This is a genomic window from Methanococcus voltae, from assembly GCF_017875395.1.
GTDB lineage: Archaea > AGJL01 > Methanococci > Methanococcales > Methanococcaceae > Methanococcus > Methanococcus voltae_C.
The window spans coordinates 230,686-402,750 of record NZ_JAGGMO010000002.1 but is presented as its reverse complement, the minus strand read 5'-3'; the positions used below and the strand labels follow the sequence as shown (position 1 = coordinate 402,750).

Annotated in this window: 154 protein-coding genes and 9 tRNA genes (1 of these 163 only partly in view); 65 read left to right on the top strand and 98 right to left on the bottom strand. The window is 28.8% G+C overall.

All coding sequences use genetic code 11. The features are described from left to right. Nucleotides 1-13: 13 nt before the first annotated feature. Together J2127_RS04200 and J2127_RS04195 are read left to right on the top strand one after the other, a co-directional pair. Nucleotides 14-92: transfer RNA gene (locus tag J2127_RS04200), tRNA-Met, on the top strand. A gap of 71 nt (nucleotides 93-163) precedes the next feature. Next, nucleotides 164-242, top strand: a tRNA-Met gene (locus J2127_RS04195). A gap of 240 nt (nucleotides 243-482) precedes the next feature. Here the strand turns inward: J2127_RS04195 and J2127_RS04190 are convergent. Next, nucleotides 483-2,243 (bottom strand): S-layer protein, encoded by a 1,761-nt coding sequence (locus J2127_RS04190; protein ID WP_209732286.1) that lies wholly within the window; start codon nucleotides 2,241-2,243, stop codon nucleotides 483-485. Nucleotides 2,244-3,030: 787 nt separating this feature from the next. Next, the gene (locus tag J2127_RS04185; protein ID WP_209732285.1) at nucleotides 3,031-5,556 is read right to left on the bottom strand and encodes a DNA-directed DNA polymerase; all 2,526 of its coding nucleotides are present in this window, start codon (nucleotides 5,554-5,556) and stop codon (nucleotides 3,031-3,033) included. A gap of 413 nt (nucleotides 5,557-5,969) precedes the next feature. Between J2127_RS04185 and J2127_RS04180 the strand changes: the two genes are divergently transcribed. Both J2127_RS04180 and J2127_RS04175 read left to right on the top strand, forming a co-directional pair. Then, entirely contained in the window at nucleotides 5,970-6,635 is a 666-nt protein-coding gene (locus tag J2127_RS04180; RefSeq protein WP_209732284.1) for a 3-isopropylmalate dehydratase small subunit, read from the top strand. A gap of 215 nt (nucleotides 6,636-6,850) precedes the next feature. Beyond that, nucleotides 6,851-8,623: a ribosome biogenesis/translation initiation ATPase RLI gene (locus J2127_RS04175; RefSeq protein WP_209732283.1), complete on the top strand. Its 1,773-nt coding sequence runs from the start codon at nucleotides 6,851-6,853 to the stop codon at nucleotides 8,621-8,623. A 104-nt stretch (nucleotides 8,624-8,727) separates the two neighbouring features. Here J2127_RS04175 and cbiD read toward each other — a convergent pair whose 3' ends face one another. The 4 genes from cbiD to J2127_RS04155 all read right to left on the bottom strand — a co-directional run bounded on the left by cbiD (nucleotide 8,728) and on the right by J2127_RS04155 (nucleotide 13,090). After that, complete coding sequence (gene cbiD / locus J2127_RS04170; RefSeq protein ID WP_209732282.1) at nucleotides 8,728-9,954, bottom strand: cobalt-precorrin-5B (C(1))-methyltransferase CbiD; 1,227 nt, start codon at nucleotides 9,952-9,954, stop codon at nucleotides 8,728-8,730. A 233-nt stretch (nucleotides 9,955-10,187) separates the two neighbouring features. Continuing rightward, complete coding sequence (locus J2127_RS04165) at nucleotides 10,188-10,931, bottom strand: acyl-CoA dehydratase activase (protein WP_209732281.1); 744 nt, start codon at nucleotides 10,929-10,931, stop codon at nucleotides 10,188-10,190. Nucleotides 10,932-11,288: 357 nt separating this feature from the next. After that, nucleotides 11,289-12,122, bottom strand: a complete 834-nt coding sequence (locus tag J2127_RS04160; RefSeq protein ID WP_209732280.1) for a F420-dependent methylenetetrahydromethanopterin dehydrogenase — start codon at nucleotides 12,120-12,122, stop codon at nucleotides 11,289-11,291. Nucleotides 12,123-12,409: 287 nt separating this feature from the next. Beyond that, a complete protein-coding gene (locus J2127_RS04155; RefSeq protein WP_209732279.1) occupies nucleotides 12,410-13,090 on the bottom strand; it encodes a class III signal peptide-containing protein in 681 nt (226 codons plus the stop codon). Nucleotides 13,091-13,347: 257 nt separating this feature from the next. Between J2127_RS04155 and J2127_RS04150 the strand changes: the two genes are divergently transcribed. Continuing rightward, a complete protein-coding gene (locus J2127_RS04150) occupies nucleotides 13,348-13,611 on the top strand; it encodes a hypothetical protein (RefSeq protein ID WP_209732278.1) in 264 nt (87 codons plus the stop codon). A gap of 129 nt (nucleotides 13,612-13,740) precedes the next feature. On the opposite strand, the gene J2127_RS04145 is transcribed toward J2127_RS04150, so the two are convergent. Then, nucleotides 13,741-14,412, bottom strand: a complete 672-nt coding sequence (locus tag J2127_RS04145) for a TIGR00289 family protein (protein WP_209732277.1) — start codon at nucleotides 14,410-14,412, stop codon at nucleotides 13,741-13,743. A 475-nt stretch (nucleotides 14,413-14,887) separates the two neighbouring features. Here J2127_RS04145 and J2127_RS04140 point away from each other — a divergent pair, with 475 nt between their 5' ends. Then, on the top strand, nucleotides 14,888-16,009 hold the full coding sequence (locus J2127_RS04140; protein WP_209732276.1) for a double-cubane-cluster-containing anaerobic reductase: 1,122 nt from the start codon (nucleotides 14,888-14,890) through the stop codon (nucleotides 16,007-16,009). Nucleotides 16,010-16,115: 106 nt separating this feature from the next. Here J2127_RS04140 and J2127_RS04135 read toward each other — a convergent pair whose 3' ends face one another. Then, on the bottom strand, nucleotides 16,116-16,739 hold the full coding sequence (locus J2127_RS04135; protein ID WP_209732275.1) for a type II toxin-antitoxin system VapC family toxin: 624 nt from the start codon (nucleotides 16,737-16,739) through the stop codon (nucleotides 16,116-16,118). Nucleotides 16,740-16,996: 257 nt separating this feature from the next. On the opposite strand from J2127_RS04135, the gene J2127_RS04130 reads away from it, so the two are divergent. Together J2127_RS04130 and purL are read left to right on the top strand one after the other, a co-directional pair. Then, nucleotides 16,997-18,520, top strand: coding sequence for a radical SAM protein (locus J2127_RS04130; RefSeq protein ID WP_245326446.1), 1,524 nt, complete (start codon nucleotides 16,997-16,999; stop codon nucleotides 18,518-18,520). Nucleotides 18,521-18,746: 226 nt separating this feature from the next. Further along, nucleotides 18,747-20,969, top strand: a complete 2,223-nt coding sequence (purL, locus tag J2127_RS04125) for a phosphoribosylformylglycinamidine synthase subunit PurL (RefSeq protein WP_209732274.1) — start codon at nucleotides 18,747-18,749, stop codon at nucleotides 20,967-20,969. Between the two features lie 110 nt (nucleotides 20,970-21,079). Here purL and J2127_RS04120 read toward each other — a convergent pair whose 3' ends face one another. From J2127_RS04120 to J2127_RS04100, 5 genes are all read right to left on the bottom strand, one after another. Then, nucleotides 21,080-21,937: a TatD family hydrolase gene (locus J2127_RS04120; RefSeq protein ID WP_209732273.1), complete on the bottom strand. Its 858-nt coding sequence runs from the start codon at nucleotides 21,935-21,937 to the stop codon at nucleotides 21,080-21,082. Nucleotides 21,938-22,016: 79 nt separating this feature from the next. Beyond that, nucleotides 22,017-22,475: a TrmO family methyltransferase domain-containing protein gene (locus tag J2127_RS04115; protein ID WP_209732272.1), complete on the bottom strand. Its 459-nt coding sequence runs from the start codon at nucleotides 22,473-22,475 to the stop codon at nucleotides 22,017-22,019. A 147-nt stretch (nucleotides 22,476-22,622) separates the two neighbouring features. Further along, nucleotides 22,623-22,808, bottom strand: a complete 186-nt coding sequence (locus J2127_RS04110) for a DUF2116 family Zn-ribbon domain-containing protein (RefSeq protein WP_209732271.1) — start codon at nucleotides 22,806-22,808, stop codon at nucleotides 22,623-22,625. Between the two features lie 222 nt (nucleotides 22,809-23,030). Further along, on the bottom strand, nucleotides 23,031-23,708 hold the full coding sequence (gene pyrH / locus J2127_RS04105; RefSeq protein ID WP_209732270.1) for a UMP kinase: 678 nt from the start codon (nucleotides 23,706-23,708) through the stop codon (nucleotides 23,031-23,033). A gap of 586 nt (nucleotides 23,709-24,294) precedes the next feature. Further along, the gene (locus J2127_RS04100; protein ID WP_209732269.1) at nucleotides 24,295-24,498 is read right to left on the bottom strand and encodes a histone family protein; all 204 of its coding nucleotides are present in this window, start codon (nucleotides 24,496-24,498) and stop codon (nucleotides 24,295-24,297) included. A gap of 265 nt (nucleotides 24,499-24,763) precedes the next feature. Between J2127_RS04100 and J2127_RS04095 the strand changes: the two genes are divergently transcribed. Continuing rightward, nucleotides 24,764-25,396, top strand: coding sequence for a S26 family signal peptidase (locus J2127_RS04095; protein ID WP_245326445.1), 633 nt, complete (start codon nucleotides 24,764-24,766; stop codon nucleotides 25,394-25,396). A gap of 153 nt (nucleotides 25,397-25,549) precedes the next feature. On the opposite strand, the gene J2127_RS04090 is transcribed toward J2127_RS04095, so the two are convergent. The 3 genes from J2127_RS04090 to yjjX form a co-directional block, all read right to left on the bottom strand. Continuing rightward, nucleotides 25,550-26,725: a geranylgeranyl reductase family protein gene (locus J2127_RS04090; protein ID WP_209732318.1), complete on the bottom strand. Its 1,176-nt coding sequence runs from the start codon at nucleotides 26,723-26,725 to the stop codon at nucleotides 25,550-25,552. 2 nt (nucleotides 26,726-26,727) lie between these two features. Continuing rightward, complete coding sequence (locus J2127_RS04085; RefSeq protein ID WP_209732317.1) at nucleotides 26,728-26,895, bottom strand: 4Fe-4S binding protein; 168 nt, start codon at nucleotides 26,893-26,895, stop codon at nucleotides 26,728-26,730. A gap of 483 nt (nucleotides 26,896-27,378) precedes the next feature. Beyond that, on the bottom strand, nucleotides 27,379-28,065 hold the full coding sequence (gene yjjX / locus J2127_RS04080; protein ID WP_209732268.1) for an inosine/xanthosine triphosphatase: 687 nt from the start codon (nucleotides 28,063-28,065) through the stop codon (nucleotides 27,379-27,381). Nucleotides 28,066-28,437: 372 nt separating this feature from the next. Between yjjX and J2127_RS04075 the strand changes: the two genes are divergently transcribed. After that, complete coding sequence (locus tag J2127_RS04075; protein WP_432442924.1) at nucleotides 28,438-29,580, top strand: pyridoxal-phosphate-dependent aminotransferase family protein; 1,143 nt, start codon at nucleotides 28,438-28,440, stop codon at nucleotides 29,578-29,580. A 109-nt stretch (nucleotides 29,581-29,689) separates the two neighbouring features. Here the strand turns inward: J2127_RS04075 and hisH are convergent, their stop codons facing one another. From hisH to J2127_RS04035, 8 genes are all read right to left on the bottom strand, one after another. Next, a complete protein-coding gene (gene hisH, locus J2127_RS04070) occupies nucleotides 29,690-30,331 on the bottom strand; it encodes an imidazole glycerol phosphate synthase subunit HisH (protein WP_209732266.1) in 642 nt (213 codons plus the stop codon). Between the two features lie 277 nt (nucleotides 30,332-30,608). Next, a complete protein-coding gene (locus J2127_RS04065) occupies nucleotides 30,609-31,154 on the bottom strand; it encodes a TATA-box-binding protein (protein WP_209732265.1) in 546 nt (181 codons plus the stop codon). Between the two features lie 307 nt (nucleotides 31,155-31,461). Continuing rightward, on the bottom strand, nucleotides 31,462-31,761 hold the full coding sequence (rpl12p, locus tag J2127_RS04060; RefSeq protein WP_209591086.1) for a 50S ribosomal protein P1: 300 nt from the start codon (nucleotides 31,759-31,761) through the stop codon (nucleotides 31,462-31,464). A 197-nt stretch (nucleotides 31,762-31,958) separates the two neighbouring features. Next, the gene (locus J2127_RS04055; RefSeq protein WP_209732264.1) at nucleotides 31,959-32,969 is read right to left on the bottom strand and encodes a 50S ribosomal protein L10; all 1,011 of its coding nucleotides are present in this window, start codon (nucleotides 32,967-32,969) and stop codon (nucleotides 31,959-31,961) included. A 13-nt stretch (nucleotides 32,970-32,982) separates the two neighbouring features. Continuing rightward, the gene (locus J2127_RS04050) at nucleotides 32,983-33,624 is read right to left on the bottom strand and encodes a 50S ribosomal protein L1 (protein WP_209732263.1); all 642 of its coding nucleotides are present in this window, start codon (nucleotides 33,622-33,624) and stop codon (nucleotides 32,983-32,985) included. A 238-nt stretch (nucleotides 33,625-33,862) separates the two neighbouring features. Next, a complete protein-coding gene (locus J2127_RS04045; RefSeq protein WP_209732262.1) occupies nucleotides 33,863-34,114 on the bottom strand; it encodes a hypothetical protein in 252 nt (83 codons plus the stop codon). A 243-nt stretch (nucleotides 34,115-34,357) separates the two neighbouring features. Then, nucleotides 34,358-34,642, bottom strand: a complete 285-nt coding sequence (locus J2127_RS04040) for a DNA-directed RNA polymerase subunit L (RefSeq protein ID WP_209732261.1) — start codon at nucleotides 34,640-34,642, stop codon at nucleotides 34,358-34,360. A gap of 262 nt (nucleotides 34,643-34,904) precedes the next feature. After that, nucleotides 34,905-35,519 carry a DUF2067 family protein gene (locus J2127_RS04035; RefSeq protein WP_209732260.1) on the bottom strand — a complete coding sequence of 205 codons (615 nt, stop codon included), beginning with the start codon at nucleotides 35,517-35,519 and terminating at the stop codon, nucleotides 34,905-34,907. Between the two features lie 298 nt (nucleotides 35,520-35,817). On the opposite strand from J2127_RS04035, the gene J2127_RS04030 reads away from it, so the two are divergent. Beyond that, complete coding sequence (locus J2127_RS04030) at nucleotides 35,818-36,783, top strand: tyrosine--tRNA ligase (protein WP_209732259.1); 966 nt, start codon at nucleotides 35,818-35,820, stop codon at nucleotides 36,781-36,783. A gap of 246 nt (nucleotides 36,784-37,029) precedes the next feature. Beyond that, nucleotides 37,030-38,106: a mechanosensitive ion channel family protein gene (locus J2127_RS04025; RefSeq protein ID WP_209732258.1), complete on the top strand. Its 1,077-nt coding sequence runs from the start codon at nucleotides 37,030-37,032 to the stop codon at nucleotides 38,104-38,106. A 26-nt stretch (nucleotides 38,107-38,132) separates the two neighbouring features. On the opposite strand, the gene J2127_RS04020 is transcribed toward J2127_RS04025, so the two are convergent. Continuing rightward, a complete protein-coding gene (locus J2127_RS04020) occupies nucleotides 38,133-39,671 on the bottom strand; it encodes a replication factor C large subunit (RefSeq protein WP_209732257.1) in 1,539 nt (512 codons plus the stop codon). 328 nt (nucleotides 39,672-39,999) lie between these two features. On the opposite strand from J2127_RS04020, the gene J2127_RS04015 reads away from it, so the two are divergent. The 3 genes from J2127_RS04015 to J2127_RS04005 all read left to right on the top strand — a co-directional run bounded on the left by J2127_RS04015 (nucleotide 40,000) and on the right by J2127_RS04005 (nucleotide 44,283). Beyond that, on the top strand, nucleotides 40,000-42,117 hold the full coding sequence (locus J2127_RS04015) for a thiamine pyrophosphate-dependent enzyme (protein ID WP_209732316.1): 2,118 nt from the start codon (nucleotides 40,000-40,002) through the stop codon (nucleotides 42,115-42,117). Between the two features lie 252 nt (nucleotides 42,118-42,369). After that, complete coding sequence (locus tag J2127_RS04010; protein WP_209732256.1) at nucleotides 42,370-43,002, top strand: 2-oxoacid:acceptor oxidoreductase family protein; 633 nt, start codon at nucleotides 42,370-42,372, stop codon at nucleotides 43,000-43,002. Nucleotides 43,003-43,011: 9 nt separating this feature from the next. Beyond that, nucleotides 43,012-44,283, top strand: a complete 1,272-nt coding sequence (locus tag J2127_RS04005; RefSeq protein WP_209732255.1) for a phenylacetate--CoA ligase family protein — start codon at nucleotides 43,012-43,014, stop codon at nucleotides 44,281-44,283. 74 nt (nucleotides 44,284-44,357) lie between these two features. Here J2127_RS04005 and J2127_RS04000 read toward each other — a convergent pair whose 3' ends face one another. The 4 genes from J2127_RS04000 to cobI form a co-directional block, all read right to left on the bottom strand. Then, the gene (locus tag J2127_RS04000; RefSeq protein ID WP_209732254.1) at nucleotides 44,358-44,891 is read right to left on the bottom strand and encodes a methanogenesis marker 6 protein; all 534 of its coding nucleotides are present in this window, start codon (nucleotides 44,889-44,891) and stop codon (nucleotides 44,358-44,360) included. A 151-nt stretch (nucleotides 44,892-45,042) separates the two neighbouring features. After that, nucleotides 45,043-46,212, bottom strand: a complete 1,170-nt coding sequence (gene cobT, locus J2127_RS03995) for a nicotinate mononucleotide-dependent phosphoribosyltransferase CobT (protein WP_209732253.1) — start codon at nucleotides 46,210-46,212, stop codon at nucleotides 45,043-45,045. A 243-nt stretch (nucleotides 46,213-46,455) separates the two neighbouring features. Beyond that, nucleotides 46,456-48,105, bottom strand: coding sequence for a dihydroxy-acid dehydratase (gene ilvD / locus J2127_RS03990; RefSeq protein WP_209732315.1), 1,650 nt, complete (start codon nucleotides 48,103-48,105; stop codon nucleotides 46,456-46,458). A 230-nt stretch (nucleotides 48,106-48,335) separates the two neighbouring features. Further along, the gene (gene cobI, locus J2127_RS03985; protein WP_209732252.1) at nucleotides 48,336-49,037 is read right to left on the bottom strand and encodes a precorrin-2 C(20)-methyltransferase; all 702 of its coding nucleotides are present in this window, start codon (nucleotides 49,035-49,037) and stop codon (nucleotides 48,336-48,338) included. Nucleotides 49,038-49,483: 446 nt separating this feature from the next. Here cobI and J2127_RS03980 point away from each other — a divergent pair, with 446 nt between their 5' ends. Continuing rightward, nucleotides 49,484-50,596 carry a mechanosensitive ion channel family protein gene (locus J2127_RS03980; protein ID WP_209732251.1) on the top strand — a complete coding sequence of 371 codons (1,113 nt, stop codon included), beginning with the start codon at nucleotides 49,484-49,486 and terminating at the stop codon, nucleotides 50,594-50,596. Nucleotides 50,597-50,769: 173 nt separating this feature from the next. Continuing rightward, complete coding sequence (hjc, locus tag J2127_RS03975; protein WP_209732250.1) at nucleotides 50,770-51,168, top strand: Holliday junction resolvase Hjc; 399 nt, start codon at nucleotides 50,770-50,772, stop codon at nucleotides 51,166-51,168. Nucleotides 51,169-51,274: 106 nt separating this feature from the next. Here hjc and J2127_RS03970 read toward each other — a convergent pair whose 3' ends face one another. The 10 genes from J2127_RS03970 to J2127_RS03925 form a co-directional block, all read right to left on the bottom strand. Further along, complete coding sequence (locus tag J2127_RS03970; RefSeq protein ID WP_209732249.1) at nucleotides 51,275-51,697, bottom strand: hypothetical protein; 423 nt, start codon at nucleotides 51,695-51,697, stop codon at nucleotides 51,275-51,277. A gap of 488 nt (nucleotides 51,698-52,185) precedes the next feature. Continuing rightward, nucleotides 52,186-52,485 carry a DUF2097 domain-containing protein gene (locus J2127_RS03965; RefSeq protein ID WP_209732248.1) on the bottom strand — a complete coding sequence of 100 codons (300 nt, stop codon included), beginning with the start codon at nucleotides 52,483-52,485 and terminating at the stop codon, nucleotides 52,186-52,188. A gap of 139 nt (nucleotides 52,486-52,624) precedes the next feature. Further along, nucleotides 52,625-53,431 (bottom strand): DUF63 family protein, encoded by an 807-nt coding sequence (locus J2127_RS03960; protein ID WP_209732247.1) that lies wholly within the window; start codon nucleotides 53,429-53,431, stop codon nucleotides 52,625-52,627. Nucleotides 53,432-53,621: 190 nt separating this feature from the next. Then, nucleotides 53,622-55,430 (bottom strand): thymidine phosphorylase, encoded by a 1,809-nt coding sequence (locus J2127_RS08470; RefSeq protein ID WP_245326443.1) that lies wholly within the window; start codon nucleotides 55,428-55,430, stop codon nucleotides 53,622-53,624. Between the two features lie 259 nt (nucleotides 55,431-55,689). Next, nucleotides 55,690-57,822, bottom strand: a complete 2,133-nt coding sequence (metG, locus tag J2127_RS03950) for a methionine--tRNA ligase (protein ID WP_209732313.1) — start codon at nucleotides 57,820-57,822, stop codon at nucleotides 55,690-55,692. A 221-nt stretch (nucleotides 57,823-58,043) separates the two neighbouring features. Then, nucleotides 58,044-58,463, bottom strand: coding sequence for a hypothetical protein (locus J2127_RS03945; protein WP_209732246.1), 420 nt, complete (start codon nucleotides 58,461-58,463; stop codon nucleotides 58,044-58,046). Nucleotides 58,464-58,895: 432 nt separating this feature from the next. Continuing rightward, on the bottom strand, nucleotides 58,896-60,410 hold the full coding sequence (locus tag J2127_RS03940) for an acetyl-CoA carboxylase biotin carboxylase subunit (protein WP_209732245.1): 1,515 nt from the start codon (nucleotides 60,408-60,410) through the stop codon (nucleotides 58,896-58,898). A 146-nt stretch (nucleotides 60,411-60,556) separates the two neighbouring features. After that, complete coding sequence (gene oadA / locus J2127_RS03935; protein ID WP_209732244.1) at nucleotides 60,557-62,284, bottom strand: sodium-extruding oxaloacetate decarboxylase subunit alpha; 1,728 nt, start codon at nucleotides 62,282-62,284, stop codon at nucleotides 60,557-60,559. 702 nt (nucleotides 62,285-62,986) lie between these two features. Further along, nucleotides 62,987-63,061: transfer RNA gene (locus J2127_RS03930), tRNA-Glu, on the bottom strand. Between the two features lie 97 nt (nucleotides 63,062-63,158). Then, a tRNA-Arg gene (locus J2127_RS03925) sits at nucleotides 63,159-63,233 on the bottom strand. A gap of 447 nt (nucleotides 63,234-63,680) precedes the next feature. On the opposite strand from J2127_RS03925, the gene J2127_RS03920 reads away from it, so the two are divergent. The 5 genes from J2127_RS03920 (at nucleotide 63,681) to J2127_RS03900 (ending at nucleotide 66,430) form a co-directional block, all read left to right on the top strand. Next, a complete protein-coding gene (locus tag J2127_RS03920) occupies nucleotides 63,681-64,247 on the top strand; it encodes a DNA-directed RNA polymerase (protein ID WP_209732243.1) in 567 nt (188 codons plus the stop codon). A 265-nt stretch (nucleotides 64,248-64,512) separates the two neighbouring features. Then, nucleotides 64,513-64,704 carry a transcription elongation factor subunit Spt4 gene (gene spt4, locus J2127_RS03915; RefSeq protein ID WP_209732242.1) on the top strand — a complete coding sequence of 64 codons (192 nt, stop codon included), beginning with the start codon at nucleotides 64,513-64,515 and terminating at the stop codon, nucleotides 64,702-64,704. A gap of 136 nt (nucleotides 64,705-64,840) precedes the next feature. Further along, nucleotides 64,841-65,356 carry a GTP-dependent dephospho-CoA kinase family protein gene (locus J2127_RS03910; protein WP_209732241.1) on the top strand — a complete coding sequence of 172 codons (516 nt, stop codon included), beginning with the start codon at nucleotides 64,841-64,843 and terminating at the stop codon, nucleotides 65,354-65,356. Nucleotides 65,357-65,828: 472 nt separating this feature from the next. Beyond that, nucleotides 65,829-66,131, top strand: coding sequence for a 30S ribosomal protein S24e (locus tag J2127_RS03905; RefSeq protein ID WP_209591061.1), 303 nt, complete (start codon nucleotides 65,829-65,831; stop codon nucleotides 66,129-66,131). A 113-nt stretch (nucleotides 66,132-66,244) separates the two neighbouring features. Continuing rightward, nucleotides 66,245-66,430 (top strand): 30S ribosomal protein S27ae, encoded by a 186-nt coding sequence (locus J2127_RS03900; protein ID WP_209732240.1) that lies wholly within the window; start codon nucleotides 66,245-66,247, stop codon nucleotides 66,428-66,430. Between the two features lie 146 nt (nucleotides 66,431-66,576). Here J2127_RS03900 and J2127_RS03895 read toward each other — a convergent pair whose 3' ends face one another. The 8 genes from J2127_RS03895 to J2127_RS03860 all read right to left on the bottom strand — a co-directional run bounded on the left by J2127_RS03895 (nucleotide 66,577) and on the right by J2127_RS03860 (nucleotide 75,559). Beyond that, on the bottom strand, nucleotides 66,577-67,266 hold the full coding sequence (locus tag J2127_RS03895) for a hypothetical protein (RefSeq protein WP_209732239.1): 690 nt from the start codon (nucleotides 67,264-67,266) through the stop codon (nucleotides 66,577-66,579). Nucleotides 67,267-67,397: 131 nt separating this feature from the next. Continuing rightward, nucleotides 67,398-68,033, bottom strand: coding sequence for a tyrosine-type recombinase/integrase (locus J2127_RS03890; protein WP_209732238.1), 636 nt, complete (start codon nucleotides 68,031-68,033; stop codon nucleotides 67,398-67,400). A gap of 437 nt (nucleotides 68,034-68,470) precedes the next feature. Continuing rightward, nucleotides 68,471-69,394, bottom strand: a complete 924-nt coding sequence (locus J2127_RS03885) for a glycine betaine ABC transporter substrate-binding protein (RefSeq protein WP_245326442.1) — start codon at nucleotides 69,392-69,394, stop codon at nucleotides 68,471-68,473. A gap of 120 nt (nucleotides 69,395-69,514) precedes the next feature. After that, nucleotides 69,515-70,351: an ABC transporter permease gene (locus tag J2127_RS03880; protein ID WP_209732237.1), complete on the bottom strand. Its 837-nt coding sequence runs from the start codon at nucleotides 70,349-70,351 to the stop codon at nucleotides 69,515-69,517. 115 nt (nucleotides 70,352-70,466) lie between these two features. Continuing rightward, nucleotides 70,467-71,624, bottom strand: coding sequence for a quaternary amine ABC transporter ATP-binding protein (locus J2127_RS03875; RefSeq protein ID WP_209732236.1), 1,158 nt, complete (start codon nucleotides 71,622-71,624; stop codon nucleotides 70,467-70,469). A gap of 453 nt (nucleotides 71,625-72,077) precedes the next feature. Continuing rightward, nucleotides 72,078-72,542 carry a hypothetical protein gene (locus J2127_RS03870; RefSeq protein WP_209732235.1) on the bottom strand — a complete coding sequence of 155 codons (465 nt, stop codon included), beginning with the start codon at nucleotides 72,540-72,542 and terminating at the stop codon, nucleotides 72,078-72,080. Then, nucleotides 72,502-74,175: a radical SAM protein gene (locus tag J2127_RS03865; protein ID WP_209732234.1), complete on the bottom strand. Its 1,674-nt coding sequence runs from the start codon at nucleotides 74,173-74,175 to the stop codon at nucleotides 72,502-72,504. Before J2127_RS03865 ends, J2127_RS03870 begins: the two co-directional genes overlap by 41 nt. 331 nt (nucleotides 74,176-74,506) lie before the next feature. Beyond that, entirely contained in the window at nucleotides 74,507-75,559 is a 1,053-nt protein-coding gene (locus J2127_RS03860) for a tRNA lysidine(34) synthetase (protein WP_209732233.1), read from the bottom strand. Nucleotides 75,560-75,985: 426 nt separating this feature from the next. Here J2127_RS03860 and J2127_RS03855 point away from each other — a divergent pair, with 426 nt between their 5' ends. The 5 genes from J2127_RS03855 (at nucleotide 75,986) to J2127_RS03835 (ending at nucleotide 82,721) form a co-directional block, all read left to right on the top strand. Further along, nucleotides 75,986-77,203 carry an FprA family A-type flavoprotein gene (locus J2127_RS03855; RefSeq protein WP_209732232.1) on the top strand — a complete coding sequence of 406 codons (1,218 nt, stop codon included), beginning with the start codon at nucleotides 75,986-75,988 and terminating at the stop codon, nucleotides 77,201-77,203. Nucleotides 77,204-77,678: 475 nt separating this feature from the next. Beyond that, nucleotides 77,679-78,899 carry a tRNA uracil 4-sulfurtransferase ThiI gene (gene thiI / locus J2127_RS03850; RefSeq protein WP_209732311.1) on the top strand — a complete coding sequence of 407 codons (1,221 nt, stop codon included), beginning with the start codon at nucleotides 77,679-77,681 and terminating at the stop codon, nucleotides 78,897-78,899. Nucleotides 78,900-79,043: 144 nt separating this feature from the next. Then, on the top strand, nucleotides 79,044-80,594 hold the full coding sequence (locus tag J2127_RS03845) for a phosphoadenosine phosphosulfate reductase family protein (RefSeq protein WP_209732231.1): 1,551 nt from the start codon (nucleotides 79,044-79,046) through the stop codon (nucleotides 80,592-80,594). 229 nt (nucleotides 80,595-80,823) lie between these two features. Next, nucleotides 80,824-82,134 carry a UbiD family decarboxylase gene (locus tag J2127_RS03840; RefSeq protein WP_209732310.1) on the top strand — a complete coding sequence of 437 codons (1,311 nt, stop codon included), beginning with the start codon at nucleotides 80,824-80,826 and terminating at the stop codon, nucleotides 82,132-82,134. A gap of 290 nt (nucleotides 82,135-82,424) precedes the next feature. Beyond that, on the top strand, nucleotides 82,425-82,721 hold the full coding sequence (locus J2127_RS03835; RefSeq protein WP_209732230.1) for a UPF0058 family protein: 297 nt from the start codon (nucleotides 82,425-82,427) through the stop codon (nucleotides 82,719-82,721). Between the two features lie 120 nt (nucleotides 82,722-82,841). On the opposite strand, the gene dnaG is transcribed toward J2127_RS03835, so the two are convergent. After that, nucleotides 82,842-84,695, bottom strand: coding sequence for a DNA primase DnaG (gene dnaG, locus J2127_RS03830; RefSeq protein ID WP_209732229.1), 1,854 nt, complete (start codon nucleotides 84,693-84,695; stop codon nucleotides 82,842-82,844). A gap of 635 nt (nucleotides 84,696-85,330) precedes the next feature. Between dnaG and J2127_RS03825 the strand changes: the two genes are divergently transcribed. Then, nucleotides 85,331-88,636 (top strand): AAA family ATPase, encoded by a 3,306-nt coding sequence (locus J2127_RS03825; RefSeq protein ID WP_245326441.1) that lies wholly within the window; start codon nucleotides 85,331-85,333, stop codon nucleotides 88,634-88,636. A gap of 65 nt (nucleotides 88,637-88,701) precedes the next feature. Here J2127_RS03825 and J2127_RS03820 read toward each other — a convergent pair whose 3' ends face one another. From J2127_RS03820 to pyrG, 6 genes are all read right to left on the bottom strand, one after another. Next, on the bottom strand, nucleotides 88,702-89,184 hold the full coding sequence (locus J2127_RS03820) for a PIN domain-containing protein (RefSeq protein ID WP_245326440.1): 483 nt from the start codon (nucleotides 89,182-89,184) through the stop codon (nucleotides 88,702-88,704). Between the two features lie 31 nt (nucleotides 89,185-89,215). Next, nucleotides 89,216-90,490 carry a metallophosphoesterase family protein gene (locus tag J2127_RS03815; RefSeq protein ID WP_209732227.1) on the bottom strand — a complete coding sequence of 425 codons (1,275 nt, stop codon included), beginning with the start codon at nucleotides 90,488-90,490 and terminating at the stop codon, nucleotides 89,216-89,218. Nucleotide 90,491: 1 nt separating this feature from the next. After that, nucleotides 90,492-92,216 (bottom strand): fumarate reductase (CoM/CoB) subunit TfrA, encoded by a 1,725-nt coding sequence (gene tfrA, locus J2127_RS03810; protein ID WP_209732308.1) that lies wholly within the window; start codon nucleotides 92,214-92,216, stop codon nucleotides 90,492-90,494. A 59-nt stretch (nucleotides 92,217-92,275) separates the two neighbouring features. Next, nucleotides 92,276-92,596, bottom strand: coding sequence for a DUF190 domain-containing protein (locus J2127_RS03805; protein WP_209732226.1), 321 nt, complete (start codon nucleotides 92,594-92,596; stop codon nucleotides 92,276-92,278). Nucleotides 92,597-92,835: 239 nt separating this feature from the next. Further along, on the bottom strand, nucleotides 92,836-93,768 hold the full coding sequence (gene guaA, locus J2127_RS03800; protein ID WP_209732225.1) for a glutamine-hydrolyzing GMP synthase: 933 nt from the start codon (nucleotides 93,766-93,768) through the stop codon (nucleotides 92,836-92,838). Between the two features lie 233 nt (nucleotides 93,769-94,001). Beyond that, nucleotides 94,002-95,615: a glutamine hydrolyzing CTP synthase gene (gene pyrG, locus J2127_RS03795; RefSeq protein WP_209732224.1), complete on the bottom strand. Its 1,614-nt coding sequence runs from the start codon at nucleotides 95,613-95,615 to the stop codon at nucleotides 94,002-94,004. 471 nt (nucleotides 95,616-96,086) lie between these two features. Here pyrG and J2127_RS03790 point away from each other — a divergent pair, with 471 nt between their 5' ends. The 3 genes from J2127_RS03790 (at nucleotide 96,087) to rimI (ending at nucleotide 98,406) form a co-directional block, all read left to right on the top strand. Then, nucleotides 96,087-96,860, top strand: a complete 774-nt coding sequence (locus J2127_RS03790; protein WP_209732223.1) for an anaerobic ribonucleoside-triphosphate reductase activating protein — start codon at nucleotides 96,087-96,089, stop codon at nucleotides 96,858-96,860. Nucleotides 96,861-97,040: 180 nt separating this feature from the next. Beyond that, the gene (locus J2127_RS03785) at nucleotides 97,041-97,820 is read left to right on the top strand and encodes a 6-hydroxymethylpterin diphosphokinase MptE-like protein (protein ID WP_281063930.1); all 780 of its coding nucleotides are present in this window, start codon (nucleotides 97,041-97,043) and stop codon (nucleotides 97,818-97,820) included. 94 nt (nucleotides 97,821-97,914) lie between these two features. Next, nucleotides 97,915-98,406, top strand: a complete 492-nt coding sequence (rimI, locus tag J2127_RS03780; RefSeq protein WP_245326438.1) for a ribosomal protein S18-alanine N-acetyltransferase — start codon at nucleotides 97,915-97,917, stop codon at nucleotides 98,404-98,406. A 77-nt stretch (nucleotides 98,407-98,483) separates the two neighbouring features. Here rimI and J2127_RS03775 read toward each other — a convergent pair whose 3' ends face one another. From J2127_RS03775 to crcB, 5 genes are all read right to left on the bottom strand, one after another. Beyond that, nucleotides 98,484-99,359, bottom strand: a complete 876-nt coding sequence (locus J2127_RS03775) for a methyltransferase (protein WP_209732222.1) — start codon at nucleotides 99,357-99,359, stop codon at nucleotides 98,484-98,486. Nucleotides 99,360-99,477: 118 nt separating this feature from the next. After that, nucleotides 99,478-100,254, bottom strand: a complete 777-nt coding sequence (locus J2127_RS03770) for an NAD+ synthase (RefSeq protein WP_245326459.1) — start codon at nucleotides 100,252-100,254, stop codon at nucleotides 99,478-99,480. 233 nt (nucleotides 100,255-100,487) lie between these two features. Beyond that, nucleotides 100,488-101,945 (bottom strand): methyl-coenzyme M reductase glutamine C-methyltransferase, encoded by a 1,458-nt coding sequence (locus tag J2127_RS03765; RefSeq protein ID WP_209732220.1) that lies wholly within the window; start codon nucleotides 101,943-101,945, stop codon nucleotides 100,488-100,490. 234 nt (nucleotides 101,946-102,179) lie between these two features. Beyond that, nucleotides 102,180-102,989 carry an MBL fold metallo-hydrolase gene (locus J2127_RS03760; protein ID WP_209732219.1) on the bottom strand — a complete coding sequence of 270 codons (810 nt, stop codon included), beginning with the start codon at nucleotides 102,987-102,989 and terminating at the stop codon, nucleotides 102,180-102,182. Between the two features lie 111 nt (nucleotides 102,990-103,100). Further along, the gene (crcB, locus tag J2127_RS03755) at nucleotides 103,101-103,481 is read right to left on the bottom strand and encodes a fluoride efflux transporter CrcB (RefSeq protein ID WP_209732218.1); all 381 of its coding nucleotides are present in this window, start codon (nucleotides 103,479-103,481) and stop codon (nucleotides 103,101-103,103) included. A 401-nt stretch (nucleotides 103,482-103,882) separates the two neighbouring features. Between crcB and J2127_RS03750 the strand changes: the two genes are divergently transcribed. Further along, a tRNA-Arg gene (locus J2127_RS03750) sits at nucleotides 103,883-103,957 on the top strand. 129 nt (nucleotides 103,958-104,086) lie between these two features. Here J2127_RS03750 and pfkC read toward each other — a convergent pair. Together pfkC and pgi are read right to left on the bottom strand one after the other, a co-directional pair. Next, nucleotides 104,087-105,562 (bottom strand): ADP-specific phosphofructokinase, encoded by a 1,476-nt coding sequence (gene pfkC / locus J2127_RS03745; RefSeq protein ID WP_209732217.1) that lies wholly within the window; start codon nucleotides 105,560-105,562, stop codon nucleotides 104,087-104,089. A gap of 72 nt (nucleotides 105,563-105,634) precedes the next feature. Next, the gene (gene pgi / locus J2127_RS03740) at nucleotides 105,635-106,930 is read right to left on the bottom strand and encodes a glucose-6-phosphate isomerase (RefSeq protein ID WP_209732215.1); all 1,296 of its coding nucleotides are present in this window, start codon (nucleotides 106,928-106,930) and stop codon (nucleotides 105,635-105,637) included. 376 nt (nucleotides 106,931-107,306) lie between these two features. Between pgi and J2127_RS03735 the strand changes: the two genes are divergently transcribed. Both J2127_RS03735 and J2127_RS03730 read left to right on the top strand, forming a co-directional pair. After that, a complete protein-coding gene (locus J2127_RS03735; protein ID WP_209732213.1) occupies nucleotides 107,307-108,527 on the top strand; it encodes a glycosyltransferase family 4 protein in 1,221 nt (406 codons plus the stop codon). Nucleotides 108,528-108,701: 174 nt separating this feature from the next. Then, nucleotides 108,702-109,922: a glycoside hydrolase family 57 protein gene (locus tag J2127_RS03730; RefSeq protein ID WP_209732211.1), complete on the top strand. Its 1,221-nt coding sequence runs from the start codon at nucleotides 108,702-108,704 to the stop codon at nucleotides 109,920-109,922. Nucleotides 109,923-110,024: 102 nt separating this feature from the next. On the opposite strand, the gene J2127_RS03725 is transcribed toward J2127_RS03730, so the two are convergent. From J2127_RS03725 to J2127_RS03705, 5 genes are all read right to left on the bottom strand, one after another. After that, nucleotides 110,025-110,585, bottom strand: coding sequence for a double zinc ribbon domain-containing protein (locus tag J2127_RS03725; protein ID WP_209732208.1), 561 nt, complete (start codon nucleotides 110,583-110,585; stop codon nucleotides 110,025-110,027). A 150-nt stretch (nucleotides 110,586-110,735) separates the two neighbouring features. Next, nucleotides 110,736-111,224: a hypothetical protein gene (locus J2127_RS03720; RefSeq protein ID WP_209732206.1), complete on the bottom strand. Its 489-nt coding sequence runs from the start codon at nucleotides 111,222-111,224 to the stop codon at nucleotides 110,736-110,738. Between the two features lie 385 nt (nucleotides 111,225-111,609). Continuing rightward, nucleotides 111,610-112,143 (bottom strand): 2-oxoacid:ferredoxin oxidoreductase subunit gamma, encoded by a 534-nt coding sequence (locus J2127_RS03715; RefSeq protein ID WP_209732204.1) that lies wholly within the window; start codon nucleotides 112,141-112,143, stop codon nucleotides 111,610-111,612. A gap of 92 nt (nucleotides 112,144-112,235) precedes the next feature. Next, nucleotides 112,236-113,036, bottom strand: a complete 801-nt coding sequence (locus J2127_RS03710; protein ID WP_209732202.1) for a 2-oxoacid:ferredoxin oxidoreductase subunit beta — start codon at nucleotides 113,034-113,036, stop codon at nucleotides 112,236-112,238. Nucleotides 113,037-113,212: 176 nt separating this feature from the next. Then, the gene (locus J2127_RS03705; protein ID WP_209732200.1) at nucleotides 113,213-114,031 is read right to left on the bottom strand and encodes a hypothetical protein; all 819 of its coding nucleotides are present in this window, start codon (nucleotides 114,029-114,031) and stop codon (nucleotides 113,213-113,215) included. 251 nt (nucleotides 114,032-114,282) lie between these two features. Between J2127_RS03705 and J2127_RS03700 the strand changes: the two genes are divergently transcribed. Next, nucleotides 114,283-114,552: a LysO family transporter gene (locus J2127_RS03700; RefSeq protein ID WP_209732198.1), complete on the top strand. Its 270-nt coding sequence runs from the start codon at nucleotides 114,283-114,285 to the stop codon at nucleotides 114,550-114,552. 113 nt (nucleotides 114,553-114,665) lie between these two features. Next, complete coding sequence (locus tag J2127_RS03695; RefSeq protein ID WP_209732196.1) at nucleotides 114,666-115,310, top strand: lysine exporter LysO family protein; 645 nt, start codon at nucleotides 114,666-114,668, stop codon at nucleotides 115,308-115,310. 139 nt (nucleotides 115,311-115,449) lie between these two features. Here J2127_RS03695 and J2127_RS03690 read toward each other — a convergent pair whose 3' ends face one another. Next, nucleotides 115,450-116,976 carry a helicase HerA domain-containing protein gene (locus tag J2127_RS03690; protein ID WP_209732195.1) on the bottom strand — a complete coding sequence of 509 codons (1,527 nt, stop codon included), beginning with the start codon at nucleotides 116,974-116,976 and terminating at the stop codon, nucleotides 115,450-115,452. A 415-nt stretch (nucleotides 116,977-117,391) separates the two neighbouring features. Between J2127_RS03690 and J2127_RS03685 the strand changes: the two genes are divergently transcribed. Both J2127_RS03685 and J2127_RS03680 read left to right on the top strand, forming a co-directional pair. Beyond that, nucleotides 117,392-117,622 carry a hypothetical protein gene (locus tag J2127_RS03685; RefSeq protein ID WP_209732193.1) on the top strand — a complete coding sequence of 77 codons (231 nt, stop codon included), beginning with the start codon at nucleotides 117,392-117,394 and terminating at the stop codon, nucleotides 117,620-117,622. Between the two features lie 350 nt (nucleotides 117,623-117,972). Beyond that, a complete protein-coding gene (locus tag J2127_RS03680; protein WP_209732191.1) occupies nucleotides 117,973-120,246 on the top strand; it encodes a DHH family phosphoesterase in 2,274 nt (757 codons plus the stop codon). Between the two features lie 198 nt (nucleotides 120,247-120,444). On the opposite strand, the gene J2127_RS03675 is transcribed toward J2127_RS03680, so the two are convergent. The 4 genes from J2127_RS03675 to cbiM form a co-directional block, all read right to left on the bottom strand. After that, on the bottom strand, nucleotides 120,445-121,689 hold the full coding sequence (locus J2127_RS03675) for an ADP-ribosylglycohydrolase family protein (protein WP_209732189.1): 1,245 nt from the start codon (nucleotides 121,687-121,689) through the stop codon (nucleotides 120,445-120,447). 90 nt (nucleotides 121,690-121,779) lie between these two features. Then, nucleotides 121,780-123,081 carry an aldo/keto reductase gene (locus J2127_RS03670; RefSeq protein ID WP_209732187.1) on the bottom strand — a complete coding sequence of 434 codons (1,302 nt, stop codon included), beginning with the start codon at nucleotides 123,079-123,081 and terminating at the stop codon, nucleotides 121,780-121,782. 802 nt (nucleotides 123,082-123,883) lie between these two features. After that, entirely contained in the window at nucleotides 123,884-124,240 is a 357-nt protein-coding gene (locus tag J2127_RS03665; RefSeq protein ID WP_209732185.1) for a PDGLE domain-containing protein, read from the bottom strand. Next, a complete protein-coding gene (cbiM, locus tag J2127_RS03660; RefSeq protein WP_209732183.1) occupies nucleotides 124,233-124,865 on the bottom strand; it encodes a cobalt transporter CbiM in 633 nt (210 codons plus the stop codon). The genes J2127_RS03665 and cbiM overlap by 8 nt, the downstream gene beginning before the upstream one ends. Nucleotides 124,866-125,665: 800 nt before the next feature. Here cbiM and J2127_RS03655 point away from each other — a divergent pair. The 4 genes from J2127_RS03655 (at nucleotide 125,666) to J2127_RS03640 (ending at nucleotide 129,953) form a co-directional block, all read left to right on the top strand. Then, on the top strand, nucleotides 125,666-125,848 hold the full coding sequence (locus tag J2127_RS03655) for a hypothetical protein (protein ID WP_209732181.1): 183 nt from the start codon (nucleotides 125,666-125,668) through the stop codon (nucleotides 125,846-125,848). Between the two features lie 398 nt (nucleotides 125,849-126,246). Continuing rightward, nucleotides 126,247-127,524, top strand: coding sequence for a tryptophan synthase subunit beta (gene trpB, locus J2127_RS03650; protein WP_209732179.1), 1,278 nt, complete (start codon nucleotides 126,247-126,249; stop codon nucleotides 127,522-127,524). Between the two features lie 107 nt (nucleotides 127,525-127,631). Beyond that, complete coding sequence (locus J2127_RS03645; protein ID WP_209732177.1) at nucleotides 127,632-128,441, top strand: tryptophan synthase subunit alpha; 810 nt, start codon at nucleotides 127,632-127,634, stop codon at nucleotides 128,439-128,441. Between the two features lie 207 nt (nucleotides 128,442-128,648). Next, on the top strand, nucleotides 128,649-129,953 hold the full coding sequence (locus tag J2127_RS03640; protein ID WP_209732175.1) for a sodium-dependent transporter: 1,305 nt from the start codon (nucleotides 128,649-128,651) through the stop codon (nucleotides 129,951-129,953). 162 nt (nucleotides 129,954-130,115) lie between these two features. Here the strand turns inward: J2127_RS03640 and J2127_RS03635 are convergent, their stop codons facing one another. Beyond that, nucleotides 130,116-130,802 carry a peptidylprolyl isomerase gene (locus J2127_RS03635; RefSeq protein WP_209732173.1) on the bottom strand — a complete coding sequence of 229 codons (687 nt, stop codon included), beginning with the start codon at nucleotides 130,800-130,802 and terminating at the stop codon, nucleotides 130,116-130,118. Nucleotides 130,803-131,271: 469 nt separating this feature from the next. Between J2127_RS03635 and J2127_RS03630 the strand changes: the two genes are divergently transcribed. The 4 genes from J2127_RS03630 to hemC all read left to right on the top strand — a co-directional run bounded on the left by J2127_RS03630 (nucleotide 131,272) and on the right by hemC (nucleotide 134,684). Then, on the top strand, nucleotides 131,272-131,919 hold the full coding sequence (locus J2127_RS03630) for a molybdenum cofactor guanylyltransferase (RefSeq protein WP_209732171.1): 648 nt from the start codon (nucleotides 131,272-131,274) through the stop codon (nucleotides 131,917-131,919). A gap of 11 nt (nucleotides 131,920-131,930) precedes the next feature. Then, nucleotides 131,931-132,608 (top strand): DUF2119 family protein, encoded by a 678-nt coding sequence (locus J2127_RS03625; protein WP_209732169.1) that lies wholly within the window; start codon nucleotides 131,931-131,933, stop codon nucleotides 132,606-132,608. Nucleotides 132,609-132,808: 200 nt separating this feature from the next. Beyond that, nucleotides 132,809-133,459, top strand: coding sequence for a fructose-6-phosphate aldolase (fsa, locus tag J2127_RS03620; RefSeq protein WP_209732167.1), 651 nt, complete (start codon nucleotides 132,809-132,811; stop codon nucleotides 133,457-133,459). Nucleotides 133,460-133,679: 220 nt separating this feature from the next. Beyond that, complete coding sequence (hemC, locus tag J2127_RS03615; protein WP_209732165.1) at nucleotides 133,680-134,684, top strand: hydroxymethylbilane synthase; 1,005 nt, start codon at nucleotides 133,680-133,682, stop codon at nucleotides 134,682-134,684. A 255-nt stretch (nucleotides 134,685-134,939) separates the two neighbouring features. Here the strand turns inward: hemC and J2127_RS03610 are convergent, their stop codons facing one another. From J2127_RS03610 to minD, 7 genes are all read right to left on the bottom strand, one after another. After that, nucleotides 134,940-135,083 carry a hypothetical protein gene (locus J2127_RS03610; RefSeq protein WP_157209391.1) on the bottom strand — a complete coding sequence of 48 codons (144 nt, stop codon included), beginning with the start codon at nucleotides 135,081-135,083 and terminating at the stop codon, nucleotides 134,940-134,942. Nucleotides 135,084-135,156: 73 nt separating this feature from the next. Then, nucleotides 135,157-135,396 (bottom strand): Asp-tRNA(Asn) amidotransferase subunit GatC, encoded by a 240-nt coding sequence (gene gatC / locus J2127_RS03605; protein WP_209591126.1) that lies wholly within the window; start codon nucleotides 135,394-135,396, stop codon nucleotides 135,157-135,159. A 171-nt stretch (nucleotides 135,397-135,567) separates the two neighbouring features. After that, nucleotides 135,568-136,434 carry a 4-hydroxy-tetrahydrodipicolinate synthase gene (gene dapA / locus J2127_RS03600; RefSeq protein ID WP_209732163.1) on the bottom strand — a complete coding sequence of 289 codons (867 nt, stop codon included), beginning with the start codon at nucleotides 136,432-136,434 and terminating at the stop codon, nucleotides 135,568-135,570. Between the two features lie 12 nt (nucleotides 136,435-136,446). Then, the gene (locus J2127_RS03595) at nucleotides 136,447-136,644 is read right to left on the bottom strand and encodes a 30S ribosomal protein S17e (protein WP_209732161.1); all 198 of its coding nucleotides are present in this window, start codon (nucleotides 136,642-136,644) and stop codon (nucleotides 136,447-136,449) included. A gap of 30 nt (nucleotides 136,645-136,674) precedes the next feature. Next, nucleotides 136,675-137,001, bottom strand: coding sequence for a chorismate mutase (locus tag J2127_RS03590; RefSeq protein ID WP_209732159.1), 327 nt, complete (start codon nucleotides 136,999-137,001; stop codon nucleotides 136,675-136,677). Nucleotides 137,002-137,325: 324 nt separating this feature from the next. Beyond that, a complete protein-coding gene (locus tag J2127_RS03585) occupies nucleotides 137,326-138,273 on the bottom strand; it encodes a glycosyltransferase family 2 protein (RefSeq protein ID WP_209732157.1) in 948 nt (315 codons plus the stop codon). 256 nt (nucleotides 138,274-138,529) lie between these two features. Next, on the bottom strand, nucleotides 138,530-139,330 hold the full coding sequence (gene minD / locus J2127_RS03580) for a cell division ATPase MinD (RefSeq protein WP_209732155.1): 801 nt from the start codon (nucleotides 139,328-139,330) through the stop codon (nucleotides 138,530-138,532). A gap of 691 nt (nucleotides 139,331-140,021) precedes the next feature. On the opposite strand from minD, the gene engB reads away from it, so the two are divergent. Further along, nucleotides 140,022-140,711, top strand: coding sequence for a GTP-binding protein EngB (gene engB, locus J2127_RS03575; protein WP_209732305.1), 690 nt, complete (start codon nucleotides 140,022-140,024; stop codon nucleotides 140,709-140,711). A 167-nt stretch (nucleotides 140,712-140,878) separates the two neighbouring features. Here the strand turns inward: engB and J2127_RS03570 are convergent, their stop codons facing one another. Then, complete coding sequence (locus J2127_RS03570) at nucleotides 140,879-142,132, bottom strand: class I SAM-dependent rRNA methyltransferase (protein WP_209732153.1); 1,254 nt, start codon at nucleotides 142,130-142,132, stop codon at nucleotides 140,879-140,881. Between the two features lie 43 nt (nucleotides 142,133-142,175). Continuing rightward, entirely contained in the window at nucleotides 142,176-145,253 is a 3,078-nt protein-coding gene (locus J2127_RS03565; protein ID WP_209732151.1) for a DUF5814 domain-containing protein, read from the bottom strand. 268 nt (nucleotides 145,254-145,521) lie between these two features. On the opposite strand from J2127_RS03565, the gene J2127_RS03560 reads away from it, so the two are divergent. Then, nucleotides 145,522-145,734, top strand: coding sequence for a class III signal peptide-containing protein (locus J2127_RS03560; RefSeq protein WP_209732149.1), 213 nt, complete (start codon nucleotides 145,522-145,524; stop codon nucleotides 145,732-145,734). A gap of 243 nt (nucleotides 145,735-145,977) precedes the next feature. Here J2127_RS03560 and J2127_RS03555 read toward each other — a convergent pair whose 3' ends face one another. The 4 genes from J2127_RS03555 to J2127_RS03540 form a co-directional block, all read right to left on the bottom strand. Continuing rightward, complete coding sequence (locus J2127_RS03555) at nucleotides 145,978-146,178, bottom strand: histone family protein (RefSeq protein WP_013179533.1); 201 nt, start codon at nucleotides 146,176-146,178, stop codon at nucleotides 145,978-145,980. A 182-nt stretch (nucleotides 146,179-146,360) separates the two neighbouring features. Further along, nucleotides 146,361-147,086 carry a hypothetical protein gene (locus tag J2127_RS03550; RefSeq protein ID WP_209732147.1) on the bottom strand — a complete coding sequence of 242 codons (726 nt, stop codon included), beginning with the start codon at nucleotides 147,084-147,086 and terminating at the stop codon, nucleotides 146,361-146,363. A 202-nt stretch (nucleotides 147,087-147,288) separates the two neighbouring features. Then, entirely contained in the window at nucleotides 147,289-147,645 is a 357-nt protein-coding gene (locus J2127_RS03545; RefSeq protein WP_209732145.1) for a hypothetical protein, read from the bottom strand. Between the two features lie 217 nt (nucleotides 147,646-147,862). After that, nucleotides 147,863-148,582 carry a 2,5-diamino-6-(ribosylamino)-4(3H)-pyrimidinone 5'-phosphate reductase gene (locus J2127_RS03540; RefSeq protein WP_209732143.1) on the bottom strand — a complete coding sequence of 240 codons (720 nt, stop codon included), beginning with the start codon at nucleotides 148,580-148,582 and terminating at the stop codon, nucleotides 147,863-147,865. A 365-nt stretch (nucleotides 148,583-148,947) separates the two neighbouring features. Here J2127_RS03540 and J2127_RS03535 point away from each other — a divergent pair. Continuing rightward, nucleotides 148,948-149,018 (top strand) — tRNA-Gly (locus J2127_RS03535). Between the two features lie 39 nt (nucleotides 149,019-149,057). Next, a tRNA-Gly gene (locus J2127_RS03530) sits at nucleotides 149,058-149,130 on the top strand. Between the two features lie 111 nt (nucleotides 149,131-149,241). Here J2127_RS03530 and uppS read toward each other — a convergent pair. Next, on the bottom strand, nucleotides 149,242-149,991 hold the full coding sequence (gene uppS / locus J2127_RS03525) for a polyprenyl diphosphate synthase (protein WP_209732142.1): 750 nt from the start codon (nucleotides 149,989-149,991) through the stop codon (nucleotides 149,242-149,244). 512 nt (nucleotides 149,992-150,503) lie between these two features. Here uppS and J2127_RS03520 point away from each other — a divergent pair. Next, a complete protein-coding gene (locus tag J2127_RS03520) occupies nucleotides 150,504-151,061 on the top strand; it encodes an AAA family ATPase (protein ID WP_209732140.1) in 558 nt (185 codons plus the stop codon). Between the two features lie 229 nt (nucleotides 151,062-151,290). On the opposite strand, the gene J2127_RS03515 is transcribed toward J2127_RS03520, so the two are convergent. Continuing rightward, entirely contained in the window at nucleotides 151,291-152,157 is an 867-nt protein-coding gene (locus tag J2127_RS03515; protein WP_209732304.1) for a serine protein kinase RIO, read from the bottom strand. A gap of 90 nt (nucleotides 152,158-152,247) precedes the next feature. Continuing rightward, on the bottom strand, nucleotides 152,248-152,562 hold the full coding sequence (gene eif1A, locus J2127_RS03510) for a translation initiation factor eIF-1A (protein WP_209732138.1): 315 nt from the start codon (nucleotides 152,560-152,562) through the stop codon (nucleotides 152,248-152,250). A 385-nt stretch (nucleotides 152,563-152,947) separates the two neighbouring features. On the opposite strand from eif1A, the gene J2127_RS03505 reads away from it, so the two are divergent. The 5 genes from J2127_RS03505 (at nucleotide 152,948) to J2127_RS03485 (ending at nucleotide 157,455) form a co-directional block, all read left to right on the top strand. Beyond that, the gene (locus tag J2127_RS03505; protein WP_209732136.1) at nucleotides 152,948-153,421 is read left to right on the top strand and encodes an RNA-binding domain-containing protein; all 474 of its coding nucleotides are present in this window, start codon (nucleotides 152,948-152,950) and stop codon (nucleotides 153,419-153,421) included. 249 nt (nucleotides 153,422-153,670) lie between these two features. Next, complete coding sequence (locus tag J2127_RS03500) at nucleotides 153,671-154,333, top strand: winged helix-turn-helix domain-containing protein (RefSeq protein ID WP_245326437.1); 663 nt, start codon at nucleotides 153,671-153,673, stop codon at nucleotides 154,331-154,333. Between the two features lie 282 nt (nucleotides 154,334-154,615). Continuing rightward, nucleotides 154,616-155,800: a signal peptide peptidase SppA gene (gene sppA / locus J2127_RS03495; RefSeq protein WP_209732132.1), complete on the top strand. Its 1,185-nt coding sequence runs from the start codon at nucleotides 154,616-154,618 to the stop codon at nucleotides 155,798-155,800. Between the two features lie 180 nt (nucleotides 155,801-155,980). Beyond that, nucleotides 155,981-156,733 (top strand): ATP-dependent sacrificial sulfur transferase LarE, encoded by a 753-nt coding sequence (gene larE, locus J2127_RS03490; protein ID WP_209732131.1) that lies wholly within the window; start codon nucleotides 155,981-155,983, stop codon nucleotides 156,731-156,733. Between the two features lie 224 nt (nucleotides 156,734-156,957). After that, on the top strand, nucleotides 156,958-157,455 hold the full coding sequence (locus J2127_RS03485) for a hypothetical protein (RefSeq protein ID WP_209732129.1): 498 nt from the start codon (nucleotides 156,958-156,960) through the stop codon (nucleotides 157,453-157,455). A gap of 83 nt (nucleotides 157,456-157,538) precedes the next feature. Here the strand turns inward: J2127_RS03485 and J2127_RS03480 are convergent, their stop codons facing one another. From J2127_RS03480 to cgi121, 3 genes are all read right to left on the bottom strand, one after another. Next, nucleotides 157,539-158,297: an undecaprenyl-diphosphate phosphatase gene (locus tag J2127_RS03480; protein ID WP_209732127.1), complete on the bottom strand. Its 759-nt coding sequence runs from the start codon at nucleotides 158,295-158,297 to the stop codon at nucleotides 157,539-157,541. Nucleotides 158,298-158,582: 285 nt separating this feature from the next. Then, a complete protein-coding gene (hisD, locus tag J2127_RS03475; RefSeq protein ID WP_209732303.1) occupies nucleotides 158,583-159,857 on the bottom strand; it encodes a histidinol dehydrogenase in 1,275 nt (424 codons plus the stop codon). A 236-nt stretch (nucleotides 159,858-160,093) separates the two neighbouring features. Then, entirely contained in the window at nucleotides 160,094-160,630 is a 537-nt protein-coding gene (cgi121, locus tag J2127_RS03470; RefSeq protein ID WP_209732126.1) for a KEOPS complex subunit Cgi121, read from the bottom strand. A 203-nt stretch (nucleotides 160,631-160,833) separates the two neighbouring features. On the opposite strand from cgi121, the gene J2127_RS08540 reads away from it, so the two are divergent. Both J2127_RS08540 and J2127_RS03460 read left to right on the top strand, forming a co-directional pair. Continuing rightward, on the top strand, nucleotides 160,834-161,100 hold the full coding sequence (locus J2127_RS08540) for a DUF362 domain-containing protein (RefSeq protein ID WP_209732124.1): 267 nt from the start codon (nucleotides 160,834-160,836) through the stop codon (nucleotides 161,098-161,100). A gap of 98 nt (nucleotides 161,101-161,198) precedes the next feature. After that, nucleotides 161,199-161,825: an IMP cyclohydrolase gene (locus tag J2127_RS03460; RefSeq protein WP_209732122.1), complete on the top strand. Its 627-nt coding sequence runs from the start codon at nucleotides 161,199-161,201 to the stop codon at nucleotides 161,823-161,825. 107 nt (nucleotides 161,826-161,932) lie between these two features. Here the strand turns inward: J2127_RS03460 and J2127_RS03455 are convergent, their stop codons facing one another. Continuing rightward, on the bottom strand, nucleotides 161,933-162,382 hold the full coding sequence (locus J2127_RS03455) for a MarR family winged helix-turn-helix transcriptional regulator (RefSeq protein ID WP_209732120.1): 450 nt from the start codon (nucleotides 162,380-162,382) through the stop codon (nucleotides 161,933-161,935). Between the two features lie 569 nt (nucleotides 162,383-162,951). Between J2127_RS03455 and flaK the strand changes: the two genes are divergently transcribed. Beyond that, the gene (flaK, locus tag J2127_RS03450; RefSeq protein ID WP_245326435.1) at nucleotides 162,952-163,653 is read left to right on the top strand and encodes a preflagellin peptidase FlaK; all 702 of its coding nucleotides are present in this window, start codon (nucleotides 162,952-162,954) and stop codon (nucleotides 163,651-163,653) included. An 87-nt stretch (nucleotides 163,654-163,740) separates the two neighbouring features. Beyond that, the gene (locus tag J2127_RS03445; protein WP_209732118.1) at nucleotides 163,741-164,145 is read left to right on the top strand and encodes an Rpp14/Pop5 family protein; all 405 of its coding nucleotides are present in this window, start codon (nucleotides 163,741-163,743) and stop codon (nucleotides 164,143-164,145) included. Nucleotides 164,146-164,244: 99 nt separating this feature from the next. Here J2127_RS03445 and surE read toward each other — a convergent pair whose 3' ends face one another. Then, nucleotides 164,245-165,054, bottom strand: coding sequence for a 5'/3'-nucleotidase SurE (gene surE / locus J2127_RS03440; protein WP_209732116.1), 810 nt, complete (start codon nucleotides 165,052-165,054; stop codon nucleotides 164,245-164,247). 522 nt (nucleotides 165,055-165,576) lie between these two features. Between surE and J2127_RS03435 the strand changes: the two genes are divergently transcribed. The 3 genes from J2127_RS03435 (at nucleotide 165,577) to J2127_RS03425 (ending at nucleotide 167,191) form a co-directional block, all read left to right on the top strand. After that, nucleotides 165,577-165,942, top strand: a complete 366-nt coding sequence (locus J2127_RS03435; protein WP_209732115.1) for a PH domain-containing protein — start codon at nucleotides 165,577-165,579, stop codon at nucleotides 165,940-165,942. Nucleotides 165,943-166,123: 181 nt separating this feature from the next. Then, a complete protein-coding gene (locus J2127_RS03430) occupies nucleotides 166,124-166,672 on the top strand; it encodes a methanogenesis marker 17 protein (protein WP_209732113.1) in 549 nt (182 codons plus the stop codon). Between the two features lie 132 nt (nucleotides 166,673-166,804). Next, nucleotides 166,805-167,191 carry a hypothetical protein gene (locus tag J2127_RS03425; protein WP_209732111.1) on the top strand — a complete coding sequence of 129 codons (387 nt, stop codon included), beginning with the start codon at nucleotides 166,805-166,807 and terminating at the stop codon, nucleotides 167,189-167,191. Between the two features lie 65 nt (nucleotides 167,192-167,256). Here J2127_RS03425 and J2127_RS03420 read toward each other — a convergent pair whose 3' ends face one another. The 3 genes from J2127_RS03420 to J2127_RS03410 form a co-directional block, all read right to left on the bottom strand. Further along, nucleotides 167,257-167,472 (bottom strand): DUF2798 domain-containing protein, encoded by a 216-nt coding sequence (locus J2127_RS03420; protein WP_209732110.1) that lies wholly within the window; start codon nucleotides 167,470-167,472, stop codon nucleotides 167,257-167,259. 160 nt (nucleotides 167,473-167,632) lie between these two features. Then, nucleotides 167,633-167,706: transfer RNA gene (locus J2127_RS03415), tRNA-Ala, on the bottom strand. Between the two features lie 76 nt (nucleotides 167,707-167,782). Then, a tRNA-Ser gene (locus J2127_RS03410) sits at nucleotides 167,783-167,869 on the bottom strand. Between the two features lie 273 nt (nucleotides 167,870-168,142). Between J2127_RS03410 and J2127_RS03405 the strand changes: the two genes are divergently transcribed. Next, nucleotides 168,143-169,195, top strand: a complete 1,053-nt coding sequence (locus J2127_RS03405) for a phosphoadenosine phosphosulfate reductase family protein (protein WP_209732109.1) — start codon at nucleotides 168,143-168,145, stop codon at nucleotides 169,193-169,195. A 98-nt stretch (nucleotides 169,196-169,293) separates the two neighbouring features. Here J2127_RS03405 and nadC read toward each other — a convergent pair whose 3' ends face one another. Beyond that, nucleotides 169,294-170,163 (bottom strand): carboxylating nicotinate-nucleotide diphosphorylase, encoded by an 870-nt coding sequence (gene nadC / locus J2127_RS03400; RefSeq protein WP_209732107.1) that lies wholly within the window; start codon nucleotides 170,161-170,163, stop codon nucleotides 169,294-169,296. Between the two features lie 188 nt (nucleotides 170,164-170,351). Here nadC and J2127_RS03395 point away from each other — a divergent pair, with 188 nt between their 5' ends. Then, complete coding sequence (locus tag J2127_RS03395) at nucleotides 170,352-170,552, top strand: hypothetical protein (protein WP_209732105.1); 201 nt, start codon at nucleotides 170,352-170,354, stop codon at nucleotides 170,550-170,552. Between the two features lie 150 nt (nucleotides 170,553-170,702). Here J2127_RS03395 and truD read toward each other — a convergent pair whose 3' ends face one another. Continuing rightward, nucleotides 170,703-172,065: the 3' portion of a tRNA pseudouridine(13) synthase TruD gene (gene truD / locus J2127_RS03390; RefSeq protein WP_209732103.1), read on the bottom strand. 71 nt of this gene lie beyond the right edge of the window; 1,363 of the gene's 1,434 nt are visible here — the last part of the coding sequence; its start codon lies off the right edge, out of view; its stop codon occupies nucleotides 170,703-170,705.

Below are 172,065 nucleotides of genomic sequence, written 5' to 3'. Positions count from 1 at the left end.
ACACAAGAACATTAGCGAGGTAGGGTAGCCAGGCCTATCCCGTCGGGCTCATAACCCGAAGATCGGACGTTCAAATCGTCCCCTCGCTACCATTTATACTAAATAGAAATAAAACTAATAATATAAAATAGAGAATAAGAATAAAATAATACACAAGAACATTAGCGAGGTAGGGTAGCCAGGCCTATCCCGTCGGGCTCATAACCCGAAGATCGGACGTTCAAATCGTCCCCTCGCTACCATTTTTATTTTAGGCAAATTAATTTATATATTTAAATATATTATTTTTCAAAATATATTACTTGTATATTATTTTTTAATATTTTAACTTTTTTATTTTTAATAATAATTCTAACAATTCAAATCTTTAAAAAAACTATATCCATACATTTAAATAAAACAATATAAAATAATAAAATAAAAAAAGTGGGAAAAATCCCACTTCTTTTTTTGGTTGAAAATTATAGTTTGAATAATTCAAATTATAACATTTCGATTAATGCGTTAGCAGCTTCTGCTGTTGCAGCTCTGTCGCCACCAGCTACTACTAATACATCGTTACCGTTTGCAGCACCAGCTACTACAGCTAATGTTGCAGGTGATTCGTTGCTTAATTCAACTTTTCCAGCGTCAGCTAATTCTTTTGTTAAAGCGTTAGCTACAGGACCACCAACTAAGATTAATTTCTTGTTAGCAGCGTCTAATGAAACTTCTGAGTCTAATACAGCTAAAGGTGCTTTGAATGCTACAGGAGCTTTAGCGTCAGCCATTACTTCTGATAAAGTGATGTCTGAGTTTAATACTGTAACTTTTTGACCAGCAGCTAATGTTGCTTCTTTGGTTTCATCCATTGAGAAGAACAAGTTTAATTTTGTATCTTCTTTGTCTTCACCATCTAATTCAATTTCAGCGTATTTTGCAATTTTTATTGCTTTTCCTGATTTGAAGTTGTCTTCGTCGTCACCAACGTATTGTAAACCAATACCGTATGTGTTATCTTTTGTAATTTTGTCGTCAGAGAGTGTCATCTTTGAATCTTTGGTGTTACTTGCAGTTGTGTCTTTTTCAATTGTAACAACTTCCCAGTCAGGTATGTATTCTTCACCGAGTTCTAAAGCAATAACATCTTTTGTGATTAAAGTACTTGCGTAACCGTAGTCACCACCAACGTTTTCCCATGCTTTGTTGATTACAATACCGATGTTTCCTGGAGTGTATATCATTTTTAATGGACTTCCTGCTTTAGCTACATCGAATTTTTCAGCAACAACTTTTCCATCTTTCATTAATTGTAAGCTTACTTTGTATTCGTCATTACCGCTTACTTGAGCTTTTAAGATAGCTACAACTTTTAATTCGTAACCGTCACCGATGTTGTAGGTGTCGCCTTCTTTTAAAACTCCATCGAATATTTCTTTACCCAAGTATACAATGTCGTCATCTGTGTCTAATTTAACTAAAGCGTATTCTTCACCTAAGAATGGTAATCTGTTACCTTCTTTTAAAACTTGTGTAGCTCTTTGGAAGTCTTCGTTATCGTCATCGTATGCAATTGAAGCATATAATACGCCATCTTCATCAACGATTAATGATTTATCATCACCGTTACTTTCAACTGTAGCCATTAAAAATTCTACTGCGTCACCGTCTTGATCGTAGTAGTCTTTAGTTGGAACATCAGCAGCAGCTGTTGCGTCATCGTACCAGTCTGATGGGTCTACATCTTTAACAACTGATAATGTGCTCAAATCTCCTAATGATTCAGCTGCAGCTAATTTTGCTTCATCATATAATACACCATTTGCAACGTTTGCAAATCCTGTTGTTGCGTTAATTAAAGCATCTGCATAGTCACTATCAGCAGCTGCAACTACAAATGCTTGGTCTCCATCAGTTTCTAAAAATTTAGCTGTGTCAACAGTGTTGTTGGTAACTTCTTTTAAGTTTAAGTCATCTGATTCTGCTGAAGCTTTAACTGTTAATTTTGCGGAACCTGTTGATGATTCTCCTTCTTTGAACATCATTGATCCAACTTTTGCAGCTACGTTTGCAGCTGAAACAACGTCAGCAGCAGCAGCTGTTGAACCTACTACGATATCTGCGGTTGGTTCACCGTTGTCTATTACTTTAAATCCTTCTACGTCACCGATTTTTTCTACAGCGAAAACACCTGTAGCTAATGCTGAAGCTACCATAGCGCTACCTGCAGCAATTGCACCGATCTTTTTTAAGCTCATTGCCATTGTAATGCACCTTTTGTTTTTATTTTTGTATTATTTTTTAGGTTTTGTATTTCCGGTAGTAATCAATAAGTTGTTAAACTTTTAAATTGTAATTAGTATTTAATTTAACATTACTACCATAATACTAAATTTTTAGTATTTTTCTATATTTATAGTTATTTGTTGGTAACATACTCGAAAGTATATCTTCTTAAACGAGTAGTCAATACTCGTATAAATAATATATGATATTATTTTTATTACTTTCGAAATTGTTCTACCAATTTACAAATATATATTGTATAAATATAGTCACAAATTGATAATTAATTTGATAAATTTCTTAATAATTATAAGTATAATCTGTGTCATCGATAATGACTATTTTTGAAACTTTTTTTGAAACTTTTTGAAAGTAATTTAATAACTTAATTACAATTTTATAAGTTACAAGTTCACAAGTCACCACGTCTTCTGACAAATAGTACTATGCCTATCTTGGTATATATACCTTACCATTTAATACGGTCTCTGAAACCGTTTCACGACGTATAAAACTCAAAATGATTTATTTTTTTAAAAAGGGCTATAAAAAAAAGATTAGAACTATTAAAAAAAGGTTGCAAATTTTTGCAACTTTTTTAAACGATTTTAAAGATATATTGATTTATCTAAATATTTATAAAATCTTACAAAAATTTATGGTATTAACTAATTAATTAAATTTATTTTTAATATATTTAATAATTATTTTAATAATTAGTTTAATAACTTTTTAAATTTTTCACAACTACTTTTCCAAAAGTTTTTACATAAAATGGTCAAGTTTAAACTGCTTACCTGAATTTTTCAATTCATCCTCTGAAATTCCTAAAGACTCCATAATTCTAATAACTGGCGGTAAAACTTGATTGTCAATATAATAATTCACATCGTAATCTCCCGCATATTCTAATAGTTGGGCTCTTTCACTAATTGAACGGCTACCTTTGACAATTATATAGCTTATAACATCTCCAACTCGGACTGAATCTCCACGTTGTTTTATTTTTTTAGCTACTTCAATGTGTGGGGCAGTTGACCTATATTCCTCGATATTTTTAGTTAATTGAGTATGTATAAGTAAATCATTTTTGTCAATATTTCCTTTTTTCAAATTATCAATTGTATGTTTAATAATTTTTTTAGCCAAATTAACATCACCATCTTCCAATAATGCCTTAATAACAGCTTGCTGGGTATCTTTAGCAATATTAGACCAATCTCGTCTTACAACTTCTAGACCTTTTACTACAATATGTCTATCATCTTCTATTAGTGCATATTTCTTTTTTGTAACAAATAATCCTCTTTTGAAATATCCTTCAAATTCTAATTCCATACCTTCTGGTAATTCTTCATTAACTTCTTTTAAGAACTTTTTAGTTAATATTATTAATTCTTCTTTCGATAATTTAGATTTAGATAATTTAGATAATTTATCAGATTTATCGTTCTCTTTATCGTTCTCTTCACTTTTCTCATTCCGAAGTTTGTCATAATCCCATTTAGCATAAAAACCATCTGTATCCGCATAAATTACCTTAAATCCAAATTCTTCTGCCTTTTCTATGGTTTCTTGAATATATTTCCGACCAAGTCCTGTAACCATTTCCGCGCATTTATCGGAGTACCAACGAGCCATTGGGAATGCCAAATAACCATAATGGCTATTTGCAAGCACTTTAATGGATTTCTGTTCATGTTCTAATCGGCTATATTCTTCATCAAAATCATTTTTTTGAATTTTATCTTTTAAAAGCATTTTAATATGCTTTCTTCTACTCAATAATTCATTAAGGGTTTTAGGAATTATCCCAAGCTCCATATTTTCTCGTTCTTTTTCTTCATAAATAACTGTTTCGGGGCTTATATTATGGCTTATCAATATTGAAGGGTATAGACTCATAAAGTCAAGTGAAACAATATCTTCTTGAATGCCTTTTAACGGTTCTCTAACATAACCGCCTTCGTAAGAGAATTTGGCACGTTCCCTATAACTTGAACTAGAAGGTCGGTTAGGGGATATCATATTTTGTTCAAAAGAACGTTTAAGTAGTAAGAATTCTACCATCTGGCTACTATTCATTCTACTAGTGTCATACAAGGGCTGATTAACTATTCTTGAGAACATTATTTCAAGGGGTAAGAAGTAATTCCCCATTTTGTACGTGTATAGTGCGTCTTCATAGGCATATCTCAGCAATGTAGTATCTTCTGTTTCCCACATTTTGGGAATATCTCCATAATCAATAGCTTCTTTGTTTATTTTAAATAATTCCTGTACTACATATTCTAATTTGTACTTGGTAAGATTTAATAATTTTCTAGCAATTGGATAAAGATCGATGTGGATAATTCCAGGAATTTTGCTTTTTCTATTGATTCCCCCTTTTGAAATTTTTATGATTTGAGGTTGCTGAGAATTAGAAGTACTGGCAAAATCCAATTCAATTTCATAAATATTCGCCCTTTTCTTTAAATATGGAAAATCAAAATTATCTCCATTATAGGTATATATTACGTCATATTGTTTCAAAATTTCAATTGTTTTTTGAATCAACTCTTTTTCATCTTTTACGTAATCCACACATCCATTATATTCCGAATTTTCAAATTTTTTATACGTAATTACTTTTTGATAGTCCTTAGAGAATAAATTAACCATTATTATGGGGTCTTTCTTCGCATTTGGTTCTTTTTTACAATATAGTTCCATATCAAATGCTATGCAATTTAATTCCGGAATACTATTATCTATTTTATTATTTTCGGAATATTTTGCCGATGGTACAATATCTTGGTCAATCATATATCTCCTTAAAAAAGGAATGTCAAACTCATAGGACTTTCCAAATTCTTTAAAGTATTCTCTTATTATTTTCACGTGATTAGGGTATTTTACATAGATTTTACATATTTTTCGTTCTTTTTTATTTTTAAAATCACTTACTTCCGAAATATCTTTTCCATTTAAAATATAATCAGAATAAACAATTTTTTCAATAACTTCTATATTTGTTATTAAATCCTGAACCTTTAAAGAAGTACTATTCTCAAATTCGGGCTCTAATTTTTTTAAATCAATTTCTTGATTTAGGGTATCTAAATAATCGTAAATGTCTTGTGGTTCTGATGTATCCACATAAAAATAAGGTTTAAACTCACATTCTTTTTGTAAATTTATTTCAGGATTTTTTAATCCACAATTTTTGTAGTATTTATCAATACAAAGGTCTTTAGAGTTATAATCCAAATCCATAAGTATTTTTTCAGATAATATTTCTTTTTCCATAAATTCACCAATAAATAAGATAATAAACAATAATACACAATAATAATCAACATAAGCCGTAATAATTGTGATAAACACAGCACGCATGTTAAATTTAACATGTCGTAATTGCTAATAAATTTACTACTTTTAACAATATTAATTATTAATAGTAGGAATTCATATTTTAGTATCAAAAATTAAAATTAAAATTAAAATCATAACTATAATTATACTTACAATTCTAATGCAAATATGCTAATTTATAATATCATGATAAATTATATTATTCCTACTTCTTTATTAATTGCTTATATTCAATTTTGAACGGAACAATTAGTATTTGTATTTATTATTACTATTGTTTAGCACATATATTTAGAATATATTGTCAATAACCAAGTTAATTTATAAATGTTTATTTTGGTGATGCTATGGAAAAAAATAACACGTATAACAAACTTAAAAGCCAAAACATAGAAGAATTATATGCCAATGGTTTACCTTCAAAAATAAGTGGGAAAGCACATATTTTTGGAGATGATGTAGATACCGATGCAATTATACCAGGTGCTTATTTAAGAACAACAGACCTTTACGAATTAGCATTGCATTGTATGGCGGGTATTGATGAGGATTTCCCTAATAAAACCGCTAATGGCGATGTAATTATTGCAGGCGAGAATTTTGGTTGTGGGAGTTCGAGAGAGCAAGCACCTGTCGCGATAAAATACTGCGGTATTCAAGCAATAATTGCAGAGAGTTTTGCAAGAATTTTTTATAGAAATTGTATAAATTTGGGAATAATTCCAATAGAATGCAAGGGAATTAAAAAAATCATTGAAAATATAAATAATACCTTAAAAGAATCTAAAAACGAAAATGAAAACCAAAACCAAAACCAAAACCAAAATTCAGAAATGAATATCTTGGTAGAATTAGATTTTGAGAATAAAAAAATATATATAAATAATAAAGATATTGAAGAATATTCAATAGAAAACAAAGACTTTAAGAAAGTAAGTTGCATCTTTCCAAAAGGCAAAACAATGGATATATTGAGCAAAGGTGGACTCGTAGGTTATGCTAAGTCTCAATAATCTAAATAACCTAAATAAATATCAAATAATTATATTATTATCTTATTAATTTAATTTAATTTAATTTTAATATATAATTGAAATCTATAATTTATAAGTTATAAGTTATAAGTTATAAGCTATAAGATATAAGATATAAGTTCTATTATATAATTTAAAATTATACAGTTTAATATGAACTATTATTTCATTATTATCAATATTATGGTGATTAAATGTCAAGACTAGCAATATTAGATTATGATAGGTGCCAACCAAGGCGTTGCTCTATGGAATGTATGAAATACTGTCCAGGCGTTAGAATGGAGGAAGAAACTATCGTCATAGACGATGATACTGGAAAACCAATAATCTCTGAACAACTGTGCAGTGGTTGCGGTATCTGTACGAAGAGATGTCCATTTGGTTCGATTAAAATAATCGGCTTACCCGAAGAACTCTCAGACGATAAGATTATACACTCGTATGGCCAAAACAGATTTAGATTATATGGCTTAATCTCTCCAAGAAATGGCGTAACCGGTATTTTAGGGCCTAACGGGGTAGGTAAGTCTACCATCATAAAAATATTAAACGGCGAGATTGTACCGAATTTAAACGATTTGGAAAATCCTGCAAGCATTGAAGATGTAGTTAAGCATTTTTCAGGGACTGAATTGCAAAATTACTTTGAAAAACTCAAGGAAAAAAATATTAAACCAATTCACAAACCACAATATGTTGATATATTACCTAAAGTAGTTAAGGGTAAAGTAGGAGACATGTTAAGAAAAGTGGATGAAAAAGGCAAATTTGATGAATTAACCAAAGAATTGGAACTTACCAATTTGTTAAACAGGGAATTCACTCAATTAAGTGGTGGAGAGCTTCAAAGAGTTGCTATTGCCGCAGCTTGCTTAAGAGATGGTAGCATATACTATTTTGACGAGCCTACATCTTGGTTAGACGTTAAACAACGTTTTAGTGCTGCAAAAGTTATAAGAAAAGTTAGCGAAGACAAGAAAGTGGTAGCTGTTGAGCACGATTTGATCGTTTTAGATTATTTATCTGACAATATACACATTATGTACGGTGTACCATCTGCTTACGGGGTTGTTACACACCCAAGAGGTACAAGAGTAGGCATTAACGCTTACCTAGATGGATTCTTAAAAGAAGAAAACATAAGATTCAGGAAAAATTCCATTATCTTCGAAAAAAGACCACCTGCAGATAACTCAAACAGACCTATGCTCTTAGATTACACGGATATTAGCGTAAACTTAGGTGATTTCAAATTGAACGTTGAAGGTGGCGAAATATACCAAGGGGAAGTTGTAGGTATACTTGGACCTAACGGTATTGGTAAAACAACCTTTGTAAAAGCATTAGCGGGAGTTATGAAACCAAATAGTGGCGAAATAAACGGAGATATTAAAGTAGCTTATAAACCTCAGTATATCTTAACAGATTTCGATGGAACCGTAGAAGATTTATTAATGGGAATAACTGCCATACACACTTCATTCTACAAGTCAGAGATTATAAAACCTTTGGCTCTTGAAAATTTAATGGAGTCAAATGTAAAAGATCTTTCTGGCGGGGAGCTTCAAAGAGTTTCAATTGCAGCCTGCTTAAGTCATGACGCAGATTTATATCTAATTGACGAACCTTCAGCTTTCTTGGATGTTGAACAAAGATTAAACGCTTCAAGAGTTATAAGACGTATGGCCGACGAAAAGGACGCAGCAATGTTTGTGGTTGATCACGATATATTATTCCAGGATTACATTTCAGATAGATTCATCGTATTCAATGGTGAAGCTGGAATGAATGGTCAAGGAAGTGCTCCATTGAAAAAGAGAGACGGTGCAAACAAGTTTTTAAAACAAATGGGTATTACATTTAGACGAGACCCTGAAACGGGCAGACCAAGAGTTAATAAAGAAGGAAGCCAAAGAGACATATATCAAAAAGAAATTGGAGAATATTATTACGTAGATGAATAATATTCCTAATTAAATTACTTATTTTTTTGAAATTTTTACTTTTATTTTTATATTATATTTTTTACTTTTATATTTATATTTTTAGTTTAATTTTAATTTTCATTTTAATTTTTATCGAATTTACCAAGTTTTTCGCCTTTCATTCCAATAATATGACAATTAAATTTAATTTTATCCCACCTATATTCTAATCTTTCAACTACTCTTTTGCAAATTTCATTATAAACAGTTTCAAGAATTCTTATCTCTTTTAAGTATCCATTTATTTCTTCAGTAGTGTTTGCATATAAAATTTTGCGAATAAGTGATTTATCATCGATATACTGAGCAGAGTAGGCTGTTAAAATTTCATTTCTAGCATCAGAAACCTTAGAATGTGTATTATAAATACCGCCTGCTAATTTAACTATTTTGCCTGAATGGCCATAGATAGTTATTTCTTCAATACCCTTTTCAAGTGCCTTATCTAGCATAAAATCCCAAAAATTAGACACTTCTATCACTTTATCTTCATCAAAGCCATTTTTAAAGTATTTATCGTGAATGTTAATATCTGTATCCTTTTTCGCGTATTTAGTTCCGATATTGCCTGCAACAAATATGACACTCTTGTAATTTTTAGACAATGCAACATCGATTTGAGGAACAAGTGAATTTTTGTAAGCGTCATTTGACATCGGTCTTACTATCCCAGTAGTTCCAAGAATTGATATACCCTTGATAATGCCTAATTTTGGATTCAATGTTTTTTTAGCTAATTCTAACCCATTAGGTACGGAAACAGTTACCATAACTTTTTCAACAGGTTTTTGGCTTTTTTCATCTTTTTCCAATAATTTTAGGCAATTTTCTATTATCATTCCCCTAGGCTTTGGATTTATTGCATAATCTCCAACCTGAATTTGCAAACCTTCTTTTGTTACAAGCCCTACGCCCTTACCACCATTTATAATTACAAATTCGTTTTCATATTCCTTAATATTTGACACTTTGTCAATTTTTAAATTATCAAACTTATCGAACTTATCGAACTTGTTTAAATCATCATTTTTTAAAAGTTTTACATCGATTTCTATAAATTCTCCATTCGTAACATCGATATCTTCGCCAGAAAATTTTTTTACAACAACCTTAACGGAATTAGCATTTTTTGGGTTAATTATAATTCTTTCAATTGGGATTATTAAAATTTCGCCATTGGGATTTTCAATTTCAACAAAGTCTAAAATTTCGCCATTTTTTAGATAATAAAGTCCCGAATATGCACCTGCACACGCACAAGAACCGGTAGTATATCCAAGACTTTTTTCAGCCCTAAAATCATATTTCATAAGTACACCAAATAATTATAATTTTTATTATTTTATCTTTTCAACTATTTTTTAATATTATTCAAGACTTATAAAAAAGTAATGAATTAATTTGAATCTAAAATATATTAAAAATTATAGAAAATCAATCGAAAAGTAAGGAAAAATAATAAAAAAGATAATAAAATTTCTTAAGTTATGCTATTTTGACAATAATTTAATCATGTAATTATTTAATTATTTAATCATTTTAATTATATTAACAAACAAGCACCTACACAGCAGGTAATTTGTGGTTCCTCTGATACATACAATTTCTTACCCATTTTGGCTTCAAATACTTCTCTAAGGACGGGATTTTTAGCAACTCCGCCACTAAATGCAATTTCATCTATTTTTAATCTATGGGCCATAGGAATAGTTCTATTTGCAATACTTTCGTAAACTCCCATTATTATGTCTTCTTTAGGCGTTTTTTTAGATAATAATGATATTATCTCTGTTTCTGCAAAAACTGCACACATGGAAGATATTTTAGCTACATTATCCGATTTGTATTTGTGTAAGTCTTCGTTTTTATCAATTTTTAATATGTCAAGTGATTTTTCTAGGAATTTTCCAGTTCCTGCAGCACATTTATCAGATAATATAAAATCAACTACTTTTCCGTCTTTTCCTAGTTTAATAACTTTACTATCTTGCCCGCCTATGTCAATAAGTCCATCTACGTTTGGGAAAAAGTAGTTGGCTCCTTTTCCAAGTGCAATTACTTCAGGTACTACTTTATCTACGCAAGATAATTTATGGCGTCCGTAGCCTGTAGCAACGATTTTATCGACAGAATAATTTTTCTCATACTTTTTAACATACTCCATAATCATTTCTTCTTCGATTACCACGCCTATGTTATCAATACTGTAATCAATAATTTTATTGTTAGTTTCATCCATTAAAACAGTTTTAGTGGTTGTAGAACCAATATCAATTCCTAAAATCATAGTTGCACCTTAGTTTTATAATAATAATAATAATAATAATAATAATTTGTATAATAACACAATATAATAGTGTATTTATTAGCCTTATTAGATATTATAATATCTATTTTATACTATACAATGATTATACTATAAAATAACATCGATGTAATTTTTGAAAAATATAAATAATACTTTTTATTATTTAGACAATTATAAAAACACCGTAAAAACTTTGATATGTTTTAAAAAAATAAAAAAAGGGATAATTGGTATTTGCTTAATTAAATTACTAGTAAATAAATCCTATTACATTATTAGTATGAAGTTATTTTAATTATTTAGTAAGCAATAATTTATTTTTAATTTATTACTATCTTATTCTGGTTTTTCCATTAATTTTGTTTTGTTTAAGATAGCACCAGCACCTGCGTGTGGTTTTCTGCTTACTGCATCTGTTGCTTTTTCCAATTCTCTTGCTTCGTCTACTAATTTAGCAGCGCATCTGATGGTTTCGTGTGCTGAAGCAACGATAGGGATGTATTTGTCCATTTCTTTGGTCATGAAGCATCCTTTTACGTCAATGTCAGCAACTTTTTCAGCCATTACGAAAGCAGCCATAGCTTTTGCTTTTGCGTATGGGTTTGAGAATTCAGCAGCAGCAACAGCTTTTGCATCTGTAACAATGATTTTTGGAAGTTCAATTTCTTTTCCTTCTTCAACTGCGTAAATCATAGCGTCAACAGCGTTTTGAACTACTCTAGCAGCACCAGTTCCAGCTAATACTCTAACAACGTCAGCGTTGAACATTGACATTTCAACAGGGTCTAAGAATTGTCTTCTTGCACCGATCATTGGGTCACATTTAATTAAAATGTATCCTAATCCTTGTTCTGCCATAGCGTCTTTGTCTTTAATACCTGGTGCATCACCAATGATTACAGCAGGGATATCAGCAGCGCTTAATAATTCTCTTGCAACTTTTGGTCCTGGAGCAGCTGGGTTTGGTCCGATGTATAAAACAAAGTCTGGTTTTATATCTTCAATCATTTTTTTAGTAACTTCTTCAACTTGTTCAGGGCCCATTTTAGCCCCACTACCTATAACTCTCACATCTATGTCGTTTCTGTCAGCTCTTTCATCGAGGCTAAGGTCGATTAAAGGGGACATTCCTATGTTACCACATTTTATGATACCTACTTTTACTACCATAATATCACCAGTTTGTTATTATGTTATTTAATATATTACCAATTTATTATATACTACCGTATTATCTTTAATGGTATTTTATATATATGAATTCCTATTTTAAAACCTTATTACGTATATTAATTATTCTAATAGGGTATTTGTTAAAAAAGTCTTTTTAAATTACTTTAAATTACTTTAAAATACAATAAATCGTAATCAATTTACTAAAATAAATTATTACTTAAAAAAATGAATAAAATAAGTTTTTAAAAGGTATTTGTAAATTTAATATTGTTTTTTAAATATTATTTAATCCTATAAGTTTCTTTTTTAGATTTTTCTAGATTTTCATCAATATAATAATATTCCATAATTTTTGATGTATCAGGTTTGTATATAATCACTGTTCCTTTCAATTTTTCTAAATCATCGGCATTATCTACATTATCATAACTATATTTTGCATTATTCGTAATAAATACTGCAGGGTTTTGGAATATCTCAGGTAAACTCCCAACGGCATTCCAATTTAAAATACCTTTATTATCAGGATGTGAAGGATTTGAAATACCCAACATATTGTCATAAGGTGGCTTGGATAGATTTTCAAGATGGTTTTCTAATATTCTGCTCCAAGATTTGTTTGAGCCTGCATTATTCTTTGAATAAATAAGTTCAGAATCGCTTAAAATACCACTTTTATTTATTTCATTAATTAAAGCATCTTTATTTGATTCTAGCATTTTTTGTATTTCCGTAAGATTTGTATTATTCAATGCATCATCCAATGTGACATTAGGTTGTGGAATATATGATGCAGGGTCAAAATCTAAATCATCTAACGGCTTAACATAGGCATCCCCTACATTTTTAATTCCGTTTATATAACCAATCCCCACTATTGCAGATACCGCAAGTACTAACGCTATAAATATCCCTAATTCTAGTGAAACTTGCGCTTTTTTTCTATTTTTTAATTTTAACATAAATATACCTTTTAAATTTGAATTATACTGATATAAAAAATTTGTTAAATAAATGGGTAATTATAAAATAAGTAAACGAGTAATTAAATAATTATATAAAATTGTGTAATTTTTAATAATAATGCTTATCATTATATTTTCATTGGTTTTCCTTAGATATATATTTTTTTATAAATATTAATATACTATAAAAGTGATATTTATATTATTAATTAGTTTTAATATGTTATTTAATAAAAATTTGAGAGGGGTTTAATATGGCAGATGCTGAAAACCTTATAAATGCACTAGCTGACAAAGAGCTTGTAATTAGAATAGATTTAAAACAGGATATTAGATTAATTAAATTTAAAATAGGCTCTATGGATATAAATGGTGAGTTAGGAATTAGCTTTAAGTCACTTTCAAAAAACGCTGACATAGACGCTGAACCAGCAATAATAGCTGAAGAATACGTTACAGTTCCAGAAGATGAAGAAAAAGAATTTATCGAAGAACCAATTAAAGAAATTGCTGAATAATTACTTAAAAATAACTAATAATAATGTAACTAATAATAAAATAATTTATAAGTTATATATTATAAGTTATAAGTTATAAGTTATAAGTTATAATTTAATATTCTAAATAAACTAATATTTTTTTACTTTTTACTTTTTGGGTGTTAATTTAGCTTTTTTAACATAGTAAGTACCGCTAATACCATCCCATTCGATTTCAGATTCGATTACTTCGATTTTTTCTTTAAAAAATGGTGCATCAAAAACAAAAGTTTCGGCTTCACCACCTTCAAAGGCTTTATTTATTTGATATTTGCTCATAATTTTAAGTAATTCTTCGATGTTACTATCATCTATCTTTTTTCCAAGCCATTCTTTGCCAAGTCCATAAGCATAAACGCCAACTATTCTAACGTCAAACAATTTGGAAGTATCTCGCAATATTGTTTCTTGATCAATATGCCAAAGTGGTGCTATTGATTCAATGCCAATTTCCTTACAAATTCTATCAACACGTTCTTTTTGATATTCACTTGCAAGTGCACCGCAAACTACTCCATCTATATCTAATTTAGATAGAGCTTCTTTTAAATCTTCAACTTCTTTTTCTTTTTCGCCTTCTGTAAACACTTCTACAAGAGGAATGCCTGTAGTTTCAGAAACTAAGCTGGTTAATTCCACATTGGGAATGTGAAACATATAACTTTCCTTATTTTTTGACTTTACATTTACTAAATATTTAACATCATGACCATTTTGTAATGCCCAGTATAACGCATAGGTTGAGTCCTTTCCACCAGAATAAAGAGATGCAAGTTTCATAAGTTTCAATTCCATTATTTTTTTATATGTATTATTATTATTATTCTATATTTCATTTCATGCTTTATTTTATTTTTTTATAATAAAATTTGATTTATTCATCCATATAAATACATTATATAAAAATTTAATTACAAAATACCATTTTTAAATAATTTTAACTAACTTTAAATATGGTTAAATATGGTTAAATATGGTTAAATAATGATAAATGAGATTAATCAAGTCATTAGCTATCTCAATACACTAAGTATTTATATATCTTATTAATTTATCTAATAGATATGTTTATAAAATATAAATATTAATATAGTTATTAATTTATTGAATAACTACTCTAATCTTAAATAAAATATTACCTAAAAATACTTCAAATATTTCAAAACCGATATTCTCATAAAATATTAATGTATCAAAATATTAAACTATTAAAATATCAATATATTAATAATATTAAAATAACTTTGGTGACAAAATGAATGAATTAAAATCAGTTGCAAAGTTAAATGAAGCTTTTGCAAACAGAAAAGATGAATTATACGCAGAAAAAGACGCAGGTAAAAAAGTATTCGGTTTATTCTGTACTTTCGTACCTACAGAATTAATTCACGCATCAGGTAGCGTGCCAGTTGGTTTATGTGGGGGTAAAGACTCAACAATCCCATCTGCTGAAGAAGATTTACCAAGAAACTTATGTCCATTAATCAAATCATCATACGGCTTTAAAAAAGATAAAGCTTGCCCTTACTTTGAAGCAGCAGACATCGTTGTAGGTGAAACAACCTGTGACGGTAAAAAGAAAATGTTCGAAAAAATGGAAGAAATGGCAAGAATGCACGTTATGCACTTACCTCACTTCAGAGACGAAGCTTCTAGAAAATTATGGGTTGACGAAGTTATTAAATTTAAGGAATTAATTGAAGAATTCACAGGTAATGAAATTACCGATGAAAAATTAGCTGAAGCTATTGCTTTAGAAAACAAAGAAAGAGAATTATTCTACAAAATTTACGAATTAAGAGCAAATATTCCAACACCTATAACCGGTAAAGATGCTTTATCATTCTTCCAAAAATCATTCTTATTAGATATCCACGATAGAATAGAAATTTTATCTGAATTGGTAGTTGAATTAGAAGAAAGAGTAGCAAAAGGCGAAGGATTCACTGGAAAAAGAATTTTAATTGCAGGTTGCCCAATGACCGCAGGAAATACCAAAATTGTGGACCTTGTTGAAGAAGTTGGCGGTATCGTTGTAGGTGAAGAAACCTGTACTGGTACAAGAAAATTCGAAAATTACGTTGAAGGAAACACAATTGAAGATTTAGCAAACAGATACTTCAAAATAAACTGTGCTGTAGCTTACAAAAATGATAAAAGAATAGACAGAATTAAAGAATTAGTAAAAGAGCAAAAAGTAGACGGCGTAGTATACTACACATTACAATTCTGCCACGACTTTAACATCGAAGGAGTTTTAGTTGAAGATGCACTTAAAGAAGCAGGAATTCCTATTATAAGAGTAGAAACAGACTACTCTGAAAGCGACAAAGAACAAATAAAAACAAGATTAGAAGCATTCGTTGAAATGATTTAATTCTAATCTAACTAATTTATTTTTAATTTATCAATATTTTATCAATATTTTATTAATATTTTATTAATATTTTTATAATTTATAATTTATTGTTTTATTATCCCTATTATTTCCAGACAATTTCATTACTGTCTTTTTTATATTTTTTATTAGAATTCTTTTTATATTTTTTATTTTTACCGCCTTTATTAATTCTTTTTTTAACCATCTTCCTAACTAGTTCACTTCCGCAAACTTCGCAGGTTTCATTGCTGTAATTTACATTATAAAGCTTTTTACAACCTTTGCACATCTTACGCCAAATAAATTCCTTTTTAATTCCTTCCATATTAATGTTTTTAACCTTTGTTTCAAATTTTTTTGCAACATTTTGAATACCATAGTCATCAGTATATAGTACGCCGGAAAGCTGAATTGCAAGGGCTAAAATTTCCATATCATTATCTGAAACAGCATCACCCGTTTTTAAAGCTGTTTCTTTAACAATATTCAATATTTCGGCACTAGGTTCCATGATTTTAACACGGTTAGATTCTAAAGCTAAAAAAACAATGTCTTCCTTTGTTTTTACTTCTTCAACAATGTTATTTGTCGTAAAATGCTCCCCTTCCTCTAACATGGGATTATAACCATGTATGAAAGCTGAAGCATCAAGAATTTTTAAATTTTCATTAAAATTTTGCTTGTAATTTCCAATAATTTTATCTAATTCTGAAGAATAATTTTCCATAATATCACTCATAATGTCTATTACAATAGTGTTTACGATAAGTTATAATATTGTACATAATCCGCTTATAAAATATTATTAATAATTATAAATTATGTATATCATATAATAATACACATCTTTTAATCATACACATCTTTTCAATATATTTTAATATTAAATAATACTATATCTCATTTAAAACTTAGCGTATATTATTTATGCAATAATTTAAACAACGAAATCCATCAAGAATTTGAATTAATTAAGGGTTAATCATGGCAAAAAATAATAAAAAAAGGAAAAATAATAAACACGATGAAAATTTATCCACGGACTTGCCTCATATTTTAGATTTTTCAAGTTACAAAATGATTACAAGTATTGAAGATAAAAAAGAAAACGAAATCGAAAGTAAAACAGAAAGTAAAACAGAAAATAAAAAAGAAAATAAAAAAGAAAAAAGAAATAACAAATTTGAAATGCTAAAAATTGGAATAAATAAATATTACGAAGTAGAAATTCCAAAAAATGTTAAAAAATATGGTAATATAACAATACCTAAGGAAAACCCTAAGGAAAACGAAAAAGACGGGGAATGCTCCAATAAAAAGATAATTTTGGAAGATTTTAAGGATGAAACGAGTAAATATGATTTAAAGAATATAAATAACATTAAAAGTGATATATTAACTAATATATCTATGAATTTAGCATCAAATCTCAAAAATAAGGTTACAGGACGTAAAACAATATATATAACTGAAAATATCCCTTTAATCGGACATACTGCTTTCGGGGTAATCGATAGGGGTACAAATATCATCCAAGTTAGGGGTCACAGTGGCTGTAATATAAGATGCCCATTTTGTTCGGTAGATGAAGGAACACCATCTAAATCAAGAATAAACGATTACTATGTTGATATTGACCATTTAATGAATACATTTGAGCGTGTTGTAGAATATAAAGGAAATAATAAAATTGAAGCACATTTGGATGGTCAGGGTGAACCTACTTTATACCACCCATTACCTGAATTAGTGGAACGATTGAACGACGTTGTTAAAAAAGGAAGCGGTATTGTTTCAATTCAATCAAATGGGGTAAATTTATCTTATAAATTAATTAATGAGCTAGAAGAGGCGGGCCTACATAGAATAAATTTATCAATAAATGCCATGGATGAAAAATTTTCAAAAGGTCTTTCTGGTAAAAAAAGTTACGATATAGAAAGAATAAAAGAAATGGCAGAATACATAAAGAATTCAAAAATTCACCTTTTAATAGCTCCTTTATTATTACCAGGTTATAATGACGAAGAATTTAGAAAAGTAATCGATTATGCGGTTGATTTACAGAATAAGGTTCCTCAAGATACAATAAATCCTATTACAAATAAATTAAACCCAATTTTGGGCGTACAATTATGTTTAACATATCAATTTGGTAGAAAAGTACCAAACATGAAAATTTGGGACTTTAAGAAATTTTATGAATTATTGGGTAATCTTGAAAATGAATATGCGAAAAAAGGAATAAAAGTTCATTTGAAAACCCCTTTAAAATACTATGGTTCTAGACCCATGAGGCGGATACCATGCCCATTTTCACTAAACGAAACTGTTGAAAATGTAAAAGTAGTGGCTGAAGGAAGAATAGTTGGGGAAGTTATAGGAATGGCTCGAGATAGGGTAATTCAAATAATAAACTGTAAAAATACGGAAAAATTACTTGGAAATACTGTAACCGTAAAAATTCACAGGGTAAAAGATAACGTAATTGTCGCAACATTGTGCTAATATTTAATAATAAATTATACTTCTTTATTTTTTATTTTATTTTTATTTTATTTTTAGTATTATTTTAGTATTAATTTTTTTATTTTATTCGTTTTTCTTTCTTAATTTCTCAAAAATACACATAATAATATATACAAAAACATAATTTATTATGTATTAAGTTTACCAAAATTAAAATTATATTTTAACATATATATGTCTCATTTACATATACAAAGGTGTAAAAATGGTTGATACGAACGATTTGAAGTTTATTGAAGAGCAATTGGGCAGAAAGCCAAATGATGTAGAAATAGCAATGTTTGAAAACTTATGGAGTGAACATTGTGCGTACAGAAGCTCTAAAAACCTTTTAAAAATGTTTGGAAGAACTGTAAAGGAAAACCCAAATATGATTGTAGGTCCTGGAGATGATGCAGCGATTATAAGGCTAGATAAAGACATATGCGTAGCAATGGCAATGGAAAGCCACAACCACCCGTCATATATCGACCCATACAACGGTTCAGCAACAGGAGTCGGGGGAATTATCAGAGATATTATCTCAATGAATTCAAAGCCAATAGCTTTATTAGATGCACTCAGATTTGGTGACATCAAAGGAAATGAAAAAGATAAGGTAAAATGGCTCGTAGATGGAGTTATGAGTGGTATCGGAGACTACGGTAACAGAATCGGTGTTCCAACCGTTGGTGGAGAATGCGAATTCGATTCATCATATGATTACAATAACCTCGTAAACGTTGTAGCTATTGGATTAGTCCACGAAGATGAAATTATCGAAGGTAAGGCAAAAGAAGAAGGCTTATCAATAATTTTAGTGGGCGACACTGGAAAAGATGGTATCGGGGGAGCTTCATTTGCTTCAAAAGATTTAACCAGTGAAAGTGAAGGCGATAGACCAAGTGTTCAAATCGGTGACGCATTCAAAGAAAAGAAATTAATCGATGCAACATTAGAAGCTTGTAAAACCGGCAATGTAACAGCAATGAAGGATTTAGGGGCAGCAGGTATAACCTCATCATGTTCTGAAATGTGTTTTAGCGGCGGCGTAGGTGCAGAATTACACCTTGAAAACGTATTCTTAAGGGAAGAAGGAATGACTCCTTACGAAATAATGATTTCAGAAAGTCAAGAAAGAAATTTATTTGCTGTTAAAGCAGGCTCTGAAGAAGAATTGCTAAACATTTTCGAAAAATACGAATTACCTTGTGCAGTAATCGGTAAAACAACAGGTACAAAAAGATTAATTGCTTACCACAATGATGAATTAGTAGTTGATTTACCGCTTGAATTATTATGTGAAGCTCCATTGTACGATTTGCCTGAAAAAGAAGATATAAAAGAAAAAGTAGCAGATATGGAAAAATTGGAAGCAGATGCAAAAACTCCAAAAACTAAAGAAGAGCACAACGAAACACTTAAAAAGATGCTCGAAAGTCCAAACATATGTTCAAAATCAAACATTTATGAAAGATATGACCACGAAGTTCAATTAAGAACCGTTGTAAAACCAGGAAAGGACGCAGCAGCTTTAAAAGTACAAGATATTTACCCAATGGGTGTAGCTTTAACAGCTGACTGTAACTCTACATTCTCAAAATTAAACCCTTACGAAGCAGCTAAAACTTTGGTATGCGAAAGCGTAAGAAATTTAGCGACTGTAGGTGCTAGACCTATCGGTATGTTAGACAACTTAAACTTTGGAAACCCTGAAAAGCCTGAAAGATACTGGCAACTTAAAAAATCAATCGAAGGATTGACAGATGCAGCAGAGTTTTTAAACGTTCCTGTCGTGGGTGGAAACGTAAGTTTATATAACGAAACAATCATCGAAGGCAAGGATTACCCTATAAACCCAACACCTACAATAAGCATCATCGGAAAAATTAAGGACATCGAATTAATACCTAATGTATTAGTGAAACCAAAAGAAAATGATGTTTTATTATTAATCGGTGAAACTAAGGAAGAAATGGGCGGTAGCGAGTATCACAAAGTAATTCACAACACCGAAGATGGATTTATCCCAAAAGCGGACTTGAAAAAAGAAATGAATACGTACAATATATTAGTTGATTTAATCGAAAATGGATTAATTAACGAAGCTGTCGACCTTTCAAGAGGGGGATTAGCTATTGCATTAAGTAAAATGACAATGAATACTGATTTCGGTGCGGATATTGCTATCAACAGTAATTTGTCAAATATCACAAATCTTTACTCAGAATCATCAGGTAGAATCTTAGTAGCAGTAACTCCTGAAATTATGGAGTACGTAATTTCAAAATTCAGTAGCAATGAGATATTTGCAACAAAATTGGGTAATTTAACAGCTGAAAAACAATTAAAAGTTGAATTAAACGGTCAAGAAATTGTAAACATTTCATCAGACGAAATAAAAGAAAGTTATTATAATGGATTCCCTAAATTAATGGGGGAATTATAAAATTATAATAATTTTTATTATTCTTTTTATTATTCTTTTTTTATTCTTTTTATTATTTTATTTTTTATTTTACTATTTCTATTTCTATTTCTATTATCATTTATTTTCAATTAAAAGTCAATTTCAATATCATAACACTTTTCAACGTTATTTTTATGAATATTATAACACATTTCTTCAGTCATCAAACCATTTTGCAACAGTTTCCTCGTACGTCTCGGAACGGTTTTTATACCTAATACAACACCAGGGCGCTTTAAATCATCTATGTAATCAGTTTCCATCAAAAAGCGGTCAGATATGACAATAGCTTCGTCACAAGGGGAAGAAGCCACAATTGAAGGCATGATTCCATATTTGATACCTTCGTTAACCCGATTATCACAATGATGTTTAATTACTTTTTCAGGATTTAAGCCCACCGATTTTGCCATTTCCGAAAATTCTTTAAACTGTGCATCTGAAGCACTTTCAGCATGTATTTGGATGGCACAATCGGCATCTTTTGCAAGTGCCATACTATAAGTAAACAATTCGTTTGATGTATCCCATAGTATTTCAGCATCATCGCCAGTTAATTCAAAATGTGGCCTACCAATTTCCCCAATCCCTACAATATTGTCATTTTCCATTACAATCTTTTGACAATAGTCTAGTGCTTTAATAATCCTATTTTTAGCTTCTTCAATGCTCATACCATTCCTAACAAAGTTAATAAACTCTACCGGATGTACGCCCGCCATACCGAAAGCCTTTACATTTGTTTCTTCTTCGATTTTTTGCAATGATAAAAGTAATTCATCAATTGGTTTTTCCAATTCCAAGCTAAAAGCAGGTTTATTGGGAATTACCATGGTTTTACCGCCTGCTTTTTCAAATAATTGGGCAACTTTTACCGAGCCCATGCCATTTTTTTCATCGACATGAATATGATTATCAGTTATTGGAAGGTCTTTTAAAATTTCCATATTTTCACAATTTTACAAATTTTACAAATAATTAAGCTATTTTAGTATATCTTATTATATTTTATTATTTTATTATTTTTTATTTACATCCGTATTTATCGTAATTTTCAACTTTTTCGCCATATTTTTCAAAATCTAAAGAATTAGCAGATACTTTGATGTCAATTAAAGGAGTTTCGTCAAAAGCATCAATTTCTTCTTCAATATAAATTATACCTTTTTCAAAATCAATGTTTGATATGTTAACTTCATATAAAGCGATAGGATTAGGTCTAACCGGTGAGTGAGTACCAAAAACACCCCTCATTGGTATTTTAACATTTCCACGCGGGTGGACTTTCATAATACTTCTTTTTTCTTCATTATCGGATTTATTGAACCAAAATATGAGCATGATTTTGTTACCAACTGATAAACCTTCCATACAAGGAATATATTCCTCGTAGATTACAACATGATTTTTATCTTCTGGTTTTTGACCTTTAAAATATTTTCCAACTTCATAAATATTATATTTTTTTAAATTAGTATTACTCATGTCCCATCCCTCGTTAGTTTTGAAATAATCTATAGAATATATTAAAATAAGATATGAATTAAAAAATTAAATAAAATTAAATAAAATTATTTGGTAATTATTTGATATTTTAAATAGGTTAAGTTTTATAAGTCCCCTATTTCACTATTAACCAAAATATTTTGATATTATCAAAGCACCAAATACGATAACAAAAGCACCAAACATTAAAAGTTGACTTCTTAACATTTTTTTTCTTCTTTTAGCGAATTCTTCCTTACATTTTGTAGAACAAAAGTCTTCTTCAGGAGGTACTGATAATCCACAGTTTATACAATGTTTATGTTTTTCCATATTTTACACCCTAATTATGCTATAGTTTAATTATTTTTCTATAACTTATGTATTTTGCATATATTTATTATAATTTATTATAAATTGTTATTTTTAAAATATAAAGTTATGTAATAAATTTGATTTGTAGATTAATAGTAATAAAATTCTATTGTAAAAAAATAATGCTGATAATTACTTAAAATTTTTACTCAAAATAGTTTAAAATAAAATAAATAGTGATTATGGTAATATTGTAGTACCGTCGTGATTACCATTAATTGAGCCAATGATTTCAGATGGAGTTCCTTTAACCACAATTGTTTTTAATTTTGCTCTGTCGATTATTTTGGATGCAAGTGGGTCCACAACACTTGAAGAACCTGCCGAAATTGAACTATTTCCAGTAATTTCTAATAATTCAGAAATTGTCATTTCTTTTAATTTTTTAGCGTTTGAATCAATACGTGGGTCGTTTGTATATACGCCATCCACGTTTGTAGCAATTACTAATAAATCAGCATCTAAAAACTCCGCCAATGAAGCAGAAACTGCATCGGTTGTATGTGCCGGGTGAGTACCGCCCATAACGACAATTTTATTTAAATTCAAAATAGTTTCAGCTTCTTTAAAGCTTGTAGGAACATTTTTGACAGCGTAATTACCTAACGCAGATATTAAAAGCATACTATTTAATCGAGTCGACATAATCCCTATTTCATCACAAAAAGCATCATTTGTAAATTCCCTTGCGATTGAAATATACTGTCTAGCCGTGTTTCCTCCGCCAATGATAACGGAAATTTCGTGACCTTCATCTTTTAGTTTTTTGAAGGTTTCGGCATAAGATGCAATATTTTCTTTTGAAGCCCCTTCTTTGGGCATTAATACAGAACCGCCTAATGCAAATACAACTCTCATTTCAAAACCTCTTAATATTCTCGTATATGTTATTCTCGTAGTATTATACTCATTATTTTATAATTTATTTTGATATTCAATTTGGAAATTATTTACCATCCATGTTATTCTTAAATTTTTTAAATTTACGGTATCTATTAACTTAAAATTAATATTAATGAACCAGTAACGTTCAGATTTTATGAATAAATTATTGGTAAAGTTACGGATAAAAATTCCTAAATATTATATTCATTCACTATATAAAAGTATAGCCCGAAATCCATATAAATGCCGAAAAATTAAAATGCAGTTTTCACTATTTTTAGATATTTGTACAATATATTAGGATACTAACTATAATGAGAATAATAATTATAATACGAATAATAATAATAATAATAATAATAATAATCAACGATTCAACATATCGATATAATAATTCAAAATAGCAATTTAAAAATGGTATACTTTTATCATTTTAATTAATTAAAAATGATAAAAATATTATAAATAAAAGTATATTGTAAATCAATATAGTATTTTATAATATTTTTAAGAGTAATTAACAATATTTAAAACGAAAATATAAAGAATAACCGTTAAATTATCTTTTTAAAACCATTTTGATGTCTTCTACTTTAACGGTTTTTCTACCAGCGTGTCTTGATAATTCTGCTGCTTCTTTTGCAATGTCCATTGCGATAGTTTCTAATTCTTCTACGAATAATTTTGCTGCACCTTCACTTACTCTTTCAGCGCCTGCTTTTTTTAATATTCTCACTACTGGAGCTACTGGAATTTCTGCCATGAAATCACCTCTGTCTTTTACATTTTTAACTTTGCAATTCAAACTATATAAATCTTTCGGAAATATCGCCGTATATGTATGCTATAGGCCATATGGATTAGAGATAATTTTAAAATAATGATTAGTAATATATATGAACTATGAATATAATATTAAAATGTAATAAGCAATTATATTAAATATTAATGGAGATGGTATTATTACTAAAAAATCCACTCGCAATAAAACCAACAATAAAGGTAATAATACATTTGAGATATCTGATTTGGATAATAAAGATGATAACCATAAGAAACCTAATAAAAATACTGAACCAAATAAAAAAAATAAAAACCTCAGTAGAAGTATTTTAGAATTTGCAATTTTCGTAATATTGTTCCTTTTAATTTGGACGCATGTCAATGTGGTCGTTTCTAACAGTATGTATCCAATAATGGAGCGGGGAGACTTTGTTTTAGTTGAAAACGCCGGTTTTGAATTTGATTTAAATAATTTAAAAACAGGGGATGTAGTTATTTATGACGCCCACTGGGTTCCTGAATTAGGAAATTACCCCAACCAATTAGTAGTATATGATAATTACAAGTATGGGCTATATTCCGACAATGGAAATATTAAACCTGTAATCCATAGGATTATTGGAAATTACACTGACAAGAATGGTAATCTTTATTATATAATCAAGGGGGATAATAATCAGGATAGAGACCCCGAACTTGTCAAACCGGAGCAAATTAAGAAAAGAGCTTTATCCTGGAATGATAATTTATTTGTAATTCCTAAGGCGGGTTACTTATCAATATTTGTAAAAGAAAACGTTTTATTGGTTATATTCCTTATCGGGCTGTTATTTATTTATGAATATAGGAAAAGCATATTTAAAATATTTAATAAATAATACTGCCAATAATAAAATAATATAATACTAAAGTAACGTTAAAAATAATATAAAATTATAATTACTAATAAAATGAAAATATAAATATAAAAATATAAAAATATAAAAATAAAAATAAAAATAAAAAAATAAAAAAATAAATTAATTTAATTTTTATAATATCTCTTTTAAATATTTTAATAATGATGGTGACTTTTTAACTGCTTTTAATGCTATTTTTGGAACATTTACATCCTCTAAATCTCCATCAATAGAATCCCCTATTGCATCTAATTCTTTATCCGTTAATTGTTGAAGGATATTTTTATATTTTAAGTCATTATTGAGTAAATGTAAATATTTTTCGTGCCAAATTGTTTCATATTCTTTAATAGCTTCTTCAGACCAATCATTCTGTTTAACACATTTTGCTGCTATTTCTCCCGCGATTAAACCACAATCCATGGAAAGTGATATTCCACCACCGGTTAATGGACTAATCTGACCTGCAGCATCGCCCACAACCATGAAACCTTCAGCATATGTTTTTTCAATAGGCCCTCCAACAGGAGCACCACCACATTTAAATTCAACAGGTGTGGCATTTTCTAATCGCCCTTCAAGTACAGGGTTAGTTATGAACTCATCCAAATATTCTAATGCACTCTTTTCGCCCCCAATTATGCCCAAACCTACGTTTACAGTATCTCCTTTTGGGAATATCCAAGCATAACCTTGTGGTGCAACACCTCCAAAGTATAGCTCGAGCATTTTATCGTCAATACATTTTCCGTTTGTCATTTCATATTCTGCGCAAGAGCATACTTCTTTAACATTCTTTTTGGATTTTAAACCAACCATTTCAGCCATGGAGCTTTCAACACCATCTGCAGCAATAACTATTTTGGTTCTTACTTTGTATTCTTCGCCCATATGATTGATAGTTACAATATAGCCACTTCCTTCTTTTTCTATATTTGTAACTCTACTTTTTACGGCAATTTTAGTGCCTTGGTTTGCACTTCTAATTGCAAGGTGTTTGTCGAATATTTTTCTTTCAACAACGTATCCGTCAGTTTTTCCGCCCTTAATAGCTATTACTTTACCGTTTGGTGCTACTATGTAACCACCATCTAATTTGGTACGTACAAAACTTGGGTCTGCAGGTATTCCGTATAATTCATCGATTTTAGGAACTGCTTCCGCACAACGTACCGGTTCGCCTATCTCCTGTGATTTTTCTAGTAATAGTGTTTTAGCTCCCATCTTTGAAGCATTATATGAAGCCATGCTCCCTGCAGGTCCTGCGCCGATAACTACGACGTCGTAACTGTTAATTAGTGCCCTCATATTTATTCCTCCAAAGCATTTACTGGACATATTTCTTTACAAAGTTTACAACCTTTGCACTTTTCATCGTTAATTTCTATTTTATTTTCAATAAGTTCAATTGCGTTCCTCGGACATATGCCAACGCATGCCCCACAGTAGCCACATTTTAAATTATTTACTTTCACAATATCCTCTCCCAATGTGAAAACAAAAATAACACATTATATATTAAATTAGATGATTATCGATATTTAAGCTTATTTATATATTTTCAATTTTCAATTTTCAATTTTCGTATTATTTTTTAATCTTTGTTTTTAAAAATGATAAATTGATACAAATACCCTATTAGCTAAGCCATACAATATATTGATTTAGTGAATTCAATAATATCTATTATTTAAAGTTCTATATAACGTTTTATTTTTAATTTGAGTACTAATAAATTATAAGTTTTATAAATTTTATAAATTTTATAAAAATTTGTAGAATTCTTTAAATTACTTTTATATATTTATTCAACATACGTTTTTATGCTTTTCTATTTTATTTAAGAATTTAACCATTTAAATATATTTTATTTGTTAGAATATCCAAAATAATCTATTGTTTGTGGTTATAAGTAAAAATAAAAAAACAAATCATAATTAAAACAGTATTAAAAATATAATTTAGAATTTAGTAGTCATATTCTGTGCCAATCTTGGTACTAATGCCATAGTAATGGCTTGCTTGCATAAATCCTTTCTAACTATGTTTTCATCAGTAAGCTGTCCTATTAAGCCTATATTTTTACCTATTTCTGGGTTACCATATAGTTTTCCCGCAATTTCTCCACATTCAACACCTTTTTCAATCCCCGAAAGTATTTCTTGAGGTACTTGAAATCCTGAAGATGTGCCTACTGTATGTCTGAAGCTATCATAAATTACGCAAATATGGATATCTAACTTTTTTTCACCGATTTCAACAATGCCTGCTTCTAAGCCTATTCCATACATGGAAGAAGCTTTATCATACGCTTCTTTTGCTCTATTGTATGCACCTTTAAATGTTTCATCGAATCCAATAGGTTGGTCGGATACATTACTATCGGCATCTACTGAAGTTATCAAAACACTGCCTAAGGCACGGTTTAAGGCTTCCTGAGCTGCGCTAATTTTAACCGGATTCAAGGTACCTATGGAAGCCACTCTTAGCTGGTGTCCTGCGGGACCTCCTCGTTGACTCATTGCTTTATCAAGACATTCTTCGCTTTCGCATATCATGGCTCCAAATCTATATGTTTTTGCAGGTTTTCCACAAATTTCACAAACTTTATTATCAAATGGACTTTTATTTTCTTCATTCTTATTCATTTTATCCCTCATACCTTGAATTATTAACTTAGTATAATTTTATAACGATATCACTTATTGCTAGAATTTATCATATTTTATTTTAAATTCAGTTATGCTAATTATTATATAATAGTAATTAAAAAGGATATCGATAATAATATTGGATTATTTATATTTACTAATATTAGTATTCTAAAATTAGTATTCTAAAATTAGTACTCTAAATATATTATATTCTAAATAAATTAACTATTTATACTATTAAACAATGTAAAAATATGTATAATATAACAAAATATATAGAATATAGTTAAAATATAATAAAATAATTTATAAATAATTCCAAATAATAAAATAAAAAATAAAACAACAATATCCTCGAGGGATTTGATGAAATTGAATACTGAAAAGTTATTAATGATACCTGGACCTACAATGGTTCCAAACGAAGTTTTAAACACAATGTCCTTACCTATTATTGGGCATAGAACCGCAGATTACGGAGCACTTTTGGAAGATACAGTGGACAAAATGAAAAAAGTTTTCCAAACAAAATATGATGCGCACTTAATAACAGGTTCAGGAACTGCAGCAATGGATATGGCAATTTCAAACACCGTGGACAAAGGGGATAAAGTACTAAACATAGTAAATGGAAACTTTGGAGACAGGTTTTACAAAATTGCAAACACATACAAAGCAAACACAATAAAGCTTGAAAATGAATGGGGGGACATGGCTGACGTGGAAAAGGTTAAAGAAGCACTCGAAGAAAACCCTGACACAAAAGTAGTTACAATCGTTCACAACGAGACATCAACTGGTGTAAAAAACCCTATTGAAGAGATTGGAAAAGTAGTGAAAAAACACGATGCAATTTACATTGTAGATACTGTTTCTTCATTGGGTGGCGATTATGTGGATGTAGATAAATTCAACATCGACATTTGTGTAACTGGTTCCCAAAAATGTATTGCTGCACCTCCTGGAATGGCAGCTATCTCAGTAAATGACAAAGCTTGGGAAATTATCAATAAAACCGAAACCAAATCATTCTACTTAGATATCAAAGCTTACCAGAAAAAGTGGGAAAGTAGCAAAGAAACACCTTACACTCCATCAGTATCAATGACTTACTCAATGAATAAAGCTTTAGAAATCGTACTTGACGAAGGTTTAGACAACAGATTCAAAAGACACGATAAATTTGCAGAAGCTACAAGAGCAGGTTTAGAAGCAATGGGTCTTGAATTGTTCGCAAAAGAAAGAGCAAGATCTGTAACAGTTACATCTGCTTTGTACCCTGAAGGAGTAAGTGACAAGGATTTCAGAGGAACTTTAAACAAAGATTACGATGTTTTAGTTGCAGGCGGTCAAGCTCACTTAAAAGGTAAAATCTTTAGAATTGGACACATGGGTAGCGTAAAAGAGCACCATATATTAGGTACTTTAGCATTAATCGAAGCAGGTCTTAAAAAACTTGGATACGACGCAGGATGTGGCGTTGACGTAGCTAAAGATTACTTATTATAAATAAAATACGAACAGTATATACTCATAACCAATATAATAATTTATAAAAAAAAATAGAATTTAATTTTATTTTTTAACTATTTTAAATATTTTAACTTTTTTTTATTTTTTAGATTAACTCTATAAAGTTTTCAATCATTTTTAAGCCGGATTTTCCACTTTTTTCGGGGTGAAACTGTGTAGCGTAGATGTTATCTTTATTAACTGCACAGGTAAATTCAGTACCATAATCGCAGGTACCTGCAATTATTTTTTCGTCAAAAGTTTTTACATAATATGAGTGAACAAAATAAAAGTAATCGTTATCTTTTATTCCTTCAAATAATGGTATATCTTTGATTTGTTTAACGTTATTCCAACCCATATGAGGTATCTTTGGAACATCGGTAAATTTAACTACTTCCCCATTAAATACGCTTAATCCTGCCCCTTCACTTTCTTCACTTTTTTCAAAGAGTAGTTGCATTCCAACACAAACACCTAAAAAAGGTACTTTTCCAATATCTTGGGTGATTAACTCTTTTAAATTTGAACAATTCGTATTTAATTTATCACATATTTTTTCGTCAAATTTAACTGCTTCTATATTCTTTACAGAATCTCCAAAGTTTCCTACGCCGGGTAATACGACTTTATCAGCGGATAATATAATTTCGGGGTCATTTGTGACTTTTACGTTGTTTTCGTAGATTGAAAATGCTTTTTCAATGCTTCTTAAGTTTCCTGCGTTATAATCGATAATAGCAATCATAATTCACATGCACCTGTATAATTATTTAATATATAACTATTTATTAAATCAATAATAATAATAATAATAATAATGGATTTAAACTAAATTAAAATTAGATTACATAAAAAATACACAATTATAGTATATATACATATTTTAATATCTTATCTATACTATGTTGCAATATGGACACAACTTAAATATAAAATAAAAATAAAATAAAATAAAAATAATGTAAAGGGTAGTATATATTAAAAAAATGGATAAAATAATTAATATTCAAAATTTAGTAAATTTAGTAAAATTCTTCTTCAAGCTCTTTTAATGTAGTCAATATTTTGTTAAATGCAATATATGCGTCTTCAAATTTCTTCAAACCTGTTATAACAACTTTACCGCTACCGAATATTAATACTACAACTTTTGGGTCGCTTAATCTGTATACTAAGCCAGGGAATTGCTCTGGTTCATATTCTGTGCATTCTAATGTTGAAATATCGTCTAAGTTAGGTTCCATACCCAATTCGGTTGTAGCAACCATGTTTTGAACGTTAACTTCAGGATTATCGAATAATTCCATGCCTGCTTCTCTAAGTTCTGCCATTATCTTTTTAATAGCTATTTCTGCTTCTTCCTTATTTTTAGCACCAGTACAGTTTAATTTACCGCTTCTAAATATTAATAATGCAACTTTTGGGTCGCTTAATCTACAAACTAAACCCGGGAATTGCTCTGGTTCATATTCTGCGTTGTCTAAAACATCGGCAGCATATTCTAAATCTATGTCTGTTCCTATCTGTGTTGAAACTACTACATTAACAATTTTTATTTCAGGCTCCATAGCTCTCACCTATATTACATATAATATAAGTTTTATTTATATAGTATATAAAGGTATTTATATACTTTTTATAATCGTATTACACATATGTCCCAATTATATTAAAAATTTAATTAGAATACGCAAATATTATTCAAAGATATAGATGTATTTATATCTATGGATATAGTTATATATTACAATTAAAATTACAATATCATAAAATGTTTTAAAATAATCTATTTTATTAAATCTAAATATTTAAAAAATAACAAGTTTTATCGTCTAATTTATCAAAAAGAAATGAGAATATTCGGATTTAATTTAATTATCCGAATAAAGCGCCTAAACCAGCTGCTGCTGCAGCACCGTTGTCTTCTTTTTTCTCTTCTTTTTTCTCTTCTTTAGGAGCTTCAGCTGCTGCAGGAGCTGCTGCAACTGCAACAGGAGCTGCTGCTGCTTTTGCAATAGCTTCTTCAATGTCTACTCCTTCTAAAGCAGCAACTAATGCTTTAACTCTTGCATCGTCTGCTTCTACACCAGCAGCGGTTAAAACTGCTTTAACTGCATCTTCTGTGATTTCTTTATCTGCTGAGTTTAATAATAAAGCTGCGTATATGTATTCCATAAAGTACACCTCAAATACTAATAATTTACTTCGTTTTGTGTTTTTATAATTATTAGTTTTCAGATAATCTATTGAAGTATATATATTTTTTCAATATATACTTTAGATTTTTTTAAATCGTTATTTTTCCTATAATTATATTTCTATAATCAAATATATTAAATTTATTCATATGTTATACTAAAAAATTGAAGATTTTAGAACAATAAGCCCATACCTGCTGTTGCAGGAGCTTCTTCTTTCTTCTCTTCTTCAGCTGCAGGAGCTTCTTCAGCTGCAGGAGCTGATTCTGCTTCTGAACCACTTACCATTCCTTTTAATTCATCATCTAAAGCATCTTCACCAGCTAATTTAGCAACTGCTAACATTTGAGCTGTAGCTTTTCCTAAGATAGCGTCTGAGGTTTCTGATGTTAAGAATGCGCTTTCAACTGATACAGCCTTAGCATTGGAGAATGCTTTTTGTACGATTGTTTCAATTGTAGCTGATGTTGGAATAACTGCATTAACGGATAAGTTGAATGCACCAGTGTAAGCATTTTGTAATTTAGCGAGGAATTCGTCCTCATCAATTTTTAATACTTCAGGGTCGTATACAATTCCATCTTCGTAAACGCCTAATACGTTTAAACCTACTTCCATAGGTTTAACATCTAATTTTGATAATACCACAGCTAATTTAGCGGATACTACATCTCCTTCTTTAGCAACGATTGTATCTTCTTTGATACCAATTTTACCTTTCTCGATTGCAGCAGGTAAACCTACAGCTTTCAAGTCACTTAAAAATGGTCCTGGTGGCATACCGGTTGAACCAGCTTTAATTTCAATATCACAAGGTGCAGTAGCTCCGGCTTTAATTGGCGCAGGGCTTTTGCTCTCGTTAAGAGTCTTGTAGAGTTTGAATGGGTTCATTTCGGTTGCAATAAGTGCAGCACCTTTTTCCATACAATCAATTAATTTTGTAAATGAAGGATTACTTGTTTCCTCAGCGACTTCTTCAATCGCTCTTTTCATTAATGTATTTCTTGACATTTTCAAAGTCATTGAGTCTCTGATTGTGTCTCTTATTTCTTGAAGCTGAACTGAAGGAACTTCCATCATATCAATAATAGCAATTACATTACCACTTTTAAGTAAGTCTTTCAATGCGTTAACTTCATCTACTTTCCAAGAGGCAATTTTATGTTCAAATTTTACTTCACTCATAATCTCAACCCCTCTACTTTTCTATAGGCGCTGAAGCACCCATGGTAAGTTTTGTAAATGCGCTTTTAACGTGATAAAGTCCTTTTTCATACTTCCTAGCAACAGTATTTAATACTGCTTCGATATTTGCTGCAAGTTCTTCGTCACTCATTGATTCTTTACCTACGTAAACCTGGAAAAATGCTTTATCTCTTGTGTTGATGCTAATGGTTTTACCAAACCTTTCAATTAAAGGTTTAAGGTTTGCATTAGCAGGAACAGGTTGTGGCATTTTACCTCTAGGACCTAAAACGGCACCTAATGATTTACCTACAATAGGCATCATATCAGCTTGTGCAACAAAGAATTGGTTTGCGTTAGCTAATTTCTTAGCTTGCTTTTTATTTTTTCCTAATTCTTCTAATTCTTCCTGTCTTATTACAGTGAGGCCCATGCTTTCAGCTTGAGCAGCTAAATCTCCTTTAGCAATCACAGCAATGTTGATTTCTTTTCCTAAACCGCTTGGGAGCACGATTTGTTGTTTCATCCTGTTTTCAGGTCTTGACAAATCAAGCTCTTTGAGGTTTATGATAAGGTCAACAGACTGTGTGAAGTTTCGCGGCTTTGCTGAATTTCGAGCCTCCTTCACTGCGTTTATTATTTTTACACTGTCCATTGTGTAGCCTCCTGTAATTGTTATATGACTTTGCAGTCTTAACATGGAGCAAATTTAATATTGATTAACTATTATATAAATATTACTACGATAAAAATAAAATTTAAATATTTTAAAAATTTTTAAAGAAATAATATTGTTTAACGTTATTGTCGTTAAACTATATATAGAAATTTGTAGCATGAGTAATAAAATTATTAAAAATAGTAAATTATACTAAAAATAAAAAAATATAAATTTAATTAATAACGATTTCGCCTTTATTTATTTTATCTGCAGTAGTGTAAGCGTCGTAAATCGCGTATATATAAACAATAGGTAATAGTATAAATCCAATTAAGAAAAACATTAAGAATCCGGAGATTAAACCAGCTATTAATAATAATATACCTTTTTTAATCTGCCCATTGTATATTTGACCTGCACCCACTATTAAAAAGGATAATATACCTGCTAAAATAGGGTTTTTTTGGTTTATAAGGTCTACCATTTTTTTCACCAACAATGTTTAAAAATGTAAATATTTAACTATTCAACGTTATCAATTTATTTAACTTATAAATTAAATAGATTACTATTTAGTATTTTTATGTTACAACTTAAAGCATAATATAGGTTGGAAATAAATTTCAAAAATAGATATTATTCATATCAAAAGCATAATTAACAATTATAATATAAATTAAAAAAATAGCAGATATGATTATAATTAGATTAATATCAACTATGTCGATTATAAATCTTTTAATCCTGCATCACATAATTCGATTAAATCGCTTAAACTTTCTTTTAAAATCTCAACTGCACTAGTTCCTTCAGCAGTTTCCAAAACTAAAACTGGGTTTGAGATGTATTTACCACTTTCAGGGTCTAAAACTGGGTGCTCAACATTGTATGAAGCCATTACTACATTTTCTTTTGATAATAAGATATCTTTTAATATATTGGGTAATGAATGGTCTTCATTTTTTAATTCAAATTCGAGGTAGTTTTCCGTTTGTTTTATAATTTTAATCATGTTTTCACCAATATGGTTTATGGTTTATATAGCGTAATTATAAAATTTTAAAATTGTAATATAATAATTGTAATAATTACTGTATAAATAATAAACAATTAATTATTAATTATTAATTATTAATTATTAATTAATAATACGTAATCGTTAATAAATAATTATTTGACATACTCATAATTTTGGGTAGTTGTAAGTATATAGGCCATATTTTATTTATATATTTTGTTATATGCAGGATTTATATCTTATTTTTGTTGATTTTTTAATTCGCTGCACTGCATAATATGGTTTTTACTTTATCAATATCCATATTTAACACAATTCTATCATCTTCTTCCCTAAAGCAACCTTTTTCAAGCCCTAATTCTAATATATCTTCCATCTCAACACCTGAGATAAATACACCAAGTACTACGGCATTTTTAACCGGTTTTGAACCAATGGGGTAGTAAGATAAATCTATGTAGATTTCTTGTAATTCTTTAAGTAAATCATCTAATTCTTGAGCGGTTATTTCTGCAAGTAACTCGTTTTCACTTTTTAAATACTCATATTTTATTTTAGAGTATTTTAACGCATCCATTATCAAATCTTTGTTAACAGGCGTTTTTAAATCGGTAAATTGATATGTGAACATTCCCTTTTTATTTGCATTATATTTGTTTTTAACGTCAGTTATTATTGCTAAAATATCTTTATGCCCTTCTTTTAATCTTATACGGTCATTATCGTAAAGTTTAATCATAATACTTGAAATCGAGCCGTCAGTACTTTTAACCTTTGAATCAAAGGAACATTCCAAACCTAATTTAGCAACCTTTTCACATATTTCAACTGTTTCTTCTTCAGAACCACTAACTGATATAACTCTTTTCATAATTCACCTTAATTAATAAAATTTAACTATCCTATTACATAGTTGTTACATAATATATATAAATTATAGTAATAATGATAGAAATTATAAAATCAATATTTTTAGTATTCAATAACTATATAATTTAGATATTTTAATGGTACTATAAATTTATATACGGAAGTGTTTAATATATTAAACTCGTATTTATTTAATACTTTAATCTATATTTTAATCTTATAAATATGATTTTTTACAATATATAATCTTATAAATATTACATTATAAATTATTGATTAATACATAATAGGTAGATATAATGAACGCTAATGAAAAATTTGACCTTATTAAAAGGAACAGTGTTGAAATTATCGGAGAAGACGAATTAAAAGAAATGTTATCCGACGAAACAAACAAAAGGGAAAAGATAGCATACATAGGTTTTGAACCAAGTGGTAAAATTCACATGGGTCACTACTTACAAATTAGAAAAATGATGGATTTACACAAAGCAGGCTTTAAAATTGTAATTTTATTGGCAGACTTCCACGCTTACTTAAATCAAAAAGGTACCCTCGAAGAAATTAGGGAATTAGGTGAATACAATAGATCAGTATTTGAAGCTATGGGGCTTGAAGCAGATTATGTATATGGTTCAGAATACCAATTAGGGGCTCAATACACTGAAGATGTTTACAAATTGGCTTTAAAAACTACATTGAAAAGAGCAAGAAGAAGTATGGAAGTTATCGCAAGAGAAGACGATAACCCAAAAGTAGCAGAAGTAGTTTACCCGTTAATGCAAGTAAACGATATAAAATACTTAAACGTTGCAATAGCTGTTGGTGGAATGGAACAAAGAAAAATACACGTTTTAGCTAGAGAATTATTGCCAAACATGGACTTCGAAACACCAATTTGCTTACATAATCCAGTTTTATCCGGATTAGACGGTGTTGGTAAAATGTCATCTTCAAAAGGAAATTTAATCGCTGCAGATGACGAAGATAGCGACATTAAGAAAAAAATAAAAGAAGCATACTGCCCTATGAAAGAGGTAAGTGGAAACCCAATTTTAGAAATTGCACACTATTACTTGGACTACCCTGCAGAATTGAAAAGACCTGAAAAATACGGTGGAAATATCGTATTTAACTCATATGAAGAATTAGAAAAGGCATATGTGGAAGGTTTACACCCAATGGACTTGAAAAATATGGTTGCAGAGTCAATGATTAAAATTGTAACTCCAATTAGAGAAAAAATGAAAGAAATGAACATTTAAATAAATTTAAATAATTTAATATTTCTTTTTTAATATTTTTACTTTTTTAGTTTCTTACTTTCTTTTATTATTTTTTATATAAATCCAAATAATAAATAACATATATAATATTCAAATATGTTATAATATATTGTAGATTTTAAATGTATTTAATTAGCTATTATTACTACTATTATTATTATTATTATTATTATTTTCTTCACGTATTGTATTTTATAGGTAATTTTAACCAAGGGGGTTACGATAATGGAATTTATAAATGATATACTTTTTGGAAATCCAATATACAAGTATTTTTACTTTTTAATTTATATTCTATTGGGAATGGTGGTTGCAAAATTAACAAAAAAATTATTGGAATATCGATTAAAAAAGAAAATTAAGAATGGAAGAAATGGTATAGACTGTATTTTTATTGATTCAGCAATTACTCCAATAGTAATATTCGTATTTACTAGTGCAGTTAGATATGCGTCCCTTTCATTGACATTAGAACCTCATTGTAGAGTTTTGCTAAATGACGCGATATCAATTTCCTATATTATTGCAATGGTATTGTTCACAATGTCGTTTATTGACAAAATGTTTGTGCATTACATCAACCCGAGAATTGAAACCTCTGACAATAGATTACATGGGCATATACTACCACCAGTCCGAAAATTATTAAAAATAATGATTATTTTGGGAGCCATAATTTTAGCATTGGAAAATATGGGTTTCAATATTGCTACAGTAGTTGCAGGTCTAGGTATTGGAGGTTTAGCTGTAGCTTTGGCTTCAAAACCTACTTTAGAAAATTTCATAGCGGGAATTATAATTTACACTGATAATACATTTATAACTCACGACTGGATAAAATGGGATACAGGACAAGGTTTTGTTGAAGAAATAGGACTTAGAAGTACAAAAATACGTTCTTTTGATGATAGCTTGTTAATAATACCAAATACGGACATAATAAATTCGGAAATTGAAAATAAAAGTGCAAGAAGGAAAAGAAGGACAGTCGTTACTCTAGGACTTACTTATGATACTTCAAAAGAAGAGATTATAAAAGCAACAAACATTGTAAAAAAGATATTAAATGATGAAGAGGGGGTTGTAGACCCCATATGGGTTAATTTTACGAATTATGGTGCTTATTCGTTAGATATACGTGTAGAATATTACGTTAACAATTTAAGTTATGATTATTATTTAAATACTTGTGAAAACGTTAATTTAAAAATAAGGGAAGAATTTGAAAAAGAAAATTTAAATTTTGCATTTCCATCGCAAACATTGTATTTAAGCAAAGAAAATAGCGAAAATACAAATTAAAATATATTAAAAAATATTAAAATATATTAAAAGAAATTATCCAATGTAATTTGACTTTTAGGTGTATTTTTTAAATTATCTGAATTATCATCTTTTTTTTCATTTTCTATTTCTATTTCTTTTTCCACCTTAACGGGATTTAAGAATTTTTCTAAGCTATTTCCATTTTCTTTCGCAGAATTGGAAGCTTTATCTTTTTTACCTTTACTCTTACTTTTAGTTTTAGATGCTGTTTTAGACTCGCTATCACTTTCTTTATTTAATTTTTCCATCTCTTTGAGTTCTTTTTTCCTTGCTTTAGCTTGTTCTTTTTCATTTTTTTGAATTTGCTTAAATATTTTAGTTGCAACAGGTTTCTTACTTAAAAATTCTACTTCATCTTTGGTTAATTCAAAATACTCAATTAATCCTATTGAAGTATCCATATCATTCTCAAAAATTAATGGCAATAACCGCATATATTCCATAGCACGTTTAGAAGACAAATGCACTTTTTGACCTATTTTTAAGGCTAATGCTTTAGTTTTTTGACGATGTACTTTGGACCTACTTAATTTAGTAAATATTGTAGGGGGCGAATATCGTATGAATCCCCGATACTTTTCGTCTTTAGATAATGCAACTCCTGCAGTCATTAGCGCTGAAGCATATTTCCAAAATCCAAAATGTTGCCTACGGTAAACCCTGCCAAGGTAAATATCTGATTTGGAAATGTAATCGTAAGCTTTTGCTATTTCGTGTGGCTTTTGGTATTCTCTCGGTATGTTTTCAGCTAACCACTCTTGAATAGTTCCAATATCTTCATTCAAGTCTCTAGTCGTAGAAACTGCAATATCGTAGTGTGTAGTTTTTAATGCAATCCTAACTGCGTCAAAGATATTTCCTTTACTATCCCGGTCTGCTAAGTTTCTTACGTCCTCGGTTTCCATAGGCGTAGTTCTTCCGATTAGCAATGACTCCAAATCATTTATTGCAGCTCTTAAATCACCACTAGCATGTGAAGCTATCATTTTAATAGCTTTTGGGTCAACTTCATAGCCTTCCTGTAATGCTATTTTCCTAAGTACTGGTGGTATCGAGTTAGTATGTACCGAATTAACATTCACAAGATGGACAGAATTTCTAAGTGAAGACAAGTTTAATTTGTACGGGTCGTTCGCTGTAAGTATTATAGGGTTTTTTGCAGTTTTTGCAACCTTTATAATTTCTGAAACCCCCCCTCTATCTTCATTACCTGATAAACCATCTACTTCATCTAAAATTATCAATGAGCGCCTACCGCTTAATGATTTTGAAACTGCAGCAGTACCTACAACCTGTTGAATTACGTTTTTATTCCTTTTATCACTTGCATTTAATTCTACCACTTCAAAATTGTAATCATTTGCTAAAGCGTACGCTAAAGTGGTTTTTCCACAGCCTGGAGGTCCGGCAAGTAATAACGGTTTATGGTATCCACCGTTCTGAATATACTCTTCAATCCAATTGGTAAGCTCTTCTTTGATTTTATTTTGCCCTGCTACATCATTCATAGATTTAGGTCTATATTTCTCAACCCATTCCATTAAAACACCTTGTAAATTAGACATCTGAAAAAATTAACTAAGTTATTTTTATTTATATTTTATTTTTTATTTTTTCTCTTATAATTTTTTTATAAATTTTTATACTTTTGTTTAAAATAATATGTTTTATGTTTATTATATCTTTGTATTAAAAATAATCAATTTATACGTAATCAAATAAATATTGTGTAATTATGCCATAATAATTTAAATTAATCGATATTTATATAAATAAACTTTAATTATATACTCATATTATTAAAATGGTCAAAACTAACTATTATGAGGGATTTTTTTGAAAAAAACACTTAAGGAACAAAAATTTTTAATGGGAAATGAAGCAATAGCTTTGGGAGCCATTCATTCAAATTTATCCGTAGCAACCGGTTATGCAGGAACCCCCTCTACAGAAGTTATGGAAACAATAATAAAAGAAGTTAACCGTATGGATAAAATAAATAACGACAATACTAACGATAATAATAACGACACTACAATATACGTCGAATGGTCCACAAATGAAAAAGTAGCACTCGAAAATGCAATCGGGGCATCTTACTCGGGTGCCAATACAATCGTAACGATGAAACAAGTCGGTTTAAATGTAGCATCTGATCCTTTAATGAGTTTAACATATTTGGGAACTAATGGAGCGCTAGTAATCGTAGTTACTGATGACCCCACACCTCATTCTTCACAAACAGAGCAAGATACTAGACATTATGGTAGTTTTGCAAATGTACCAGTTTTTGACCCTTGTGATGCACAAGAGGCATACGATTTAACGAAATATGCTTATGAAATTAGCGGAAAATACAAAACACCAGTTATTTTACGGTCTACCACACGTTTATCACATGGCTATAACGATGTAATAATTGATAAAGTCACGGACAATGAGGTAATAGAACGCTTAAAAACTGAAAAAAGCAATATTGGATTTATAAAAGACCCAAAATGGGCAATAATGCCTAAATTAGTAAGTAAAAACCACCCCATACTTGAAGAAAAGCAATTGAAAATTGCAGAGGACTTTTCCAATTCTAATTTTAACAACATAACAATATTCAATAATAAAAATACTGATAATAAAAATAATAAAAAGAATTTAGGGATTATTACATCCGGAGTTTCTTATTATTATACTTTAGAAGCGTTAAACATATTAAAAGAAGACAAAACGAATGACGAATTTCAAAATTTTTTAGATAATTATAATATTGAGATTTTAAAAATAAGTACTCCTTACCCATTCCCTGAATCCAAGGTGTTAGATTTTATAAAAAATAATAAAAAAGATATATTGGTTACAGTAGAAGAGCTAGACTCGGTTTTAGAGGATAATACGTTAAAATTAATTGGTAAATATAATAGTACAATTAATAATACAAACAATAATAATTTAAATAATATTAAATTTTATGGAAAATACAATTTATTCCCAAAATGTGGAGAATACAATGTAGATATCGTTAAAACATTACTAAATAAAATAATTAACGAAGATATTGAATTTGAATGTAATAATAATAATAATAATAATAATAATAATAATAATAATAATAATAATTATAATAATTATAATAAAAATAAAATGGGCAATGGGGAAAACACGGAACAAGAAATAACACTGCCTGTAAGGTTACCAACATTATGCGCAGGCTGTATGCACAGAATTGCATTTTATGCCTTTAAAAAAGTTGCAAAAGAATTTAAAAAACAAAATATTGAAACAATATTTTCTGGTGACATTGGCTGTTACACACTCGGAGCGACTCCTCCTTTAAGTGCAACCGACACCTGTTTGTGTATGGGGGCAGGAATTAGCTTAGCAACTGGTTTAAGTAGGGTAAATTCAAATACTAAGAATATAGCATTTATTGGAGACTCTACGTTCTTCCACTCCGGGATACCTGCGGTAGTGAACGCTGTTTATAATGAAGCGGACGTTACAATAGTTGTTTTAGATAACGAGACAACTGCAATGACTGGTCATCAACCCCACCCCGGAACTGGACAGAAAGCAAGAGGAAATGCTAAGGTAATTGATATTGAAAAAGTTTTGAAGAGTTGCAACGTGGAAAACGTCCAAACAATAGATATAAGCAAATTTGCAAATATCGAACAAGAGGAAGTTTTTAACAATATTCTTAAAGAATGCAAAAGTTCAATGGAATACAAAGGAGTTTCTGCAATTATATTTAAAGGAGATTGCGTAACAAAGAAAATACCTAACTCTAAAAAATCTAAAGCCAAAAATCTAAAAGTGGTTATTGACGAGAATTTATGTAATTCCTGCAAGCTATGTATAAATGAAATAGGTTGCCCTGCATTGAGGTATGATTCATTAAACAACAGTATAGAACTTTTAGATTCTTGTACAAATTGTGGTTTATGTATTAATATATGTCCAAAAGGTGCCTTATCTAAAAAATTAGTATTCTAAAATATAATTTTATATGTCGACAATATTTGTGATATTCGGGTTTTCGGAGTACATGATAAGTACATATATGGATGAAATTAATCCAAAAATGTACGAAATAAGTATTTGACGTACTTAAAAAATAATAATAATAAAATAAAATAATATAAATTAAAAATTAAATTAAAAATTAAATTAAAAATTAAATTAAAAATAAATAACTAATTATATTGTAAAAATAAGTTTAATTTAAACTATTTAAGGGTGTAATCTATGAAAAAATGTGATATAATCATATCGGGCGTAGGAGGTCAAGGTATAGTTTTAGCATCACGTTTAATCGCAACTATGGCGTTAAGAAAAGGTTATAAAATAAGCACTGCAGAAACTATCGGAATGTCACAGCGAGGAGGTAGTGTAGTAAGTAATTTAAGGTTAGATTCTTATAGAAAAGGTTCTTTAATACCAAAAGGGCAAGCAAACGTTATAATAGGCTTTGAACCTGCTGAAGCTTACCGATACAATGAGTATTTAAATAAGGATGCTAAAGTATTATTAAATAGTAATCCAATATATTCAAGTTCTAAAACACCAGAAAATGAAATATATTCTAAAAAGGAAGTTATCAAAATTATGGAACTATTTGATAAAAATAATACATTAACATCATGTAATTTCAATAAAATGGCTTTAGAATTTGGAAATTTAAAAACTATGAATATTATGATGATAGCAATCGCATGTTTTAATAATTATTTGCCTTTTTCAGTAAATGAATTAAATAATACCATAAAAGAAGAAATGCCAAGTAAAATTAAGGATATAAATTTAAAAGCCGTAGAATTTGCAATTAATAATTTTGAAAAATATGCGAATATTAATTCTAATAATGTTATTAAGATTTAAAGGGATAAGATGGATAATAAAAATATTGATAAAAATATTGATGAGAAGGAAAAAAAGATTGATTTATTGATAGATTTAGTAAATAGGGCTAAAAAAGGAACATTCTATAAAGAAAAATTAAAAGATATCGAAGTTTCAGAAATTAAGACACTCAAAGATATCCAAAAATTACCCTTCACTACAAAATCAGAATTAAGGAAAGCTTATCCGCTCGGATTGAGTGCAGTATCTGAAGAAGAAATCGTTAGAATCCATTCTACGTCAGGAACAACTGGCGAACCAGTTATAATTCCCTATACGAAGAAAGATGTTGAAGTATTCACGGACATGATGTCAAGATGTTATGAGGTAGCAGGCGTCGTAAGTACTGATAGGGTTCATATAACACCAGGTTATGGATTATGGACTGCAGGAATTGGTTTCCAATTGGGTGCTGAAAAAATGGGGGCTATGACTATACCAATGGGTCCAGGAAACACGGAAAAACAATTAAAAATGATAGTTGATTTAAAATCAACAGTATTAACCTCTACTTCATCATATGCCTTACTTTTAGCAGAAGAAATTCACAAAAGAGGTATTTCTGATAAAATATGCCTTAGAAAAGGTATAATCGGCTCTGAAAGATGGAGCGAAAAAATGAGAAATAGGATAGAAAAAGAGCTAAATATGGAAACGTATGATATTTATGGTTTAACTGAAGTTTACGGTCCTGGAATAGCCATAGATTGTGATGAACACAATGGATTACACTACTGGAATGATTATTTGTTATTTGAGATAATAGACCCGATAACGGGCAAAGTTTTGCCGGACGGAACAATTGGGGAGCTTGTAATAACAACACTCGTAAAAGAAGGTGCTCCACTTATTAGATACAGAACAGGGGATTTGACACAAATAATGACTGGAAAATGTAGTTGTGGTGTTAAATATCCAAAGATTTCAAGAATTTTAGGACGTTCAGACGATAGAATTAAAATTAAAGGAGTAAATATATTCCCCCAACAAATTGAAAAAGTAATTGAATGTTTAGATGAATTATGTAGCGAATACCAAGTAGTTCTCACAAAGAACGAAGGTAGGGACAATATGCTCTTGAGAGTAGAATTAAAAAAAGGATTAATTATTGATTCAAAAACTTTATTAAAATTAGAGCAAGAAGTTCAAAAGAAATTTAAAAACTTCATCGGTATTAAAATTGATGTAGAATGTGTAAATTCTGGAGAATTACCCCGTAGTGAGAAAAAAAGTAAAAGAATTATTGATAAAAGACTTTAAAATCTTTATTTATCGATTTCAATAGGGTGTTATAGTATAGGACACTATATTATGCCATACTATTTTTTATTTTATTATTCCTTATTGGTCTTATCATCTGCTTTTTTATCTTTTTTATCTTTTTTAACTTTTGATTTATCGTCAGCTTCAAATTCATTGGCAATTTTTGCAAAAGTATCTACAGAAACTTTTTCAGACTTTTTAAGGGTTTTTTCGTATTCTTCCATAACTTTCTTTTTTAGTTCTTGAACATTTTCGTAGGTGGATTTTTCAGTTTCGTATTCTTCTAAACCTTGAGATATAGTTTTTAGAGCCCTATGTTCTGCTTCAAGTTGGTGGAAACCTTCTCTAGGACCTCCTTTCCTAAAAGCCCTACATCTTCTCTTATCCCATATCGGAAAGCCCCTATCTTTACAAAATATCTTATTTTTTTCCAAATCTCGAACTTTATCTGCTATTTTATCAACTAATTCATCTTCCCCCTCTATAAAAGCACCAAAACAAGTTTCTTTTACATTAATATCTTCTTCTAATGAATTTAAGTATCTAAAAAGCTTAGAAGGTGAAGTTTTTGCATCATCTGCAAGCATTATAACTTTTGATTTCATATAGTCACCAAATAAAGTTTTTTAATAAAATTTTATAATATTATGTTTTAATTTATGTACTCCAATTTTTAAAATATTATCGGATTTCAATTGACATACAAACGATATACAAACTTAATATCTCAATTCATTAATAAATTAAATAAATCAATTACAATATTTCTTTATACCATTCATAATAGTATTTTTCAATGTAATTCCTTATATCTTCTGGTTTTAATCCATTTAAGTACGCGTATGTAGCCATAGCCCCAGCACCTACGCCCTCCTTAACGGAACCCGAACAGTAAGCTCTTAAACCATCTACAGACGAGTTTTCATAGTCGAATTTGGATATATATGTAGGTATGACACATATTTGGTTTAATATCCCCTGTAAATCTGCATTATGGTCATTATATACAAATTCCGTAGTACTTATACCTATCAATTCTCTTTCAAGCGTTTCAGGACTTATTTCTTTTATTACCGCTAAGACACCTGCCATTTGTCCACCGCCCGCTAATAAAATAGGTATATTTCTTTCAACTAATGAAATACAAATACCCGCGTTAATTGCCAACATATTGTCGCCTACTGCATCCATAACATCATAAATCGAAGCTTTAATTTTTTCATGCTTAGTACTTTCATTTTTATTTTTATCGTTATTTGCACATGTATCTTCGTTTAATGTTTCGTACATTATGTTCAAACCATTTTGAATAACACTTAATTTTAAGTCTTTTGGGTTTGCTACAGAGCCTGAACTTATTTTATCCTTCACATCGTAACCTAAACCTACTAAAACACCCATGGCAGTAGTAGTTCCACCAGGTACACTTTCTCCAAGTATTAATTTGTCACAAGTTAAATTTTTACCTAGTAATTTACCTTTTTCTACTAAAAGCTTTGAATTTTTAATACCTTTACCCACGTTTATATCGCCTGTAGGCTCTTTTTCAGCAAGTATATGGGGTATTTTAGGTTTTATATTGCTACCCGCGTCAATAGTAATGCAGGGCATATTTAATAAATCTACAACTGCACGAGTAATTGTAGCAGGACTAGGGCAATTTGTAGCATCTATTGGTGGATGAGACAGGGATATGCTTTTTCCTAATGTCACAAGCTCCATATCTGCAGCAGGTGTGTAATCAATCACCTTTGCATTTACTCCAGAAATAGGTATGGTTTTTGTGGTTTCTATTGACGAAATAGTACACGCAAAAAGTGCATTTTTGGTGTTACTAAATTTTTCAATAAAATTTTCACTATTATTCACTTTTAAAATATGTTCGTTTAAATTATTGAAGTTTTCTAAATTTTTTTTATTTTCCATAGTATCCCATAATTTTAATGTGTAATACATCGATAAGATAATGATTATTATAATTATGAATAAATGATTTAATTTAATTCTATATAAAATAGTTGATTTCAAATTATTGTTTTAAATTATAGTCTCATAAAAAAGAAAAAATCATAATTTAATGTTATTAATATTGCTATTACTATCATTACTATTATTATTACTATCATTACTATTATTATTACTATTATTACTATTATTATTTTTATAAATTTATTTTAAAACTGCTCCTTCGTCTGCAGACGAAACTAGTTTAGAGTATCGTTTTACGTAACCTTTAACGTTTAACTCAGGCTTTTTCCAATTTTTCAACCTTTTATCCAATTCTGTTTCATCTACAAGTAAATCAATAGATTTTTCAATCATATCAATTTTTATAATGTCGCCATTCTCAATTAAAGCAATAGGTCCACCAGCTTGTGCTTCAGGTGAAATATGCCCAATACAAGGTCCTCTACTACCGCCGCTAAATCTACCATCGGTAATTAAAGCTACGCTATCATCTAAGCCCATTCCACAAATTGCAGATGTTGGGGAAAGCATTTCTCTCATTCCAGGACCGCCTGCAGGTCCCTCGTATCTTATAATCACAACATCGCCTTTAACAATTTCGTTATTGAATATGGCGGTAATTGCATCTTCTTCTGAATTGTAAACCTTTGCGGGTCCTTCGTGTTTGTGCATTTTAGGGCTAACTGCACCAATTTTAACAACACACCCATTTGGAGCAAGGTTTCCTTTTAAAACTCTCAAACCTGCAGTTTCGTGAACCGGTTCTTCAACGCTTCTTATAACTGATTTGTCAAAGTATTTTACCTTTTCAGCTATTTCGTGGGTAGTTTCTCCAGAAACTGTTTTAACATTTCTAATAGTGTCTTTTAAAACTTTTAAGACTGCAGGTATACCTCCAGCCTTATGTAAATCTACCATATAGTGGCATCCGCCTGGACTAATGGATGTAATATGAGGTACAGCGTCTGAAAGTCTGTCAAAATCATCTAAAGTTATAAATTTCTCGCTTATTTCGTTCGCAATTGCAGGAATGTGTAATGTCGTATTTGTAGAGCCGCCCAAAGCAAGGTCAACAAGTATCGCATTTTCAAATGCTTCTTTTGTTAAAATGTCAGTAGGTTTTACTCCTTCTTTTACTAAATCTACAACTTTCATACCACTTTTTTTAGCCAATCTAACTTTTAAGGCATCTACTGCAGGAGTTGTGGCACATAATGGGAGTGAAAGACCCAAAGCTTCAGTTAAGCAAGCCATACTGTTTGCAGTGAATAAACCTGCACAGCTACCTGCTCCCGGACAAGCACAATCTTCAATTTCTAAAAGTTCTTTTTCAGTAATTTTTCCAACGGTGTATTCCCCTACACCTTCAAATACGCTTATTAAGTCGTAGTTTTTACCCTTAAGTTCTCCAGGCATCATTGGGCCGCCAGTAACAACGATGAATGGAATATCCAATCTTAAAGCACCCATAATCATTCCAGGTACTATTTTATCACATGTAGGTATTAATACTAAACCATCAAAGCCGTGAGCTTTTGCCATACTTTCAACGGTATCCGCAATTAACTCTCTTGATGGTAAGGAGTATTTCATACCTTCATGACCCATAGCAATACCATCACAAATGGCCATTGTATTAAATTCAAAAGGAGTACCTCCATTAGCGTAAATACCCTTTTTTACAGCTTCAGAAACCTTATTTAAATCAATATGTCCTGGTACAACCTCTGTAAAGCTGTTTACAACGCCAATGAATGGCTTTTCTATTTCTTCGTCGGTGTATCCGCAAGCTTTTAATAGACTTCTATTGGGAGCTCTTGAAACACCTTTTTTAACATTGTCACTTCTCATATTCATCATAACACCGGCTATAATTATATTATACTACAATTGTTTAGTTATTACTTTTATTATTTTACTATTATTTTATTATTATTTTACTATTTCAATAGTAATTTGATACTAGTTTATTTATTCATTTAATCAATTAATTAATTTACTTAGATATTTATATCTATCATTTTTAAATCTATCAGTTTTATAGTTTCATATTCTAATGGTATTTTAAATGTTAATTATTATTATTCTTTTATTTTTTTGATAATTGCCAATGAAAGATATTCTTTAACTAAATTAAAATCTATTTCATCCATTTTTCCAAAATCTATTTTTTGATTATCGCACGTTACACGATTTACAATACCAATCATGTATTTTTCCTTATTATTAGTTAATTCCTTACAATTTTTAAGTTTCTCTTCCAAATCATTTGTTTTCATAATGACAACAGTGTCAAAATGTTCTAAAGTATTTTCTAAATCTTTTCCTTGAGGCAATATTGCTAATTTTTCATCTCCTTCTACAAGAGGGATATTTAAAGCACTAGCTGCAGCGAAAGGTGATGATATACCGTTTAAAATCTCTACGTCAATACTATTGTCCTTTAACCTATGCCAAACGTATGAGAGGGTACTGTATAATGTTACATCCCCAATAGTGATTATTGAGACTTCACCCTCTGAATTAATAATCTGCTCTGTTGCTTCATCCCAGTGCTTTTTTAATAATATTTCATCTTTACACATTGGGAAAAGTAATTCTACAACTTCAGTTTCAGGGTTTAAAAATTCTTTAACTATTTCATAAGCTACTGAGGTTTTTCCGTGTTTAGAAATTGGTACAAATAATTTTTTAGTGTTATTTAAAATTTTTTGAGCTTTTAATGTTATCATATCCTTAGAACCTGGACCAACGCCGATCCCATAAACTTTTTTTACGACCATAACTATCACATTGTATTTAATTACTTTTTTATTTTTATATTACGATTCGAAATTTAATCTAATACATAATATTCAATATTCAATACATAATATTCAATATTTAATATATAATAAATTTAATTTGAAGGGTAATTTGGCCATTTAGCCATTTGATGATTTTAAAAATTATACTGTAAATTGAATCGTATTTTTAAATCGTATTTCTACATTCACTATAAAAATATACATAGTTTTCTATTTGATAAATTAATTATTTATATTATTACATACGGGCGACTAATTGATTATTGGACAATTTAATTCATATAATATTCTTAAATAAATATGTATAAATACAGAATCTAAAATAAACAATACAATCATATGGGGATAAAGAAATAAATATATAATAATAAACCTATAAATTATTAAATAAGCCTAACCAAAATCGACATTTGTGTGATATTATGGATTATTTGAACTATATGATTTTTGGAAATACGATATTTGAGTATGTAATGTTTTTAGTGTATATTATTTTGGGCGTAATCGCTGGAAAAGTGTTGAAAATATTAATTGAAAAATATGCTAAAAAATTAGTGGGAAAAACAAAAACCGTATGGGATGACGTTGTAATTGACGCGGTAAAATTACCACTTATGATTGTAGTATTTGCAGTATTCTTTAAATACGGTATGTTAAGCCTTAATTTAACGCCACAGTTGATAACATTGTTAAATGAGAGTATAAATGTAGTTTATATCTTAGCTTTACTAATATTCACTCTAAAATTTGTTGACGATGTTTTCGTCTATTGGATTATTCCAAGAGCTGAAAAATCGGAAAGTAAATTGGATGACCAGATTATACCACCAGTAAGGAAATTATTGAAAATCTTCATTGTTATTGGGGGTATATTATTAATGCTTGCCAATTTACAGGTGGACATATCTGCACTACTTGCTGGTATAGGTATAGGTGGTTTAGCAGTAGCATTGGCTTCCCAAGATACGCTTGAAAACTTTTTGGGCGGATTAATCATAATTTCCGATAAGACCTTTTTAATACACGACTGGATAAAATGGGGTGGTGGAGAAGGTGTCGTCGAAGAAGTAGGTATCAGGAGTACCAAAGTTAGAACTTTTGGTGATACTATTATAACAGTACCTAACGGCGATTTGGTAAAAACAGAGGTTGAAAACTACTCTGCAAGACGAAAAAGGCAGGTAAAAACGACAATCGGGGTTACTTATAGTACAACACCTGAAAAAATGCTAAAGGCCAAGGAAATTATTAAGGATATATTGGATGAGCACCACGGAGTAGTTGACCCAATCAGAGTTTCATTCATGGAATTCGGAAATTTCTCATTAAATATTAGAGTTGAGTATTTCGTTAGAGAATTTGGTTTTGATTACTTCCTTACAACCGTAGATGAAGTAAACACAAAAATAATGACCAAATTTGGAGAGGCAGATATAGACTTCGCATTCCCTACTCAGACATTACATTTAACAAATGACGATGAAGCTTTAAATGTTAGTTTCATTGGTGATAGGGACTCATATAGGGAACAATAGACCAAATATGGATAAAATAACAGTATATCTTAAAATAGAATAAAAAATATTAAATAAATAAATATTAAATAAATAAATATTAAATAAATACTTAAATCTATTATTTTTTTAAAATTATGCGATTATCAATTTAAATAATAAAATACTTAAAATTTTAAAGGGGATACGGTAAGATGGCATATAATAAATATCGAAAAGGTTCAACTTTTGAACGAGAATTAAAAAAAAATTTAGAAAATAAAGGTTTTGCAGTTATCAGAAGTGCAGGAAGTCACGGTGTTGATTTAGTTGCAGGCAAATGTGGAAAGTATTTTGTATTTGAGTGTAAATCAACTTCTAAAGAAAAAATGTATATACCTAATGAGGATGTTGAGAAATTAGTTGAATTTTCCGAAATTTTTGGAGGGGAGCCCTATCTTGCCGTAAAAATTATGAACAAATGTTTGTTCATAAATCCCGATGATATAGAGTCTGCAGGTAAAAATTACGCTTTGGATTATACTAAATTATGTCCTTTATCTAGAGATATTGATGAGTTAATCGGAAAAGATATTCAAAAAAGATTGATTTAGTAATTTTTTAAGTTATTCTACTTTTAAATTACACTATAACTTATAATATTTTATATTTTGATATTTATTTTTATTAATTTATTATATTATTTTTAGTATTCTATTATTATTCGAGTTCCATAGTTGCATTTTCCATTAACATTTTTAAAACTGTAAAACTAATAAATGAAGCTCTTTTAGGTTTAACAATCAATGCGTTGTGCGTGTTTTCTTTATGTATTCCTATTAATATGGAAGCAGTCCTTTTTTCATCTGCAGGTAGTATTGCAATTGAAACTCTGCAATCGTCTGCAAAACAAGTGCCCACGTCTTGTATTTTATGCAATCTAATTCCATCTTTTTTATATTTCCTATTTATTTCTTCGGATAACACCACACCTTGGTTTAAAAGAGTTATAAATAACGTGGCGGTTTCATCGTCCATAATTGCATTATCTAATAATTCCCCCTCTTCATTTATCAATTTTAGTATGACATTATCCCCATACGTAATGTCAAGTTTTTTACCTTGTGCACCCATTACTGCCATATTTTCACCTTTCGGGCTTCTTTCATCTCTTCTACATCATATTATATTTATTAATTTTTGCAAGAGTATTTTTAACATTTAAATTTTAACTTTTAATATTTTATGCCCAATATCTATGGACATTATTAATTGATATTAACTTGAAAAACCTTAATTCGGCATTATTTATGAGTTTTTTATGAAGTTATATCTCGTTAAATTTATTATAATAAATATATTGATATCTTATTTAAAAAACTTGTTATTTATTCATAAAAACATATGACCTATTAAATTTTTAATATCCTATATTAGCAGTATGAATATTATTTAAGATACCAATAATGGTAATAAAAAATTAAAAATAGAAAAACAAAACAAAACAAAACAAATAACATAAAATAACATAAAATAACATAAAATAACATAAAATAAGTAATAAATAAGAAGTACATAAAAAAGAATAAAATAATAAAACTAATAAAAAATAAAAAAATAAAAAAGGAATTTTACAATATAGATATTACAATTCTTTTAGTTTCAGATTCTGGTACGTGTACAAATTCCAATAAATCTTCTTCTACATCCCTTAAATCAAATTCTAATAACCCCATACTGTCATGATGGGTATCTATTCTGTAGTGGGTGGCAGTAATGGATTCAATAGTACCTTCAACATGCGCACGCCCAAAATAAACTTCCACATAATCTCCTTCATCAACATATTCTTCTGCATAATCAACTAATTCATCATAATCCATGGTTCTTTCGATAATTTCCATTCCCTCGATATCCATTCCATAACTCATATAATCGCCTTTTTCCATTTTCATCAGTGCTTATTATCTTTACATATTAATTATATATGGTAATTATTATTTTTTATTTATTATATTTACTTTTAATTAATCTCGGTATTGATATTAATATTCTTATGGAACGATTATGTTAGACTCCCATAATGGTTCTAAACAAGTTTCTAAGACCTGGTGCTAATCCTAACGATAATACCGCTATTTTTAAGATATTTCTAAGATTTTTATTTTCAACTTCCCTATTAAATAACTCTAATACGAGTACAACTACGATTAATTTTAAAGGTATCATGACATACGGGCCAAGTAAATCCATAAAGAATCTTGGTACGGGATGTTGTTCCCAATAACCATAAACTGCAATACCTACGGAAGTGGCAGAGGCATCCACAAGTTGAGAAAATATCGTATACCGATCTAATTTTTCAATCTTTGATTTCTTAATCTTTGTTAGCAATAATATCGATAAGACATAAGATACTGTAAGTATTACTGCTACAAGAGTAAATGCTTCGATATGCACGATTCTTTGAACAAATTCATATACAAAGTATAATATCGGGATTAATGCCATTACTATGGAACCAAGGTGGTATTTTTTCTTCAATAAAGCTCCTGAAATAATCAAAGAAAGTAAATAGTAAGCCCCAATTAATATTACAATTCCCGGAGTAACAGTATAGAATAATCGCTCAATAACGCCCGCATCCACTAATGCACGCATAAGTGTAATTAATACGATATAGACGATTGTTACTTTCGCAAATTTCTCATCAATTTCTATTTGGAATCTTTGAGCTATCCTATAGAATAAATAAACCATTACAAATAATAATATCCCGTAAGTAAATTCTTGGACTAAATTGTAGCCCGTTCCTGCTTCTATTGGGTAAATATAGTGTTCATATATAAATTTGTCGATAATCTGAATTATATCCATTTTTACACCGAATTAAATTATTATGACACATTATGTAAATACATTATAAAATACTTTTGAAATACCATTGGGTCAAATGAATATATGTTTAACATATCTTTATAATATATTTTAAAAAATGTAATATATATTATTATATAAATTAAAAATAAAGAAATAAAAATAATTACTATTTAATTAGAATTTTTAATTAGAATTTACTGACTTTTTTGATAATCATACCTTCTACATTCACAGGGTAAATACGTCTTGCTAACGTAATGGCGTTATTAAGCATTTCTTCAGAATCCGAATAAACGGTATACAAAACATCGCCCTTTTTGACACTATTTCCAATTTTAACATTTAGCATGATGCCTGCTTTTTTATCAAAAGGGGCGCCCGCTTCTTTTACAACATCTATCAACCCTTTGTTCGAAACTTTGGTAATGTAGCCCCTTGTAGGGGAAACTATATCATAGCTGTATTTAGCTATTTTTATGTCTTCAGATTTCAAATTATTTAATTTTTTTAAATATGTTTTTTCAATATTTTTAGCATCAATTTTATTTTTCCTGCCTTTTTTATCTTTTTTATTTTTATTGTCTTTTTTAGCAGTATTTTCTGAATTTTCTTTAACTTCTTTAACTTCTTCAATTTCTTCAATTTCTTCAATTTCTTCATTTTTATCTAAAGTATCAGAATCCGAATCTAAATCCACATTTAAGTTTAAATTTTCAAATAATTTTTCACTTACATTATAATTTTCATCAAAGCTCACATTTTCTGAATTTTCACTTTTTGACTTTATTTTTAATTTATTCTCGTATTGTTTGTATATTATTTCTCTAAATTTGTCAAGAGCTTTGCCAGAGTACAATATTTCTTTTGCAGCTTCCATTCCATCTCCTTTCATGGATGCACCGCTTATTTCTAAAAGTATACCTGCAATAGATAATGATTTTTCAATTAAGCTTTCCGGTGCTTCTTCAGGATTTTCAAGAGCTTCTAAAGCTTCTTTCATTTCTAATGCTGGACCTATCGCTCTACCTAATGGCTGACCACCGTATGTAATAATACACTCGACTTTTATTTTCAACAGTTCCCCAAGTTCTATAAAACTACTTGCTAATTTCCTAGCTTCGGCTTCTGTTTTTACTTTTGCACCTTCTCCAATAGGTATATCAATTACTAAACATTTTATACCCATTGCAACCTTTTTGGACATTACACTTGATAACATTAAACATTTAGGATTAATAGAGAGCCTGCTTTCCACATTTATAAACATATCATCAACTGGTGCTAAACTCATACCACCTGCCCAAATTAAGCAACCGCTAGTATCTCTAATTAAGTCCATAATCTCATTTTTTGTGAGCGTAACGTTTGTTACAACTTCAAGTACATCTGCAGTGCCTGCACCACTAGTAATGGCTCTAGATGACGTTTTAGGTATTTTAACACCTGCAGCCGCCACAATGGGAACAACAAGCAACGCGTATTTATTCCCTGCAATACCACCAATACTGTGAACATCTACAACTGTATCCCTACCCCAATCTAGTAAATCACCGGTTGAAGCCATGCTTTTGGTCATATCTACAATTTCGTTCATATTCATATCATTTATATAGCTACCTGCTACAAATGATGATATTTCAGTGTTTGAAAGCCTACTAATCTTTAACTCTGCAATAAGTGTATTTATGTCAGTAGTAGTGAGAATTTCTCCGTTAAGCTTCTTTTTAATGATTTTTATGGATTTTGGTACAATAGCCTGTTTTAGCTCTATTTCATGTCCTTCATCTAATTTTAAAGTAATATGTCTAGTTATACCTACTTCTCCAGGTTTTACAATAGTACTAGTGGAGTGTATGACTACAACTAATGAAATACCTTGTACTTCTAAAAATAACCTATCTCCTACTTTATAGCCACTTTTCTTTAAATCTTCTTCATTTATTACAACAGAATTTTTCTCAATATCTAAATCAACATATTTTACTTTTAAAATCATTAAATCGCCTTTTAAATTGTATAATTTATGAAATTGTACAATAGGATAATAAATTATGGTAAAAATTTCTATAGATATTTATGAATATTGTATTATATTCATTTTTCTATCGAGTTTTTAAAAATAATAAGAATATGCTATAAAAAATTAAAATAAAAGTTAAAATAAATATAAAAATAAAAGTTAAAATAAATATAAAAATAAAAGTTAAAAATAATAATTAGAAATAAAAAAATAAATTTATTTTATTTCATTTTATTTAGTGAATTTTTGAACCAAGGTCAATATCTCTATCTAAAGTCAATAAACTTACAAGGTTATCATCTTCAGCAGCTAATAACATACCTTGTGATTCAACACCGCACAATTTTGCAGGCTGTAAGTTACAAATAACTATGATTTTTTTACCAACTAAATCGTCGATTTCGTAGTCTCCTTTTAAACCTGAAACGATTTGTCTTGTTTCTGTTCCGATATCAACCATAATTTTGTATAATTTTTTTGACCTTTTAACTTCTTCAACTTCAACTATTTTACCGACTCTTAAGTCGATTTTTGCAAAGTCGTCAATACTAACGAGGGTATTTTCTTCGCACATGTTTTCACCATTTTTATTTTTATTATCTTTTCCTTGATTACCTTTATTTTCATCTTTTTTATTAGTATTGTTTTTTCCGTCTTCTTCTTTACTATTTTTATCTTTATTTTTTCCATCTTTTTTATTTTTCTTTTCTTCCGCTTTTATCAATTTTTCAAGTTTTTTCTTCATCATTGCAATTGATTCATCGCTAATTTTTGAAAATAAAATTTTTGGCTTTTTAATTTCATTTCCTCTAACTTCTAAGTCATTTTCTTCATTCATTAAATCTAAAAGTGCAGAAGTTTTTTCAGGCATAAATGGAGACAACAAGTAAGTAAGACTTTTTACAACTTTACAGCAAGTGTAAATAACTTGTTTAAGTCTTTCTTCATCTTCAATTGCCCATGGTTCGTTTGATTGGAAGTATCCGTTTCCTTCTTTTCCTAAAAGGATAATTTCCATAAGTGCATCCTTAAAGTTAAATACTCTTATCAATTCATCTACTTTAGAAACTGTTTCCTCAGATTTTAAAAGTAAAGCTTTATCTACATCGAGTAAATTGTTTTCATCAACTAAAGGTACTTTATCGAATTTTCTGTTTGCAAATACTAATGAACGGTGTGTAAAGTTACCGATATTATCAATTAATTCTGTATTAACTCTTTTTTGGAATTCATCCCATGAAAAGTCTGTATCTCTGTAAAGTGGTGCATTTGCAAGTAAGAAATATCTTAAGTAATCGGTGTTAAAGTTTTTAACGAAGTCAGAAACCCATACAACCCAATTTTTACTGGTACTCATTTTTCTACCTTCTAATGTGAGGTATCCGCCACTTACAACAGCAGTAGGCATTTTATAGCCATTTACTTTATTAATACCTTCTAACATTCCAGGCCAGAATACTGCGTGGTGCACAGTAATATCTTTTCCAATAAAGTGAATTATTTCACTTTCTTTTTTATTTTCACTTTCTTCGTCTTCTTTATTTTCTTTCCAAAGAATTTCCCATTTATCGCCTAAGGCTTTACTGAACGAAATGTAGCCGATAGGAGCTTCTAACCATACGTACATTACTTGGTCGTCACAACCTGGAATTGGTACGCCCCACTTTAAATTTCTTGAAACGTCCCAGTCGTGTAATTCATTAACCCAGTTTAGTGCAAGGTTTTTAACGTGTTCCGGCATTTTTTCAGCTGAGTTAAGGTATTTAATTAATTCATCTTTTAAAGCACTTAATTTAAAGAAGTAATGTGTTGACTTTTTTAATTCTGGTGTTGAATTACAGTGTACGCAGTACGGTTCTTTTAATTCTATAGGTTCAAGGTGTCTACCACAAACTTCACAGTGGTCACCTCTTGCTTCACCGCCACAAAATGGACATAATCCCTCTACGTATCTATCTGCAAGGTATTTATCACATTTTGGACAGTAAAATTGTTCAATCTCTTTTTCGTAGATGTATCCAGCTTCTTTTAATTCTTTGTAGAATTCTTGGGAAGTTTCAATATGTACATCACTATGTGTTTGTCCGAAGTTATCAAATTCTACGTTTAAAGTATCTAAATCGGCTTTAATCGCATTGTGATATCTTGTAACAATGTCTAATGGTGTAACCCCTTCTTTTTCAGCAGTAAGGGTGATAGGAACACCATGGTTATCAGTACCACCAATGTGGTAGACCTCTTCACCTTTTAATTTTAAAAATCTTCTATATACATCCGCAGGAATGTATGTACTTCTTGCATGACCTAAATGTAATGGTCCGTTAGTATATGCTAATGCAGTAGTTAATAAGTTAGCCTTTCTTTGCATTTTTTCCATAATATCACCATATAAGCTTAATAATAATTTACCATACAATCTATTACTATTTTTAATATATATAATTATTATCTTATAAAATTTAAAATGGTTATTACGGTTAAAACAAATAATAAATTAAATAATAAATTAAAACTAAAAAAATAAGATAAAATATAAAATATAAAATATAAAAAATAATAAAAAACTAAAGAAAATAAATAAAAAAGATATTAACTTATTGTAGCACTATCCATATAGCCGTGTTCTGATACAATACTTAATTTATCGGCAATATTTGCTTTAATATCATATATAGTTATTTTCTCGCTTTCTTTTGGTGCAATATACCCACTACTTATATTAACTGTGTAATATATGCCATTTTTTAGAACCGATAATTTTTCAATTTCTATAACGGTGTTTCCCGTATTAGTAATATTTACTATAAGATTATTGCTATCCCCCAAATCAATTTTAGCACTGTTAATCAAGATTTTTTCATGATTTTTTATAATTATATTATCATAGTGTTCATTCTGTGAATTCATAACCTTTTCAAAATTGTGGTCCGTTGTTATAAATATCATAGATAATGAAGCTAATAATATAATAATAAGACCAGAAATTCCTACAACTTGCGAAAATCCCATAGTATCCTCTTAATTCCTTTCTAATATACGCCTATAACATATCCGTAATATGCTAACGATATATCAACAATATTATATAATTATAAAATAGCTTTTAAAATATAAAAATTTAATTAAAAAATCACTAAAAATTTTAAAAATTTTATTAAAATAATCAAGTCTTTCAAAAAATAAAAGTGAGTCTGGAGAGATTTGAACTCCCGATCCTCGCCGAGTCAAGGCGATGTCATAGCCAACTAGACCACAGACTCAATACACTAAGTATCAAACGCATGTAGTTTATAAAACAATAAATCTAATATATATAAAATTTAACATAATATATAAATCTTTCTATATTTAAAATTTATTAAACTAAAAATTTATTAAAAGAAATGTAAGATAAAATAACGTAAAATAAAATACGGTAAAAGATTAATGGTAATTAAAATTTTACTCGTTTTCTTTAGGACAATATTGTTTTTTATCTTTATTTTTAAGATTAGTTATGTAAGCGCTTAATCCACCTACGAGTGCCACAGTCTTTTTATCGTCCCTAAATACTTTTTCAATGAACCTTTTTTCTTCGTAGGCAATTTCAACAGCATAATCCAAAGTTTTATCATGAAGTCCTTTTTCATGCTCTGCAATATAATGTGTTGATAATTTACCATCTAAGAAATCTTGCTCTTCTAATACTGACTTATGGAATGGTATATTTGATATAATTCCAAATATCATGTACTCTGAAAGTGCTCTTCTCATTCTAACGATTGCTTCTTCTCTATTTTTACCAAAGGTTATCAATTTGGCAATCATTGAGTCATAATAGGGAGGAATTTCTGCACCGCCGTACACACCACTATCAAGTCTTACACCGGGTCCACCTGGTGATCTGTAATGTTTGATTTTTCCCGGAGATGGAATGAAGTCGTTTACCGAATCCTCAGCATTAATTCTGCACTCTATGGCGTGTCCTTTAAAGGTTATGTCCTTTTGTTCGTATGGAAGTTTATTTCCATATGCTATTTTTATCTGTTCCTTGACAATATCTACGCCTGTGATAATTTCAGTGATAGGGTGCTCAACTTGAACACGAGTATTCATCTCTAAGAAATAGAATTCTCCGTTATTGTATAGGAATTCAACAGTACCTGCACTGTAGTAATCGATACATTTAGCAGCAATTTTTGCAGCGTCCCCCATTTTTTCCCTCAATTCGGGGGTCATAATTGGAGACGGGGCTTCTTCGATAACTTTTTGGTGTCTTCTTTGGATAGAACATTCCCTATCTCCTAAGTGGATGACATTACCGTGTTTATCAGCCAATATCTGAATTTCAATGTGTCTTGGTTTTTCAAGATACTTTTCAATAAATATTGTTGAATCTCCAAAAGCACTTTGAGCAATGGATTTTGTAGACTGAATTGTGTCAACTAATTCGCTTTCGTCATTAGCAACACTCATCCCAATACCTCCACCACCTGCAGAGGCTTTAATGATTACAGGATATCCAATTTCTTTTGCAATCTTTATTGCTTCTTGTTCATCTTCAATAGGTTCTTCTCGACCAGGTAATACTGGAACACCCGCTGTTTTCATGGTTTTTTTAGCATTAATTTTGCTACCCATAAGTTCAATAGCTCTTATTGGGGGTCCGATAAATTCAATGTTTCTATTACCACATTCTTCGGCGAATTTTGAATTTTCGGATAAAAAACCATATCCTGGGTGAATAGCATCAACACCCGCTTTTTCAGCAATTTTAAGAATTTTTTCATAATTTAAGTAACTCTTAGAAGCCGGAGCTTCTCCAATGCTGTAACATTCGTCAGCAAGGGCAGTGTATAATGAATGTTCATCAGCTTCGGAATAAACCGCAACAGTTTTGATATCCAATTCCTTACAGGCTCGGATAATTCTAACTGCTATCTCTCCCCTATTTGCAATAAGAATTTTTTTAAACATGATTTCACACAATTATAGAATATTAAATAAGAATATATTGTTTTTATTGTTTTAATTTTAGGATTTTATTTTATTCTATTTTATTTTTCAACATACTCTATTTATTATTTTTATTATTATATTACAAATTTAAATTAACGTATTATTTATTTAACAATCATTAAAATATCGCCAACACTAACTGATTGACCTTCGTGAACGATAATTTTTTCAACTTTTCCATCAACAGGGCATTCAACAGGGTTTTCCATTTTCATAGCTTCTAAAGTTACGATTGTGTCGCCTGCTTTTACTTCTGCCCCCTCTTTAACGTTGATTTTAGTAACCATTCCTCTAAATGGTGAGTTTACAGCACCTTCTGTTTGAGAATCTATTTTTTCTTCTCTAGGCTTTTTATATTCTGTACCATAAACAGGTTCAACCTTAACTTCGTAAGCTTCACCATCTACTTCTACAACGTATTGAGTAGGTATTTCAGAGAATTTTGAAACTTCTTTTTCTTCAGGGATAGGCTCTTCCTTAGCTTCTCCTCTTAAGAATTTAACAGCAACTTGTGGATATAATGTGTATGTTAATATATCTTCAATTGCGTACTCTTCACTTCTAATAAGACCTTTTTCTTTAGCTTCTTTAGCTCTTTTTTCGTATTCTGGTTCGAGTAAATCTGCAGGTCTACATTCGATCTGTTTTTCGCCAGTTTTTAATACTCTTTTAATTAAGTCTCTATCCATTGGCGCAGGAGCTTTTCCGTAGTATCCCCTAACGTAGTTGGAAACTTCATTTGTGATAATTCTATATCTTTCTCCAGTTAAAACGTTCATAACAGCTTGTGTACCCACGATTTGAGATGTCGGTGTTACTAATGGCGGGTAACCTAAATCTTTTCTTACGTTCGGTATTTCGTTTAAAACTTCTTCGAACTTATCGATAGCACCTTGTTCTTTTAACTGTGAAACTAAGTTAGATAGCATACCGCCTGGAACTTGGTATCTTAAGATTCTAGCGTCAACTCTCTCAGATATCGGATTTATTAAATATTTGTATTTGTTCCTAATTTCATCAAAATAGTCTCTAATTTCTGTTAAAGCAACTAAATCTAATCCTGTATCATATTCAGTACCTTTTAATGATGCTACGATACTCTCAATAGGTGGTTGTGATGTACCCATTGATAATGGTGAAATTGCACAATTTAATATATCAATTCCTGCTTCAACTGATGTAATATAAGTCATTGGTGCAATACCTGCAGTACAGTGGCTGTGTAAGTCGATAGGTATTGATACTTCTTCCTTAAGTCTTTTAATTAATTCTTTTGCATCAAATGGTGTTAATAATCCTGCCATGTCTTTAATACAAATTGAATCGCATTTAAGTTCTTCGAATTTTTTTGCAAGTTCTATATACTGGTCTATAGTATGAACTGGGCTTGTAGTATATGATATAGCACCCTGAACAGTAGCACCACAATCAACTGCAACTTTTATTGGGTAATCCAAATTTCTTACGTCATTAAGTGCATCAAATATACGTATGATGTCGATACCATTTTCAACGGATTTTTGCACAAATTTTTCAACGACGTCATCTGAATAATGTCTATATCCGACTAAATTCTGACCTCTTAATAACATCTGCAAGGGTGTTTCTGTTATTTTCTTTTTTAATTCTCGTAATCTTTCCCATGGGTCTTCGTTTAAAAACCTTATACAAGAATCGAAGGTTGCCCCTCCCCAAACTTCCATTGAATAAAAGCCTATCTCATCCATTTTTTCAGCAATTGGCAACATATCAGCAAGTCTTAATCTAGTAGCCATTAAAGATTGGTGAGCATCTCTAAAAGTAGTGTCTGTTATTTTTACGGTTTTAACCATTTTATCCCTCTAAATATAATCTATTAGTAATAGGATTTAGTCGTCATTAATATGGATAATTAAGTCAAATGTGATAATTTGATTAATCAATTATAAATCAAATTGTAATAGTCAATAATGATATATTTTTTAAATATAGTTGTAGTTATGAACATATAATAAATGATTTGAATGTTATTATTAATATCAATAATATTTTTATGATTTAAGTTATTATTTCATAATTTCTTATTATGTGATTTATAATTAACGACCAACTGCCTTTGGTCTGACGGCAATAACAACTTCGTAATAAAATATAATTTATCTCTAGTATTAAATGTGACCAACTGCCTTTGAGTAAACTTTTAGTTTATGACTCGCCAACTTTATTGTCAATATTCTTACGGCAATTAGTAATTATTATCTTAATAAATATTATCTAAATATATAGATTTAATGTATTTCTCTATGGAGTATATTAAATTTTATATTTATAGATTATTGTAAAATCATAAAATTTTTTAAAAAAATGCTAAAATCTTGTTAATTTTTGATTTATTGCTAAAATAAACATTACTCATCAAATGAAAATTAATTCTAATAATATGTATTATGCCCTATAAATTACAATAATATTGTAATTATATAATACAACAATGTATTAATAATAAAAAATAAAATATTTAAATATATGAATTTAAAAATCGTTTATAAAAAAAGTGCTCCAGCCGGGATTTGAACCCGAGTCGCGGGCTCGAAAGGCCCGCATGATTGGCCGGACTACACCACTGGAGCAATATACACTATATTTCATAGCGTTAGCTAAAAGTCCGTATTCGGTAATATTTACAATTTTATAATAGTTTCATGTATATTTTATTTAAGTAAAGAGCGGACCCGGAGGGATTCGAACCCCCGATCCCCGGCTTAGAAGGCCGGTGCCGTATCCAGACTAGGCCACGGGCCCATTTTAAAAATCGAACTAATTTCTAATTCGTTAGGGCATCTTGCTTTCTGTTTTACTTCACTAACTCACAAGAGCATACTATAGGATAGCACCCATAGTATATAAATGTTTCGTTGATTTATTTTACTAAATATTTGAATTATCGGATATTTTTAATATTCCTTTGATTTTTATTTTTCAATATATTTTTAGGTATGGTATTTATATATTATAAAATTATTATATAGTTATGATATTACCGATGATGTATTATCGATACTGTTTTATATTTAATTAATTAAATTAATTAAAGTTTATCGAATACTTTTATTAACTATTAATCTTTAATCTTATATTTCATTATACCTTATTAGATTGTGAATTATAAACTTAAACTATAAATTGATGAATCTCAAAAATAATGCTCTTTATTTTATGCCCAGGCTTTTAGAAGAGAGAGGTGTTTACATGTACAAAATATTAACTATTGAAGATACAATAAGAATTCCTCCAAAAATGTTCGGAAATCCTTTGAAAGAAAATGTTCAAAAGGTTTTAATGGAAAAATACGAAGGAATATTGGACAAAGACCTTGGCTTCATTTTAGCAATTGAAGACATTGACCAGATATCTGAAGGAGATATCATATACGGCGATGGTGCAGCATACCACGATACCACGTTTGACATTCTCACTTACGAACCAGAAGTTCACGAAATAATTGAGGGTGAAATTGTTGATATTGTTGAGTTTGGTGCTTTCATAAGACTTGGACCTTTAGATGGTTTAATACACATTTCACAAGTTATGGATGATTATGTTGCATTCGACCCACAAAGAGAAGCTATTATAGGAAAAGAGACCGGAAAAGTTCTTGAAAAAGGTGACAAGGTAAGAGCAAGAATTGTTGCAGTCAGCTTGAAAGAGGACAGAAAAAGAGGTAGCAAAATAGCTTTAACTATGAGGCAACCAGCACTCGGTAAATTAGAATGGCTCGAAGAAGAAAAATTAGAAGCAATGGAAAATGCAGAATAAAATAGTAAGTTATGCTAAAAAATATTAAAAAATAAAAATAAAAATAAAAAAATTCAGACAGTGATTATTTAAAATAATGATTTAAATTTATATTAACTAATAATTCAAATAAATATAAAATTAATTTTTAATATACCTATAGAATTCTATGGATTATTATATATTATTTTAAATATTTTACTAACGATTAGTTTTATCTTTTATATAACCAAATAACTTACAATATTATCAATAATTATCAATAATCAGTGTTAGGAGGACAAACATGGCAAGAAAAGGATTAAAAGCATGCTTAAAATGTAATTATATCACTCATGACGATTTTTGCCCAATATGTCAAAATGAAACATCTGAAAATATCAGAGGTTTATTAATCATATTAGACCCCGTACATTCAGAAGTTGCTAAAATAGCTCAAAAAGATATTAAAGGCAAATATGCGTTATCTGTAAAATAAGTAATATAAGTCAATAGAATTACTAAGTTAATAAATACTAAATTAGTAATTGATAATTTAATAATAATAATAATAATAATAATAATAATAATAATAACCAACAATCAATAAAATATATTAACAATCTTGTGATTTTATGTGTAATTACATAGTAACTGAAGAAGTACAACCTTTACTGAAAAAGCCTTTAGGTAAATTATATCCTAATATTCCTGAAGTCTTTAAAAAAGATATATCTGTATCAGATAACAATTTAATAATTGCAATTGGTGACGTTACTACTAAAAACCTTGTAGAGTATGGGGTAATTCCTAATTTATCAATTTTGGATTTTAAAACCAAGAGAGATATACCGGTAGATATCCCTCACACATTTAAAAAAGTATACAATGTTGATAACCCTGCAGGTACTATATCTCAAACATCAATGGAAATAATTAAATACTTATCTGACATAGATGATAGAGAAGTAGCTTTAATAGTTACAGGAGAAGAGGATTTATTAACAATTCCTGTAATAAAATACTTTCCAACAGGTTGCTATATATTCTATGGTCAACCGGACGAAGGAGTAGTAGTTGTTAAGATAACGGAAGAATTAAAACACTATGTTAATGAAATTCTTTTTAAATTTAGGCAAAGTCCTTTTTAATAATTATAATTTATAATTATATTAATTATGAAAATAGTTATAATAAAGGATTTTATTTAATTTAAACAAGATATTGGCATAAAAAAATAATTTCATAATTGGAAATAATCAATTATTGGATTGTAATATTTTTCCTATAATCAATAATAATTAATAAATAACTATAAATAATCGTATATTGTTATGGAATATGGATTACAATATATTGTGATATAAAAATTATAATGATATAATAATTTGATTATCCTACTATTCATCTATCGACTATTACGACTTAATATTTAAATATCTTAAGGTAGTATGTAGTACGTATGTAGTACTTATCATATGATATTGTTTTATATTATAATGCTAATTGATTAAGATATTTCGTATATTCTAAGCAAATGCTAATAAAATATAAAATATCTGTCTTATATAAAATTTAGAAAATTAGAACATAAGATATATAAAAATAATTTATGGTGAAATCATGGAAATAAAAGTAGTTTCAGAAAAAAACAACCCTTTATTAGGTAGAAAAGAAGTAAAATTTGCATTAACATACGAAGGTGCTACACCTGCAGTAAAAGATGTTAAAATGAAATTAGTTGCTATTTTAAACGCAAACAAACAATTGTTAGTAATTGATGAATTAGCACAAGAATTCGGTACAATGGAAGCAAAAGGATATGCTAAAATTTACGAAAGCGAAGAAGCTATGAACTCAATCGAAAAGAAATCAATCATTGAGAAAAACAAGATTGTTGAAGAAGCAGAAGAAGCTCAAGAATAATTAAATAATAACTAATAATTAAAATTAATAATAATTAAATAATAACTAATTAAATTAGCCGAATAGCTATTAAACAACCAGTACTTAATTATGTATTTAAAGGAGGAATAATTATGGCACAAAAAACAAAAAAGTCAGATTACTACAAAATTGATGGCGAAAAAGTAGAAAGATTAAAAAAATCATGCCCTAAATGTGGAGAAGGCGTATTTATGGCAGAACACTTAAACAGATTCGCATGCGGTAAATGTGGATACATGGAATACAAGAAAAACGAAAAAGCAGAAAAAGAAGAATAATTATTAATTAAAATTTAATTAATTATTCAACTATAAATTTATACTATTTTTCTTATTGTTATTATTATCAAATACTATTACTGTCAATTATGGACAATATTGTTATTTTACATCTGTTAGGTATTTATTTTATATTTATTTTATATTTATTTAATCGATTTATCTTCAGATTTTGCATAGATTATTATTTTATTCAATATTTCAAGAGCATTTTCCATATCTTTATTATTAATATAAACATCAAGTTCTAAGAACAGGCTTTCTACATAGGAACCGTAACGGTCTTGTACAATAAGTAATTCCTTATATTCATAAATCATTTTTCTAAATTTTTCAATTTTTATTTCATCCCTACTATCTTTAATGTTTTCCCAAACTGTGGTTTTTTTCATATTCATTATTTCCGCAGTTTTACGAACACTCTTTCCATCTACTAGAAGCTCTTTTATCTTATCTTTATCATATTTCGTAATTTTTTTAGGTCTACCAACGTTATCGGTAGTCTTTATGATGACACCACATAACCTTAGCTTTTCCATCGAACTTTTATTTTTTTCATTCATTAGGTTATATATCGATTGAGGCATAATTATTTCATCATAGTCCTTTTCAATAATCTCCTCAACTTTTTTCTTTGTAAGATATTTAGATGTTTTATATACTCGGTATTTGGAATTTAGCTTATTATTTAGATTATTTAACTCATCCATCTGTGTTAACTCATCCAAATCGTATAAATCGTCTAAATATTCCATATACTCACCAATGTTTTCATCATCTTTTAAATTTTTTACATGTATTTTGTCCGGATTTTTTAATTCGTTTAATTCGTTCATAATATCCTTTATTTTACTTTAAATCTTCAAAATGAATTATAAATAATATTATTATAATAGTGTTATAATAATATACAATAATAAAAAAATTTATATTTGGGCGTATTGGATTATAGGTGAATTGTTATAATTTATAAATCATACCAATCATCGATTTTATCCAATTCTTGTTTTAAATCTACAACTGTTATTCTGATGTAACTCATAGTAGTTCCAATTGACTTATGGCGTAAGTATTTACTAACCTTTTCAAGTGGTACGCCATCATTTAATAGGTGCAATGCCCTACTTCTCCTAAACGTGTGTGTAGATATATCCTTGTCTAAGTCCGCTTTTTTTGAATACTTTTTGGCAAGTTCCCAAACGTATTTACGGTTATTAAAGTTAAATAACTCATCTTCACTACTTAGACCTTTAAGTGCTATATATTCTTTAATATCATTAATAAGCCAGTCTGGTATTAAACAAACTTGAAAATAATCCGTTTTTGTATCCCATAATTTACAAACTCCTTCTTTAAGTTGTAAATCCTGTACTTTTATTTTTAACAATTCTGAAACCCGTAATGCCATTCCATATAACATTTTAAAGAATAAACGATGTTCACTATATTCTATAGCGTCTATGAAAACCTTAAGTTCTTCCTTAGTTAACCATTCTTTACAATAGTGTTTTTTAACCCTATATTGTTTGTTTTGGTTACCTTTAGAGTTATACTTGGAACTATTATTTTGAGTATTCTGACTATTAATTATATCTGTCCGCATATTTTCCCTTTACCTTTTTAATTATCATATTACCTTTTATTTTTTATTAAATTTATAATTAACCTTTTTTAGTTTGAATATATAATTACATTTAAATACCTTAATATATTTATATTCGAATATATTTATACTCAAATACTTGAATAGTAAAATATTCAAATAATTATATACTTAAATAGCTATATACTTAAATAATCAAATTTTTAAATTACTTAATGTGGTAGTTTTGTCCGGAAATTTTTAACTGACAAAATCTATATTTTGTCTGCTTTATATACTAACATCGAAAAACAGTAAAATGTACTTTTTTTAAAATTAATGGTTAAAAAATGGATTTCAGAATACTACTATAATTCCGTAAAATATCGCAAATGACATTACAAAATAACATAAATATAACTAATAATATAAAAATAAATAAAAAAGAAGGGAATGACTTAATTCATGTCTTTAGTCCATTCAGCAACTGCTTCAGGGTTGTTTTTAACCCATTCTTTTGCAATTTCTGAAGGATCTTCATTTAAGTCACTGTATTTATATATCCATTCGCTCTGAGTTTCAGAGGATATATTGAATTTTTGGAAGAATGAATAAACTTCCGGATTATCGTCCTTAAAGTCCTTTCTAACGATTGTATATACTTGTTCTGAACCGCCGTATATATTTTTAGGGTCTTCCAACATTGTGATGTTGAATTTAATGAATGCGGATTGTGGTTCCCAAAGAGTAACTACAACAAATTCTTTATTTTTAATTGATTTATCTAATTCTGCAATCATAGCAGGCGTACTGCTTGTTTTTAATTTAAAGTCTGTTAACTCATATTCTGTAAGTGCTTTTTCTGTGTTAATTACAACACCTGCACCAGGTTCAATACCTACGATTGTACCATCAAATTTTTCACCGTTACCTTTTAAATCAGCAACAGATTTTATTCCACTATCATATACGTAAGTAGGTACTGCTAAACCAACACCTGCTTTAGCTAAGTTAGCATTTACTTTGTCAAGTTTATCTTCGTACTGTTTCCAGTATTCAGCTTGTGTAACTGGCAACCATGCTGCAACTGTACCATCTAATTCGCCATCTGCCATTTGAGCGTATACGATACCTGCATCTAATTTCATTAATTCAACAGTATATCCTTTTGATTCAAGTATTTCTTTTACTACTTCTGATTTAACTGTAGCACCAGGCCAAGGAGGCAATCCTAATTTTACGACTTTTTCATCGCTTTTATCTGTCGAATCATCTGAAGACCCGATACATCCTGCAAAAGTTACCATTAGTCCTAATAATGCAACTAACAATACTTTCGCAATGTTTGAATTTTTTAAATAATTCATTGGTTTAATATCCAAATTAACACCTTTGAGTTTATTTTAATTTAAATAAATATTTTTAAGATTATTTAAAGAAAATTTAAATTTATTAATCTAATCAACAACTATAAAATTAAATTATTAACTAAATTACTTATTTTATCCATTTTTAACAAGATTTCTGGTAATTCTATCAAAAATCACAGCTAAAAATGTTACAGCAATGCCCGCTTCAAGTGCCGGGGCTAAACTATATCTCTGAATTCCAGAAATAATGGAATCTCCCAAACCACCTGAACCAATAAATCCAGAAATTACAACCATTGAGAAAGAAAGTAATATCGTCTGATTTATTCCCATTAGTATGGAGGGCATAGCTGTAGGCAATTCTATTTTGGTTAATATTTGCCAAGAGGTTGCTCCAAATGATTCACCAACTTCTACAAGCTGATTAGAAACTTGCTCAATACCTAATGCAGTCAACCTGATTGTAGGGGGCATTGCAAATATAACTGTTGATAATACCCCTGGCGCAACCCCTGTTCCAAAGAAGAGCACCGCAGGTATTAAATAAGCTAAAGATGGTAAAGTCTGCATAAAATCAAGTAATGGATTTAGCAACAATTCAATCTTTTTACTACGAGCTTTTAATATTCCCAATGGTATACCAATAATTAAAGCGATTAATGTCGAGGTTATTATCAAAGCAAGGGTATTCATTGAGATTTCCCAAAGTCCCATACTAATAATGGTTATTAAAAATACAATTGCAAAAGGAACCGTTTTTAAATTAACCACTTTCCAGACAATTAATGCTATAATTGCTACAAACACTAAAGGGGGGATTATTAAAAGTCCGTCATTAAAAAGAGTTACAACATATTTTATAATTTCAGATAACCCATCAAAAAACCAAGAATAGTTATCAACAAGGTAATTTATAAAATCTACAAGTAAATTACCTATTTCAATTTTAGGAATTATTTCTTCATACAAAATTTCACTCTCTAATTTATGTTTTTAATTTTTTTAATTTTTTAATTTTTTAATTTTTTTTCTTTTATTATTATTTCACTTTCATTTTCGTAAATTAAATTAAATTAATGATTAATTAGTCTTTAATTACTTCTACTACGTCCTTTAAATCTACATATCCCATAAATAAGCCATCTATATCAACAACTGGTACAGGATGTTCCGATGTTATAAATACTGGTAAAACTTGGTTTATCGTTTTGATATCTTCCACAGTTTTAGTTTTAATGATGCAATCAGCAACTGATTTGCAAGCTTTTAACTGCTCTGCTTCAACAATACCTACGTATTTTCCACCATCTAAGACGTAGGCGTAATCCATTTCTAATTTTTCAAGAGTTTGAATAGCTGAAGAAATATCCGTATCGAGTGTAATCGTCATTTTTGGTTTTTTCATTAACATTTCTACACGTATGACGGTAGTTTTGTCAACTTCTTTAACAAAAGACTCTACAAAATCGCTTGCAGGCTCTAAAAGTATCTGTTCAGGAGTACCCATTTGAACAAGTTCGCCCTGTTCATTTAATATCATAATTTTATCCCCAAGTTTGATAGCTTCATTTAAATCGTGGGTGATAAATATAATGGTCTTTTTCATTTTCTTTTGGATTTTAAGCAATAGTTCCTGCATTTCTACCCTTATGATTGGGTCTAACGCACTAAATGGTTCATCCATTAATAATATCTTAGGGTCGATTGACAAAGCTCTTGCAATACCCACACGTTGTTGCATACCGCCACTTAACTCAGTTATCTTACTTTGTTCCCAGCCTGATAAACCAACTAATTCAATAGCCTTTTCAGATTTCTCATAACGCTCTTTTTGAGGCATTTTTTGAACTTCTAATCCTAAAGCTACGTTATCTAAAACAGTCCTATTTGGTAATAATCCGAATTTTTGAAAAACCATTCCAAAATACTTTGTTCTAATATTCCTTAGTTCTTTTTTTGATAGGTCGCAAATGTTTGTACCATCAATTAATATACTACCACTAGTTGTAGGTATTAATCTGTTTATACATCTTAAGAGGGTAGATTTACCGCTCCCTGAAAGACCCATTACAACGAATATTTCGCCTTCCTTAACTTCAAAATTAATATTTCTAAGCCCTACTACATTACCGATACGTTCTTTAATTTCGGTTCTAGTAAGCCCTTCTTCGATTAATGGATACGCTTTTTCTGGCTTTTTTCCAAAAATCTTGTATAGTTTATTTACTTCAATAAGTGTCATTAAATCTCCTCTAAAATAATAATATGGATTTTTAAATTAGTCATTAATTTTCCATATTTATGTAAATTTAACTGATAAGTCAAAAAACAATTTTAAATATAATTTTAAAAACGATTTTTTTTAAAATCACGATTAAAAACATAGTCTTTATTTTATTTTTTACCATTTATATAATTATGGGAAAAAGCTTATATACTATTAATTTTGAAAACCCTTAAAAAGTCATATTTTTATATAATCTGCTTTATTTACAAAGATTTATAAAATGAATAGGAATACCCCTATAAAAGGTTCTATAGTATTTATAGCTAAAAAAGATAGGATTTAAAATTTTATATACTAATTCAGTATTAAAATTAGATTTATAGTAGATTTTATAAAAAATAAGGTATAATAAATGAGATTAACAGATAAACTCGTATTTATATGCTTATAAAATAAAGAATATTATGATTAAATGTTATTTTCCACATTTAAAACATTAAATTTAGTATTGTTTGGAAATATGCCTTTTTTAGAAAGATAGTTAGATTTTAAATATAATGTGCCGTTATTCTTATCTATTTGGACATTTATATCAATTCCCGAACTGGTATCTTTTAACAAATATGATATGGCATACATATTACTTTTATTTTCAAATTTATACGGTATTTGTATTTGGTTTGATTTATTTAACCCCAAATCTTTCAAATTTATATTAACTTTTTCATTATCGTAAAATGTTAAATTTAATAAATAATTCTTTTCAACTTTTTCGTCAGTTAAATTAACTTCATAAATATAACTTGATATTTTATTGCTAGGGTTATCTATACAACCGCTACATAATAATGAAAAATTTAAAGATAAAATTATTAATAAAATGGATAATAAACTATTTTTTAATGATTTTCCCTGTAATAGACCTTTTACCATAATCCGTTACCTCAATATCAAAGTATTTTCCTATTTCGATAGTCTCCTTATCCTCTTGATTTGATGTATCTATGCCAACAAGTAGGGGATAACTTCCAAACTGCCGACCAAAATACAGATTATCTTTTTCCTTAAGTTCTACGAATACATCTTTCAAAACTGTCCCTTTAGGAACCATTCGTTTTAACATTGGGTTATCTATTTCATCTCTAATCTTTTCACGGAATGTCAAAAACTTATGTCTGAATTTTTGAGCCTTTTTAATATCTTTTTCGGTAATATTCGTTCCAAAGAATGGCACAACCTGACGTATATTTATTCTTCTTAACATATGACCTGCATCGTATATTTCCTTAAGATTTTCGTAGTTAGTTTCAAAGGTATTTTTATTTTCCCCTTTAAGTCCAAATAATAGATTTATACCAGGTAATAAATAAGGAAGACCGCTATCGCTTCTTTTCCCCCCTTCTTCATTTAATATCTGAACAGCTTTAAATACATCTTCCGGTTCTGTAAGTAAGCAATTCTTTTCAATAACTTTCCTATCAAAGCTTTCAACCCCAAAAGCTGCAGTATTGCCCCCCGTACAATATCTCACAAGTGTTTTGGCAATTGCTCTGCTTTCAACTTCATGACGTGCAATAACAGAGGGATTTGCATTATCAATATGTAATACCTTAGGATTTGCAACTTCATGTATTCCTTTAAACAGTTTTTCAAGTGCTTCAGGGTTTGGTTTTGGAATTTCATATTTCTCCGATTCTTCGCTCATATAAGAAAACATACACGGTTGACGACCTATTCTATAATATTTAACGCCACTCTGTGCTAGTGCTTTTACTTCTTCAATTATATCTGAAATTCCCCTAAATTTTGGACTTCCATACCTTTTAGGCTCTGTACAAAAACTACATCCACAATTACTGTTATTACAATTACTATCAGAATTATCATTATCAAAATCATTTCCTTCAAGACTTAAAGCACGAGAACAACCCCGATATGTTTCAAGTTCTAATATTATATTTGGATAGTTAGGGTGCATTTTTACAATATTTGCCCCCAATATTGCAAATTCTCTAATTTCGTCGTATTCACGTGTTTTTAAAGGATTAACTTTTGAATTAATTTTTGAAATAACATTCTTTTTGTTATTTGCATCGATTAATTTATTCTCTATAAATTCAGAAATTATATCGTTTAATACAATCTCAATATCTCCTTCAACTACAAAATCAAAGAAATATTTTAAATTATCATCGTTATGTATTTTACCCCCTTCCATCGAAGACCCAAATTTGGTGGCCACAGGGCCTCCAAGCATCTTATAACCCTTAAAGCTGTGCATAATCGAAACAAACTCCCTAAGAGTTGCAGGATTTGCGTTTATGTATTTTCCAGGCGTATGGAATCCACAAATAGCGATTATTGCATCATATTTATTTAAATAATCTATTCCTTTGCCATTATATTCCTTTAAATCTTCCCTAAGTTTATCTATAGTCGTGTAACTAACATCTTGTTTATATTTGTATAATACACCTGCAACATATCTCGGGTAAGTGCCCAGATATGGTGGAACTCCAAGTCCTGCAGGTTCGTCCGTGTATCCATCGAGTATTAAAAATTTCATAATTTCCCTTATATTTTTATAATTTATAATAAATAAGAACAATAAAATATGTTATTTATATTTTTATAATATATGTTAAAAATATTTTAAAATACTGCTATCTAATATAATCTAAATGATTAAATCTGTTAATTAAATCTATTAATTATTTATATTTAAAATGAAAAATAAAAGTAAATAAAATTAAATAAGTACTATATTAAAATACAGTATAATACATTAAGCCGATGATGAATTAAGCTACCTGAATATTTTAAATTTAAGATATTTTTAAATTTAAAGTATGTATGATGAACCGTATGAGCTCTGAGGCTTTAACCTTTAAGGTTAATTATTCGAAATCATCACCAATTGTCTTTAAAGTGGATGATATAACCATTTCCCGAACATTTGGAATACTTTTTTCAAGGTCTTTTAATACAAAGTGAGCTCTTTTCCTAATTCCGTCACCGTTTGCCCTACTGTATGGACATTCATCTTTATCTTTATAATACCAAATGTCACATTCTTCAAGTGCCTTAACTATTTTCTCTTCCTTAATTGCTAATATCGGTCTTATAATCGTGCAAGGTTTTAAATCCAAATTGAAACCAAATTCGTCAAAAGGCACATTCATAGGCGTAAATTCTTTGATAGGTGCTAAAGATTTTATTTTATCACCCTTAAACATATTGGCAAGTATTGTATCTGAATTATCTTCAAGAGTATGACCAAAAGCTACTTTATAATTCTTATGGTTATTTTTACTATTTTCGTTACTTAAGTCTGTTTCACAATTATCATGGATATAATTTGTAATTATATGTCTTCTTGTAAGTGAACAAGAGAAGCAAGGCGAATATTCTATACCTTTTACCTTCGCATTTTCCGTCAAATATTTTGACATTTCCACAACGTTTCCACAATGACTAATTATTTTATGGGGTATTCGTAAGTGTTCACATTGTTCATGTACCTTTTTTAAATGAGGGTTTTCTTCAATATTGCCCCAAGGTCTTTTTCCATCAATATTTAAATCGGCAGTTATTGCAGTAATAGATATACCAAACTTACGTCTATATGGCTCTAAAAGGTGTAATAGTGCAAGACTATCTTTTCCACCACTTAACCCAACCACAATGTTATTTCGCGGGTTTATAATATTGTATTTTGCTACAAACCTACCCATTTTTTCAGAAATTTCTTCATAAACTCGAGAATAAACAACAGGTATTCCGAAATCTTTTTCGATATTCTTCATTTTCTCTTTGGATAATTTTGCATATCTTTTGTTCGAAACAATTAATTTATCGTCCCTTATTACAACATACGATGGATTACAGTATTTTTTCAATTCCTTAGTATCAATTGAGTAATCGACTTTATAATTATCACAACTTTTCATAAATTCACCAAATAATAATTATTTTTTGTAAGTATTAATTTTAATATTAATTTTAAATTTTATATTGTACGCTTTACATATAAGTACATCTGTATCATCTAATCATAAATTTAATCATAAATTTAATCATAAATATATAATCACAAAATAATTAATTAATCAATTAACATATATAAATATAATTGTTAAAATTCATGAATAATAGGGGATAATAATGAATAATTATCGAATAAAGGGCGTTATTTACACATAATCCGATATTCGTTAATTTTTTTTAAAAAAAGACGAATTACACACCATAAATATAATATATAGAGTATGTACATAGATATTATTTAGAAAATGGTTAGCATAATAAATTATTACAATATTACAGTAAATTTTACACTATATCAATACTCCATAAAAATTTGAGGTGAAGCGATTATGAAAGCAGACGCTTTTAAAATAGCAGATGGCACTTACTGGGTTGGTGTCATGGATTGGGATATAAGAATGTACCATGGTTACACATTAAAAGGTACAACGTACAACGCATACTTGGTATTTGGTGAAGATAAAACCGTTTTGATAGATAACACATACCCTGGGCAATCAGCACAGATGTGGGGTAGAATCAAAGACGCATGTGAAAAAGAAGGAAAACCTTTCAAAATCGATGCAATTGTTCAAAACCACGTTGAAAAAGATCACAGTGGTGCATTAGTGGAAGCTCATAGAAAATTCCCTGAAGCACCGATATACTGTACAGAAGTAGCAGTTAAAGGATTGTTAAAACATTACCCTGCTTTAAAAGGTGCAAATTTCAAAGTTATAAAATCTCTTGAAACTTTAGATTTGGGCGGTAAAACATTAACATTTTTAGAAGCTCCACTTTTACACTGGCCAGACAGCATGTTTACAATGTACAACGAAGAAGGGATTTTGTTCTCAAATGACGCTTTCGGACAACACCTTTGTTTCTCTGAAAGATACGATAATGAAATACCTGAAAACATTTTACTCGATGCAAATAAGAAATTTTACGCTAACTTAATAACTCCACTGTCTAAATTAGTACTTAAAAAGTTCAATGAAGTTATCGAATTAGGTTTACTCGATAAAATAAAAATGATAGCTCCATCACACGGTCAAATTTGGACTGAACCAATGAAAGCTATTGGCGAATACCAAAAATATGCAACTGGTCAATGTGAAAACAAAGCTACAATCGTATACGATACAATGCACGGTTCAACTCAAAAAATGGCACATGCTTTGGCAGAAGGTTTAATGAGTGAAGGTATCGACGTTGTTATGTACAATCTACATAATGATGAAAGAAGTGAAATCGTAAAGGATATGTTGGACAGTAAAGCAGTCTTATTCGGTATTCCTACAATTAATGATGTACCATACCCAAGTATCGGAGATTTAATGTACTATATCAAAGGTTTAAGATTTGCAAGAACGGGCTACAAAAAGAAATCCGTTGTATTTGGTTCAATGGGTGGAAGAGGGGGAGCTATTGAGTTCATTGCAGACGAGTTAAAAGAAGCGGGATTCGATGTTTTAGATAATTACGAATTATACTACATCCCTGATGAAGAAGAGTTAGGAAATTGCTACGATATTGGTAAAAAATTAGCAAATGCAATTAAATAATAAAATAATAATATTCAAATCCCCATTTGAATAATTTTAAATTATATGATATTATATGCCCAAAAATTATGTTAAATGAAATATATGACAAATAGCAATAATATAATAGAATATATGTAATATTACCCATTAAATGCCCACAACTTTATTTTTTTATTTTCATTTTTCAGTTTTCATTTTTTTTATTATTTATTTATTTTTAGACTTCAGACTTTATTTTACGAAATTAATTCAATTAAATAAATCTTTATATATTTGATAATCCATTTTTATATTAATCTATTTTAAAAATTATTATAATTATTATAATTTCTTAATTTAATTGATAATTAATATCATTTAATAATATACACAATTTATGAATATAAGTTAGACTACAGGATGTGAAACATTGGATAGCAACCCTCAACAAAACCCTGAACAAGTGAAACAAGTAAAAAAACAATCAACTCGACAGGAAATAAAAAAACAACAAATAGACGAGTTAAATAAAAAAATAGATAATGAAGATTTAAATTTAAAATATTTTATATTAAGATACGGGGAAATTGGTACAAAATCAAGACAAACTATGCACCGATTTGAGCGTTTACTTGCAAAAAATATCAAATCAGTCTGTGAAATGCACAATTTCAAAGCAAACGTGTATTTATTACATACTAGATTACTTGTAGCAACTGAGGAACAAAACACCGATAAATTAAAAGATTTATTGGCTAGAACTCCAGGTATAGTTTCATTTAGTCCATGCACTGTAATAATGGAACCTACAATTGAAAAAATAAAGGAAAAAGCTTTCGAAGAAGTAGAAAAACGATTAAATGATATAAGTAACAATAACGCCAATAATAATAATACCAAAGAGACAACTTTTAGAATTAAAACCCAAAGGATGCAAAAAAAATTCCCTATGAATTCATTGGAAGTTAATATGGCAGTAGGTGGCGAAATGGGTGGTAAATACAACTTAAAAGTTGATTTAGTTAACCCAGATATTTCAATTGATATAGAATTATTAAACGATTATTCATTCATATTCAGTGAACGTTTAGATGGTATCGGCGGTTTACCTGTGGGTACACAAGGAAAAGTATTGGTTTTAACCTCTGATGGCATAGACAGCCCAGTTTCAGCATTTATGATGGCTAAAAGAGGCTGTAAATTAGTACTTTTACATATGAAAACTTCTGAAGAAGGTTCAGAAAAAGTTCAAAAATTGGTTGAAGTTTTAAAAGATTACGATCCAAGCTTAAAATATATTGAAGTAGATTTTAAAGAAACTTTAAAGGATATAAAAGATAATTTAACGGATTTGAAAAAAGAAAAATACACCTGTGTATTCTGCAAGAGAAGAATGCTAAAGATTGCCGAAAAATTTGCATACAAGTATAAATGCGATGCAGTGGTAAATGGAGACAATATGGGACAGGTAGCTTCTCAAACACTTAAAAATTTGAGGGTAATCAGTAATTGCACAAATTTACAAGTATTAAGACCCTTAATCGGTTTTGATAAGGTTGAAATAATGAAGTTAGCCGATAAAATAGGTACACTTAAGATATCAACAAGTAAGGAATTGCACTGTTTTGCAGTGCCAAAATTCCCTGCAACCGATGCAAGAGAAAATGAAATTAGTAACATTGAAGAATTGTTGTTAAAAAAGGAATTAGGGCAAAAAGAACAAGAAGAAAATTAAAAATAAAACAATATGATAATAAAATAAAAAATAGAATAAAAAATAGAATAAAAAATAGAATAAAAAATAGAATAAAAATAGTAAAAATAAAACTATATGATAAATATGGAATCTTTAGTATTTATTTAATTATTTGGTGAATTTATGAAAACAGTTTTGGGAAAAATCCATTTAAGATGGTGTGAAACATGTAACGTGCCAGTTTTGGACAAGGAATGTTCAAAATGTGGTAATAAAACATTTGAAGTAAAAGTAACCCCTCCAGCAGATGCAAGACCTGCATTTGAGAATGATATAACACTTATCAATGAAACATTACACAATCAATTCGGAATAACTGAAAATATCTTTGAAAATAAAGTAGCTTTGGTAAATAAGGTACCAGGCACCGAATATATGCAGGAAATAATTTTAGACGGGCAAGTAGTCGGTATTTTAAATTATAACGAAAAAGGCTGTCAATGGAAAGTTATTCCTACAATTGAAGGTGCAAGAAGATTTATAAAAACAGTAAATAAAAAAATAATCGTTGTTAAGCACGATGTACCTCCATATATTTTAAAAGGAGCTTCCATATTAAGACCAGGTTTAGCTTATGCTTCATCAGATATCAAAACAGATGACGACGTAATCATATTAGTTGAAAACGAAGAACTAATATCAAAATATGGAGATATAAATGGAGTTTACACTGATTTATTGGAAAAAACCCCACTTGAAATAGATGCTAGTAAAATGGATATTTTAGGTGTCGGTAGAGCAAGAATGGACTATAAAGAAATGATAGACGCCCAAAAAGGAATGATTGCAAAAGTTAGGAAATCAGAAGAGCCAAAACCTGCAAACGTGAATCCTGTAACTTCAGACTTTAAAACAATGGTGGAAGCAAATAAAACACCAATGGATAAATTTGAAACACAAGCAGTGGGTTTCATGAGAAATACTGCTGAAAAAATAAATTTACCTCCAACAGTTGCATATTCTGGCGGTAAAGACAGTTTAGTAGTTTATCTACTTGCAAGAAACGCATTTAATAACGACCCTGAAATTGAAAAATCTCAAGCATCTTATGAGATACTTTTCAATGATACAGGTATTGAATTTGACGAAACGCTCGAAAACATCGATACAATGGAAAAACACTATGGTAAGGAAATATTAAGAACTAAATCAAGTGATTTCTGGGAATTAGTTAAAACATATGGTCCACCTTCCCGAGATAATCGATGGTGTAGTGAAGAATGTAAATTAAGACCATTAGGTGCTTTAATAGATGCTAAATACCCTAAAGGTTGCCTTACTTTTGTAGGATTACGAAAGTATGAATCTATCAACCGTTCAAAGAAACCAAGAATTTGGCAAAGCCCAAATATTAAAAAACAAACATTAGCAGCTCCTATATTAGAGTGGACAGCTATGCACGTTTGGATTTACATTTTAAGAAATGACGCACCATATAACGTACTTTATGAACAAAATTTCGATAGGGTAGGTTGTTTCATGTGTCCAGCAATGGAAACCGGTGAAATTGAATTAATAAAACGTAATTATGCAGAATTATGGAATAAATGGGAAAGCTTTTTAAAACAATGGGCTGAAGAAAATAATTATGATGACGAATGGGTTAAAAAAGGTTGGAAATTGAAATATCCAAAAGATGGTAAAAAAAGAGATAATAGTGACTATACAAATTAATTCTTATTTTTTACTCTTTTTTATTAGTTTAACTTTTATTATTTTAAATTTATTTTTTTATTTTTTTTATTTCTTATTCTATTTTTAATACATAATCTTAAATATTTATCTTTAAATTTTAGATTTTATTTTTCATTATCTCTGAGATTACACCTTAATTATAAATAGTATATTTTTAATAAATTTATTAAATTATATTCATTAAAAAAGTAGTGATGTAGTGGAAAATATGGAAAGCGATTACAGAAAATTTATAAATTCATTGGATAAAGTAAAAATTGATTCTGCAAACAAAGTGTTCGAAATTTCAAAGGTTTTAAACGATAACGACAAAGGTACTGCCAATACAGTTATGATTGAAAATGTAAACGGTTATAAAGTAGTGGGTAACTTATGCACCCGTGAGAATGTTGCAAAAAGTTTGAATATAAAGCCTGAAGACTTAATGAATCATATGATTAAAGCAATGGAAAACGAGCCAAACGGGGAACTTGTATTGGATGCAGAACTTGAGAAAGAATATATAGACGATGAAGTGCAAAAAATAACTGAATACCCGATTCCTACCTATTATGGTGAAGATGCAGGACCTTACTTAACTTCAGGTATCGTAATTGTTAAGGATAAAGATGAGGGCGTAAATGCTTCAATCCACAGAATTTTAATAAGACCTGATGGAAATTTGGTCATAAGAATGGTTGAACAAAGACATCTTCACTATATATATCATAAAAATATTGAAAACGCAATAACTGAAGGCAAAGAAGGCATAGACGTCGCAATAGCAATTGGTGTAGAACCTGCTTTACTCTTAGCTGCGTCAACCTCCGGAGATGTGTCCTTCAACGAATTAAAATATGCTTCTGCAATCATGAATAAGCCTATTAAAACTATAAAGGGTAAAACTGTTGATTTAGAAATTCCTGAAGCTGAATTTATAATCGAAGGTAAAATAACAAATAAAAATGACGACGAAGGTCCATTTGTTGATATTACCGGAACATACGACGTTATAAGAAAGCAACCTGTTATTAAAGTAACTGGACTTAGGACAAAAAAAGATCCAATATTCCACGCATTATTGCCTGGCGGAACAGAGCACAAAATTTTAATGGGTTTACCTCAAGAACCTAGAATGTTCAAAGGAATTAGAAACACAGTGCCATCTGTTAAGAATGTAGCTTTAACTGAAGGTAGTTGTTGCTGGTTACACGCAGTTGTGTCCATCGATAAAAAAACACAAGGCGACGGTAAGAATGCAATATTAGCAGCTTTAGCCGCACACCCAAGTTTGAAGCACGTTGTAATTGTGGATGATGATATAGACATATACAACCCCGTAGATGTTGAATATGCAATAGCTACAAGAGTTCAAAGTTCAAGAGATGTTATAATCATTGATGGTGCAAAAGGCTCATCATTAGACCCTTCTGCAGACCACAAGATGAAATTGACTGCGAAAATGGGTATTGACGCTACAATGGATTTAACAAAAGGTAAAAAAGAATTTGTAAGGGCAGTAGTTCCAGAAATTAAATAATAATTTAATATATCAATTTTTATTTTTAGTTTTATTTTATTATTTTATTATTTTATTATTTTTCTTAAGTTATGTTATTATTAATTGACATCATAAATATATTACTTTTGAGTGTATTTTTCATAAAACGGGTTAATATATAAGATATGCTTAAATATGATTAATCTAAAAACAATATGATATAATAAGAATACTACTAAATGTATAAATAAAATTAACCCATAAGTAGTTACGATATTATATATTTTTAGTATTTTTTATTTTGTTTACTATATTATCATGGTGGTTAAATGCATAAGGATGAATTAATTCAATTACATCAGCTTTTAGTATATATGAGAAAAGATCTTTACACTACTTTTGGTGAAGATACTTTAGGGGACAGTTTCGAGGAATACGATAGCTTGAACATCAGACCTCACCATATACACAGAACTAAATCAGAACATACTTACGCAATATTTTTATTGTCAAGTATCATCGGAAAGATATTATCTGAAAAAGGCGACGTTCCAAGAAGTGTGGCAAGTAGGTTAAAAGATACTGGGGAAAAAATTGGGAAAGAAATTGCAAGGAAAAAAAGATAATTAAAAATAACAAAATATACTTAAATTTAATAAAAATTTAATAAAAAAAATTAATATATTCTATTTTTTTACTTATTTAGTAAAGTAGTTATTTAGTAAGTTATTTATTTAGCTATTATTTTATGCTTTCAATTCATTGAATGAAAGTAATCTAAGTTCTGAAGGTCTTTTTGATACATTAACGTTTTTACCGATAATTAATTTAGTTTTATCATATAATTTATCAACAATTTGTTGATTTATCGGATAATCCAAAATTATAATATCATTATCTTTAATTTCTGGGTTATCTACCAATTCATCCATATTTATGAGCTTTTCCACACCTTCATGGATTAGACTAACCATTCCAGTTCCTTGAATTTTGTCTACAATGGATTTTACACTGTTGATGTCATTAATATCGATTAATGGCGTTACTTCTTCGGCAGATTCTATTTTTTCAACTAATTCTTTATTTTTTGAATCTTTACTTATGATATTTCCAATATTACGTCCAAATTTGTCTTCTGCCCCGATAGGTTCTTTAGTTTTAAGTTCTTCTGATTCCTTAATTTTAAACTCCTTTGATATCTTAGAATCTGTTAAAACTTTATCGGCTTTTATTTTTTTAGCTTTTTCGCCGTTCTGTTGTATTTGAGCGTCTAAGCCTGCTTTTCCAGATTTTTTATTTTCTATTTCTGATATATTCTTTTTTGAAACTTCAGTTTTAGAATTATCTTTTTCTTTAGCCCTTAAGTCCTCAGTTTTTACTTCAACAGTCATACCTGCACTTTTTGAGGCTTTACCTGCATTAATATCTTCACTTTTTTTACTATCTTCGCTTATTTTTGACTCTTCATTTAATTTGTCAACGTCGATTATTCCTTCGCCTTTTAAGTAATCTTTTACAGGATGAGCCTTTTCGAATTTTTCAGATTTTTCACTTAATATTTGAGATTTTCCGAAATTTTCTTTTATATGCTCTAAATTAGAATTTAGCTCTTTTTTATACTTGTGGTAACCAAAACCTTCATTATCTTTATCTTTATCTTTTGGGCTTTGAGGGATAAATTCTTCTATCTTTTTAGCTTCTCTACCGTTATTTCCGTTACCATTGTTACTGCTAGTTTTATATGTTTTTTCGTGTTTTTCGTACTTATCGGTCTTACCTTCTTCCATATTTATATTATACTGTTCTATTGGTATTTTAGACCTTAAACATTTTAATATTTCTTTTTTGGAGGTTTCTTCAACTTCTTTACCATATGGGGCTCTTGCAACATAATCCACATCACAAGTTTGTAACAATTCTTTTAATATAAGTTCTCCACCTCTATCTCCATCGGTAAATATGGTGGTAGTTTTTCTTTTGGTTAACTCTATAATTGATTTTGGAACGGATGTACCTTCGACAGCTACGGCATTCTTAATTCCGCATCTTAATAAATTTAAAACATCGGCTCTACCTTCAACCACAATTATTGCATCAGAATGCACTACATTTGGTCCACAAGGTAAGTTTTCCTCGCCATATTCCATAATTTCCTGTACTCTTAGGGATTCTTTTATTTCATCGGTTATTTCGTAAGAATCTACCATTTCATCCATTAATTTCTTAAGGATATTTTGAGCACGTTCGGTTATGTAATGTCTTTTAGATATCCGGATATCTTCAACATTTTTAATATTGACAGTAGCTAAACAAGGACCCACTCTATCTATAGTTTCAAGCGTAGCGGCTAGTATCGACGTTTCGACCTTATCCAAACTCGATGGTAACGTAATTTTTGCAAGAGATTTTCCACCCATATTTTCAAGTTCTACATCTATACGACCGATTCTTCCACTTTTTTGTAAGTCCCTTAAATCTAATTCGTTGCTTAAAAGACCTTCTGTCTGACCGAATATAGCACCGATAACGTCGTGTTTTTCAACGTATCCATCAGCCAATAATTCTGCATATATTATATATTTGCTTGTACCTAAATCCATAATAATCCTCTTGATAATTTTGATAAATTTTACTTTGAACTGTTAATATACTTACTATACTTACGTTATATCTGATCTGTATTTACATTATATTTGCAGTATGGTTATCTTATAATTTATATATCAGTATATTTGAATATTAATATATACTAATATTAAGTTAACCCATACATATTCTTTTTTTATTTCGTCTTTCACAATAATTCTTAATATTGTATTCAAGGTATTTCAATTTTTTAATCATATTTTACAAGTTATTCATTGATTGGACACTATTTACCCAATTTTTTTAAGTTATATGCTGTTTTTTGTTTTATTAGTTTAAATTTTAAATAGACTATAGATTATACTATATATAATATATATTCTATTTTGTATTTCCTTTCCGATTAATTTCATAAACTTTATAATAACGTGATGAGATAATAAATTAAATAAATGTCAGATGAAAATGTATAAATTATCTTTTTCAATAATTTATACTAAATATGTTTTTATTGTTTTTTGTATATAAAGTATAATACAATGAATGGAAATTAAAATGTTCTAAAAACGATAAATTATGATAATTATTATAATTATGATAAAATATATTTAAGTTATTTTACTTTTATGACATAATAATGGGGCAAATTATGATATTAAAGAGTTTAGAACTTCAAAATTTTAGAAGTCACAGGAATAGCAAAATTGAATTCAAAGATGGCATCACAACAATTGTGGGAAAAAATGGTAGTGGCAAATCTTCCATTTTTCAAGCAATCAACTATGCACTATTCGCCCCTTCGGGTAAGGACTACAGTTTGCAAAATATGATAAAAAATGAGGCAGACAGCTTTAGAATTTCATTTACTTTTGAAGTTAGGGGAAAAACTTACACTGTTATACGTCAAAGAAATCGAAAATCAACCAAATCCGAAAATATATTGTTTTTAAAAGACAATATAAACGATAATATCCTAGCAGATAATAATTCCAACGTTAACGCCAAGGTTCAAGAGATTTTAGAAATGGATAATAACGTTTTTTCAAATGCAATATATATTAAGCAAGGAGATATCGTAAATTTGGTTAATTTAGCCCCTCGAAATAGAAAGGATGTCATAGACAAAATTTTGGGCGTGGAGAAATATGCTAAAGCCCACGAAAAAATGAAAGAAATTATAAATAGATACGATGAAAAAATAAAGACGTTAAATAATAATTTAGCGGACGAAGAAGTTATTTACGAATCTATTTCAAAAAATAACGAAATAATTCAAAATTACAACAATGAAAAAGCTGAAAAATCAAATGATTTAAAAAATCTTAAATCCACTGAAAAAGATATTTTAATTAAGTTAGATATTTTAAAAGCAAATAGTGAAAAAAATGAAGAATATAATTTAAATTTGCTATCAAATAATCGAGAAGTTGATAAACTGAATAATAATATGTCTAATTTATCAGATGATATGACCACATTAATAGATAATAAATCTAAAATACTTGAAAAGAAAGAAAATTACAAAAAATGTACCCTTTTAATGGAAAAAATGGATTTATTAAATGAAAAACTGTATAATAAAGATAACAAAGAGCTTTACAACAGATATAAAGAATTAAAATCTAATTTATCTTACCTAATAAAGTCTTATAACGAATATACGAACGATAATACTAGTAATAACGATAATAATGGTAATAACAACAATAGTGATATTAGTTCTATTAATAATGGTACTACCAGTAACGTTCAAAGCACCGATTTATTAAATATGTCAAGAAATGAAGTTTTAATTGCGGAAAACATTAAAAAAATGGGCGAAATTGCAAAAAATACCAAATCCATTAAAAATTTTGATAAATCATTAGATATTCTATTAAATGAGTTAGAAATTATTACAAATGAATTAGAATCAATAGCTACTCAGAAATCAAATGTGGAAGAAAATAAAGAGTATTATGCAAAATATGAAGAGTTATCTAAAAAATTAGATGATTTAAATGAAAAAACAAGTAATTCAACGATTTTATCTAGACGTATCGCAGATATCCAGAAAGAAATTAAAAATTTAGAGAATACACTAATGGAGCACACCAAACAAACAATACAGATTAATGATATTGAAAAAAAACTAACTAACCTGGAAAACATTGAGCAAGATATAAGTCTAAACAATGAAAAGTTGAATAGCTTGGTATCTAACAAATTAAATCTTGAAATTAAAATAAATGAATTAATGACTTCAAATAGTGAATTAAAATGTATTTCTGATAAAAAAGTATGCCCTACTTGTAGAACTGAATTATCTGACGAAAAGAAGAACGAAATCATCTCAAATAACAGCAAGTTAATTGAAAATTACAAAGAAGCACTAAATAAATGTATCAACAACATGGAAAAGATTTCAAATGATTTAACCATTGCAAAGGTTAAATTAAATGAATTAAATAATTTAAAAACTCAATTAGCATTATTAAATTCTAAAAAAGAATCAGAAATCAATTTGAAACTAGAACTGGATGAAAAAATTAGTAATTTACAAAATTTACAAAATGAAAGCAGGTTAAATGGAGAATTAGATGATTTAAAAGCTTTAAAAGCTGAATTAATTAGTAATCAACAGTCTATTAAAGATAACTATACAAAATATGTTTATGCAGAAAATTATTTGAAAAATAAAGATAATGGCAAGAATGGCAATACCAAAACAAATGAATTAGAAGCTAAAAAGGACGAAACAATTCAAAAATTTTTGGAAATACTAACTAAATCAAATAACTTGTCTTTGATAAATTATGCCCTAGAAGATAATTTAATAAATATAAATACTTTAAAAAGCTTTAAAGTGGAGTTAAAGAACTCATTAGACGCTTTAAAGGATAAAATGAAATATTTACAAGGTTTAAATAAAATATTATGTGATATTACAGATATCCTAAAAGAAATAGCTTCAAAAGATTTAAAAACCAAATATCATAATTATGAAAATAACTTAAACGATAAAAATAGTTTGGAATCAGAATTGAAAACTTATACTCCTGATTATGAGCTTTATAAGAATTCTGAGGCAATAATTAATACATATATTTCAAATTACTGTTCAAATAATTCAAAGTACTATGAATATTTTGAAAAATCCCCTATGGATCAATTATTGAATAACAACAATGAAATAGATGTAAAAATAGTTAAATTTGAAGAATTAATCAATAATTTGCTAAATTTAACAAATGAGTCCATAATGGAAATAGAAAATAATAATAAAGAAATAATTTACAAAATAAATGCTTTAAATTACTCAAAAGAAGAGCACGAACTATTCAGAAGCAAAAATGAAGCATTGAAGCAGCAAGTATATGATATTAATTTAGAAATACAAAAAATCCAATCACAAATTGTCAACATAGAAAATGAGAATAAACACTTTAAACAAAATTTAGATGATAATACTCAAAAGAAAGATGAATTAAACAGATTGAAGTACTTTAAAAACTATTTAACTAAAGTTAGGGAAGTATTTTCCAGGGATGGCGTTCAAAAACATATTAGGGAAATGTATATTCCTTTAATACAAAAACATGCAAACGAAATATTTTCAGAATTCGGTATGCCATATTCCCATATTCAAATAACTCCAGATTGCGATTTAATAGTTGATGAAATACCTGTAAGTAATATGAGTGGCGGGGAACAAGTTGCTGTGGCTTTAGCACTTAGATTGGGTATTGCAAACGCAATATGTGATAATATGGAATGTATTATATTAGATGAGCCTACTGCTTACTTGGATGAAGATAGAAGGAGAAATTTATTAACAATCTTTTCAAGTATAAAAAAGATAAATCAGATTGTTATAATCACACACCATCATGAAATGGAGGAAATTGCAAACGAAGTAATAAGGCTTACTAAAAAGGGAGATGACTCTAAAATAACAATTTCCGAAGCAAATTAAATATTAAATATATTACAATTATACTTAAATTTTACACTTAAATTTTAAGTTTTAAGTTTTAAATTTTATAAATAACCCTGCAATTCATAATATTTTTGCTGTTTTATCAATATAATTGGAACTCCCAAGTCCATAATCGATTTTTTCAAAATTTTATCGTTAGTTCCTACAATGCAGTTTTTATGAGTCTTAATATAGTTAACTATCATCTCATCGGCGTATTTTCCTTCAGAGTAGTCTACAATTTTATACCTGCTAACTAATTTTAGAGCCAAATTAATTGCTAATTTCTCTTTTCCTTTTAATTCTTTTTTAAGCTTATTCAATTCATCAATAACACATTGCAAAATTATTATTTCTCCATTAACTGGGATTACGCGCTCTAATTCATATGTTATATTGATACCCTGTTTAAATGAATATATTAAAAAATTTGTATCCAACAATATTGAATATTTTTTTAATTCTTTTTTCGGAGCATCCTGATTTTCAGTATTCGAACTATCAGCGTAATTTTGACTATTTTGACTATTTTCGGTTTTATCCATAATATCCCTTTAATTTAACTTTAATTTAACTTTAATTTTTGTTATCTAGTTTCATTTGAGTAGTTTTTTGACTAGAATCTTCAATATCTTCGTTAATACTTTCGCCAATAACTTCCTCAGTACTTTTTTCCATAAATCTTTCAATAATATCACTTTTGAAATTCGCCGTATAATAGTCTTCTACATATTCCATATAATTTTCTTCTTCGGAATTCATTTTATGGTTTATATTATCTACAAAATTAACATCTAAGCCTTTTGAATAAACATAATCCTCAAAAACTTTTTGAATGTTTGTTTCATTTATATCAGATATATCTACTTCATAATCAGATTTCCTAATCAATCGATAATATAACGTATATTCGTTTAATTTGGCTTTTAAAGGTTCGTAAAGTTCTTCACAAACTTCTCCAATGGCAATAGCTTTTGGATTATAATTTTTTAAATTATTAACTAATGTATTGTAATCAATTTGATTATATACTTCGATTTTTTCGAATTTCCTACATTTTATATCGATTTTTTCAATATTATTTTTATCAAGGTCACAATTATCAAAATCAACGTAATAAAAGCCTTTTCCGTTTTTTTCATAATCGTAATATTCTTTTTCGGATAATGAGTCAATAGATCCTGGATAAGCTAGCAACGGATTTTTAGATTTAAATTTATGGTTAGAATCTTCATCATAAGATACAAGGCTTCGCTTATGAATATGACCACAAGCAATATAGTCCACCTCTGGAATATCGCCTATATTAACTTCACATAACTCTTCAAGTGGTAAAAAACCATTAAATCCTTGGTGCATTAATAAAACGGACTTTTTAATGCCATCATTATGAATATCATTTATTTTTTTCTCAATATCTTCAAGTTTTTCATCAATAATCGATTTTTTGTTGACTGGATAGTAATCAAATCCACATATGCCCATATCTTCCAATATATGACAATTATTTTTTCCAAAAGTCTTAAAATATTCATTTCCAAGGACTCTTTTTAAAACTACGTAGGGTTTACCTTTTGAAATATCTCTAGGCATATCGTGATTACCTTGAATGGCATATATCGGTATACTTTTCTCTTTTAACGCTTCAAATCCTTTAATGGCGGTTAGCATCGCATTAACTGAAGGATTGGATCTATCAAATAAATCACCGCTATGAACAACAAAGTCGGGTTCTAACTCTATTATTTTTTCAATGCACTGATTAAATGAGTCGTATATATCTTTTTCCCGTTCATCGAGTCCGTACTGCCTATTACTTAAATGAGTGTCTGCAATATGTACAAATCTCAAATTATCCCCTTTTTATAAATTTAATTCCATTCTGATTTATAATCACATTTCCAACGCAATTTTCGATAGTGGTAGGATAATCGTCCCTATAGTGCGCCCCCCTACTTTCTTTACGATATAATGCAGATTTTATGACCAATTCGGATACTAATACCATATTTTTAAATTCAAAGTATTTTTGTACGTCATAAAGTCCTTTAACGTTTAAATTTTTGGATTTTTCACTTAAAATATCTAATTCAGCAAGTGCTTTGTATAATCCTTTTTCATTTTTCACAATTGAAACATATTTCCACATAATATTTCTTAATTCGTTTATTAACTTAGAATAATTTAATTTTTCATCTTCATAGTCATTTTGGCACTCTTTTTTCAATTTAATCTCGTCATTGACTTTTTTTAATTCCAAATTTATTGTTTTAGAATCTTCTTTTTCATCTTCATTTTCATTTTCCACATTGGATACAAAGTTATCTTTTTTAATATAATTTACAGCATTTTTACCAGCTATGGCACCAAAAACCTGTGTATCTGCAAGAGCATTGCCCCCTAATCTATTAGCCCCGTGGATACCTCCCGCAATTTCACCACAAGCAAATAATCCGCCTATAGCTGTTTCACAATCCGTATTTATTACAATACCGCCCATAAAATGGTGTGCAGTAGGTGCGACAATCATAGGTTCTTTTCTAATATCGACGCCTAAATTCATAAATTGTTTAAACATCGTTTCAAGTTTCTTTTCGATAACTTCCGAATCAAGATGGGTAACGTCTAAATAAACGCCCCCATTATGACCATTATCTAGATTTACTACTTCATTGTAGATTGCTTTAGCTACAACGTCACGAGTGGAAAGCTCCATTTTTTTAGGGTCGTATTTTTCCATAAATCTTTCGCGATTTTTGTTGTATAATATCCCTCCTTCCCCACGGACTGCCTCTGTTACAAGCGTACCCTTACCTACAACTCCGGTTGGGTGAAATTGTACCATTTCCATGTCTATTAAATCCAATCCTATTTCGTAAGCCATAGCGTAGCCATCGCCAACTTTTTGAACTGGATTTGAAGTAATTGGGTATATTTGACCAGCTCCGCCTGTTGCAAGAATTACAGATTTAGCGTAAATTGGGAATATCTCACCAGTTATTAAATTTAAGAAGATTGCACCAATACAGGTTTTATTTTCATTGTCTAAAATAAGTTTTAATGCCATAACTTCTTCCATAATATTTACATTGTCTAATTTGCCAATAAATTCCATTAAACCAGTCATTATTTCGTGACCTGTTCTATCTCCTGCATAGCAAGTCCTATTGAAACTTTGACCGCCAAAAGCCCTTTGTGCCTTTTTGAATCTGTTATATGGGTTATTATTAATATATTCTTCGTTTTCTTCATTTTTTTCGTTTTTACGATCAAATAAACATCCAAATTTTTCTAAATTTTTTAATTCTTTTGGGGAATTTTCCACAAGAATTTTAACAAGTTCGGAGTTATTTATGTAAGCACCACCTTTCATTGTATCCATGTAGTGCTTTTCATAGCTATCCTCTGCATTTAATACAGCATTGTAGCCCCCTTCTGCCATAACTGTACAGCCACTTTTACCAAATAATCCTTTTGAGGCTATTAATATGTTTACATTTAAATCAGTTGAAGAAGCTTCAACACATGCACGTGCAGCAGCACCTCCTCCACCAATTATTAAAATATCCGTTTTTATAATATTATTTTTTAGTTCGTTATTTTTATTTTCAATTTTATTTTCCGTATTTTTTAAATTCATTCCTTAACCACCTGAATGTTTTCCATAGTAATTAACCCATTTTCTCCAACAATTTTTGTTAATTCGGGAAGAACCTGTTCAAAAGTTGTTTCGTAATCTATACACTCTACAATAACCGGTAAATTCATAGAAAGTCTTAATATATCAAATCTAGATACTCCACGCCTACCATAACCGCATTGTGCCTTGAAAACTGTGGCGCCAGATATTCCGTGACTTTTTAATAATTTTACAACAACTTGGGTCATATTTTGCCCATTAAATTTGTCACTTTCTTTTAAATAAACCCTTAAAATTTTGCAGTCTATAAATTTCATAATATCGCTCTATTACCTAAATTACTTGTAAATCCTAATAATGAATTAAATAATAAATATTATATCTATCATCTAATATCTATCAATTTCTATTAAAATATATGGATTAAAATAAGATAATATAACTTAGAAAACAAACAATATACTAAACAATATACTAATAATAATAATAATAATAATAATAATAATAAAATAGATAAAAAAATAGTAAAGTAATGTAAAATTAGTAATAAGATTATTTATTCAAATTCAATGGTTGCAGGAGGTTTATCGGTAATATCGAGTACAACTCTTGTAACATTTGGAATTTCTGAAGTAATTCTTTTACTAATTCTTTTAATAATACTAAATGGTAATTCTGGAGCTGTTGCAGTCATTGCATCTAATGATTCAACAAATCTAAGAGCTACAACCCAGTTGTAATCTCTAATATCTCCTTTAACACCGGTAGCTTTTGTATCAAGGACTGCAGCAAAGTATTGCCATAATTCTTTATCTAGTCCTTCCTTTTCAATTTCTTCGCTTACAATAGCGTTTGCTTCCTTACAAATTTCTAATTTTTCTTCGGTAATTTCTCCGAGTATTCTTACAGCCAATCCTGGTCCTGGGAATGGTTGTCTGTATGCAACAGCGTCAGGTAAACCTAATTCTACAGCAACTTGTCTAACTTCGTCTTTGTACAAGTCTCTAATAGGTTCTACAACATCTAAAACCATTCCTGATGGTAAAGCAATGTTGTGGTGTGTTTTAATTTCTCCTTCACTTTCAATCCAGTCCGGAGCAATTGTTCCTTGAATTAAAACTTCTTCACCATTTTCTTTTGCAACTTCTTCAAATATTTCAATGAATACTCTACCGATTATTTTTCTTTTTGTTTCAGGGTCGTCAACTCCCGCTAATTCGCCTAAAAACCTATCTTTAGCATAAACGATTTTTAAGTTTACGCCCATTTCATCCTGGAAAATCCTTTTGATTTCCTCAGTTTCGTTTTTTCTCATTAAGCCAGTATCTACAAATACGGCTAATAAGTTTTCACCAACTGCTTTACTTACTAAAACAGAAGCTACGGAGCTATCAACACCGCCACTTAATGCGATAATGGTTTTTCTTCCGTTTATAGCTTTTTTTATTTCCTCAACGGTTTCCTCTATAAACATTTTTGAATTAAACATGTTTAATCCTCCAATTCATGATTAGGTATATTTAATGTATTTTTATCATATTTTATTTTGCCACATTCTTAATTTTGTATACTATTACATTATTATCATAAATTTTTATCATAATTTTACTAATAGTTTTTAATTATTATATATACTTTTAGATGACAAAAAATTTAATTATCTTATCATATCTTACGAACAATACAAAAATTAAAAAAGAGATATTTATGAATTATTAAATTTTATAACTTGTACTTTCTTTCCATAGCAGCTTTGATTAATCCATAAAATAATGGGTGAGAAGCACTAAATCTTGATTTAAACTCAGGGTGTGCCTGTGTAGCTATGAAGTAGGGGTGATTTTTGAGTTCAACGAATTCTGCTAATTTTCCATCTGGTGAAGTTCCAGAAATTACAAGACCATTGTTTACAAGTGCCTCGTGGAATTCAGGATTTACTTCGTATCGGTGTCTGTGCCTTTCCCAAGCTGTATCGGTACCGTAAAGTTCCTTTGCAAGTGTTCCGTCAGCTAAATACGCTTCGTAAGCTCCTAATCTCATAGTACCGCCCATTTCCGTAATTTCACGTTGTTCAGGCAAGTAGTCTATAACTGGGTAAGGGGTAGTTTCATCGAATTCTGTTGAGTTAGCGTATTCTAATCCACAGACATTTCTAGCATATTCGATAACAGCGCATTGCATACCTAAGCAAATACCTAAAAATGGAATGTTATTTTCTCTTGCAAATTTAACCGCGTTAACTTTACCGTCTACACCCCTATCTCCAAATCCGCCAGGTATTAAGATACCATCTAGATTTCCATCTTCAACTAATGTTTCTAAAGATTTTGATGGTTCTTTTTCTAATTCTTCAGAGTTTATCCATTTAATATTTACTTTAGAATCGTTTTTGGCTCCTGCATGTATCAAAGCTTCGGTAATGCTCATATAAGCATCTTTCAATTGAATGTATTTTCCAACGATTCCTATGGTAACTTCGTTCATTGGATTTACAATTCTATCAACGATAGCTCTCCATTCGTTTAATTCTGGTTTAACATCGTTTAACTTTAATTTTTCGGTTATTAATTTACCAATTCCTTCTTTTTCAAGATTAAGGGGTACTTCATATATTGTTTTTGCATCCCTTGCCTCAACAACTGCTTCTTTTTCAACGTCACAGAATAAAGCTAATTTTTCCCTCATCTTTTCGCCCATTGGTATTTCAGTTCTACAAACTAAAATGTCAGGCTGTAAGCCAATTCCTCTTAATTCTTTAACGCTATGTTGTGTTGGTTTTGTTTTTAATTCACCTGCGGCTCTAATGTAAGGCAATAATGAAACGTGAATGTATAAAACGTTTTCTTTTCCGATATCTTTTCTAAATTGCCTAATAGCTTCTAAGAATGGTAAACTCTCGATATCTCCCACAGTACCGCCGATTTCAACAATAGTGATATCGCTTTCAGTACCTAATGCTTTAATCCTTTCTTTGATTTCATTTGTAATATGTGGTATTACTTGAACCGTTTTTCCAAGGTAGTCTCCTCTTCTTTCTTTTGAGAGTACACTCCAGTAGACTTTACCCGTAGTTATGTTATTATCCGCTATTAAGTCAAGGTCAACAAATCTTTCGTAATTACCCAAATCAAGGTCTGTTTCTCCCCCATCTTCCGTAACGTAAACTTCCCCGTGTTCGTAAGGTGACATAGTACCTGCATCGATTTGTAAGTAAGGGTCTATTTTTATCATATTAACCTTTAGACCTCTCGCTTTTAGTAATCTACCGATTGATGAAGAGGTAATCCCTTTTCCAAGAGATGAAACTACACCACCAGTTACAAAAATATACTTCATTTTCTCACCAAAATAATTATAGTTATTATCAATATTTTAAAAATTTCAAAAGTTTAATAATTAATATTTAATAATTAATATTTAGTAAATAATAATTAGCAATCAATAATTTAATAGTTACTTTAATTGTTTTATTTAACTATTTCATTTCATTACTTTAATATTTATTATTTTATCACTATAAATTATATTAAAGTTATAATTAATAAGTATAGACTTATTGTATAAATGTTATAAAAACATAACTTATAATTTAATGTAATTACAAAATAATGTACCTATAAACATATTTAAATAAATATATTTATAAAATATAATAATTATTATCACATATGGGTTAAATTACCAAATTGTACTAAAAATAACATATGTTTCCACACAAATATAATGATTGTCGTCACTAGTGCGAATAATTTTAATCAAATAATTTTAATCAAAAACTTAATGTAAAAAATAATAAGATGTGATATTATGAGAATTTCCGCAATTGTAGATTTATCAAGTTTAGATTATCCAAAAGTACCTTCTTCCGTAGTTTTTTTTTCAGATTGCAACATGAAATGTGGTTACTGTCAAAATTATGACCATATGCAAGAGCGAATGCAGGAGATGACTGCAGAGCAAATTTTTAAAGGAATGGATAGATTATTTTCAGAGGCGGTTGTAATAAGTGGTGGGGAGCCTACCTTACAATTAGAGGGTGTAAAGGAGCTTTTAAGGATTGCAAGAGAAAACAACTTAAAAACAAAATTGGATACAAACGGAACAAATCCTAACGCTGTAAAAGAGTTACTTGATGAAAATTTATTGGATTACGTAGCAGTAGATGTAAAATGTGGATTTGGTAAATATTTACAATTTACAAATTATGAAAATCAGCTACTAAATAGTAAATCAGAAGAAGAATTTAAAAAAGCCAATGATAAATTTAAGGAACATATAAAAGAAAATATTTTAAAAATAATAAAATATTGCAAAGATGCGGGAGTTTATATTGAATGTAGGACAACGTACGTACCACAGGAGATATCTAAAGAAGATATCATGGACATAGCAAAGACTGTAAAAGATGCAGATTTGTACGCTATACAACAATACGATAATGAACACGCTTGTTCGGAAGAATATAAAAAAATGAAGCCTGCAACTGATGACGAGCTTTTAAGAATCGGAAATATGGCAAAAAAATACCATAAAAATGTTGTAATACGTGGTTTAGCAGGTGAAATTGTAGATTTAGAATAATAATGGTAAAGAAATAAAATAAAAATACCGTAAAACTAAAATAATGATAACATGAAATAATAATTGACAATTTAACTAAATTTTATGTATAATGACTTATATATCATATAATCCATATTGTAATTAAATTATTTATTTTAATTCACTATAATTTATTAATTAATCATAAAAAGGGATAATTTGGATGGAATTACTTGGAATTCTTGTTATCATAGAATTATGGATGATTTAGGTTTTGATAAGCAAAAAGATTTAGAATCAACCCAACTTTTAAATAATTTGTTGGAAAAACACGATAATAAGTATAATATAAACAATTTAGAAGATATAATTCAAAATAATGAAGTTTACGTTTTTGGTGCAGGGCCTTCTATAAACAAGCATACTAAGAAATTTAATAATTTAAAAAACTTAGAAAATGATAATGAAGATAGTAATAGTAATAATAATAATAATAATAATAATAATAATAAATACGTCATTATATCTGCAGATGGTGCGACAAAAGCACTTTTAGAGGATAATATACGCCCCGATATAATTATTACAGATTTAGATGGTCATATGAATGAAATTATAGATTGCTCAAAAAAAGGGACAATAGTAGTAGTTCATGCACACGGGGATAATGGGGAAAATGTTAAGAAATATTTAGGTCAGCTCAAAAACGTTATCGGTAGTTCCCAAGTTCCTGACGTTTCAAAATTCAAAAATATCATAAATTACGGTGGTTTTACTGATGGAGACCGTTGTATTTTCTTAGCAAATGAATTTAAGCCTTCAAAAATAATACTTTGCGGAATGGATTTCGGAACCAAAGTTACAAATTATTCAAGACCTAACTTAAAAAATAAAATTGAAAATGCTGACGAAATAAAAATTAAAAAATTAAAATATGCGGAAGAATTAACAAATTGGTTAATTGAAAACGGAAATTGTAAAATTGAATTTATGGAATAAAATAATCTAAGTAATTTAAGTAAATTAGATAAATTAGATAAATTAGATAAATTAAAATATTTAGTAACTAACCATAACACCAGGAATGAAATTTATGATGTCTAGAATTACCTTGAGAAGTTTTAAAGAATGTGATTTAAATCGAGTGCTTGAAATTGAAAAACAATCGTTTGATTACGAATACCCTGAATTTTTGATAAAGAGTTTACACTCAAAATGTCCAGACGGTTTTTTAGTAGCTTTAGATGAAAATAACTACGTTTTGGGCTACATAATAACAGTTTTAGAATGGGGTAATGCACATGTGGTCTCTATTGCAGTTGATAAAGAATATCGACATCATGGAATAGGTAATTTGCTATTAGACGCAATTGAAAACCATTTCTTCAAAGTTTACGAGGTCAAACACATCGTCTTAGAGGTAAGATTTACAAATACAGTTGCCAGGAAATTTTACTACAAGCGAGGATACAGTGACAGAAAAATATTGTACAATTATTACGAAGATGGCAGTGATGCCATTTTAATGATTAAAAAAAGAAAGGGATTAATTAAAGATTATCCGATTTACATAAATATGTGGTAATATATACAAATGTACGAAATGTCCCCATAATTATTTTTATTTTATATTATCCAATTATTTTATTCATTTTATTTTATTCATTTTTGATTACTAAGATATTTAACTGCATTATAATATCTCAAATAATTTCCACTTCTACTAGTATCTATGAAATTTATGGGTTGTCTTGATACTAAAAGTGCCCCACAACCTTCTAAGCCACAAACTAGTGCCAAAGAGCGAAATATTAGATTTCCAGAAATCCCGTCAGGCGCTATAACAACGTCAAAACCTTTTTTTAAGTATTCTTCTATCAATATACCATCATGTATAACATCTACATTTTTTAAATTTTCTTCTAAATCCTTTTCTAAATTCTTTTTTTCATTAAATAGGTTTACAATATCCTTACATTCATATATTGTATCGTCTATAAAGGGGTCTCGACCCAAATCAGATAATCTACCGCCAGAAAGTAGCCCTATTGTTATTTTTGTATCGCATATATTTTTATTTGACGAATAAGTTCTATTATGTTTTTTTAAATAATTTATTACATATTCCATAAACTCTAATTTATCATCAATTCGTTTTTTATGCTCAAAACTAAATTCATCTATCCCAACAGGTGCCAATATAAAATATTTATCCAAAAATGGATTTTTCAATATGGAAGCCCTATAGAATTTAGCATCAAAGGTTTTTTTTATTAAATTTTTTATTTCGGGCATTATTTTGGACGATGATAGGTTACCTCTAACAAAACCGCTAATAACTTCAATTTCTGCGTTATTTTCATTATCACATCCTAGTCCATTACATAAATTACTAGAAATATAGTCTTTAAACAATTTTAAAAACTCTTGAGGGGATTCAACCAATTTTACATTTATATCTTCAGAAATTAGCCGTTCATATGCTTCTAAAACTTCACTAGAACTTTCTATATCCTTATCATATCCTAAAATATACATAAAATCATCCGTTACTTTTTTTAGATTTCATAAATAAGTCTATCTTTTAAAAAATAAATAGTTAATCAATAAAATGTAAAATAAAAGAAGTAAAATATAAAAAAATAAAAAGAGATTATTATTCAATTAACTCTAAATATTTATTAGGCATCGGAATTGGCAATGATTTATGTTTATTTCTATCAATTCTAGTCATTATGTTAATCATTTGTTCAGAATTAATATTTAAAAGCTCTGCAGTATATTCTGGATCCTTGCCTATTTCCATTGCATGTAATAACTTATCCAATATCTCATAAGTAATACCCATTTCCTTTTCATCGGTTTGACCTTCCCACAAGCCACCAGAAGGCGCCTTTGTGATTACATCTTCAGGAACGCCGATATGTTTTGCAAGTTCCCTAACTTCTGTTTTAAATAGGTGACCAATCGGTAAGATATCACAGCCCAAATCACCGAATTTAGTACCGTACCCCATATATATTTCTGATTTATTACCTGTACCAAGCACTAAACTGTTATTTTTATTTGCATAGTAGTATAAGGTACACATTCTAAATCTAGACTTTAAATTACCGTCTGCTAATTTATTGAATTCCTTTAAGTTTCCTTCTTCATCTTTAGAGTAGCCCCCTGCCCCGAAAGCTTCCATTAATGGGGTAATATCGCTTACATGGTAATTAATACCTAATAGTTTAGCCACTAATTCGCCATGTTCTTTATCTAATGGGTTAGAACTAGACTCTGGCATTATTATACCGTGTACTTTATCGGCTCCTAGTGCATTTACTGCCAAATAAGCTACTAATGCACTATCAATGCCACCACTAAGCCCTAAAACTACGCCTTCTACGTTTGTAGTTTCGTAGTACTCTTGTATGAATTCAGATATCATTTTTATTTTTTTATCCAAAATATTCACTGCATCACATTTATCGCTATTTTCATTACACTTTGATTTTAAATCAGACTTTGTACACTTCATAATTTCACTTTTTAATACATTTTTGGAATTTTAAATAAATTATCCTAATTATATTACTTTTAAATTAAAATCTGTTGCAAGTTATATATAACTTTATAAACCTATAACCTATAACCTATAATTTATAAATCTATAAATTTATTTTAATTGTTAAAATCTTTATATATCAAATCTTTATAATTGTATACTAAATTTGTAACATTTCTTATGTCATTTCCTTGAGTTTTTGCTTCATCTAGGTATATTTTCTTGATTTGAGGGTTTGGAATTCTTGGAATAGAACGCCACATTTCAGCGTGTAATAATAAATCAAAACATCTAGCTTCGCTTTCAGTTAAATGTAACTTTCTATACATCCCATTATGTAATTTAAAGGTTGGATTATCTTCTTTTTTCGTTTCAATCACTTTATTGCACAATCTTGTTTTCGGGATTGGTTCAGCACTACTTACAAATATGTCGTCAAGTTCTGCATCGACTAAAAAGTCCTTAGTCATCAGATAGTCCACTTCTCGTTCTGTGGGGTAACCTACAATAAAACTGCCACCTACTTTTACATCACAGTCTTTCGCTAGTTTTATGGCGTTTAAGTTCTTTTCGGGATTTGTACCCTTCTTCATATCACTTAATAATTTATTACTTCCACTTTCTATGCCATAAAATACCCATCCTACAGTATTATTTTTTATAGCGTTTAAAATATCCGAATCAACGTAATCAACCCTCATATCAGGTACGGACAAATTTTTAGGTTCGATGATATCTGAAACTTTTTCTATCATTTCAATAAATAAATTTCTATTCGATGACTTTTTAAAGTTGTAAAGGCTTCCCGTACCTCCACTAATTGCTATTCTTTTTACGCCTCTTTTTTTAAGGTTTTCTACCTCTTTTAAAATTAATTCAAGGGGTTTACTTCTTATATCTCGCCCGAAAAACTCTGGAACTTGGCAGAATGTACAATTACCTAAACAACCCCTATGCGTTTCAATATATACATTTGCTCCTCTTATGGTTTGTTTTTCGATATCATTGGGAATTAAAAGGTCTGAAAAATCCAATTCAATATCTTTATTCTTTTTTGAGACTTGAACTATTATATCATTATTTGTATTATTTGAATCTTCAGACTCTAATTTGTAGGCTATACCACCAATTTCTTTAAAATCTTCCAAATATTCTGAATTTTTATTACCTAATCGACTGTCGATCTGATTTTTAAAATATTTAATTAAATTAGGGGTCGTATATTCACCTTCGCCCATAATCACAGCATCAACCATTTTCATTTCATTTAATATGATTTCAGGGTAAGCTGAAACTGCGCCTGCAACAAAAATTTTTGTATTTGGCGATTTCCTTTTAATTTCAGCCATTGTCTCTTTTATCTCGGTGTTTAATATGTGGAGTGTTGAATAAAGGGCAAATATTACAAAATTTGAATTTGATAAAATTTTTCGGCTATTTGAGTTTAAATTATTGATTAAATTAATTTTACCATCTTTAAATTCTTTCTTTAATATCCCACCCATTAACATTGCACCATAAGTATAATGATTTGGGGAATAAATTGTTATTTCGGTTTTTTGGTTATTTGGCATAATATCACTTGAATTCGAATAATTGTAACTTGTAATAACTGATTATAATCGTTTGAATATGCTATTTACTTATTTAAATTATAGCTTATAAAATTATCCTTTTGTAAATAATTAAAAAATATTACAAAATACTATAAATAAACTAATAAAATAAATAATTTAAAAAATAAGTTAAAAAATAAGTTAAAAAGAATAAAAATATAAAATAAATAAAAAAGAAGTAAAAAACTAAAATTAATATTTTAAATATTCATAATTTATATTTTCATCAATTGTCAATTTTAGCCCTATTTTAGCAGGAATTGTCAGAATGCCTGTTCTTTCAGTGATTAATTTCCCAAATTTATCCGGTTCCTTCATTTTAGTTCCCATGTGGTAAATAACTACTAATTCAGGTTTTTCAGATGGTTCCATGCTATTTAATATTGAAATTATGTCTTCCGAATACATATGACCCGGTACTTTAATATCCGCCCTTACAACATTCGCAATAAGTACCTTAACACCGGAAAAGTCTTTAATCAATGAAGGGATATTTTCTGTATCTCCAGTATATCCAATAATTCCTTGAGGCGTTTCAAGTCTAAATCCAACCCCGTAAGGGTCACCGTGTTTAGTTTTAGTTCCGTTAAAGCTTACATCATCAATATCGATAGAGTTACCAACTTTAAGAATATGTTTTTCCAACACTTTACTTTGATGATATTTAGATATCTTTTTTTCAAATATCTCATTTCCACATAGTACTGAGCTATTACCTATTATCCGACCTGCTATTTTAGTCATTCCAAATGTCATAGCCTCAATGATTAATTCCGAATCAGTATAGTGGTCAGGGTGGCAATGAGAGACAACCAACAAGTTTGTATCCCATGGGTCAATATTCAACTGATTCATACGAACTAAGGCTCCAGGTCCCGGGTCAACGTGAGCATTTAACTGCTCTGTGGTTATTCTAAAACCGCCAGTTCCTTTGTTTTGTTTGATGGTTTCCCATCTACCGCCTCCTCCGCCTAAAAATACTATTTCAACAGGTTTTGACAAACTAACACCCTTAAGATACTTATAAATTTTTAATTAATTTATGCTTATTTTTTATCATCTAATCATATTTTTTGCTAGTAATATGTTTTATTTAATTTATTATTGGGTAGATTATAAAGATATGTTGAATAATGAATATGATATCTGTCTACCAATGTATATCATAAATAAACAGCCTGCAACGTTTAAAAAAACGTTGTAAAATGCTTTAAGCAAATAACCTTCGTCCATTAAAGAAAATGTTTCGTAACTAAACGTTGAGAACGTAGTTAAAGCTCCACAGAAGCCCGTAGTTATTAAAATTTTCCATTCCACGGGAATGTCTACTAATAAGCAAGAGTAAAGCACGAAGCCCATTATTAAACTACCAATTAAATTAACTGTTAAAGTTCCCGAAGGTATTCCAAATTTTACGGGGATTATTCCACTTATTGCATACCTTAAAACTGCACCCAAAAAACCGCCTATCCCAATAAGTAATAATTCTCGCAAATTTTCACGCTCTATGTATTAATTCTTATTTTTAATTTTTTCAGTTTATTAATCATATTAACCTATTTTATATTATATAAATATTTTTCAAATAAAAATTATAAGTGATAACAAGATATAATAAAACATAAGATAGCCTAAGATAGCCTAAGATAGCATAATAAAGTAGAATTAGATATAATATATTAAAATAAAATATAATAAAAAGTATACTAAAAATTATAACAAAAGTATAACAAAAGTATAATAACTGATAGTATAAACGATAAAATAAAAATAATAGTTACATTTATATATAATAAACTACAAATAACCGTTTTAGATTGTTTTAAATTTATTAATTCTAATATTTCCGTTATACGTAAAAAGCCCAACGATTTGGCGTTATTTTACTATTATATGGGCCCGTGGTTTAGCTTGGATAGAATACAGGGCTTCGGACCCTGTGGTCGGGGGTTCAAATCCCTCCGGGCTCGTCCATTTAAACAAAATATTGATTTTAAAATAAGTTAAAATAAAGTTTAAAAATTATTTTAGAAAAGAATTTTTCATTTATTTATTTATGTTATATATTCATTTATATATTCATTTATATTCCTTTTATTTTATAATATGTTGTTATTTTTTAAATCTGCTACATAACTAACGAAAGCACCTGACGATATGGTATCTCCAAGTCCCACGGTACTTTTAGGGTTTTTTACAATTCTAGATGGAACAAGCACGATATTATAATTGTCAAATTCAGAGGAATTCGAAATATTCGAAACTAAATCTATCAGTAAGTCCCCATATTGGTTATATGGAGTCTCTAAACCCATTTTTAAATCTTCAATACTGGTTATCAAACCATTTTTAGCTTTGGTTGATGCCAAAATTGTAGCAAATTCTAAAGATTTTTTTAATTGAGCAATTTTTATGTTGTTTTTAGTTTTGTCTTCAATTTTTTTACAAATAAACATGATATAGAAAATCGTGTGGATTTGTATCATTTCTAAGTCGTATTTTTCAAGAACTATTTTAGAAGCCCCTATTACATCTTCTATTTTACTATCTGTTAGTATTTTTTCACTTATTTCCGAATAGCCCAACGAATTCAATATATTGGCTATTTCCGTTTCATCTAATCCTGCACAATCCACAACAGGATATAAATATTCAACAATTTTCTTACGTAACTCAGGGTTTTGAACTGAAGCAAATTCCAAATGTACTTTTAAATCCGGATTTTTGCTTTTTAAAAGCTTAATGTCTTCAACTGCTCTTTTAAAGTAATATTCATCAGTTTTTCCGTCAGAATACTTTTCTTTAATGCTTTGATATCCTGAAACAATCGCACAATCAATGTATTTACCCATTTCGGGTAATTCATTTCTTATATCATCAGAAATATCAATACGTAAATTTTCAGGACGAGAAGCAAGAATTAAACGATTTGCCCTAGGAATATCAATTTTTTCATTATTAAATTCAAAATCGAACTCCTTATATTCAAAAATTCTGTTTATTTTGGTTTCATCATCTTTATACGCGTTATTTATATTTTCTAAAGAGACTTTTACATCCTGATTATCCTTTTTTAAAACAGGGTAGAATATATTGGTATGATTACCTTTATTTTCAAACATTTCACTTTGTTTTTTGGATAATAATGGCGTATAAGCTATTATTTTTTCTAAATTTAATATCGATAGCAAATTAGCAATAATTCCAACTTGCCCACCAATTCTCTTTTCATTAAATTTTAAATCATCTAACCATTTTTTAAAATTTGGGGATAAATTTGCACTTATTAATGGTATTTCAACAGGTTTGCCTGATTTCATCGCTAAAATTAGACGTGCTAAGAACTCCTCAGGAGTTTTTATTTCTCGAGGGTAAATTGTTATATTTTCAATTATCTTATTTATATCAATTTTTATATCGCCAATGTTGTTTTTTTCATCTAAAAGCTCATATATCTCATTTTCATTAGAGATGTATTTTAAAGCATCTACGTTTGCATTATATCCCAAAAATATGGATACATTTTCTAAATTTTCACAATGTTCCTTTACATCATTCAAATTTTTAAATGGCAATCTATCCCCTCAATTTTTAAGTTATTTTAAGTTATTTTAAGTTATTTTTATTTTTTATTTTTTATTTTTAAATTACTCAATTTTTATTTCATTGTATGATTTTTCTACGATACTTCCTTTAAGAACAGCATGGGATAATTTTTTAGCATGCTCTACAGCTGGCTGATTAAACGCATTTATACAAAATAATTCTCCACTATAAGCCGTTTGAAGCTCATATGAGTAGGTTAACATCCCCAAAGTATATTCGTTTAATTCACTAAGGGTAATTTTTACATTGGGTATTCCTTTTTCAGTAATTGACTTTTCAGTACCTAATTGCTCTGAATTTATCAATTCAGACAGTTTATGTCCTTTAAGGTCTGAATCATAATCTGTTTCAATTGAATAATCCTGTTTAAAACTATTTACTTTTAAAAATGTCATAATTTTGTCTTCCGGTCCATCCATGTACAATTGAAGTTGTGAATGTTGATCCGTAGCTCCTAAAGCTATAACGGGGGTTTGTCCATTGCCATCTTTTCCTAAACTTTCCGCCCAAAGTTGTCTATACCACATTCCAAATTGGTGTAATCTACCAATATAGGGCATCATAAGCGATATTTTTTTACCCGTATTGTCCATTTTGTAATGTATCAATGAATTCAAGAGTGCAGGATTTCTAAATATATTGTCAGTTTGACAAATATCGTTCATTTTTTTAGCTCCTTTAACAAGGTTGTGAATATCCACATTTAAACAAGCTAATGGGGCAAGTCCTACCGCTGAAAGAACTGAAAACCTACCGCCAACGTTTTCAGGTACTTTATAACACATATAACCTTCTTTGTCAGCTATTTTTTGCAAAAGACCGCCACCAGTTATTGCAACAAAATTTGGTTTCGCAGGAGTAATATTATTTTTATCCATATGTTTTTTTATTACAAAGTAATTTGCAAGGGTTTCCACAGTATTTCCGGATTTACTAATCACGAATATCAAAGTTTTTTCTAATTTTACCGCTTTTAAAGTTTCGTAAATCTTTTCAGGGTCTGAATTATCCAAATAAAACACTTTTGGATGATATGTATTACTAGAACCGTATATACCTTGATGTATTGCTTTTGAACCTAAAATGGAACCCCCAATTCCAATGATTATTATATAGTCAAATTCTTTTGATAATTCTTTTACTTCCTCATATATTTCTAAATCTTCATTTAAAACTTCAATAAACCCTAATTCTCCTTTTTCATATTTTTTTGTTACGTTTGCTTTTGCTAAATTTGTAAAATCTCTTAATTCGTCAATTTCATCGATAGATATTCCAGTTTCCCCAATCTTATCTTTAAGTACATTATCAAAATTGAACTTGTATATCCCTTTCATAATTTACCTCGCAGGCACATTTGAACTAAAATCAAATCTAAAATCTAAATACAGAATAGTTTTAATAATTAGAGTTATTTTATCATCGTTTATTTTATTCTTCTTAATTTAATTTATATCTTCGTCATATATAATGTTAGCACTTATAAATTCCGCATTCATTTAAACGTATTTTAAAAAATAAAAAATATCGTTAATAATAAAAAGTTTTAATTAAAAAATATATAATGGGTTAATTTTAATTTATATTTTCAAAAATTCATCATTAGCTAATTACTAGTAAATTAATAAACTTGATAAAATTAGCTACTGAACGAAATAAATCATTAATTAAATTAAATAACTAAGTAAATTTAAAATTTAGGGATGGGATAGGATGAAAATAGCAATGCTAACGTGGGAATATCCTCCATTAATCGTAGGGGGTTTATCCATCCATTGTAAGAATTTAGCAGAGGCTTTGGTTAAAATGGGTCATGAAGTGGATGTTATAACTACTGGGGAAGTTATGTACACGTCTAAACCCGAATTAGTAAACGGTGTTAACGTTTATCGTGTAAAACCAATGATAAAAGAGGGCGAAGATTTCCTATCGTGGTCACTGTTAATGGCTAGTGAAATGGAGAAGAAATTAGGCGATTTAGAAATAGATAAATACGATTTAATTCACTGCCATGATTGGATGACGTCGAAAGTTGGAATAAATTTAAAATACCTCTTAAATAAACCTTATATCCAATCAATACACAGCACGGAATATGGACGCTGTAGTGGTATTAATTCAAAAATATCAGAAATAATAAATGAAATGGAGTTTCTAAGTGTTTTTGAAGCTGATGAAGTAATAACTGTAAGTAATTCTTCAAAAAAAGAATTATGTAGCATATTTAGCGCTCCAGATAATAAAATACATACAATTTATAACGGTATCAACCTCAGTGAATACTGTGTTACTCAAGATTCTGACGAATTATCTGAATTTAGGGATGAATTAGGCATAAAAAATAACGATTATATGTTACTGTACGTCGGTCGTTTAGAGCATCAAAAAGGCGTTAATTATCTTATACGAGCATTTAGGATATTATCCGACAAATATAAAAATTTAAAGCTAGTATTGGTGGGTGAAGGCTCGCAACATGATTATTTAAAGTCTCTTTCCGAAAATCTATGTTGTAATAAGAATATGATATTTACGGGCTTTAAAAATGGGGATGAATTAAAGAAATTATACTGCTGTGCAGATATTTGTGTGGTTCCTTCAATATATGAGCCTTTTGGTTTAGTTGCACTGGAATCTATGGCTTCAGAAACCCCGCTCGTAGTTAGCAACACTGGTGGACTATCAGAGATTGTAAATTCAAAAAATGGAATTAAAGTTGAGCCAAAAAATCCCAAAAAGCTGGCAGTGGCAATATCCAAATTAATTGAAAATAATGAATTTAGAAATAATATAATTAATAATGCTAAAAACGATTTATTAAATTATAGCTGGGATAATATAGCATATAACACTTCAGAAATATATAAAAAAGCCGTTAAAAATAAATTAGACTCTAAAAATGATAGTTCTTCAGAAATAAGTGAAAGAATTTAATATTATTAATTTAATGTCAATAAGTTAATATTAATAAGTTAATGCTAAATAATTTAAGTTTATCTAACTTAATTTTATCTAACTTAATTTTATCTAACTTAATTTTAACTAATTTTTATTTTATTTTTACCCGTGCTACATATTATCAACTATTAAATTCAGGGGGCGAATTTAATGTATTTATCTTTTAATTTCGAAGTACACCAACCACATAGGTTAAATAAATTTATAAATAATGATATGGATTTATGGGGTAGATATATGGATATAAATCTAAATAGGGAGCTTTTTAAGACTGTATCCAAGAAATCATACTACCCTGCAAGTTATTTGTTGTTAGATCTAATAGATGAGCACGATATAAAGGTTTCATTTAGTATAACCGGTACCTTTATAGAACAAGCTTTAGAATACGATAATTATCTTTTGGACATCTTTAAAGATTTGGTTGATACTAAAAACGTTGAATTAATGACCGAAACATATTATCATTCCTTAAGTTGTTTTATTTCCGAAGAGGAATTTACTGACGAAATAAAAAAGCATCAATATATGACAAAGGATTTATTTAAATACGAACCAAAAGTTTTTAGAAATACTGAATTGATATATAATAACCGGGTTGCAAAAATAGTCGAAGATTTGGGTTTTAAAGGTATATTTACTGAAGGTGTAGACCGTGTTTTGGAATACGGTTCTCCAAACTACTTGTATAAGACCCTTTCTGGTTTAAAGGTATTACTTAGAAACTACAGTTTAAGTGATGATATTGGATTTAGATTTTCATCCAATGATTGGTCAGAATATCCTTTAACGGCTGAAAAATATGCAAGTTGGATAAATGGTTGCAATGGTGATTGCGTGAACCTTTATATGGATTATGAGACTATTGGGGAGCATCACACCAAAGAAAGTGGCATTTTTGACTTTTTGACAGCGTTACCCGAACAATTAGCAATGTTAGAAAACATAGAATACGCTACACCGTCTGATATATTAGACAATTGTAATTCACGCGGTATTATTAATGTATTTGAGCATAATACTATTTCCTGGGCAGATATGGAGCGAGACGCAAGTGCTTGGTTAGGGAACAAAATGCAGGATTTAGCCTTTCAAAATTTAGAAAGTTTAAAAAATTATATAAATTTCTTCGAGTACTCTAAAGAATCTCAGGAATATTTGCTGTATAAAAATTTGCAAACCAGTGACAACTTCTATTACATGTGTAATAAATCTTCGAGTGATAAGGATGTTCATAACTATTTCAGTCATTTTCAAAGCCCTTATGATGCTTACGGTATTTATTTAAATGCAATACATGATTTTAAAAATTATATAATCTTAAAATCTACTAATAATGAAATTATAGATGATATTTGGATAAAAAATTAAAAATTAAGAATAAAAACTAAAAAAAGAGATAATGCTATAAAATAATATAAAATACTATAAAAATAAGAAATAAATAAAGAATTAAAATAAATATAATTTAAATTATCTTAATTTTGCACCGCAGAATGGACAAACGAGCCATGTAGGGTCAACTTCTCTCCTACATTTTCTACATTTTGGAATAGTGTCTTCTTTTTTCTTCAATTCAATACCGCAATGTGTGCAATGTACCCAATCTGGTAAAACAGGCTTTGAACAACCTTTACAGAATTCTACATCCTCAAATACCATGTTTTCAATACTGGTACCGCAATGTGCACAATGTTCCCATCCTACATCAATAATGTTGTTACACTTATTACATAGTGTTAAACTGTTAAAGAATTTAATACCTAAAGTTCTTTTAACTTTTTCTAAAGTCACCATAGCTTCTCTTTTAATGACTTCATCCATATCATATGTTACGATATATTCCACGCTGGTTATAATTTCGTTTAATGACCTTTTGTCATACATGTCCATGTATTGAAATGATTCAGGTCTAGCTTCAGTAAGGTCAACTAATCTTTTTAAAGTAACTAATTTTGTAGCTGGAACGGCACTTCTAAGTCCCTTTATAATACTTGCTTTTTCTTCTTCGTTTAGGGGTATAACGGTAACCATAATAAGCCTCCAAGTTTTCACGTTATGGTTATTTTATATTTTTACTACTTCTTTATTACGACATAATTATTTAAATATCTATTTAATTAATTTCATGTTTCATGTATTTTTAATATGCGAATTTCCGTAATTAATTATACTTAGCAATACTTATCTGTAGTATACCTCTAATTCTCCTAAACTCATGATTTTAGGATAATAGTATTCTAAATTTCCATAATATTCACTTTTTGAAATATTGTTTAATTTTAAAACTTCAAAATTTTGTCTTTCAATTTCAAATTTATAGTACTTAATCATCCTACCTGAGTTGTTGTATTCTGATAATATCGTACATTTTTCAAGATTTTCAAATTCATTAGCTGAAAGCCAAACTATTTTACAAATATCTAATTTATTATTTCTATCTAGTTCATAATGTAATCTACTTCCTAATTCCAAAACGACTTGATTACATGTTAAATATACTTTTCCATCAGTTTCATAGGTTTCATGTGATACTACGCCCAATTCTTTAAGTTTATAATCGTAAGTTTCAGTTTTAGACTTTTCAGTCATAAATATGAATGGAATAGCGGTTAAAATTATAATGATTATTCCTATGAATATTATTGGTATTTGGGAATCTCTTGAAGCCATGGTTTCACAATTTGACTATTTTTTTAGTATACAATTAGTTATTCCATAATTTATTACACAAATCTATTACACTTATTTATGATTTTTAACATATATAATACTTACCTCGTCAATAAGTCATAATAAATAAACAAATTAAAGTAAATCATTTTTAAAGAGTAATTGGTAATAAAATAACCCTATAATCCACTAAGCTAAATAAAACAACTAAACTAAAATTTAAAATAAAATATAAGAAATATATAAAAGAATATAAGAAATATATAAAAGAATATAAGAAATATATAAAAGAATATAAGAAATATATAAAAGAATATAAGAAATATATAAAAGAATATAAAAATCCAAAATTAAAAAAAGATACTATTTAGGAATAATCTAGATATTATTGGATATAATCGTACCCTTTTTCAAATGCTAAGGTATTTTTCTTTTCCGTACCTTTTGGAACACTTTCTAAAAGCGCTTTTTTAACTATTTCCGGGTCTACATCTAATATTTTTGTTAAGGAGCCGAGCATAACAATATTTGCAACAATACCCAAACCAATTTCTTTATTTGCGATTTCGGTGAATGGGATTTTGTAAACCTTATTTTTTGATTCGTATTCTTCAGGAACACTTACAAGATCTTTATCGATTAAAATGGTAGCATTTTCTTTTATCTCTTCCCCATATTTGTCAAAAGCAGGTTGTGACATTGATATAAGTACATCAGGTAATATAACTTTTGGAAAATCTATTTCTTCCTCAGATATTACTACTTCGGACTTACTTGCCCCACCTCTAGCTTCTGGACCGTAGGATTGTGTTTGAACTGCGTTTTTACCGCCGTATAATGATATGGCTTTGCCCAATATAACACCGGCTAATATGATACCCTGACCGCCAAATCCTGAAAATCTTACTTCTTTTCTCATAATTTCACTCAATAGCTTAGTTATATTATTTAATAATATTATTTAATTAATATTATCTATTTAATAATTATTGCATTATTTAGGTTAATTACTTATAAATCCTGTAATTTTTTCAATTGTTCAATGTATTCTGGTTTTTCAATATCTTGGAATTCTCCAATAATAACTTTATCAATTAATTCTTCAGGACTCATTTTTTCAGCTTTAGCAGCTCTTAAACTACTATCTTTTAAGAATGTCATCATATCAGCAGGTTTCTTGGAAACGTTAAATCTACCGTAGTATGTAGGGCATTGTGAAACTACTTCGATGAATGCAAAACCTTTCTTTTCCATTCCTTTTTTGATTGAATTAGCAAGTTGTATTGGATGAGCTGTTGTCCATCTCGCAACATACGAAGCACCTGCAGCTTTTGCAACATTGCACAAATCTAATGGATTTTCGGGGTTTCCGTAAGGTGCTGTAGTTGCCTTTTTCTCGTGTGGCGTTGTAGGTGAGCACTGCCCTCCTGTCATACCATATATGTTGTTGTTAATGCAAATAACGGTCATATCAATATTTCTTCTACAACCATGTAAAAAGTGATTTCCACCAATTGCAGATGTATCCCCGTCACCTGTAAATACAACTACTTTTTTATCCTGTCTTGCTACTTTTGTCCCCAAAGCAAAAGCAATCGGTCGACCGTGAGTAGTGTGCAATGAATCACAGTTTAAATAGCCTGGAACTCTAGAAGAGCACCCAATTCCTGAAATTGCTATTATATCATCGGTATCTAATTTCTGCCTTTCCATAGCATTTATAAAACAGTTTAATACAATCCCATTTCCACAACCTGCACAGAATATGTGAGGTAATCTATCTTCACGCATATGTTTTATTGAAGGATGCACTTTATCACCATATTATGAATTAATCACTAAATGATACGAATAATTAATTTATACTTAAAATTAATAATTGAAATTAATAATTATATTTATGATAGTATGTAATATCATAACTTCCTTTAAATAATTAATTATCGTAAAAAAGTAAATGTTAAAAAATAAAATAATAATTTTATATATTACATATTTGCTGCAGCGTGGGATAATTCAAATATTGCACCACCCAAATCATTTCCAATGTCTTGTATTTCGTTAATTTCTAATTCTATATCCTTATCTTGGAATTTCACGGTAACAGGTAAATATTTGTATGTAAATTCTACTATTTCAAATGGTTTTGCAAATACTTCAAGTGCTATTAATCCAGAAAAGCCAGGTTTTGGCATATTTCCATTTGCGCCGTTGTTTTCAATTTCCATAGGTTGTGTAATAACCTTATTAACGTACATATCTTCGCTAATGGTTTTCAATATGTTAGATACAACTTCTTTTTCACTTTTCCCGAATCCCTTTAAAACAAATTTGGCATCAATATATCCATCTTCTACGAACTCATACATGTCATCTTCATCGTAAATTCCTTCTCTTAATTCTTCAAGTGTATATTCGATATCAGGTTTTGATTCAACAGAGTAACTAATATCGTATCTTGCTTGTATTTTGTTAAAAAATTCAATTATGTATAATAACAATTCCCCAAACTCTTTTGAGCTAACAGTTATTTTTGAAGGTTTCATTACTTCTAAGTCAGCACCTTGTTCTATACAAAATTTTATGTACTCTGTGAATGTTTCAAAGGTTAATTTCATTTCTAAAATTTTTGTATAGAATTTTGTACCATTATTTTTACTTTCATCAACTTCTTCATCGTAATCTTCAGATATTATTTCTAGTTTAGGGTATTTTTCTTTTAATTCTTTTAAAAATTTTTCATACATAACTTCTGTAATGTGTTCGTCGTTACTTTTAACTTCTTGAAAGGTTATGATTTCTATCATAATATGCCCCCTATTTAAATTAATATTTTGTAAATTGTTTTAAAATTATTATTTTATTGTTAGTTTATTGTTATTTTTTATCATTTTTACGAATATTTTCATTATTTTATTATTAAATGATAATTACTTCTGGAAATTATATATAATTATCTATATATATTTAAAGACATATACCTAAAAAACTAAATAAATATAATATAATTATATAAATTTTATTACATAAATTTAATTAAACACGAGGTAGATATCTTATGATAATCATGCTAATTTTGATATCTGGGGTATTGCTGGGCTATATCTTCAGAAAACAATTAAAGAACAAAAATTTATCCAACATTATAAATTTAACGTTAATTTTATTGGTATTTTTCATAGGCGTTTCCACAGGAAAAATGGAGACAAATGCAGTATCCACAGTTATAACTTCATTAGAATTTTGTCTTTTAACAATGTTTGTAACCTTGATAATTGCCACAGTTATAATGAATAAGATGAAAACACGTAAATTATCTAAAAATTAAAAAGAAAATAAAATAAAATAAAAAAAGAAAAATATTAAAAAATATTAAAAAATAGTAAACATATTAAAAAACTAAATAAAATAACCTAAGAATACAAATAAAAGGATGATTACATGATAAAATCACAATTCACGTCTAAAAATTCAACTCTAAAGAAAATAACAAATAAATTGTCATTTACTCATATTATGTTATTGGCTTTAATCATAGGGTATGCGGTAGGCAAATACACGACAATGGATTTTGCAAATACCTACGAGTTAATGCTCTATCTTATGGTATTTTTAATTGGAATAGACTTAGCAAAAAGTGATGGCTTAAAAAGTATAAGACATGTGGGTAAAATGGGCTTATTATTACCTGCAATATCAATATTTGGTGCATTTGTATCAGCAATAATTGCAATACCACTTTTAGGCATTCCTTTAAAGTACAGTATGGCCATATCTATGAGTTTGGGCTGGTACAGTTTAGCTGGACCTACAATAGTAACTTACTCAACAGAATTTGGACTTATTGCATTTTTAATGAATTTTATGAGGGAAATATTTACTATGGTAGGTTACCCGCTAGTCATAAAAAAATTTCCAAAGGATAGTGCTATAACATTGGGCGGTGCAACTTCAATGGACTCAACAATGCCCGTAGTGGCTAAATTTGGCGGTAATGAGTATACAATGCTTTCATTCGTACATGGGGTTATATTAAGCGCTTTAGTTCCGTTTATTTTGCCTTTAATACTAATGTTACCGATATAATTGAAATTTGAAATATTATACGATAAAAGTAATAATAAAATAGTAATAAAATAATAAAATAGTAATAAAATAATAAAATAAAAATAAAAATAACAAATATGTTTAAAAAGTTATTGTTATTTTATAATTAAATCTATAATTATAATTCATCCTCTTCATCTTCAAAAATACTTTTTCCCAAAGTTTTATTTGATAAATCATTTTCACTTTTTTCCCATAATTCATCAAACATTACGTCCTCACCGCCGTAAATTCCATTAAAACGGTTTACTTTTATAAGTGCAGGTATTTTAAGGCAAGGACCTAATACAATAGCTTCACCAACGTTTAAAGAAGGTAACTGTGCAATTAAATCTTCACTTAGACTTTCGGAAGCCTGTTGGATGTATCTTTGGTCTTTTGGTTCAATTATCTTTGAGATTATGAAATTATTACACTGTGAAAGTGCCTCTTGGTCTAATGTCTTAGGACGCTGAGAAACAAGGCAAATACCGACGCCAAACTTCCTACCTTCCCTAGCAATTCTAGAAATGGGCACTTTTGATTTTGTAGGTCTATTTTGAGGCACTATCAAATGCGCCTCTTCATATATTATAAATATCGGATTTGCAGTTTTTGTGCTCCAAAATGACTTTTTCCTGTCTTTTAATATTTCTTTTGAGAAATAAGATATTATTAAATCCGTACTTTCTTCATCAAGTTCGCTAATGTCCACAATGTTAATTCTATTTTCTTTAATGCCTGAAATAGGATTGTAGTTTATTGCAGTAATTTTTGATTTATACGCTAATAAATCTTCAAATCTCATTTTTAATGTTATTAAACTATCTAATTTGTTTTTATATTCATCCATATCTGCGTAAATTTCTATTCTAGTTATTATGGTATTTATATACTCTTCTACGCTATTAAATTCAACTTCTTCGTGTTCTTTATTTAAACCAAGTATTGCACGTCTACCAAATGACCTTTGAATAGATGCTGCAGGGTCTACACCCGCTAAATTCATAAGTGAATCAGGGTGCATATTGTAAATATTTATTTTTGGTTTAATTGGATTTATTTTTAAATCGGTGCTGTAACTTTCCATTTCCAAATATTCACGGTGCATATCAAAAACTATTATTGTGGCATTCAGTTTTTTAAACTGTTCCAATAAAACTGAAATCGTATTTGATTTACCTTGCCCTGTTATCGCTAAAACTGCCAAATGTCTAGAGCATAATTTATTTACATCTAAGGAAACACCTATATCTGATGATATCAATTTTCCAATTTCTAATTTGCCATTGGAAAATACTTTATCAAGTGTTACTTTAGAAGTCTTGTATATCTCGGTTAATGGCTTTGGGGGTCGTCTTGGTATTTGCATATTCTTAGTATCGCCCAAAATTTTTATTGATGAAATTGTGTAAATTTCATCTTCGCTTTCAAACTCTTTTATATTAGTAACTGCCCCATATTCTTTTAATTCGTTAGTAATCAAATTTCCACGAACTACATTTTCAATCATTCCCAATACTTCTGTTCCTTCATTATATATTGATACATACTGCCCTATTTCTGGAACATCGGATGAAATCATTTGTAATGCGTAGGAAGACGTTTCGCCTATTGTATATCCCAAAATTTTTAAATTATTAATTTCTGCATTATTTTGATTCATAATTACCCTCTTATTACATCATATATCGTCTATAATTATAATATCTTACTTAATTATAATTTATCTACTTATAAATAATCTATTTATTTAAATTTCTAAATAAAATATTTCTGATTCTAAAAATCTGCCCTTAAAAAGTAATCAAATGTAAATCAGATACCGAATGTAATTACATATCAAAAACTATATATGTTTTAGAAACAGTTTATAAAATATTGACTAAATAATTGAATAAAACCGTTTTTAGTTTGGAAAATCTAATATATGCGCGATATCTAAATTATAAAAAGGTTTTGAATTAAAAAGATTGGAGTAATACTTTATTGAAAATTTAGTAATTATCGTATTAATTATAAATAACGTATAAAGTTATTTGAAAATGGTATATGCCCATAAGCTTATTGGGGGATTCATTATGGCAAAAATTTCGAGTTTAGAACGTTCTAAGCTAGATAGACTTGCAATTGATATGTTAGTATCCGCCCCATTAATGGATGGGAAGGAAATGGAAGAAACGCTGGAACAATTAAAATACATGGCAATGTTAAAGTCTGGAAAAAGAAAAATAACTAAAGAATTAGATGGCTGGGCTTCATTAGCTTATTTGGAGTCTTTGGGTGAGGATGAGGATACAAAGTTTAAATAATTGTGTCTATCGTATAAAATAAACTTTAATTGAAAAATAATCAAAAATACTATTATTTATTTTACTTTATTTTAAGTTATTTTAAGTTATTTTACATTATTTTTTAATCTTTGGAAATATTTGAAAATGTTTTTAAGTAATTTTATATAATTTAAATGCTTTTTTTATTATGGCAAAATTAATAAATTTATAAAAATACCTATATATTCGAAATAACTATTTTAACTATAAGGTATAATATAAAAAATATAAAAATACAAGTGTATGTTAAAATATATGTAAAATTATATATTATATATGACGTACAGCGAGAGCATCACACGCGTGTATTAAATAATTTCAGGTGTAATATGATAAAAGATTGCAAAATATGTGGCGGTACCGGTAAAAAGGTTATAAAATACGACATATGCCCCGATTGTGACGGGACCGGTTACCAGGAAGAATTTGAGACCAAAAAACACTTTAAAGGCGTATCAAAAAATTCAAAATATGATTTTGATGATGCAGAAATACCTTGTTCAAAGTGTGAAGGGACCGGAAAAGTGCCAGTTTATGGATTATGTGAATTTTGTGAAGGAACTGGCAAAATTGTAGCATGTGATGAATGCGGGGTTGAAATAGGAAAATATCCTGACGATTCAAATAAAAAATTATGCAAAAACTGCCAGAAATCTCAAAAGGATGACCAAGAAAATAAAAAGGTAGTTTATGTTTTAGATGATTTTATAACTATGGAAGACCTTGAAGAAGGTAAGTTTTACAAGGGTAAAGTTTCAAGAGCTGAAAAATACGGGGTTTTTATTCAATTAAATGAAAAAGTTAGGGGATTATTGAGATTTAGAGAAGTTGTAGGTAGGAAAAACAGCGACTTTAAAATCGGTGATGAAGTAGTTGTACAGCTTTCAGAATTGAAACTTAGTAAAAGAGAAGTAGACTTTAGGTACATTCCAACAGCAGGTTATGAACTCAAGAAATTCGAAAAGCACTATGATTTAATACCTATCGCTCAAATATTCGAGAATGGTCTCGAAAATATGAAAGATAAAGTAATTAAAATCAGAGGGGAAGTTATCCAGGCAGTACAAACTCCAGGACCTACCGTATTCACTGTTACAGATGGTACTGAAGTAGGATGGGTTGCAGCTTTCGAAAGCGCAGGTGTAAGAGCTAATCCTGAAGTTGAACTCGGTTCAATCATCGAAGTGGTTGGTTCAGTTGGCGTGAGAGATGGAAAACTCCAAATCGAAAGAATGATGTTATCTTTACTCGAAGGAGACGAAGAAACCGCTGTAAAAGAGTCTATCGAACAACAGTTAGATAGGAAGTCAGAAGCTAAAAGTGACATCAAATTTTTAGTGGAAAGCCCAATCCTTGAAAAATTAAGACCTAAAATGGCAGATGTTGCCAAAAGAATTAGGCGTGCAATGTTGGATGGCAGACCTATCATATTAAGACATCACGCTGATACAGATGGTTATTCAGGAGGTATTGCCTTAGAAAAAGCAATTTTACCAGTATTGAATGAATTCTCATTAGATTCTGGAGCACAATGGCACTACTATAGAAGAAGTCCTTCAAAAGCACCTTTCTACGAATTAGAAGATGTAACAAAGGATATTATATTTTCATTAGAGGATTACATAAGATTTGGTCAAAAGATGCCTTTAGTAATACTCGTAGATAATGGAAGTACAAACGAAGATATACCTGCTATTTCAGAAATTAAAGCTTACGACGTTGAGGTTGTAGTTGTAGACCACCACTACCCTGGCGAAGTAGTTGACGGAAGAGCAGAAATTGATGATTACATCGATGCACACGTAAACCCTTACTTAGTTGGTGGAGACAGCAATTTAACAGCCGGTGCACTTGCGACAGAAGTGGCAAGAATGATAAATGACGATGTAACCGATATAATTAAACACTTACCTGGTGTAGCAATGGTTGGTGACCACGCAAGTGGTGAAGAAGTAAAACAATACATAAAACTAGCTTTAGAAACCTTAACTGAAAACAGTAAGATCGCTTCAGCTAAAGAATTCACACTCGAAGATTTACAAAAAATAGCACTTTGTATGGACTTCGAAGCATTTTACTTAAAATTCATGTCTGGAACTGGAATTGTGGATGACATACTCGCAATAAATAAGGAAGAATTTGCAAGACATGAGCGATTAATCAACATATTATACCATAGGGCTATGAAAATGGTTGACAGACAAATGAAAAGCGTTATACCAGCCATTAAAACAAGGGAACTTTCAAACGGTATTTTATTAAACGTTATTGACGTAGAAAAATACGCACACAAGTTTACATTCCCAGCACCTGGTAAAACATGTGGTTTTGCACACGATAGTATCGTACAAGAACACGGCGAAGAAAAACCAATCGTTACTCTCGCATACGGTCCAGATTTCGGTGTAGTAAGAGCAACAGACGCAGTAAGTGAAACATTTAGCTTCAACTTGAATTTGATTGTAACACAGTTAATGGAAGAAATACCTGAATCTTCACTTGATGGTGGAGGACACGAATGTGCAGGAAGTCTTAAATTCGTTGAAGGACTTAGAAGCAAGGTATTGGATAGATTCTTTGAAATTGTAGAATCAATGAAATAATCCAATAATAATCTAATAAAAATAAGAATATAACATAAAATTAATAAACTTAATAAACTTAATAAAAATATAAAATAAGAATAATAATGGATAACTAGATAAATTAATAAATATTCCAGATATTTATTTTTATTATCCTGAATTAAATTATCTTTTTTCAAAATTTAAAATTTAAAATTTAAACTATTAAATAGTTGATTAATCCATAACTTTTAAGTTATACAAATTAATCGATGTATTTATTATATGTTCGTGATTTGATAGTTCATCTATCCATTTTTTAGGAATTGCATTAAATCCGTAATAGGTACCTGCAAGTGCTCCACACATACTGCCTATACTATCAGTATCTCCGCCTGCATTTATTGAATTTAATAAAGATGATTCAAAACTATTGCTTATCATAAAGGAGAATATTGCAGAAGGTACTGCTTCAATAGCGTTAATTCCAGTACCTAATTTATCATAACCTTCCACTATAACTTTTTTATCATAATTGTTATTGTGAGCATTTTCACAAATTTCTAAGATATCAATGATTTTTTCAGAAAATTCAATCGAGGTATCGATTAATAAATGACTACAATCTTCAATTGTTTGCTTAAATTCGGGGTATTCAAACGGTCTTTTAATGTCCCTTTCTCCGATAAATAATATTGGGTCATACCCTTTTTCCATACGTTTTTTATTAATTATATTTTTATTATATTCTATAATTTTAGAATATGTGGAATGACTAGCCTCAGGATGTTCATATTGTGAGATGTCATTTTCTTCTAAATCCTTATTTAAAAAGGCTCCCACGTCTTTTTCGTAGACGTCCCGCAATTTATCAATAGCAACTAAACCATCATCAGACCCGCCCTTCTCAAATCTATATTTATCATAGGTATTGTGTGCAATACCATGCACTAAGCACTTTGAAACCACGAACGAAATGGAAAGAGCTCCTGCTATTGCATTAGGATTATTATGAGTTAGTTTCGTGACTGAAATACTTTTTTCAACTAATTTACTTAAATTATCAAAATAAAATAAACCCAATGGAGCTGTTCGCATGGCAGAACCACAAGTTTCAGAGGGCATTCCATTTTTAATCCCTTTTGACAAATTTTCAAGTGCTTTGCTACTCGTAGGTCCAATACCTATGGGATTGTGGTTGTACCAATAGAGCAAATTTTCAATAAATTTATCTTCATTATATCCATTCTTATCAAAAGCATTCGCAAGTGCTAAAGTCTGCTCGGTATCGTCAGTATAGTCGCCTGCTTTTAATACACCTTTAAATTTATTTATGGGGTCGATATATCCGCTTATTCCCCCCATTTCTTCAATCTGTGACCTTGTAAACCATTCTACAGGCATACCTAAAGCATCACCTATCGATAATCCAATGATACAGCCTTTAAATTTATCTTCGTATGCTTGGGATTTGTCCACCATAAAATCACTTCTTTTAATTGATAATTACATAATTTATATAATATAATTGATATTCGAGATTATATTAAATTTTTGATATTATTTTTTTAATCATCTAATCATATCATTATTTAACAGGTATTTTATTAATTCAACCTTGTATTCGTAATATTCTTCATTTCCCTCAAATTCTAAAGCTACATTTTTTAATAAATTTGGAATATCCAAATGTTGAGGGCATTTCTCAATACATTCATTACATTCAATACATCTTGAAGCATTTTTCCAAACACCATTCACGCCCCCTATATCTTTCATATAGTCCAATTTAGCGTAATAAGCTCTTATATTATCTTTTTCATCTTCAAAAATATGTTTATCATTATATAGTTCAAATATTCTAGAAATAGCGACGTCTCCAGTACATGGCATACAATAATTACAATCAGTACAATTTATTTTTGTTTTATCATCGTAAATTCTAGCTATTTTGGAAATAACCGAATTATATTTTAAAATTGATTCAGAATCTCCATATATATTATAATTTTCCAAATCAAAATTGTTGGCCAATTCAACGTTTTCAACTAAATGAGGCATGTAATTCATACCCGAAAGAACGCAGGTAATTTCAGGATGCCCCCAAAGCCAATTAAAAGACCAATCAACAGGATTTGATGAGTTAATAGGATTATTATAACTATCATAATTATTTTGGTACTCGTCCATTATTTTTTTAACCTCTTTAGGTACTTTATATACTAATTTCCCACCTCTAAGCGGTTCCATAATAAAAATACCCATATTTTTGGATTTTGCATATTCAAGACCTTTTTTTGTAATCTGTGTATTTTGGTCGATATAATTATATTGGATAAGGCAGACATCCCAATCATAAGCGTCTACAATTTTTTTAAAGGTTTCATAGTCTTCATGGGTTGAAAATCCTGTATTTTTAATTTTTCCTTCTTTTTTTGCTTTTTCTAAAAATTCAAATACGTCTAACGATTTTAATTTTTCCCAACTTTGTTTTGTAATTGCGTGAATCAAATAGTAGTCAATATAATCCGTTTTCAACTTTTTAAGCTGTTTATCTAAGTAATTTTCCAAATCTTCAATAGTTTTTAGTTCATTCCCACCTTCAATTGGGGAACCAAGGGATAATTTTGTAGAAATCTTTACTTTATCCCTTAGGTTATGTTTTTCAAGAATTTCTCCTACGAAGGATTCGCTATTACCATTATGGTACGGTACTGCAGTGTCTATAAAATTTACACCATTTTTTATTGCATAAACAAATAATTCTTCGGCTTTTTCCTCATCTATTTTTCCATAATATTCAGGTAGCCTCATCGCACCAAAGCCCAAAATAGATATTTTTTCCCCATTTTTTGGTACAGTCCTATAATACATAATTTCCCCCAAAAATATCGTATTATTTTTTAAAAATTATTAAATAATTCATTCATTTAATCAAACATTTTAATATATAAACATTTTAATATACTATATATTTTTGAACTTATTTATGTTATTATATAGGATTATGGAAAATATAATTTTAAAATAATATTCTAAAAGGGATAATAAATTATTAATATTTTTAACATACGAATAATAAAAATTAAAAAAAAGTATTACTAGGTATTTATTAAAAATTATTTTGAAGATAAGATATATTTAAAATTGAATTGCACATACATTTTTAATTTGTGGTATGTCGTAGTTGTGTGTTTGATATAATATTTAATGTAATGTTTAGTGTTATGTGTTATATGTGTGTTATATGTGTTCGTGTTTTATTGACTAATCATGCGTATTTTTTATGTGATTACCGATTTTGATTTTGTGACTAGTTATGTGTTTGACTTTTTTTTGACTTATTGACTATGTGACTATTGACTAATATGACTACTTATTTAAGTATCATTTTATGGTGTTTATGTTTAGTTGTAGTTATGTTAGGTTACGTTTAATTGTTAAATGTAGTATATTTATGTGGTATATTTTTCATGTAACTTAAATACTATAGGAGTGATGAGATGTTGATTTAATTTTTATTCTTATTTCTTACTATATTTTAGTATATTCTTATTTTTATTATTTTATTGAGCAATATGTTACTATGCCCCATACTAACACCCACTAGTATAGAGCATAAGTTATCATATTACAAACTATGGTAGCTATTTAGGTTTTGAATTGAATTATTAAATTAATTGGCAATTTGTTCTTTTTTCTTTAATATTGCAGCTACTCCGTAACCCAATACCATCATTAGAAGAATACCAATCAACATGGCAGCTATTTCACCGATTTTATCCATTCCAGGAATTGCATAATCTGCGAAAGGTGAAGGAGCTACTGTACCTTCTTCTTCCAAACCAATTTCCTGTAAGTTACTTTCGAGTGCGTTACCATTGATTATTTTTCCCGCAGCACTTTCTAAACCATCAGGGTCACCTGAAGCGATGAAAGGTGCTAATATTCCAATAATAAGGGCGATAATTAAACCACCCATTATAAATTTGCTATTTTTTGAGTTTGTACCTGCTGAGTTCCCATTACTCATTTTTACCACCTGTCCACTTCAACATGTCAGGTCTTGCAGATGCAATGTAACCCAATACAACTGCAGTAATTACGCCCTCAATTAATCCAATAATGGCGTGATACAAACCCATAGCACTTAATCCCGCAACTAATGGGAATGTTCCTGCAATAGTTAATTCTAATGAACATACTATTGCACTTGTGAATAAGGCTAACCAACCACCTACGAAAGCAGCGATTGATATTCCCCTGCTTCTTAAGCTTTTGAACGCATAATATCCAACAAAGGCACATATTACGCCCATGTTAAATATGTTTGCACCCATTACCAATATTCCTCCATCTGCAAAGAATAAACCTTGTATAAGCAATACAAGAGCTAACAATAAAATACCTGCGTATGGACTGTCGAATATCATAGATGCCATAGCGGCACCCACCATGTGACCACTCGTTCCCATTCCAATAGGAACATTTATGGCTTGAATCGCGAAGATTCCTGCACCAAGAACTGCAAATAACGGTACGGATTTTTCATCCATATTGTTTTTTGCCCACTTGATGGCTAATGCAACAAATATAATGGATATTATCCAAAATATTGCACTTTCCCATGTTGGAATAAATCCGTCTGGTATGTGCATATCTAACACCTCAAAGATATGCCAAAATGATAAATTAGCTAATACTCTACAATATTTTTAATTGAATATTAGATAATATTGTTTTTATTTTAGTTATTTATTTATCGACATCATAAAATATTAATTAAAATATTATTATGATAAAATATCTTTCGATAAAATATCATTTTGGTAATTTATGCTATTATTTTTTAATTTAGTATATATTATCTGTTGTACGTCTATATTTGCATGTTAATTATATTGTATATTAAATATTAGAGAGTTTTATTGTTTTATTGTATATTATATTAGTTTGGAGGTAGTATTTTGATACTACAACAATGTTTATCGTTTATTTTTAATATTTATTTTTATATGTTGATATATTTTAATATTTAAGTATTTTTTGTATCCTAATTTTACTATGAAGTCGTATTTCATTATTTAGTTGTCATACTTAATTGGTATGTTACAGTAATACTTATTTTAAAAAAATATTACGTATAATATGTTAGCATATTTTAGTATATATAATTTTCTTTTTTGTATTACCTATTCATAATAATTTTAAAATAATATTACGATTAAATAAAATAGTTCGATAACTTATATACAATTTATGTATATTAATATACAATTTAGGTTTAACAATAATAATGTATTACACGCCATAATACGTTATAATAAATTATAATACACTATAATAAATTATAATAAAATTATAGTAAAATTATAAATCATAATAAAATATATATATTAAAATATCTATAGTGAAAATAAATCTAAAAAACGAATATAACATATTGATGGTAGAAACTATGGAATCGAACATAAAAGTAATGTTAAAAAGTAAGCTGAAGGCCGAAGTTTCAAAGAAAACGTCAGTAATGCCTTTATCAAAAGTATCGAAATTATCAATATTATCAACTGTATCAACAGTATCCAATTTATTTTCAAATAGTGTAAACTCTAACGCTTTTTTATTCCAGTGGTGGCACTAACTACTTATCGCTATAGTAATAGCAAGGTTATGTGCAAGAAGTCCCTGAGTAGTATCAATAGTATATCAATAATCTATTAATCGAAGTTATCTGATATGTTAATTTTATGATTTAATGTATATATTCATTGTATTATATATCTAAATGAATGAATAAGTGAATTATTAAATCAAGAAGTATAATCAATCAGATGTAAATCTACCTAGATGATGATATCGACTTTTTTGCAATTATTAAACTACGATGAATTGTTAACTTATTAATCTATCAAAATAAACTTGTCAAAATTATTAAGTTATTAAAATTATCAAGTTATTACGCAATATTCAATTATATGGCAACTATCTCTAAAAATTAAAAATAATATCAAAAAAATGAAAATTAAAAATGGTGAATTTATGAAAAATGATAACACTAAAAACACTAAAAACACTCAAAAAAGACAATCAAAAAATTTAAAAAGCCTCGAAGATTACATTGACGCTGAAAATGGAAAATTCGGAAAATTCGGAGGTTTTGGTGGTCAATACGTACCTGAAACAATGATTCCAGTACTTGAAGAACTTGAAGAGCAGTATTTCCAATACCGGGATGATGAAGATTTTCAAAATGAGCTTACGTATTATTTAAAGCAATATGCAGGTAGGGAAACGCCCCTTTATTATGCAAAAGAATTAACCGAGAAACTTGGCGGTGCCAAAATCTACTTAAAAAGAGAGGATTTATTGCACGGTGGTGCCCACAAAACAAATAACACATTAGGTCAAGCATTACTTGCTAAAAAGATGGGCAAAAAAAGATTAATTGCTGAAACTGGTGCAGGTCAACACGGTGTTGGTACTGCAATGGTTGGAGCACTATTTGGTTTAAAAACAGAAGTTTTTATGGGTAGAATCGACGTAGAAAGACAACAACCAAATGTTTCAAGAATGGAATTAATGGGTGCAAAAGTAACCCCTGTCGATGAAGGTTCAAAAGTTTTAAAAGATGCCGTAAACAAGGCTTTGGAAGAATTCGTTAAGAATTTTGCAGATACGCACTATTTGGTTGGTTCAGTGGTTGGACCTCATCCTTTCCCTTTGATTGTAAGGGATTTCCAATCTGTAATTGGTAAAGAAGCTAAAAAACAAATAATGGAACAAGAAGGTAGATTACCAGACCATTTGGTGGCTTGTGTTGGTGGTGGAAGTAATGCAATAGGTTTATTCCACGCCTTTTTAAATGATAAAGATGTCACAATGACTGGTGTAGAACCTGCAGGAAAAGGTTTGGATACAAAAGAGCACGGTGCAGCAGTTACTAAAGGCAAAAAAGGAGTATTCCACGGTATGATGTCATATTTCATGCAAAATGATGACGGTCAGATTGAAGAAGCATACAGTATTTCCGCAGGATTGGATTACCCTGGAGTTGGTCCAGAACATGCGCACTTAAACGATATTGGAAGAATTCAGTACACTGGAGCAACTGATAAGGAAGCTTTAAATGCGTTTAAAACACTCTGCCAATGCGAAGGAATTATTCCAGCAATGGAGTCATCACATGCCATAGCTCATGCGATGAATGTAGCCGGAGAAATGGATAAAGATGAAATAATGGTTGTTAATTTATCAGGTAGGGGCGATAAAGACTTAGATAACGCTTTAAAACACTTAAAAATGTATGATATGATTTAATTTATAAAATAATATCAATTAATATCAATTAATATCTTTTAAATCATATTTTTAATTTATTTACTTATTTAGTTACTTATTTATTAATTTAAAATTACGGTGATAGCATGGAATCAATTCAAATTACAAAAAAAGAATCAGAAAAACCCGAATTAAAATCGAAAGAAGTATGCGAATATTATTATTCTTATGTTTTAGGATATCCAAATATGCAGGAATCTGCAAAATTATTAAATAATTTAATAAATTCAGAAACCGGCGAAAAAAACGTAAATTTTGTATTAAAAATACCTTTCAGTGACCCCGGAGCAGAAACTGACGCAGAGAAGTATTTATGCGAAGAAGCTTTAAAAAATGGTTTTGAAGTCAAAAAAATGTTTGATGAATTAAAAAACATTGATTTTAGCAAGAAAAATAAAACTGTACTTTACACGTATTACAATATTGCATACGTAAAAGGTTTAGATAACTTTATAAAAACTATTAAAGAAATGGGCTTTACGCATATTCATATCCCGGATATACCTTATAAAGAATCCGAGGAATTATTGAATATCTGTGAAAAATACGGCTTAAAACCAATACTAGCGATATCTCCAAACTTGGATGAATCAAAAATAAAAATAATAAATGATAAAATAAAATCGCTCGACGGAATGTTGTTATTGAATTTAACGACCGGCAATATGATGGATATATTTAATACTGAAATCATGGCTTCGCACATGGAAAACATTTCAAATATTTGCGATTGTGAAACAATTGTAAATTGTATGTTTGAAAGTGAATTAGTTGATAAATCACATGAGTACTTCGAAGGTACGCTTGTATCAGACAATTTAGCACTTTTATTGAAAGAATATATTTTAGATGAAAAAATAGAATTAAAAATTATGGATTATTTATTAAAAAAATAAACTTTTAAAATGAAATTATAAACACTAATAAATAATACTTAAAAAATAAATAAATATAATGTAAAATTAATGAAGTTTTTTATAATTTAATATAAAAAGTCATTTAAATTATAACTATATTAAAATATATTATCAAGAAAATAATTTTTAATTTTTAATTTTTTTAAAATAGTATTTAAATAATCTTCAATTGAAAAGAGGTTTTAAATGACTCGTGAAACTTGGAATTCTAAAAGGGGATTTATTGCAACTGCAATTGGTTCAGCAGTAGGTTTGGGCAATATATGGATGTTTCCATGGAGAGTTGGAACCGAAGGTGGAGCAGCATTCTTAATTCCTTATATTATATTGTTAGTATCAATTGGTATTGTAGCGTTAACCGTAGAATGGACATTAGGTAGAATGACGAAAGGCGGTCCAGTGGTAGCTTTCGAGAAGGCAGGACTCCCATTTGGTACATATTTCGGAATGTTAGCTAATTTTACAATGTTTTTAGTTTTTGCATTTTATTCCCTTATTATAGGTTGGATGATAATGTACTTATCAAATATGCTATTTGGAGGTTTAAGTGCAGTTGACGCAGGTCAATTTTTAGCGTCTCAGGCATTTAGTCCATCGATGGCAATGTGGCAATTTGTAGGGATAGCCATAACGATTTTTATCGTTTCTAAGGGTGTAAAAAGAGGTATAGAGAAAGCAAATAATTTTATGACGCCAGTGTTATATGTTTTGCTTATACTCTTAACAATAAACAGTTTAATGTTACCGGGAGTTAACGAAGGGCTTTCATTTTACTTATTACCCGATATGGAAAAGCTATTTAGTCCAGGAACTTGGATGATAGCATTATCACAGATGTTCTTCTCACTGAGCTGTTTAGGTACAACAATGGTCGTTTATGGTAGTTATCTAAAAGAAAAAGAAGATATACCCGTTTCAGCAGTTGTAACGGCTTTTGGTGATACACTTGTGGCATTTTTAGCAGGTTTAATCATTTTCCCAGCTGTATTTTCATTTGGATTTGCACCGGAAGCAGGACCTACTTTAATATTTGCAATCTTGCCAGAAGTATTCCAACAAATGCCGGGCGGTTTATACATTGGAATTTTGTTCTTCCTAGCTTTATTGTTTGCAGGAATTACTTCGTCAGTTTCCATGCTAGAGGTTTGTGTTGAAGCGGTAATGTCAAAAACAAATATTAGCAGAACTGTAGCAGCTATAGGTTTAGGTTTAGCGGTATTTTTAGTAAGTTTACCTTCCCTTTTAGGTGTAACTTTATTTGGAATGCCATATTTTGACTTTATAATCTACATATCGACAGTACTTATTGGTCCTTTAGGTGCATTACTTGCAGCAATCGCACTAGGTAAAATCGGTATTGATAAGGCATATGAGCATATACAACGTGGCGCAAGTGTAAAAATTCCTAAATTATGGAAGCCTTGGGCAAAATACTTTTACCCCATAGTAGTGCTCGTAATCTACTTGTACACTTTGGTAAATGGCGGATAAACTATAATGAAATGAAATATAATATAATATAATATAATATAATATACTAAAATAATGAAAATAATAATAAAAAATAAAATAGGATATAATATAAAATATATTTAAAATAAGAATAAAAATAAAAAAATAAGACAAATAATTAAATTAAATTACTTAACTCAATTATTCTTTTTCTTCTTTTCTTTTTACAAAAGTGTCTACTAATGAAACTTTTTCAACATCTAATCTTTTCATTAATTCGTTTGCAATTCCTAATTTAGCCATTTGAATATTTTCAATGAATGCAGCTTTTTCAGGGAGTGTTACAGTAACTGTTGATTTTGTAACTTTTGCTTTTAATTCATCAGCTTTTAATTGTGGCATGAATAATTTTACAACTTCTTTTGCAATATCTTCTTGCTCTGAAACTACTTCTTCAACTTTAACTTTGTAGTTTACTGTTTTTCCAGCTAATTCGTGGTTGAAGTCCACTAAGATTCTACCGCCGTTTACACTTGCGATTTTACCAACTTTACCGTCTAAGTTTACGGACATTCCTTGAATAGGTTGTACGTTGTGTTTCTTGAATTCTTTTGCAGGTACAATTTTAACTAATGATGAGTCTCTTTTACCGAAAGCGTTTTCAGGAGCTAATTCAATTTCTCTTTCTTCTCCTACTTCCATTTCAACTACAAGGTCATCTAAACCTTTTAACATCATTCCTTCACCGGCAGGTATTGTAACAGGTCCATATACCATTTTAGGGTTGTGAATTCCGTTTTCTGTTGCTAACTCTTCGTTAGTTGTGTCGAATAATTTACCGTCGGTGTATCCTTCATATGAAATTTTTACAAAGGTTCCTTTTTCCATAAAAAATCACCAAATTTTTCTATATTTAGTTTTTTGTGTTTTAATGTTATCATACAATAATTTTGCATCGATATCGCATTTTATTGTATTTTATGAAATTTTATTTCATATTTCATATTTATATCCTATTTAGAATATTTTTATTAATTACAAACTAATAATTTAATAATTACATCATACCCATTTAAATATGTTTTGTATGATAAATAGGATTATTGACAATTCAATCGTTTAGACTGTCTAATTTAAATTAATTTAAAAAACAATATTACTTCAATTTCTTGGTATATAAATTTTTGTTAAGGTTATCAAAACTATTGATATAGCCATATATAAATAAAGAAAGTATTCTATATATGTATAGACATAAAAAATTACATATGTAGTACAAAAATCAAAATACGAATAAAAGTGCAGTAAAATACAATAAAATACAATAAAATAAGAATAATTGGAAAGATAGATAGTTATGATTTCAGCGATTATATTATCCGGCGGTAAAGCTTCAAGAATGGGTGGCGAAAAGTCTTTTAGGAAAACACCTAATGAAAATAAGTATCTAATCGAAAAGGTTGCCGATATCTTAGTTGATATGAATTTACCGTTCGTTACAGTATTTAAAAACCCCAAATTTATGAATGATAACACGGAAGAACTTGAAAAACAGACTTATTTTAAAAATAAATACAAACAGCCGATAACTTGGGATACTGTAGAAGGAAAAGGTCCCTTAATCGGAATATATGAAGGTATGAAAATCTCAAAAGGAGATTGGATATTAGTATTGCCTTGTGATATGCCTTATATCTCAAAAAAAGCCATTAAAAAGTTAATTAGCAATGTGGAACTTGCCGAAAAAGGTGGAAACGATTGTATAGTTCCAAAACATAAGAATGGGTTTATAGAACCTCTTTTTTCATTGTATCATATATCTTCGATTAAAAAACTTGAAACTATTGTTAATGAAATTAAAGAATCAGGAAAATCTGCTCCTATTAGGTTATTAATAGATAGTTTAAATCCTCTTTATGTAGATGCTCACGAAATAGACATAAATCAAAAAACTTACGTAAATATAAACACATTTGAAGATTTCGAGAGTTTGAAGAAAATTTAACACGTGTAATTATGACTGATTTACAAAATTTACAAAATTTACAAATTACTCAAAAATTAATAATAGGTGGATTACATGGTGACGAAGGTTATGATTTAAAGCCAATTTTTGATAAATTTAATAATTACATGCCTATTAAATATAATTTAAATGATACTTCACTAAATTTGGAAAGTTTAGAAATTACCGTAATTCCTCATTTAAATAAAAATTATAACGAAAAATACACATCTACGATTTCAAAAAATTTTTTAAATACAAATGCAGGTAAAAAAATAATGGAATTGTTTAAAAAACATTCTCCGAATTTTTATATTGAAGTTCATACCTACGAAAAGGCAAGTTATGAAAATTTAACAAATGAACAAAGGTATAAAAAAACAGGGGTGCCTCCATTAGTGGATATTTCAAATAATATACTTGTAGCATCCGTTAGTCCATTGTACCGAAAGTTATTAAATGAAAATGCTTTTTGTATGACTTTAGAAGTACCTAAATGGAAACTACAAGGTGATAAACTTAATAACCAAACGGAAAAAGATGAATTAATCGATGAAGTAATTTCTATATTTAAAATGGCATTGGATTCGAATTCAAAAGATGAATTGATTGATAAATTGTTTTCTGAATATCCGAATATGCAAAAAGCGAAAAATCTTGCATTAAAATACAATATGATATTTTTATAGTTTGTATATATGAATTATTATTGCTAAGCATAAATTTATATATTAATTTAAAATATCTTATCTTATATTTTTAAAAATATATCCTTTTTAGATTACCAATTTAATTTTAATTGTTAATAAGTTAATTGTTAATAAGTTAAAAGAAACATTTAACAAAGTTAAAAAGAAAAAACACAAACGTAAAAGATAGAGGTGTATTTATGAAATTCTTTTTAGATACCGCAAACGTTGAAAAAATCAAAGAATTTAATGACTTAGGATTAGTTGATGGAGTTACAACAAACCCAAGTTTAGTTGCAAAAGAAGGAAGAGACTTCCACGAAGTTATCACAGAAATCTGCAGTATTGTAGACGGTCCAGTAAGCGCTGAAGTAATCGCTTTAGATGCTGAAGGAATGGTTAAAGAAGCAAGAGAATTGGTTAAAATTGCAGAAAACGTTGTTATTAAAATACCTATGACAAAAGAAGGTATGAAAGCTGTAAACACATTGTCAAAAGAAGGTATCAAAACAAACGTTACATTAGTTTTCTCAGCTAACCAAGCTTTATTAGCTGCAAAAGCAGGTGCTACATACGTTTCACCATTTGTAGGAAGATTAGATGATATCGGACAAGACGGTATGCAATTAATCCAAGAAATCGTTGAAGTATTTTCAAACTATGGAATTGCAACAGAGATTATCGTAGCTTCAGTTAGACACCCTATGCACGTTTTAGAATCAGCAAGAATCGGTGCAGATATTGCAACAATCCCATTCGATGTTTTAGCTAAGTTATTCAACCACCCATTAACCGACAATGGTATTGAAAAATTCTTAAAAGACTGGGAAGGACACATGAACAGAAAATAATTAAGTAATTACATAAATACTTAAATATTTACATAACTTTTTTTAATTATAACTTTTTTAATCGTATTATACTTTAAGCTTATTATAATTTAATTTTAATTTTAATTTTAATTTTTTAACTATCCGGTTTTTTATATGATAATCTCAATAATGTAATTTAATATTTATTTAATCTATTGAAATTTATTAAAAGTTATTAAAAGTTATTAAAATTTACTAGATGTATTTAATTTATGATTTAATAATTTATGGTGAAAAATTGACATTAAATATTAGGATAGGTACCAGGGGAAGCAAATTAGCAATGGTACAAACAAATTATGTAAACGAATTATTAAAAAAAGAAATCAAGAACCAAGATAACGATAATGATATCGGTACTGAAATCATAAAAATTAAAACAGTTGGGGATAAGGACCAAAATAAAAAGCTCGCAGATTTGGGTATTGGTGTCTTTACAAAAGAAATCGATAAGAGTATGTTATTGAACGAAACTGATATTGCAGTACACAGTTTAAAGGACGTTCCTACACTTTGGAGCGATGAATTAATTATAAGGTCAGTTCCTCCAAGAGAAAGCCATAACGATTTATTAATTTGGAAGAAAGATAAGGAATTAAACGTTTTCCAGGATGATATTATAGTGGGAACCTCAAGTATAAGAAGAGCTGCATTCTTAGAAGTAAGATACCCAAATTTAAAGGTAAAATTATTACGTGGTAACGTTCAAACCAGAATGAAAAAATTGGAAGAAGAAGAGTACGACGCAATAATAATGGCAGAAGCCGGTTTAAACAGATTAAAAGTTAGCCTAGAAAACTACAATTATGAAGTTTTAGACATGTTGCCTGCTCCCGCTCAAGGTGCGATTGGAATTGCTACAAGAAAAGCAGATAAAGAAATAAACGAAGTCGTGGAATTATTGGATGATAAAAAAACCCACATCGAAGTATTGGCTGAACGTAGCGCTTTAAAGGAATATGGTGGCGGTTGTCAGGCACCTTTTGGAGCTTTGGCAGTTTATGATACTGAAGAAAATGTTTTATCACTTACTTGTGACTTAGTTTTTGAAGCAAAGGGTAAAAAGGTATTAGTATCTAAAGAAAGCTTTGTATATTGTGACGTAGATGACTTCGAAAAAGGAATAGAATTGGGTAAAAGTCTCGGAAAATTGTTGAAAGATAATGAAAACGAAGTTTTAGGAATAAGACCTAGTCAAGAATAAGATTATAATCTAAATATATTCTGAAAATATAACATATAAAATATAAAATATAAAATATAACATACAATCCTACAAAAATACTTTTTTTATTTAAATTTTTAAAATATCGTTAAAACAGTAATTTTAATAATGTTATAATAAGTAATGCAATAAGTAATGCTGTTAATAATAATTTCATAAAAAAATACGCGTACATCAAATGTATTAAATTAACAAATAAGGTAAAATGGAAATAGCAATAATTGATTAGCTCAATTATTTGTTATCTCTTTTATCTTTTTTCATTCTTCTAAGTCTTTTCTTGTAGTGTTTCCATCTCATTTGTCCTTTCTTTTTCCATCTTCTTGAACTTCTTTTGATAGTACCACGCTCCTTTTTTAGCTTTTTTTTAATATACATTTATAGAATATAAAGGTTAGTATTTATATTGACTAAATTCAATAAATAAATGAATCTATTCAAAAATACAAATTTATTGACTCCATTTACTTTTTTCAACAACAATTGAGCCGTCTTTTGTCTTTGGAGCAACTTTTAATGCGTTTTCTCTGAATGAAGGGTCAAGTTTTGCCTCGTCTCCTTCTCTCAAAACATTTTTATTTTCAAGAATATAATATTCTTCTTCAACATCCAATGAAAAATTTTCAAGAACATCTGAAAACTTTTCAACAATTTCATTGGCCTGTTTTTGAATTTTTTCAATTTCGACCATTTTTATCACATTTGGATTTGATTAACAAGATTATTAGTTGATATTTTACTATCGTTACTATATATTTAATTATATTTAATAATATATAAATAATATATAAGTAGTATATAAATAATAATCTAAATTCACTATTTTATAATTCACTATTTTATTAAATTAATTTAAATTAATTTAAATTAATTTTAAATCATCCAAGGACTTTTTAAGAATTTCCCTGTTTGCATCGGCCATTTCTGTCAAAGGTAATCTGATTTCCCCGGAAGGCATACTCATCAAGTTCATAGCTGTTTTAATAGGAATTGGGTTTGTTTCTAAGAACATACTTTTCATTAATGGGAATAACCTGTAATGAATTTTCTGAGCTTCTACGAATTTACCTGCTTGTGCAAGTTCCACCATTTCAACAAATTCCTTAGGAACGATGTTTGCTACAACACTAATAACCCCACTACCGCCTAAAGCCATAATAGGTAATGTTAACTCATCATTTCCAGATAATATGTTTATATCACATAAATCCTTTATTTCTGAAACTTGTGACATGCTTGGATTAGCTTCTTTAACAGCTTGAACGGTGTCATACTCGTTATATAAGTATTTAACAGTTTCCGGTTCAATGTTAAGTGCAGTTCTTGACGGTACATTGTATAAAACCATTGGGATGTTTGTAGCTTCCGCAATAGCTCCAAAATGCCTTTTTAAACCTTCTTGAGTTGGTTTGTTATAGTAAGGGCTTATCAAAAGAATGCCATCAGCGCCTACGTCTTCGGCATGTTCTGAAAATTCCATAGCTTCTGCAGTTGAGTTTGAACCCGTACCTGCAATAACTTTTACCCTTCCGTCTACAAATTCAACAGCTTTTTCGATTACTTGGTTGTGTTCAGCAGATGTTAAAGTAGGAGATTCTCCTGTAGTGCCTACTGGAACAATACCACTAACGCCGTTTTCTATTAAAAAATCTATATTACTTTTTAAGCCTTCAAAGTCAACCTTTCCTTCTTTGAAAGGAGTAATAATGGCTGGAAATACTCCTTGCATCAAATCACATCCTTATGCTTTTGCTTGCATTTTTTTAACTTTGGCAGTAACGTAACCAGCAACTCTGTTTCTGAGTGTTTTAGTTTCGATTAAAGCCACTTCTCCAACAGCCTTTTTGTTGCTATCGAAGTCTGTTGTGAATTTTTCTGCAAATCTTTCTACGAGTTCATCGCCAGTTCTTTTAATGAATGTTTGTCTTATTCTTCCCAAGGTATCACCTGTTTAATTTTAGGAATAAAATTATTCTGATTTAAGATTAGATTTTGATATAGGTTTTGATTTTAATTTTTCCAGCTGTTTAAGCTGAAGTTTTTTATTTTGCTCAATTAAAATTTTCATAACTTTAATTGCAATTTCTGAATCAAAGTCGTATTTTTTAGATATTTCACGTGTTTTAGCATATACATCTTTTTCACGAGATGAATCCATTATATCCATATCTAAAGAAAATTTTAAAGTTGCAATCTCTGGCGCTAGTTGTGTTCTTTTCGCCATTAGTTCAATGATTTTTTCATCGATTTCATTTATAGAGTTCCTAACCGTTTGAAGTCTCTTTTTGGAAGACATAGTATCTCCACGATATATTTATTAATATAAATGTTGAATAATCGATTAATTCAAACTTATATTAAAAATTAATCATATCGTAATTTTCATAAAACTTATATTAAAAGCTATTATTTAAAGTTATCTATATCATATACTATTACGTTAATTCTATTTAAACCAAATAGTTCGAATAATGGTTCAAATGTGTTAAAATCGATGTTTAATTGATTATTTAATAATTTAAGAAATTATATGTATTATATTATTTCATATATTATTTCGTATATTTACATAATATATTCATTATATATTTATTATTTATTCTATTATTTTAAAATCTATCTAATTTTTATCTGTAGTTTCATATTCTGTAATATAATTTGATTTACATTTAAATTTACAGCTATTATTTTTTTTAACGTATTTTATAACTTCTAAAAATATTTCTGCTCCTTTTTTGAAGGTAATATTTGATACAGCATTCTCATGGTAATTTGTAGATATTGAAACCTGTTCCAATTTAATATTTTTTCTTAATAATTCTAAAGTTAAGATATGTTCTAAACTATAATTATTACCGTAATTTATATCTGCCAAATGTTTTAATTTAATAGCCTTAAAACCGCACTGTACGTCCTTTAACCATATTTTCTTTTGTAAATAATGCGAAGAAATCATGGATATGCTGATATTGGCCATTTGATTAGTTATATTTCTAAAGAATGGCACTTTTGAATAACTTCTAACTCCAAAAACTGCATCAACATCTTTTTTACTTAGTAAATTTAGTAATTTGGGTACATCATAAGGCTCGTGCTGATAATCCGCATCCATATATACAACCGCTTCGTAATTATTTTTTAAAGCGTATTCCGTACCTATTTTAATCGCATTAGCTTTTCCTTTGTTTTTCTTTTCATTTATTAATTTTATTGATATTTCGTTGGATTTATTATCTTTTTTAACGTTATAATCATTGTTTGAAATATTATATCCAACAACGCCATTTACATTGTCCAACGTATTATTGGTATCCTTATTCCCATTATTATTTTTATTATTATTTTTATTATCGTCTAAATCGGATAAATTATTTAAATTGCTCGAATTGTTTATTTTTTTTGAATTATTATAGTATGTTTTTATAAATTTTGATGCAACTTCGTAAGTTTTGTCCGTACTTCCATCGTTGATGACGATAATGTCCACACCAACATATGTCAGGTCGTTTAATAGTCCATATATATTTTTTTCTTCATTATATGCAGGTATTACTACTACAGTTTTCATATTACCCCTTTTTTTAGTAATTATAGTTACTACTGAATTACGAATAATTTAATCAAAATATGTACTATGATAATATATCAAATAATCAATATTACAATATAACGTATTATACTGTTTTTATTTTAAAATGAGTATAAAATAGTTTTTAGTTATATTTTATTTTAAATTTATAACTTTGAGTTACCATTAATTAAGTTAAATTAAGTTAAATTATCGATACTCGAAAATATATTTTATAAATTTGCATTATGCCTTATTATCGTTTAAATAAGTGCTTAATTCTATCAATCAATGATGAGTTAGTCCCTTTTTGTGGTATGTATCGGTTCCCTGTTAATTTTGCAGCCAATTCCATAATTGCGTTTGACAGACCTGATTCAGGTTGTTTTTCCACTGATAAAACACCATATGCAGCATTTGCCCGAACGGTATCATCCTGCGGTACTGAGGCAACTACTGGAAGTTCCAAAATGGTTTCAATAGCTTTGGTAGTTAATTCTGAACTATCATTTGTTACTTTATTTACAACTGCCCCTAAAACACTAGTTTCTAATTTTGTAGATAAGTTTATCAATTTTATTGCGTCAGATACTGATGTTATATCTGGGGTAACGATAACAATAACATGGTCCGCGGAAGAAATTATCGAATTAACATCCTGATTTAATCCTGCCGGACAATCTATTAATAATACTTCACACATGGAGTCTAATCTTTCAATAATTATTTCAAGTTCTGCAGAATTATCAAATTTCAATTCGTCCAGTGAAACACCTGCAGGCACTACTCTCATATTTTCTGCATATTCATATATCGCTTGGGTAATATCTGCATTACCGGCTATAACTGAGTTCAATGTAATGGGCATTCCTTCCATACCGACAATTAATTCTAAATTTGCCATATTAACGTCGGTATCCACTACTACAACGTCTTTACCATACTTAGATAAAGCAAGTGCTAAATTTGCACATATAGTAGATTTCCCTGTGCCGCCCTTACCCGAAACCATCGCTATTTTAATGGCTTCGTTTTTCTTAGAATCTACCAGATTCATTGCAAACCCCTTTTTGTAATTTTAATAATCCCATAAATATATTACAATAAATATTTTTAATCCACTATATAAATAATAACTAAGTATAATTATTTATATTTTATTATATAATCCTCATTATAATGTATTTTATCTTTTTAAGTTGGTCATATATTATATTTTGCTATATAATTAATGTAATAAGGACTTTTTTATAATAATTTATTATCTTGTATTATTCTATATTATACTATATGAGATATACTTTATTTATAACATAACCTATAATCATATTATGAAATATTATTTTATGATTGTATTTCATATGTCGAATTTTATATATTGAATTTTATATTTTGAAATTAAATATCTAATCAATTTATACTAATTTATAATCTATACTATTTATAATCAGTATTATATGGTGTTATTTATGAGTACAAATGGAAAATCAGGCAATAGAAACGGTAAGAACAATAATAAGAACAATGCCAAAAGTAGCAGTATGAGCAAAGGTAAAAGTTCAAAAAAAATGGGTAAGAAGCTACAAACAATGAAACTCACTAAAAGCGATAGGGTTATAATAAGTAGTGAAGCCGATAGTAAAAATGGTAAAAATAATAAAAATAAAGCTAAAACTAAAACTAAAAGCTTAAATCATAAAGAAGAAAAAAATTTGGATAGAATAATAGACAAAAATCTAAACATCGATATGAATATTGATGATGTACAAAAGTTCAAAAAAATAATTAGAACCAAAAAAGAAGACACAAAACCTAAGGTTATCGTAATGGGTCGTTCAAATGTTGGTAAATCCACATTTGTAAAATCAATGACCGCTGATAAAACAATAAGAGTTGGAAAGAAACCTGGTGTTACATTAAAAATAGCTGAATATGATATGGGTAACTATTACCTTGTAGATTTGCCAGGATTCGGTTATATGGAAGGTATCGACCAAAAAGGACAAGAAGAAATAAAGGATAATATCATAAGATATGTAGAGGACAATCAACGTACAATAGCTACAGCAATTCAAATATTGGATGCGAAATCGTTTGTAGAAATCGTACAAAGATGGGAAGAAACAAGAGAATTGCCTATTGATTTAGAAATGGCAGATTTCTTGGAAGAATTGGATTTAAAACCAATTTATGTAATTAATAAGATGGATAAAATAAAGAATTCACAATGGGATGAAGAATTAGACGTAATCTCTGAAAAGTTAGGATTTTTACCGCCTTGGAGACAATGGATTGATATTTTAGCTCCTGCAATCTTAAAAGAAGGTCTTGGACTTGAAGAAATAAGTGAGAGAATCAAAAATAATGTTAAACAATATTATGATGATTTAAGAGAGCAAGCTAAAAATAAAGATAAAGAAAATTTGGAACAAGAATAAAACAAATAAAAAATACTAACAAATAGAAAATAAATGTGATAAATATATTAAAATAAAAATATAAATAAAATAAATAAAGATAAATAAAGATAAAGAAAATAAATAAAGATAAAGAAAATAAATAAAGATAAAGAAAATAAATAAAGATAAATAAAAAATAAGAGAATTTAATTGTCTATCGCAAAGAAAAGACATTTTAAATATTCCAAATCTTTATTTGCCATAGTAATAACGTGGTCTGGAGCTTGTGTTTTATAATCTCCAATCTGTTTAATTTCTTTTTTAGCCCTATATGATGCAGAAACAACTGTTTTTTTGAATTCTTCACGATCAACGTGATGAGAGCATGAGCAAGTAACCAATATTCTTTTTGCAAGTTTTAAACCCAATACATTCATAGTGTTGTATGCGTTAAGTGCATTTTTCAAATCTTTTTTAGAATCGGTAAATGCAGGTGGATCTAATATTACAACATCAAACTTTTCACCTTTATTTATCATTTCTTTCATTATTGAAAACGCATCTCCACAAATACAGTTGTATTTATCCGATTTTATCCCATTCAATTCCATATTTTCTTTTGCAAATTCAAGGGCTTTTTCGGACATATCGACACTTGTGACGTCTGCACCTTTAATTCCTGCATGAACAGCAAAACCGCCCGTATAACTGCAAATATCTAGTACTTTGTCGTTTTCTTTAACATAATTTTCTAAATCGATTCTATTATTACGTTGGTCTAAAAAGAAACCTGTTTTGTGACCTTTTAAACTAACTTTGAATTTAACGTTTCCTTCTGTTATGGTAGTTTCTAACTTATCCTTATTACCGTGAATTAACCTATCTGCGGTTTCTTGGTGATTATCTTTTTTAGATTTAACGTTAGATTTAGTTTTATGTTTATTTTTAGTTTTATTTCCTTTTACAACGCCCAATGTAGTTATATCAGTTAATTCTTCCAGTATTTCAAAAATCATTTTTGAATTATCAAACGCAAAGTTCGAAGAAGCGTGCATTGACCCTATATCGTTATATTTATCTAATACTATCGTAGGTAATGAGTCAGCTTCCGCATATATCATTCTGTAGGTATCATTATAGTTTAAAATATCAGTTCTATAATCATTAGCCTTTTTTATGCTATTATAGAAATATTCATAATCTATATCTTTATCAGAATACTCTGAAAGTGTCGTAAGTATTTTTATGGTTGGAAAGTCCGTACTATATATTGCTTTTCCAACAAAGTTATTATTATATTCTAAGTTAATTATTTCTTCACTTTTTGAGCTATCTGCCAATTTTTCGTCAAATTCGTACATTTCTTCTCGATTTACTACTGCATTTTTATATACTACCTTTGAAAAATTTTTAATAGATTGATATGCCCTTTTATCAATTTTAAGAGTTTCATAAGTCATAATTCACCAGTTACATTACACAAATTTTTATTATTTTATTATTTTATTTTTTACTATTATCTATTTTTTTATCGTTATTTTTGTTAGATTTATTTTTTTTAGCCCTATTTTTAATTTTAACTTTTATATGAGGGTTAGTTAATTTTTCAGTGTCAGAATTTTCCACATTTGCATCTTCTAATTTATTTTTATCGTTATTTCTATCAATAGTCTTATTTTTACTATTTTTACTATTTTTACTATTTTTACTATTTTTATTAGTTTTATTATTTTTCCCCATATTTTTATCTTTATTCTTATTTTTTGGGTCTATTTTAATTTTAATCTTTGATTTATACTTTGTATTATCCTTTATTTTTTTATTAAACGGATTTTCAATTTTTAATTTTAATTCAACGGCATATTTGCTTAAAGCAGGATAATGCAGTTTACTAATCCTTTCAATTGCATCAAGCGTGTTTACGGTACTTTCAAGGTAAGAGTACACATCTCCACCGTAAGTTTGCAATTTTAACACTTCATAAAGCGTATTGGTAATTTTTGAAGGTACTTCTCCCATCATTCTATAGCGGATGACTCTTTTGGATACCTCATAAGCTATATCTTCCTCAATACAGCCGTCAAATTCCACTAACCAGTTTATAACGTCATCTTTGGTACTATCTTTTAATTTATTAATGTTTTCTTTGACTATTTCAAAAGCATCGGTAAATTTGGATGGTACATTAACATTAGTTATTTTAGAAATCCTATTTTTTAAATTACCTGGAATATATATACTTTCAAATGGATTGACACGCACAGCTATGTCCAAAATTTCCTCATAAATTTCCATTCTAGTAATTCTTTTATTTTCTGAATCGCTATCTATTGCTACTTTTTCATGTTCGTTTCCGGTTTTAGATTCGATTATTCTATTTTTATTCCTATTGTGGCACTTTTTAAGCAATTTCTTTATTTCTTCAGCCTGTTGAGGGTATAAGAAAGATAAAGAAACCGCATTACCGTAATTGCTAGTTTTAAGCGATTTTTTATCTGAAAGATTTATCATTTCAAATTTATCAAGTTGTTCTAATACATAATTGGCATTTAAATTCCTACCTAGCATAGGCACTTTGTCTATTTCGTATTTAGGATTCTTTTTATCCTTAAGTTTTAATTTTGGGTCATCTGCATTAATTTTTCGCTCATCAAATTCATTAACAATACTTTTCCCATATTTTTCAAAAGACGAAATTGTGGCAAGTATTTGCTCAAATTCTTGTTCTTCTTCGTAAACAACTTCTACATCTTGAGGTTCTGAACCTAAAAGCCTAAATGCTATCTCATCTTCCGATAATTCCATTTTAGCATGGTATTTTTTCCCCACTTCTACAAGAGTATAAACCTTACCAAGGTCGTGCATTCCTTTTCTTCCTGCTCTACCACACATTTGTTGGAATTCTGACGCGTTTAGCCAATCGCCACCCATTGCAAGACTTTCAAGTACAACAGCAGACGCTGGGAAGTCCACACCTGCAGCAAGTGCCGCAGTGGTAACGATACATTTGGTTTTTTGAGTCATAAACCTATTTTCAACTGCTCGCCTTTTGCCGTATTCCATACCGCCGTGGTAATAATCCGCTTTAATACCTCGTGTATTAAGATAGTTGGCTATATATTCCGCTCTTTTACGTGAAAATGTAAATATAAGACTCTGACCCCTATATCCGTATTTAGATTTACTATTAAATTCTATATTAACGATATCTACGATATTATTTAATTTTGCATAGTCATTTCTTGCAAATATCAAGTGTCTTTCAAGTGGTACTGGTCTACCTGAATATATGACAAGATTTGAATCAAATTGTTTGGATAACTCCTCAGGATTTCCAATTGTAGCGGATAAATAAATTATCTGCGCATTAAATAACGTTCTAAGCCTAGAAATTAAACCATCAAGTCTAGCGCCTCTCTCTTCCATATTAAGGGTATGCACTTCGTCAATAATAACGGTTCCAATGTCTTTTAATTTACCTGAACGTATTAGGTAATCGATACCTTCGTATGTACCAACGATTATATCCGAATTTGGGTCACTGTTTATTTTAATATTCTTATTTTCGGCTAAACGACCCGTACCTACACGTAAAGCTACTTTGTAACCTAATTTACTGTATTTTTCTTCAAATTCAATATATTTTTGATTTGCAAGAGCTACAAGTGGTACAAGGAATAAAAACTTTTTTTGACGGGCTGGTGTTTCGTTTTTGCCATTTTCAAGGTTTTTAATACCTGCAAGTTCTCCAATAAGTGTTTTACCAGAAGATGTAGCCGAAGTAATGAGTAAATCGTTATTTGTTTTAGTTTTAGGTTTAGAAATTAAACCCGCTTTAACTGCAAGAGTTTGAACTGGTAATAATTCATGAATATTTCTATTTTTTAATTCTTTTTTCATTAATTCAGGAATTTCTAAATCTTTTATTTCGAAATTATCAATTTTATCTTCTTCACTGCCTGTTAATATATCATAACGTGTTAAGTCAGGATTTTTAACTGGATTAGCAGTTGTAAATAAACTTAATACCTTATCGGCATCCTTAAATCGTCTCAATAATTTTTCGATAAATTCTTCATTAATATTAATTTCATGTTTTATTTCGTTTATTGCACATTCTAAGCATACTTCATTAGTTTTGTAAATTTTGTACGTGTTTTTCTTTTCTTTTTTAATTTTTTGAGGTTTATTTGAGTTTTTTACCTCATTTAATTCATTTAAATTCTCTAATTTCTTTAATTTTTTTAATTCTTTAATTGTATCGATAATGTTGTATTTTCCATTCAATAAGCAAAATGGACACAATGTAACAATTCCATAATCTAAATTATTTTCGTCCAAAAATTGTCCAAATTTAATGGATTCCTCATCGTTACTAATGTATATTTTGTTTTCCCTAAGTACTGTCATTAATTTAGATGGTTGAAGTGGTTTTGTATTATTTTCAACCTGTTCCTTACATTTGTAGAGTGTAATTTTAGTTTTGGTAGGTCTTAATGTAGCATAATAAATTATCTTTGTTTTTAAGTCCGTTATTTGTATTTCGTCTTTCTTTTTTTTAGGTTTTCGAATAATTAGCATTAAATTCACCGATATATGACATAAGTATCCATAAAATCATAAATTATATGGTTACACCGTTTTTCAAAATTATTATTTTAATTTATTATTTTAAATTATTTTTCAAATCGTTTTAAAATAGTTTATTTATTATTATATATATTTCTATAGAATAAATTATAAAATTCTATTATTTTTGAGACTTATATATATCATAATTTACATAATAATTATCACTAAAAAATAATATAAATAATATGGATTGTTAACTTAAAAATGTGGTGTTTTTATGGATTTTACCAATATATGTATTCCTAAAAAATTATTTTCGAAAAAAGCCCAAATTAGCCTTGAATTTTCTATACTAATTGGTGCAGTAATTGCCGCAGCGGCTATTTTAGGATATTATATGATAGACGTTTCTCAAAAAATACAAGATTCAAGTATTAGTTCAATAAATAATACCTCAAATGCGGCATTAGATGGTTTAAAAAACGTATAATCTAATTTGCAATAAATAATTTACAATAAATAATTTATAAAAATAATCTCTTAAAAAATAGATTCAATTAATTATTGGTATATCATCATGTTTATGCTATTATTTTACTATTATATTACTATAATATTATGCTATTATTTTACTATTCTATATCATTATTTTAAACTATTAAAAACTAAAATACGTCATATGTGGCGTATTTTAGTTAATAGTAAATAAAAATTAATTAAATACTAATTAATCTTATTTTAAAGCTAATTTTAAGTCTTCTGCTTTAACTGTTTTTCTACCAGCGTGTACTGATAATTCAACAGCTTCTTTTGCAAATTCCATTGCGATTTCTTCTAATTCTTCTGAGAGCAAAATTGCAGCATCTCTGCTTACTCTTTCAGCTCCTGCTTTTTTTAATATTCTTTCCATTGGTGCTATTGGAAGTTCTGCCATATACTCACCTTCTTTTTGATATTATATAAATAAAAATGGTATTTTCACAGTATTTATAATTTTCGATTTAAATCTTAAGTAGATTATAATTTTCACTACATTGTGCCTATTTTTCAATTATACAAGTAATTTATAAATATATTTATTAATTTGAATTTGCAAATATAACATTCCTAAATCAATTAAGAATTTTCATAACGGGCTTTAGCTTGTTTTTCCCATTCTATATCATAATCTACGTCGTTCCCCCTTATATCTATATTTATAATAGGTTTATTATCTATTATTTCCTTTTTAACACTTTTGAAACCCTCATCTAGTCTATCGTATATTTTTGATAAGGATATTTCCAAATTTTTATAATTTTCATCGCTTTTAGAGTTATTATCTCCTTTTCCACTGCCATTTAAATTATTTAAACCACTATTCGGATATTCTTTATTTTCATAAGTGTACCCCATATAAGAGTTAGTTTCTCTGCTTATTTCATTTAATGGCTCAAAATCATTAACTCGCTTACTTTTTAATCCATTTAAATCATATGAAGATTCGTAAGTATCACTTTTAGGCTTACTTTTTAATAAAACACTTGCAGAGGTATTTAAATTTTCTAAAATGTAACTATAGTCTTTGTATACTTTATAATTCTTGTATATGTTATAAACTCCATAGTTTACAAGGGTATTGCTTTTACTATCTTCATAGTTACCATTTTCATTCTTATTATCTAAATTAGCAGGATTAGCGCTTTTAATACTGTTAATTTGCATGCTTTGCATACCTTTTAAATTAGCTGGATTATCAAATACGCCTTTAACCTTTCTCAATATTTTTTTTAACTCCTCAACTTCAACAAAATATTCCTTACTTAAATTTACATTTAAGTTTAAATTACCTTCAGATACCATATTTTTCCTCAAAATTATATTTAGATTATTATAGAATTATTTTTATGATTACATATTTTCATTTTTAAGTCGTAAAGCAAACCCCAATATTCTATAAAATTCCCCAAGGTCTTTATTTTTAAGTTCTAACGTTTCAAAAGTGGTTATCTTCAAATATGAGGATACGAGATATATCTCGTAAGCTTCTTCGCTGAAGGCCCACCTAATCCAGAAAGGATTTTTCAGATAAAATATGCTTATACTCTTCCATATAAGCTTTAAATAATTCTAATTTTACTTTAAAATTCATATTTTCTATAATTTCTTTATCGAATCCAAAAATAATTGGAAAATACTTTTTAATCCATTCATCCAATGATAATTTGTCTACGTCTTCAAACATTGTAAGTTCAGTTTTTCCATCGGGAAGCTTTCCAATAAATTCATTCCCCATTGCATCAATTTTAATTTCACTCATAAATTCCGTTAATTTTTCTAAAGCTATTTTATTATCCTTTTTTTTAGATTCCCATAATTTATTAATCTTTTTTAAGTCATTCATTACAGAACTATTTTCCAAATTATCAACTCTTAATTCTTTAAAAATTTTCATTATATTGAACTAAATAAGATATTATAAAACCCATGACTCTTTATAGTTTTTGAAAAAAAGAAATAAGAAATAAGAAATAAGAAAAAAGAAAAAAAGAAATATGATATAAGATATAAGATAAAAGAAAAAATAAAAGAAAGGATAAAAAATATATTAATATAAAAATAAAAAAAGAAAAAATATATTATTTATTTTGATTATCTGAGTCATCCTGATTATTATCCTTTTTTACGAAATATTCTAATACTATTCCTTCATCCATTTGATAATAATCTATTAATTCTAATTCAACGCATTCTTCTAGCGTTTTAAATCCTTCTCCGTCTACGTAAGTTGGTGCATTACTACCACCAAATATTTTAGGCGCCACATAAACTCTAACTTCATCAACTAAATTCTTTTCAAACATTCCCCAGTTTAACGTTCCTCCGCCTTCTAAGAGAATTGATTTGATATCCATTTTTGATAATTTGCTCATTAAAAGCTCTAAATCTACTTTATCTTCGCCTGCGTAAATTATTTCAACGTTTTCGATACTTTCGAGCTCTTTAATTTTCTCAATTCTATTATTTTTTTCAGATTCTTCCAAATTATCAAACGTTGTGGTAGCAATAACGGTCTTTGCATCTTCATTTAGAACTCTAGACGTCAATGGTATTCTTAATTTGCTATCTACAACAATTCTAACTGGATTTTTATTATTTTCAAGAGGTATCTTGTGGATTGTAAGTTTGGGGTCATCTTTTAATACTGTGCCAATTCCAACCATTATGGCGTCAACATCCTTTCTAATTTGATGGACTCTTTTTAAGTCATTTTCCCCAGATATTCGAGTATCGTTTTCAACTGTGGATAATTTCCCATCTAACGTCATTCCCACATTTGATATTACATAAGGTTTCATTAAATCACCGTAATCAATTTAAAAATATATTCGATATTGATATTTGAGGACTTTTTTAGTTTTTTATCTTTAATTTTGGTTTTAATTTTGATATTGTGTAAGGTTTTTAATTTTAAGCATCTTATTATTTAATAAATGCACGCGTATTATTTATAACTTATCTAAATTAATGTCCAAATCACTCCTACACATAATTAGATATCTATATAACATTGATTTTCGTATTGCATTCTCATATTCCATTATTTAAGTAATTAAATAGATAAATTAACGAAACCTTTATATATTAGAACTGTGTATGTGTATATTGCTCTGATGTAAAAGAGAAAGAAAGAACAATGATTAAGCATTATTCTTATTAAAGAGCGGCCTTGATGTAGTGGTATCATACGGCCCTGCCACGGCCGATACCCGGGTTCGAATCCCGGAGGCCGCACTTTTAAAATATTATAATTATATGTTAAATCCGACTTATGCGCTAGTGGTGTAGCCTGGTATCACTCTGGCCTTCCAAGCCAGTTACTCGGGTTCGAATCCCGACTGGCGCATTTTATTTTAGGCAAATTAATTTATACATTTAAATATACAAATTTTATTTTATATTAAAAAAAATAAACTAGATAAAATAAATCGATTAATTTGATATTATTTTATTTATTTTATTTACCATAACGTCTATTTCTTTTTTGATAATCTCTTATGGATCGTAAAAAATCAACTTTTCTAAATTGTGGCCAATTAGATTCGCAGAAATATAATTCAGAATAGCAAGATTGCCAAGTTAAAAAATTGCTAATCCGCTCTTCTCCTGACGTCCTAATGATTAAATCCGGCTCAGGGTGGGGTAAATCTTTCGTATATAAATTTTTCGAAACTAATTCCTCGTTAATATCTTCTATGGTGATATTACCTTCTTTTACATCTTTTGCAATGTTTTTAACGGCATCAATTATCTCTTGCTGTCCGCCATAAGATATTGCAATATTCAAATAATATTCATTATTATTTTTGGTAAGTTCTTCTACTTTTTCAATAGATTTTCGTAAATTTTCAGGTAATTTTTCCAATTTCCCAATGGCTTTTACTTTAATTTTTTTCTCAAAAATATACTTATTTTTTGAAAGATTTTCAAATTCTTCTTCAAATAACTTCATTAACATGTATACTTCGTTATCTGATCTGTTAAAATTCTCCAACGAGAACGCGTAAATTGTTATAACTTTAATGTCTAAAAGAACACACCATTCTATTAATTCTCTGACCTTATTTGCACCTAGTTGGTGACCATTAGTGGCTTCTATGCCCAATAATTTAGCGGCTCTCCTATTGCCGTCCATAATGACAGCAACGTGTTTGGGAACTTTCTGTTTGGAGATTATTTCAACTAGTACATTTTCGTAAATTTTCATAAAACCCAATTTGCTAAATAAATTATATATTTTAATCCAAAACAATAATACCACCTAAAAGGTATTTTCATATACTTAATTCATATATTTATTCAAAGTTAGTTAAGTTTAGCTAAATTTATTTAATAAAATTTAAATTTTATTTATATTTTTACAATCTATTTTAATATATTTTTATATGAGTAAGGATATAATATTTAGTATAAAAATAATTTTTAAATATTTATAAAATGCTTATATTATAATTTAAATATAACAGTATAATTAACACAGATTTAATATATATTTGTACTTATAAGTATTGTAAATTTTTATTATAAAGTTAAATGATTGTATACTTTAAATCATTAATTATTATATCTAAATGGTAAGAAATGATAGTATATAGTCTAGTAATAGTTGTTAGCGAGCTATTAATGATAATTGCCTTATATGACTGTTTATAGACTATAGACTATTGATTAATTAGTAAATATATTAATAAACGATATCAACATTACAAGGGAATTATTATGAAAATTATTGCAATTACAGGAATGCAGGGTTCTGGAAAAAGTTTAGTTCAGGGAGTATGTGATAGCAAACATATTGCGTATGTCTCAATGGGCGATGTGGTTAGAAAGGAGACCACAAAACGGGGTTTAGAACTTAATCCTGAAAATGTGGGAAACACGGCTAAAAAACTAAGGGAACTTTACGGGGCTGAAGCAGTTGCAGTGCCGTGTATTAATTTAGTGAATGAAGTCGAGACTAAAAATAAGGAAAACACGCATATCATAGCTGTTGAAGGTGTGAGAAGCATGCACGAACTAAATTATTTTAAAAGATACTATGACGTGGAAGTTTTAGCAATACATGCTTCACCTAAAACCCGATTTGAGAGATTAAGAAGTCGCGGTAGGGAAGATGATTCTACAGAATGGGATGTATTTATTGAAAGGGATAATAGGGAGTTAGATTTCACAATCGGGAGCGTCATAGCACTTGCTGATTACATGGTTATTAATGAAGGTACATATAGTGATGTGTTAAATAATGTTGAAAATATATTTGATAATCTTCTAGAATAAAAAAATAACAATAATATCAATAATAATAAATTAAAAATAAGAAAATAAAAGTAATATAATAATAAATTAAAAATAAGAAAATAAAAGTAATATAATAATAAATTAAAAATAAGAAAATAAAAGTAATATAATAATAAATTAAAATAAAAAAATCAAAAAATATTTTTAATATATTTTTAGGATATCTTCTACATCTTTTTTATAATATTTTTGAATTATTAATATTATTTTAGTAGTTTTTAGCAAGTTCTTCATCTAACAAATGTAATTCAGAACCTGTAACATGCTCGTAAAACTCTTTATAATCTGTTTTAACTCCTTTACGCTTGAAAAAGTTACAAACATTTTTTATATCTCTAATTAGTAATGTTTTAGATAATGGGTGTTGAGATATAACACCCTGCGAAAAGTCGATGTAAACAGGTTCTTCATCTTGAACAAGGATGTTATACTCAGATAAATCTCCGTGAACTAATTTTGCATCTTGGTAGAGAGTTTTTATGTCGTCCCTTATTTGTGCGTAGAATTTTTCATAATCAACTTTACAGTCTTTTAATCTAGGGCAAGGATTTCCATCTTCGTCACATATCAATTCCATTAAAAGCACATTTTCCCTTTTAAGTATTGCAAATGGAGTATTTATATAATCTCCCGCTCTTAATAAGTTCCTAAACTCTTTTTCAACCCAGGCATTTATAATTTGCCTAGTACTACTTCGTTTAAGGTGGAATCTTGGGTCTCCTTGAATATATTTCCACATAGTTTTAAAGTCACAATTTGAAACACGATATACTTTTACAGCATACTCTTCTAATTCTCCAGTTTCTCTGTCTGTTCCTTCGGCTCGAAATACAACCGCTTCTTTGCCTGAATTAATAATCCCAGAGAGCTCATCAACGTGTTTACCAACAAGTAAGTTGTACAAATTCATTAAAGTACGTTTGTCAAAAACTTCATTTTCGGTTTTTAAACTTTCTAAAAACTTCTTTTTCCTTTCAACAATTTTTTTCTGATATTCCTTGTCGATTCTTTGTTGGTCTTTTTTAGTAATATGCTCTTTTTCGTTTTTCAAATCATTTTCCTTGGTATTTTCCATATCTAAATTTATATCATTATCTAAATCATCAGACATGGTATTTATGTCATTATTTTTTACGTTTTTCATGATTTCGCCCTATGAACGAAGTTACTGGTTCATGAAATCTAAGTATCCTCTTTTATTTAACCAGTCAACTTGTCCTTTTGTGTATCTCCAGATAATATCACATTTTTCGTCTCCTTGTACTTCCCATGGAGTTACAATTACAACATCGTTTTCTCTTACCCAGATTTTTCTTTTTAATTTACCAGGAATTCTTCCCATTCTTAATTTACCGTCCATACATCTTACTCTTACTCTACTTGCGCCTAACATCTGTTCGATAATTCCTAAAAGTTCGTTTTCTTCTTTTCTTGGAGTTCTAACTCTAGTAGGTTGTGGTTGTTGTTGTCTTGGATCCATTTATCTCACCTTTTAAGTTTAACAATCTATTAAATCATAACATAGTGCAACATAATTATGATTAATATTGTTAAATTTTGTTAATTTATTTATTAATCATTCCTTACTTATTTATATACTTAATTATCATTTTTTAATTGCAAAGAATATTATTTCTTAAAATACCTATCGAAAAATGTAAACTTAATAAATAATGGGATACTATTACTAGATTATTAAGAAATTATTACTTATTACTTATTAGTTAGTAATTATTAATTATTGCATATTAATTATTAAGTATTACATGAATTTTAAATTAATAGGATATTATTGATAGTATTTACATTGATAGTATTGGTAATACTTAGTAATATTTACTTCTATAAGATTTTGGGGGCATATTATGATTATAAACTTACGAGCATTTTTAAAACCAACTGAAAGCTATGATAAAGTTGCTAAAGCAATAACAAACATATTTCCTGACGCAGAACTAACTTTGGAAGACCAAAAATATGTTTTGGGAACTGCAAAAAATATAAATGTATTTAAAAAATTATTAAGAACTGAAGAAATATTAGATACCGGAAGAATGGTTTTAGAAAGAGGAGCTTCAGACAAATTATCTAAGTTTTATATAAATAAACAAGCTGCTTTTTCAAATACGTTAAATTTCGATAAAGACGTACACGGCGGTATTAGAATATCAATTGTAATTGATGAACAGGATGAAGAAGAGTTTAAAAACTCAAAAAACTATAAATATTACGAAGATTATGAAGGAGACGTTAGTCCTGCATTGTTACATTTAATTAAAGGCATTGCACCAAAAACTAAACACGGATATATAATCAATGAATACGAATTAGATGAATAAATTGGACGAATATTAATTATAAAATAAACTAAATAAACTAAATAAATTAAAATAAACATAAAATAATCTTTAAAGTAATTTTTAAATTATTATTTTAAAAATGAAAAATAAAAATAAGTAATATTCAGATACAAATAATAATTTATAAAAACAACCAATATTATAAACTAATAGACTAACGGTATAAAAACCAAAATTAATTGTGATTTATACAACATAATTATTTATATTTATTTGATGGGTGAAGTTATGATTAGGTATGTAGCATACAAAATAAAGCCTGAAGAGTTTTTAAACAATGAAATATCCAATAAAGCTTTAAATTTGGATGGAAAATATATTCACAGGGTTAGAATATTGGGAAAAGCTTCTAACATTACACAAGAAGGTGTAAAAACGTTTCAAGTAAATGAAGTTGTTGTTAAGGATTTTGAAAATACTTCCGAAAATAAATTCCAAGAAGGAGATTTAGTGGATATAATCGGAAGAATTGGTATTTACAATGAAGAAAGATACGTTTCTTTGGAAGTTATCAGTAATAAATCCGAAAATGCTGAAAAATGGATTCAATTTAGAGAAAAGGAAATCGAAGAAACTAGAAAATACGTAAGTGACGAAGGCAACCAAACATACAATAGAGATGAGTACCAAGAAGGCGAATTTTCCGGTTCCGGCGGTTCATCAAACGATGGATTTGGAGATATGGAAAATGAAGCTTTAGAAGAACTTTTCGGCGAATTGGATGCTAAAGATAAGGTATTAGATATTATAAAAAATAATAATGAAATAGGTTATTATGATATTATAGATTTGGCAGAAATATCTGAAGAAGAATTAGATGGAATTTTGGAAGAATTAATCGATAATTCCGAAATTTATGAACCAAAACCAAGAGTATATCGTGAAATGTAATTCTCTTAAAATTTAGCTTAAAATGCCATTTATATGAAATTTATTATTTTTTCTTATTTTTCTTATTTTTCTTATTTTTTTATTTTTTCATCTATTTTTATTTCTTTTATAATGTAATTTACCATTTTTTTTATTATACTTATTTATATTTTGATTAGGATAATAGATATTGTGGATATATATTTTTTTAAATGTATATACAAAAATGTATGCCTTAATTTAGTTTACTTTAATATAGTTTAATTAAAACAAATTTACACATACAACATAAAGAGGTACATTATGACGTTCGAAGATGAATCAAAACATGATTCCGAAAATAATCAAAATGAATTGAACGATGAACCAAAAGATAATAAAAACAATGACGTAGTTGCAAATGAAGAACTCGAAAACTTTAAAGAATTAAATGATGAAAAACCAATAAATAAATTCACAAATATGGATAATCATAACGATAAACATAAAGATAAACACAATATAAAACCTAAAGATAAAAATAAAGGTAAAAATAAGAATTCTAAAAGTTTAGTGTATTTATTTATTGTAATTATTGTAATTGCAATATTGTTAACAAGTTCATTATACTTCGTAAATTTACTCGGGTCTGAAGAAGAAGACGCAAACATTGCATTAATCGATTTTGACGGTGTTTTATATTTAGATACGCCTCAAGATGATTTATTCACGGAATACCCTCCAGACGTTTATGATTACATTGATTGGTTGGATGAAGCCGAAAATAACCCTGATATCAAAGGGGTAATCATAAAAATAAACTCGCCTGGCGGTAGCAGTATAGCAAGTACTAAATTAGCTAAAAAAATAAAAGAAGTATCTCAAACTAAACCTACGATAGCATACATTGAGGCTGTGGGTGCATCTGCAGCTTATAGTGCAGCATCATCAACCGGATATATCGTGTCCGAAAAAGAAGCAATTGTTGGTAGTATCGGGGTAAGAATGGACATCTTACACTACTATGGTCTAATGGAAAAAATAGGGGTAAACTCTACAATTATCAAAGGTGGTGAATACAAAGACATTGCTTCACCATACCGTCCAATGACTGAAGAGGAACATGCAATGTTGCAAAGAATGGTTAATAATTCATATGTGGAATTTGTTTCGCAAGTAGCGGAAGATAGAAATATGACATATGAACAAGCAGATAATCTTGCACAAGGTAAAGTTTACGATGGTAGAGATGCGTTAACGCTCGGTTTAGTCGACGAAAATGGAGATTTCGACCAAGCAATAAATATATTGGCAAAACGTACAAACTTATCAATTGATGAAGTATCAATTAAAACCTATTCAAAAGAAGATACTCGGGCAAGTACATTATTTGGATTTAGTTCAAAAGAAGCTTTTTATTACATCGGTAAAGGCATAGGTTCAGAAATGAGCCGTAGTTTTTCACAAGAGATGTATGAAAACTCTAACAATTATGAATTAATTCAATAGTTTACAATCAATAGATATTACTTAAGGAATAAATTAAAAGAATAAATTAACTTATTTAAAAATCGAAATATACACAATATTTGGATTAAGGCATTATTCAAGGATATATATTAGATTAAATAATATATTCAAAAATAATAAAACCTTATTTCAAATATTTTTAATAATTTAGGCGAAAATATGGATAAAGAAAAATTTAAAGATATAAAAAATTTTTTTAGGGGCAAAAAAGTAATTGTTTCTTACTCTGGTGGAGTAGATAGTACTTTAGTAGCAAAATTGGCTCAAAATGGAGAAGATTGCGTTGCAGTAACTATTGATAATGGATTTTTTTCAAAAAGTGCTTTGAAGTACGCTGAAAAAAAGGCAAAACTAATGAATTTAAAACACGTTTTTATCGATGTTAACCAATTAGATGAAAATGCCTGCGTAGAAAATAGATGCTACGAATGTAAAAAAATAATGGCAAAAATTTTAACAGAAATAAAAGATCAATTAGAATTTGATATCATTGTTGACGGCACTATTTACGAGGATCTTTTAGAAGATAGACCTGGTTTAGATGCTTATCGCGAATACGGGATTGTTTCACCATTGGCAGATAATAAAATAACTAAAGATGACGTACAAGAATTTTCTTACTATTTGGGTTTAGATATTCCAAAAAAAGAAACTTGCATAGCTACACGAGTCTTAGACAGCCCGATAACTAAAGAAAAAATGCAGATGTCAAAACTTGCAGAAGATTTTATAATGAATCTTTTGGATATTACAGGTTATTTTAGAGTTAGAACTTTAAAAGACATTGCAATAATTGAAGTAAGCAATAAAGACGCACAAAAATTTTTGAAAACCAACATATTTGAAGAAATTGATACAAAATTAAAAGAATTAGGTTATCAAAGAGTTATGTTGGACTTAAGTTTAAAATAATGCTAAAAAAGGAAATAAGAAAATAATCGTAAATCATTAGAATACTATCAATAAATATAATACTTTTTTTGTTTGAATTTTTGAAAATCTAATTCCAAATATTAAATTATAAAAATCATAAAATTCATAAAAATATATGTAAATTTGTATTTTTAAATCAATAAATCATTAGATAAGTAATTAAATAATCAAATAATCATAAGATGAATTGCGGGGTGTTGCCATTGAGCAAATTAACTGAAATAGTGGCTATGGCTACAGGGATTTTTTTACTAGGTTTTGAAACAGCTTTAGGATATCCTATCATCTTAAAAGCTACTGAAGTATCGGGCGGGGCTTCAAATGGAATATCATCGTTGGGAAGTTTGGGGATGTATGAAAAAGAAATTTATTTGTTATTTATTGTATTGCTACTTTTAATAGTTATATTATTGATATGGAAGAGATATAAGACAAGCGAATTTGGAAAAAAGGGTTCAAATGACGATAAATTATATAATTATGACGAAGAAACAGAGACCCTAAAAGGCGATATGAAAAAAATGGGAAAATTAAGCGACACGATTGACGAAGGGGATAAAGATATTAATAATCAAGAAAATCGGGATATTAAAAAATCAGATGATGACCTCAATATGTTTAAAGACTCGAATATTACATATAATTTAAAAAATAGTACTAGTATTGAAGTAATATACGAGAAAGAAGAAGAAAAAAAGTAAAATGGGTAATAATGTCGCTAATAATGTCAATAATATTATTACTAATATTGATAATACTGGCAATAATATTACTAATGCCATTATTATAAGAACATTATTACCAAAATTGACATTATAATACAATAATACCCAAATATTTTTAATTTATTGTTTATTATCAATTTTTTAACAATTGATAAGGCGATTAATCCTGAAAGCGTGGCAAACACTAGTCCAACAATTGAGTCGAAAGTTAATGCTACGTCGCTTAATTCAAGAACTCCAGCACCTGCTGTAACAGGTAAACTCATTATAAAGGAGTATTTAAACGCGTCCTCTTTTTTCATCCCCCTATATACGGAAGTGAATAGGGTAGAACCACTACGTGAGATTCCCGGTAATATTGCGAATGCCTGGGTAATTCCAACTAACAAAGCGTCTTTATGGCTTATATCATACATGGATTTAGTCCCATGGTTTATTTTATCAGACATAATCATCATAATACCCGTAACGGCTAAGAATAAACCGATAAATTTTAAAGAACCGTAAAATGACGTAAAAAAGTTTTTTAATAGTAATCCTACGATAACGGCAGGTATTGTTGATATAATTAATTTAAAGCTTAAATCCATAGATGATTTATCTTTTTGAACTAATCCTTTGGTAATTTCAATTACATCGTCTTTAACGAACATAAAAACTGCCAAAAAAGTAGCAAAATGCAAAGCTGCAAAATAACTTATTTGTGGCTCAATTGACAACAATTTGGAGATAATTGCCAAGTGTCCAGAACTTGAAACGGGTAAAAATTCCGTAAATCCCTGGACTATGCCTAGTATAATTTGTTCAAATCCTAACATGTTTTCACTTTTTTTGTAAATCGTAAATTCTTTACTTTTATTTTTAAATTTTTTTTAAATTTTCAATGTAAATATTTAGAGGTATTTAAAATCGTATTTATTGTATTTTAAAACCAATTAAAATTATGGTTAAAACCAATTTTAAATCTTTCATATATTTAAAAAATAATAATATCAAATAATATTGTATTTGTATTCATATTTTTAGTATTGCTAGTATTATTATTTGATATCCTATCTATTTACGATATTATTTATAGATTGGTATGTAGTTAATTCTTGCATCTATTGTAATCTACCTTTAACTGCTTCAGCGTGGTTGTATAGACCTTCTGCTTCCGCAATGGTAGTTACAATATCTGCAATACTTTTTAATCCATCTCTAGTTAATTCTTGAACTGTAGGCTTTTTAATAAACGTTTCTACGCTAAGTCCAGAGTACATTTTTGCACATCCTGAAGTTGGTAAAACGTGATTTGTACCGCTTGCATAATCTCCAACAGGCACTGGTGCATAGTGACCCAAAAATATGCTTCCTGCATTATTGATGTATTTTAAAACTTCCCTTGGATTTTTAGTCATTATTTCAAGGTGTTCCGGAGCATATTCATTTGATAAGTCGATACACTGGTCTAAACTACCGTAAACTATTGCGGAATTTTCCAAAGCTTTTATTATTATTTCCTTTCTCTTAGCATTCTGTGCAGTTTCAATTATTCTGTTCTTGATTTCAACCGCTTTATCTTCTGAAGTGGTTGTAATCACACAAGACGCATTAGGGTCGTGTTCAGCTTGTGCTAAGAAATCAAGGGCTACATAATCCGCATTTGTTTCTTCGTCACAAATTATTAAGACTTCTGATGGTCCCGCTGGGAAATCAATTGCTACTTCACCGTAAACTAATTTTTTAGCCGTTGTCACAAATATGTTACCCGGACCTACGATAATATCAACTTTAGGAATGCTTTCAGTACCGTATGCTAAACTTGCAATTGCTTGAGCACCCCCTAGTTTAAAGATGCTATCTACCTTACAAATATCGGAAGCCACTAAGGTTGCGTAATTACCCTCGGTTCCATTTGGGGGGGACGTTACAACAACTTCTTTAACACCTGCAACTTTTGCAGGAATTGTGGTCATTAATACAGATGATGGATAGAAAGCTTTACCACCTGGAACATAACAACCTGCTTTTTCAATAGGTCTTATGATTTGTCCCGTACTGATTCCATCTTTTTCTAAAGCCCATTCTTTTAAATTATCAAATTGAGCTTTGTGGAACTCGTAAATATTTTCGTGAGCTTGTTCTAAACTACATACGACTTTAGAATCTACATTTTCATACGCAGTTTCAATTTCTTCTTTTGTAACTCTAAAATTCTCGATATCTACACCATCGAACTTTTTTGTATATTCTTTCAATGCAGAATCTTTATTTTCCCTAACATTTTTGAGGATATCGCCCACTATTGGCAATATATTGTCCATATTGGTCTTATTTCTATCCATTATTTTTTGAAGTTCTTCTTCATTTAAATCATCAATTTTTTTAAAAATAATCATAATGTCCCTCAGTTAATTTCTAAGATTAACACATAATTAAAATATAATTAAAATATAATTAAAATATAATTAAAATATCATAAGTCTTAGTATATTATATCTAAATTTGTATAGTTATATATAAATATGTACCATATATTAAGATATTTAAATTTAAAATTTCATTTAAAATTTCATTTAAAATTTCATTTAATATATCAATATATCAAATATATTCAGCATATCCCCTATACCTAAACTTTACACTCTACAATAGCTATTTCTTCAATAACTCTTTTAATCAAGTCATCAACTGTATAAACGTTTTTTAAGCCGTATATACTAACTATGTTTTTGAATTTTTCGTCGTTAACATTGTCAGAAACATTTAAAAATTCTACAACATCTTTTTGAATATTTCCGCCAATTTTATCGATAATAACTTCTGCAGTTTCTTCATCTTTACAGATGAGGCATACATTGCCGGACTTTGCACCCAATAATTTAATAGCTGTTGATATTTGCCGAGTGGCGGAAGCCCTCACTAATATCTCCACCCAAAAATTATTTGAAATATTTTTTTTAGTCATAGTTTGCAATATACTATGTTTAATATGTTCAATAGTAGCTATACAATCCGCATTTAACATTTGAAATTCAAATTTCTTGTTTAATTGAAATACATCATTATTAATAGTTGCATCCTTAATTCCAAGTATTACAAATGTTTCGCCATTGATTTTAAATTTATTTTTTTTAACTATTTCGTTTTCGTTTGTAATTTCATTCATAATATCGCCGTATGATAAGAAGTGTATGGTATAATTATAGAATAATTATAGATAATAATTATAAATAATATTTAATAAAATAACACATAGTATATATTAATGTACATTAGTAATTACTTATGGTAATTAATTATTAATCAATTAACATGAAATAAAATGAGATAAAATCAAATTTGCATTTTTTAAAATTAATAGGGTAAATTATGTCAACAGCAAATGATAAATTTGGAAATATAAGTGAAAATAATAATAATAATAATAATAATAATAATAATACCAATAAAAATACCGATAAAGACTTTTCTTTAGAAATTGGGGATAATTGTGTGGGTTGTGGGGCTTGTGTTCCATTTTGTGAGCAAGAGGCAATAACTGCACTCGGTAACGCTACAATTGATACCGAAAAGTGTATAGAATGTCACATTTGTATGGATTACTGTACAATAGGTGCAATAAATATAATAGAATAAAAAATATTAAAATACTAAAAATAAAATAATAAAATATTAACGTGGAAAAATAATAATATAATATAAAAAGAAATTATTTAATTAATTGGTGATTTATAATGTATCTTGGAAGATTTTTAATATTGGGTAAAACAGAAGAGGGTAATCCTTTTGTAACCTACAGGGTATCAAGTAGAAGTTTCCCAAACAGAGTTTCAAAGGAAATGGACGAAAATACAATAGCAATAATCCCTAAAGATTTGGAAGAAATATTCAGAAATACTTATATTACTTATAATTGTGTTAAAATAGTAAACGATGAAAAAAACGGTATGGATACAATCGTAGCTACAAATGGTTCGCAAACTGATATTATTGCAGATAAAATTAAATTGGGCTTACCAATAAGGGATGCACTCTCATTGTCCATGATAGGAATGGATTACGAAAAGGACGATTACAATACGCCAAGAATATCCGTAGTTTTAAACAAAGAAGAAGCTTACATGGCATATGTGGCAAAAGACGATATTAGAATTAAAAAAGTAGATTTAGAAGAAGGTAACGCTTACTATTTAAGTGTTTATGAAGCTTGTAAGATAACAAGTCACCAAAAAATAGCAGTAGATGTAAAAACCGCTGAAGAAATCTCTAAAAACATTATGGAGCACGAATATTTCGAGAATCCTGTAACCTGTGCAACAGTTATGATTACAGAAAACGGTATTGAAAAATCATTACTTTAATTTTAAATATATAAATTTATTTTAAATAATATTTTATTTTATTTTATTTTTTAATTTATTTTAAAAAAATAGAAAATAGTTTTTATTTTATATTTTAATCTGATTTATTACTTGTTATGGTTAAGTAATCTATTATGAACGTTATCATATAATTTCACAAGTATTTTTTTAACTTCTTCTTTTTCCTGTTCACTGAAGCCTTCTAAAATATCATTGTTTAATCCAATAGCTTTTTCCCAACAGCATTCTTTGAATTCAGCACTTTTTTCAGTTAAGTAAATTCTGTTTATCCTTGCATCTTCTTTATCAACAACTCTTTTGAGGAAACCTTTTTTCTCAAGACAGTCGATTAATCCTGAAATTGAAGATGGTTTTATGCCCAAGTATTCATGTATTTCAGACTGTGTTAAACCGTCTTTTACCCATAAGCAAGATAATACTCTAAATTGTGAAGATGTAATTTCGCAATCTTTTAATAAACTATTGTTTAAAATGTTTAATTCCAAATGTATCAAATAAATGTAGTGGGATATTAAATCATTAGGAGTATATTTCAAATTATCACCTTTTTAAATTATACCTAGTAGTTGATATTTTGTGAGATTGATATAATTTGATAAGTTGTTATGGTTATGTTTATGGATTATGCTACATATTTTTCATATCTATAGTATTTTATTTCATATTTGCCCATACGAATTAATATAAAAATTTTATAATTAATTACTTATAAAACTATTATGTTTATTCATATATTTGAATATACGTTTAACTATTTAATAGTTTATATTAACTCGGTGAATATATTTAGTATTTTGAATTTTGAGATTTGCCATTACTATTAATATTTATTAATATATTTAGAATTCTAACGTTAGGGTTATAATTTCAATTCTAATTTTTTAAAAAAATTTAATAATGTGCACCAATAAATACATTCGAATGTAAAATATGTATCTTCCTATATATTACTTTCGCTAATAATCCTAAAAAGTTGCTATATTTCCAAATTTGTAATATATTAATAATAAATATTAGATAATCCAAATAAACTATAAAACAATAATTATATGATATAATATAAAATTATAAAATAATATAAAATAAAAATTTAAAAAGTGATAACTTGATAGCATACGCAATAGGACTTTTGGGATTATTAATTGCTTCTATACAGGATATCAAATCCCGAGAGATAGAAAATTATATTTGGATAGGAATGGCAGTTATAGGATTGATTTTATCCGCATACTTATCATTCACGACAGGCAACTTCATGCCCATATTCTCTTCAATATCTGGGTTTATAATATGCTTTATAATTGGTTATTTAATGTTTGTATTAGGCATCGGTGGTGCGGATGGTAAAATATTAATGGGGATGGGCGCATTAATTCCAAGCTACGCATTTCCAGTATATTCTTCACTTCAGCCACTATATACTATGGAATATATACCATGGTTCCCATTGTTGGTTTTCTTCAACGGTGTCATATTAATGATTGTATTACCAATATATTTGTTCTTTAAAAACCTTTCAAACGGTGTAAAACCTAAAAAATTGAAAGAATACGTTTTAATGTTCGTCGGTGAATACATAACCGTAGCAGAAGCTAAAAAAGGAAACAAAGTAGTATTGGGAAAAGGAAAAGATGTTAAACTAATACCTTCAGTAAATGATGATAAAAATTATGATTTGTCAAAGTACAAAGATACGCAATATGTTTGGGCAACGCCTGAATTGCCTTTATTAGTGCCAATTGCATTATCCTACATCATAACGCCGTTTTTAGGTGACAAAGTACTTAGTATTATATTACCGATGTAATCTAGTTAGTATATAATTTAGTAATCTAGTTAGTAACCTAATTAATAATATAATTAGTATATGACTTAATAATTTAAAGGTTGAAACATGTTAAAGACATTGCCCCCTACATTAAGGGAAAAAAAGAGATATTTGGCTTTTGAAATACTTCATAAGGAAGAACTTTCAAATGATGATGTCATAGGAATAATTAGAAGTTCTATAATTGAGTATTGTGGATTTAAAGAATGTGCTACTGCTAATCCTTGGTTAATTGACTATAGCAACGGAATGGGAATTTTAAGAGTCGAAAGAACACAAGTTGACAACGTAAAAGCTTCCTTAATCATGGTAAGCCATTATAAGCGAAATCCAATAAATATACGAGTTATGGGAGTTTCAAATTCTATAAAGAATATCAGAAAAAAATTCTTACACGTTCCTCACGAGCCATATTATAAGATAATTCAAAGAAAAAAACGAGAATATCAAAATAAGTTAAAAAAACAATAATGTGAAATAAGAATAATAAAAATAATAAAAATAATAAAAATAATAAAAATAATAAAAATAATAAAATAAAATTAAAAAATAAAAAGAAATTAAATATTTTTAAATTAATTTATCAGAATATTCTTTTTTAAACAATTCTAAATTTTTCAAGGTAGTATCTAAAGTAAGAGGCGTAATTGAAACATTATTTTTATTTCTAACGGCGTGCACATCCGTACCTTCTTCTTCGTCATATACTGGGCTACCATCAATCCAGTAGTAATCTCTGCCTCTAGGGTCTTTTCTCTGGTCAATATGGGTAGTATACATTTTTTTAGCGAGTGTAGTGATTTCCCAAGGTGTTTGAGCATCTGCTTCATGCGGTACATTCACGTTTAAGACATCACATCCGCTATCAAATACGTTACCGTCAATAGATTTTTTAAGCACATTGCTCAATATTTTAGCTGAATTTTTAAATTCAACAGGAGCATGACCCTCATTAAATTTAATATCGTCAGTTTTAACCTGTAATGAACAAGCTATTGACTTAGCACCGTGATGAGCCCCTTCAAAAGCAGCTCCTAAAGTTCCGGAAGTGGTGATTTCAGTACCTAAATTTTCACCAATATTTATTCCAGATATCACGTAATCTGGTATTCTATCAAGTATCTTAAATATTCCAAGAACAACACAGTCTGTAGGCGTTCCAGAAACGGCAAAACCTTCGGTACAGTCTGGAAGTTTAACTTTTGTTATCCTAAGGGGTTCAAATAAACTTATAGCTCTTCCGATACCACTTTGTTGATTTGAAGGAGCTACAACAGTCACATTTGCATCAAAATTGCTTTCCAATGAATTTTTTAATTCCAATAGTCCATTCGATTGAATTCCATCATCATTAACTAATAATATATCAATTTTATCCACATTATCACCAAATATTATTTTAAATTATATTTTTAAATTATTTTATTTTTGATAGCTATAATTAAAAATATGTCTTTAAATATTATAAATATATTATAAATGTTTAAGTTTTATATAAAATAACAGGTATCTTAAATATAACTCAAAAAAAAATAAATAAATAAATAAATAAATAATGTAAAAAATAAAATGCTCGATGATGATTGTCATCTCTACTGAAGTCAATATTGCCATCATAGTGTATCGGATTATGAGTTTATGGCAATTTGAAAATGATGAATACACAGATACTGAGAGCACCCTTTTTTAAACTTCATTTTAAACTTTATTTAGATTAAATTTACCAATTTATCCTGTATTTCAAGAGTTATTTTTATTTTTTAAGATATATACTATCCAAATTAAATGAAAAATAATATATAAAAAGAATAACAGAAAACTTGTATAATTAACAATATATAATGCCACATTTTATTAAAATTAATGTATTAATACTCAAAAAAAATGAAAATGAGGGTACATATGACAAATGTTGTAAAATTGGGCTTTTTTGGAAAAGACAATAAAGGAAATGAAAATCCATTTTTTAAAGAATTTTTATTGGATGGGGAAGAAATATTATGTTCATTTAAAGGATTGCGTGATGAATTGGTATTTACTCCGTCAAGAATAATAATGATGAATGCACAAGGATTAACTGGAAAAAAGAAAGAATTTAGGTTTTTTCAATATAGTAAAATTAATAGCTATGCTATCCAAAATTCCGGAACATTTGATTTAGACAGTGAAATAAAGCTTGTGATTGGAAGTGTGGAATACGAATTTGGGTTGGGAAAAGGCGTAGATGTAATATCTATCGGAAAATTAATGAGTGGATTAATCCAATAATATCTTTTTTATTTTTTATTTTTTATTTTTAGCTTATTTTTATTATATTCGGATGTTCAAATATGTTCAAATATATTTTTAATTAGATTTTATTCATAAATTATTTTAAATAGGATATCTTATATAATATATTATTAAATTACACATTTTATTATTATAATAAGTTAATTAAGGGATATTTATGGCAAAGATAAATGTAGAATGTACTGACCCAGAAGGAAAGGAAATATATGATAGAATAATCCAAACAAACCTTGAAGATTTGGTTTTGGGTAAATCAATACTACAAGTTACCATGATTTGTAATTTGGAAGAACCTTATTTTATAATAGGCGCATTGCCTAAGTCTACTTCTAGAGCAATTAGTTTAAGGGATATTGCAGAGATAGCCGAAGAAATAAAGGAAGATGACAAAGTTATAAAAAAATTAATTATAATTGATGAAACATATGCTCCAAAACTTTTGGAAAAAATAAATGTAATCGACCAACCTTCAAGATTAGAAGTAGTAACTGATTCAGATATTGAGTTAAACACAAAAGTGTACGATGCAAAAGATGAATTCATCGATAAAGTGTTAGATTTTATGAATCGAGTATTCCCTGAGGGTATGCGTGTTAGGCAGACATTACACGGGAAATCAATTGTTATGGTAGCATCGGAAAAACCAATAGCTCCAGAATGGTTAAAAGAAGCAAATGATTTAAAAGAAACTTTGGAAAATCAATAATTGATAAAATAAACTAAAATAAACTAAAATAAACTAAAATAAACTAAAATCAAATATAATAAAATATCCTAATATATAATAAAAGAAGATATCATACTAAAATTTATAATAACAAAATATAAAAGGGAAATTATGAAAAATACAATATCAAGAAGCTTTGAATTAAAGGATTATGCCATTCAAGGCACTAAATTCGGCGATTACTGGTTAAAATTAGAAGATCATAAAAAATTAAAAACAGAGATATCTTATATTCCAGAAAATTCGGAGTTTTTTACAAAAGAGCAAGCAAAAAACGTTGTAAATAATCTTTTCGAAATTTTAAAAGGTTTTAAGGAACAATTGCCTGAAAATATCGAAGTAGATGTGTTATTTAAAAGCTTTGACGTTTGTAAAACAATTCCTTTGTCAGAAGATAATACAATTGATAAAAAAGATTTATATGCTAAAATTGAAGACAAGAATGACATAGATGAAATTCTTGTAAATGTTTATTTTATTGTAAAATACGACTTATAATTTAATTTAATTTAATTTTTTTATTTTATTATAGTTTATTTTATTATATTTTTGGATTTTAAAGATTATTCGTCTTCTGAGGGTGTTTCAACGATTTTAGAGGTTATTATTTTAGCAATCGGTCCTGCAATAAATGAATAGGGGATTGCTACTACAATACCTATTAAAAATTTAGACGGCCAAGCACGTAATAAAGCTTCATTAAATCCTAAAACCGAAGCAGTCATTACAAGAGACATGCCAAAAGCCATTAATACTGACATAAAAAGTCCAAAAATCATATTTTGATATTTCTTATTTATTTTCTTTAGTTTAAACATAATTATATTCTCCAAAATAATATAATATCGAATAATATGAATATATAACTATATAAATATTAACTTATTTTAATTTAAAATAATTCAAAAGATTTTAAAATGGTTTAACCTTATAAAAAAATGGACTGAGCGGGATTTGAACCCGCGGCATCCGCATAGCCAATGCGGCACTCTCCCAGGCTGAGCTATCAGCCCACTTAAAAAAATCAATTTACAAGTTAGTAATTAATCATTACATTCATATTAATGAATATAATCTTGTATAAAAAAACGCAGAGGAAGGGATTTGAACCCTTGCGGGGCAAAGCCCCATCGGATTTCAAGTCCGACGCCTTTGACCAAGCTCAACCACCTCTGCACATAAAAGAACACCAATAGAGCAATTCTATATCCGCTATTGTATCTCTCGCAATATACCATTAAGTATTCTACTATATAAATCTTTCGGAATATGTATGGGTTAATTATAATTTTAATGAATATATTACGATAAAATAACAACATATTACTTAGTATATTAATATTAAGTATTAATATAATGATATTCTATGATTTAAATTATAAAACTAACTTACAATTATTAAAATTATAAAATTATAAAACTATAAACTTATTACTTTACGTGATTATAATGGAAAATACAGGAAAACCCCTAAATACTAAAAACTTAAAATTCACTCAATGGACTATTGAAAAACGAAATTTACACGATTTAAATGAATTAAAGTCAAATATTCTAAAAAATTTAGAAAATAGCGATTTATTGGATAAAAAAGCTCTTTTAATGTTAAGTGGGGGCAAAGATAGTGCAACTGCACTTGCATTATGTAAAGAATTAAATATAAATGTTGATTTATGTATTCATTACGTTCACAACTGGAGCTGGGATATTTCAAAAAACGAAGCTGAAAAGTTGGCTAAAAAATACAAAGTACCTATTATATTCCCCGATATAACGGAAAAGCTCTCTAAAAAAATCCGCGGTGCAAAAGGTAAGAGTATCTGTAGGATATGTAAAGACATAATGAAAATTAGGGCTGTAGAATATGCAAATGAAAACGGCTTTGATATCATAATAACTGGTGACACCGCCTTGGAAAAAATCTCAGGACCAATTTTAGATGATTTAAGAGCAAAAAACCCAAATTCCGAAGACAAAGAGTTTTATCATAAAATGGAACTTTCGAAAATCCCAAGACGTTATGATACTTATTTTTTGAGACCCTTATTAAGACTAAGCCAAAATGATGTCATGGCAATTCACGAGCATTATGATATAAACGTACAACGTGTTCACGAAGTAGGGGATAAAATCGGTCATTGGAGGGAAGGTTGCTGTTTGAAATATTGTGACCCTGAAGAAAAAATAACAACAGATTTATTCGATGAAGTTTTTCACTTGAATAAATACCTCACAGAAGTTGCAAGGGAAAATAATATACGAGCTTCCGTATTATTACCTTCAAAGGACATATTGGTTCTTCCAAAGACGAAAAGCAATGTGAAAATAGTTTTAGATGCAATAAATGATTTTTATGCGTCAAGATCTAGGTCTATATCAACCAATGAAACTTCTATACCTTCTAAAAATGGCGATGAAAATGAAAATAAAAGTAAAGACGAGAATAAAAATGAAACATTAACTTTAGATAATTTTAATTATTCAAGATGGCAAGGTTGGTAATGTACTAACTCTAAAATTAATAAAAACTAACCCTATAACAATAATGTAAAAAAGAATAATAAAAAATAAAATAAAATAAAATAAAAAGAATATTATTTTTAAATTTTTTCTAAATCCAAGCCCATATCCACAGCTTTTGCAGAATGTATTAAACAACCCATGGAAATAACATCAACAGGATGTTTTGCATAACTTAAAACGTTTTTTTCAGTAATTCCGCCGCTTAATTCTATAATCGGCTTATATTTATATATTTTATTACAATCTTCGATAATATGTAGGGCTTCTTCAATTTTTAAGTCGTTATAGTTATCAAGCATAATTATATCAGGATGATATTTTATAACTTCTCGAAGCTGAGTGTTATTATCAACTTCTACTTCAATTTTTTTGCTGAAACTAACTTTTTTAACCCTTTTCATACATTCGGCAATGCCTAATGCTTCAATATGATTATCCTTAATCATAATCATGTCATCAAGCCTATATCTGTGTGTATCCCCACCCCCTACTTTAACAGCGTATTTTTCAACTATTGATAAAAGTGGTAGGGTTTTTCGAGTGCAAGCAATTCTAACGTTTGGATTGATTTTTTTAACAATTGAAACGATTTCGTATGTTTTTGTTGCAATTCCCGACAAGTGCATCATAAAATTTAAAATCGTCCTTTCAAAAGTAATTATTTTTTGAGCATTACCAATAATTTCTAATATTTTAATTCTTTTTTCAGATTTATTTGAAAAATCAATGTAATCCCCTTCATTATATAATTTTTTGCAGGAAATGCCATTTTTTTCTAAAAATTCAACGACAAAATCAATTCCACAAATTTTAGTATTTTCCTTAACAACCACAAAAGCTTTACAGTTTAAATCTTTTGGTATCAATGTTTCAACGGTTAAATCGCCAAAACCAACATCATAAGTTAATGATTTTTCCAATATTTCAGTCGCGTGTTTTGTTATCATAATATCACGTTTATTACAATTTTAATTTTCTTAGTTATTTCTTTATTGTACCATTTATTTAAATTATTTGACCCGTTATTACATAATTTAGTTAGATTATATGGGATAATTAGGATAATAAATTATATATATTGAATATTTTAAATCATTTTATTATTATTTATAGTATTAACATTGAGGGGTATGTTATGAAACATAAACTTTTTCTAATTCTTTCTTTATCTTGTATGCTAATGTTTTCAGGGTGTATCGGTGTAACAGTATGTTCTGACGAAGTTTTAGATGTAAATGGGAATGTTAACCATGATTCTAAAGATATTTCAAAAAATAATGGTAAAAAGATAGAATCCAACGCTAGGACTAGTAATAGTCAATTTAAAATAGTATAAATTAGACTTAAAAAATAAAAAAATATAATATAAAAAATATAATATAAAAAATATAATATAAAAAATATAATATAAAAAATATAATATAAAAAATATAATATAAAAAATAATAATAAAAAAAGAGTAATAAAAAATAGTAAATTATCTTAATTATGATAATTTACCTGTAAATTCTCTTGTTACGATTGTAGCATAGTTTCCTTTTTCTAATTCAAAAGATAATTTCAAAATTGGATTTTCTTGTGAATTATTTTCTTTATTTTCTTTATTTTCAGTATTTACATCGTTTTCATAAATTTTTTCAATTTTAAAATTATACACTGGGGTAATCATTTTACGCCTAAATCCTGAGAAATTACCATAATCTTCTATTCTAAATTTCTTAAGATCTATATTGTACTTTTCAAATACCTCTTTCTCAATTTCTCCGGCTATACCTCCAGAGTATTCTGTTTTATAACCGCAAAGTGGTGCAGTAGGTATTCCATCTTCTAGTACATCCCCTTCTAGGGTTTCATAACCGTATTCGTACCTTTTATTCAATATTTCATTAAATAAATAGGATTGGTAAGCGTTTACAAACAAACTTCTAAGCTGTGGCGCAAATGCGTAAAAAGCCTTCTTATAGTCTTTATACTTTAAATACTGTTGTATAAGTCTTTTTTCGTATTCACTTTCTCGAGGGAATAATTTTAAAGCTAATTTGAAATCTCCATCTTCAACTGCCTCTCTAGCATCTTTTTTAAGCCCTTTTTCATGTATGGGTGTACCACAGTAAATATAAAATGCCGTTTCAAAGTCTCTTTCATAAATATGTTTGCCTACAAGGTGAGTAATTGGTCTATAAAGCCCAAAACGTTGAATTCCGAAATAATTAATTACATAACCTAACTGTGTATTCTCAATAGGATTTTCGTTTTCACCTTCTTCAAAATCCCTAATTTTTATTGTAAACCTATTACCCCATAAATTACCCATTCTCAACTTTTTATTTGATTTACAAACATCTTTTACTATAAATTGACCTCCTCTTTTTTTTACGAGTCCATTTTTACCAACTGCTTCCAAAACCTCTGGTTTAATCCCAAAACAACCCATTCTTTGAGTTGTTAACGCATACTTATCTTTAGTGCCTGCAAAACCAAAATTTTTTCTTTTAGTTTTCGTAAGTCTTGCTAAATCTTTTACAACGTCAATCGTGTTATAATTAAGTTTTTCAATTGTAAAATGCAAAAAAGACCCATTCCAACGTTCCACATCTTGGAACTCTTCAGGAGTATTTTCTTTATTTTTATTATTTTCATCAATTTCTTTATTTTTTAAGCTTTTCCCAGCTTCTAAAACTAAGCCCTTTTCTAAAATTTCCTCAACGATAAAATCTTCAGGATTTTCTTTTACGAGCCCATCATTTCGCCTAAAATTTGTAATAAAATGTTCAATGTTTATTTTTAAATCATTTAAATCAGTTCTGACTTTTTTATTTCTAAACTTTCGCCTAAAATTATTTCTAAAT

What these genes read in the sequence shown, in the direction of transcription:
- cobT (WP_209732253.1), bottom strand. Translation starts at nt 46,212, where the DNA reads ATGGAAAATAAAAAAAATTTAGAAAACTTCAATAATTTAAACGAACAT.
- J2127_RS03730 (WP_209732211.1), top strand. Translation starts at nt 108,702, where the DNA reads ATGTATTTATCTTTTAATTTCGAAGTACACCAACCACATAGGTTAAAT.
- J2127_RS04040 (WP_209732261.1), bottom strand. Translation starts at nt 34,642, where the DNA reads ATGATTAAAATTATAAAACAAACGGAAAACTACCTCGAATTTGAATTA.
- J2127_RS04115 (WP_209732272.1), bottom strand. Translation starts at nt 22,475, where the DNA reads ATGAGTAATACTAATTTAAAAAAATATAATATTTATGAAGTTGGAAAA.
- J2127_RS03640 (WP_209732175.1), top strand. Translation starts at nt 128,649, where the DNA reads ATGACTCGTGAAACTTGGAATTCTAAAAGGGGATTTATTGCAACTGCA.
- J2127_RS03855 (WP_209732232.1), top strand. Translation starts at nt 75,986, where the DNA reads ATGAAAGCAGACGCTTTTAAAATAGCAGATGGCACTTACTGGGTTGGT.
- eif1A (WP_209732138.1), bottom strand. Translation starts at nt 152,562, where the DNA reads ATGGATCCAAGACAACAACAACCACAACCTACTAGAGTTAGAACTCCA.
- uppS (WP_209732142.1), bottom strand. Translation starts at nt 149,991, where the DNA reads ATGAAAATTTACGAAAATGTACTAGTTGAAATAATCTCCAAACAGAAA.
- J2127_RS03820 (WP_245326440.1), bottom strand. Translation starts at nt 89,184, where the DNA reads ATGGATAAAACCGAAAATAGTCAAAATAGTCAAAATTACGCTGATAGT.
- J2127_RS03645 (WP_209732177.1), top strand. Translation starts at nt 127,632, where the DNA reads ATGGAATCAATTCAAATTACAAAAAAAGAATCAGAAAAACCCGAATTA.
- J2127_RS03700 (WP_209732198.1), top strand. Translation starts at nt 114,283, where the DNA reads ATGATAATCATGCTAATTTTGATATCTGGGGTATTGCTGGGCTATATC.
- J2127_RS04010 (WP_209732256.1), top strand. Translation starts at nt 42,370, where the DNA reads ATGAAAAAATGTGATATAATCATATCGGGCGTAGGAGGTCAAGGTATA.
- J2127_RS03480 (WP_209732127.1), bottom strand. Translation starts at nt 158,297, where the DNA reads ATGTTAGGATTTGAACAAATTATACTAGGCATAGTCCAGGGATTTACG.
- J2127_RS03790 (WP_209732223.1), top strand. Translation starts at nt 96,087, where the DNA reads ATGAGAATTTCCGCAATTGTAGATTTATCAAGTTTAGATTATCCAAAA.
- J2127_RS03705 (WP_209732200.1), bottom strand. Translation starts at nt 114,031, where the DNA reads ATGATAGAAATCATAACCTTTCAAGAAGTTAAAAGTAACGACGAACAC.
- J2127_RS03460 (WP_209732122.1), top strand. Translation starts at nt 161,199, where the DNA reads ATGTATCTTGGAAGATTTTTAATATTGGGTAAAACAGAAGAGGGTAAT.
- cobI (WP_209732252.1), bottom strand. Translation starts at nt 49,037, where the DNA reads ATGGTCGTAAAAAAAGTTTATGGGATCGGCGTTGGTCCAGGTTCTAAG.
- J2127_RS04015 (WP_209732316.1), top strand. Translation starts at nt 40,000, where the DNA reads ATGGGAAATGAAGCAATAGCTTTGGGAGCCATTCATTCAAATTTATCC.
- J2127_RS03720 (WP_209732206.1), bottom strand. Translation starts at nt 111,224, where the DNA reads ATGGCTTCAAGAGATTCCCAAATACCAATAATATTCATAGGAATAATC.
- J2127_RS04155 (WP_209732279.1), bottom strand. Translation starts at nt 13,090, where the DNA reads ATGTTAAAATTAAAAAATAGAAAAAAAGCGCAAGTTTCACTAGAATTA.
- J2127_RS03735 (WP_209732213.1), top strand. Translation starts at nt 107,307, where the DNA reads ATGAAAATAGCAATGCTAACGTGGGAATATCCTCCATTAATCGTAGGG.
- hemC (WP_209732165.1), top strand. Translation starts at nt 133,680, where the DNA reads ATGTATTTAATTTATGATTTAATAATTTATGGTGAAAAATTGACATTA.
- pgi (WP_209732215.1), bottom strand. Translation starts at nt 106,930, where the DNA reads ATGAAAGGGATATACAAGTTCAATTTTGATAATGTACTTAAAGATAAG.
- J2127_RS03835 (WP_209732230.1), top strand. Translation starts at nt 82,425, where the DNA reads ATGCATAAGGATGAATTAATTCAATTACATCAGCTTTTAGTATATATG.
- J2127_RS03670 (WP_209732187.1), bottom strand. Translation starts at nt 123,081, where the DNA reads ATGTATTATAGGACTGTACCAAAAAATGGGGAAAAAATATCTATTTTG.
- J2127_RS04150 (WP_209732278.1), top strand. Translation starts at nt 13,348, where the DNA reads ATGGCAGATGCTGAAAACCTTATAAATGCACTAGCTGACAAAGAGCTT.
- J2127_RS03970 (WP_209732249.1), bottom strand. Translation starts at nt 51,697, where the DNA reads ATGGCAGTAATGGGTGCACAAGGTAAAAAACTTGACATTACGTATGGG.
- J2127_RS03965 (WP_209732248.1), bottom strand. Translation starts at nt 52,485, where the DNA reads ATGAGTTATGGAATGGATATCGAGGGAATGGAAATTATCGAAAGAACC.
- J2127_RS03540 (WP_209732143.1), bottom strand. Translation starts at nt 148,582, where the DNA reads ATGAAACCTTATGTAATATCAAATGTGGGAATGACGTTAGATGGGAAA.
- J2127_RS03960 (WP_209732247.1), bottom strand. Translation starts at nt 53,431, where the DNA reads ATGGATATAATTCAGATTATCGACAAATTTATATATGAACACTATATT.
- J2127_RS03775 (WP_209732222.1), bottom strand. Translation starts at nt 99,359, where the DNA reads ATGTATATTTTAGGATATGATAAGGATATAGAAAGTTCTAGTGAAGTT.
- J2127_RS03625 (WP_209732169.1), top strand. Translation starts at nt 131,931, where the DNA reads ATGACTGATTTACAAAATTTACAAAATTTACAAATTACTCAAAAATTA.
- J2127_RS03770 (WP_245326459.1), bottom strand. Translation starts at nt 100,254, where the DNA reads ATGATATCTGAATTCATACAAGAGTACTACGAAACTACAAACGTAGAA.
- spt4 (WP_209732242.1), top strand. Translation starts at nt 64,513, where the DNA reads ATGGCAAGAAAAGGATTAAAAGCATGCTTAAAATGTAATTATATCACT.
- J2127_RS03425 (WP_209732111.1), top strand. Translation starts at nt 166,805, where the DNA reads ATGAAAAATACAATATCAAGAAGCTTTGAATTAAAGGATTATGCCATT.
- J2127_RS04110 (WP_209732271.1), bottom strand. Translation starts at nt 22,808, where the DNA reads ATGGAAAAACATAAACATTGTATAAACTGTGGATTATCAGTACCTCCT.
- J2127_RS03910 (WP_209732241.1), top strand. Translation starts at nt 64,841, where the DNA reads ATGTGTAATTACATAGTAACTGAAGAAGTACAACCTTTACTGAAAAAG.
- cbiM (WP_209732183.1), bottom strand. Translation starts at nt 124,865, where the DNA reads ATGCACATACCAGACGGATTTATTCCAACATGGGAAAGTGCAATATTT.
- guaA (WP_209732225.1), bottom strand. Translation starts at nt 93,768, where the DNA reads ATGTTTAATTCAAAAATGTTTATAGAGGAAACCGTTGAGGAAATAAAA.
- dnaG (WP_209732229.1), bottom strand. Translation starts at nt 84,695, where the DNA reads ATGGATTTAGGTACAAGCAAATATATAATATATGCAGAATTATTGGCT.
- J2127_RS04090 (WP_209732318.1), bottom strand. Translation starts at nt 26,725, where the DNA reads ATGAGGGCACTAATTAACAGTTACGACGTCGTAGTTATCGGCGCAGGA.
- J2127_RS03805 (WP_209732226.1), bottom strand. Translation starts at nt 92,596, where the DNA reads ATGAAATTTATAGACTGCAAAATTTTAAGGGTTTATTTAAAAGAAAGT.
- J2127_RS03420 (WP_209732110.1), bottom strand. Translation starts at nt 167,472, where the DNA reads ATGATTTTTGGACTTTTTATGTCAGTATTAATGGCTTTTGGCATGTCT.
- J2127_RS03920 (WP_209732243.1), top strand. Translation starts at nt 63,681, where the DNA reads ATGTACAAAATATTAACTATTGAAGATACAATAAGAATTCCTCCAAAA.
- J2127_RS03405 (WP_209732109.1), top strand. Translation starts at nt 168,143, where the DNA reads ATGGAAAATACAGGAAAACCCCTAAATACTAAAAACTTAAAATTCACT.
- J2127_RS04180 (WP_209732284.1), top strand. Translation starts at nt 5,970, where the DNA reads ATGGAAAAAAATAACACGTATAACAAACTTAAAAGCCAAAACATAGAA.
- minD (WP_209732155.1), bottom strand. Translation starts at nt 139,330, where the DNA reads ATGAATCTGGTAGATTCTAAGAAAAACGAAGCCATTAAAATAGCGATG.
- metG (WP_209732313.1), bottom strand. Translation starts at nt 57,822, where the DNA reads ATGCAAAGAAAGGCTAACTTATTAACTACTGCATTAGCATATACTAAC.
- J2127_RS03675 (WP_209732189.1), bottom strand. Translation starts at nt 121,689, where the DNA reads ATGGTGGACAAATCCCAAGCATACGAAGATAAATTTAAAGGCTGTATC.
- J2127_RS03590 (WP_209732159.1), bottom strand. Translation starts at nt 137,001, where the DNA reads ATGTCTTCCAAAAAGAGACTTCAAACGGTTAGGAACTCTATAAATGAA.
- J2127_RS03765 (WP_209732220.1), bottom strand. Translation starts at nt 101,945, where the DNA reads ATGCCAAATAACCAAAAAACCGAAATAACAATTTATTCCCCAAATCAT.
- J2127_RS03515 (WP_209732304.1), bottom strand. Translation starts at nt 152,157, where the DNA reads ATGGAAAATACCAAGGAAAATGATTTGAAAAACGAAAAAGAGCATATT.
- oadA (WP_209732244.1), bottom strand. Translation starts at nt 62,284, where the DNA reads ATGGTTAAAACCGTAAAAATAACAGACACTACTTTTAGAGATGCTCAC.
- J2127_RS03840 (WP_209732310.1), top strand. Translation starts at nt 80,824, where the DNA reads ATGGAAAGCGATTACAGAAAATTTATAAATTCATTGGATAAAGTAAAA.
- J2127_RS04055 (WP_209732264.1), bottom strand. Translation starts at nt 32,969, where the DNA reads ATGAGTGAAGTAAAATTTGAACATAAAATTGCCTCTTGGAAAGTAGAT.
- J2127_RS04050 (WP_209732263.1), bottom strand. Translation starts at nt 33,624, where the DNA reads ATGGACAGTGTAAAAATAATAAACGCAGTGAAGGAGGCTCGAAATTCA.
- gatC (WP_209591126.1), bottom strand. Translation starts at nt 135,396, where the DNA reads ATGGTCGAAATTGAAAAAATTCAAAAACAGGCCAATGAAATTGTTGAA.
- J2127_RS03940 (WP_209732245.1), bottom strand. Translation starts at nt 60,410, where the DNA reads ATGTTTAAAAAAATTCTTATTGCAAATAGGGGAGAGATAGCAGTTAGA.
- J2127_RS04075 (WP_432442924.1), top strand. Translation starts at nt 28,438, where the DNA reads ATGAAATTGAATACTGAAAAGTTATTAATGATACCTGGACCTACAATG.
- J2127_RS03685 (WP_209732193.1), top strand. Translation starts at nt 117,392, where the DNA reads ATGGCAAAAATTTCGAGTTTAGAACGTTCTAAGCTAGATAGACTTGCA.
- J2127_RS04045 (WP_209732262.1), bottom strand. Translation starts at nt 34,114, where the DNA reads ATGGTAGACCTTATAAACCAAAAAAACCCTATTTTAGCAGGTATATTA.
- pyrG (WP_209732224.1), bottom strand. Translation starts at nt 95,615, where the DNA reads ATGAAGTATATTTTTGTAACTGGTGGTGTAGTTTCATCTCTTGGAAAA.
- J2127_RS03520 (WP_209732140.1), top strand. Translation starts at nt 150,504, where the DNA reads ATGAAAATTATTGCAATTACAGGAATGCAGGGTTCTGGAAAAAGTTTA.
- J2127_RS04025 (WP_209732258.1), top strand. Translation starts at nt 37,030, where the DNA reads ATGGAATTTATAAATGATATACTTTTTGGAAATCCAATATACAAGTAT.
- J2127_RS04120 (WP_209732273.1), bottom strand. Translation starts at nt 21,937, where the DNA reads ATGGAAATTTTAAAAGACCTTCCAATAACTGATAATCATATTCATGTC.
- J2127_RS04005 (WP_209732255.1), top strand. Translation starts at nt 43,012, where the DNA reads ATGGATAATAAAAATATTGATAAAAATATTGATGAGAAGGAAAAAAAG.
- J2127_RS03500 (WP_245326437.1), top strand. Translation starts at nt 153,671, where the DNA reads ATGATTAGGTATGTAGCATACAAAATAAAGCCTGAAGAGTTTTTAAAC.
- J2127_RS03900 (WP_209732240.1), top strand. Translation starts at nt 66,245, where the DNA reads ATGGCACAAAAAACAAAAAAGTCAGATTACTACAAAATTGATGGCGAA.
- J2127_RS03665 (WP_209732185.1), bottom strand. Translation starts at nt 124,240, where the DNA reads ATGAGTAATGGGAACTCAGCAGGTACAAACTCAAAAAATAGCAAATTT.
- J2127_RS03395 (WP_209732105.1), top strand. Translation starts at nt 170,352, where the DNA reads ATGAAACATAAACTTTTTCTAATTCTTTCTTTATCTTGTATGCTAATG.
- J2127_RS04135 (WP_209732275.1), bottom strand. Translation starts at nt 16,739, where the DNA reads ATGGAAAATTATTCTTCAGAATTAGATAAAATTATTGGAAATTACAAG.
- J2127_RS03435 (WP_209732115.1), top strand. Translation starts at nt 165,577, where the DNA reads ATGACAAATGTTGTAAAATTGGGCTTTTTTGGAAAAGACAATAAAGGA.
- J2127_RS03555 (WP_013179533.1), bottom strand. Translation starts at nt 146,178, where the DNA reads ATGGCAGAACTTCCAATAGCACCAATGGAAAGAATATTAAAAAAAGCA.
- J2127_RS04030 (WP_209732259.1), top strand. Translation starts at nt 35,818, where the DNA reads ATGAACGCTAATGAAAAATTTGACCTTATTAAAAGGAACAGTGTTGAA.
- rimI (WP_245326438.1), top strand. Translation starts at nt 97,915, where the DNA reads ATGATGTCTAGAATTACCTTGAGAAGTTTTAAAGAATGTGATTTAAAT.
- J2127_RS03570 (WP_209732153.1), bottom strand. Translation starts at nt 142,132, where the DNA reads ATGACTTATGAAACTCTTAAAATTGATAAAAGGGCATATCAATCTATT.
- J2127_RS03715 (WP_209732204.1), bottom strand. Translation starts at nt 112,143, where the DNA reads ATGAGAAAAGAAGTAAGATTTTCAGGATTTGGCGGTCAGGGTATCATA.
- fsa (WP_209732167.1), top strand. Translation starts at nt 132,809, where the DNA reads ATGAAATTCTTTTTAGATACCGCAAACGTTGAAAAAATCAAAGAATTT.
- J2127_RS04165 (WP_209732281.1), bottom strand. Translation starts at nt 10,931, where the DNA reads ATGATTTTAGGAATTGATATTGGTTCTACAACCACTAAAACTGTTTTA.
- J2127_RS08540 (WP_209732124.1), top strand. Translation starts at nt 160,834, where the DNA reads ATGTCAACAGCAAATGATAAATTTGGAAATATAAGTGAAAATAATAAT.
- J2127_RS03585 (WP_209732157.1), bottom strand. Translation starts at nt 138,273, where the DNA reads ATGAAAACTGTAGTAGTAATACCTGCATATAATGAAGAAAAAAATATA.
- J2127_RS04065 (WP_209732265.1), bottom strand. Translation starts at nt 31,154, where the DNA reads ATGGAGCCTGAAATAAAAATTGTTAATGTAGTAGTTTCAACACAGATA.
- J2127_RS03635 (WP_209732173.1), bottom strand. Translation starts at nt 130,802, where the DNA reads ATGGAAAAAGGAACCTTTGTAAAAATTTCATATGAAGGATACACCGAC.
- J2127_RS03905 (WP_209591061.1), top strand. Translation starts at nt 65,829, where the DNA reads ATGGAAATAAAAGTAGTTTCAGAAAAAAACAACCCTTTATTAGGTAGA.
- J2127_RS03870 (WP_209732235.1), bottom strand. Translation starts at nt 72,542, where the DNA reads ATGGTAAAAGGTCTATTACAGGGAAAATCATTAAAAAATAGTTTATTA.
- J2127_RS03860 (WP_209732233.1), bottom strand. Translation starts at nt 75,559, where the DNA reads ATGAAAAGTTGTGATAATTATAAAGTCGATTACTCAATTGATACTAAG.
- nadC (WP_209732107.1), bottom strand. Translation starts at nt 170,163, where the DNA reads ATGATAACAAAACACGCGACTGAAATATTGGAAAAATCATTAACTTAT.
- sppA (WP_209732132.1), top strand. Translation starts at nt 154,616, where the DNA reads ATGACGTTCGAAGATGAATCAAAACATGATTCCGAAAATAATCAAAAT.
- J2127_RS03630 (WP_209732171.1), top strand. Translation starts at nt 131,272, where the DNA reads ATGATTTCAGCGATTATATTATCCGGCGGTAAAGCTTCAAGAATGGGT.
- J2127_RS04000 (WP_209732254.1), bottom strand. Translation starts at nt 44,891, where the DNA reads ATGAAATCAAAAGTTATAATGCTTGCAGATGATGCAAAAACTTCACCT.
- engB (WP_209732305.1), top strand. Translation starts at nt 140,022, where the DNA reads ATGAATATTGATGATGTACAAAAGTTCAAAAAAATAATTAGAACCAAA.
- J2127_RS04100 (WP_209732269.1), bottom strand. Translation starts at nt 24,498, where the DNA reads ATGGCAGAAATTCCAGTAGCTCCAGTAGTGAGAATATTAAAAAAAGCA.
- J2127_RS03505 (WP_209732136.1), top strand. Translation starts at nt 152,948, where the DNA reads ATGATTATAAACTTACGAGCATTTTTAAAACCAACTGAAAGCTATGAT.
- J2127_RS04140 (WP_209732276.1), top strand. Translation starts at nt 14,888, where the DNA reads ATGAATGAATTAAAATCAGTTGCAAAGTTAAATGAAGCTTTTGCAAAC.
- J2127_RS03845 (WP_209732231.1), top strand. Translation starts at nt 79,044, where the DNA reads ATGAAAACAGTTTTGGGAAAAATCCATTTAAGATGGTGTGAAACATGT.
- J2127_RS03560 (WP_209732149.1), top strand. Translation starts at nt 145,522, where the DNA reads ATGGATTTTACCAATATATGTATTCCTAAAAAATTATTTTCGAAAAAA.
- ilvD (WP_209732315.1), bottom strand. Translation starts at nt 48,105, where the DNA reads ATGAGAAGTGACAATGTTAAAAAAGGTGTTTCAAGAGCTCCCAATAGA.
- J2127_RS03445 (WP_209732118.1), top strand. Translation starts at nt 163,741, where the DNA reads ATGTTAAAGACATTGCCCCCTACATTAAGGGAAAAAAAGAGATATTTG.
- hisH (WP_209732266.1), bottom strand. Translation starts at nt 30,331, where the DNA reads ATGATTGCTATTATCGATTATAACGCAGGAAACTTAAGAAGCATTGAA.
- J2127_RS03865 (WP_209732234.1), bottom strand. Translation starts at nt 74,175, where the DNA reads ATGAAATTTTTAATACTCGATGGATACACGGACGAACCTGCAGGACTT.
- J2127_RS08470 (WP_245326443.1), bottom strand. Translation starts at nt 55,430, where the DNA reads ATGATTTTAAAAGTAAAATATGTTGATTTAGATATTGAGAAAAATTCT.
- rpl12p (WP_209591086.1), bottom strand. Translation starts at nt 31,761, where the DNA reads ATGGAATACATATACGCAGCTTTATTATTAAACTCAGCAGATAAAGAA.
- J2127_RS03680 (WP_209732191.1), top strand. Translation starts at nt 117,973, where the DNA reads ATGATAAAAGATTGCAAAATATGTGGCGGTACCGGTAAAAAGGTTATA.
- larE (WP_209732131.1), top strand. Translation starts at nt 155,981, where the DNA reads ATGGATAAAGAAAAATTTAAAGATATAAAAAATTTTTTTAGGGGCAAA.
- J2127_RS03825 (WP_245326441.1), top strand. Translation starts at nt 85,331, where the DNA reads ATGATATTAAAGAGTTTAGAACTTCAAAATTTTAGAAGTCACAGGAAT.
- J2127_RS03655 (WP_209732181.1), top strand. Translation starts at nt 125,666, where the DNA reads ATGGAATCGAACATAAAAGTAATGTTAAAAAGTAAGCTGAAGGCCGAA.
- pyrH (WP_209732270.1), bottom strand. Translation starts at nt 23,708, where the DNA reads ATGAGAGTTGTATTTGCATTAGGCGGTTCTGTATTAATGCCCAAAGAA.
- J2127_RS03690 (WP_209732195.1), bottom strand. Translation starts at nt 116,976, where the DNA reads ATGAATCAAAATAATGCAGAAATTAATAATTTAAAAATTTTGGGATAT.
- J2127_RS04145 (WP_209732277.1), bottom strand. Translation starts at nt 14,412, where the DNA reads ATGAAACTTGCATCTCTTTATTCTGGTGGAAAGGACTCAACCTATGCG.
- trpB (WP_209732179.1), top strand. Translation starts at nt 126,247, where the DNA reads ATGAAAAATGATAACACTAAAAACACTAAAAACACTCAAAAAAGACAA.
- J2127_RS03610 (WP_157209391.1), bottom strand. Translation starts at nt 135,083, where the DNA reads ATGTATATTAAAAAAAAGCTAAAAAAGGAGCGTGGTACTATCAAAAGA.
- J2127_RS03695 (WP_209732196.1), top strand. Translation starts at nt 114,666, where the DNA reads ATGATAAAATCACAATTCACGTCTAAAAATTCAACTCTAAAGAAAATA.
- J2127_RS04190 (WP_209732286.1), bottom strand. Translation starts at nt 2,243, where the DNA reads ATGGCAATGAGCTTAAAAAAGATCGGTGCAATTGCTGCAGGTAGCGCT.
- J2127_RS03550 (WP_209732147.1), bottom strand. Translation starts at nt 147,086, where the DNA reads ATGGTATCTGAAGGTAATTTAAACTTAAATGTAAATTTAAGTAAGGAA.
- J2127_RS04035 (WP_209732260.1), bottom strand. Translation starts at nt 35,519, where the DNA reads ATGAAAAGAGTTATATCAGTTAGTGGTTCTGAAGAAGAAACAGTTGAA.
- J2127_RS04160 (WP_209732280.1), bottom strand. Translation starts at nt 12,122, where the DNA reads ATGGTAGTAAAAGTAGGTATCATAAAATGTGGTAACATAGGAATGTCC.
- J2127_RS04130 (WP_245326446.1), top strand. Translation starts at nt 16,997, where the DNA reads ATGGCAAAAAATAATAAAAAAAGGAAAAATAATAAACACGATGAAAAT.
- purL (WP_209732274.1), top strand. Translation starts at nt 18,747, where the DNA reads ATGGTTGATACGAACGATTTGAAGTTTATTGAAGAGCAATTGGGCAGA.
- J2127_RS03565 (WP_209732151.1), bottom strand. Translation starts at nt 145,253, where the DNA reads ATGCTAATTATTCGAAAACCTAAAAAAAAGAAAGACGAAATACAAATA.
- J2127_RS03430 (WP_209732113.1), top strand. Translation starts at nt 166,124, where the DNA reads ATGGCAAAGATAAATGTAGAATGTACTGACCCAGAAGGAAAGGAAATA.
- hjc (WP_209732250.1), top strand. Translation starts at nt 50,770, where the DNA reads ATGGCATATAATAAATATCGAAAAGGTTCAACTTTTGAACGAGAATTA.
- J2127_RS03725 (WP_209732208.1), bottom strand. Translation starts at nt 110,585, where the DNA reads ATGGTTACCGTTATACCCCTAAACGAAGAAGAAAAAGCAAGTATTATA.
- J2127_RS03945 (WP_209732246.1), bottom strand. Translation starts at nt 58,463, where the DNA reads ATGGGATTTTCGCAAGTTGTAGGAATTTCTGGTCTTATTATTATATTA.
- J2127_RS03875 (WP_209732236.1), bottom strand. Translation starts at nt 71,624, where the DNA reads ATGACACTTATTGAAGTAAATAAACTATACAAGATTTTTGGAAAAAAG.
- J2127_RS03890 (WP_209732238.1), bottom strand. Translation starts at nt 68,033, where the DNA reads ATGCGGACAGATATAATTAATAGTCAGAATACTCAAAATAATAGTTCC.
- J2127_RS04175 (WP_209732283.1), top strand. Translation starts at nt 6,851, where the DNA reads ATGTCAAGACTAGCAATATTAGATTATGATAGGTGCCAACCAAGGCGT.
- yjjX (WP_209732268.1), bottom strand. Translation starts at nt 28,065, where the DNA reads ATGAATAAGAATGAAGAAAATAAAAGTCCATTTGATAATAAAGTTTGT.
- cgi121 (WP_209732126.1), bottom strand. Translation starts at nt 160,630, where the DNA reads ATGAATGAAATTACAAACGAAAACGAAATAGTTAAAAAAAATAAATTT.
- dapA (WP_209732163.1), bottom strand. Translation starts at nt 136,434, where the DNA reads ATGCAAGGAGTATTTCCAGCCATTATTACTCCTTTCAAAGAAGGAAAG.
- J2127_RS03895 (WP_209732239.1), bottom strand. Translation starts at nt 67,266, where the DNA reads ATGAACGAATTAAACGAATTAAAAAATCCGGACAAAATACATGTAAAA.
- J2127_RS04020 (WP_209732257.1), bottom strand. Translation starts at nt 39,671, where the DNA reads ATGGAATGGGTTGAGAAATATAGACCTAAATCTATGAATGATGTAGCA.
- cbiD (WP_209732282.1), bottom strand. Translation starts at nt 9,954, where the DNA reads ATGAAATATGATTTTAGGGCTGAAAAAAGTCTTGGATATACTACCGGT.
- J2127_RS04185 (WP_209732285.1), bottom strand. Translation starts at nt 5,556, where the DNA reads ATGGAAAAAGAAATATTATCTGAAAAAATACTTATGGATTTGGATTAT.
- J2127_RS03980 (WP_209732251.1), top strand. Translation starts at nt 49,484, where the DNA reads ATGGATTATTTGAACTATATGATTTTTGGAAATACGATATTTGAGTAT.